Origin of the sequence: Streptomyces sp. 3214.6, assembly GCF_900129855.1 — a bacterium.
Taxonomy (GTDB): domain Bacteria; phylum Actinomycetota; class Actinomycetes; order Streptomycetales; family Streptomycetaceae; genus Streptomyces; species Streptomyces soliscabiei.
Map to the genome: position 1 here is coordinate 57,672 of NZ_LT670819.1, position 230,686 is coordinate 288,357.

Sequence of the window (230,686 nt, forward strand, 5' to 3'; positions counted from 1 at the left end):
CGCTTGAGCCGTCAGGCGGCGAACCAGTCGCGGGCCACGTCCCGGGCCTGCTGACTGGGGAACGCGAGGAGCGGGAGCTCGTCCTCGGCCTGCGCGTGCTCGTGACCCCAGCGATCCAACGCGACGATGATCACTTCCAGCTGGCGGCCGCGCTCAGTGAGTTCGTACGAGAAACGCGATTGATGGGCGCTGTATCGACGGCGCTCCAAAATCCCCGCCTCGACGAGGCTTCGCAGCCGGTTCGTCAGGACGGCGGGGGCGATGGGCAGGCTTTTCTGGAACTCGTCGAAGCGATGCTTCCCGCGCAGTACATCACGGACGATCAGCCAGCTCCATTCATCGCCGATCGCCTGCAATGCGTGCGCGATGTTGCATGGCAGACCCTCGATGCTGCTCTTTCTCCGCACAGCTCACGCTCCTCGCACCATCCCGATCGACCGAGCGCTCCGCGCTCTGCCGGAGTCTCCAGCCGGTCCGCCTGACACGAACGGATGTCCCGGCCTGTCCACCGTTGACGGCCGATTGCCGACTAACTACCGTACCCGAAGTCACTAACTATCGAAAACGTAGTTATGATGAGGTCGCCGCGTCCGGAGTGCCACCCCCATCCCGGACGACACCCCTGAAGACTGCTTGGAAAGGCCCGGATATGACTGCCTCACTGCACACCGCAGAAAACCAGCACGTCGAGGTCGATGGCGTGCAGCTCGCCTACCGCGAGATCGGGACCGACACGGGTGTCCCCCTCGTGATGGTGAGCCGCTTCCGCGCCAGCATCGACGACTGGGACCCGGCGGTGGTCGACCGCCTCGCCACCGACCGGCGCGTCATCGTGTTCGACAACACGGGCATCGGCTTCAGCGAAGGAGACGTCCAGCCCACGGTCCGCAAGATGGCTGAGGTCGCCATCAGCTTCGTCGAGGCGCTTGGCCTGACCGAGGTCGACCTGCTCGGGTTCTCCCTGGGTGGATTCGTCACCCAGCGGTTCACGCTGACCCGGCCCGACCTGGTTCGCAGCGTCGTCCTGGTCGGCACCGGCGGCGGTGGCGGCGAGGGAGCCGTTGCGCCGGACCGCGAGAAGCTCATGTCGCTGATGGCCCGCCCCGAGCCCTCGGTCGAAGCGCTCCAGGCCCTGTTCTTCTCCTCGGACGCCGCCGGCCACGAAGCCGCCCAGACCTACTGGGACAACATCTACAGCTCCCGGCGTCGGCCGGAGTCCGATGTGTCGCTGGATGCCGCCAAGGTCCAGCTGGGAGCCCTGGGTGCATTCGCCGCCGGAGACGACTCGACACTTCCCGAGGCGGACCGGATCCAGCAGCCGGTCCTCATCGTCAACGGTGACAACGACATCATGGTGCCGACGCCGAACTCGTTCCTCCTCTCCCAGAAGATCCCCAACGCGCAGCTGATCGTCTACCCCAACTCCGGGCACGGCTCCCTCTTCCAGTACCCCGAGGCGTTCACCCGTGACGTGCTCGGGTTCCTGCGAGCGCAGGAGAACGACGGCCTGCGCTGACCGTCCGGAGCGGCGCGCACACGGATACGCGCCCCTTCAAAACCCCACTCATCCCCCCACCCCTCGGCGCCGCGGATTGAGACCGGTGGCAACACCACACCAGCGGCGAGCAGCGGTGACCGAATGGTCATCGTCGCCGACGACCGCTTCAGCACCCCGGTGCCGCTTGAGTGTCCAACGGAGGACACGAAAGGAAGTCAGACAGTGACCACTTCAGTTCGCGGTGCGACCGCGTTCATCACGGGAGCCAATGGAGGCCTCGGGCAGCACTGGGTCCGCGAAACCCTCGCTCGCGGGGCGCGCCGTGTCTACGCCTCCGACATCACGATCGGCGAGTGGGACGACGAGCGCGTCGTTCCCCTCGTGGTCGACGTCACGAAGCCTGAGACGATCGACGCCGCCGCCGAGGCGGCGACCGATGTCACCCTGTTGATCAACAACGCGGGGATCGGCTCGCCCTATCCCATGACCGAGGTCAGCGCCGAGAACCTCCGCCGGGTGTTCGACATCGACTTCTTCGGGCCGGTCGCCGTGACCCAGCGGTTCGCCCCGATCCTCAAGAAGAACGGCGGCGGCGCGGTCATCACCGTGGTGTCGGTCCTGAGCTGGGTCGCGCTGTCCGCCGGATACAGCGCGGCGAAGGCGGCTCTCTACTCGGCGAACAACTCCTTCCGCCTCGAACTGGCCGGGCAGGGCACCCACGTCCTCTCACTTCAGATGGCGCACACGGACACCCCGATGACGGCGGCCCTCGACGTGCCCAACAAGAACGACCCGGCCGAGATGATCACCCTTGCCCTGGATGGCTTCGAGGCCGGCGAGCAAGAAGTCCTTGCCGACGAGCTGACCAGGCAGGTCAAGGCCGCGCTCGCCCTGCCGGTACGCGAGATGTATGCCCTGTTGGAGGCCGCAGCCCCTCGTTAGCCCCCTGGGCGATCGCGGCGAAATCCGGGAAGGCAGGCCTCCAGGCGGACGTGGGCACATCACCACGCCAGTGCCCGGAGGCCTGCGCCCTTTGCGCCCCGGCACGACCCCCGGGCCGCCGCCGTGTTCCAAGCGCCGAGCTCAAGGATGCCGGGCAGGAAGCCAGGACTTGGCTGGGCAGGCCGGTCCCTGGCGTGCAGAGACAGGCACAACTCCAGGCGGGCAGGCTGATCTTGGTCAGCATCCCTCGACCAGAACCTTCATCTCTTCCTGCCCGCGGCCCGGACACCCAGGCCCCGTACTCAGCGCGGTTGGCCAAGACACACTTCGTATCGCGCACCCTCCCGCGGCTTTGCTCAGGCGCCTGCTGCTTGGCGAATGCGCGGATTGCGCTGAAGGGACCAGCGGACGGACTTCGGCGGGCGTCCGAGGAGGGTTTCCAGCTGGCCGGTGACAGCCGCGTAGCGTCCGCCGGCGACCAGACGGGTCAGGGTTTTCAGGTGTTCCGCCACGTGCGGATCTCGCGCTCCGAGGACCTGGTCGATGTATGTGCCGTTCCAGGCTTCCAGGTCGTGGGGGACGTACGAGACGGGGCGCCCCAGCGCGGCACCGTAGTCTTCTGCGAACCCGTGCATGTCCTTCGCTTCCGGTCCGGTGAGCGCATAGGACTTCGAGATGTGCTCCGCCGGGTCCGTCAGGATCTTCGCGCACAGCTCCGCGACGTCGTGGCCGGCGATGGGCGCGAGTCTTTGTGTGCCGAAGGGCAGATGCAGCTCGCCTTCGCTCAACGGTTTGAGTGCGAGCCAGGACAGAATGGGGTTTTCAACGAATATGGTTGCCCGTATGTTCACGGTGGGGAGGCCGGACCAGTTCAGAACTTGCTCCGACACCCAGTGGGCACGCTGCTGTGGGGACCAGTCTGCGGCAAATCCACCAAGCCAGGAGAGCCGTTCCTCGCGCGGCTCGGTCATCTTGTCGAACGTCATGAAGGACTGCTCGAATTCGGAGATGTTCACAAAGACCTCGATGTCGCCCTGCGAGCGCGCGGCGGCGGCCATCAGAGCCACTGCGTCGCTGTAGTAGGGCGACAGACTCATGCTGAAGTAGACGCGCCTGCAGCCGTCCAAGGCGGCTGCAACGTCGGCGATGTTGAGCAGGTCGCCGACGAACACCTCGGCCCCGGAACGGCGAAGTGAGTCCGCCCGCTGGTCGTCGCTCCTCACGAAGGCGCGGACCGGATAGCCGTTCTCGGTCAGCATGTTGATGATCACTCTGCTCACGGATCCGACTTCGCCGCCGGCACCGGTGATCAGAACGGGATCGTGTTGTGGCATTGGATGCCCCTTCAATCGCTGAAGAAGTGTTGGCTCAGCTGTCCAGAAAACTGACGATGTGGCCGGCAACCGTCCGAGGTTGTTCCAGGTGCAGAAAGTGCCCTGCACCTGGCACGACGATGCGTCTGTAGCCGTTGACGAACAGTGCGTCCAAGCCGTCATGCGACTGCTCGGAACCACTGCGGCCGTCGGCTCCTTGGAGGCGGAGAAACGGCATATGAAGGGCACCGTTCGGCCGGAAAGCCGAGCTGTGAGCTTCGCGCCGACCGACCCTCTCCTGTGGCACGGAACGCTGCTGCGCCATGCCGACGACCTTGCGGACACGCGTCGCATCAAGGCCGGCCGCCGCGTACGCCGCCCCTGCGCCCCAACCATGACCCACAAGATCTGCCTGCTCGCGCCCGAGAGCCTCGACGAGGGCCAGCACGTCCTGTCCCGTCACCCAGGCCCGATAGGAGCCGCCAAGCCCCGCGCCACCGGACCAGTACCCGCGTAGCGCTGGCGCGACCGCCCAGTAGCCCTCCTGGGCAAGGCAGTTGAGGAGCTCACGCCAGCTGCCGGCGTGATCGGGAAAGCCATGCAGGCACAGCACCAGAGGGCCGGCCCCGGCCTCGACGATCGGAAAGTCGAGGCCGTTGGCATGAACCGTCCGGCTGTAAAGGCGGCTTGCAGAGGAGCTGGTGTTCAAAGGGTTCGCCCTCGGCTCGCCGGGAGCCCCCGGCCGCGATTGCCGTCCCATCCGTGTCACAGGTCCAACCTCCGTACACCGGGACAGTACCCAGCGTTGGCAGCCGGCCTTGTCACCGTCGGTCGGCAGAGGCCGGCCGCGGGCATCCCCGGTATCCGTCCAGCCATCTTTTTGGCGACGCACACGTGCGGCGGCTGGTGCATCCGGCACGGGCGGGGCTGTTGCCGAGGGGCGGGCAGGTTCGTACACCGCGTCACTGAGCGGCAGCGCGGTCAACGTGAGAGAGGAAGTCGAGCAGTGCGGTGTTGACCTCGTCGGGTCGCTCCTGCTGGGTCCAGTGCCCGCAGCCCTTCAGTACCACCTGGGCATGCAGGCGGGGAGCGATGGTACCCAGGGAGGTGCGCAACCCCTTCGCGCCGCCGAGGGACGTGACCATGTCGCGGTCGCCCACCACGTACAGCGCAGGAACGTCGATACCGCGGCCGCGGAAGGGCGCGAGGAGTTCATGGTTGCGCTCAATGTTGCGGTACCAGTTGAAGGCGCCGGTGAAGGCCCGCTCGCCGTGGAGGGCGAAGTCGTCGGCGTAGGCCTGGATGTCCGCCTCCATCAGCCAGTCCGGCAGGGCCGGCGGCTCGGGCATCGTGTCCAGGAGGGTCCTGCCGTCGGGAATGACCCACGGGCGGGGCTGCCGGTTGAGCGGGTTGTTGCCGGAAGCGCCGAACAGGATGCGTCGGAAGGACGCCGGGATGTCCTTGGCCAGCTCTGTGTCGGCGACTCCGGGTTCCTGGAAGTAGATCTGGTAGAACCCCTCGCCGTACTGGGTGCGGGTGATCGAGGGTGGGACCAGACCGGTGGGCAGGATCGGCGGGACGCTGAGTCCGGCCACCGCCCGGACCACGTCCGGACGCAGCATCGCCGTGGTCCATGCCACGGGTGCGCCCCAGTCGTGGCCCACAAGAATCGCCTGCTCCTCCCCCAGCTCCTTGATCAGAGCGATCACGTCGCCCACCAGGTGGAGCATCGTGTAGGACGTGACGTCCGACGGCTGCTCACTGCGGGCGTAGCCGCGCTGGTCCGGTGCCACGACGCGGTAGCCGGCCTCAGCCAGGGGCGCGAACTGGTGGCGCCAGGAGTACCAGCTCTCCGGCCAGCCGTGCAGCAGAACGACCAGCGGGCCCTCGCCCTGTTCGGCGATGTGCAGCCGGACTCCGTTCACGACGACGTCCCGGTGGGTGGTCGTGTCTTCCATGCGAGCCTCCTCAACCGTTCCGTGAGCTACTTCGCCAGCTGCGCGTACATATCCGTCAGATCGCCGGCCAGCTTCGCCTTCGCCCAGCGGGTGATGTCGTCGGCCAGCACCTCGTGCGCTCCCGTCTCGACCCCGTCGAGTGCGGCCACGGCGACATCGCGGGGGTTCGACTTAGGTGCATCGACACTCGCCGCCATGTCGGTGTCGACGTAGGCCACATGAAGCCCGGTGACCTGGATGCCGCGCGGGCGCAGCTGCAGACGCAGGGAGTTGGTCTGGGACCACATCGCGGCCTTGGAGGCGCTGTAGGAGGTGCCGTCGGCCAGCCAGGACAGCACCGAGTGGACGTTGAGGATGTGACCGCCGCCGTTGCGTTCAAGCGTGGGCACGAAGGCGCGGGTGACCAGCAGCGGTCCGTAGAAGTTGGTCTCGAAGTCCCGGCGTATGTCATCGACCGAGGAGTCGAGGTAGTTGGCATTGGCCGAGGCGCCGGCGTTGTTGATCAGGATGGTGACGTCCTGGGTCTGTGCGGCGACAGCCGCCACAGAGTCTGGGTTGGTGACCTCCAGGGGCAGGGGGACTGCGTCGAGGTGCGCCACGGTACGCGGATCGCGCGCCGTGGCGTAGACCTTGCCGGCGCCGCGCGAGTACAGCTCTTCCACGAACGCCTTGCCGATGCCCCGGCTGCCGCCGGTGACGAGGACGACGGCGCCCTTGATTGCGGTCATGACATTCTCCAGATGCGAAACCGATCGGTTTTCGCTATCGTAAACCGATCGGTTTCAACCTTCAAGTCGGGCAAGCGGCACGGACCGCCAGCGGGTCTTGTTTTTCCAACTCACCTGCATCCATAGTTAGTTTGAAAATCAAACTTACAGGAGGCGGATTATGGACGAGCAACACGCTGAGCGGCACCGGGAGGGCCCGCGGCTGCCTGCCAAACTCACCAAACACCCGTCGGTGCAGACGGTGCTGGCCCGGCGTGGGGCCGGCACCGCGAGCGCGCCTTCAGTCATCGACGCCGACTGGCTGCGCAAGGTATGTCTTGAGGCCGGCGCGGACGACGCGGCCGCCGTGAGCGTGGACCATCCCGATCTGGCCGACGAGCGGGAGCACGTACTGGCCGCACTGCCCGGTACGCGCAGCCTCATCTCGCTCGTGGTCCGGATGAACCGCGAGAACACACGCTCGCCGGCAAGGAGCGTGGCGAACCACGAGTTTCACCAGACGGACGAACAGGTCAACCACGCCGCCCGCACGGTGGCCCGGGCCCTGGAGAACGCCGGCTACGGTGCGCTCAATCCCGCAGCCGGGTTTCCCCAGGAGATGGACCGCTTCCCCGGGCGCATCTGGGTGGTGCAGCACAAGACGGTCGCCGTGGCCGCCGGGCTCGGCGTGATGGGTCTGCACCGCAACGTCATCCATCCCAGGTTCGGCAACTTCGTCCTCCTGGCCACGATCCTCGTCGACGCCGAGGTCAGCGAGCACGGCAAGCCGCTCGACTACAACCCCTGCATCGACTGCAAGCTGTGCGTGGCCGCATGCCCGGTGGGCGCCATCGGCAAGGACGGCGAGTTCGACTTCTTCGCCTGCGTCACGCACAACTACCGCGAGTTCATGAGCGGCTTCACCGACTGGGCCCAGACCGTCGCCGACAGCGAGGACGCTGCCGACTTCCGCTCCCGGGTCACCGACCCGGAGAACGCCTCCATGTGGCAGAGCCTGGCCTTCAAGCCCAACTACAAATCCGGCTACTGCATGGCCGTCTGCCCAGGAGGGGAGGACGTGCTGGGGCCGTACCTGGAGGACCGCAAGAACTTCATGGACACAGTGCTGCGCCCGCTCCAGGACAAGACCGAGACCCTGTACGTCCTGCCAGGCTCCGACGCGCAGAAGTACGCCCAGCGCCGCTACCCGCACAAACCCGTCAAGGAAGTCACCGGAGGGTGGCAGCCGCCTACGAAACGGCAGCCGAGCTCCGACTGACCCGTCGCGAACACCTCTCAGCACCCCCCCGCATGAACTCGCACGAAGGTGATCCCATGCCCGACCAACATCCGCGCCTGTGCTCGATCGCGAACTCCCTCGCCGTCGTCGGAGAGCGCTGGAGCCTCCTCGTACTGCGGGAGGTCTTCTTCGGGGTGCGCCGCTTCGACGGGATCGCGGCGCATACGGGCGCAAGCCGGTCCGTCCTGGCCATCCGGCTGAAGAAGCTGGTCGAGCACGGCGTCCTGTCCAAGGAGCTGTACGAGACGCACCCGCCCCGCTACGAGTACACGCCCACGGAAGCCGGGCGCGCACTGCAGCCCCTCCTGCTCGCTCTGATGGAGTGGGGCGATCGCTATGTGACCGAGAGAGAACCTCCCACGGTGTACCGCCACGACTGCGGTGCAGTGCTCCACCTGCGGACCGTCTGCGGCTTCTGCGGCGAGCCGCTCCACTCCGGCAGCACTCAGCTGCTCCGTATCGGCGGAATTCCGCTGCCCGAAGCCTCCTGACTTCGCTTGGTCAGCGCACACCAGCGGCGTCGAGGAGCGTGCTCACAGTGGGCTGGACCAGTCCGGCCGGGGCATCGGCCCGGATTCCGAAGCGGGCGCTTGCCCCGTCGAAGACCAGACTCAACTGCCAGGCCAGGAGATCGGGGTCGCTCGCCCCGCCCCGCTCGGCCTCGGCGCGAAAGAAGGACGTCAGGTCCTCCTTGACCCTTCGCGCGACCCGGCTTGCAGGGTGGTCCGGGTCTTTCAGTTCGATCTGGACGGCGAGGTACGGGCAGCCTCGGTATGCCGGCAAGGCTGCCAGCGCTTCCACCTGTGCGAAGACGTGCAGGATCCGCTCGCGTGGTGGGCGTGCGTCATCCGCTTCTGGCTGCAGACGGGCTGCGAAGCTGGGGGCACGCCGCTCCAGGCTCGCCGCCAGCAGGTCGTCCTTGCTTGCGAACAGCTGGTACATCGAGCGTTTCGACACGCCCGCCGCCTTGCACAGCGCCTCGACGCCGACGTTGACGCCGTCGAGGTAGGAAAGTCTGGCCGCTGCCTCCAAGAGCCGGTCGCGAGAACTCGGCTTCGCCTCTGTGGTCATGATGAGAGAGTAACTCCACCAAGGCCACACGAAAACCGATCGGTTTACATTTGGGAGTGTGGTCCTGGGCACACATCCCGGCCGGACACTCTCTGCGCGGTGCCTCGATGGCGAGCGCGAGAGACTGCACAGAAGGTCCGGATGTCGGTCGGCGGCCGCGTGCCAGCCGCCTGTCGAGTGTCAGTGGAGAGTCTTGAGCAGTGCCGCATCGTAGGGTGCGGCGTCGCCGAGCCGACCGGCGAGGGCCTTGCGGGCCCACTCGGGGTCGGAGACCAGAGCCCTGCCGACGGCGACCAGGTCGAATTCGTCGCGCTCTGCGCGGTCGAGCAGTCCGCCGATCCCCGTGACGGCCGACTGGTCTGCCCTGCCTCCAGGGCCGACGAACTCCTTGCCCAGGCCGATGGAACCGACTGTGATGGACGGCCTGCCGGTCAGTCTCTTGACCCAGCCCGCAAGATTGAGGCCGCTTCCCTCGAACTCCGGGATCCAGTAGCGGCACGTCGAGGCGTGGAAGGAGTCCACGCCGGCGGCCGCCAACGGGGTCAGTATCGCTTCGAGTTCCGAGGGCGTGTCGGCGAGCCGCGCGTCGTAGTTTCCGGACTTCCACTGCGACAGCCGGAAGAAGACGGGAAAGCCCGGCGTGACCGCCGCCCGGACGGCCGCTACGACCTCGGCGGCGAAGCGGGTGCGGGACGCGGCATCGCCGCCGTAGGAGTCGGTGCGCCGGTTGGTGCGTGTCTGCGCGGTCGCCGCTGCCTCCGCGAAGGCGGCGATCACGTCGTCGACGCCATCCGCGCCGAGTGCGATCCCCTTGGGCGAACCGTCCAGGGCAAGCCCGGAGGGGCCGACGGGCGGTGCGGCGGGAACGGGGCCCCCGCGCCGTCGGCGCGAGTGGCCCCTACATGCCATAGCTGGGGGATGATTTTCCCTCCGGCCTGGTGCACGGCGGAGAGCACCTTGTGCCAGCCGGCCAGCGCCTCCACACCCCAGAAGCGCGGAACCCTGTCGCTGGTGCCGGCCGAGGGATGGTTGACGAAGGTTCCCTCGGTGACGATCAGGCCCACGTCCGCAGCGGCCCGGCGAGCGTAGTACTGCGCAACGTCGTCACCCGGCACCCCGCCGGGCGAGAACTCGCGCGTCAGCGAGGCCATGACGATGCGGTTGGGCACGGTGAGGTCACCCCCGCTGAATGGGCGCCCCAGAACCTGCACTGTCCGGGAGTCGGCCGGGATGACGGTCATACACTTCTCCTGATTGCGGAAGCAACACCGTGGAAGTGACCGTATGGATTTAGCTTCTTTCAAGTCAAGCGCGTATGACGTTCGCCACGGTGCACGCCACTGGCGGTACCCCTCCCTCTCTGACGGAATTGGGAAAGCATCAAAGGATCTACAGCGCTTTCAGAAGGGGAGTTTCATGTCTCGGTCGACGAGCAACACGGCGCCTGATGTCTCCCAAGCGGACTGGACCCGCGCGTTCGACGCGCAGTCAGAAACGGCCTTCAGCGAGGCGTTCGCCCCGGACGTCGTCCTCGAGGCAGCGCTGCTCACGCGCCCGGTCAGGGGCCGTGAGCAGGTCGCACGGGTCATGGGCACGATGAGCGGCATCTACGAGTCCCTGGTGTTCACGCATCAGGCGACCAACGGCCCGCGCACGTACCTGGAGTGGAGCGCCCTCGCCATGGGGGGACTGCAATTGAAGGGAGTGACCGTTCTCGCCCGCGACGAGCAGGGCCTGATCACGAGCGTGGCGATTCACCACCGCTTCCTCAAGGAGAGTCTCAAGCTCTCCGAGCACGCAGGACAGCAGTTGCTCGACGTGCTCGCACCGGACGACTTCTACGATTCGGCAGCCCGGGCTCGCTGACGGGCCCGGTGGGCACGCAGGTTCTCCGTGTTGCCGCAGACCTTGGTGGAGTGCCACACACCACTGTTGTTGCGCGAGCGGTCGTAGAACGCCGTTCCGCACCGGGCGTTGCGGCAGATCTTGAGCCGACGCCAGGTGTCCGTCTGCTGCGCCTGGAACACTTCGACAAGCACGAGGGCGGCCACGTACCGCCAGCCCTGACCACGGGGCTCAAGGACAGCCCGTCCTGCCTTGTCCAGGCGCAGCGCAGCCGTCGCCACATGGACGGAGGGTGCCACCGGCTCATCGCCCTCCCCCTCGCCACCGTGCGGCAAGGCGAGCAGGCGCTGCAACTCCGCGCGCAGTCCGCGCAGTTCCTCCAAGTCGTCCGCTACGAGCCGGACCTGCGCGGCGGCCAGTCCCGACTCCCGCGACCAGGAGGCCAGCGCCTCGTCGAGCCAGCTCTGCGCATCATCCACAGCGGCCAGAAGATCCGCCGCCCGGGGTCGGCCGGCGGGGACCGTGTTGAGCAGCTCGTGCACCAGCGCCAGCCCTGACGGCGCAGGGGCGATCTCGTAGCGCGTGGAAGCCGTCCATGCCATGACGTGACCCGCCCTTCCTTCATCATGCGGTCCGACCGACATACCCGTGACCATTTTGGCGATTCCTCATGGTAAGCCACCGCATCCCTCTTGAGATGAAAGGATCTAATAATCTACAGTCATTTCATCCTGTCGGGGTCAGGCCATACGAAGGGTGTCGACCATGAGTTCCCACGCCTTCGAGAACCGGCAGCGCGGGCTTGCCCTCCCGGAGCATCGGGGAGAAGGCGACACCACCGTCGTCTTCGTTCACGGTTTCCTCGACTCGGGGCAGGTCTGGGATCCGGTGAGAGCCGGGCTGCACTCCCCAGGCGTCGCAGCCATCGCCCCAGACCTGCCCGGATGCGGTGAGCGCGCCGACCATCCTGGCCCTTTCACCCTTCACCGCCTGGCCGCGGACCTCGTCTCCACCCTCGACGGCATCAACGGCCCCGTGGTCCTGGTCGGGCAGAGTATGGGCGCGCCGGTCGCCGAACTCGCAGCCGTCGCACGTCCCCGACAGGTACGCGGTCTTGCGTTGATCACGCCGATTCCGCTGGCCGGCATGCACCTGCCTGCCGAGACCATCGAGCCGTTCCGTTCACCGGGCGACGACCCCGCCGTCCACAAGTCGATGCGCCGCCGGCTCGGGCCCGCCTTGGACGACTCGTCGCTGGACACCCTGGTGGACTCCGGCATCCGCGTGCGGCCGAACGTGATCCGCGATCTGGCCAACTGCTGGAACAACGGCCTGCCCGACGCGCCGCGCACGAGCGATTACGCCGGCCCCGTACTCGTCATGACCGGCGGCGACGACCCGTTGATCACCTCGGAACTGATCGCCGCCACCGTTCAGCCGCGCTTCGCCGACCTCCGCACCGTGGTCGTCGACCGTGCGGGCCACTGGCCCCACCTGGAGCGGCCGAGCGTGATCGCCGCGCAGCTCGACACCTTCCTGGCTCCGTCCCCCTGACGGCCGGGTCCGGCCTGTAGAGGTCCGCCGGCCCCGGCCCGCACTGTCCTAGGAGTACACGTCCATGACCCGACTCGAAGAGGTCGCCTTCCCCGTCGAGGGTGGACTGACGCTGCGGGGTCTGCTCTACGTTCCCCACACACCCGGCCCGCATCCGGCCCTCAGCATGGCGCACGGCTACGGCGGCGTGGTCCGCGAATCCCGGCTCCTGCCGTTCGCCGAACGCTTCGCCGAGGCCGGATTCGTCGTGCTGTTGCACGATCACCGCACCTTCGGGGCCAGCGACGGCGAACCGCGTCAGGACATCGACCCCTGGCAGCAGATCACCGACTGGCGGCGTGCCGTCACCTACCTGGAAAGCCGGCCCGAGGTCGACGCCACCCGTATAGGACTGTGGGGCACCAGCTATGCCGGTGGCCACGCACTCGTCCTGGGTGCCACCGACCGCAGGCTGCGCGCCGTCGTCTCCCAAGTCCCCACCATCAGCGGCTTCGAGCAGGGTCTGCGCCGGATTCCGGCGGAGCACTCGGCTGCGCTGGAGGAGGCCTTCAACGAGGACGAGCGGGCTCAGCTGCGGGGTGAACCTCCCCGTCGCCAGGCCCTGGTCGGCAAGGACCCCACGACTCCAGCGGCCTACCGCACACCGGACGCGGTCGACTTCTACCTGGAACAGACCGGAAAGGGCGGCTGGGAAAACTCCGTCACCGTGCGCTCCACCAGAGCGGCCCGCATGTACGAGCCGGGTGCGTGGGCACCGAGGGTCTCTCCCACCCCGCTGCTGATGGTCGTGGGCAACGACGATCACCTCACCCCCACCGACCTGGCGCTGGCGGCATTCGAGCGGGCGCTGGAACCCAAGCGGCTGGTGCTCATCGACGGCGGCCACTTCGCCCCGTACAGCACGCAGTTCCCCGCGGCCTCGCAAGCCGCCCTGGACTGGTTCCGCAAGCACCTCACGTGACCGGCGTCCCGCCGATGGAGCTCCGCCCGCCCTCCCCACAGCCAAGGAAGTGCCATGCCCGTTCTCAGCCACTCCACCGACGGCGCTCTTGCCACAATCGTCCTGGACAATCCCCCTCAGAACCGGTTGGCGCGCGAGTTCACCGATGAGCTCTCCGAGGCCGTCGACGCCGTCACCCGCAGCGAAGCCCGTGCCGTCCTGCTGCGGGCCGAGGGCCCTGATTTCAGTTACGGCGGCGACTTCCTGCCCTGGGTCGGCGCCGACCGGCACATCCTTCGTGCCGATTTCGATCGTGCCATGGCCGTGGTCAACCAGTTCGAGCAGCTCCCGGTCCCGGTCCTGGCTGCAGTCCAGGGGCTGTGCTTCGGCGGCGGGTTCGAACTCGCACTGCGGGCCGACATCATCATCGCCAGTGAGAGCGCCCGCTTCGGACACCCTGAGCAGTCCCTGGGCATCGTCACGCTTCTCGGCGGAATCTACCGGGTGGCCGAACGGGCCGGCCGGGCCCGGGCATTCGAATGGGCACTGACCTCCGAGCAGGTGCCCGCAACGGTCATGGCCGAAGCGGGCGTCGTCAACCGCGTCGTCCCGGACGAAGTCCTCCAGACGGAGGCCGAGGGCTTCGCCCGCAGAATCGCCGCCGGGCCCACCCAGGCACACTCCGTGCACAAGGCGCTGCTGCGCGCCTGGGCCACAGGCGGCATCCCGGCAGCCGACCAGCACATGTTCGATCTCGCGGTCCCGCTCTTCGAGACCGAGGACGTCAAGGAAGGCCTCGTCTCGGCCGCCGCGGCGCTCCGTGAGGGCCGTCCCCGGCCCGCGCTCGCCTTCAAGGGCCGTTGAACAGCCGAACTCCCACACACCGCCCCACCGGTCGGAGGACACCGCATGCTCATCGATTCCGCGGACCTGGACGCGAAGTCCGCCTACAAGCTGCTCATCGGAAGCGTCATTCCCCGTCCCATCGCCTGGGTCAGCACTGTGTCCACCGAGGGCGTGGCCAATCTGGCCCCGATCTCCTTCTTCACTGTTGTGGGCCGCAAGCCGCCCCGGGTGTCGCTGTCGATGCAGCCCCGCTCGGACGGCGTGACGCTGAAGGACAGCTTCGTCAACATCCGGGACACCGGAGAATTCGTGTCGAACATGGCCACATTGCCGCAGGTGGAGGGCCTGCACCGCAGTGCCTTCGACTTCGAGCCGGACGTCGACGAGTTCGACGCGGTCGCTCTGCAGAAGGAACCGTCCGACGCGGTCAGGCCGCCGCGCGTCAAGGGCGCACCCATCGCGCTCGAGTGCACCGTCGACCGCATCTTCTCCGCGTCTGACGGGCTCCACCACGTCGTGTGGGGCAACGTGGTGCGCTTCTACATCAGGGACGACCTCTTGGTCGCGGGCGGCCGGATCGATTTCGGGGCGATCGCCCCGGTGGGACGGCTCGCCGCCGAATACACCCTGGTGGACAACACGTTCGTGCCGCCTCTCGACACGGAAGTGATGCGGGCGCGAGCGGGCCACCGGATAGTGCGGCTGGACGGCAAGGACACGGACTATTCGCCGATCGACACGCCGGCCTGGTCCCCGTCCGGGGCTACGACCACTCCCGGATGACATGCCGTCGGTACGCGGGCCTCCGACCCGCCGCTCCTTCCCTTCCGCCGCAGTCGTCGTGATCCGCCTCGAACCCCGCCCCTGACCGTCCGATGGACTAGCCCGGCGGCACAGCCAGCACAGAATGCCGGCACAACCGAACCAACCCTTTACACGATCGGAGCCGACCCGCATGGGCCAGCACAGCAGCACGCAGCTCCCGCCGGAATTCCTCGGCCTCGCCGACTCCGGCGGCGTGGGCGGCAGCGCCCCCGACGGCACGCTCGGCGCCCGCCTGGGCATCACGTTCGTCGAAGCCACCCCCGAGCGCGTCGTCGGCACGATGCCCGTCGAAGGCAACACCCAGCCCTACGGACTGCTCCACGGCGGTGCCTCCGCCGCACTCGCCGAAACACTCGGCTCCGTCGGCGCCATGCTGCACGCCGCCCCTGCCAAGATCGCTCTCGGCGTCGACCTCAATGCCACCCACCACCGCGGCGTCGGCTCCGGCACCATCACCGGCGTCGCCACCCCGATCCATCTCGGCCGCTCCGCCGCCACATACGACATCGCCATCAGCGACGAACAGGGCCGTCGTGTCTGCACCGCCCGCCTTACGTGCGTTCTGCGTCCAGCCCCCGGCTCCCAGGAAGGCACCTCCGGCTGACCCGCCCCGAAATGAACCTCAGGCATCTGCCGCGGCAATCATCGAACCCCTGACACCGCCGATCACGACCTGCCCACCGGGCTCCCCGATGACAGCTCATCCCGATTGGTACGCATAGAGGGGGGCGACGTCACACTTTGTAAAGCTCGCACGAAAGGCGCAGGCTAGTGCTGGAGGGGGTGGACCTGGCCCGTCCGGACCACGGTGCGGCATATCGAAGAGGTGCATCGATGGACAAGGACGCCGTGTCGCCCGGTCCCGCCTCTGCAGGGCTGCCCTTCGGGCAGGTTGCCTTGATCGATGCCCGAGGCGTAGTGACCGCGTGCAGCACGGAGGCGTGTGAGCTGCTCGGTTACGATGCGGACGAGGTGGTCGGCGGGGCGGCCGCTCGGCTGCTTGCGCAGCCACTTGCGTCTGCCGCCCGACGCTGTTGCGCCGAGCAGAAGGCCTGGAGCAGTGTGATCGCCTTGCAGCACCACAATGGCCGCCGTCTGCAGGTGCGGCTTGAGGCGTATCCCCTGCCGGGCACCCAGGGGAAGGGCCATTGGTTCCTCACGGCGTCTGCGCCGGCGCAGACGGCAAAGGCAGGAACAGGCGAGACAGATCAACCTGAGGCGACGGTGATCAAGCTGTGGGCGCTGGAACAGCTGCCGCTTCCCATGGCGTTCTACAACCATCAAAGACTGTGCATCGCAATGAACACCGCGATGACGCGCGCCCTGGGGAAACCGGAACAGGAACTGCTCGGACTGCCGATCGGCTACTCCGGCCCCGGGCAGCGCATCGAGGGCCTGGAGGTCCTCGATGAGGCCGCCGAGCAGGTGTGGCGAAGCGGGGAGGAAGTCCGGCGGACAGCACGCTTCCACCCGGCCGACAAGGACCGTGCCTTTACGTTGCTTTTCGCACTCTATCCGATCAAGGACCATGCGGGTCGTGTGTGTGCCATGTCGGTCGCGGTAGTCGACAAGACCGAGCAGTTCCGAGCCCGACAACGGATGAGCGTTCTCAACGAAGCGGGACTCCGTATCGGCACCACGCTTGACCTGGCCCGCACTGCGGATGAGCTGGCAGAAGTCGGCACGGATCATTTCGCTGACTTCGTCACTGTGGATCTCCTCGACAGCGTCCTCACCGACGAAGGCCCCGAACCGATCCCCGCCAGCCGCCGTCTGGTCTTCCGCCGGGCCGCCCAGCGATCGGTCCTGCCCGGCTGCCCAGAGGCGGTGGTCCCGATTGGAGGTGTGCATAGTTATCCCGAGGGATCGCCACCGGCCCGGGTGCTGGCTGAGGGCCGGGCACTGCCACACCACATCGATGACGTCGCTGCCCAGTGGTGGGCGGCAAGCGACCTGGAGCGGGCCAGCAGCATCCGCACCTATGGGATCCATTCAGTGGTGGCTGCACCACTGCGTGCCCGTGGGGTCACCCTGGGGCTGGCAGTATTCTGCCGGCACCGCACACCGGAGCCCTTCGACCAGGAGGACCTGCGGCTTGCGGAAGAGCTCGCTGACCGGGCAGCTGTGTACGTGGACAATGCCCGCCGCTACACGCGCGAACGCCGTATCGCGCTCGCTCTTCAAGGACACCTTCTGCCACACGGCGGGCCTTGCCCGGCCGCCGTCGAGGTCGCCTCCCGCTATCTGCCCGCCGACCCGGACAGCGGCATCGGCGGCGACTGGTTCGACGTCATCCCCTTGTCCGGCGCCCGGGTCGCCCTCGTGGTGGGAGACGTCGTCGGCCGCGGCATTCAGGCATCCGCCACCATGGGCAGATTGTCCACAGCGGTCCGGACCCTGGCCGACGTGGATCTGTCCCCCGACGAGTTGCTCACCCAGCTCGACGACCTCGTCCTGCGCATGGACCGCGAGGAGACACCCGAAGGCACGGCGCAGACAGCGGACGAGACGGGCGGTGAGGTGGGGGCAACCTGCCTGTACGCCGTGTACGACCCCATCTCCCGCCGGTGCTCCATGGCCCGGGCCGGTCATCCCGTACCAGCCCTGGCCACCCCGGACGGGGCAGTGAAGTTCCTGGACATCCCAGCCGGACCACCCCTGGGGTTGGGCGGACTGCCTTTCGAGGTAGCAGAGTTCGACGTGCCCGAAGGCAGCGTCCTCGCCTTCTACACTGACGGACTCGTCGAAGGCATCGACCGTGACATGGACACCGGTCGCACCGTGCTCCGCGATGTTCTCGCTCGTACGGACCGTTCCTTGGAGGGCATGTGCGACAGGGCGCTGGATTCCCTGCTGCCTGGCCGACGCACCGATGATGCCGCACTGCTGCTGGCCCGGACAAACTCGCTTGGTGTCGAGAAGGTGGCTACGTGGGAACTGGTCTCCGATCCGGCGCTCGTAGGCCATGCCCGCGAACTGGCCCGTGATCGTCTGACTGACTGGCATCTGGAGGACGCCGCCTTCATCGCCGAACTCGTCGTCAGTGAACTGGTCACCAACTCCATCCGTTACGGCCACCCGCCCGTCTACCTGCGGTTGATTCGTGACACCACACTGATCTGCGAAGTAAGCGACGCCAGCAGCACCGCCCCCCACTTGCGTCGCGCCCGTATGTTCGACGAGGGCGGCCGGGGTCTGCTCATTGTCGCCCAGCTCGCCGAGCGCTGGGGTTGCCGCCACACACGCACCGGCAAGACCATCTGGGCCGAACTGCCTACCTCCGTACGATAATCGGCACGTCGACGGTAGGGATCGTCGGTTTTCGACCGACAGAGCCCAGCATCCGTTGAGTCGCGACGGATGCTGGGGACTCTGACGTTGAGCGTCGATTCCCGTCGCAACACGCTTCCGTCCGGGGCAACGGCAAGCGAGGCGTCGGGCGCCTGTCGATCGGCCGGTCCACAGTGTCGCACCAGTGAGGATCGTTGCCGAGGTGCGCTTCGTCCCGCCCAAGGCGCGGAGCACGCCGACCTGATTCATCTTGAGGGCCGGACGCCCAACTGGGGCATCACATGAAGGCACTCTGTCCAGTGATCGACTTGCCGACGATCAGGGTGTTCATCTCGCGGGTGCCCTCGTAGGAGTAGATGGCCTGGGCGTCCGCGAAGAACCGGCCCACCTCGTTGTCCAGCAAAATCCCGTTGCCGCCGAAGATCTCCCGGCTCCAGGCGACCACTTCTCGCGTCCGGGAGATCACGAAGGCCTTGGCCAGCGAGGTGTGCTTGTCCCGGTAGATGCCGCATGCCCCAGGACGCGGTGATGTTGCCGAGACTCTTCACCAAGAGATCCTGTACCAACTGGTATCCGGCGATCGGGCAACCGAACTGCGTGCGCTCCTTGGAGTACGCGCCAGGCCGGAGATCCCGGACGGAAGCGGAGCTGGGCGAGGGGCAGACCGGCGTGCGGGATCTTGGGGCAAGGTGCTGCCCGCCGCACAAGGCCCCGAGCCAGGGCGGCCCCAGCAGCGGGTGGGCTCGGCTGTTCTCTGCGATCAGGGCACTCGGAGTCCGTTCTGCGCAGTGCCATGCGGCGAGTCGAGACCGGGCTGGACTTGGATCTTCCGGCCCTGTCCGGCCTGGAACTGGGCGAGGGCCGCGGCGTAGTCGGTGAGCGGGTAGCGGTCGCTGATGAAGATGTCGGGGTCGATGAGTCCGGTGGCGAACAGTTCGGCGGCACGCTCGAAGCTGTGCAGGACCGACATAGACCCGGTGATAGTGATCTCGTGGTTGTAGATCTTGTACGGCTCGATGACGGCACGGGTCGCGTAGTCGGCGACACCGAACTGCAGGTAGGTGCCGCCCTTGGCGACGCGGCCCAGGCCGTCCTGAATGGCCTTGGCGTTGCCGGTGGCATCGATGACGACGTCCCATCCGCGCGGGCGGCTGAACGCGTCAGCGGTGTCTGCGGCTTCCGAGCAGCCCAACTGTCGTGCGGTGTCCAGCCGGGAGGAGTTGACGTCGACGACATCGGCACTGACGGCGCCGGTGCGCTTGGCGAGTTCGAGCATCATCAGCCCCATGGTTCCGGCGCCGTAGATGAGAACGCGCGCGCCGAGGTTGCTGCGGAGCACGTCGTAGCCACGTACGGCGCAGGACAGCGGCTCGACGAGGGCGGCGTCGGCGGTACGCACGTGGTCGGGCAGCGGTACGCAGTTGGCAACGGGCGCGCTGACGAACTCGGCGGCGGCTCCGGCGTGGGTGACGCCGATCGCGGAGAAGCTTTCGCACAGGTTCTCGCGGCCGATGCGGCAGTAGTGGCATTCGTGGCACGGCAGCGACGGGTCCACCGCGACGCGTGTTCCGACGGGGATTTCGGTGACGTCGCGGCCTGTCGCCACGACCTCGCCGGCGAACTCATGGCCGGGGATGATGGGGAGTTTCGGGGCGAACTCGCCTTGCAGGATGTGCAGGTCGGTGCCGCACAGTCCGCAGGCGGTCACCGCGACCACCACCTCCCGAGGGCCGGGCGCCGGATCGTCGACGGTGGTCACTTCGAGCTTTCCGGGTGCGGTGATGACTGCTGCTTTCATTTGACGGCTCCCAAAGACAGGCCCTGGACGAGACGGTCCTGGGCGGCGAATCCGGCGATCAGTACGGGCAGGGAGACGGCCACGGCGGCCGCGCACACCTGGGCCAGGAACAGGCCCTGGCTCGTGACGAAACTGGTGAGGAAGACCGGTGCGGTGGTCGAACGCACGCCGGTGAGCACGCGGGCGAAGAGCATCTCGTTCCAGCTGAAGATGAAGCAGATCAGCGACGTGGCGGCGATGCCGGGGGCGGCCAGGGGAATGATGATGCGGCTGAAGACGGTGGGAAGTCCGGCACCGTCGATCGCGGCGGCTTCCAGGATCGCGACGGGGATCTCGGCGAGGAAGGAGCGCATCATCCACACCGCGATCGGCAGGTTCATCGACGTGTAGAGGATGACCATGAGCCACACGTTGTCCAGCAGCCCGAGGTTCTGGGCCGCCAGGTAGATCGGAAGGAGCCCCGCGACGGCGGGCAGCATCTTGGTGGACAGGAAGAAGAACAGCACGTCCGACCACTTGCGGACCGGCCGGATCGACAGGGCGTAGGCGGCCGGGATGGCCAGGGCCAGCACGAACAGGGTCGAGAACACGCTCGCCATGGCGGAGTTCAGCAGCGCCGGCCAGGGGCTGGTGCCGGTTGAGGAACCGAAGAACTCGCGGTAGCCCTGCAGGGTGAGGTGGGCGCCGAGGGACGGGGGGTTGGTGGCGGCGTCCGTCTCGCTGTGCAGCGAGGTGAGCACCATCCAGGCGATGGGCAGGACGAAGAGGAATCCCGCCCCCCAAGCGGCCAGGCCCCACAGGGCGTTGGTGCGGCGGGCCTTGGTCGCACGGGGAGCAGGGGGGCTCGCGGTCCGGCGGCTGAGGACACTCGCGGTCATGTCGTCTCCTCCTTGAGCAGCGAGGACACCAGACGCAGGGCGAGCGTGGCGACGATAATGGTGCCGATCACCACGATGACGCCGGCTGCGGACGCCTGGCCGTAGTCGTGTGCCTGGTAGAAGCTCTCGTAGATGGTGTAGGGCAGGTTGGCGGTGCCCAGGCCGCCCGAGGTGATGGTGAAGACGGCGTCGAAGTTCTGCACGATGTAGATCGATCCGAGCAGTGCGGCCAGCTCCAGGTACCTGCGCAGGTGCGGCAGCGTGACGTAACGGAAGGTCTGCCATGCGTTCGCCCCGTCGACGCGGGCGGCCTCCATCGCTTCCAGTGGCCGGCTCTGCAGGCCGGCGAGCAGGATCAGCATCATGAAGGGAGCCCACTGCCAGATCAGGGACGCCGCCACAGCCCCGAGCGGATGTTCGGTGATCCAGTCCGGCTGCGGCGGGTGAGATGAGCCGAACAGCTTCCACAGCCAGGTCAGGGCCCCGTTGAACAGGCCGTACTCGGGGTTGAGCAGGGCGTGCTTCCAAAGCAGGGCGGCGGCCACCGGCACGATGAGGAACGGCGCGATGAGCAGTGTGCGCACGAACCCGCGGCCCAGGAAGCGGCGGTCCATCAGCAGGGCCAGCCCCAGACCCAGGACCAGGCTGACGAGGACCACCGTGGCGGTCAGCAGGATGGTGGTGAGGACCGAGGAACGCAGGTCAGGGTCGCTGAAGACGTGCGTGTAGTTGCCGAAGCCGGTGAAGCCGCGCCGGCTCACGTCCAGGGCGTTCCAGTTCATGAAGGAGATCACCAGCGTGGCCACGAAGGGCAGCTGAGTGATGATGATCATGAAGACCAGGGCGGGCAGCAACGGACCGCGGCGGGCCCAGGCGCGTGTCCGGGCCGACGGCTGCCTCGGCCGCCGGGCGGCCCCGGGCCCGGCCGTGTGGCGCGGTGCCCGGTGCTGCCTGGTGCGGTGGGTGGAAGTGCTCGTCATGGAGAGTGTCTCCGCTCGTTCTTACTCGTCTCCGCTCGGTGGAGTCAGCCCTTGCGGTGCTTCGCGGCGACGTCCTCGGCGAGCTTCTGCCCCTTGTCCAGGGCCGCGTTGACCGATGTACGGCCGGCGATGGCCGCGCTGACTTCCTGGGCCACCTTGGTGCCGAGGTCGGGGAACTCGGGGATGGCGACGAACTGCACGCCGACGGCGGGCCGCGGCTGTACGCCGGGGTTGTTGGGGTCGGCGCTGTTGATCGCGTCAACGGTCGGCTGCGCGAAGGCGGAGGCGGCCTTCACATAGGCGGCGTTCTTGTACGTCGAGGCCCGCTTGCCCGCCGGGACCCGGGCCCAGCCGAGTTCCTTGCCCACCAGCTCTTCGTACTGCTTGCTGGAAGCCCATTCGATGAACTTCGCCGCGGCGTCCTGGTGCTTCGATGCCTTCTGGATGCCCCAGGCCCAGGAGTACAGCCACCCCGAGCTCTTGGTCTTGTCCACCGGCGCCTGGACGTAGCCGACCTTGCCCGCGACGGGCGAGCCGGCGGCCTCCACCGACCCGGCGGCCGACGTGGCGTCGTACCACATCGCCGTCTTGCCCTGGGTGAAGCTGTTCAGGCACTCGGTGAAGCCGGCCTGCGGGGCACCGGCCTCGCCGTGCTTGCGCACCAGGTCGACGTAGAACTTCGTGGCCTTGGTGAAGCCCTCGCCGTTGACCTCGGCCTTCCAGTCCTTGCTGAACCAAGTGCCGCCGAAGGTGTTGACCACGGTCGTCAGCGGAGCGAACAACTGACCCCAGCCCGGCTGGCCGCGCAGGCAGATGCCCTTCATGCCGGACTCGGCGCCGTCCGCCTTGGCCGCCAGGTCGGCGACCTGCTGCCAGGTGGGCTTGGCCGGGACGGTCAGCCCCTTCTCCTGGAAGACGTCCTTGCGGTACATGAGGAACGACGACTCGCCGTAGAAGGGTTCGGCGTAGAGCTTGCCGTCCGGGCCCTTGAGTCCGGCCTCGATGGGGCGCAGGATGTCGCTCTGGTCGAAGGCGGCGTCCTTGGCGACGGTGCCGTCCAGCGGGGCGAGCCAGCTGTTCTTGGCGTAGATCGGCGCCTCGAAGTTGCTGATCGAGGCGATGTCGTAGGTGCCGGCCTGGCTGGAGAACTCCTGGCTGATCTTGTCCCGGACGTCGTTCTCGGGCAGCACGGTGTAGTTGACCTTGATGCCGGTCTGCTTGGTGAAGTACTTCGCGGTCAGCTTCTGCAGGTCGAGCATCTGCGGGTTGTTGACCATCAGGACGTTCACCGACTTGCCGTCCCCGCTGCCGGACCCACCGCCGGCACCGGCGCAGCCGGTGGCGATCAGAGCGACGGCGGCGGCGCCGGACACGAGGGCGATTCTGCGCGATGCCATGAGAGAGACCCCTCTGTTGCGTGAGGTAGGAGGACCACGACGGCCGCGTGCGGGTTCCGCTCTGACGACGCCGGGCAGTTGATCGTCACGCTGAGCGACAGCAAACGTGGAACAGCGTGTGTCGAACTTGTTAAGGCTTGTTTTTAGTTGCGTTTACGTGGGACGTCAATGGGTCAGCGGCATGTTTTCGGATCGTTGCCTGCTCGCATCCTCCGCCAGAAACAGGTCTCCTGCCTGCAGCGACAGCAACGACGCCATTGACATCCCACCGATTCCCAACTAAAAACAAGCGATAACAAGCACGCAATACTCACCTCACGGAGGGTGAGATCGAGAGGGACACTCATGTCAGAGGCTCTGCTGGTAGGTGTGGATGTCGGCACCACGTCGTGCAAGGTCACGGTGTGCACCGCCGAGGGCCGCGAGGTCACGAACGCAAAGGCCCCCCTGACCTGGCAGGTGACGCCCGAGGGGGTCGAGGTCGCTCCCTCGGCGATCCTGGACGCGGTCGCCGCCGCTACCGCGTCCGCCCTGGCCGAGGCACCGCCTGGCGAAGTGATGGCCGTGGGCGTGGCGAGCATGGGCGAAGCGGGTGTCCTGCTGAATGGTCGAGGAGAACCGCTCGCCCCCGTGATCGCCTGGCACGACGACCGCGATCGTGCCCTGGCCGACCGTATCGGACGTGAGCTGGGAGCAGCAGAGTTCACCGGCGCCACCGGGCTGCCCGTCATCCCGCAGTGGTCGCTTTCCAAGCACCGCTGGCTGGTCGAGCATCATCCGCACTCGGCCGAGGCGGTGCGCAGGTTCGGCATCGCCGAGTGGGTGGTGCGCGCGCTGGGCGGCGAGGAGGCGAGCGAGTACTCCCTCGCCTCCCGTACCGGCTGGCTGCGCCTCGACACCGCTCAGTGGTGGCCGGAGGCGCTGGACTGGTCGGCGGCGCGCCCGTCACTGCTGCCGCCGCTCGTGCGAGCCGGTTCCCCGCTGGGACGCGTGAACGCCTCCTGGGCACCCGCGCGCCTGGCCGGTGCCGTCCTCACCGTTGCCGGGCACGACCATCTCGCCGCCGCCGTCGGAGCCGGCGCCGTACGCGACGGCGACCAGCTCGACTCCTGCGGTACCGCGGAGGCTCTCGTGCGCACCGTACCGGCGCCCCTGCAGCCTGCCCTGGTCCGGCGCCTCGTGGCGGCCGGGGTGACGGTGGGACACCACGCCGTGCCCGGACGTCTGTCGGTGCTCGGTGACACGCGCGGCGGGCTGTTGCTGCAGAACGTTCAGCGGCTTCTCGGCTTCGGTTCCGCCGAACTCGTCGACTTCGACACGCGGGCTCTCGCCTGCCCCACAGGTTCACTGACCGCCGACCTGGAGGACGACGGCAATGTGGTCCTGCGCGGCATCGGACGCGACGCCAGTCCGGCCCAGCTGTGGCACGCCGCCCTGCGCTCGGCCGCCGACCGTGCCATCAGGATGGACGCGGACATGTCCGCAGTGCTCGGCCCGCACCAGCGCACGGTCATGACCGGCGGCTGGTCGCGCAGCAGGGCGGTGCGCCAGCTGCGCGGCGATGCCTGGAAGGACGTGATCGTCGCCCAGGTGCAGGAAGCAGGCGGCCGCGGCGCTGCCCTGCTGGGCGGCTGCGCCGCGGGACTCTACCCGGGCCCCGAGGACCTGCCGCCGGCTCCCGTGACGGCGGACCCAGCTGTCGGGCAGCGGCCCCTGGCCTCGTCTGCCATGCCGGGCAGCACCCGATGAACCCATCACCCTCAACAGACCGCGGCAGGGCGGACGTCCGGCACAATCCGGTGGACCCAAAGGACCTCATGCAGGCCCAGCACGACGAGGTGCCGATATGACGAAGCCATCCCCCTCACAAGGGGACGGGCTACCGATGCCGACAACGAAGGACCCTTATATGACCACGGATGCGACGTCGGCCCGAGAGCCCTCCGGTGCCTCGGGGCGTGCGCAGTACGCCGAGGAGCGCCACCAGGTTCTCGTGCAGACCGTCCGCAGCCAGGGGCGCCTGGATGCCGGAGCCATGGCGGAGCAGTTGCGCGTGTCCACAGAGACCATCCGCAAGGACCTCCTGCTCCTCGAACGACAGGGCCTGCTGCGCCGCGTGCACGGCGGAGCGATCGCCATCGAAGATCTGGCATTCGAACCAGCCGTGTCCAGCCGTACCAGCAACGAAGCGGAGAAGCGCCGTATCGCACAGGCAGCACTGGCCGAGATTCCCCGCGAGGGGGCCGTCTTCATCGACGCGGGATCCACCACGACCATGCTGGCCGAGCTGTTCCCCGCAGACCGAGAGCTGACGGTCTTCACCAACACGCTGACCATCGCCCTCGCCCTGGTCAGCCGCCCCCGTCTGAGCGTGCACACACTCGGTGGCCGGGTGCGCGCCCGTACCTTCGCCGAAGTCGACAACTGGGCCGTGCGGGCGCTGTCGGAGATCCGGGTCGACGTCGCCTTCCTGGGTACCAACGCGATCTCCAGCGAACGCGGGCTGAGCACACCCGACGAGTCCGAAGCCACGGTCAAACGGCTCATGCTCTCCGCAGCACGCCGCCGGATCCTGCTCGCCGATAGCACCAAGCACGACCGCACCAGTCTGTTCAAGTACGGCAACCTCTCCGACATCGACCTGCTCATCACCGACGACGGCCTGTCCCAGCCGGACGCCCGCCGCCTGGAGGCTGCTGGGCTCAAGCAGGTGATCCGCGCGTGATCGTCACTCTCACCCCCAATCCCAGCGTCGACCGCACCCTCGTGGTCGACCAGCTGGCCCTCGGCGCTGTGCAACGCGCCAGCTCCGGCTGGAGCGAGCCCAGCGGCAAGGGAGTGAACGTCTCCCTGGCCCTGCGCACCCACGGCATCGCCACCCGAGCGGTACTGCCCATAGGCGGGCTTAACGGCACACGACTCGCAGCGATGCTGGACGAGGCCGGCATCGACCACGTGAACGTGCCTATCACAGGCAACATCCGCACCAACGTCAGCATCCTGGAACCCGACGGCAAGGTCACCAAGGTCAACGAACCAGGCCCGACACTGTCGGCCGACGAGGTCGAGGCACTGCTCGACGCAACGCTCAGAGCAGCGGCCCAGGCCTCCTGGCTGGTGGGCTCCGGAAGCCTCCCGCACGGCGCATCCCCGGACCTGTACGCCCGGCTGGTTCAGAGGGCACACGAAGCCGGCCTGCGGGTCGCGATCGACAGCTCCGGCCCGCCGCTCCTCATGGCTCTGCCTTCCGGGCCCGATCTGATCAAGCCCAACGCGCATGAGCTCGCCGAGGCGGCCGGTAGGCCCGTCACCACGGTCGGCCAGGCCATCGTCGCGGCCCGCAGCCTCCAGGAACGAGGAGCCCGGACGGTCCTGGCCAGCCTGGGAGCGGACGGCGCACTCCTGGTCGAAGAAGGCTCGGTCCTGCATGCCGAGGTGATCGTCGAAAACACGCAGAGCGCCGTCGGTGCGGGCGATGCCCTGCTATCGGGATTCCTCGCAGGCGGCGCCTCAGGACAACTCGCGCTGCGAACGGCTCTCACCTGGGCGGCCACCGCACTCCAACAGCCCGGCACGCTGCTGGGAGCCGACATCGACGAGGACAGCTTCAAGCTGATCTTCCACGACCGCCCCCAGCCGCTCCGGCGGCTGCGCGCCGACTGACACCGGGCCCCGTCTGCCCCATCCCGCCATCCCCCTCCCCTTTTTTCTCTGGAAGGACGTCATGCCTCTCATCGGCACCGGACACACCGTGACGGCCGCCGCGGCCGCCAGGCAGGGCGCGGCCGCGTTCAACGTCATCCAACTCGAACACGCCGAAGCCATCATCGCCGGTGCCGAAGCCGCCCACGCTCCGGTCATCCTGCAAATCAGCGAGAACGCGGTCCGCTACCACGGCGCCCTGGCACCGATCGCGCGCGCCGTCCTTGCCGCCGCCGAAGCCGCCGAGGTCGCGGTCTCGGTTCACCTCGACCACGCCACCAGCGTCCCCCTGGTCCACGAAGCGATCGCCCTGGGCCTGAACTCGGTGATGTTCGACGCCTCCACCCTCAGCTACGCCGACAACGTCCAGGCCACCGCCGACGTCGTCCGCCTGTGCCACGACTCCGGGGTGTGGGTCGAGGCCGAACTCGGCGAGGTCGGCGGCAAGGACGGCGTCCACGCCCCAGGCGCCCGTACCGACCCCGCCGAGGCCGCTGCCTACGCCGCCGCCACCGGCGTGGACGCCCTGGCCGTGGCCGTCGGCACGTCCCACGCGATGCTCACCCGGGACGCCTGCCTGGACTTCGACCTCATCCACGCCCTGCACGAAGCCGTTCCCGTCCCCCTGGTCCTGCACGGCTCCTCCGGCGTGTCCGATGCCGACCTGGCCCAGGCGGTGGCGCACGGCATGACCAAGATCAACATAGCGACGCACCTCAACAACGCCTTCACCTCAGCCGTCCGCGACCACCTCACGACACATCCCGCCACGGTGGACACCCGGAAGTACCTCGGAGCCGGCCGGGGCGCCGTTGCGGCCGAAGTCGCCCGCCTTCTCGGCATCCTGCACCCCGTGCCCGCGGCATAAAGACCCCGGTGCGGGCGGAACTCCCCCCCTGACCGCCGCCCGCACCGGCTCAAACCGGGTGACCAAACCCTTGACAACCCAACGAAACACAGCTAAAACCAAGTAAAAGCAATTAGAGAAGCATCTACTCGCAGATGCTTGACGCTAAGAGTGACCGACAGGTCGTAAGCGGCGGCCCGATCAGGGCCTGGTAGTCCCCGTCCCGTTGCCGCTTCCCACAGACCTAGGCGGCGGTCCACACACTCGCCGCGTCCCAGTCCCGGAAGCGCTCCTCCCATGACTTCCACCATCGCAACCGCCGTGCCGGGTCTCCCTCGCCCCGCCGCGCTCCGTGACCGCCCAGGCAGGAGCAGCCGCCGCCCGGCCCCCGCCGCGCCTCACAGGCCCGAATCACCTGCCTCTCCCGCCGGCGAGGAACATCACGCTGTCGTGGCGGTGCCGGCCGATGCGTGCCGGATTCGCGAGGTCCGGCACTTCGCCTCGGCGGTTCTGGCCCAGTGGGGAGTGGTCGGCGACGACCTCGACTCCTGTCTCCTCATCGTCGGCGAACTGGCCGGCAACTCCGCCCAACACGGGCGAGCCGACCTCACCGTGGCCCTGTCCTTGCGGGGGCGCTGCCTTCACATCGATGTCACGGACCATGGCGCAGCCGTGGAGCCTCACACCGCAGGCACACCATCCGCTGCCGGTGAGCACGGTCGCGGACTGGCCATCGTGCAGGCCCTCTCGGACCGATGTGAGACGCAGCAGCAACCATCCGGATGGCGAACCCGAGCCAGCCTGCGCGTCACACCTGCCGTCCGGGACCGCCGTCCGGCCGGGTCCGGCTTGCCCATCCCTGTCTGAGCGACCGCGCAACCCGCCGAACCGCGCGGTGCCGTCCGAGTTCCTGACCGGCCCGCGTACGCGCCGAGTTTGCGTCAAGTCGGGGCCAGGCATACTTCCGTCGCTTCGGCCCCCCGGGGGGAAGGACGGAGGCGACGGAAGTACGGCTCTGTCAGTAGTGGATCGGCCCGCGCATCCCACCGCTGGGGACGACCGGGTCGCCGTTGAGGGCGACGCTGCGGGGGCTGGCGAGGAAGGCCACCACGTCCGCTACCTCCTCGGCGGTCACCATGCGGCCGATGGACACCATCGACGCGGCCAGGCGCTCCGCCTCGTCAGTCGAGATGCCCCGGTCATCGGCCAGTGCCCGGATGTGCCGTTCCGAGGTCTCGGTGCGGGTCGGTCCCGGGTGCAGGACGACGACGTTGACCCCGTGAGGGCCGAGTTCGTCGGCGAGGTTCTTGGTCATGGCCGCCACCGCGACGTTGCGGACCGACCCCACCAGAGAGCTGGTCTGGCGTGCGGCGATTCCGCCGATGTTGATGATGCGGCCCCAGCCCTGCTCCCGCATCAGTGGGGCGAAGGCGCGGGCGGTGCGCAGGTAGCCGCGTACCTTGACGTTGAGCTCGGTCTCGAAGTCGGTTTCGGGGATACCGGTGTTGGGCCGGGCCGCCGCGTTGACGAGGATGTCGGCGCCTCCGAGCTGTTCGACGACGCTGCGGGCCATCTCCGCCACTGACGCGTCGTCACCGGTGTCCGCGGGCACGGCGATCACACGGCGCCCGCTGTCGGCTGCGATCTTCTCCGCTGCGCTCTGCAGTGCGTCCCGGTTCCGGGCGACGAGCGCCACGTCCGCTCCTTCCGCGGCCAGTGCACGGGCGACGGCGAGGCCGATGCCCCTGCTGCCGCCGGTGACGACGGCTCGCCGGCCGTTGAGCTGCAAATCCATGGGAATGTCCTTCAGTCGTTTGACGGGTGGGGCAAGGGGGCGCCGGCGATGGCATCGAGGATCTCCTGCTGCCTGCGGTCGCGGGCCGCGGTATATCCGCTGTAGCGGGACAGCCCGTAGGTGTCCTCGACGAGTTGAACGACCTTCTCGCGCAGCATGACGGGACGCTCCTCGTCCGGTATGCCTGGGGCGCCGACCGCGAGGAGGCCGCGGTAGCCGGCCGGTCCGCCGCCGAGATGGAGGCCGAGGAAGGGGCCGAGCGCGGCCCAGCGCAGACCGAGCGAGCTGCGGACGATCAGATCGAGTTCGGCCGGTGAGACCACTCCGTCCAGCACCAGTTCGGCGGCTCGCCGGGCGAGCACGTTCTGCAGCTCGGTGGCGACGAACCCCCGCACCTCCTTGTGCTCGACCACCGGAGTGCGGCCGACCGACCGGTAGAACTCCACGGCCCGGTCCACGGCGGCCTGTGAGGTCCGCTCGCCCGGCACCACCTCCACCAGCGGCATGCCGTAGGGCGGGTTCAGGGGGTGGGCGACCAGGATCCGATCGGCGTGTTCCAGGCTCTTCGTGAACACGCCGGCGGGAATCTGGGAGGTGGAGCTGAGGAAGATTGCGTGACTCGGGGCCGCGGACAGCGCCTGTGCGGCGGTCCGTGCCTTGAACTCCTCGTTCTCTGGGCCGCTCTCCTGAATGACGTCGGCTCCGTAGACGGCCTCGGTGAGGTCCACGACCAGGCGGACCCGCTCGTGAAGGCGATCGGTGTCCAGCCCTTGGGCGGCCAGGGCGGGAGCGGCGGCGGTCAGCGCGTCCCGCACCGCCTCGGCCAGGTCCGGCCGGGGATCGGTCACTCGCACGTCAAGGCCGTGCGCGGCGAACAGTGCCGTCCAGGACAGTCCGATGGTGCCCGCGCCGATGATCGCAGCAGTCCTGAACGGTGCGCTCATGGCGTCACGCTCCTGTCCGCCGGGACGGAGACGGCCGGAAGGGGCCGCTCGGGCCGCCAGTCCTCCAGCGGGGCCCGGGAGGTGTTGAGCACCGAGGCCAGGAGGCGGTACGTACCGGCGAGCGCCAGCAGCTCCAGCACCTGTGCCTCGTCGTACGTCCGCCGCAGTCGACGCCATGTGGCGTCGCTGATGGCGGAGTCGTCGCAGATCTCGTCGACGGCGGTGAGCAGCGCGACCTCGTGCGGGCTCCAGTCGGCGCCGGCCGGGTCCTCTGCGGTGCGGAGTACCTCCGCCTCCGTGACCCCCACGGTCTGCGCCATCTCGTAGTGGTGGGACCACTCGTAACCGGACCGGCTGCGCAGCGCGGTGCGCAGCGTCACCAGCTCTCGGTCCCGGTGGGGCAGCCTGCCCTCGTTGACCATTCGCGAGAGCGGGTAGAAGGCGACGGCCAGGCTCGGATGGTGTGCGAAGATCCGCGTGAGGTTGAGTGTGTCGGGGATGTCCTTCAGCTGGGGCGGGAGTCCGTTCGCCTGCTTTTTCGTGGTGTCCGCCGCCCAGACTTCGCGGACCTCGGGGTCCCATTCTGCGACCGGCAGCAGTTCGATCCTGGGCGGTGACGCCTGTTCTGACACGGTGATGTCTCCAGAGGGATGAGCGAGGGGCGACGGGTCAGCCGAACGTGGGCAGCCACTCGGGGCGGCAGGCGCCGCGGGGCAGCAGGACGTGCCGGTAGGAGCCGGGAGTCTCGCTCATCCGCATCGGGTCGACCACGCCCTGGTAGCGGCCGAGCGGAGTGTCGGCGGTGAAGAGCTCCGGTGTGAGAAAGGAGTGTGTCTCGCTGCTGCCGGCTGTCTCGCGGGCGTACTCCTTGTCGAACAGGCCCAGACTCTGCTGCCACAGCGCCGTGCGGGTCAGGGAGACGTGCACCCGGTAGCTGCCGCCCTCGCGGGCGCGGCGTACCAGAGCGGCGGTGATGCCGACGGCCAGCAGCCAGGCCGTCATGTTGTCGTTGATGATGGTGATCGGGGTGTACTCGGGCCGCCCGTTCTCGCCCTCGCGGTGGTAGATGCCGGTAACGGCACCGGCTGCCACGTCGAACCCGGGCCGCTGGGCCCAGGGTCCCGTACGGCCGTAGGCGGAGACGGTGCCGTAGATGATGCCGGGACGCAGCTCGGCGGCCTCCTCCGCGGAGAGCCCGATGTTTTCGAGGTAGCCGGGGCGGCGGTTGGCGTAGAAGACGTCGGCGCCGGACAGCAGCGTACGGATCCGTGCCGCGTCCTCCGCTTCTTTCGGGTCCAGGATCGTGGAGCGCACGCCGACCTGGCCGTCGATGTACCAGTTCTCGACCTCGGTCTGGTGCGGGCGCCAGATGTTCAGCACGTCGGCGCCGTGCAGCGCGAGGGCTCGACCGGCGCTGGGTCCGGCCAGGGCGGCGGCCATGCCGAGGGCGCGGATGCCGTCCAGGGGCTGGGTGCCGCCGTACGGCAGCGGTTCGGGGGCACTGTCACCGATTTTGGTGATCTCGATCAGCGGGGTGGCGGCGAGCGCCTCCGTGTAGTGGGCCTCGCGCATCATCTCCTCAGTGCTGCGCAGCATCGGGATGACGACACCGGCCTCCGCGGCGGCCTCCTCCAGATCGCGTGCCTTCCAGCGGGCCACCGCTGCGGCGACTCCGGCCTGATCCAGCGGGCAGTTCAGCAGCCTGGTGGTGGCGATCCCCAGGCCGGGGTAGGGGTTGGCCAGCAAGACATACCGGCCGTCCTGGGCCTCGTGGAAGCCGCAGACCGCCTCGAAGCCGCCCAGTCCGCCCGCGTTCGCCACACCGTTCAGCCTGAGCCAGCGGTCCTCGGCGAATGCGGCCATGCGGCGCGGGGCGACGCGCAGGTCGACCTCGATGTCCTGCGGGCGCCCGCCCCGCAACTGCCACAGTTTCGCCAGCACGACGGCCCGCGCAGCGAGCGGGATGCCGCAGGCGGCGCCCCAACGCACCGGGCTGGGGAGGACGGGGTCGGCGCCCCGGAAGGTCACCGTGCCACCCGCGTCCGCGGCGCTCAGTCCGACACCGGCGAGCACCTCCTCCAGTTCCGCGTGCACGTTGAACTCGTCGTTGGTCGCCGGATGCGCCAGCACGGACTCCAGCTTCTCCGTGAGACTTACGACGGAAGGCGCGACAGAAAGCATCGAATTGCCCCTTTCCGCACGGCATGTGGGTGCCGTGCATGGGCGAAGAGAACGAATGGGCGGGTGGTGTGCACGGAGCGCGCTTTGTCCCGGCATCCTTCGGTACGACGGCTGTGGGCCGCGTGCTCGTCGCAGCCGTTTGACGTCGCTTTTCACGCTAGGGCCAGACCCGGCACGGGTCCACGTCCGATCCGCGGACGTGACTGCGACCGCAGCGGACGCACCACCGCAGGAGCGGTACGGTGCGCGGGTGGACATGTGGCACCTGCGTTACTTCATCGCCGTGGCCGAGGAACTCAACTTCACGCGCGCGGCACAGCGTCTGAGCATGTCAAGCTCGCCACTGAGCCGTCGCATACAGGACCTGGAGAAGGCACTCGGGCAGCAACTGTTCCTGCGCGACCGCCGCACCACGGCCCTCACTCCGGCCGGTGAGGCCCTGCTTCCGCTGGCCCGCGACGTCGTCGCCCGCTTCGACGCCATCCACTCCGCGCTGGCCTCGGCGGTACGCGGTCCGTCCAGCACCGCCACGCTGGGCATCGGCGGTGAGATACCCGCTGCGATCCGCACCAGGGTTCTGGACACCATGCATACCGCGGTCCCGGGCATGGAGATCGATATCCGTCCCGGGGCCGCCCGCTACCTGTTGAACGCGCTGCTCGCCGGAGAGCTGGACATGGCTCTGGTGAGTGGCCCCGTCGTGGATCCGGGCTTGAGCACACACCCGGTCAGCCGCCGTCCCCTTGGAATCGTCGTGGCGGCGGGAGCCGGATTCGACGGACGCGTATCTGTCCGTCTGGAGGAGTTGGCCCCGCTGGCCTTCGCCATGTACGGAAGGGACGACTCCCCGACACTGCTGAAACACTTCGATGCCCTCATGCACGACGCCGGAGTGCACCGGCGCGTGACCGTCGAGAGCACCATCGGCCTCCCCCATGTCGTCTCCACCGGCCACGCCTTCACCATCATCGCCCTCGACGAAACCGGCGTCGTCAAGCGAATCTTCGAAGATGAACAGGTGCTCTGCCTGCCCATCGACGGTACCCACTTGGAACTGACGACCGTGGCCGCCTGGCGGCGCGACCGGCAGAAGCCGGGCGACCCTGTCGCCGGCCTCGCAGACGCCGTGACCGGGCTTGCTCTACCGGCACCGACGGCACAGCCGTCCTACGGCTGACGCTGGAGTGTGTTTTCACGAGCGGCGGGATTCGGCGACGACTTGTTGCCTGCTCTCCGTAGCGGCCTCGCGCAGCCGTCGGCGCACCTCGGCGCTGATGTCTTGCCCCGATACTTCGCCGTAGAAGGCCTCTGCCGAACAGGGTCGGACCGCTTCTGGCCGGACTGCCAGAAGCCCAACTCGGGCCGCTGGTATAGAAGTTGCCGGTGCCTACGGTGACCAGGGGTCAGGTCAGGGCGGCTTTTCGACGGTGTCCAGGGCCGTCTGACGTGCTTCGCCGGAGAGCTCCGCCAAGGGGATCCGGCGGGCGGGCGCGTGGGGGATGGCGCGCCCGCCCGCCGGGCTCAGCGGCCGACGAACTCGGCCGTCGTGCGGTTGAGGAAGGATTCGATGCCGATGCGGGCGTCCTCGCTGGCGAACAGCTTGAGGACGGTAGGCACCAGCTTCGCCTCCGCTGCCTCCTCGCTCTCCCGCTGGGCGAGCCGGGCGTTGCCCAGGGTGGCCCGTACGCCCAGGGGCGCCTGGCGGGCGATCAGCTGGGCGATGGCGATGGCCCGTTCCACGTGGGTGCCGTCCGGCACGACTTCCTGCACGATGCCGATGCGCAGCGCCTCGGCGGCGTCGAACTGTTCCGCCGTGAGCATCCAGCGCATCGCGTTGCCCCAGCCCGCGGCCTTCGGGAAGCGCAGCGTGGCGCCGCCGAAGGGGAAGATGCCGCGGCTGACCTCCAGTTGGGCGAAGGTGGCCGACTCTTCGGCGACCGCGATGTCGGCGGCCAGCATGAGCTCGATCCCCAGTGTCAGACAGGAGCCGTTGATCGCGGCCACCAGTGGCTTGGACAGCTGGCGTCCCTGCACCTGCCAGGGGTTGATGCCGCCCTCGGGGACGAGGTTGGTGCCCTTCTGCAGCTCGGGGCCGACGCTGGCCAGGTCGAGGCCGGAGGTGAACTGCTTGCCCTCCCCGTACAGGACGCCGGCGCGCAGCGAGTCGTCCGTGTCGAGGACTCCGTAGGCCGTGGCCAGCTCGCGCAGCATGGTGGTGTCGAAGGCGTTGCGCTTGTGCGGCCGGTTGAGGCCGATGACCAGCACCGTTCCTTCGCGTCGCACGTTGAGTGTCTTGTAGGAGGTGTCGCTCGTCATGGAGGACCTTTCCTTTCTCTCAGGTGCGGGTGCGGGTCACTCGAACAGGACGGAGACGACCTCGGCGACGCAGACCGGTTTGTCTCCGCCCTGGCGTTCGACGGTGACGCGGAAGACGGCCTGGGCTCCCTGCGGGCGGCGGCTGAGTTCCAGCAGTTCCACCGCACCGCGCACCTGGGAGTCGACCGGGGTGGGGGCGGGGTAACGCACCTTGTTGCTGCCGTAGTTGATCGCGGCGGTCAGGCCCTCAGTCTTCGTGACCTCGGACATGAGCATGGGCACGAGGGACAGCACCAGGTAGCCGTGGGCGATCGTGGTGCCGTAGGGGCCCTTGGCGGCCTTCTCGGGGTCGATGTGGATCCACTGGTGGTCGCCGGTGACGTCGGCGAAGCGGTCGATGTCGTCCTGGGTGATGGTGTGCCATTCGCTGTGGCCGAGCAGGGTGCCGACGGCCTTCTCGATCTCGTCGAGTCCCTGGTAGGTCTTCACGGGTGCCATGGGTGGGTGCCTCCTTCAGGCCTTGGGGCCGCCGGCGACGTACAGGACCTGGCCGCTGACGAAAGATGCGTCCTCACGGACGAAGAACGACACCGCGGCGGCGACATCGGTGGGATCGCCCACGCGTCGCACGGGGATCTGCTCCGCGGCGAACTCTTTGAGGGCGTCGAAGGTCATGCCGACACGCTGGGCGGTCGCTGCCGTCATGTCGGTGGCGATGAACCCGGGGGCGATGGCGTTGACCGTGATGCCGAACTTGCCGAGTTCGATGGCGAGGGTCTTGGTGAAGCCCTGCAGACCGGCCTTGGCGGCGGAGTAGTTGGCCTGGCCGCGGTTGCCGAGCGCGGAGTCGCTGGAGAGGTTGACGATACGGCCCCAGCCGGCTTCGGTCATGTACTTCTGAGCGGCGCGGCTGATCAGGAACGATCCGCGCAGGTGCACGTTCATGACGGTGTCCCAGTCCGAGACACTCATCTTGAACAGCAGGTTGTCGCGCAGCACGCCGGCGTTGTTGACCGCCACGGTGGGGGCGCCCAGTTCGCCGGCGACCCGGGCGACGGCGCGCTCCACAGCCTGTTCGTCGGAGACGTCGGCGCCGACGGCGAGCGCCCTGCCTCCGGCGGCCTCGATGCGGGCGACGACCTGCTTGCAGGCGTCCTCGTCGAGGTCGAGCACGGCGACGGCCAGGCCGTCCGCGGCCAGCCGCTCGGCGACGGCGGCACCAATACCGCGGGCGGCCCCGGTGACGATGGCGGTGCGGGGAGTTGAAGCAGTCATGGTTCGGGGGTGCTCCGTTTCAGCTCAGCCGCTCGATGATCAGGGCCATGCCCTGACCGCCGCCGACGCACATGGTTTCCAGGCCGAACTGCTTGTCGTGGAACTGGAGGGAGTTGATGAGGGTGCTGGTGATGCGGGCGCCCGTCATGCCGAAGGGGTGGCCGACCGCGATGGCGCCGCCGTTGACGTTCAACTTGTCGAAGTCGATGCCCAGCTCCCGCGCGGAGGGGATGACCTGGGCGGCGAAGGCCTCGTTGATCTCGACCAGGTCGATGTCGTCCATCGTCAGGCCGGCGTTCGCCAGGGCCCGGCGGGAGGCCTCGACCGGGCCCAGGCCCATGATCTCCGGGGACAGGCCGGTGACGCCGGTGGCGACGATGCGGGCCAGCGGAGTCAGGCCCAGCTCCGCGGCCTTGGTGTCGGACATGATGACGAGGGCCGCGGCACCGTCGTTGAGCGGGCAGGCGTTGCCCGCGGTGACTGTGCCGTCGGGGCGGAAGACCGGCCTCAGGCCGGCGACCTTCTCGTACGTGGTGCCGGGGCGCGGCCCGTCGTCGTTGGTGACGACCTCGCCGTTCGGGAGGGTGACGGGCGTGATGTCCCGCTCCCAGAAGCCGTTGGCGATCCCTTTCTCGGCAAGGTTCTGGGAGCGGACCGCGAACTCGTCCTGCTCCTGGCGGCTGATGCCTTTGAGCTGGGCGACGTTCTCCGCGGTCTGGCCCATCTGGATGTAGACGTCGGGCAGGCTGCCGCCTTCGCGGGGGTCGTGCCAGGTATCGACGCCGGCTCCCGAGCGTGCCTCGGTGCGGGCGAGGGCGTCGGTGAACTCCGGGCTGCGCACGTCGACGTCCGGCCAGCCGTCGGCGTAGCCGTTGAGGAACCGGCTGCAAGTCTCCACACCGGCCGATATGAACGCGTGGCCCTCGCCCGCCTTGATGGCGTGGAAGGCCATACGGGTGGTCTGCAGACTGGAGGAGCAGTATCGGTTGACGGTCGTGCCGGGCACGGAGTCGAGGCCGGCCAGGACGGCGACGACCCGGGCCAGGTTGTTGCCGGCCTCACCGGCGGGCTGGCCGCAGCCGAGCATGAGGTCGTCGATGGTGTTCGGGTCCAGCTCGGGCACCTTCGCCAGCGCCGCCTGCAGCATCTGGACGGCCAGGTGGTCGGGCCTCATCTCGACGAGGGAGCCCTTGTTGGCCCGCCCGATGGGGGAACGGGCGGTGGAGACGATGACTGCCTCAGCCATGGTTCGCCTTCTTTCGCTTCCACGCGGTCACGGCCGAGAGCACGAGCGCGCTGGGGTTGAGGTTGTCGGGGAAACGGGCCTGCACCCGGGCCACCAGGTCCCGGGAGTCGCTGCTGGCCGCCAGCTCCTCGATGAAGGCCTGGATGTAGTCACGGGTGTACTCGACGGTGGCCGTCAGGTCGTCGTCGCGCGCCTCCGGGCGCTTGTGTCCGGCGACCACGATCTCCGGCTCCAGAGCCGCGATCTTGTCGACGCTCTCGATCCACTTCGGCCACTCGTCGGGGCCGGAGGCGGCCAGGAAGGGGTTGACCCCGTTGTAGATGGCGTCTCCGGCCACGACTGCGCGGATCGAGGGCACCCAGAGGATGGTGGCCGGGGCCACGTCGGCCTGGCCGACCTCGATCGCCTTCAGCTCCTCGCCGTCGAGAAGGATGGTGTCGCCGTCGAGGGGGTCGGGGATGGCGGTGTTGTCCAGGGCCTTGCCCTCGAACCATGCCCGCCACTGTTTGCGCTGCGCGTCGTTGGTGGCCGTGATCTCGGCGACGACGGATGGCAGGGCAACCGCCTTGGCCTGCGGGAAGCGAGCCAGCAGCCACTCCAGGCCGAAGTAGTGGTCGGCATGGGCGTGGGTGATGAAGATGGTGGTCAAGGTGCGGCCGGATGCTTCGATGCGGCGGGCCAGCTCGGCCACGTCGCTCTCTATGTACTGGGCGTCCACCAGGACCGCCTCGGTCGGCCCGTACAGGAGCGTCGACGTGGTGGGCGAGAACCAACCGCCGACGGCATCGGGGAGCTTCTGCAGGGGGCTGGTGTACACGTCCACGGACAGCTTGGTGCTCATACGATCTCTCCGGCTTGGATGGCTTCGGTCAGCGAGGGGATGCGGCTGAGGGAATGGGCGCCGTAGAAGTCGGCGTCCAGGATGCGGCGCGCGGTGTCCGGGTCCTGCGGGGATTCGAGGGCGGCGGTGAGGATGCGGGCGTGCATCCAGCCGCCGGCGAGCAGTCCCCACTGCTGGAGGTAGGGAACGCCGCCGGCGAGCATGTCGCGCGGGTTGTCCTTCGACTGGCGTACCAGGGCGGCTGTCGCCTCGCGGGAGGAGGCGATCGCGGTGTCGAGGCGGTCGGCGGTGCGCTGGGCGACCGGGTGGTCGTGGCGGCGCAGCGGTTCGAGGGACGTCTCGACCAGGGCGTAGGCCGCTTCTGCGGTGGCGCCACCGTCGCGGGCCAGTTTGCGGCGGGTGAGGTCGTTAGCCTGGATGGCGGTGGTGCCCTCGTAGATGGGCAGGATCCGTACGTCGCGCAGGTGTTGGGCGGCGCCGGTCTCCTCGATGAAGCCCATGCCGCCGTGGACCTGGACGGCGTCGGAGGTGATCTGCACGGAGTTCTCCGTGAGCCAGCCCTTGAGGATGGGGACGAAGAAGTCGGCGAGCTGGAACGCCTGTGCCGAGCGCTCGGCCCGGGCGAGGTCGAGCCAGGCCGTCACCTGGAGTTGCAGGGCGCGCATCGCGGTGATCGTGCTGCGCATGGACAGCAGCAGCCGTCGTACGTCCGGGTGTTCGGCGATCGGGGTCCCGGCCGGGTGGCCGGCCACCTTGCCCTGGATGCGCTCGGCGGCGTAGGCCACGGCGCGCTGGTAGGCACGGTCGGACACGCCCAGGCCTTGGGTGGCGACGCCGACCCGGGCGACGTTCATCATCACGAACATCGCTTCCAGGCCGCGGTGCCGGTCCCCGACCAGCCAGCCGGTGGCCTCGTCGAAGTCGAGGACGCAGGTGGGGCTGGCGTGGATACCGAGCTTGTGTTCCAGGGAGACGGTGTGGACCGCGTTCCGCTCCCCCGGCGTGCCGTCCGCGTTCGGCAGGAACTTCGGCACCACGAACAGCGAGAGGCCGCCAAGGCCCTCGGGTGCGCCCTCGGTGCGGGCCAGGACCAGGTGAACGATGTTCTCGGTGAGGTCGTGGTCACCCCAGGTGATGAAGATCTTCTGGCCCCTGACCGCCCAGCTGCCGTCCGGGCGCGGCCGCGCGGTGGTGCGGATGCCTCCCAGGTCGGTGCCGGACTGGGGCTCGGTGAGGTTCATCGTGCCCGTCCACCGGCCCGATACCAGCGGCGGCAGATACACCTTCTTGAGCCGGTCGCTCGCGGCCGTGTAGATCGCGTAGGCCGCGCCGACGGACAGTCCGGGGCCGAGCGAGAACGCCATGTTCGCCGCTCCCCACACCTCGTTGACGGCGCTGGTCACCACGCCCGGCATGCCGTCGCCGCCTGCCTCGCGGGGCAGGCCGATAGCGGCCCAGCCGCCCTCGGTGAACGCCTTGTAGGCGTCGGTGAATCCGGGTGCCGTGGTGACCTTGCCGTCCGTCAGGGTGTTACCGGCCCGGTCGCCGACCGCGTTGAGAGGGTCGAGCACCTCGGAGGCCAACACTCCGGCGTGGCCGAGGATTTCGCGTACGTCGTCCAGGGCGACCTCGCCGCCGGTGGTGACGTCCAGGACGTGCTGGGCGTCGATGACGCGGCGCAGCAGGAAGTCGTACTCCGCTACGGGAGCCTTGTAGTCGGCCATGGTCACTCGCCCCCGAGGTTGATGCCGAGGGTGGTGCTCAGGCCGCCGTCGAGCGGGATGACCGCGCCGGTCATGTAGTTCGTGGCGCGCGAGGACAGGTACACCGCGGCGGCCGCGACATCTTCGGTGCGGCCGATGCGGCCGACCGGGCTCGCCTCGACCAGCTGGTCGCCCAGCTCCTTCAGCGGTCCCTCCATCATCTTGGACGGGAAGGGGCCGGGCGCGATGGCGTTGACGAGGATGGCCGGGGACAGCTCGGCCGCCAGGTGGCGGGTCAGGTGGTGGATGGCGGCCTTGGACGCGGAGTAGGAGAAGTTCCCGAACCCGGGTACGACCATGCCGTCGATCGAGCCGATGTTGATGACGCGCGCCGGGTCGTCGGGGGCGGACGCCGCTTCCAGGAGCGGACGGGCCAGCCGCGTCAGGTTGAACGGCGCCTTGACGTTCAGGCCCAGCACCCGGTCCCAGGCCTTGTCCGGGAAGTCGTCGAAGGCCGCGCCCCAGGTGGCGCCGGCGTTGTTGACCAGGATGTGCAGCCGCCCGGACTCCAGGGCGCTGATCTCCTCGATCAGCGCGCGGCACTGCTCCTCGCTGCTGACGTCGGCGGGGATCGCCTTGACCTGGCCGTACTGCGACAGCTCCTTCTCGGCCGCCGCGCAGGCGTCGGCCTTGCGGGAGGAGATGTAGACGCGGGCACCGGCCCGCAGCAGGCCTTCGGCGATCATGTAGCCGATGCCACGGCTGCCGCCGGTGACCAGAGCTGTCTTGCCCTGGACGGAAAACAGGTCGGGAAACATGTAGTGCTCCAAAGAGGGTGGTGCCAAAGGGAATTGGTGCAGGCGAAAGGGAAGGTTCAGGCCTGCTGGTACAGCGCCTCGATCTGGTCCCGGTAACGCTTGCTGATCGCCGCCCGGCGCATCTTCAGCGTCGGGGTGAGCTCGCCGGATTCGATGCCCCACAGGGACGGGAGCAGTACGAAGCGCTTGATCTGTTCGGGCCGGGACAGCAGGGCGTTGGCCTGGTCGACGATCGTCTGTACCTGGGCGCGTATCGCCGGGTGGTCGAGCAGCGCCTCGGTGGAGGTGCCCGGGATGCCATGGGTGTCGGCGTATGCCTTCAAGGCCTGCGGTTCGACGGTGAGCAGGGCGACAAGGTAGGGCCGCCCTTCGCCCACCACCATGACCTGGTCAAGGAAGAGACGGCCGGCCAGCAGGGACTCGATCGCGGTCGGGGCGATGTTCTTCCCCGAGGAGCTGACGAGGATCTCCTTCTTGCGATCGGTGATGTGCAACCGTCCGGCCGCGTCGATCCGGCCGACGTCGCCGGTGCGCAACCAGCCGTCGGCCGTGTAGAGCTCGGCCGTGGCGTCCTTGAGGTTGCGGTAGCCGGGGGTGTTGCCGGGGCAGCGGAGCTCGATCTCGCCGTCCGGTGCGATGCGCACCTCCGCACCGGGGAGGGGCAGTCCCACGCTTCCCGCGCCCTGGCCGCCGCGGTCGGCCAAGGCCACACCGCTCGTCTCGGTGAGCCCGTAGGCCTGCACGACGTAGATGCCGAGCGAGGCGAAGAACTCGGCGACGTCCCGCCGCAGGGGCGCTGCGCCGGCGCCGGTCACGAGCGTCCGGTCCAGTCCGAAGGCCTCGCGGATGTCGCGCAGCGCGCCCTCGCGGGCGAGCTGGGCCGCGGTGCGCAGTTCGGCCGGCACGGGAGCGTCGTCCTGGAGCAGCAGCCACTCCCGGGCCAGAGTGTCGCGGTCTGCCTGGAGGGCCTCCCGCTTGTTCTCCGGCATGGGCAGGGACAGGAACATCTCCGCTCCCTGGCGCAGCTTCTCCCAGACGCGGGGGACGGCCATGAAGAAGCTGGGCCGGTGCGCCCGCAGGCTGTCGAGCAGGTCATGCGCGTCCGGGCAGCACCAGACGTGTCCGCCCAGGTGCAGGGGCATGTAGATGCTCCACAGCCGCTCGGCCACGTGGGCCAGGGGCAGGGAGGAGATGACCCGGTAGTCGTAGGCGAAGCAGCCGGTGCGCTCGAGGGCTTCCGCGTCCCACAGCAGGTTGCGGTGGGTGAGGATGACGCCCTTGGACAGTCCCGTGGTGCCGGATGTGTAGATGTAGGTGAGGGGGTCGTCGGGGCGGATCGAGCCGATACGACGCTCGATCTCCTCTGCCAGGAGAGTGCGGTGCTCGGCGCCCGCGGCCAGGAGTTGCGTCCATGTGGTCGGCGGTCCAGCGGGGGGCGTGGGCTCGGCCTTGTGGCTCTGCTGAGGAGGGAGTGTGATCAGGTGGGGGCGGTTCTCCCGCACCCACGGCACTCGTTCGATCTTCTCCCGGGCGCTCTCCTCCACGACGATGACGTGTGGCTCGGCGTCGGCCACGACGTGGTCCAGCTGCTCGGTGGCCAGGGTGGGGTACAGGCTGACGGAGGCGGCCGCGCAGTGGGAGGCGGCCAGGTCTGCCACGAGGTGCTCGACGCGGTTGCTCGCGAGGATGGCGACCGTCTGGCCGGCTTCGACTCCCAGGTGCAGGTAGCCGGTGGCGGTGTCGAGGACGAGTTCGCGGTACTCGGCCCAGGTCAGTGTGGTGATGCTGCCGTCCCCGGCCCGCCAGGAGACGGCGGGATACGGTGCCTTGTCGCCCGCCCGCTCGGCCAGGACCTGGGGGAGGGTGCGCGCGTCTGCTGGGGGTGCTTCGGCTTCCGGGGGTTCTTTCGGCGTCGTGGTGGCGGTCATCACTTGCCCTCGAAGACGATGTCGCCGTGGTTTTGCAGGAACTTCCGCGAGCCCTGGGTGAGCATCAGGTCCACGGCGTGCTGCATGTCGCGCGTGTCGAACAGCGGGGTGGCCCCGTCCAGGAGGAAGCGGTCCGCCTCACGGGGGCCATGGGTGAGCGCGTACTGCACGAGGCGTTTGGTGACGGCGTGTGCCCGGGTTGGTCCCTTGGCGAGCCGCTGTGCCCAGGCGAGGGCCTCGTCGCGCAGCTGCTCGGCGGGCACGACGCGGTTGATGATGTTCCACCGCTCGAACGTGTCGGCCGGGTACTGCTGACCGCTGAAGGTGATCTCCAGGGCACGCGCCGAGCCGCACCGCTCGGCCAGGCGGTAGGCACCGCCCAGAAACGTGGTGGCTCCGATCAGCGCCTCCACCTGGGCAAACTGAGTGCCCTCAGCGGCGATGATCAGGTCGGAGGCGAGGGCGAGTTCAAGGCCGGCCGCGAGGCACAGCCCGTGGACGGCCGCGATCACGGGGAACGGTGCATCCTCGATCGCGGCGATCAGCGCGGTGCCCTCCTCGAATATCTCTCGCGCCTGGACTGCAGAGGTGCCCTTGAAGAGGGCCACATCGGCGCCACCGGAGAAGACGGCGCCGTCGGCCTGTATCACCAGGGCCCGCTTGTCCTCGTCCCGTGCGCGCCGCAGGGAGGCGGAGAGTCCTTCCATGACACCGGCGGTGAAGAGGTTGGCGGGTGGATTGGCCACGGTCACCACGGCGACGTCGCCGATCGCCTCGTACTTCGTCTGGCTCATGCACATCTCCCGGCTAGTCGTCATCGACTGGGGGCGGGGCGGCTCCCCGACAAACGTTAGACTAAGGCGTCTAGACTGAACCGTCAACGGCGACCTAGACTGAACCGTCAAAATGAATTCAAGCCCCACCCGCACTGCACGGGCACGCAGCTATACTTAAGCCTTCCGAAAGGGGTGAAGCACCCCGAAGCCACCAGGAGCGCACAGTGAGCCCGCAACCGACGCAGCCCATCCCCCACAAGGAGCGCCTGCTCAGGCAGGGCATGAAGCACTTCTACGCCCACGGCTACCACGGCACCACGGTGGACGCCGTCCTGGACGCCTCGGGCGTCCCGAAAGGCTCCTTCTATCACCATTTCGGCTCCAAAGAGGCGTTCGGCAAGGCGGTACTCAACCGCTACATGCAATACCAACTGAATTTGCTGCAGACCTGGATCACCGATAAACCAGACCTCACCACGAGTGAGAAACTTTCCGGCTATTTTGACGAAATGGTCCGGGAATTCATTGGCTCGGACTACCGGCGTGCGTGCCTGGCGGGGAAGTTCTCCACCGAGGTGTCCGCCACATCCGAGAGCTTCCGAACGCAGCTGGAGAGCGACCTGCGCGATTGGCGCGGCCTCCTGCTCACGGCCATCCAGCAAGGGCAGGAGCATGGCGACGTCCGCCATGACCGCACCGCCGACGAACTCGCAGATGCGCTGCTCGCCCTGATCCAGGGAGCCTTCGTCATCGGCCTGTCATCACGCGACGACCAGGCCCTGCGGGCAGTGAGCGCCACCATTCCCCTGCTCATCGACATGCCGTACGCGGCCTCACGCGAGCCATAGGGGGACATGCGCGCTCACAGGCAACGCCAGGCCGCACACCCCAGTCGACACTGGTGCCGCGGGTCGCGTTCCCGCGCCAGTAACCACTCCCCTGACCGCATCTGGGGCCGCCGGGTCGGCGCGGCGGCCCCAGAGGCACCCTCCATGGAGTGACTCCGCCCCGGCTCGGGCGCCCGTCACAACGGCGCCACACCTACCGGCCGGGAAGCGCTGCGCTGGGCACGACCACGTATTGCCGCACATACAGGTCGCGGAAGGTGACCGGGCCGCGGGGGCCGGGAACCCGGTCGATATTGATACCGGTCTCGGGCAGGCGCAACAGCTTGGAGCCGTCGAGCAGACGCGTGGGGGAATTCCAGAAAACCCCTGAGCCGGCATAGGCGTCCATGAACTGGTCGGTAGCGGCCGGATCTTGGGTCGCGATGGCAGCGGCCAGCCCAGACGTTTCCTCGTTCGCGACCTGAGCGGCATGGAGCGGACCGTTCACAACGTCCACCGTCACGGTTGCCGCGCGGTCCGGGTCCAGCGACCACTCGTATCCACGCGGATGCGCGTGCAGCGGCATGGAGACGGTGATCCCCAAGCGCTCCAGAACGTCGAGGATGCCGGGCAGTCTTTGTTCGTACACAGGCTGGTCGATGAGCAGGAAATTGAGCCGGTTGCACACGCCCAGGCGGTCCAGGCTGTCGGCGATCAGCCGATGCACTGCTTTCTCGTCAGACGCCGAATCCACGTACAAAACGCCGCCGCCGTCGGCATGGGCGAGGGTGCGCACACCATGGCGCGCGGCTTCACGGCCGAGGTCCCGGGTGCTGTCACCGCTTCCGCGCAGGATGACCAGCGGGACGAGGCCGGGCTGGGAGACGAGTGCATAGGCCGCCGAACGGTCGGCACTGTGCACGAGTTGGATGGCGTCCGGTTCCAGGCCGGCTCCGCGGAGGGCCGGCGCAATCACCTCATCCATCAGAGCCCGGGACGAGCCGAGCGCGGCCGACCCTGTGCGCAGCACCCCCGCGTTGCGCGATTTGAGGAACTGGGAGGCGATGTCGAGGGTGACATTGGGGCGCGCCTCGAAGTTGGCCCCGATGACTCCGACCCGGCGCCTACGCTCCAGCAGCGTCAGCCCGTCCGGGCGCCGCTCGACGACTCTGTCTCTCGGCTCGTGCGGCGTGTCCGCCAGCTGAGGAGTTCGTGTTCTGCGCCGCTGGCCAAGGGGCGTCCTTCCGCTGAGCTGTCATCAGAGCGCAACAAGGGGATGGATCGTAGCATCGTTCAACAATCCCAGGCGACCTACGGCTCACCGTGTCCCATAGGGGAAAAGGGCGCCCCTTCGACCTCCGTTCCGCAACCCCTCGGGGCGTTACCGCCTGCCCGACTTGCGGTCAGAAACCGATCGGTTTAGCGTAGTCCCGAAACCGTTCGGTTTCCAAGGTGCGGGGAAAGGACTTGTCGCCGAGGCCAAGCGCGCTCTTGAGCTCTGCGTCTACAGACGGGAGACCCCGCGATGCCGCGCCCGCCGGTGACGGTCAAGCACGGTCTTTCCGTCGGCCTGCGGGGCTCGGACCTGGTGACAGCCCGTGGCTGAGCGGTCGTCCTTGATCCCGGTGGCGATGGTTGCCGGGGATTGCATGTGAATGGTGTAGGGGTTCCGGCCTGCAATGGCGCTGTCCGGGCCTTGTCCCGATGTTGCTGTTTGGACCGGAGTAATCATGAACGGTGTTCATCCCTTCCGCGTGCTGCGCGCGAAACCCCTGTGGATCGCCAACGGCGTCATCACAGGCGTCTTGGCGCTGCTGTTCGCGGTGTTCTATGTCGGCGCCAACGTCGACCCGGCCGGCCATCTGCACAAGATGCCCGTCGGCCTGGTCAATGCCGACAAGGGCACGAGCGTGGGCGGCAAGCAGATCAATCTGGGCGCACAGATCACCGGATCGATCAAGAAGTCGACCGTGAGCGGCGACAAGTTCGACTGGAAGGTGATGGACGAGAAGGAGATGAAGGAGGAACTCGGCAAGGGCAAGCTCTACGGCGCGATTGTCGTCCCGGCCGGCTTCTCTTCCTCCGTCACCGAGCTGACCAGCACGGCCGCCGCCGCGGCCACGGACCGGCCGACACTGACGGTGCTGACCAACCAGTCCGCAGGCAGCCTCGGCTCCGGCCTGGCCAGGCAGGCCACCACCGCTGCTGCCGCCAATGCCTCACTCCAGGTCGGCAAGCAGCTGACCGCCCAGACGCAGGCCGCGCAGGCGAAATTGCCCGTCTCGGCGCGCCTGCTGCTGGCCGACCCCGTCGCCGTGCACATCGAGGACGGCCATCCCCTCGACTCCCACGCCGGCATGGGTCTGACGGCCTTCTACTACGCCCTCCTCCTGGTTGTGTGCGGCATGCTGTCGGCCAATGTCATCAGTGGCCAGGTCGACCATGCCCTCGGTTACACCCACAACGACATGGGCCCGATCCGCAAGTACCGCCCCCTGCTCCGCGCCACCCGCGTGCAGACCCTTGCCATCAGCAGCACCCTCATGATCGGCCTGTCTCTCGTCATGGGCACCCTGGTCATGGTCGGTACTGTCGGCATCATGGGTATGGACGCATCTCATCTGCCCCTGCTGTGGCTGTACTCGGTCTGTGCCATCGCCGTCTGCGGCATCGGCGCCCTCACCCTCCTCGCCGTCTTCGGCACCCCCGGCATGCTCCTGGTCACTCTGGTCTTCATCGCCATGGCCGTGCCCACCGCCGGCGCCACCACGCCCCTGCAGGCGCTGCCCGGCTTCTACCGCTTCCTCAGTGAATTCGAGCCCCTGCGGCAGATCACCGGCGGCGTCCGTTCCATCCTCTACTACGACGCCCAGGGAGACGCCGGCCTGACCCGGGGCTGGATCATGCTCGCTCTCGCCCTCGCCGCCGCCCTCTTCTTCGGCTTCGGCACCACCCGCCTCTACGACCGCAAGGGACTTCACCGCCACTCCTCAGCCGAAGAGCCGGAGCAGTCGGAAAAGGCCACGGTTACCGCATAGCGGAGGCCGACGCACGAGAGGCAGGGGAAGCTCACTGGGCCTCGGCCTTGACCGGGGCTGCCCCTCCCCCGCACCTCTCCCCAGACGGGCCATGAGCGGACGTGGCCCCGGTGTGCGCCGCCTCGTGGGGACGAGAAGCGACGCACCCTCACAGAGCCCGGCGATCGTCTTCGCTGCCGAAGACGATCGCCGGGCTCCACCCGCACTCTCACTCGCAGCAGCGCTGAGCACCCCGGTTGAAGGGCTTGCAGTCACCGTCGGAGATGACGCCATGCGAAGCGCCTCATTTTTAGCGTTCGAACTTCCAGGTGATGGATTCGTCCGTGACCTTGATGGTGGTCACGGGGATGTCGATGGTCGTGCCGTCGTTCTTCTTGCCCATGCAGGTCCCTTTGGCTCCGGCGACGGCTTTCAACCCGATCGGGCAGGAGACCCCTGACACGGACAAGCGGCACGATGCGAACGAACGCAGGAGAGGAGCGCGCCGGATGACGGCACGACCAGTGGCGGTTGTCGTGAGCGTTCCTGCACGATTCCCCATAAGTAGGAGGATAGGGCCATGATCGGCAATTCCCTGCGCCCAGGGAACCTGCCCGCGGCGTTCACCAGCTTTGTCGGCAGGCAGGCCGAGGCCGCCGAGATCAGGAGCCTGCTGCAGACGGCGCGGTTGCTGACGCTCACCGGGGCGGGCGGGGTCGGCAAGACCCGGCTCGCATTGGAGGCAGCTATCGTTCCGGCGAAGGCCTTCCCGCATGGGGTGTGGCTAGTGGACCTGGCCCCGGTGCGGGAGCCGACAGCGGTGGCAGGAGTGGCCGCGGCTGCGCTGGGGGTGCCGGACCTGGGTGCCCGGCCAGCCGTGGAGCAGCTCGCGGGGTATCTGGCCGAGCGGCGGGCGCTGATCGTACTCGACAACTGCGAGCACCTGGCCGACGCCTGCGCCGAGCTGGCGAAGGCACTGCTTTCAGAAGCCCCCGAGCTGCACATCCTGGCGACGAGCCGCCACACGCTGGGCATCACGGGCGAGCACGTCTTCACCGTCCCACCGCTGACCCCGGAGGATGCGGCCGACCTTCTCCAGGACCGGGCCGCGGCTGTCCGGCCCGGGTTCCAGATCAGCGAGGCGAACCGGGCCGCGGTCGCCCGGCTGTGCGCTTATCTGGACGGGCTGCCGCTGGCGATCGAGCTGGCCTCGTCCCGGCTGCGCACGCTCGCTGTGGAGCAGGTGGCGGACCGGCTGGAGGACCGCTTCAGACTGCTCGCCGGTGGTGGCCGGACCAGACCGCCGCACCAGCGCACGCTCCGCGGGACGATCGACTGGAGCTACGAGCTGTGCGCCCCGACCGAGCGGCTGTTGTGGAACCGGCTGTCGGTCTTCACCGGCGGGTTCGATCTTGACGCGGCCGAGGACGTCTGCGCGGGCGACGGTATCGCGGAGCACGAGGTGCTGGACCTACTCGACCGGTTGGTCGGCCAGTCGGTCGTCCTGACCACCGAAACCGAGGGCCTGCCGCGCTACCGACTGCTGGAGGCCATCCGGCGATACGGGCGGGAACAGCTTGCCGCCTGCGGAGAGGAGGAAAAGCTCCTGCTGCGGCACCGCGACTTCTTCCTCGCTCTGGCCCAGCGCATCAACGAGGGCTGGTACGGTCCAGGCCAGGCTGAGGCCCTGGCCCGGCTGCGCGTGGAGTACACCAATCTGCTGGCGGCCCTGGACTGCGGCGCCGGTCCCCAGTTCAGGTTCGCGCTGGCGGCAGCGCTGGCCTTCCACTGGTGCGCCGGCGGATTCCTCAGCGAGGGGCGTCGCCAGTTCGACCGGGTGCTGGCGGTGGCGTCTGACCCCACACCGCAACGTGCCCGGGCCCTCCTAGCCGCCGTCTGGGTAGCGCAGACGCAGGGCGATCTGGCGGCAGCCAATCATTGGCTGGACGAGGCCGAAGCACTGGGCGAACAGTTGGGCGACCCGGCGGTGCGCGCCCAGGTGGTTGGCTTCCGCGGCGTATCAGCGCATTACCGGGGGCAACCAGAGGAAGGCATCGCACGGTACGAGGAGGCGTGGGCCGCTCAGACAGCGCTGGGTGATGAGCGTGAAGCAACCTCCTGGCTGCTCGCGCTGGCCTGCGTCCAGGCCTATGCCGGGGACCCCCGCGCGGCGGAGACCGGCAGGCAGGTGATCGCCGCCTTCGAGGCGAGCGGGGAGCGGTGGGGCCGTGCGCAGGTGCTGATGGCCCTCGGCTACAGCGCCTGGGCCCGCGGCGACCGGGAGGCGGCCAAGGCGCTGGCCCGGTCCGCGCTGGAGAGCATGCGCGGCTTCAACGACTACGCGATGGTCGCGAAGATGCTGGAACTGCTTGCCTGGGCCACCGCTCCCGGCGGCGATCCCGCGCGGGCGGCCCGGCTGCTGGGCGCTGCCAGTGCCCTGTGGCGCGACGCCGGCACCTCCATCTCCGCGTTCGGCCCGCAGATGGCCGAGCACCATGCGCGCTGCGAGAAAGCGGTCGTCAATGCCGTGGGCCTAGCGGCGTACGTGCAGGCATTCGCGGAGGGCGGCCGCCACAACAAACCCGGCCGGGCCATCGAGTACGTCCTCGACCCTGCTCACGAGTCGGCCACATCGGCCGCCGCCACAGGCCCGCTCACCCGCCGGGAGTGCGAAGTGGCGGAACGGGTCGCCAAGGGCTTGAGCAACCGGCAGATCGCTTCCACGCTCGGGCTGTCGCCGCGTACTGCCGACTGGCACGTCAAGAACATCCTGGACAAACTCGGCTTCGGCTCTCGCGCTCAGATCGCTTCCTGGTGGTCCGCCACCCGGGCGCCCACCGCATAGTGCCTGGCTACGCGATGTCCGCGACCCGGGTGTCCGCTGTGTGGTGCAGTCCATGGGGCGGGCCGGGTCAGCCCTGGACAACGCCGCCGCGAAGTCGTTCCACTCGGTCCTCAAGGTCGAGTACGTCCACCGGCACGTCTTCGCCACCCGCGCCGAGGCGAGGTTGAAAATCGCCACGTGGATCGCGGACTTCTACAACACGAGACGCCGTCACAGCGCGGCCGACGGGGAAACCGCCCGTCGAGTTCGAACGGATTATCCAGGAAGCACGGGCCCGGGCCAATGAGGAAGGCCGGGCCGCATAGCCAACGTCTCTACGCAACAAGGGGGTTGACATACCGGCTGTGCAGCCAGTCCGAGGACAGACCACAGACCGGACACGTGACCGAGACGCCGTCCCGGGTCCGCGCCAAGATCCGGATCAGCTCCGTGCCGGCCTGCACTCCCTCGCCCGCACCGCGGCCAGCTGCGGTAGCAGGACTTCCAACTCGCCGTCATACACCCCCCATTCTGCACCCGGAACAGAGATGTAGACGGCCCTCGACGCATTCGATCACCGGCTACGAAAATCTTGGCAGAGCCGTTCATTTGACAGACCCGCCGCATGTCTTCCAAGCCGATGGCGGGGCCAGGACGGTCGTACCGTCCCGGCCCCGCCGTGGTTTACCGGGCCGCGAGGGCGGGGGCGCTGCCGGTGGGCAGTGTGCCTGTTACCTCGGCTGCGGTCACCAGATCGGGTTCCATCCGTCGGTGCCGGCCAGATACTTGCTGGCGGTGTAGTCCCCGGCCTGGGCGTCGGTCAGCTGTGGCCGGTTGGAGTTCACTCCGGCTCCGGTGCCGAGGTTGTGGTACTCGAAGAATCGGGCGGACTGCCAGGAGTAGTCGGTGGTCATGTTGGTCCAGGGTTGCGTGGTCGTGATCGCGGCGGGCAGCGAGCTGTCACGGATCACCGTCTGGGGCTGGGCGGTTGTGGTGTTGTGCCACGGTCGGCCGAGGTAGAAGGTGTTTGCCGCGGCCTTGGAGACGATGTTGCTGTTGGTGATGAGGATCCCGTACTTCTTGGCCTGGTCGGTGTTCGGTGCCACGATCGTGCCGCCGGGCCAGGCGGCCAGGTCGATGTTGGCCCGGTCGAACACTGCGGTGGCGTTGCCGAACAGGAAGTCGATCGAGCCGGCGATGTAGACGTTGCGGAAGTACTGCCGGGTCTGGTCGGTGGCGGCGGGAGACTTGGCGAGTACGGTGTCCTGGCGGCCGATGATCCGGACGTTGGTGTACACCTGCCGGTCGCCCGTGGCGGCCAGCGCGACGGCCTGGGTCTCGTACGGGCTGATCTCCGAGTGGGCGGCGGGGTCGAAGGAGTTGGTGATCGTGAGACTCTCGACCCTCAGGTTGGGTGCCTTGAAGCTAGCCGTGGCGCTGCCCTCGGTGCCGTACTCGGTGCCGTCGGGCTTGAGTGTCCCGTGGGCGTTGCCATAGGTGATGTTGACATCCTCGGCGTTGCCCGTGGCGCCCTTGATGGTCAGGTTGGTCTGGGTCTTCGGGACGCTGATGACCTCGTGGTAAGTGCCCCTGTTGATAAGGATGGTGTGCGGGTTCCCGTCCGTGGGGACGGCGTTGATCGCGGCCTGCACGGTCTGGAACTGGGCGGAGCCATCGGCCGCGACCGTGAACGTGGACTGAACCTGCACATGGCCAACGCCTAGGGGCACCCCGTCGGCTCCGGGGTCGTGGTCGAACCGGATCTTGAGCCGACCCTTGCTGTCGCTGCAACTGACCGTAGTCGACAGGAAAGTTTCCCGATCCTGACCGTGAGTACCCTCTCCAACGCAGGTAAGTCTGTTGTACGGAAGCAGGTTGAGCAGTCCGCTGCCCCCGTTGTCGAGGAAGAACTTCTGCCAGCTGCTACCGCTGCAGGACTTATCCCTCAGTACTGAGTCCTCGGCGTCCATGCACTCGCCGGTGTCGTTGTTCATGATGGTGTACACCCCGGTGCCGGGAACTTGGCTGAGATGCCAGCTCACATCAGGCCAACCATCTGTATCCACGTCCCAGGCCGCCACCTTGTTGTCTTCTGAAGTGTTGCCGGCGAACGTGGAGTTATGGTCGCTGGGCATGGTGAATTGCACGTCTGCGTTGGCGCGCAGCGTGTAGTAGAAGACAGCGCGGTGGTCGGAGCCGAGGTCCGTGGTGCCGGGAACGAAGGAAACGATATCGTCACTGGAGACCATGTAGTCGAGTTCGTTGTTGTTCCCGTTCCCGCCGTAGTGGGTGGGCTGGCCGGTATTGTAGATGTGAACGTTCGCTCCGAGGCTGGGCAGGGTCGCGGGCTGCCGGTTGAAGTCACCCATGGCGGCCCAGTGGTAGGTGCTGGAAGCGGACTGGATGTTTGCGAGCAGCCGGGGGGCGTCGTTTCCTCCCCCGGACAGCGTGTGAACGGTCCAGAAATACGTGTCGCCGAATCTGACGCCCAAAGCGGGCCGAGAGGTCGCTTGGCCGTTGGCGTTGGTGAAGGCGGGGCGGGCGACATTGACCCTATCGGCCCTGTTCCGGGTGACGATGGCGAGGTTGACCCGGTTCGCGCCGAAGTCGGTTTGCATGAAGTAGATATTCCAGACCCCAAGGCGACTTCCCCCAGGTCGCCAGTCGTACCGCTGCACTGTCCAGCCCTGACCGTTGCGCAACGAGGTAAACCATGTGCCGAAGTCATGCGCCGGTCCCGGCAACATCTGGTTGTTCTGGCTGTCCCAGCGTCCTGCGGTGTTCGGCACTTGGCCGGCTTCCTGCAGGGCGATCACGTCGTGACCGGAATTGATCAGGCTGCGTACACCGGACTGCCACTTGTTGTCCTGTGAGTTTTGGGCACCCTGCATGTTCCAGTTGGCTGGCCTGAAGTCCTCGACTGCGGCGGAGGCTGTCTGACCCGTCGTGAAGAGGACCACGCTGAGCGCTCCGGCGAGCATGGCGACGGCAGTCATAAGGCTGACGATTTTCTTCTTACGCGTGTGGCGGCCCGTCCTGAAAAGGCGAATGTTCATCGCTGATCCTTTGCTTGCTTCCGCGCTGCCGAGCGGCGCGGATAGTCCTGGTCGGCATCGGCCACGGTGGGGCGTGACTCGCCCTAGCCCTCGGCTTTTTCGGCTTCCTCAGGGGCGGCTGTGGGCTGCGTGTACGGCTTGATGGTGATCTTGTTGGGGTAGGCGGCCAGCAGAGGATCCGTGGCCGTGGCCGACGCGTCGGTCTCCACCACCACCCGGTCGGACATGCCGTCGTAGTAGACCGACAGGCTGTACGACGGAACACCTGCGGAGACGCCTTCAGGCGACAGCTGCCGAATGACCGCGGCCTGGACGTCTTTGATCTGGTCGAGGGTGAACTGGGCGCTGCGCGCCGTGGTCGGCTCCGGCCAGTCCGTGGGTTTCTCCCCGAACGGGGACGTCCATCCCGTGGGGTTCGCCACGGTGAGGTCGGTGTGGTCCGAGGGGAAGATCAGGACCGGCCCGATGGTGGGGTCGTCGAACGCTGCCAACGCACAGTTGTAGTCGCGCAGGGCCTGCAGTTGCTGCCACTGCAGGTCGGTGCGGTCGTTGGTCAGGCCCGCCGCCGGGGTGGGGGTGAGCGTCGATACCTCGCCCGCGGTCCGGGTCAGCGGAGTGCACTTGTCCGCCGGGGCGGTATTCGCCGGGGCCTCGGTCACCACTTCGTCGGGGTACGCCGCCTTGAGCGGATCGGTGACCGATGGGGGCGCATTGGTCTGCGCTACGACCCGGTCGCGCTTGCCGTCGTAGAAGTAGTCCAGCTGGTAGGTGGTGTCGCGGACCAGCGTGTCCGAGGTGGGCTGCACCTTGGCGACGATCGCGTCCTCGATGTCATTGATCTGCTGGAGGGTGAACTGGCTGCGGTCCGTGATGTCCGGCTGAGGCCACTGCGTGGGTACCACCCCGTACTCGGACTTCCACCCGGTCGGGGGCACGAGGCAGTGGTTACAGAACTTGTCGGCAGGGAAGTCCGCGGGGAAGCGCATATACGCTCCAGTCCCCCCGGCGATCCCTGTGTCCGCTTGCCACATGGCCAGCGCGCCGTTGTTGTCGGCGAGGGCCTGCAGTTGCTGCCACTGCACTTCTCCCCGGTTGGCCACCTCGGCCACCTCGTTCGCGGCCAGGGCCCGGTTGTAGAGGCGGAAGTCACGCATCCGGCCCTTGAAGTACAGGTCGGTGGAGTACAGCGACCGTCCGATGTAGCCGGCGGTCGTCGTCCCACCGCCGATCGCGCCGGGGGTGATAGTGATCCCCGCGTTGCGGGCCTTCTCCACACCGTTCTCGTACAGAATGCCGGTATTACCCGTCTGGGTATACGTCACGTGCTTCCACATGCCGCGGGCCAACTGGTATGAGGTTCCCGGCCGGGTCTGCTGCTCGGCGTGGAAGTCGCTGAGCGTGATGCCGGTGCGGAACTGGTTGCCGGTGGAGAACAGGTAGCCATTGCCGGCGGTGCCGCTGGTGTTGCCCAGCCCGTACAGGAAGTACGGCTTGCCCATCGTCGGGTCGATCCAGACGTCGAAGTCGACGGTGATCGAGCTCAGCCCGGCCATGAGGTTGTCGGGCATCTTGACGTAGGTGTTGGAGCCGTTGAAGGCCAGGCCTTGCTGGCCGCCCCAGCTGACGGTGCCGTTGACGGTGCCGTCTCGGTGGTTGCCCGAGGAGTCGTCCGCCACGTTGCCGGTGGACTCGTCCAGCCGGTACTCCAGCATCAGGCCGTTGGTCACATCCGCCTGGGCCGGCGCAGTGGCACTGAACGTCAGCCCGCCGACCGCGGCCACGACGGACAGGCCAGCGCCGAGACCTGCGGCGAGCCGCCGCCGCGGCGAGCCGCCCAACCGGGCCGGGCCGGGGTAGGCCGAGGCGACCGGCAAAGCCGGGCCTGCCTGGCTACGGCTGAGCGGGGCCACCAAACGGGCACACACAGCCCCGGCCACATTCCTTCTTCGCATGCTCTTCCTTTCCTTGCACAGCGCTACACAGCCGCGAGGTCCAACGGCTGCGGGCATCGGATCCGGGCACGTCGGCAGGCACGGTCATCCCCTCGGATCACGGGGTGCAGAAAACTCCGTTGCTTCGGGGGAAGGCCGTGCCCGCGCCACGCTTCCAGGACTCCAACTTGAGCCGATAGATCACCGCAAACCGGACCTCATAGCCCGATGCCGCGCCCTTGGACTTTCCTCGTATTCGGCGCCAGCTCCCCTCTCGAGGTGCTGCATGCCCGAAGCATGGCGACGGGGTCGGCCAGGGACCAGCCAGTACTTCTACCGGGGTCCTACGGGGGTGGCTACCGGGTTCGCCCCCGCCAGGGTCGATCTGGGACCGGAATCCGAAGCCGGGCTCGGCCTGGATGTTCTCGACGTAGAAATCGAGTGCGGGGCGACCGGCAGGGCCTCGGTGCCGAGAGCGCAGTCGGTGGCCTGAGCAGACGTGGTCCGTCGATGGCCGAACGCCATCTCACGGCGTCGGCCCCAGAGTGACGGGGAAGCCCTCCGGCAGCATCGGCAGCGGCAGAGAGCAGCGGCCTCCGGGAGACGGTCCACCGGACCGGGCTCAGCACCCGGCTGGATCCGATGAGGACGCGGAAGAGAGGTACGTGGAGCTGAGCCGGTACATGCCCGGCCTGCTGACCGTCAGCCGCGTGAAGTCGCCCTGCCGCCGCAGGCAGCCGCCGTCGGCGCGCAGCCAGGGCGAGTATGCGACGCGGACGGTCACCGAGCCGGGCTTCGGTATCCGGACGTCGAGTTCGGCGCTCGTTGTGCGGATGACGGTGGCGGGCGCCGACACCAGCGGCACCGCATCACGGACCCGGTACACGTGCCAGTGCGTGTCGCTCCAGACCGGCTCCAGCCACGCGGGCTGGCCGCGCACCAGGCGAGCCTCTTCCAGGCCGTACCGGTCGGGTTCGGCGTCCGGGAGCACCACGAAGCCGACGGCCCAGTGGTCCAGCCACGCCCGGTATGTCGTCGCGGAGAACGTGCCGTCGTAGAAGAGGCGGCCGCGTTCGACGTCCAGTTGGGTGTTGAAGCCGCGCGCCAGGTTGACGTACGGGGCCAGCAGCGCGGCCTCGCGGTGGTCGTCAGCCGGGACGACCTCTACGCGGGTACCGTTCGCGCCGAGCCGGCCCAGGGCCCGTACGACACCGTGCGCATCGGCGGCCCACCCCGGGACCTCCCCCGTCCCACGCAGGAAGGAGGTGGGGGTGCCCGACCCCAGCCAGGTCAAGGACGCGGCAAGCGCCAGCGCGAGCGCACCGCTCCGGTACCACGCGCGCCGCTCCACCGAGAGCAGGGCGGCGAGCAGCACCGCAGGCGCGAACAGCAGCGCCAGCCGCTCCACGTTGGCCCCGATCGGCGAGGGGATCAGGTACGTCAGCACGACACCCGCCGCGTACACAGCGCCGCCCCGCCGCACCACCCGCCAGCCGCGCGGCGCCAGGACCGCCACCGCGGCTCCCAGCAGAGCGGGCCACCAGATCCGCCCCGTCGACATCGGCTCCTCGCCGTGGAACGGGAACAGCAGCGTGGTCGCCCCTACCACCACGATCGGCGGCACCACCAGCGCCGCGGCCCGCTTCCAGTCTCCGAGCAGGCCGTAGGCCGCGGCCGCCACCATGAGGAACAGCCCGGCCACCGGACTCCCCATCGTCGCGAGCATCGCGTACCCCGCTGCGAGGACCACGCGGCGCTCCCCCACCAGCAGCACACAGGCGGCGAGGGCGAAGGCGACGCCGAGCGCGAACGTCACCCGCCCCGCCGCGACGTTGACCCACAGTCCGAACGCGGCCAGCAGCGCCGACGCCAGCGGGCACCGGATTCCTGACCGCACCAGAAGGACTGCGGCCAGCCAGCCGGCGACCAGCCCGGAGGCGACCGCGACCGTGCGCACACCGAAGAATCCCATCAAATACGGTGAGATCACGCTGTAGTTCGCCGTATGGGCCCCGCCGTACCAGAACAGGCCGTACGCCGAGCCGCCGTTCTCGGCGGCGAAGCGTGCCCACGTCTCCTGGGCCGCCAGGTCGCCGCCGCCGTTGGCGCGGAAGAGCGCCCACACCACGTAGAGGGGAAGCATCGTCAGGGTGGCGAGCAGCGGGACTCGACGTCGGTGGAAGAACGCTCGGATCCGGCGACGTGAATCCCTGCGACGCGGGGTGGTGTCATCCGCCGGGGCACGGATCAGCTCGACAGCAGCTTGCATGGGGGCAACGTCTCCGTTCGTGTGCTTCGGCCTGGCCGGCGCTGGGGACAGGCGCGAAGAGGTAGGACATGCGCGCCCATCGGCGCGGGGCCGGAGGCGGGCCGGGCGCGGGACCCGTCCGCGTCCGCCGAAAGCACCACCGGGCGTGGCCGACCGCGACGCGACGGCGACGGCGCTATGCGCAGGTCTGGCCTGGTCAGGGCAGCATCTGCTGCCGTCTCATTCTTGAGCGTGATCACGCCCCCGACATCAGCCGTTCGGCCGAGAGCGCAGGCTTGAGCCCCCGCAAACACTGTCCACATGGCCGAGGTGTTCGCCCGCGCCACCCCAAGGGCCGTGCCGATTGATCACGTCCGGCTCGGCGACCTCCGACCGAGGGATTGGGCCCGTGCCGCTCAGCAGCCGGACGGAAGGACCCACATCACGATCCGGGAAATAGCGGGAGGAAACGCCCCCTAAGTAGGGGCCGACAAGGCCAGGCAACGGGTTCCTTGGCATATGACTGAGCCGTGGCCCGGTATCGGCACGCAGTTCAGCTCTCGTGACCAACCCTCTTGGAGACCTGCGCCTGATTCAGCACGACGCGTGCCTGGCGGCCGAGGCCCAGCAGACGGCCGTCGGCGGACCAGACCGCGCTGTCGTCCACGGCCCAACCGCCGCCCGCCTGCGCGGTCCTGTTCCGGACCAGCGCCCAGCCCTCCGGGGCACGGTCGTCCAGCACGTCGGTGAAGTGGACAGTCAGCTCGGCTGTCGGCATTGGGCGCGAGGCATGCCCGCATGCGTAGAGACCGGGCGGCAGGACGTCGGTGAGAGTGACCACCGCGCCCGCGTCAAGGGGGCGCCCGTCGGTGAATCGGACCCAGAAAAGGAACTCCGCGCGCTCCTCGCCGGTCGGCAAGCGCTCCTGGCCCGCGGCGCGTATCTCCAACTGCCGGGAGAAAGACGCGATGTCCGCCGGGAGAGTAATCGGCTGACAGTCGCCGGGCGACGGGACGGCCGGAGCGCGTTCTCCGTCATACGCGGGCCCCGGGCGCGCGGGGCCGAGCACCACCGAGCCTACGAGGACCGGGGAACCGTCCGCGGTTCCCTGGCGGCCAGCGAAGACGCAGGTCGCGGCGCTTCGGCCGACGGACGGTGCGCTTGCGGAGACGTGCAACGGCCCGACGTCGGCGGGAGACAAGAAGTGCGTGGTCATGCTGCGGACCGGTTGGGCGCCGGAAGCGAACCCGTCGCGTACGGCGCCAAGCGCCACGGCCGCCACATGACCGCCGTGAGCTCCAGGGAAAGCCTGCCAGCGGGCATCGATCACACTGCTTATCACGCTGTCGGACAGAGAAGTTGAAACGTTCATCACGATTCCTTATATAGCTGGTTTTGCGAAAGCAAAAAACCGGCGAATAGTTTGGAGGGCGGCCCCTGTCGCTCTAGCGGACGCCGACCCGGACGGCCGCTACCTCCTAAAGGCCGCGAAGCCCTTTATCGAAGTCACACCTGCCACCACCAGTAAACCGATCGGTTTTGGATCACTCTAAACTGATTCGGTTTTCATATGCAAGGCTGAGGCGACGCCGCCCTCGCTCCACCGGGCGGATCACGTGCCGTGGCGTAGACCTTGCCGACGCCGCGCGAGTACAGCTCCTCCACGAGCGACTTGCCGATGCCCCGGCTGCCGCCGGTGACGAGGCCTAGGGGCCTCAGTTTCGTGAGCACTGACTCCTGCGGGGATGGCGTCTTCCGCACGCGATGAGCACTGCTCGTGGGTGCGGATCATGAGCAGGGCGCCGAAGCTTGAGCGGACCAGTGAGCCCAAGCGCACCGCGATACTCACCGCGGTGATGCGGCACCTGGAGGCGAAGGCGATCGACGACGCGCTGGACCTGTTCGAGATCCTGATGGCCACTCGGTTGATCAGCACGGCGAAGCGGTCCACGGACAAGCAACGCTTGTCGACCCTGCCGCAGTTGGAGAAGGCGGCACGGATCACGGCCAGGGTATCGAAGGTGGTCCTCGAGGAGCTGGAGCTCATCGAGGAGACCGGCTGCGACGTGGACGTGGCCGCGCTGTGGCGGGCACTGAAGGAGGTCGGAACCCGAGCGATGACCGGATCACACAACACTGTCGCCGGAGCGGGTCCGCTCAGAGCTAGTACGAACCTTCGTGGTTCACATCACACAGCGGGGATCAACCCATTATCGTCACAGTGACGATAATTCCGTTATCCTGCTATTCGAGCTGATGAAGCTTCGTTCACCGAGCGAGGCATCGGCAGAAGGAGACATTGACATGGCAAGCGACGATGCGACCGGTCCGGTCACCGTCCCGGCCGGGGGGCTAATCGAGCCTCCGATGGCCATGGCGTTGAACGTCCATTCGAGTCCGGGCGTATACGCGCTGCTGCTGGGTGCCGGCATCTCGTTCGCCTCGGGAGTGAAGACCGGCTGGGGGGGGTGCAGGACATCGTGGGGAAGGTCGCCGCCGTCCGTGACCCCGACAACCCCGGCGCCCGGACCGAGGCCATGGCTGACCCCGAAAAATGGTGGGAGGCCAACACCACTGAGCCACTTGGCTACTCGGCCCTGCTGGCTGCCGCGGCGCCGATGCCCGCTTCCCGGCAGGCGATGCCCGCAGAGTACTTCGAGCCCGAGGCGGGCCAAGAGGACACCGAGGGCCCGACCGCAGCGCACCGAGCCATCGCCCAGCTGGTCAAGCGGGGCAACATCAAAGGGATGCGGCTGGGTGGTCCTCGATCCAGGACAGGCCTCCGATGTCGAGGTGGTGGCGGGTGCGGGTGACGGCGACGTAGGCGAGGCGGGCTTCGCCGTCGTCGATCGGGCCGGGTACCGCGCGGCCGGTGTCGTCCAGTTGGTCGCTGTCCTTGGGCGGGGTGAAGTCGTCGGCGATTCTCACGCGGGGCCATTCGCGGCCCTTGGCTTTGTGGGCGGTGGAGACGGTGATCTCGGCCTGTTGCTCGGGGACGAGTTGGGCGACGGCGGCCAGGATGGCGTCGGTGCCGTGGGTGTCGACGAGGTCGACGAGTGGTTGCAGATCGCGTCCGGCCGGGTCGTGGGCGGCGTAGTCCTGCAGTTCTCCCCAGGAGGGGAACAGAACGAGTTCGGGATGGGTGGTGCGGCGGCCTTCTTTCAGGTCGTGGGCGGCCAGGGCCAGGGTGCGCAGGCTGTCTCCTCCCCCGACCAGGGCCACGCGGTGTTCGGTGTTCAGCAAGTCCATGACCTGGGCGATGGCGCCGACGTTGGTGCGGCACAGCACCGCGTCGGGCCGGGTGAGGGGGCCGAGTTCGGTGGGCACGGTCTCGGTGCCGGTGAGGCGGAGGGGGGCGTCGGCGATGGCCAGCCACCGGTTGGCCTCGTCGGCGAGGCGGGGGCCGAAGCGGAAGGACTGGGAGAGGGCGAGCTGGGTGCCGTCGAATCCGGTCATGACGTCTTTGGCGCCGCGCCAGTCGTAGATGGCCTGGGCGGAGTCGCCGACCATGACCAGCTGGGTGTGGCCGCGTTGGTCGAGGAAGATCTGTTCGACGACGGGGTTGGTGTCCTGGGCCTCGTCGAGGAGGAGGAAGTCGGTGGCGATTTTCGGGCTCGTGAGGGCCCAGATTTTCAGGTAGTGGTCGTGGTCGAAGCGGACCGCGCCGTCGTCGGGGTGCTGGAGGTCGGCCCAGGCTTTGCGGGCGAAGGGGACGATGTGGGCGGCGAGTTGGGCGTGCAGGGCGTGGTCGTCAAGGCCGCGCAGGTGGGGGACGTGGTGGCGGGTGATGGCGGGGTCGGCGGTGTGGCAGAAGCGCGCCACCGTACGCAGGACTGCGTTGGAGAGCGTTCTTTGTGACAGGTCGCGTTCGCCGATCCGGATGGCTTTGGTGATGCCGAGGGCCTGTCCGGTCTGCCAGGCCGGACGGCGGGGTGCGCCCAGGCGGCGGGTGTAGTGGTGGCCGACGGCAGCGTAGGCGAGGGCGTGGGCGGTCTTGCAGGTGACGGTGGGCGGGAAGCGAGAGCGCGCGTCCTGGGCGATGGCCCGGTTGTAGGCGAGGTAGCGGCCTCGGCGCCGGGTGGCGTGGGCGAGCTGGGCCAGGGTGGTGGTTTTGCCGGTGCCCGCGCCGGCTTGCAGGGCCAGGTGTTCGCCGGCGTGGAAGGCGTCGGCTGCGGCTTGCTGTTCGTCGGTGGGGGTCAGCACGGCGCGGCTCCGGGGGTACGGGTGAGGGCGCGGCCGACGGCGGCGAGGAGATGGGGTGCGGTGGTGTGGGCGAGCAGGTTCTGGACGACGTGGTCGAGGCGCTCGGCCTCCTCGCCGACGCGTCGGACCAGGGCCCGCTGGAGGGCCAGTTCCAGGAAGAGGCGCGGTGGTTGTCCCGCGCTGTCGGCGGCGGCCTGGAGGTCAGCGTGTGTGGCGGGTGGGAAGGCGACGTTGAGGAGGATCTTGCCGTCCGTGTCGGGGTAGTGCGTGGTGATCACGTCGATGGGCAGCAGTCCGCCGGTCTGGTGGCGCAGTCGGTTGAGGGCCTTTCCCGGGGTTTTGGCGGGTACCAGGGCCAGGAGGTGGGTGGCGTCGTGGTTGGCTGCGAGCGGCGTCGTGCGGGTGGCCCGGTGGAGTGCGGCCGGGGTGAGGGGCCGGGTCAGGGTGATGTCCAGGGCGTGGTGGGGCATCGTCACACCTTCCCGTGGGGGCCGGGTACGGCGTGGGGCAGGCGGGTGTGGATGTGCGCCGCGTGGAGAAGGGGGTCGAAGACCTGCCATCCGGCGAGGGCGAGGTCGGCGGCGCCCGGATGGGCGGCGTGGGCAGGGCAGCGCTGAGTACGCCAGCGCAGCTGCTCGGCGTAGGGCAGGCGGCTGAGGTCGTAGACGGCCATCAAGGTGGCGGGCAAGGCGAGTTGGCCGCGCTGCGAGCTTGCGGGGAGCAGTGTCCATAGGCCTTGGGGGGCGTGGTGGGCGAGCACGGGCTGCGGGCAGCGGTGGCGGTGTCGGGTCTGAGCCACGCACCGGACGTCCTCGATGGCGGTCTCGGCGAGGTAGCGGCCCAGCAGCAGTTGCACGACAGGCCGGGCGGGACGGCCCGTCGCGCCGGCGGCTGGTTCGCAGGCGGCCGGGGCGGGGGTGAAGACGCCGGTGTCGATCAGGCGGCGGGTGCGGACGGCGAGTTGGCGGCGTACGGCTTCGATGTGAGGGCTGGTCGGAGCGGTTGGGGGGTGGTGGGGGCAGAGCACGGTGTGGGGGATGCGGCACCAGGCGCTGCCGTCGCCGTGCGGGTGGGCAATGCCGCTGCTCAGGTGCCAGCGGCAGGAGGCGGGGACGTGGGCGGTGGTCAGTTCGGTCGGGTGCAGGTCGATGGGGCGCTGGTCGGCGCGCTGGTGCCAGTTGATGCGGTTGCCGCACCAGCGGCAGCGGCCGCTCTGGCCGGTGCGCAGCAGGCGGCTGGGGCTGGTGGCAGCCACCCGCAGCGGACGGCAAAGGCGGACGGCGCGGGAGCTGCCGTCCCAGTGGCGGGCGGCGGAGGTGGAGTGAGGGCGCATGCGGTGAACGTGCCAGGCGGCGTGCCGCATGGCTGGTGCGGCAGCACCTGTTGTCCAGCGAATGGCGCACGGTAAGGGAACGCGCATGCGACAGCATGAACGCCCGCTCGATGCCTGGTCACCGTTTCGGGTGATGTCGCGCCGCGGTGGCGGAGGTACCGGGCGAGCGGGTCAGGGTTGCGGCGTGCCGGATGGGGTGTGGTCGGAGCACAGCGTCCCGAGGAGCTGTTCGATGGGGACATCGAAGGCGTGGGCGATGGCATGCCAGGTGGTGACGCTGCCTGTGGTGCGGCCGTGTTCCAGGTCGATGAGGGTGCGCCGGGCCAGGCCGCTGCGGCCGGCGAGTTCGTCGAAGGTCCAGCCGCGCTCGCCCCTCAGCCGCGCGAGTTCGACGCGCAGCGCGAGGAGGTCGGGATCGGGCGGCAAGATCGTCACCCCACCATCCGACGGTGCAGACCCCTGCCCTGTCAGTGCAGACCTCTGCACTATTTGCTAGGGAAGGGGTGACATTCACAGTGCAGGGACCAGCGCTACGGTGCGGCCTGCTCCCGCCTCCTGCCGAGTGGGGTGCGGGAGTTCAGCGGCACGGATCGATCGGAGGACCACGGGCCCGATGAGGCTCTCCACCACGCGCGAAGCGGTGCAGCGCATCTGGACGGTGCGGCTGCATCCGCAGGCCGGCGGCCCGCTGCTGGCCTGCCCGCATCCCCGCTGCGCGGCAGCCACTCCCCTGCCGGCCGCCTCCGCCCGGTCCGCCGCGCTGACGCATCTGGCCCGTCATGCCCGAACGGACGTGTTGCCGCCGCATCTGCGGACCTGCCAGTGCCGGGAGCGGGGGTGCGCCTGGCACCGTCGCCACCGCGGGTGCGCCGGACCGGTTCTGCTCGCGCTGACTTGCGACCGCAGTGGCCGCACCTGGCGTCTGGCCGACGCCTGCGCCGCCTGCGCGGCCGCGATGAGCCACACGGCCGTCGTACCCGACACGTCGCTCAGGCCTGGGCGCAGATGCCCGGTGTCCCGCGCGCCGGCTGCTGCTCCGCCCAGGCCGCTTCACGGGCCGGGTGAGCGCATGCGGGTGCGGGAGATGCTCACCTATCTCGCGGCGGCGCTGCCCCGCTTCACCTCCCCGGCCGCCCGTCTGCTGGCCCTGCAGTGTGCCCTGCGCGCCGATGCCGGCGCGTATGTCCGGCTGCCGGGCGGCCTGCTGCGCGGCATGCGGCTGTACGGCCGCGGGGAACTGTGGGAGGAGCTGGAGCATGCCGGCTGGCTGTGCTGCAGGGCCGGCAGGCATCCGTACGTGGAGGCCCAGCTGCTCGATGCCGCGGTCCTCACCCAGAGAGCCGGGCGCCGTATGCGGGCCCGCGCCGCCCAGTGGGCGCTGCGTCCCGCCCCGATGGCTCCGCCTGCCGGGTGGCCGCCCTCCGTGCAACTGACCGCCCTGGTCGTGGCCTCCTGCACGTCGGGCGAGGCCGGCAGTACCGACATGGAGGTGCTCGCCCGCCTGTGCGGGCACTCACCCCACCAGACCGAGGAGCTCCTGGACCGGCTGGTCACCACACACATGCTGACTTCCTGGCGGTACTACCGGGAGACCGACGAAGTCTCCTGGCACCTTCCGTCCCCGGCCACAGCGGACCGCACAGCTGCGCAGCAGTGACCGTGCCCCCTGCCAGCCGCCTCGCCCCGCGCCCGGCGGGAGAGAGCGAGACATCGTTCGGCACGAACATCCGGCTCCGCTCGGACGTACATGTCTCTAGGCTGTCGCAGTCCGCAGCAGTCGCGAGCGGCCCAGTTGTCGCAGACGACCACATTCCGCATCCCTTCGCGGCCTCGGCACCTGCTACTTTTCACCGCCACGGCCACGAACTGAAGAAAGGCCCATGCCATGCCTGAAAACACGACCCCCGCCACCGAACTGACATCGCAGTACAGCGCCCAGGTGGCGGGCGACCTCGAACGCAACACCAAGGAACAGGAACGCATCGGTGCGGAGATCGAGGCGCTGCAGGAGCAGTTGGGTGCCCTGCAGCACGACCACAGTGTGCTGGTGAGCATGCAGCAGGCACTCGGCGGCGCAGGCCTGGCCCAGCCGGACACCACGGCTGCGCCGTCAGTGCCTGAGCAGGCCTCTGCGAAACCCAAGCCGGCCAAGGCGACGAAGGCAGTCGCCGCGGGCGCGAAGAAGACGGCCTCCAAGAAAGATGCCGCCAAGAAGACCGCAGCCAAAGCCTCGTCCGCGACAGTCGCCACGACAGCCGCCTCGCCGACCCTCGTCGAACTGATCCGCACTCACGTGGAGCAGCAGAGCGAGCCGCGCTCCGCCGCAGAAATCTCCTCAGCGCTGGGGCAGGCCCATCCCGACCGCAACATCAAGACCACCGTCGTGCGCACCACCCTCGAAGGACTCGTTGCCAAGAGTCACGCTCACCGCACCAAGCAGGGCTCGTCCGTCTTCTATACCGCCGCGGCCGCCGCGGAGCCCGCTGCGGTCGAGGCGCAGCCAGAGGCAGCGGCCGGCTGAGCATCCGCCGGCCGGCCATCGCGCCTCCTCCGTCCCGCAATCCGATGGCCCCGGCGCCGAAGGTCACTGCACGGGGCGCGACCGGCGTACCGCAGTGCGCGGCTGAGGCAGTGCCGAGCAGTCCGGTGACGGGGATGGTGCTGGTCCTGACCCGTCACTTTCCGTGCTGCTGTCGTCGAGCCGGCAGTGCGGCAGCAGGATGGGCAGTCACTCAGCGGCGGCGGGATGTGGGCACCTACGATCCCAGCACCGCCCCAGAGGCATCAGCGCGGGCGCCAGGTGCGGATCTCCAGGTGGATGATGTGCGCATCCGGGCGGATGCGGCCGGTCTCCACCAGCCATTGATGGACGGCTGCGGTGACGTCTCCGCCCGCGGCGTCGACGCGCTGGGCAAAGCCGGCGGCGTCGTGCCCGCCGGTCTGGGCAGAGCCGTAGGAGCGCTCCTCGGTGTGATCGGCGCGCTGGATGACGTCACGGCGGATGCCCGGTGAGTCGGTGCGGCTGCCGGAGGGGTGCACGTAGCCGGCCTTGGCCAGGCGGACAGTGAAGGCCAGGCGCAGGCCGAGGCGGGCGGCTTCTGCGATCAGGGGGCGCAGTCGGGAGGAGCCGGAGGCGATCGCCTGGGCGCCGACGCGGCCGGTGCCGGAGCCGGTGGGGGTGATCAGGACTGCTTTGCCGCGCACCCTGGCTGTGGCACCGGAGGCGGTGGTGCGGCGGGTGATGTGCCGGCCTGCGATGGAAGCGAGGTCGGGGAGGTCGGTGATGCCGCCTGTCTGGACAGCGGCCAGGACCTGGCGCAGGGCAGGGACGAAGGCAGCACCTTTGCTCTTTGTGTAGAACTGGGACACCAAAGAGGCATCGCGGTTGATGATGCGGGCGATGTCACGCTTGGAGTAGCCGGCCGTCTGCAGCTGGTCGGCCAACTGGGCGGCCTCGTTCAACTCGCCTTGCCCAGCGGGACGGTTACGGCGGGGGCGGGGTGGCATCAGGCCTCTCCTGCGCTCGGGGTGAGGGCGGCGCGTCCGGCGTCCCGCAGGGCAAGAAGTTCACTCTCGGTCGTGGGGGCGGCCACGGGAGCAGTGAGGTGGCCCTTGAGGAGGTAGTCGCCGGGCTGATGGTGATACGGCCAGGCCTGCGGCTGGGTGAGGTAGAGGGCGTCGGTGCGGAAGGCGACGACGCTGCCGGGCTCGGTGTGCAGGGCGCCGGCGTAGGTGTCCTCGTCGCGGTGGCGCTGGGTGAGCAGGGCGGCACGGGCCCCGGACCAGATCGCGGCGGCCCATTCGGGGTGGGCGTTGGGGTCCCGGCTGAAGCCGGTGGGCTTCTGCCAGGTGATCTGTTCGTCGTCGAAGCCGATGATTTCGGCGTCCGGCGGGACGTCGCGCTCCATGGTGCGGGGGGTGGTGCCGGTGACCATGCGGGGGCGCTGGGCGAAGGAGCCGATGCCGTACAGGAGGATGGCGCGCACCGCGCGGGAGGCGAGGTGGGCGGCGCGGGCCTGCTGGGCGTCGCCCTGGAAGTGGGCCTGGGCGGAGAGGTTGGTCCAGGTCTCTTTGAGTTTCTTGGCCCAGTCGTCGAGGGGTTTGCCGTCCTCCCACAGGATCCCGTCGAGGATCTCGATCTTCCACGGGGTGATGGGGTTGGTCAGGGCGGTGTGGATTTCGGGGCCGCCGGCCCAGGTGGTGAAGGTCGTGCCCGGGATTGCCGGGTAGTGCCAGGCGCGGTCGCCCGGTGCGGGGGCGGGCAGGATGCCGACGTGGTTCCAGGTGTCGGGGACGGTGACCCGCACCTGCCAGTGACCGCAGCCGTACAGGGCCCGGGTCTGTTCCTTCTCGCTCCAGGCTGCGAAGGTGGCGGCGGTGATCCGGCGGGGGGTGCCGACCGGGGACTTCCAGGTGTGTTTGGCGTAGGCGAAGGTGCGGTCGTACTCGACGAGTTGGGGCAGTTGTTCGGGCACGCGGGGCGGGAGGATGAGTTCGTTGCGTCCCTGGCCGGCCGTGGCGTGCAGCAGGCCGCGCAGTTCCTCGGACAGGACGGGAAAGCCTTCGGCGTGCTGGCCGCGGGTGGGGATGGTGCGCGTCCACAGGTCGCGGCCGGTCTGCGACGGGGATCCCATGATGACGGCGTCGGTCCAGTGGCGGCGCAGGGCCTGCCACAGCAGTACGAACGCGTCCCGGACGGTGGCCGGGTCGTCGCCGCCGGTGTCGAACCACTCCCCCACCGAGCGGATTTCGACGTGGCTGTCGCCGTTGTCGCGCTGGTAGCGGCCGACGGGGTTGCGGGCGTGGACGAAGTGTCCGGCCATCCGGTCCTTGCCGCGGCCGGTGTCGGTGCGCCAGCCCGGCGTGGGGGCGTTCAGCCAGGCCGCGACCGCATCCCTCAGGTAGGGGTAGCGGTCGGCGTCGCGGTGCCAGGGGTCACCGGCGGTGATGTAGATGCGCTCCGTGCCTTCGGGCAAGGTCTGGAAGACGGCGGTCAGGATGGCGGCGACCGAAGTGTCGGCCAGGTCGAGGCGGTAGGTCTGGCTGCGATGCACCAGCACACCCGTGTCCGTGTCCAGGAAGACCGTGGAGCGGGCCTGCTGGGTGAAGTTCGGTGGCGTGGAGAGCAGGTTCGGGGTATGCGTGAACCAACTGTTGCCCGCTGCCCCGTCGGGGATCGACGGGAGGGCACGCGGCGCGTCCGGGGCTGCAGGCTCCGTGGAGGCGGGGCCCCCGGCAGGAACGGCTGGCGGGGAGGCAGCGACGGGCAGTGCTGGTGCGGTGGCGGCCGTCGCGGGCGCTACCGCTCCCCTCCGGGCGGTGGGGCGGGGCGGAGTCTTCGTGCCGTCGTCGGCAGTGGCCGGGGCGTCCGGCTCAGGGTGGGAAGGGGCGGTCTCGGCTGTGGTGAGGCGGTCGGGGGCCAGCGCAGGGGCCAGGCTGACGACGTGGGCCAGGCTCAGTCCCGCCGCCGGGGCGATCCGTTCCGCATTCGCCTTCTCATACCCGGCCAGCTGAATGATCTGCCGGTCCCGCTCGGCCTCCAGCTTCGCCAGGGCGGCCCGGGCCTTTTTGATCTCGTCCCGTACGGTGCGCAGTCCGGCGAGGGCTGCGGTGTAGCGCTGTGCGTCCATCAGGCTTCCTTGTCCGGACGGCGGGCGGCGGGTGCGGGGACGTAGGCGATCGCCCCGCCCGAGTGTGAGACGAGCCGGCTACCCAGCAGCAGATCAGCGAGCATCCGGTCAGCCTGCGCGGAGGCAGTCACGTGCTGGACGGGCGTGGCCAGGTCGGTGACGTAGCCCGCCAGCCGCGCGTGAGGGAAGGCATAGCGGCCCTGGGCGTTCCTCTCCCAGGCTTCCAGGCCGGTCAGCACGGCCACCACGTAACCCGACAGGGTCACCGGCAGCACTCCACCGGCCGCCACGCTCGGCGCATCGCAGCGCCACCAGCCGCGCAGCGCCTTGAGAAGGTCCTCGGGGGCAAGGGAAGCCGCGAAGCCAATCCAGCTCCGGTCCGGTTCCTGTACCTGCTTGGCCGCGTCAACCCGCAAGACAGCGATCTCCTGAGCATCCAGCCGGTCCAGCGGGGCATGCCGGCGCTGACCGAGTGCCTGGACCACATGGAGCGGAACCATGACGCGCACGCCACGGTGAGACAGGCCCGGCAGCAGTCCGGCATGCACGAGACGGCGGAAGGTGGTGATGGCGCAGCCGAGTTCCTGGGCTGCCTGCCCGGTCGTCAGCAGCATCCCACCCGCCCCTTCCATGCAAACTCTGATATCTGATTCGGCATGAACGTTAGCGGAGTCCTGAGGAACCGTCAAAGACCGGCTGACCGGACCCCGCCCATCAAAGCCCAGGCTTCCTGCCTGCCGTCGACTCCATGACGGAGGCGGACGAGGCAGCCGGTCGGGGCCATCACCGCGCAGATGGGAGTCAACAATCACCTGGGGTAAGCGAATGGGGACGAGGCGGCCGACCCGTCGGGCTGGTCCCGCGGCAGACTCACCGGGCCATTTTCCCGGTAGGGGCCGGTCCGGTTGGCAGACGCTCTTCAATCAGCTGGACGGCCCGCTCCCCCGGCGGCTGATACGCGGTCTTTACGCTGAACGTCGTTGCGCACACCATCTGTTACCAGGGGATGCGACTGGCACGCGCCAGCCGCCGACCGTGGCGATCCTGAACAGGGGGCACGGATGGGCGTCTTGTGGAAGCTGGAGCCGGCGACCGCGGCCAAGCACCGGTTGTACCAGCGGTACCTGGACGCCTGGTGGCCGATCCTGCTGCAGACCTCCCAGAACACCGGCTACTCCCGGCCCCGGGTCACGCTCCTGGACGCGTTCGCCGGCCCGGGCCGCTACGAGGACGGCGAGCCGGGCTCACCGGTGTTCATCCTGGACCGCCTGCTCGGTCATCACGCGGTCGACCGCATGCACCTCAGCCCCCGGCGGGTGCATCTGATATTCATCGAGAAGGACCGCGCGCGCCACGAGCACCTCGTGGCGGAACTCGTCTCCCGCTTCGGGCCGCTCAAGGATCTGCCGGTACGGGTGGAGGTCCGGCGCGGTGAAGCGGGCCGCGACAGCCTCGCAGTCCTCGACGGGCTCGGAGCCTGGGGCCACCCGATCCTGGGGATCTTCGACAGCTGGGGCAGCGTCAACGTGCCGCTGCAGGTGATGTCCCGCATCGCCCGCAACCGCTCCAGCGAAGTCATCACCACGTTCGGACCCAACTGGTTCAGCCGCCGCGAGGAGCTCAACGCCGACATCCTCGACACGGTCTTCGGCGGCCGCGGCTTCTGGACCGCGGCCGCCGACGAGCTGCGCCCCGACGAGAAGTGGCGCGTGTGGCTGCGCACCTACCGGGACGCGCTGCGCCGGGCCGGCTTCGGATACCAGCTGCAATTCGAACTCGTCCCCCGCACCGGGCAGCCCCTCTACCTCGTCTTCGGCACCGGCAGCACCGCGGGCCTGAAGGCGATGAAGGACGCCATGTGGAAGGTCGACGACCTCGACGGCGAGAGCTTTCGCGACCTCCGCACCCGAGGCGCCAAAGCAGACGGCCAGCTCGACCTGTTCCAGGCCGCAGGTCTGATCGACGACGAGCTGGCCGAGCTGGTCACCCAGCGCCTGAGCGCCGGGGCCACCACCGTGGAGGCGATCGGCGAGTGGCTGCTGACGGAGAGCGCCCGATGGATGCCGAAGCACGCCTTGAAGGCGGCCCGGCAGATGCGGCAGGACGGCGTGATCGCCGTCCAGTCGCCGGGCAAGCTCACGACGAAGAGCCAGATCAGCCTGCAGGCACAGGTTCGGGCATAGGCATCTGGTCCCAGGTCCGGCCCTGAAGATGCCGGCCGGATGCCTTCGGGGTCCGGCCGCCCCACTGCTTGAAGAAGAAGGCCACATCGGCCTGCAGGCAGGCGTCCCGGATCCCCGTGACCCACTCCTGCTCCATCGGGCGGAAGCGGGGGCCGGACTCGCCTCCGGCGATCACCCAGTGAATGCCCGTCAGGTCCAGCCCGTCCAAAGGCCCGAGCAACGGCTCGCACGACAGGAACCGCACCGCGGCCGGAACCTGCCGCAGGTCGTCGACACGCGGCAGTTCCTTCGCGCTCTCCACGGACACCCCCATCCACAGGTTGGCCGGCCACGTAAGCCGGTCGGCGACCTGCCGCAGCCGGCGCGCCCGCTTCGTGAGCACCTGATACGTGTGCTGCGGAGTCCGCGCGATGACGTCGAAGACCTGCTCGACGTAGTCCAGCGGGACGCGGGCGTGGAAGAGATCCGACATCGAGTTCACGAACACCGTGCGCGGCGCCTTCCAGCCCAGAGGCACCCGCAGCGCGTCCGGGTGCACGGTCAGGCCGAAGCCGGGGCCGGAGGTGCGGGGGTCGCCGTCGTTCTGGTACTTCGCCGACCCCATGGCCTTGAGCCGCTTCGCCAGCGTCAGCGCGTAGCAGTTGTCGCATCCGTCCGAGACCCGGTCACAGCCGGTCGTGGGATTCCACGTCGCCTCGGTCCACTCGATCGAACTGCGGTCACTCACCCGTCGGCTCCCCATCCCCTGCGGTCACGGCCGCCCGCAGGCCTGGCCGTACAGCCCGCGGCGTGTCCAACGAACCATCAGGCCGCCAGACATCGGCATCCAATCATCCGTTACCGCCAGCCGTCACAGCTTCCCCTAAATAGAACATGTGTACCCTTTTCTGCGGTGGTGCGCGCGATACGAACCAGCCATTCGCCTCCGGCTGCGCCACCCCTCTGCGGGCAGCGGTCAGGCTAGGTCGTCCGTGAGCATGCCCTGCTGAAGGAGCTGCTCGACGCTCGTCCCGCGCCGTTGGGCCATCTCACGGAATGCGTCCCGTTGCCGCTGCCAGTCCAGAGCTCGGCTGGCGGCGGATTGGCGGATGTAATCCTGCGTCGAAATTCCCAGCATGGCCGCGTGCTCGCGGATGGCGGTCTGTTCCTCAGTCGTCCCTACCTTGTTGATCGGGAGGAGCGAGCCATTCGTAGGGTTGGCTCCCCCAGGGGCGCTGGGTGTGGCTTTCAGTCGTCTGCCGTGTCTGTGGCTTCCGTGGATTGGCCGCCCGGCGCCCCACGACGACTCGGCTGCTCATTAGGAATTGCGGCACTGATCGCTCAGTAGGGACTCGACAGCGAGGTCGTCCGTGGTGCCTGTACGAACACGACCTGCGGAGAAGTACGTGACAGCGATCTGGGCCGGTATCGACGCTGGGAAGACCCATCACCACTGCGTGGTGATCGACGACACCGGCAAACGACTGCTGTCCCGACGCGTCGCCAATGACGAGGCCGAACTGCTCAAGCTCCTGGGCGACGACGCCATGTGGGGCATTGACCTGGCGGACGGCGGGGCCGCCCTGGTCATTGCGATCCTGCTCAACCACGGCCGGCAACTCCTCTACATCCCCGGGCGGACGGTCAACAGGGCCTCCGAGGGCTATCGGGGCGATGGCAAGACCGACGCCAAAGACGCGGCGGTCATCGCCGACCAGGCGCGTATCCGACGGGATCTCACCCCGTTGCGGCCCGGCGACGAGCTGGTGTCCGAGCTGAAGGTCCTCACCCGCCACCGCCGTGACCTCAGCGACGACCGCACCCGGACCATCAACCGGCTCCGCGGCCACCTCACCGAGATCTTTCCCGGCCTGGAACGCGAACTCGACCTGGGCAACGTCGGCCCTCTGGTACTGCTTACCGGCTACCAGACCCCGGCCGTCATCCGCCGGGCCGGCCGGCGGCGTCTGGTCACCTGGCTGCGCAACCGGAAGGTCCGCAGCGCCGATGAACTGGCCGCCAGGGCCGTCCAAGCCGCCGAAGCCCAGCACACATCCGTCCCCGGCGAGGACATGACCGCCCACGTGGTGCACTCCCTGGCCAGGGAGGTGATGGCCCTCAACGAGAAGCTCGCAGAGACCGACAAGCTCATCGAGGGCCGGTTTCGCCGGCACCGCAACGCCGAGGTGATCGCGAGTATGCCCGGCATCGGCTCCCTGCTGGGCGCCGAGCTCCTGGCCGCCACCGGCGGCGACATGGACGCCTTCGCCAGCGCGGACCGGCTGGCCGCCTTCGCTGGCGTCTCCCCGACGCCGCGTGACTCCGGAAAGATCAGCGGCAACCTGCACCGCCCCACGCGCTACAGCCGACGCCTCCAACGCGTCTTCTACACCTCCGCGCTGATCAGCATCCGCTCCTGCGACGAATCCCGCCGCTTCTACGACCGCAAGCGCGCCGAAGGCAAACGACACAGCCAGGCCGTCACGGCGCTCGCCCGACGCCGAGTCAACGTCCTGTGGGCCCTTCTTCGTGACGGACGGTGCTACAACCCCATACCGCCCGTCACTCCGGCCACTTGACAACTCCATTAGGAATCCACCGCATACGGTCCTCCCAGCTGGTGGCATCTTTTCAACCGGCCCTCATCCTTGCGCCTGCATGCTCCTGGCGGCCAAGAACGACAAAGGCGGCCGCCCTTGCGGACCGGAGCTCAGCAGTTCGGACACGGGGTTTGCGAGGAGCGCGGCAACAAATGCCTGTCCGGTTGGCTGGGATGTGGTTGTCTGCGTAGATTTCTGCCACTGACGCGGCCATAGGTTCTGCTCTCGGCCTCGCCGCGGGGTCGCGGCGCCTCGGCTCAATCCGTTGGCGCGGGCTCTGCATGGCCAGCACGAAATGCCCGCTCCTGACCTGCCTCCCTCGTTCCAGCCCCGACCGGACGCAGGGCCTGCCCGCAGGTACGGGCGCCGTCTGCGGTCAGTAATAGAACTCGAGGTAGTCGATGCGGTCGAGGGTGACTGTTTCTGCAGTGGGGGCGGGTCTGGTCCGGTGGAAGTAGCAGGCGCCCAGGGCGTCGCTGAGGATGCGGCGCAGCTCGTCCTCGGGCGCGTTGCGGTGTCGTGCGGCAAAGAGCCGTTCGATGTAGGGGGCCTGCAGGCTGAGAGTAAGGAAGCGCAGGCGTGGGTCGTCGCTGGATCCGGCTGCCGCGGTGAAGCCCAGCCAGGCTCGGAAACTGACCATCATCTGGCCGTTGTTGTGCAGGATGGCGGTATGGGCCCGGTGGCGGATGCGGGGCTGCCACAGGCGGATGATGTCCCGTTCCACGGCTTGCTGCACGGGGTCCTCCTCGGACGGCCGGCGCACCGTGCGGAGGATGTCGAGTTCGCGGGCCGGCACGTTGAGACGTGTGGCGAGTGCGGTCTGGTCGCCGCCCGCCTGGCGCAGCAGAAAGGCCAGTCGGGCCCGGGGCGAACGGGGCGGGTTGCGGGTCCAGTGGCGTGCGTCGGCGCGGTCCAGAGCTTCTTGGACGGTGGCGGCGCTCAGGCGCAGGGGCGGCGGCATGGGCGTGGCTTCCTTTCGGGCGGGTGAGGTATGCGGTGCAGGGGCTGGAAGGATCGGTGGATGCTGATAAGTGAGCCTGTGGGCCCATTGCCGCGGCGGGTGGTGCCGATTCACGGCGAGACACTCGCCTCGTATCTGTGGCGGCTGGCGGAGCGCAACGGGATGGCTTTCGAGGAGTTGGCCCGGCATATCGGCGGGCCCCGCACGATCGGGCAGGCGGACCCCCAGGTTGAGGAGGTGCGGCTGGGCCCGGTGGCGCAGCAGCGTCTGGCTCAGGTCAGCGGCCGCTCGGTGGGGCAGTTGGAGCGGGCGCTGCCGTCGTGGGCGCACAGCCGTATCAGCGCGCGGGCGCGCCGTCAGGTGCAGATCGAGGCGTGGCCGCTCGATCAGGCGCCGGTGCAGGCCTGTGCGCTGTGTGTGGCGGGGCACGGCGAGCGGCCGGTGTGGCGCGTCTGCGGTGAGCAGTGGGCGGTGTGCACACGGCATGGCCGGTGGACGGGGACGGCCAATGGCCGTTTTCAGGTGGGGCTGTCGGAGCTGCCGGAGGTGGTGGAGGCGCAGGTGCGCAGGGTGCGGCTGCAGCGCAGGACGGGCTTGTTTGCGCGGGCGTTGATGGCGGATGCGCAGCAGGTGGCCGTCTACTGGTGGCAGTGCCGGCAGATGGGGGTGCGCGGGGTGTGGCGCAGGCGGCAGGACATGTTGGGGGTGGACCGGTCGGCGTTGTGGGCGGTGCCGCTGGTGGTGTATCCGGAGGCCGTGATCGTGGCGGAGGCGATGGCGGTGCGGGAGCGGCAGCGTGCGATGGGGCGCAGCTTTGCCGGAGGCCCGGCCGGGTGGACGACGGGGCGGTGGGTGGCATGGGTCGGTGCACGCCTTGGCATGGCAGGAGAGATGGCCGAGGGCGGTCATCGGGCGCTGGAGGCGTGGCTGATGGCACACCGCAACACGGTGCCGGTGGTAGAGCGGCTGGCACGGCAGGAAGGGCGGGCGGTGGCGCGCAGTGTGCCGCTCGCGTTGATGGAGCCGCATCGGGTGATTCCCTCGTACGGGCCGTTGGAGCAGGCGTCGTGTCTTCCGTGGCGGCTGGGCTCGCCGATGACGAGCGTGCCGCTGTGGCAGTGAGAGTGCACGGGTGTCTCGCCCGGTGACAGAGGTGGCCGTTGCTCAGGCGGGGTCTTTGACGTAGCGGGCGGGGTTGATGCCCTGGGCGTACTGCTGCTGGTACCAGCTCATGGACTGGGTTCCTTCTTCCTTGGCCCAGCCGGGGTTGACGCCCAGGCGCAGGAGTCCGGGCGTGCCTTGCTGTTCGGGTCCTGGCGGGGCGACATCGAGGGCGGTGGGCACATGGGCCGGGTAGAGAGCGCAGTCGGCGAGGACGGCGAGCGGGTAGCGGTCTGTTTCCTGGGCCATCTTGCGCATTTTGCGGTGCAGGGTGACGCGGGCGCGGGAGACGACGGCGGCACGGATGTCGGGGCGCCAGGTGGGTTTGTCCAGGGCGGGCCAGCGGGTGTAGGGGGCGGTGCTTTCGCGTGGTCCTTCGCGGAGTTTGCCCAGTCCGCCTTTGGCGGTGGCTTTGATGGCTGCGAGCAGGGCGAGCAGGGCGGGGTCGGCCGTGGCGAGCTTTTGCATGGCGGCGAGGTAGTCGGCCTGGGGGATTTTCTCGTGCACGCCGAGGTCGGCCATGGTGGCGAGGTAGGCGTTGCGGATCCGTTCGTACCAGGGGGTGAGGTAGGGGCCGTGATCATCGCGCAGGTAGGCCTCGGCCGGCCGGACCTCGATCCCAAGTTCCTGGGCGTAATCCAGGGTAGGCGTGGTGTACCACCCCGGTCCGGTCGGGGCCTGTCCGGTGGCGGTGAAGGGTGAGGGCAGGCGCGGGTCCAGCGTGGCGTGGGTGAGGTCGCAGAACCACGCACCGGGGATCTTCTTGTTGAAGGTGGGCGCGAGGACGTGGCGGGGCGGGGAGTTGAGGCCGACCGGCAGGCCGGAGGAGGCGGCTGCGAAGGCGAGGTTGGTGTCGAGCCCGACGACGTGGGGGAATTCGGCGGCCTCCTGCTGGCTGGGCGGGCGGCTCCAGTCCCAGGCTTCCTCCTCCATAGCCTGCTCGGGCAGGCGGCCCCGGGCGAGCGGATGGGCGTCGGGGGCCTCGGGCGGCGCAGGTTCCAGGGCCGTGTGCAGGCCGCGGGGGTTAGGCGCTGAGCTCCAGGTTCCGCTGTCAGGGGCGCGGTGCGGTCTGGTGGGCGGCCGCAGGGCGGTCATGAGTTCCTCGCCGCACACGGCGGTGGAGCCGCGGGGGGTCAGCAGCCGGTCGGTGTAGGTGCCCAGCAGGCGGGCGAGGTCGGCAGGCGGCAGCGGTGGAAGGTTCCAGCCGTCCTGGGACAGGGCTCCCCAGGCGGTGATGGCCAGTTGGACGCAGGCGCGCTTGTTGTTCCTGACGGGCCGAAAGGCGCGGGTCCAGGGACCGAATCCGCGGCGGGTAAGGCTGAAGCCTGCCTGATGGAGCTGCGTGATGACCGGGTGGGAGTCGGCAAGACGCACACGGGCGCGGTCGTCGAGAGCGGCTGGGAGGTGCAGGGCTGCACTGGCTGCGGGTGTCAGGACGATGAGCGGGTCACAGTCGCTGTCGCGGCCTTGCGTGGACAGCTTGTCCCGGCGCAGGCCGTTGCGCAGCGTCCATTGCAGCAGGGAGACGAGGTCCTCGGCGTCCAGCGGCAGCTGGGAGCCGTTGGTGAAGTGGGCGGTCAGGGTGTCGTCGTGGTCGATGACGGCCAAGGGCCCGGTGGGCTCAACCACGGTCTGAGGCGGTGCGGTCCGGCTGCGCGGTGGGGATGCCAGGGGGGTGGTGGCGGCAAAGAGTGATGGCTGCTCGGCCTTCATGCCGGCCCTCGAGGGTGGTGCGGGGGTCGGCTCTTGAAGGGGCGACGAGTCCTGATGGTCTGGCCTGTGCAGGGTTTTCAGGCCCTGAAGGAGGCGCGCGTAGGCGGCGCGGCGAGCGGCGAACGGTTCCTGGGTTCCGGCTTCCCAGGCGGCGATGTCCTCGGCCGGGCAGTCGAGTGCATCGGCTATCTGGTGAGTGGACAGACCGGCGGCTTTGCGCCGCCGTTCCCGTTCGCGGGGCGGGGGCAGGGGGATGCGCTGTACCGAGAGGTCGGCAAGGAGCTCATCCACGCGCGCAAAGAGTTCGGCTTCGTCACCGTGGTCTGCTGACACGCTACGAATCTGTCAGGCTCACATGTCAGGCCCGTCGGATTTTCGTCATCGCGGGGCGGCTGTGCGGGGAGCGGTTCGACGCCTGTGGCGCGACGGACGAACGAGCCTATCCAGGGCAAAAGGTTTCCTTAGCGGAGCGAGTTCTGCGGGAGATGCTCTGCCTGCTGCGGACCGTCTTGCCCGTTGAACCTGGACCGCAGCGGTGGCTGACGGCGTTTGTACGGCTTGGATGGCGGATTAAAGATCATGCGGCGCCGCCCTTGCACTAGGGTCCGTCTTCAAACGGATCTTGCCCAGAGCAGGAATGACGCGAGACTGACACCGGAATGCCGTGCACGGCCTGCACCTCGGTCAAAAAGGCACGGGCCGCACGCCGGCCCTCGGTCACCGGCTCGTCCCCAGCGAAGGCCAAAGCCGAAAGTATCGGACGGCTGGCTAGCGGCAGATCTTCGTTTTCGGGCACCACTGCGAGCACACCGCCACCCTCGTCCCGGCAGAGGCTCTGATTGACTGTCCGCCAGTCGGGGAGGAAGGGGCGGCACATGGACTTGTTCCGGCGCGGGAAACGGTACGAACGGGCCCGAGCTGCCGCAGCGGCCGCCCGGGCGGCGGAGTGGGGCGGCGGCCCGGAGGGGGAGGCGCTGGGCGACCTCCACAGCTTCCGGGACGAGGTCCTGGCGCTCACCGCCCTTCCCCCGGACGTCGAAATCCTGCTGTCGGACCTGGCCGTCGGCTGGGAGGACGTCACGCCGGAGCTCCCCGCCCTGACCGTCCTGCCGATGATGGAACGCCGGGGACTCGTCGCCCTGCCCCGGGGCGGCGACGGACTGCGGCGGATCACGTTCCCCGGACGGCTGCACGCCCTGATCTCCTCCCGCCGCACCCCGGAGGAGATCCTCGCCGGGCACCGCCGCATCCTCGCCCGGGCCGTCACCCTGCCGCCGGAGGGCGGCCACTGGTGGCAGCTGCCCGTCGCCGAGACCTACCTCTGGCACCACCTGCCCTGGCACATCGCCGCCCACGACCGCGCCGCCGCCGTACGACTGGTGCAAAACCCCCGCTGGCAGGCCGCGAAGGTCAGGGTCTGCGGCGTGGCCGCACTCCGCGCGGACCTGGCGATGTTCGACACCCCCGAGATCGACGCGGCCCGCCGGGCCGTGGACCGCGTCGCCCACCGCCTGGAGCGCCGCGCCTGCCCGGACCCGGTTCTCCGGGCCGGGCTGCTGCTCGACGCCCTGGCCGGCGAGGCCGTCCTGCGGGCGGAGGCCGAGCTCCTCCGCCAGGAGCTGCGGGAGGAGGCCCCGGGTCGCGTCGCCACCGACCTGGCGTCAGCCCTGGTGGGCGTGCTGCCGTCCCCGTCGTACGTCAAGGACGTCGCCCTGGCGGCGGACGGCAGCTGGCTGGTGACGGCCTCGGGCCACAAGGCCAGCCGGATCCACGACGTCGCCGACCGGAGCGTGCGGCACGTCCTGGGCCCGACCGAGGGGGTCCACGAGGTGTGCGCGATCACGCCGGACGGCAGCCGGGTCGTCACCGGGGACTACCACGCCGCCCGCTGGTGGGACGCCGCCACCGGCCGGCACCTGCGGTCGGTCGACGGCTGGACCACCCAACTCGCCCTCGACCCAGCCGGTGCCTGGGTCGCCACCAACACCGCGCCCCGCCCCGCAGTCATCGACAGCACGACCTACGCGATCAAACGGCTCGGGAAGGAGTCGGACGACCGCACTCTCGTCACCGCCATGGCCTGCTCCCCGGACGGCCGGACCGTCGCCGTCGGCGAACAGAGCGGGCGGATCCAGCTGTGGGACCCCGTCTCCGGCAAACTGCGGGCCGAACTCCCCACGTTACCGGGGTCCGTCTACCGCCTGGCCTTCGCCCCCGACGGCAGCTGGCTGGCCACCTTCACCCTGGACGGGGTCCGGATCCTGGGTCTGCCCGGCGGCCGGGAGCGCCTGCACATCCCGGGCTCGCAACCGTTCGCCGTCGGCGATGGCGGCCGCTGGCTCGCCGTCCCGGGGGACACCGTCCGCTTCCACCGGACCGACACCGGCGAACTGCTCGGCGAGTTCACCCCGGACCACCGCGGCTGGGACCACCGCGTGCGGACCTCGCCCGACGGCCGGTACCTGGCCACCTGGCACCTGGGCAGCGCCTCCATCCTCGTCTGGGACGCCCGACGGCTCGTCCGCTGACACACAGGGACAGCGCAGGAGAGCCGCCCGGTGCCGGCCCTTCACGCCCGCCATCGAGACCCTCCGCAGCCCGATCCCCGCTCCCCGGCACCCGCAGCCGCCCCGACGGCCCGATCCACATCGCCGTCCAAGTACACCGCGGCGACGAGTGGGACATCCTCACCGGCAGCACCGTCCCGAACGGCCAACTCGAGGACTACTCACGTTGAACTCGTTGGCGGGTGGGGCTGACCTCCGTGACCGCGAGGACCGTCCCGGAGGGCGGTCCGGGCACGGGATCGCCCTCCGCGGGCGCGGTCGGCGTGAACGTGGAGCCGCGGCCCTTGGACATACGGATCAACACTCTCCTCGCGGATTCGCTGTCGCCCAGGGCGCGATGGCGGCCGCCGAGCCGAAGCCACCGGAAGGAGCCGACCCACTCCTTGTACGCCTCCATGAGGCAGTACCAGGAGTCCTCAGGTTCCAGGTGCATCGGCTTCTTTCCAGCCCGCCGGGCGTCGCCGAGGACAACTCCCCTGTCGAAGTCCGCGTTGTAGGCACAGATGACCTTCCCCTTGGTGACCTGGCGCAGCCGCGGGAGGATCTCCTCGAAGGGGCGGGCGTCGTGTTGACCGAACTAACCGGTGTGTCTTGGCCGAGTGACATCGAGGGCCGCAGTGCTCTCGTTAGCTTCCCAGTCCCCTTGGGACCTTTGGGAGGGCTTCTTGACCACTGTGATGCGCGATGTCCGGTCGCTACGTGTACGGCAGATCGGCCGCCTGGTCGCGGTTGCCGACGCGCCGATTCCGTACCAACTGCTCGACGTCGATGGCGGCCAGGTACGTCCGGTCACCGACTACTTCCGCGAGCTGACCGCCAGCGACTACAGCCCACACAGCCTGCGTTCGTACGGGCTCGCACTGCTGCGATGGCTGCGTTTCCTCGACGCGGTCGACACGCCGTGGGACAAGGCCACGCGCACGGACGTCACTGACTTCGTGTTGTGGATGCGCGAGGCGACGAAGCCGGGGCGGCCGAACAGAAAGGCCGGCCAGACGAACCCGGTGACGGCCAAGCGCTACCTGAGCAGGAAATACGCGCCCGCGACGATCGACCACAACCTCGCGGTGCTCCGGGAGTTCTACGATCATCACCTGTCAACGGGGGCCGGTCCGCTGGTCAACCCGGTTCCGGCGGTGAGGACTGTCGACGGCGGGCGGGTGAACGCCCATCACAACCCGATGGAGACGTTCCGATGGCACCGTCGGGCCCCGCTGCGGCAGCGCCGCCCGCAGCAGACTCCGCGCAACATCCCCGACCGCCTCTTCAACCAGGTCTTCGCTGCCTTGCGTTCGAACCGTGACCGGGCCCTGATGGCGTTCTTCATCTCCACGGGCGCGAGGGCCTCGGAACTCGTCGGCGTGACGAACGAGCGGCTGAACATCGGTCAGCAGCTCATCGGCGTCATCCGCAAAGGCACGCGAGCCCTGCAGTGGTTGCCCGCCTCCACGGACGCCTTCGTCTGGCTCAAGCTCTACCGTCACGAGCTGACCGCCGACGCCCCGCGCGGACCCGGCGCCCCGCTCTGGGTGACCCTGCGGCGCCCGTGGAAGCCACTGACCTACGACGCGGCCCGGATGGTCTTCACCCGCGCCAACGAGACGCTGGGCACGAACTGGACCCTTCACGACCTGCGCCATGCCGCGGCTCACCGCATGGTCGATGATCCGAAGCTGTCGCTGACCGACATCCAATGGGTGCTCGGACATTCCCAGATCACGACCACGCAGATCTACACCGAGCCCCGGGCCGAGGACGTCATCGAGCGCATGCGGGCCCACTACGACTCCCCGCCCCAGGCCGTCTCCGCACCGAAGGCGCCGGCGGAGGGCTACCGCCCCGAGGTTCTGGCGACGCTGCTGGGAGGGGCCGGGGCATGGGCATGATGCGAGCGAACCGGACCATGGTGCCGCCGCAGTTGGCACAGGAACCCGAGGTCGACAGCCGGGGGCGGCCCGCGATCCGGCAGTGGGACATCCCGTCGGCCCGGCCGCGGCCGACGTCCTGGCCGCACACACGGCTCAGCCCGGAGGATCTCTCCGAGCGAGTGCTGACGGTCTCGGAGGACTACCACCACGACCGGAAGCAGTTCGCCCGGCTACGGCGGGCGACGCCGAAGGTGCTGGAGTGGTTCACGCAGTGGCCCGGCGAGACCTGGCAGGAGCGTTGGCTGGCCAGCGGCTTGGAGGACAAGGAATCCGACTGGATGGAGGACTTCCTCGCCTGGCGGGAGGCCCGCGGCGAGTGGGTCAGCTACGACGAGCAGGAGGCCCGCTCGGCGATGTGCTGGCTGATGCAGGCCCAAGCCTTCCACCCGTCGCTGGAATGGATCTTGCGGCAGCGCTTCAACTACGTGCTGTCCCGAGTGCCCGCGACCTTCGACCGAGACGGTCGTGCTCGACTCGTCGCGCACCTCGATGCGACGGGCCGCACCGCCCCACGCACCAGGTCCCGGGTCATGAAGACGATCGGGCGACTCATGTTGTGCAAGGGCGGGTTGATCAGCGACATCACCATCGGGGACTGCCTTGAGTACATCGAGGTCTACGACCGCGTGCTGCCTGCGAACGGGGGGAGGTACGACCGAGCCTTCTACACCGTGCTGTTCGAGCTGGGCACGTTCGGCGAACACGCTCCCGACCGCCTTCGCGCACTCACGGTCAAGGGGCAGCTCACCGTCCCGCAGATGGTCGACTACTACGACATCAAGTGCAGACCCATCCGCGATCTGCTCGTCGACTACCTGACAGTGCGATCCGTTGACCTGGACTATTCCACCCTGCGGAGGCTGGCGCAGGTGCTCTGTCAGCTGTTCTGGAAGGACCTCGAAGAGCACCACCCCGGGATCAGCAGTCTCAAACTCAGCCAGGATGCCGCCACGGCCTGGAAGGAACGGCTGGGGACCATCCGGCACAGCCCCGGCCGGATCGGCAAGCAGCGCTTGCAGGTCCAGCCGATCCTCCTCCTGGTCCGGGCCTTCTACATCGACCTCGCGCAGTGGGCGGTGCACGAACCAGCTCGTTGGGGGCCCTGGGCGACCCCGAGTCCCATCCCGTCATCGGCAACGCAGGTCGCCAAGGAACGCAAGCGTGCGGTCGCCCGCATGCACCAGCGCACCCGGACTCGGGCGCCACTGCTGCCGGAACTGGTCACGGCCGTCGAACGTTGGCGCCGGGAGAGCAAAGACCTCTTCGACCGGGCGTCGGCCGTCGAGTTCGGCGAAGGCGTCGACCTCGGCGGTGAACTCTGGCTGCGTCACGCCGGCCGACAGTCCGACCGGCAGCGGATCGTCGTCCTTCGCCCGGAGACCGGTGAGCAACGTGACCTCACCTTCGAGGACGAGCGCTCGTTCTGGGCCTGGGCATCCGTCGAGACCCTGCGGCACACCGGCATGCGCATCGAGGAGGTCCTCGAACTCACCCACTACAGCTTCATTGCCTACACGCTGCCCAGCACCGGCGAGGTCGTCCCGATGCTCCAGGTCACCCCGTCCAAGGCCGACCGGGAGCGTCTGCTGCTGGTCTCGCCCGAACTCGGTGAGGTGTTGACCGCCGTGATCCAGCGGGTCCGCGAGGGACGTGACGCGATCCCGCTGATCTCCCGTTACGACCAGCACGAAGGGCTGCACAGCCCTCGGCTGCCGTTCCTCTTCCAACGTCGCCGTGGCTTCATCCCGACCGCGATTCCGCCCGCGTTCATCGCAAGCGTTCTGCGCGAGGCGCTAGAACGAGCCGGACTCACCGACCAGACGGGGGCGACACTGGACCTCACGCCACACGACTTCCGTCGAATCTTCGCGACCGACGCCCTTCAGGCTGGTCTGCCGCCGCACATCACCGCGAAGATCCTCGGGCACGAGGACGTGAACACCACCATGGGATACGCGGCGATCTACCCCGAGGACGTCATCTCGCACCACCGGGCCTACATCGCCCGTCGTCGGCAGCTCCGGCCGAGCGAGGAATACCGCGACCTCACGCCGGAGGAATGGGACGAGTTCATCACCCACTTCGAGCTCCGAAAGGTTGCGCTAGGAGTCTGCACCCGCGACTACGGCACCCCCTGCGTCCACGAACACGCCTGCTTCTCTGAACTAGCTAGTGCCGTGTCAGGCGACGTTCGTCCTGGTGACGATCCCGCGTAGGCGCTCGTCGGCGACGTGCACTACAGACGTATCAGCCCAGATGTCGGGTGAAGAACCGCAGCGAGTCGTCCATCTCGAACCGCGGCAGATCTCCGTGCTTGCCGGGGTTGGCGTGCAGTGTCTTCTCGGCTGAACCGATGGCCTCGAACAACGCCAGGCTCTGTGCACGGGGCATCCGCTCATCGTCCCACTGGACCAGAAATTGCACCGGCATGGTGATCTGCGCGGCGGTCCCGACCAGCACGGGCGCCCCTTGCAGGCCCAGCACCGCGGCGCGGACTCGAGGTTCTGCGGCGACGAACGGTATACCGAGCGCGCAGCCCAGCGACACGCCCCAATAGCCCACCGGTCCGCCGCCGATATGGTCGAGTCGCTGGAGTGCGGTCAAGGCCGCCTGCCATTCCGCGACGGTCTGCCCGGCCACGAGCGTGTACATGGCGGTGTCCAGCGCAGCCGTATCCTCTCCGGCGGCCATACGCGCCCGGTACTCGGTCGCGATCCGGTCGAACTCCTCGTCCGTCGGGCGCTCGCCGTGGTTGGGCACGTCGAGCGCGGCGACCGCGAACCCGCCCTCGGCGGCGAATCGATGCGCGCGGGCCAGAATGCCGGGGGCCTTCTTGTGTTGCCCGCCGCCGTGTCCCATCAGGATCAGGGGGCGGGTGCCGTGGGCGTCTTCCGGCGTCCACAGCACGCCGGGGATCTCATCGAGGATGAAGAGCTGCTCGGTCACGCCGCCCAACGACGTTTTGGAGATGAAGCGCATAGAGTTTCAAGCCTTTCGGGGCACTTCTTTGAACACGTTCTCGATGCCAGTTGAGGGCCATGCGGCAGCCCATCTTCGTGGATTCATCGATCACCACGCATGGTGGGGATGCCAAGGTCCACGGCCGTATGCTGCCCGTGGCCCCGATCGAGCTGGTTGAGCTTCTCCTCGGCGCCAGCCAGGCTGACCTGGAGACCCTCGACCTCTCCGAGCCAGCCTTCGCGCTCGGCCTCGGCGATGCGGGCGACGAGGTTGTCGCGGATCTCCTCCAACCGGCCGCGCTGGGCCGGGTCCGGCCGGAGAAGCGAGCAACGAACGCAAGCGTGTTCATGAACACAGGGGCTTGAAAAGGCGCGACCGCAGGTGCCGATGGAGACCTTGCGCTTCTCGAAGTGCGCGAGGAAAGCGTCCCATTCCTCCTCGGTCGGCGTCCGATACTCTTCGCTGCGCCGGCTGGCCCGGCGACGGGCGATGAAGGCGCGGTGGGCCTCGATGGTCTCGGCCGGGTAGATCGCCTTGTAGCCCATCGTCGTATCAAGACTCCGATGCCCGCAGAGCACTTGGGCGATGTGCGGTGGCAGACCGTTCATGATGGCGTCGGTCACGAAGATCCTGCGGAAGTCGTGCGGGGAGAAGACGAGCGGTTCTCCGTCGGCATCGGTCAGGCCCGTGGCGGCCAGCGCGTTGAGCAGAAGCTTGCGGAGCGCGGTCGGAGTGAAAGCGCGGTGCTCGGTGCCGATATCGCGCTGGAACAGCAGTGGCATCGGCGGGTTCCAGACCCGCTCGTGGACATCGTAGGAGGTCACCAGCGGGATCGCACGGCTGCTTCCTCGCAGGCGGCGGACGATGGTGGAAAGGACGTCCGCCAGTTCCGGGCTAACCAGCAGGAGCCGTTCGCTGTCGGTCTTGGACGGGGCGACCTGCAGCAGGGGCACGACTTCGCCGGTGCTCGGGAGCCGGTATTCGGTGATGCTGTGGTGGGTCAGCTCCAGGAGCTCCTCGTTGCGAATGCCGGTCAGGCGTAGGACCTCGATCGCGGCGAAGGCCCAGAAGGCTTCAGTCTCCTCGTAGGTGAGGTTCCGCCGCCGCCCGGTCGAGGTCTCCTCGGCCCAGGTCATGTGCCCAGCGGCCTTGGACGTGACGGCTCTGCGCAAGGCTCCGGCGGTGTCGGGGATAAGGTCCCCGGGCCGGGTGTGCTCGGCGGCGGCAAGTAGTTCGGCTGCGGCGCGTCGCCTGCGGTCGACGGCGTCGGCCAGCACCGGCAGGACGGGAAGCCGTTCGCGGGTGCGCTGGTCCATCCGCGCCTTGCGGTGTTTGCGGTCCTTGGCCTTGCTGATCTCGTCGTCGCTGATCGGGCAGGGCACCACCCACGGCGCCCAGCGGGCCGGTTCTTCCGCCGCCCAATAGGCGATGTCCAGATAGAAGGCGCGGACGCGGATGAGTTCGTCCTTGGCGTTCAGCCTGGGGCTGGCGACCTCGACGGCGGTGCCGTCCGGACCGATCGTGGTGCGTTTCTTGGTGGCGATGTCTGTCTTCCAGGCGCGGGCCAGTGCCGGTGGCAGCCGCAGGGAGTCGATGTCCGGTGAGAGCGCTTCGATTCGGGTCCAGAACAGCCCGGCCAGGGTCCGCGACACCGCGTCCAGGCTCGTGTAGTCCAACGACGGCTGCCGTTCGCGCAGGTAGTCCACGATCAGGTCGCGCACCGGGCGGCACCGGATCGGATAGCGATCCACGAGTTCTTCGATGCTCAGTCGGCCGGCGGCAAGCCCGAAGGCCCGGATCGTGGCCGGGGCGTCCTCAGGGAAGACATCCAGGGCCCGCAGTCGAAGGTAGAAGTCAACTTTCCGCTGCCCCCCGCGGACATGGACCCGGCGCAAGGTGTCGACCAGCTCCACGCAGTCGCCGACGGTGATGTCCGCGATCGACCCGCCCTTGCAGGCCAGAATCATGGCGATCCGGGTCGCCGCGATGGTGGCCTCGCCTCGGGCGCTGGTCGGCCCGGATTCGGCCAGCTCTGCCAGCCCTGCGAACCCGTCGGGGTCGCGGACCTCGGCCATGACCGGAGCCAGGTGCTTGTGCGTGCGGGTGAGCATCCAGGCCAGGTCGGGACGAATGACATCGCCGCAGACCAGCATCAGCAGCCCGGAGATCAGGTCAACGCGCTCATACGACGGCGACAGCCCACTCTGGCGCAAGAAGCGCAGCGGGAGATCCGTCCAGTCCGCGCCGGGGATCTCCTCGGCGCGGCCGGCCTTCCACCGCTGCTGCCAGGTATCCCCCGGGAGGCTGGACAGCCAGCGCAGAAGTTTGGCGACCCCGCGCCGCCGCCCGGCCCGGGTGGCGTTCGCGGCAGCCAAGAAGGGTGGTGCCGTCAGCCGACGCAGCACCTCATCCGCTGACTGCTCTGTCGCCGGCCACCACGCCTCCGCGGAGCGGGGCGGGAAGCGTTCCCGCAGTACGTTGTTCTGCGCCCTGGCCTGTTCAAGTGTTGCATTCGCGGTCTGCAGCTGGCGGCGCGTCGAGTGCTTCGTGGTGCTGGTCATGAAGACCGCCCGAACAGGACGTCCAAGGCTTCAGGGTCGTAGCCGGGTGCCGGAGGCGGCGGCACCGGCTCGGCGAGCCGGTCTGCCCGCCGGGCGTGGTGGGCCAGCACCTCGGCCACAACCTCGTCCTGGCGCGGCGCAAGGTAGATCTCGGTCGTGGTCAGATGCGCATGCCCGAGGACCCACTGCACGTCAGTCAGCGTCAGCGCCGGGTCGCGCACCATCCGGGCGGCGGCGCTGTGACGAAGGTCGTGAAGCGTCCAGTCCGCACCGAAGGTAGCGTTCACCCGCTCGAACATGCGGTGAGCGCCGTGGTAGGTCAGCGGCTGAAACGGACGCCGCAGCGTCCACCACACTGGCTGCGTCCGGCCCCGCGGCACCAGCCCGTGCAGCTCCTGCTGGTAGAGCCGCAGCCACACGAACGCATCTGCCGAGGCCGGCACCTGCTGCCGGGCCCGGGAGCCCTTCCGCGCAACGCTGATCAGCTGCTGCCCCGGGTCGACATCGCACTGCCGGACGCCGATCAACTCTGAGGCCCGGACTCCGCTGGAGATCCAAAGTGCGATCATGGCCCGGTCCCGGTTCGACCGCAGCGCCGCGAACAACGTGTTGAACCACTCGTCCGGGATCGAGCGCGGAATCCGGCGCGGAACCGTGGGCCGGTAGCGGCCGGTCCGCTCTGGCGCCCAGGCTTCCATCGGGTTGTGGTGTGCGTGCGCGCGGCCGGTACGACGAGCCAGGTCCAGCGGGAACGGGTTGAGAAGCGGCCCGGATCCGGCATCACGGTGCAGGTCGTAGAACCTGCGCAGTACCGTCTCGCTGTGGGCGACGGTCGACGGGGCATAGCCGAGCCCAGGGCCCGTTTTCCCGGTCACCGGGTTCGGGGCGCCGACTGTACGGTCCGACCGCCGCCTGGCTGCGGTCGCTCGCGGCTTGACCGCCAGCTGGATCCAACAGCTGAAGTCCCGAGCGTCAACGCGTGTCGCTTGATCCCACGGCACCTTGACCGCGTGCAGGAACCGCCACCACCGCAGCAGGTCCATGCCATAGGAGCGGACGGTCGCCGCCGTCTTCCCGGCTGCGAGCAGCTCCTGGAAGAACAATGCGGCAGGGACCACGGCCGCGCCGTCGGCGTCGACGAGCCGGTAGGGCTCGTACCGGTCGCCGGTCTCCACCAGCCGACCCCACCGAGGAACGGCCAACCTCGACAGATCCCGCTCGGGCACACCATCGTTCATCACGACCGCAGACCGTACTGGGCGACAACCTCACCCGTGCCCTGAACTGCACAATCAACGTGGTTCGTTCAGTCAACGGGGCATCCGCTGTCCGGCCCTGCGACCGGACCCAGGACAGCAAGCCCGACTGGAGGAGATCACCGACAACCTGCAGGCCCGCATCGAGGAAGCCCAGACCCGGGGCTGGCGAGGCGAAGTCGCCGGCCTTGAAGCGACCCTCGCTGCGGCACAGGGAAAACTCAAGACCATGCACGAACTCGTCCGGCGTCACGGACGCACGCACCTTGGGATGCCCAACTTTGGACCGTCGGCAGGGCGACGGCTCTGATGTTGATCGCAGGGAAGATCTGAAATCACTCAACATCTGGGCCGCTACAACGCCTCAGAATCCCTCCCTGGAGGGATTCTGAGACTACATTCACCCAATATCCCTCCGGGGAGGGATATTGGATGCCGGATGGAGGGTTTTCTATAACTCGCTGAGACACGGCTTACGGAATTGGGCTGGCATCAGCGTCCGCCGGGCTTCCCCGAGGGTGGCCCCCCCGGGGTCCCGGCGCTTTCGTCCAGAGGCTCCGCCCGGCATGCCGGGCGGAGCCTCTGCGCTCACGCTACCGGCTCGCGGCCATGCTGCGAAGGGCGCGATGCTGCCGTCGGCGGCATCGACGGGGCGTCTAAGTCCTCCCGGAAAAAGGGAAGGTGAGGTTCCGTCGCTTTCCAGCAGCTCCAAAATCCCTACCTGTGAGCTGGAATTGTTATGGGACCGCACGCATGCTCTAGGATTTGCCGTCAGCCGGTAGGGGCCCCTCGCCAGGGCCCGCAACCTACTGGTGACAGCCCAATTCCGATTAGCGGAAAGGGCTTCGGCCGAGGGCCGAAGCCCTGCCGCTGTGAGCCATCGGCTCACGCTCAGCAAAGGGGTGTCGCGCATGGACGCGAACCTGACGATCCTTCTCATCTGCCTAGGCGTGCTCGCCGTGGCCAGCTTCGCAATCTGGCGGCTGTCGAGTACGCCGGCGCGCATCGTCGCCGTGATCATCGCGTTGGCCACACTGGTCGGCGCCCTCAAGCCCCTCGTCGAGCTGCTCAGCGAGAAGCAGCAGCCGACCGTGACGCCGGGCGTCTCCGCCACGTCGTCTGCTGAGGGCCCGACCACGGGAGAGACCGCGCTCTCGGACTCCAGGCCGAGCGGCTCCTCTCCCACCGACATCCCTCTGTCCGTGACCGCGCCGCCCTCCTCCACGGCGGTCCCCACGGAGGTGAAGTAGGCGATGACGGTGAAGTTGGTGACTGCCCAGCGTCGATTCACTGGAGATCTCTTCGGCAACCAGATTGGCAGCAAGGAGGTCGTTGACGCACTCGCCAAGGTCATGACCGCGCACGTCCTGGACCGGGATGAGCTCGCCTTTGGCTACAAGCGGCGTGGTCAGGTCTTCTTCCTCGTCTCTGGCTGCATCCGGGAGGAGAGGACCCTCGGACACACTCGCCTCTGGAAAGCGGGAACGATGTTCGGCCGTTGGGCGAGCGCACGGTCTTCGTTCGCGTCCTCGGGATGGGCTCTGGCAGACACCACTGGACTGTCTGCCAACTCGACGGACATCTACAACCTGGCCATGGAACATGGCGAAGTGTGTCAGGCGCTTGCGCGGATGGACGCTTTCCGCATGAACACGCTGGACGGGGTCTACTGCGCGAGCAGGCAGTCCCCCCTGGGCCGCGTCGCTCGCCTCCTGATCTATCTTTCCGAGGACGCCGGTCGGGGCTACCAGACTCGTTCCGTGGACGGACGCAGGGTGGTGAAGTTCGTCCCGGGAGGAATCGTCGACGGGCCTTCCCAGGGGGACCTCGCTGATGCGCTCGCCCTCGGGAGAGCCACGGTGGAGAAGGCCCTGGCCACTCTGCGCGAGGACGGGATCTTGGCGCGGCCCACCGGGAAGCGCACGAACCGGTTCTACGAAATCCTTGACCGCGATCGGCTGGACAACATCGCCCGCGGGGTGTGACTCGCCCGTCGTTGCAATCTCTCGGGTCCCGGCGCCTCAGTGGCACCGGGACCCGAGTCGATCACGGCAAGGAAGCGTCCCGGTGCCTTGGTTCGGATAAGTCGGCCACCATCTCGTCGGTGATGCCATGGACCCAGCGGGCACCGTCGCTGATCGGCTCGGTCGGCTTGACCAGAGTGTCCATCAGCTTCTTCCCGGTGGCCGCGTCGATCACGGCGATCTCGACGGTCTGCCCGGGCAGGTCGGTCGTCTCGGTGTCGAGGATGACCGCGGCGTCCGGCTGCAGGAGTTCGCGCGCGATGCGGGGCACCTCTCCCCACGCTGGGCACAGGGTGATCTCGCTCGTGTACGGGGCGGTCGCCGGGTCGGCGAGCAACTCCCGCCGCACCTCCTGCTCGGTCGGCCCTCCGTCGACGCGCTCCCAGTCCAGCTCCCAGCCTCCGGTGTACGGGGAGGACCAGGCCCACACCGTCGTACCGTGCCGGCCGGTCAGTCCTTGCGCGAGCGCCTTCACCACGGCGGCCCTGGACCCTAGAGTCAACTCCCCTGCTGCAGGTGGTTGTCCGGAGCAGTAGGGGTGACTTCCGCGTCACGCGACCACCCCGAACCCCTGGGTCGGGGACGGGCTCGCGGCGCACGATCACGGCAACGCCAGTAGGGGCGACCGCCCAAGCCGTCCCCATCGAAGGGGACCGGCACCGCAACCACCGTTCCTTTGCTCGAACTCCCGTTGCCGGAGCGCAGACCGGGCGCAACACACCAGTGCGCCAACTGATCGTATCTGCCACTATGTGATGTCTTCTTCAGCATCACCTGGGGGGCAAGGGCTATGCGGACCACGGCAGCGCTCATATCCACGGCAGCCCTGCTGCTGACACTTGCCGCCTGTTCGGACGGATCAGGGGACTCCGGCAGCCCGGCGGACAGTGCCACAGCTTCCTCCCCGACGGCCACCACTGCTCCCCCGGCGGACGCCGAGGCGATCCGCGCCTGTATTGCTGGCGTCGACGCGCTCTACACCGGGGACTGGTCGCCGACGACCCCGCCAAAGACCCGGCCGGCCGGCTGCGAGTCGCTGTCGGTCACCGAATACGGCTACGCCTACCGGAGCGCCGTGGCGGCGATCGCCAAAGCTGGGGAAGACTTTTACAACGAAAACGACGGACTTCCCTCCGACTGGCCTTCGTGAGCGAACCCCGGTTCGTCGCCCGGCGCAGATCACCGACCGTTCGGCCGCACCAACCGCGCCTCCTACGCGAACACCGCCGCCTGCGGTCGACCCCGCAACCCCGGTTTCACCAATACCCTGCTGACCTGCGCCCTGATCGTCGGCTCCGCCCCCACCAGCCGCTCCATGATCGCAGCCCACCTGCTCATCTACCGCGGCGGCCAAGAGGGGCGAAGCACGCTTCACCAACTGGCCGTAAATCCGCCCCTTCACGCCGGAATACGCCTCAAGGCCGCGATGGTGCTCGCGGAAAGCCACGACTGGCGAGGGCTCCAGGCACTGGAGATCCTCTCCCACGACCCGCTCGCCCAGCCCGGAGTGCGTGCCTGGGCAGAGCGCCACCTTCGAGACGCGACGCGCCCGCAAGGTCGGTGATCTGCGACGGCGTGCGCACCCCCGCCTGACTCGGATCCAACTTGCTGGCGTCGCGAACGCAAGCGCCTCGGCGCGGTCCCCGGTGCCATCACCTTCGAGTCCGCCACGGCGGGTGTCCGCGCTCACGAAGCGCGTCCTGGGAAGATGCTCTGCCTGCTGCGGACCGTCACGCCCGTTGAACCTGGACGCCGCGGTTGTTGACGGCGCTGCTACGGCTGGGATGGCGGATTAAGGATCATGTGGCGCCGCCCTTGCACTAGAGTCAACTCCCCTGCTGCCGTGGGTGGTTGTCCGGAGCAGTAGGGGTGACTTCCCCGTCGGATGCGGGGCTCGGAGAGGAAGCGGGAATCACGGTGGCTGTCGCGTTGGAGGTCGTCCACCGGATCGAGGACGGCAGCAGGAGCATCACGGTCCCTGTGGCCCGGGCGGGTGCGGTCCCGCTGACTCGGCGGGGCGAGGTGTGGAAGCCGGTCCGGCATCCTTCGCAGCGCAGTATCGCCACCTGGTGGTGGGCGGCGACGACGGGCCGGCATGTGGGCTGCCGGTCGATGAACGTGCTGGCGGTGGCCATGCTGCTGGACTTCGATCCGTCGGTGACGGAGTTCACCGCATGGTCTGCGAGGATCAAGTGGCGTGCGCGGGGCCGGGAACGCAGTGTGGTGCCGGACTTCTTCGTCCGCACCGCTCAGGGGGCGACGCTGGTGGTGGCCTGTCCCCCGGCGAGCGGACCGAGCCCGCGGTGGCAGCGCCAGCAGCAGGTGCTGCGGCAGGCCTGCCAGGAGGCGGGCTGGGAGCTGGGCATGCCGCGGATTCCGGCGCCGATGGCGCTGGCGAATCTGCGGTGGGTGTCCCGCTACCGGCATCCCCGCTTCGGCGACCAGGATGTCGAGCAGGCGTTGAAGGCCGCATTCCGTACGCCGCGTGTGCTGGAGGAGGGAGTGCGGGCCACGGGACTGCCGCGGCTGTCGACGCTGCCGCGCCTGTATCACCTGCTGTGGCGGCAGGAGCTGGCCATAGAGTGGAACCGGGCGATGGGCCCCGGCAGCGTGATCAGTGTGTCGGGCCGGTTGCCGTCGGCGATGCGCCGCCCGGTGCGGGAGGATGCCGCATGAGTGAGGTGCTCACCGGCCGGCCGCGGGTGTCGGGGCTGGCGCCGCGCGGCATTGTGGCACCCGGGGACCGGGCGCGGTGGATGGGCGAGCAGTACACCGTGTCGGCCCTGTCGGGCACGACCGTGCATCTGGCCCCCGCTCCGGGCAGCGCGGCGCCCCCGATCGCGGCGACGATTCAGTTCCTCGCCGTGGCCGAGGACTTCGCTGTGCTCGACGAGGCGGGCCTGCCACTGGCGGCCGACCCGTTCCCGAACTGGGCCATGCTGGAGGGCGTCAGTCCCGACTGCGCCCGGGATGCACGGATTTGGCGGCGGCACATCATCGAGGTCGACACCGGTCTGCTGCCCGGCGTCCCCGAGAGCAGCAGACCGCGCGAGGGCTACGACCCCGACCGGTTCACGCTGGTCGAGCGCTACCAGCGCAAGGCGGCGGAGCTGAGCGCCGTACTGGAGTGGAAGGTGTCGTGGCAGACGGTCCAGCGCAAGCGGCTGGCCTTCCTGAAGGAGGACATCTGGGGGCTGGTCGACAAGCGGCGCACCCGCAAAAGCATGCTCCACGGGCGCACCGATGCACGGGTCGTGGACCTGCTGCTGGCCCTTAACGAACGCCAGGCGAAGGAGCAGGCCGCCACCGACGCGCGCACCCTGTTCAAGAACCTGCGGCGCGCCGCCCGGGCCACGCTGGGCCCTGCGGTGAAAGTGCCGAAGGACCCGACCTTGTATGCGCTGCTGAAGCGGCTGGGCATCGACGCGTTGCAGCTGCGCGATCCCACCCGGCGCCGCAAGGACCGGTTCAACCGTCCCGCGCCGCCGTTCGGGGTGACCACCGCCACCGCCCCGGGCGAGCTGGTGCAGATCGACTCCACGGCGCTGGATGTGAAGGTGCTGGGTGACGACGGGCGGCCCACGCAGGTGGAACTGACGGCGGCCATCGACGTGTTCACGCGCAGCATCATCGCCGCCGTGCTGCGGCCCAAGACCCCCGGCCGGCGCAAGACCCGGCAGCAGACGAGGGCACTGCTGAGCACCGGCACCAGCAAGGGGCGGGCCACCAAGGCGGTGGACGCCTCCCTGCTGCTGGCGCTGTGCATGGTGCCGGCCCCGATGCGGCCCGGCTTCGATGCGGCGGCCTCCGCGGCCCGCTCGGATCTGCCGTACGAGGAGCTGCTGGAGGTCGATGCGCGGATGGAGCACGCCGCGGCCCGGCCGGTGATCATGCCGGAGACGATCGTGATCGACCACGGCACGGTCTTCGCCGGGCAGACCTTCTTCGACGCCTGTTCCTACCTCGGCATCTCCGTGCGTCCAGCCCGCAAGCGCACCCCGACGGACAAGGCGATCGTCGAGCGGACCTTCGCGTCGATCAAGTCGCTGTTCAGCCAGCGCGTCAACTCCTACACCGGGCGGGACTTCAGCCGCCGCGGCAAGGAGATCGGTCCCGACCGGCTGTGGACCCTGCAGGAACTCGACGACCTGCTGCAGGAGTGGATCGCGGTCGGCTGGCAGGCACGGCCGCACGAGGAGCTGCGCAGCCCGTATGAGCCGAACCTGCCGCCGCTGACGCCCAACCAGGTGTACGCCGCAGGCGTGCAGGCGGCCGGTTACGTGCCGATCCCGCTGGGATTCAAGGACTATCTGCAGCTGCTGCCCACCGCCTGGGTCGGTGTACGCGACGACGGTATCCGCTTCAGGAACCGCACCTACGACAACTACAAGGGCGAGTTCGAGAACGAGATCCGCAACAGGCCGTCGGGGCTGAAGGGCAAGAAACGCGACGGATGGGAGCTGCGCTACAACCCCTACACCCCGGAGCAGGTGTGGCTGCGGGATCACCGCAGCGGTGAGTGGATCACGGCGGTCTTCAAGCACCAGCATTTGATCGGCGCCCCATGGACGCAGCACCTGTGGGAAACGGCCACCGCCGAGCATGTGGCGCGCGGCGGCCGCCACACCGACGACGAGAACATCGCCCAGGTCCTGGCCGACCTGCTGGAGCGGGCCGGACACGGCCCGGACGAACCCGGTGTGGTGAGCGTGCCCGACGGCTACGGGCCCCTGCCCGGGCTGGAAGCGGGGTGGGCGCCGCCGGGTGAAGGCGACTTCGATCCGTTCGCCGGTGCGGCCGCGCTCGACCTGGACGCGCTGGGCCCTTTGACGGTGCTGGAGCTCGACGAGACGAGCCTGTACGCCCCGGATGCGCCGTCACCCGCAGACGCAGACGCAGCCGGTGCCGGCGCCGCACCCGGGTGGGCGGCTCCGGGCCACGCAGCCACCGAAGAGGCCTCGCTCCTGGCGGATCTGGGCGAGCTGGAAGACGGCCTCGACGACGCCGCGCGCCTCCTGCTGGACCTGCCCACCGAAACCGACCCTCCGCAGGAGGACATGTGATGATGCAGCCGCCGGTCATCGAGGACGATGACATCCGTCTGCTGGTCGACTCCCCAGCCCCCACGCCTCAGTTCAACGCGCCCCGTCCGCTGTGGCTCAACACCCTGACCAACTGGCGCACCTTCGCCGCGCTGGACCGCACCCGGCCGGACCTCGCGGACAGTCCACCACCCGGCACGAAGGTCGCCGACAACGACCTGCGGCTGCGCTATCACGCCCTGATGCCCACCGTCGTCACCCCCGCCATCGGGCGTGCCCTGGTCGTCGTCCACGAACACCTGCTGTCCAACCGCGAACGCACTCACGGCAAGCCCGGTGTCATCATCGAAGGCCCCCGCGGCACCGGGAAGACCGAGATCCTGCAGTACATCGGCCGCCACTACGAGAACAAGATCGCCCGCCTGTATGAGCCGGACGAGAACCGCATCCCGGTGATCGCACTGCGGGTGCCGCCGCTGACCCGCGGCGGACGGCGGAACTGGCCGGCCGCCCTCGCCTCCTTCCTCGGCCTCAAGCACGACGGCGGCACCGACCCCACCCGTTCCATCTGCCATGTCATGCGCGCCAGTTCCACCCTGCTGGTCCTCGTCGACGGCATCGAGCAGCTCCGGGCCGGCGCGGACGCCGAGGAATCGTTCGCCTACCTGGAAGAGATCAGCGAAAGCAGCGGCGCCACCTTCGTCTTCGCCGGACGCGCCGCCCGTTCCATCGTCGACCCTTTGACCCGTGACCGGGAAGCCGCGCTGAGCGACAACGAGGAGATCTGGGGCGACTACGCCAGCCTGCGCACCAGCCGGATCGGCTACGACGACGAGAGCCGCAAGCTGTTCGCGAAGATCGTCCGCGACTTCGACAAGAACCTGTGCCTGTACCGACACGAGCCGGACGACCTGACCAGCCTGCATGAGTACTTGCACCGCCGCAGCAAGGGCTACCTGCGGGCCCTGTCCCAGCTCGTCACCCAGGGCGCCCAGAAAGCGATCTGGACCAAGAAAGAGCGCATCACCGAGGAACTGCTGGAGACCCTGACCATCGGCCGCAGCCGCACCATCTGACACCAGACGGATTCCCGCACCGGGGCCGGGCAGCCGCCCCGGGCTGCATCTGCAGGCACGCACACGAAGCAAGGAATCAACACGTCATGGAGAGGTACGACGACTTCGGGGAGGACGAGGACACCGGAGGGATAAAGGTGACCGTCCGTGTCCCGCTGGGCACCCGTCTGGCCCTGACGAGCGGCCTGGAACGGCACCAGGCTTGGACGCAGCAGCTGAAGGCACATCATCGGACGCAGCTGAAGGGGCTGACGCCCTCGCAGAAGGACACCCTGCGGGCCGAACAGCGCCAGACATTGGACGCCTTGCGCAGTCGCGGCAGCCTCCTGGACAAGAGGGACCTTCTGATTGCCTTCGGCTTGCGCCAGGAACTGCAGGCCCGGGGCTGGGACCGCTCCTGGGCCGGTGCGGAGGGGGAGGAGATCCCCACGGGGCTCCTCCCCGCCGCCCTTGTGAGCAGTTACCCCGAAAGCCTCTCTTTGTTCCTGCCGGCGACTGTCGTGGAACAGGTGCGTGCGGGGTGCTGGTCCTCCTCGAGGGATTCCATCCGCCGACTCCAAAAATGGCGTGCCGACTACTCCGCCGCCCTCCTGCAGTCGCGCGAGGGGCCGTCCGAGGCGGAGTACCGGCGTCTGGCCGCCGGTGTCACCACGACGGGAGAGGTCTACCGGGCGGGTATCCGTCGAGGGCTGCAGGCGGTGCTGCATGCCCCAACGCCGCCGCCGATTACGGCCCTTGCGCCGCGTTGAGGGGCTGGTGCGCCGACGGGGCTACAGGGCCTTGCAAGACGTCGAGGGCGAAGCTGCGACGCACCGAAGTGGCCGGGCGAGCGGCCGGAGGCCCATAGTCCCAGCATCCGTTTCGCGTGCGCGACCGGTCTCCTGTACGGCACCCTTACGGCTCCGCTGTGGCCCTGGGCGTGTCCCAGGCCATGCGGAGGAGGTTGAGCGCGGCGCGTTCTTCGTCGGTGAGTTCGTTGGGGGTGCGGCGGATGTGGTCGATCCAGGAGCCGAGCCGGAAGGGGCCTATCCAGTCGGTTTCGGTGTGCTGGCGGGGGACGTCGAGGTGGCCTTCGCGGGCGAGGTAGCAGGAGGCGGCGACCAGGCCGCGGCGGAAGTCGCGGCCTCGTTCGGTGCGGAAGGCTTCGGGGTGGATGCTGTCGACGTGTGGGGTGATGCCGATGTCGATCAGGAGCCTGGCTTGTTCGGCGCGGAGCTTGTCGAAGTTGTTGCGCTGGCGGTTGAGCCATTGCCCGAGCTTGAATCCGTCCAGGGTGGTGAAGGAGCCAGGGACATCCAGGCTGCCGCCCGCGGCGATGTGCGCTTTGGCGTGAGCGTAGGCACGCCGCCAGGTCAAAGGCCAGCCGGGGTTCCACCAGCGGTCGAGGGCGGCAAGCTGCTTAGCGTGGTCTTTGGGGAGGGTGTCGGAGTTGTCCTTCCTGCGGCACTCGGCGAGCCAGGCGCCGATGGGGTGGCCGCCTTGCGTGGCGTCGGTGGGTGCGGCGAGATGTCCGTGGGCGGCGGCGTAGGCGCGGGCGTGGTCGAGGATGCGGGTGAAGGTGTGGGCGGGGGTGCTCCACAGCATGCCGAGGGCATCGAGGGCTTCGGTGTGTTCGCTGGGCAGGCGGTCGGCCAGGTGCCGCAGGCGCTGGTTGCTGATCCACTCCCCCAGGGCAAAGCCGGTGTCGTCGTGGAAGGCGTGGGGGACATCGAGGTGATGGTGGTCGTGGTGGTAGCGGGTGGCTGAGGCCAGGCCGTCGTGCCAGGAGCCGGTAGCGGGCAGCGTGATCTCGAGCCCGAGGGCGAGGGCGACCTGCAGGGCGCGTTCGGCGCGGTTGTAGTGGACGGTTCGGCGCGGACCGCCGCCGTCCATGCGGCGGCTGCGGCGGGGCACGGCGATGTGGTCGAGGAAGCTGTCGTCGTGGGCCCTTAGGGCCTGGAGGATGGTGTAGATGCCTTCGAACTGCGAGTCGTGCAGGGCCTGTTCGGTGGCCCGTCCGTCGGGCAGGTAGACGGGCAGCACGAGGGTGGCCTTCTTACCGCGGCCGGGCACCAGACGCAGGGCGCGGCCGATGGCCTGGATGGCGTCGACGACGCTGTTGCGGGGTGCGGCGAAGACCACGGAGTCGATGGCGGGGATGTCGATGCCCTCGGCCAGGACCCGGACGTTGCTGAGCACTGAGCATCCGTCGGCGTTTTGGAAGTCGGACAGCCGGCTGCGGCGCTCGTCTATGCGCTGCGTTCCGTCAACCCAAAAAGCCTGCAGGTCGGGCCGCTTGAGCTGGACGGCGGTGTGGGGCAGGTCTTGGGAGAACGCTTCGGCTGCCTCAATGCGGTTGTGGAAGACGAGAACACGCTGCAGGTCGTGGTCGGTGATGGCGCGCAGGACGGCCACCTGCAGTGCGGCTGCCCGCAGGCCTCCGTGCTGCGGATCGAGGTGGGGCTTGCGGGTGAGGATGGCGTGCAGTTGTTTGTCGCCGACCACGGGCATCACGACCTGGTAGTCGGCGAGGAGTCCGCGTTCGATCGCCTCGGCCATGCCGAGGCGGTAGACGACGGGGCCGAAGATGTCGCGGCGGTCCATGGTGGCGGTGGGGGCGCCGTCCCACAGCCCGGCGGTGAAGATGCGGGGCGTGGCGGTCATGTAGAGACGTCGCCGGGCGGGGATGGCACGGTCGTCGTGGATGGCTCCCCAGCCCTCTTGGGTGCTCATGCATGTGCGGTGGGCTTCGTCCACGACGATGAGGTCCCAGGCCGGCAACTGGCCGATGTCGTGGGCGTCTTGCAGGCCCTGCAAAGACGCGTAGGTCACGAAGACCGTTGCGGGGCCGTCCTGTTCGGCGACGAGGCGGGGCAGGTCTGCCGGCCGTTTGACCATGCGGGCTGTGCGCCGGGGCAGGCCGCTGCGGGTCTGGCTCATCGAGGACAGGCCCACCATGAGGCCGGCGCGTCCGCCTTCGCGCCAGCGCCTGATGGTCTGGGTCAGCAGCTCCAGGGTGGGCACGGCCACCAGGACCCGTCCGTCCGCGGCGACATGGCGGGCGGTCGCCACCGCGGTGAGTGTCTTGCCGGTGCCGCATGCGGAGACGGCGGTCACGCGGCGTTCCCCTCTCGCGAAGGCTCCGGTGATGGCCGCGAGGGCTTCCTGCTGATGCGGGCGCAGCGCGAGAGACATGGCCGGGGGCTTCTCCTTGCGGGGGCGAATCCGGAACACGGGCACCGTAGTGGATCATTGGACGGCGCTCTCCAATTCCAGCCAGAATGAGCGGAGTTGGCGAAGAACCCGCCGTAAATGAGGGGCGGGCGGAGCAGGAGGGGTAACACATTGGCCGGGCGTTCGTTGGAGTCTTTGCAGGGCGGAGACGGCGAGAGCGAGATGCAGCCGCTACCGCGGCGGCTGCGGTTCATCGCAGAGGAGTCCACGAACTCGTTCGTGCACCGGCTGGCGGAGACCAACGGGCTCGATACCCGAGAACTGCTGTCCATGCTCGGTGCGGGGGATGCGCTCGTTCCCGAGCCGGAGTTCAGCGAAGTACATCTGAACGTGGCCGCGCACGGCAGGCTGGCCGCCTTGGCGGGATGCCGCACCGACGTCCTGGCACACGTGCTGCCCACGCTGCGCGCGCATCCGCTGCCCGATCCGGACGGTGCGCCGCCCCGCTGGGACGTCCCCAACCCGTGGGAGCCCGCCGGTGACTGCTTGGTGCGCGTGTGTGATCTGTGCGCGCTGGCCAAGCGGGCACGCCGGGATGCGTATGCGGTGTCGGCGGCCGGCTGGAGGGTGTGCGCCCGGCACCGGCGCTGGACGGACAACCTGCGAGAAGACGGGGTGACCTGCATCCCGCTCACGCCTGTTCCGGAGGTCCTGGCAGCTCACCTGGAGCGTGTGCGACTTGAGCGGCGGCTGGGGACCGGCGGTCGCATCGCGTTCGCGGACGCCTTCCACATCGCTGTCTTCTGGTGGAACCAGGCCGCCCAGGTTCCTCCCGCGTGGGCGGTGCGCCACCAGCAGCTCGGCCTCAAGAAGGGCAGCGACCGGCGGGTGGCTGCTTTGGTGGCCTACCCGGAGGTCGTCCAACTGGCCGGCGTTCTCGCGGCGCGGGAGCGCCGACGGCTGCGGGGCAGCTGGTCCCGCGCCCAGGACACCGACTGGCTGCGGGGCGTGCAGGCCCTGTTCGCCTCGTGGGAGCTGCGGGGCAGTTTCCCGATGGAGCCGGTGCTGCAGTGGGCGGCCCGGCATTCCGGGCGAGCGGACCTGCCCGGGCCGAAGCCGGTGCGGGGCCGTTATCGCCGCCTGGGCGCGTCGGGCCCCCACCCGCAGGTACTTCCCGCGGCTTCACTTGAGACCCTCACCTGCCTGCCCTGGCGGTTGGGCGACATAGAGGAGGCGCCGGCACATCTGTGGAGCGTGAGCAGCCGCGTCTGATGAGGGCGCAGCCGCAGGCGGGCGGGGTCGGGCTGCGGCAGCGGTCAGAGACCGAAGCCGATGTGGGAGACATAACGGTAGGCGCCGTGGTCAGAGCCGAGGCTGTCCGCGATGGCGTCCCAGGCCTCGTCCAGGGCTTGCTGGTCACCTGAGTTCCAGGCGTCCACGACCCGTCGCCAGTCGGTGCGGACATTGATCGTGCGGATGTTCAGGTCACGGCGCCGGTTGGGGGCGACATGCTGCTGGTCGACCGGAGAGATCTCGATGCGGGTGCCGCGGCCGTCGCGCCAGAGGCGCTGCTTGTAGTAGCCGACGAGGTTGTGGCGGCGGCAGGCCCAGAACGCCTGGTCGATCTTCTTCAGGTTGGCCGGCAGGGGGCGTTGCCGTGCCGTCATCCACCGGGCGATGGTCCGCTCGGTCACAGTGACCTGGGCCAGCCGTAACCAGGCAAGCCCCTGCTCGTCCCGGGCCAGATAGCGCAGGCGGACGGCCAAGCCCCTCGGATGACTGACCGGGAACAGACCCCTGCGGGCCGCCCGCTCGTCGAGCTGACGTGCCAGCGCGGCCCCGCCGGATATGCCGGTAGCGCCGTAGCGCCCGAACCCCTCTCCCTGCTGCGCGGGAGGCGGAGGGAGGGTCCCGCCTGTCGGGAGCGTCACAGGTTCCATGATTGGTCTTCCGCCTTGTCTGCCGTTGATGGTGATGGTGTGTCCGGCGTGATGAAGCTTCTCGTCCCCGAGGGACAGCAGGTCAGCGTGCCGTTTGCGCGGAGCGGGCGACGACAGGCCCGGGTAGGTTGTTCTCTCGCCCGGCGCGGGTGAGAGTGAGCCGAGCTGTTCGAGACCGCGCAGCAGGGTGGCGTCGGTACGGCCGCTGCGGTGGCGGGTACGGGCGTTCTCGAGCGCGCTGCCGGGGCGGACGCTGTCCTTCTGCCCTGTCGAGGGGACAGTGAGGTGGTCCCTGGGCTGGTGAAAGCGGCGGGCGGTGGCAAGCATCCGTGCCCTGGCGGCGGCAGCGGAGAGTGTGCCTGGCCCTCAAGGACGAAGGCGGTTTGCTGCGCCGTCGGCGGCCAGGTGGAGGCCGGGTCCGGGGTCTGAATGTGTCCGCCGGGTGCTGGGGCGGCATCAGGCGTTTCCGTGGACAGTGTAAGTCTCTTTGGCCTTGAGTTCGCTCAGGCCGTGTCCGGCGGTGAAGACTGCGCGCCAGTCACCGGTCACGTGGAGTTCGTCGGTGCCGCTGACCTGGACAACGCCCAGTCCGGCCTGGTGGGCTTTGTGCGCCTTCATCCAGAGGTTGGCGAAGGACTGGGAACGAATGAGGTGCATCCAGTCGGGGCGGCACAGATCCCGGTTGGCGTTCGACTCCCCCAACGTGGACACCAGCTTGGCGTACATGGCTTTGACGTATTCGCGGGTGAGGTCGTCGCCGGCCTCCAGTGCCTGCTGGCGAGCGTCGCGCAGGAGGTTGCGGAACTTCACGAGCAGGTGCTCGGTGCAGCCGGAGGTGTAGGACTCATGGATGCGAGGCGGCTCGCACAGGCCGTGACGGGTGGACAGGCGCAGCAGCAGGCGCAGGGTGGGTTCGGTGACCCACAGGGGCCCGGGCTCGTCGCGCGGGCCGAGCGGATTGGGCAGGACGTCGTCGTGGGACCAGCTGGGGGGCGTGATCAGGTGGACTCCGGCGCGTTTGCTGTCGTGGGAGTCGCCGGTGCTGTGTTCGAGACGGCCGAGCGGGAGGTGGGTCTGCAGGGCGCTGAGGTAGGCGCCATTGACGTCCAGTGCGGTGACCTGGTGTTCGCCGGGCGGCAGGTGCGGGCGTCGCCAGTGGGGGCGGGCCTCCCAGATCTGGTCGGGCGCGCCGGCGCTGGGACGGCGCAGGATGTCCGGCAGCGACGGGTGGTGGACGATGTCGTAGCGACCGTTTCTGCGGGACAGCTCCAGCAGACGCATGGCATCCGGTATGGCACGGCGCTTCAAGGTCTCCAGAGCGGCGGCCGGGTCGTCGGGATGGCCGGCCCGTGCCTCCTCCACGGCCGCGGTGATGAATTCGTTCGGGTCAAGGTGGCGGGGCGCGGAGACCGGTCGTACCGGCCGGAGCGCAGCCGGAGGCGACGGGGCGGCAGGGACGGGCGGGTGGGCCGGTGAGGGAGTTGAGTTGCGAGGTGAGGGGATGCGGGCCGCCGGGGCGGCTGGTGCCTCCCGGCATTCTTCGGGGGTGAGGTGCTGGGGGAATCCGGCGACCTGCTGGTGGGCTGGGTGTCCGCACAGGACGCAGGGCTGCGCGCTGTGCAGGGTTCCGTCAGCTGCTGCCTGTAGATGGGGGTCCCCGGCGGCCATAGGCAGGGGCAACACGGTCTGCGTAAAGGCCGGTTCAGGCTCGTCGCCCATGAGCCTGAGGCGTGTCTCCGCGCCTGTGAGGAAGTGGGTGTAGCGGGCGCGGTGGGCTCCGGCTGGCTCTTGGCCGCTCTCCCACGCTTCCAGTGTACTGGTGTCCACGTCGCAGGCCTGCGCAACTTGATCGGCGTCGAGGTGGAGCTGCTGGCGTAATCGGCGCCGCCGGCCGGGGCCCGGAAGGGGGATGCGAGCAGTGGCGATGAGTTCGTCGATGGCCTGGAATGCACCCATGGCTGTCCTGTTCAAGGAGTCCGTCACAGCAGACCGTGGCCGTGCAGGGCTGCCTCGGCGCCGGTTATGATCATTTTAGGGGCGCCAGGCGGGGTGTGGGCCAATAAGTTGATATTCAACTCCCTTTACTTATAGGCGAGTTAGTGGGCCGGAGGGTGGTGCTCGTGGTCTTGCAGGCGGGGCATTTCCGGCGCAGCAGGCCCGAGCAGGCGGCCGTTTGTGCGACGACTTGGGCACCGCTGTCCAGCGTCACGCCGGGGCGGAAGCATCGCGACGTTGTCAGTGGGCGACGACAGAATGCGGCCGACGCAGCAGCCCGGTCAGGGCACCTGTGCATCAGGCCGGCGGCCTGATGCACAGGTGCCCTGACCGACGCACTGGTGTACCCCGCTGTATCTGCCAGGTCCGTGCAGGAGGTTCGTCATCATGGCAAACGCGCTTGTCGCCCCGTTCCGTTCCCGTCGCGCAGCCGTCCCGCCCGGCGGCGACGGCGACAGTCCCGGCGAAGTGCCGGTGCAGTCTGGGGACTTCACCCACCGTGCGGCCATACTGGTTCGTGTCCCCTCCGGCATGCAGGAGGGCATCGCCCGTGAGCAGTGGGAGCGGTGCGGACTGCTCTTCTCCCGCGTGGACGATGCCCGCCAGGGGGGCGCCATGGTGCTGTACCGGGTGGAGGTACGCCTGTTGGGAAGCCGCTGGGGTGCGTTGAGTGAGGCTGAGCGGCGGGTTACGGAATCGCTGGCTGGCCGCGTGACGGCACACATCGGGGACTCCGCTTTGTTGGAACCCGAGGATGCGCAAATGGCTGCGAGTACTTGGCACGTGCATCGCAAGATCGACTGGGGGTCCGGCTGGTGGCGGACCCGTGCTGCGCGGCTGTGGGTGCAGGTGGGGGCCGCGGATGTGCACCGACGGGTGCGCCTGGACGGTCCGGGCACCGAGGAGGCGGCTGTGGCGGCTCTTCGCCAGAGGCCAGATCTGGGAGGTGTGACGTTTGACGACGAGCTCCATGACGTGCGGCCCGGAATCGTCTCCGCACACGCCTTGCGGTCTCAGGATCCGGCCCCCTGGCACACTCGGGCCTGGGGGCTTCTCGGCGTGGCGGTGGGTGCCGCCGCGATGCTCTTCGGCTGGGTGCTGGCAGGGCTGGGCCTGGGCTGGCAGGTCGTGCTGGCACCGCTGCTACCAGCGGCCGCGTGGTGGGTGGGCCCCTGGTTCGCCGCCCCGGAACGGCACTCCCGGATGATCACGTGGCTGTGCGGGCTGGCCATGGTCGGCGGCGCGGGGTTCTGCGGCTTCATAATCCGGGGGATTTCCACGGCGCTGGGAAGCGTGGGCGGTCTGGGGCCGGCGGCGCTCATCCTGTGCGGGCTGCCGGTGCTGCGCGGCTGCATGTATGCGCTGCGCCAGAGCTGGATCTCCCGCAACGTCGCTGCCCTGCTGTCGGTCGCCGTTCTTCCCCTGCCGTGGGTACTGCCCTGGATGGGGCGGCTGGCCCAGGGTGTCTACCTGACCGTGTGCCTTGGCGTCCCTCTCGCGGCCGCCAACGTCGATCCCGTCTGGACGTATCTCGCTGGCGTGAAACTGGCGGGCCTGTGCATCGCCGCCCTGCTGTGCGGGCTGGCGGGACTCGGCTGGGCCCGGCACTTCTACTGGATCACCGGATCGAGGACGTACTGCATCGCCGTCGTCGGCACGCTCACCGCGCTGATGACGGTGGTGGCCCTGATCGTGGGTCTGTCCTCGGCCACCGCAGCGGCTGATCGCACCGCCGCACAGGCCGCGGCCGGACGGGATCCTTCGCCCTTTTTCGGGATCAGTTCCCGGCTGGTGTGTGTGCGCCCGATCGATGTGGCAAACACGGCCGTGCAGCCGGGACCGTTGCCCACCAGCCACCCGGTTGTCGCGTTCGACGTCACCGGGGACGAGACCTGGCTGTGGGATCCCCGGCGGGAGAAGAACACCGCCGACCTCGCCAAGCGGGCACTGCGCGTGCGCACCGAGCAGATCGTCACCCGGCCAGCGGCCCGAGGTGTCCCCGCCTGTCCCCCGCTCTAGGCCTCTGCGGCTGCCCATACGGCAGCCCGGTCCGGACCGGGCGGGGGCGGTGGGCAATGATGATCGGTATGAATGAGCAGTGGGCCGGTGTGGTGGGCGCGGTGGCCGGCGGGGTGCTGGCGGGAGTGCCGGCGCTGTTGAGTGCCCGGTGGAGTCGCCAGAGTCAGCGCGAGCAGACTCAAGCCCAGCACGTTCTCCTGGCGGGCCAGCTGCAGTCTGCTCATCTGCTGCAGATGATGGAGCCGCGGCGGCGGGTCTACGGCGACTTCATCGCCGCGGTGCACCAGCTGCGCAGCAAGCTGTACGAGGCGTGGGGCAGGGGACACGGAGACGGCTACGGTCCGATGCTCGTCGTCCTGGAGGATGAGGAGCTCAGCCGGCGACTGGAGCATGTGCGCGCCCAGATCGCACTCGAAGGCCCCGAGCCGGTCGTCGCAGCGGCCGAGAGCGTCATGGAACTGATCAGCGCCTTGTATGCCCACGTCTTTTCCGTCGAGGAGAGCGGCATCATGGGCGAGTTCGCCGCCGCGGGTGAAGAGGTGGCCGCCCCTGAGGAGTTGGCTGAGCTGAAACAACGGCTGGACAGCATGATCACAGCCGCCCGTCAGGCCCTGGCCGAGTACGGTACCACCGCACTGCTGCCGTCCATCGGCCGGTAGCCGCCCTTGCACGCCGCCACCTGCACCAGGTCGCCGCACTGGGTGGGCCCAGTAGCGGCCGTCGGTTCAAGGGGGGCTGGCTTGCACGATGAGGCGGTGAGCGGTTCCTTGTAGCGAAGGGCTGCGTGCGACTGACCGAACCCGTTGTGGATCAGTTCGTCGCACGGCCGGAGTGATGACCGCAAGTCCGCTGCGGGCAACCAGGTCACCGGCGGTGTAAGCGCCGTCGGCGTCCCTCCAGTAGTCCTGCCGGGAAAGACACGCAGCGTCCGGACGGAGTGCCTCGCCTACGATCGCGCTGCCCGCCGCCTTGAGTGTGCCGACGTCGCCTTCGATGGCGGGAGGCCTACGACGGCAGGGTGAACGGTGGATCGCCAAGGCCGCGGGCCGGCCGCTTAGGCATCGGTGACTTCCCGTCGTCTCCGTCCCAGCGGCGCTCATACTGGTCCGGGAGGCTTCCCCAGCCCCAGCAGGGCACCGGGCGGTCGGGGATCTCGTCGAATTCGTCGAGGGAATCAGCTTCCCCCTCCGCCACCGTACACAGGTGGGTCCAGCGGTCGCCGAGGTCGAAGACGTAGGCGAACTGCTCGCCGTCCTGCAACCTGTCCAGTGTCGTGCCGTGGCCGTCCACCAAGCCGTCCGGGGCCTCGTCGTCCCACTGTTCCAGAGGGCTGATGGTGGTGCCGTCGGACAGGGTGAACAAGTGCAGATGGCACAGATCCCAGCGGGCGAAGGCGAGGTCGATAGCTGCGGCGAGTTCGGCGAAAGAGTGCGAGCTTGCCGCGGTGAAGATCCGGCCGGGGCGAGGCCACAGATCCCTGCCGTGCCCGGAGACCAGCTCCACCCGGATGGACAGTCCGACAGCCGCCATGATCACAGACCCTCTCATGCGCCAATTCCGCAGACCGGACCGAGACTAGCGCGGGACAGCCTGGCGCCTCAGGGCTCAGCGGCCGGCGGGGGCAGGCTGATCACCCAAGTCTCCTCCGGTACGGCCGTGTTAAGCAGGTTGACGAGCTGAGTGGTCACGCCGTGGGCGTTGTACCCGTGCAGGGAGAAACTTCTTTGTCTCCTCTCGTGGGAAGCGCTGATACTTTGACAAATGACGACCGAGTCACCCCGCTACGGAATACGCGCCATCTCGTGGAGCGCCATCCAAGCCGATCGATACCCTCACGAGCCGGACACCGCGTACTGGGACGGAACCGAGATCGCGGAACTGAACCGGCTTCGGGGCCTGGTGGTAGTCCAGGCCGCGGAGACCGAAGCAGTGCTCGGCATGATCCTCTCCCGCCTCAACCCAACTGCCCGCACAGACCAGCCTGCAGGACGGCTGCTGCTGCACATACGGCAGAGAATCGACGGCTTCTGCGACACCGAGTGGCCACCGGCGCTTGATCTCATCGACGCCGCCGTCAGGCGGCGCAACAGAGTGGTCCACGACAGTCCAACGATCGGCAGGGTCTGGCGCGAGTACGCAACCGGTAGTGGTGAGTGGGTACACGTCCTGACGCAGCTGGGTGACGACGAATGCAACACCAACAGCCTGGTGGGTGACCTGGCACTCCAGCAGGACGCGACCGCTGCCGCTGTTGAACTACTCAACAGCCTCAGCGTCCCGGCACAGTCTCCGTAACGTCCCGGGGCTCGTCCCCCGGTCTGGGCGGCGTTCAGGCTTCGTTGCGGGTTTTCCGGGCCGAGCCTCGCTCGAAAGGCGTAGGAGGCCAAGACGCAGGATGGGGCAGCCTTGGGCAACTCCTGCCTACGGTGGCCAGCTATTGCGGTCACGGACCGGCACTGGAGAGCAGCGGATGGGTGCTATTCCGCCCCCCAGGCAAGGCGGGTGGCCCATCTGTTGAAGTCTTCCAGGAACCGTTCCTGGGCATCCTTCAGCTTGACGACGTCGCCGTCGCAGAACCCTTCTGCCAACAGAGGGTGCCCTTCGGGGGATCGGGTGATCTGCCGTTCCAGCCATGCGGCCGCGAGGGGCCGGTAAGCGTCCATGCCGCCCGTCCGGCGCATGTGGGGAGCTCCCTCCAGGCTGTGGCCCGCGCTGTACACGGCGACGAGCCGCAGGAGTTCAAAGCGTTCCCAGGCATCGGTGAAGACGGTGGGGCTGAGGGCCAGGTGTTCGGTGAATACGGGGCGAAGCTGCTCATAGAGGCGCTCCGAGGCGTTTCGTTGTGCAAGCACGGTGCCCGGGCCGAGGAGGACGGCGACCGGGACTGCCGGGCGGCCGTTCGCGTAAGGGTCCGGCGTGTGAGGTTCGGTGAGGATGCGGGCCAGAGTTCGCCATCTTTCAGCGGCGACGGCGGCCACACCTGCCGCGTAGGTGACCATGGCGGCAGGAGCACGGACGAGGTTGAGGAGCGAGCTCAGGCCGCCGTCGCGGCTGGGTTCCGCGAGTTGTTCGATGTCGTTGATCCACCAGCGGTCGGTCTCGTCGCTGCCCCAGTAGGCGCACGTGGCCACGAGGGCGAGCAGGTGCTCGATCTCGGCGCGGAGCGTGTCGAAGCGATGGACGTACTCTGCTTGTGCGTCGGCTACGTTCCAGGGCCCCTGGCGCATGGGGAGGTTGGTGATGCGAGTGAATTCCCTGCCGAGGGTGTCGTGCAGCGAGATCGCCTGCCGGGTGCCGGCCAGGGCGCGTTTGGCGGACGCCACGGCGATGGCGATGCTGACCGGGTGTTCGCGTGTGATGTCGTGGAGCGCATCGACGGCGTCGGCGGTCTGCCCGAAGAAGGTGTCGGCGTCCGCAGCCACGTAAGTGGCGGCCCTGCGGACCAGCAAGTCGCGGGCCGTTTCGGACAGCGGGCGGGGGTCGGCCCAGAAGGTGGCGAAGCGGCGCGTGGTGCAGCGGGACAGGGCGTTGCGCAGGGCGGGGTCGTAGGCGGCGGACCAGCCGGCGATGGCCAGGCCGTATTCGTCGACGATGCGGTCCAGCAGCGCGTCCACCTTGGGGTCGTAGTGCTCGAGTTCTTCGGGGGTGTTGAGCATGCTGGTGGGGTTGAGGTAGTCGCCGTGCACATGCACGACCAGGCATTTGATGGTGTGGAGCGGGGCGAGGCCGGTGACGTCGTCGGGGTGGGCGACCACGGTGGGTTCGATTCCGGCCTCGCGCAGGGCGGTCTCGGCGAGCCGGTCGAAGTTGGTGGTCAGCACGATGCGCACGATGCCCGCGGCGGCGAGCCGGGCGATGGCGTGGTGGGCGGCCGTGGGCCGTTTGCGGCCTTCTTCCCGCTCCTGCTCGTCGGGCTCGAAGTAGGAGCGCAGGAGTGTCTGGCGCTCGTACGGGGTGCTGGTGAGAGCGGCCAGGAGGGTGTCGTAGGTGGCGGGCCGCCCGAACCGTTTGCGGTACCAGGTGTGCGGGTCGCCGATCTCCTTGGCCCCCTCAGCAGCTGCGACACTGCGGATGAGGTCTTGCTGGACGTCCCATGCGGCGGGCATGCCCGAGGCGATCGAGGCGCCCGCGCCGAGGAGCACGGCGTAGGCGCCGGGCGCGGCGTGCATGGCGAACGCGAGTTGGACGTGCGGTTCCATTGCCTCCATCAACAGCCTCCGGGTAGCGGCACGGCAAGGTGCCAGTTACCGGTCGGCCTGGCCCGCCCACCACTTTACGTCAGGAAGACGAAAAGTGGTGCGATGTGCGGATCTCTGGCGGCCACACTGCTTGACCGGACGCCAGCGGTACTCACGCAGCCGTGTGACGAACGAACTGCCGGACGAGCGCGTCAAGATCGGCCTCGGCGCTGGTCTCGTCGCCGAGGATGCGTGCGATCTGGGCGATGTCGTTTGTTGCGCCAGTGCCGGTCGTGCGGCAGCATCAGAGTTTGTTCGGGAAGGGCCCGCGGTGCCTTTAGCGAGGGAGAGCGCGAGGCCTTCTTGTGGCCCGGGACTACGGTCCCGGGCCGCTTCCGTGTCACGCCGCGACCGGCGTCTTGGACCTGGTGGTTGCGGACAGGCCTATGGCGGCACGCAGCTGCGCAATCCGCGTGGGCGGCAAGGACGTCAGCGGTGGAAGAACGGGGTAAATCGTGGGGAGCGGTGGGGCGACGGTTACACGGAGACTGTGCTCCTCAATGACGCCCAGCGCGGCGAGCCGTGGGCTGTCGTGACGAGCCTGGCGCCGTGGACGGATGTCCTGGGCGAGGACGAGCGGCTGGGCTTCGACCTGGACGAGCAGCGTCTGGAGGCATCCGTCACCTTCTCGGCCGTGAACGGCCGAGCTTGTACGGCTCGGTCGTGCACACCTTGTCGCGCTCCCGACTGCCCCCTACGACAGGGCGGTCACGGGTCGCATCTCCCCTCCGCGACCTCAGGCTGGTGAAGGGACGGGCATGGTGACGAATGCCCACGCCGAGCGTGCGCGGCTGCGCACGTTGACCCCGGCGACGTGGTCAGCGGGCCCAGCGAGGCCGCACCGACGACAACAGAAATGGTCCCGATCCAACCGGTTGGCCTTGTCGGTATGGCCGCAGCGCGGACAGCGCTGCGACGTATGGCGCGGATCCACCTCCAAGAACGGCACCCCGGCCTGCTGGGCCTTGTATTTGAGGTGCTGTCCGAGCTGATGGAAGGGCCAAGAGGAGAGCGTGTCCCGCTGGTCGCGTCGAAGCCGTACCCGGTCGCGGATCCCGTCGAGTACTTCGACAGCGATCCCGCGGCCGGTGCGTTGGGCGACGGACACGATCTCCTTGCTGATCTTGTGGTTCATGTGCGTGGCATGCCGGTGCTCCTTCTTGCTGCGGCGGGCCAGGCGGCGGGTGGCCGAGCGGGTCTGCTTCTTTTGCAGTTCGGTGCGCTTGCGGGCCTGCCAGCGCCTGTAGCGCGAGAGGCGCCGTCCTTGGTGGTTGGTGCCGTCGCTGGTGGTGGCCAGGTTGACGATGCCGCGGTCCACGCCGATCCAGTCGACTGGCTCATACACCTCAGGATCGGGGAGGTCGCAGGTGGCGATCAGCTGCCACTTGCCGCCCCGCCGGACCAGGTCGGTCTCTCCCTTGCGGAAGGAGGTCAGGGTCTTCAACTGGTCAGTGACACCGGTGTATTTGATGCCTTTCATGCGGCCGTCGACGGTCCAGATCGACACGATGCGGGCGTCGTACTGCCACGACAGGCACCGGTCGTCGAAGGGCTGCGCCGCCTCCGGCCGGAAGCCGATGGGGCCGCTGATCGCCCTGCGGTGGCGTTGGCTGGTGGGCGGGCCCAGACGGCCCGCCTTCACCGCGGCCGCCAAAGAGGCGTACGCGTCCACGACCTTCTTGATCGCACGCACCGCGGGCTGCGCGGACAGCCCGAACGTGGCCTTCACATCCGCGTAGACAAGCTGTTGCAGACCATTGCGGTCCTTGATGCCGCGCTCAAAGGCGACCTGGGCAGTCCAGGTCGCGGCCCGGTTGCAGGCATGCAGGGTCGCCTCAAGCGCCGACGCCTGCTCCGGCGTCGGCAGCAGCTTGACCTGCACCACCAACTTCATGACATCGGACCGTAGTTTGAACGGCGAACACCTGACCAGGGCTTCCCCACTGTTCACCCGTCCTGATGGATCACCGGCAAGCCGGTTGCGTTTCTCGACTCCGTCGAGCAGCCATGCGACCGCTCCGCCGCCACAACAGGCTGCGGCGGCGCTGTGTCTGCCGCCTGCGCAGCGTCCGGCGCGCCGGAGGCGCGCTGCGTTGCGCCAGGCTCTCCCGTCGAAGTGCCTCTGGACGGCCACCGGTCCCCGGGGTCCTGGAGGGGAGCCGCCGCCCTGTTGGCCGGGGGGGGCGCTTGAGACTGATCGCAGATCACCGTGCCAGCGAGCCGGCTTGGGCGATGAGTGTTCGCATGCGACTGGCTCGGAGCCCAATACGCATGGAACAAGCAGCTTCAGTAGATGAATTTGATCATTTTTGGTGTTTAGTTGCGTAACTGCTGTCACGTGCCGACCATGAATCAGCTCCTGCGCAGGTGTACGGCGTCTTCCTCAAAGTCCCCGCAGCCCTCAGGGGCACCTCGTCACCCGGGCCCGCTGACGGCCGGGGTGACGTGCCGGAGTGAGGTGCGGACAGAAAAGCGGGCTGACGATGGGGTTGCGTACGGAACAGCTGTGGGCGGTTGCGCAGCAGTGGGCGGGTAATACGGTCCGCCAGCTTCTCGTGCCGGCAGGGGATTTGCAGGTCTGTGACGGGCCGGACGGCCGGTTCGTGCACAACTCGTTCGGCCGCTGGGACATCGCCCGGGAGGGGACGGCGACGTTGAGCGCTGAGCTCCCCGATGGCGGTGAGGGGGCGGTGAGCTGGAGAGGGCCGCAGGATCTTCTGGCTCCGCAGGCGGTGCTCAAGTCGTATGCGGATGCGATCGAGTTGCACGATGCGGTGCGGGAGGGTGGCTTGAGGCCGCCGCAGGGCGGGGCCCTGCACGCGGTGATCGGGTACTGGTACTCGACGCTTCCCGAGCCGGGTCTGGTGGTCATGCCGACCGGCACGGGCAAGACGGAGACAATGCTGGCCCTGCTCGTGGCCTGTCGGCCCGAGCGGCTGCTCGTGCTGGTGCCCAGTATCGCGCTGCGGGACCAGATCGCGGCGAAGTTCGAGTCGCTGGGCATCCTGCAGCGGCAGGACGTGGTCTCCCGCGATGCGCTGCGGCCGTGTGTGGGCCGGGTGACCCGCCGGTTCACCGACGCGGCCGATGCGAAGGCGTTCACGGCGGCCTGCAACGTCGTGGTGACGACGCCGCACGTGCTGCACCACTGCACGCCGGAGGCGCGGGAGGCGCTGCTGTCCGCATTCAGCCACCTGATCGTCGATGAGGCCCACCACGCGCCGGCCTCGACCTGGTCGAGTGTGATCCGGCGGTTCGAGAACCGGAAGGTACTGCTGTTCACCGCGACGCCGTTCCGGGAGGACGGCAGGAAGATTCCCGGGAGGACGATCTTCCGCTACCCGCTGCGCCAGGCCCAGCAGGAGGGGTATTTCACCCCCATCGACTACCGGACGGTGCTGAGCCTGGAGGGCAACGACCGCAAGGTCGCGGAGCTGGCGGTGCAGCGGCTGCGCGACGATCTGGCCGCCGGGCTTGATCATCTGCTGATGGCGCGAGTCAACACCGTCAGGCGGGCCCTGGAGGTCTGTGCGCTGTATCGGGAGGTGGCGCCCGATCTTGGTCCGGTGGCGCTGTATGACGGGTTGGCGTCGCCGGCGCGCGCGGAAGCGCTGGCGGGGATGCGGGATCGCAGCTGCCGCATCGTGGTGTGTGTGAACATGCTCGGCGAGGGCTTCGACATGCCCGAGCTGAAGGTCGCGGCGGTGCACGACGTCAAGAAGAGCCTCAGCCCGATGATCCAGTTCATCGGGCGGTTCACCCGCGGTGCGTCGACCGCGTCCGGCCGGATCGGCACCGCGTCGGTGTTCGTGGCCCGTGATCCTGAGGCGGCGTTGTCTCCGCTGCGTGACCTGCTGAAGGAGGACGCGGACTGGAATCTGGTTCTGCAGGACATCACCGAGCAGAGCTCGGCCCGCAGCGAAGAGCTCAGCGAGTTCGATGCCTCCTTCTCGAACGTTCCGGAAGGCATGGCGGTCAGTGTCCTGGAACCGAAGATGAGTGCCGTGCTGCACCGTGCTCCGTCGGGCGAATGGGACCCGCAGGCCGCCATCGGCCGCTACGGGGAGGAGCGGGTGCTCGGGCAGAGCGTCGCCACCGGAGCCGACGGCCGCATCGCTTGGTTCGTCGTGGAGCATCGCACCCTGGTGGACTGGGGCGCCCCGCAGTTTCTGGAGCAGGTCCTCTACGAACTGGTCGTCATGTACTTCGACGACACGCGCAGGCTGCTGTACGTCTACGGCTCTCACAAGCGGGGCGACTACTCGGAGCTGGCCAGGGCGGTCCTGGGCGGGGACAGCCAGCCCGTCAAGGGACTCGACACATTCCGGGTGTTCGCCGGCCTGGACCGTGTGGTGGCCACCAACGTTGGTCTGCTGGACTCCCATGACCATTTCAACCGCTTCTCGCTCCTGGTGGGCAGCGACGTCTACGAGGCCCTCGACGCGGCGGCCCGCAAGAACCGCAGCCAGACCCACATCGTCGCCTCGGGCCTCGATGACGGCACCAAGGTCACCATCTGTGCGGCTCTGTCGGGCCGCTTCTGGTCCCCGCGCACGGCCCCGAACCTGCTGGCGTGGATGACGTGGTGCGACGAACAGATCCTCGACTCGAGCGTGGACCTCGAGCATGTGATGGCCGGCTTCATCATTCCCGTCGAGCAGACCGAGCGCCCGCCGTTCCCGCTGCTCGGCCTGGAATGGCCCTGGCAGTGGCGCGCCGGTCTCGGGGAGGGCCCACCCTTCACGTACAACGAGCGGTCCCACCCCGTCGCCGATGTCGGCTTCCGCGTGGACGACTTCGCCGCCGAAGGGCCGCTCCTGTTTTCTCTCCTCTCCCCGGACTGGGAGGTCCCCTACAGCGCCGAGTTCACCGACCAGGGGCTCACCTACTCCCCCCTCGGGGAGGACGCCCTCGTGCGCTACCAGCGCACCCTCATCCCGGCCGCCGAATAGATCAACAAGCACAAGCCATATCTGTTCTTCGCCGGCGACCGCGTGCTGGCCCCTGACGACCGTCTGCTCGCGCCGCGCACCGACCTGCCGCCCTTCGACCTGTCCCTGCTGAGCGTGCTGGAGTGGAACGGAGTCGACATCCAGGTCGAGTCGATGGGACCGCAGCGGCTGGCGCACTCTGTGCAGCACTACATGTCTCTCCACCTGAGTGGACAGCAGCACTTCGACGTCCTGCTCGACGACGACGGGGCCAACGAAGTGGCCGACCTCGTCGGCATCTCCGCGGACAAGACGGACATCACCATCACCCTCGTGCACTGCAAGTACTCCCACGAGCCCACACCCGGCCGCCGCGTCGCCGACCTGTACGAGGTGTGCGGCCAGGCCGTGCGTGGTGCGAAGTGGCGTGAGTACGGCGTCGAGGCATTGCTGCGGACCCTGTACAACCGTGCCGTGAAGTGGGCCGGCCGTAATCCGGGACAAAGCCCGTACCTGATCGGCAGCATCGACGAGCTGTACCGCATCCGGGAACGCGCACCTCAGTTGCGCCCCCACATCAACACCGTCATCGCCCAGCCTGGCTTGTCGGCGGCCGCATGCAGCAGCGAGCAGCAGCTCCTGCTGGCCGGGGCCCGCTCCTGGGTCAAGGCAGTGACCAAGGGCGCCTTCGTCGTCTACTGCAGCCCGTAGTCCTGTTCCTGGCGCGCCCGACTGTTTGGCCGGTGAAGCCGGCACTCGGCTGGCATGCTGTGGGCCTGTCTGTCCGAACAGCCGGGACGGGTGGATGTGTAATGATCCGGCCTGCCAGGACAGCATTTCGGCGGGAGCTCGTGACAGCAGCTGTTCCGCCAATGGCGAGATGCGGGGACGACAATGCAGCAAACGCAGTACCAGCCGGTGGGCATTCGGCTGCGTGCCCCGCGTTTCGCTCTGGCCTACCACACCATGAGCGACTGGGTGCACATGGCGCGGAAGGCCGTCGCCGGGGTCTCCCGGGTGTGGGGAGGAGCGGGGGCCGTCCTGCTGCCGGTGGCGGAGGCGTCCGGGCAGGTGCAGGCTGCTGACGCTCTGCTGCCTTTGCTGCGGCTCTACGATCCTGACCATGTGGCCGGACTGCTGCCGACGTTGGCCGACGCGGCGCACATGGACCCTTCAGTGATAAGCCGTATGGTCACCCGGTACGCGCTTCCGGACGAGGCCCCTGATGCCGCGTGGCGGCGCCTGAGTTCCCAGTCGCTTCCGACTCCCGGGTGGGAAGGGCTCGCGAGCCAGGTGGACGCCTGGTGTTCTCCGTTCAAAGGGGTGGGCCAGGGACAGCAACGGTTCACCGCCCAAAGCGTCCATCATATGGTGCATGCGGGCACCTCCCGTAGGAGCTTGGCGACTGTGCCTGCGCAACCCGGCGAGCCGGTGGTCACGCTTGACCTGTCCGGTGTGGACCCGGCGGTGGCCTTGATGGTGGAGTCCCGCATCGGCGCTGTTCACCCGCACGCCCGGACGCACCTGAACACCGTGGAACTCCCGGTCGACGTAGAGGATCTGCCCGCGATCATCCATCTGGCCGTCACCGGCAAGCCACGAGCCGACTGGGATCTGGCAGATCGCTATCGCCGTGCCGCCGGCGGTGTGCCCACCGACGGGCTGACGGCCAGCGAGTTCAGTGGCTCCACCCCGTTCGCTCACTCTGCGCGCTGGACCATCGAAGCAGAACTCGCCCTTCCGACGCCTATCGTCTGGATTGTGGGCGAGACGGCAGAAGACCACGCCCTGGCCATGCTGTGTGACCGCCTCTACCAGCACGCCGTCTGGATCCCGCCCCGTCTGCTGTCCGACGGCGGACCCTTCACCAGGGCAGTCAAGGTAGCCCTGAGCACCTTCCAGGGCGTGGGACATGGCGGCAAGTTGCCCATCCTGCTGGCGAGCGCCAGCCAGTCCCAGAGCGACCTGCAAGCGTTGGCAGAGGACTTCAACCGTCCGTTCGCTGCCATGACCATGTGCGTCGACGACGGGCCGCCGGCGCCGTTGAGCGTCCGGCAAGTCAAGGCCGTCACCCTTGCGGAACTCGCCGCGTACGACGGGATGACGCTGTTCGCCGACCCAGACGCCTACCAGATCTCGCAGCAAGTTCCGACAAGCCAGGAAGGCGGAAGCGTTTCACTGCTGATGCCTCTGCAACTGCCCGAGGCCCAAGCCGCTGCTCACCTCGGAGCAGAACTGCACTGGTACATCGATGTGCAGCTTCCCTTCCACACCCTCCCAGCGCGCACGGCGATTTCTGACTCATGCCTCACGCAGAAGACCACGGGCATCCCCGACACCGTCACACGTGCGGCACGGCATGCTGTCTCGTTCATCTCCGCGAACATGGGCTTCTCAACGCCCGCCAACCCCTATGCCCGGCCGCTGCTGCATTTTCCGTCGGCGGACCGGGTGTTCGAGGAGCTCGCCAGTTCGCGAGGCGCTACGGTGGAGCGCTCAAGCGCGGGAGTGCGGGCTGCCATCGCGGTGGAGATGTGGGGCTCGCCCGACGCCCTAGCAGCTGATCTGAGTGGGCCGACACGTAATGTCCTCAATGCCTTCCTTCCGCCGCCCAAGAAGCGGGACGGGGCATACGAGCCTGGCTACGCCATCCGCGGCAACGGCTACGTGGCGCTGGAGGATATCCAAACGACACTGGGCGATGACACCTTCGATGCAGCCCGTGATCTCGTGGACCGACTCCTGATTGCCAAGGTGCTGCGCCGCGGGCTGCTCCTCAACTGCGCACGCTGCCGTTACGAGGCCTTCTACCGCATCGACCTGGTCGGGCCCGCCTTCGACTGCGAGGCCTGCGGGCACGCCAGCCCCCTGACGCGGGGCCGGTGGTATGCGAGAGACGCCGAGCCCCACTGGTACTACGCGCTCGACCATGTCGTGCAGGATCTTCTCCAGCAGCACGGTGACGTCCCGCTCCTCGCAGCCCAGCGGCTGCGGCAGAACTCATATTCCATGCTGTGGTCTCCCGAACTTGTTGTCTCTGACGCCGAAGGATCCGTCGAACTCGACCTGTGCCTGATCGTCAACGGGCGGGTCATCATCGGGGAGGCCAAGTCCAACCACACTCTCAAAGCCAGCAACGGCACCCAGGAAGCAGCCGCCAGACTCGTGCGAGCGGCCCAGCTCCTGAGCGCGGATGAGATCGTTCTCGCCACCAGTAAGAGAGCCTGGGCAAAAGACACCCTCTCCGCAGTCAACACGGCCGTGAACGAGCGGTGGGCGAGCGGCCCCCGGCCCATCGTCACCGAGTTGGTCGGTGTCGGTGCATGCACGTAACGCTTGACCATCCGGGGTGTCCATGCCGACCTCCTACAGGCAAGGGCTCAACTGCTCGGCCAGTCCGGTGTGGTTGAGGCGGTGCAGCCAGTTGTGGTCGAGGCTTACCGTCCCATCGCGTTCCAGCAGAGCGGACAAGGCGTCACCCCCTCCCGCGACAGCGCACCCGGGCTGATGTTCACCAGACGCTCCGCGCCTCCAGCTCGCGCAGGGCCTCCCGGGCGCCGTCCGTGAAGACCATCCGACATCGACGCGTGCTCACAGTCTCCCGGCTAGCGCGGGGAAGATGTCGCCGATCTCGTACGTGGCCGCAGTCCCGGAGCGGACGGCGCGAGCCGCCGTATCCGCGCCCGCATCGGCGGCCGTCTGTGCGACCGCCGCCCACTGCGCGACCAGCCCAGAGAGATCCGCTGCGTCCGCATCGTCCAGGGCAGTCTGGAAGCGGTCGCGCAGCTCAGGCGGCAGTGCGCGGCGGATCGCGCCGACGGTACGGGGCCGGTCGACCGGCCCCGTGGCGGGACCGAGGGGCTCAGCGGTCATTTCAACCTCCGGTCTCGGGGCCTCATCAGCCTACGCGGGCGCCCCTGGACAGCGTCAGGCCTCCCGGACCGTCACCACCAGCGCTCGATACTGATCCGCTGTGTACTCCCGTGCGGTGTCGGGCAGGCTGGGCAGGTCGGCCAGGAGCAGGATGAGGGGATCGTCGCGCAGCAGGTCATCAAAGAGGGTGGCGTCGCTGGTGGCCTGCCAGGCGGCGACTTCCTGGTGGGCGGGGACGATGTGGCAGGCCTCGCCGTCGCCGATCTAGAGGAGCTGGCGCTGTGGTTGCGCATGTGCAGGGGTGGACAGCAAGGAATCCTCGCCTGACTGGGCAATTCCGCTGTGCTCCGGTCTAGTTGGCGCTAATGTCTGGACGGCCGGGCGGCAGCCCGGTGGCAGTGGACGCCCCTCGGGGCGTTGGCGGTGGGGGCCCATGGTGGACCGTCCGGTGGCGGCCACACATTTGCCTCACCCCTCCTGCGGAGAGCAACCGTCAGGCCTGCGCAACCCGAAGCGAAGGAACACCCCCTGCTCGGCCCGGCCTGCAGCCGGAGACACCACCCTGAGTCGCTGCACCGGCGCGATCTCGGTTGGGTGTGGTTCGTTTCGAGTGAAGGTCGCGGTCAAGCGGTGAGGGTGTAAGTCGCCTGCTTGGGGGCGGGATAGAGGCGCTCGTGCTCGCGGGCGAGATGGAACCGCCAGTAGGCGTCGAAGTCGCCGTTGGAGACGAGAGTGCGGAGTCGCAGGATGGCTTCGGCTCCGGGCAGGCCCCAGCGGGCTCCGGTGATGTCGAGGCGGTCGCCGATCAGGTGGCGGCAGGCGCCCTCGACCGCGCCGGTGGCGATTGGCCACCCGTTGTCGAGGGCGGTGTCGTAGCGAAGTTGGTCGAGGTGGCCGACCAGGTAGCGGTGGCAGACGTCGACGGCCTCTCGGCGGGCGGCTGACAGTCCTTCCTGGTGGGCTTGAGCGGTCATCTCTTGGGCTGTGCGGGCGGCCTGGCCTGCGAGGATCGCGGTCAGGTGGTCGGCGGCCCAGGTTTCTGCCTCGGGGGTGCCGGGTTTGTGGAAGGCGTGGGCGGCCGCCCAGACGTACTCGGCAACGTGGACGAAGTCCAGCAGCACGTGGACCGTGACGTTGCGTCGGCTGGTCTCGGCGCTGATCAGGTCGAGCTGGTGGCGGGCGCCGTCGACCAGGACGATCCGGGGCCGCAGGTGCTTCGGGTCGCGGGCCTGGGCGTGGTCGAACGCGTCGGCGATGACCTGTTCGGGCGGGCGGATCAGGGAGGCGGTGCACCACTTGCTCTCGGCCTTCGGCCCGGGGCGGGCCCGGCGCTCGCCGCTTCGACCGCCGGGCGGGTGGATCACGTCGTGAGGGCGCCTCGGCGCGGGCCGGATATCGAAGACGCAGGCCACGGTGGCCATCCGCTTCCGGTTCGGCTTCTCGCCCGGCGCGAGCCGCGCGCGATGGCCGCCTGCGGCTTTCGCGGCGGCCCGGCGGGTGGCCTCGCGCAGGTCCTCGGGCCGCATGACCACGCCCTTGCTGTCGACCTGGACGACCAGCGGCATCTGTCTGCTGCAGGGGACCGGGATCCTGGCGCGGTAGAAGTCGTCGGTGTCGACCGCGGCCGCGACCACCAGTTCTTCGAGTCGGCGTTTGCCCAGCACCTTCCCGCAGCGGCGCTCGACCGCCTGCTGGGCTTGGTCGAACGACCCGCGCACGGATTCGGTGACCGCGAGTCGGCGCAGGCCCATCGAGTGCCGGCCCGCCGGCAGCGACAGCGCCGCGTCGGTGGGGTGGACGTTGCAGACGCCGGGGCCTCGGTGGGCGACCCGGGTGACGCGGACCAGCCCGAACACGCTGGCCAGCCAGCGCGAGTGCTCCGTCTCCCGCCAGGGCCGCAGCTGTCCTTCCGGCCCCATCACCACAGGTCTGCCACTGACACGGATCTGTTGCTCTTCCCGCCGCGCGCGTAGGTCAAGGTGGTCCTGCAGCAGCTGCCGTAACAGTTCCCGCCCGCCCGCGTCGAGGTGTTCTTCCAGCTCGGCGTGGGTCCACTCGCTCGCATCGCCGCCCGACAGGGTGTGCATCAGCGATTCGAAGGCGCTTATGGAGCGGGCAAAGGGGTCAGTGGTGGCATGAGTGTCGTACGGTGTCATCTCCTGGGCTCTTCCTGATCCTGCATCCGATATGGGTCGCACCTTCGAATGTAGGCGGAAGAGCTCTGCTGTCAGCGGGAGTTGGGTGGGGCAGCCGTCCGGCGGCGGGCCGGGGTGAACAACCCGGGGGCCTCTTCGTCGAGCCAGCCTCGCTCCACCAGCCGCTTGAGCTTCGACCGGGTGCCCTCGATCTTCCCGGTCTCGGCCGGCAGCCCGATCCTCGGCACGATCTGCTTGGCGCGGATCGGCCCCGGTGCATCGGCCACCACCTCCGCGATGTCGCGGTACGCCGACGGCAGCACGTCCGGCATCATGCCGGGTTGCCAGTTCGGCACGGTCAGCACCCCGATGACCTGCCGCTCGGCCCCCGCATACGCTGACACCACCCGCTCACCCGACCGCGACGGTCCGGCGTCTGCCACCACGGGCATCTCAGGCTCCATCTCCGCGAGAACCTCGGTGACCGTTTCGCGTGTGATCCGCAGGCGCTTCAGGCTCTCACGGGCCAGCTCCAGCTTCCCGGACAGCTCAGCAAGCTCGGCTTCCAGCTCTTCCACCCGAGCCCGAGCCGCTGCCTCGCGGGCTTCCAACTCCTCAAACAGCGAGCCCATCTGCCACCCCTCCTCCACCACCACGGTAGAGACGAGCGGCCACGAACACAGCCCAGACGGAGGTCGGATGTCGGCGGCAGGGACTAATGTCCGTGCTCGCCGTCGATAGGAGAGCCGTGAACACGCACGTGCACTGGTCGGGAGTTCGGGAACGCGTCATCGCAGTGGAGGAGGCCGAGCATCGAGCCCGTGGCCGTGGGCCGTCTCGATACCCGACGTTCGAACCTGCCCTGACTCCCGCCGAGATCGCCGAGGTCGAAGCACAGTTCGGTGTCGCGCTCCCCGACGAGTACCGCACATTCCTGGCGGAGGTCGGAGCCGGCGGCCCCGGACCGGCACTCGAGCTCACGTCGTTGCGCCGAATCGACGGCAAGTGGGGATGGGTCTGGGAGGACGACGAGGACCATCCCTGGCTGCTGGACCCCAGTGGGCCGTTCGTCGAGACGGAAGACTGGGCCGACCAGCAGATAGCGACCCTTCGCGCCGCCGGGTACGAACCAACCACCCGTGACGAAGACGACGACTATCTGGACGACTACCGCAAGGTCTTCGGCGATGCCGGCGACGGGGTCTGGCACCTGGAACGCGGGCGGGGTGCGATCCATATCAGCGACAACGGATGCGGGATGACCGGCTGGCTCATCGTCGTCGGCCCGCACCGCGGGGAACTCCGCGACCGGGACTGCGCGGTCAACCCGCCCTTCGAGCCGTACGTCGATGCAAACGGAAACCGTCACACCTTCCGCAGCTGGTACCTCGAGTGGCTTGAGCAACGCGAGAGGGCAACTCGATGATCAAGGGCGGGTGACCCTGGCCCGCCCCAACCCTTCCCTTCAAAGGAACTGCACCCATCTCGGTTCGTCACCTGTTGGTGGCCGGACTGAGCGCGCCCGTTCTGTCCGGCCTTGTTGAAAGGACTGGACGGATGGACGAGGTCACGATCGGTGTGCTGGCGCTGTTCGGTTTTCTCAGCATCGCTCTCACTCATGGCGCGAAGCTGGCACGCGACATCGAGGAGTTCATCGAAGCGTGGCGTGGGCCGGCCCGCAGTCTTCGCCGGTGGTGGCGCCGGCGGCAGCACCGCCGACGGTGATGCGTCCGACGCTCATGCTGCTGCCTACCCGAGCCGGCCGGGTTGCGCGGGTCTGTTGTCTGACACCGGGCGATCGTCTGCCGAGGCGGGAGTGCTCCGGGGGTCAAGGGGCGCTGGGCCCAGCCGTGAGACTTTCCCGGATCCCGGCCCCTTTGAGCCCGTGACAGCACACAGCGACTGTCAGTCCCGGCGGCCGGCGCTGGTGGGCTGCGACCGGTCGGCGGGTCGGACGCAGCGGCTGTGGCAGTTCAGGGCACCACAGCCTGAGCGGTGTGAGGGGGTCGAGGTGTGTGCTTCGCCCCCAGTTCCAGGACCAGGTGGGGCTGGCGGCCATGCGGCCTGGCGACGTGTCCGCAGGTCACGCACCACACCAGCGACCCCATCTGGACGGCGACATCCGAGAAGGTGGTGATACCTGCGCCGCAGCCTTCACACGGCACACCACCCTGCGCCCCGCGGTCAGCGGGCATGGCGGAGGACGGCACCAGCCTGGCAAGGGCAGGTGTCAGCAGCAGTTCGGGGGCCTTCAGACCGCTGCCCGAGACACGAGCCTCCCCCTCGGTCGGCTCTAGGCTGCGTCCGTCCTGCCGCGCGGATCCCGCGGTGGTGTGCCGACGTGCGGCTTCAGCACGCTCCCAGGCATGTGCCCAGGCCTGCAGTATGACGTTGCCAGTGACACCGCAGGCGCGGGCGAAGGCAAGGACGAAGTCCCGACGTGGTCTGGTCTTGCGGGTCAGGACCCGGCAGATGGTGGTGCGCGCCAGATGGCCGTTTCCGCCCGCTTGCTGCTCGAGGGCGCGGTAGGGGCGGCTCCCGTCGCGGCGGTACACCTCCAGGAGGTGTGCATGGAGGTCGGCGTAGGTGTTGACGTAGTCCAGGTGGATGAGCTGGGTGGCTTCACCTTGCGGGCTGCGTTCTTCGTAGCGGGCCTGCTTCCACAGTCGTTCAGCTTCGTCCTCACTGGCGCCGCAGGCCCGCGCATAGGCCCGCACGGTGGACAGGGTGGGGATGCCGTGTCCGGATGCGGCTCGGCTGAGGGTGGCTTTGCTGACGATGGTGTGCTGCGATAGCTGGGCCAGGCTGAGCCCCGACTGTGCACGCTGCAGGCGGAGCCAGGAGGCCAGGGCGTGCAGGGAGGCCCGGCAAGCTGTGACTGGAGCCTCAGACCGCGCCACAGCAGTGTCCCCTTCGGACCGGCCGGCGCGACCGGCCGGGGCCGGCAGGCGGACACGGTTGCGGACGCAGCCGCAGCGCTATCTCGGCCAGCACGGCGGACGTGGCTGCGGCCTGGGGCGCCAGACCAGGAAACATGATGATCAAGATGACGATGACCGTGACCGCTGGCCACCAGGGCCACGACGGCACGAGTGACAGCAGCAGAGCGGCACTGCGTTGACGCACAGGCATGAGCACTCCCTTCGGAACATCCAACGGGCCCTGCACCCATAGCCTTTGGGCTACCGGTGGGTGCATACACGTGATGCTGTCAGCCGCGTTCCTCCGCGCCAACCAGCGCACTCCCCCATGTCTCACGGTTGTCCCACCGATCTGGAGTTGCCTGTGCAGCCCCGGATGCGCATCTGATCCTGCCCACTGCCTGGTGGCCAACCAGCCAGGAACGGGGTAGTTGCGCGCACGTCCCGATACCCCTAACCGGAGTGTCGGCCCTGCAGGCAGCCGCGACGGCTGAGGTCAGCGGCTGCTTACGTCGGCTCGTCGGCGGTTTTGCGCCAGTCGCTGTCCTCATCGGGCAGTCGGCAGTCCAATACGTGCGCTGCGGCCAACAGCCTGCCCTCGTGGGTCAGTTGACGCACCTGCCCATGTTGCTCGCGACGGACGTCGTCGATGTCGTGGTTGGTCGCGGGACAGCTGCGCTTCTTGGTGTTCCAGCGCGTGCAGTTGAAGTAGCCGACCAGGAGCAGGCCCGCGGTGTCAGGTTCACTCAGGTAGGCACGCAGCTGGGTTCGGGCGGTGGTGGGCAGCTCGGGGTTCCAGCATCCTTTGGCCTCGATGATGACTCTGAGAGTGTGCTGGCCGGTGTCGGGGGAAGCGGGGGCTTCGATCTGGACGTCGGTGCGCAGGCCCGGCAGGCCGTCGCGTCGCACCTGGACTTCCCGGTTGACGACGACGCGGTGGCCGCCGATGTCGCGGCGCAGGAAGGAGGCGACGGCGTCGCTGAGGTCGTCTTCCCAGCAGGGCCAGCACTGGGTGCTGGAGGTGAAGCGGTGCTGGTTGCGGTTCCAGAGGGTGACGGCCGTTCCGTTGTAGCCCTGCAGATCTTCCTCCATGGCGGCCAGGGATTCACGTACCAGGTCCAGGAGTTGGCGTGCATCGCGGACGAGGCGTGCCTGGTGGTCGGTGGCGAGCCGGATGAGCTGTTCTGGTTCGAGGGGCCGGAGGCTGTGGTCTGCTGCCGTGCGGGCGGTGTCGCGGGCTAGCATGCGCAGTTGCCACACCTGCGGATACGCCTGAGCGAGCCGGTGCAGGGCGGCTGCCGCGGTGTGCGTTCCGCAGGAGGCGAGGCTGAGCGGCAGGTGGCGCAGCAGGTCGACGAGGCGGTCTTCTTCCTGGATGAAGCCGCTGCGCAAGGGCCGCTGCAGGCGTTCGACGCCGACGTCCTCCAGCAAGAGGGTGTAGAGGTCGGCAAGGGCGTCTTCGTCGAGGTGGTCGAAGGGCCAGGTGTCGGGCCCGGTTGTCAGGCCGGCCAGCAGTTCGCCGTACTCCTTGAGGACCGCGGGGTCGCCCAGGCCGCGGCGCAGAGCGGGCCAGTGCTCAGGAAGGATGTCGTGGCGAAGCAGCGCGCGGGCGGCGAACAGCCATCGTTGCCGTAGTGGCGAGCCGGGCTCGTGCCCGCTCGGGTCGGTGTCCAGGGCGTGTATCAGGTGGCCGAGGGCGTCGGGGTCGTCGGCTGCGTCGAGTTCGTCAAGGACTGCGTACCACTGCTCGGGGCTGCGGTCGCGGTGCAGAGCCCAGGTGTGCAGGAGGGGTCTGAGCTCCAGGGAGGGGTCTTGTCCCAGGGCGCCGGCCAGGTCGCGGATGGTCTGTTCTGAGGCGTGGTCGAGGGCGTCCAGCAGCAGCGGGGGCAGCTGGTTTCCGGCGCGCGGAACTGCCAGTTGGAGCCAGGTGTGCTGGATGTCGCGGTCGTCGGCCTCGTAGACGGTGTGGCTGGCGAGGGCGATGGCCCAGCCGGCCCAGTGCGCGGGGTCGCCGCGCAGCGCTGCCGGGTTGTCGACGAGGGCGAAGGCGGTGAGTTCTGCATACGGCGGGCGGGTGGTTGTGCCTGGCCGGAAGTGGGGGGCGGTCAGCGGGGGGAGTTCGGTCAGGAGGTGGACGGCCGCCTCGTCAAGGCGCCGGGCGGGGCCGGTGCCGGTGGCAGGGCGTGAGGGCGCCTGGGCGGCGAGGGTGAGTATGCCCGTCAATTGCCGCGCTGGTGGTGTGCCGTCCGGTGTGCGCCGCAGGCAGCGCAGGAGTTGGTCCCATGCGGTCAGGACGTTCGGGCCGCGGGCGGCGCGGACCTCGTCAAGAGCCGTGTTCAAGGCGACGGGGTCGAAGCGGCGTTGCTGCCGTTGCGTTTCGGCCTGTGTCTCGCGTTCTTGCTGGTTGTGCCGGTAGGTGTCCCAGAACGCGGTGGCAGCGGCGAGCGTGGGGTGGGCGCGGCGCGCAGCTTCGGCGCGTGCCGTGGTCTCAGGCTCTTCGGGAGGCACGAACCGGACAGCCTGCTGGGCGCGGTCCGGATCGAGGGGGGTGAGCTGGTCCCAGTGCTCCATCCAGTACAGCAGATCCGTGGAGGGCAGGAAGGAGCCGCCGGGGATAGCGGCCAGGAGAAGGTAGAAGGGATCGTCATCGCCGTGCTGGAGGAGACGGCGGGCGAGCAGGCGGCGGGTATGGGGGCAGCCGTCCAACGCCTGGGCCAGATCCTCAAGGGCGGTTTGCAGGGCTGAGCTGTGCAGGAGGTCCTCGTGTCCGGCCAGGCCGAGGAGTCCCTCACTGATGAGGTCCACCAGGTCGAGGGCGGGGGTGTCCTCGTTGAGGGTGACCGCGCGGGTCAGCACGGCCAGGGCCAGACCGGGGCTGGCGCCTTGGGCGTCTCCCGCCTTCAGGGCACGCCCGGCCCATCCGGTTGCTTCAACGATGGTGGATGCATCGAGTTGTGTCGAAGCCTCGCGGCGCAGGAAGAAGGCTGCTCCCACATAGGCGGGGTCCGGGTCGCGGATGCGGTCGAGGTAGTCGGCCACAGTGAGGTGGCCGGGATAGAGGTGGCGCAGTGCCGCTGCAATCACCTCGGGCGAGGCGTCCTGGGTCAGGCCCGCGATCCGGGTGAGGGTGTCCGGGGTGGGCTCGGTGACACCGGCCAGGGCCGCGGTGCGCACGCCCGTGCCGTGGCGGGCGTCTTCGGCTACCACCAGCAGGTCGTCGGCCAGCTCGGGGCACGGGCAAGCCCGGGCGATGCTCAGGGCCGCATACAGCAGATGGTCCGCGCTGGCCTCCTGCAGGCGGGGGCGCAATTGGTCGGCTAGGCCGGTGTGGTTGAGGCGGTGCAGCAGGCTGTGGTCGAGGCGTACCGTGTCATCCCGTTCCAGCAGGGCGAACAGAGCGTCAACCGTGCGCTCCCGCGCGGTGTCGGGAAGGCTGGGCAGGTCGGCCAGGAGTAGGACGAGAGGGTCGTCGCGCAGCAGGTCGTCAAAGAGCGTGGCATCGCTGGTGGCGCGCCAGGCGGCGACTTCCTGGTGGGCGGGGATGATGTGGCGAGCCGCGCCGTCTCCGATCCACAGCAGCTGGCGCTGTGGTTGCGGCGGCAGGTTGCGCATGCGCAGGAAGTGAGCGGCAAGGAATTCGCGGTAGCTGTCGTGGGCGAACACCCAGCGCAGGTCACCGGTCGGGACCAGCAGGCTTGACTCAGTCACCTGACGCAGGTCCCACAGGGTGCACGGAACGCGGCCACCCAGGTGCCCGGGTTCGTCGGAGCCGTCGAGCCGTGACAGCCGCAGGTCTGTCTGCGTAGCGGAGTTGTCGGTGAAGGGAGCCTCGGTCACCGCCGTATACGACGCGAACTGCATCGTGGCGGCAAGCCGGGCCGCGACGGCCAGCAGGTGTTCGGGGGACGTCTGCGCCTGCAGCTGGCTCGGGTCGTTGGAGCGGCGGTGCTCGGTACACAGACGCAGGCACGCCTGAAGGTAGGCGTCGTGCACTGTCGCTGGCAGGCGGGCGTGAACGACATAGCTGTCAAGGAGCTGCAACAGGGTGACCGGATGGGTGGCCAGCGCGACCAGCCCCTGCTGCTGGATCGACTCGAGCAGAGCATCGGGATCCGCCACGCCGACCCCCTCGGCCGCGACGACTACGTCGTCTGGGCCGAGGGGGGCCAGACCCATGATCTTTATCTGATCGGGTTGCCAGCTTCCACGCAGGGCTTCTTCGAACCGGGCCGGCCAGCGTGCACTGCGGCAGGTGATCCGCAGCCGAAGCCTCGCACGGTCCGCCTCAGGTACGTCCTCGATCGCCTCCTCCAAGAGCTGGTCCAGCAGGGGAAGGTCGTTGAGGCCCTCGTCCAGGCCGTCGAGGAGGACGTGCCACTCCCCCGGCTCGGTGGGAGGTGTCAGGGCTGTCTCCAGGTGCCTCTGCGCCCGCCGGGTCGTGGTGCACCGTTTCAGTTCCAGCCAGGCAGCATGCACACCATCGGCCAGCAGTGCATCGTGTTCCTGGCGCAGAGCGTACGTCTTGCCCATGCCGCGTTCGCCGCGCAGGACGATGACCGCGGTGGCCCGCTCCTGGGCCAGCAGCACACCGGCCTCGGCGTCGCTGGGCGGCCATCCATAGCGACCCTGAGCGGGCGGCTCCTCCAGCAAGAACACCCGCCGCTGCCAGGGGAACTGGTGCCGCTGCGTCAACGTGCTCTCCCTGGGCTCGGGGCCAACTGCTGCAGCCACCCTAAAACCGACAGCGCCAGCAGGACGGTTGGATAGCCAGCCGCCCCCACTTCTGCAACGCCACCCCGCCCGGCTTCCGGGCGACAGCAGGCGCTCCGCTGCGGACGCACTCTGACGAACGCTGGCTTGCCCCTCGACTCCAGCCACCCCTCGCAGAGCGACGCCCCACCCCCTCAATCCAAGATCAACTTCTTCACGCCTCAGAGACCTCAATCCCAAGTAATTATCCGTGAAGTTGAGACATTCTCGATAGAGATGCGGCACCCCAGGTCACAGGCTTGCCACCGAAGGCCGCAAGAGCCCTTGCATCCCATCAGAGCAGGTCAGCGAGGCAGGCAGCTCAACCTCAGTTTCTGTGAGTGCAGTTGAGATCTAGCAGGTCACAGCGATTAGCATGTCTCAACTATGTGAAGAACCGACACCCGACCACGTCAGCGAGGACGGGACCGACGAGGCGACGCGCACCGCCGCCGACACGGCACACGCGTTGCTCGACCGCTCCGCCGACGCGTACCTGTCGCTCCTGAACGCCGTTCTTGGCGACGGGACGCACCACATGGTGGCCAGCGCCAGCACGCCGCACGGTGACCTCACCGAAGGCCAGGAACTCACGGTGATCGGTGACGCCCTGATCATCAACGAGACCGCATCCATGCGCGTCTGCGCAGTGATCGCGGCAGCCATGGTCGGGTGCGGCACCGGTGGACTGGTCGTGCGCACCTTCAGCCCCGACGGGTCGGAGTTCGTACGCGGCTGGAGGGTCCGGAACTTCTGGCTTCGACCGCTCACCGCTCAGGAGATCCGGGAGGCGTACACCGTCGACACCGAGACCGGTGCGCCGGTGGCCCCGGAACCGGGCGTTGAGTACCGGCAGGCCGAGCGGGTGCCCCGCCCGGACCAGGCCCCGACGCACGGCGCGAGCGCCAGCCACACCGCGCCGAGGGACAACCGGCCCCCGAACCGCCGCAACTAAGCACCACCCCGCCGGGGCCGGTCGCCCGACCGGCCCCGGCGGGAACGCCCCTGCCTCCCCCTGCCCTGCCTCCCGGTGTGAGCGGCAACTCACCCGGCACCAACCCGACCAGGAGTGACCCGCCATGACCACGACCACGCACCCCGCAAGCAGCTCGCGCACCCGAGCCCAGGAGCCGGCCCCGACCCCTGCCGAAGCGCCGGCACCCACCGCCCCGACCGCCGAGCTCCCCCGCAACCTGGCCCGCCTCACCGCCCAGGCCGAGGAGGCCGGATGGACCGCCACCGTCCAGACGCAGCCCGGACACTGCGCCCTGGTGCTCACCGCCCGCCAGGAAGCCAGTGAAACCGTCCTGCGCTGCGTATGGCGACTCACCGCCCGGGGGCACCGCTGGGACGGCGCCACCCTCACCCGCAACGGCCAGCAGACCGCCGAAGGCATCGCATGGCGCGCCGTCGGCGACCTGGTGGCCGCCGAGGCCCCCACCGCCCGCACACAGCCGACCGCGCCGGACCGGGCGGACGCTCCGGCGCCCGTTCCGGCCAAGACCGCGGCGGAGACTTCGGCCCCCCGGAAGCGTGCCCGTAAGGCGCCGTCCGTGGCGGAAGTCGAGCGCGCGCGTAGGGCGGCGGAGGAGTGGCCGGAAGCCATGCAAGCGCGGTCGCTGGGCGACCGCTACGAGGGTGAGTTCCGGCGCTCCGACCTGCTCTCGGAACTGTCCGTGTGCGGTGAGCGGTTCCCGTTCCGCTTCCATTTCCAGTCGGGCGGCGGACACACCGTGACCCTTCCGACAGGGGACGTGCGCGGTACGTGGGGTGAGGTCACGGGGGCTGCTATCGCGTACGTGATCGCCGAGCGTCCCGCGTCAGTGCTACGGGCGACGGCCGAGACGGCGCGCGTGTACGCCATCCATGCGGAGCGGGCGGCGGAGAGGGCGGAGGAAAACGCGCAAACGGCCGTGTCGGTCGGCATGGCGCGCGCTGCCCTGGACACGGTCCGTGCGTTCGCTCAGCGCATCGATTGGGACGGGCTGACGGATGAGCAGTACGACAGCGCCCGGGGTGCGGTCCGTGAGGTCGAAGAGTGCGCAGAGGGCGCAGAGTCCGCGTACGGGCGGGGCGACGTCGACACGGCCCGTTGGGAAGCGCGTGACTCTCTCGCCGTCGTGCGCTGGTTCGGGCTTGACGTGCCGTCGGCCCAGGCGTGCGCGGAGCGTGCGCCGGAACCGCGCGCGGTTGCTGGACGGGTGCGGCCGGAAGCATCGGCGTTCCTGCTGCGAATCACCCGCCCGGGATGGGAACGACCGGCAGAGGAGGCCGAGGTTCCAGCCGGTGACGCCGCCCCCGCGGCTGACCAGCGCGCGGAGGCGAACGCGTCAAAAGAGAACTCGGGGGAGGCGCCCGAGGTGGCGGCGGACGCCGGTCCGGCCGAGGGTGCGCCGGTCGTGGTGAAGCGTCCGGCGGTATTGCCCGACGTCGTGTCGGACCCCGGCAGGGTGGACGGGTGGGAGACCGACGGGGGCGCGGTTGAGGTGCTGCCGGCGATCTGCCACGGCAACGCAGGTGGAGTGTTCCCGGTGGCGTTCCGTGGCCCGTATGAGGGCACGGTGCGAGTGTCGCGGGCATGGCTGACGGAGCGCGCGCGCCGTGCGCTGACCGTGGCGCGTCAGCGGCTGACGGTGGCGGAGGAGCACGCGGAGACCTGCGCGGCGTGGCGGCGGGATGCGCACGACCTGCACCAGGAAGTACGCCGGTCGGCTGGTGTGCTGGGTGAGCGAGTGGTCGTGCATTACGAGACGTCCGGCGGGTGGTCGGAGCGTGCCCGTGAGTCGTCGTGGGCGGCGGATACGCGGCGGATGAATGCGCGGGATGCGGTCCGGCGGTGTGAGCGTGAGCTGTCCGGCCTGGAGGCGGAGGCGGCGGAACCGGGGCACCGGTCGAAGTCAGCGCGTGCGTTCCTGGCGCGTGCCGTGTCCGGGGATGTTCCGGCCGGCCGCGGGGCGTGGGTGTCCGCCGACGGCGGTACGGCGGTGATGTTCGAGCTTCCCGCAGACGTCGACGTGAACCCGGACGTGAGGCACGGGGAAGCGAACGAGCAGCGTCGGGCATTCGTCGACCTGTTGGCCGATGCCGTGGCCGCGCGAGATGAAGGCCGCGCGCTGATCGGCCGTGACCTCCCGTCGAAGAAGACGCACGGACGTACGGCCGGAGTCGAGAAGGGCCAGGCGTCCGCCTCGGTCAAGGGGCTGGACGTCAAGCCGTGGAAGGCTCCGAAGGTTCCGGCGGAGGGCTCGCCCCTGGATAGCGAGACGCTCGCCACGTGGGACACGGCGGGGGACGTCGTGGCGGAGAGTGAGACGGCGCCCGGGGTGTGGCTGCCCATGGCTGCCGTGTCGTTTGCGGAAACGACCATGGCCAACGGTTGGACGGTGGCCATGCAGCGCAGCACTGACGGGGGCATGGTGGCGGTGCGCGTCGCCGGTGTCGCGGTCAAGGACGGTGAGCCGCTCGCCTATGAGTTGCTCGCGGTGTGGGACGGCGGGGTGTTCCGTGAGGACCGTTCGGCGGTGTGGGTTACCGGTCGGCGGGTCACGGGCAAGCGCACGCCGTTGTGGTCGGCGCCGGTCCGGGTGGGCCGGTCGGGCAAGCACCAAGATCCCTCAATGTTGGCGACGGTGCAGCATGCGGCGGAGCCGGGCACGCTCGCACGGGTCGCGCTGAGCAGCTCGGCGCCTGCCCCCGAGGGTGTGAGCGACCCCGGCGGCATGGACGGGTGGGAGAGCGAGGGCGGAGCGCTCGCGCGGGATGATGGCGGAGAGCTCCCCCCGCCGGCAACCCGTGACGAGGTGTCCGCGCGGGCGGCTGACGTGGTGTCCGACCCGTCCGGGGCGGACGTGTGGGAGACAGAGGGCGGCACGGTGCCGGACGTCGACACCCCGGCCCCCGCCGCGGCGGCTGTGGCGGCTATGCCGATCGACTGGGCGAAGCCTGCCGGGCGCGGTGACTGCGCGGCGGCAAACACGTGTGGCGGATTCGGGGTGCTGCTGTGGGACGTGCCCGGCTGTGCTCCGCGCTGCGCCGAATGCGCCGCACGGGTCATGGGACACTCACCGGCGGCACTGCGCGCGCTCACCCTGCCCGGGGACATCGTGGAAGCGGAGGAGGAGGCCGAGGCGGCGGACATCGTCATCCGGCACACCCACGAAGACGGCACCACCGTTGAGGGCTCCGCCAAGGGTGACGGCGTGTGGGAAGCGTTGCGCCCGCTGGGCTGGTCCTACCGGCGTACCCCGGGGATCTTCATCCGTGGCAGCCGCTACAAGGGCGCCGACCGATGGAAGATCAACCGGGCTGCGGACGCGGTGCGCGCACTCGGCCTGTCGTGCGCTGTGGTGATCGAAGAGGGCATGTCGTTTGCCGAGCGGGAGGCCGCCCGCGTGGACGCGGCCGAGGACCGGGCGGAGCGGTACGCGGACCGGGCCGGACGGGCGGCGGCATCGTCGCAGTCGGCGCGGGATGCCTCGGACCGGATCGGCGAACGGTTCTGGATGGGTCAGCCGATCTTGGTAGGTCACCATTCGGAAGGGCGCGCCCGCCGGGACCAGGAGCGCATGCACAACGCGATGCGCAAGAGCATCGCCGAGGGCGAGCGGGCCGGTTACTGGGCCAACCGCGCCCAGGCGGCGGAGGCTTACGAGCGGTACCGGAAGAACCCGGGGCGCACGCTGCGCCGTATCGAGAAACTGGAGGCGGAGCGGCGCGGCGTTCTGCGGGAGCGTGACGGCGTTGACGACAAGGGCCGTACGGCTGATGTGTGGCGACGCGAGCCGTCCGAGGCGCGCCGGGAGGAGCTGACACGCCGTCTGGCCGAGTACGACGAAGAGCTGACGTACTGGGCGGAGACGATCAAGGAGGCGGAGCGGCGCGGCTTCAAGGTGTGGGGTCGGGCCGACTTCATCAAGGGTGATTTCGTGCGGTGGCGGGGGTCCTGGTACGAGGTGACCCGGGTCAACGCCAAGACGGCGACCGTGCCGCACATCCACGCCGCGTTTGACGGCGGCGCCGTCGGCGCCGTCGACGGATGCCGCGTGGTCACCCGCGCGGCAACCGCTGAGACCCGGCACAAGGGCAGCACGTACACGCTCCCCTACAACGAGGTGAGCGGGCGCATGTCGGCCGAGCAGATGCGGGCCGCCCTGGCGGGCGAGGCGATCCCAGCCGACCCGCGCGACATCACCCCGGAGCCCGCCCCGTCACCGGGTTCGCCAACTGATGCGGACGAAGCGTTGAACCCTCCCCAGTAAGAGCGTATTATTGATTTTACGGGTGAGCGGCAACTCACCCGCAACCAACCCAACTCGCAGCAGAAGGACAGGGCATGGACTACATCGACACCAAGGACGTGGCCGCCGAGCTCCGTAACCGCCTGAAGAAGGCGTTCCCCGGCGTGAAGTTCAGCGTGCGCAAGGGCACCGGCACCGCCTCCGCGTGGATCTCCGTCTACTGGACCGACGGCCCCTCCACGGCCGACGTCGAGGAGCACACCCGCCCCCTGCAGGGCGCGCAGTTCAACGGCATGGAGGACCGCTACGAGTCCACCGACAACACGGTCACCGTCACCGTCAAGGGCCGGAAGGTCACCGGTAAGCCGCTGGTCGACGGCATCAACACTCACCGGGACGTCTCCGACGACGCCACTGAAGGCCGCCGCCGTCCTGTGGTCCGAGGCCCACGACGGCGCCGAGCCCCCCCACCAGCGGCATGCTCGCCGCCTGCGTCGTCGACGGCCACGTCATCCAGGAGAACTGGGCCCCGCAGCAGATGTGGCAGATCGCCAGTGATGTTGTCCTTCCCCAGCGCTGGGCCGCCGCCAAGGAGCAGGCCGCCGCCCAGGCCACCCGTCCGGCGAACGCCCGCGAGCAGGGCGACGAGGGCGCGGAGGGACTCGCGCTCCAGCACACGGACGAGGACGGGACGACGGTCACCGGTACGCGTCTGGGCGACGGCGCCGCCGAGGTCCTCAAGCGCCACGGCTTCAAGTGGCACCGCAAGAACCAGTACTGGTACGCCCCCGGCAGCCGTGACCAGCAGGCCGACACCGGGTTCATGGACGCGGTCGCCGCCGACCTGCGCGCCGAGAACCCGACCGTCACCACGGCGCAGCCCGAGCCGACCCCCACCGCCTGAACCGACACCCGACCGGCCGGGCGCCCCAGGCGCCCGGCCCACCGAGCGGAGCCCCCATGTCCACACACCTCCCCTCTCAGCTCACCGGCGATCGCCCGGACCCGGGCGCCGTCACCGACCCAGGCACCGTCGAGGCGTGGGAGACGGACGGCGGAGCCGGCCCCAGGGTCGAGCCGACCGGCGACACCCCCGCGGCCCGTCCCGCCGCACCGTCCGCCGCCGAGGTCGCCAAACTGCCCACGCGGGCGCGCACGCTGGTCGAGGCAGCGACCGCGAACGGGTGGGACGTCACCGTCACCTCCCAGGGCATCGTGGAAGATGCCCCCGTACGCACGATCACCCTGACCGGTGCATTCCAGACGCCGACCACGGTCGCTGAACTCACCGCCCGGTGCGTCTGGTACGGCGGCACCTACTGGGGAGAGATGTCCGAGCGCAACGGCCGCTATGCCGGCGGTTTCGGTGAATTCCTCGCGTGGGTGCGTGACGCGCCCGCCATGTGCCGAGCGGGCAAGGAAGCGGGATGGATCCAGCCCGGCAGTCCGCTGCCAGGTACAGAACTGGAGACTGTGCCGCTGCCGCAGTGGTACGACGGCGCGCCCCGTCCGCGCATCCTGGTCCGCGATGCGCGGATGTACGCGCGCTATACGCAGACCATCCACCACGACGACACCGGCATCCCCGTGCGGGAGGCCCCCGGATACGGTCGGCCTCACCTCAGCGGCGACGCGGTACGCGCATTCCTCGGCGGATCACTCAAATTCTGGCTGTCCAGCCAGGCCACCATCACAGACGACGAAACGATCATCTACCGCCAGACCAACGGGCATTCAGCGATCACATTCACGCCGGATCGCGACTCCGGCGTCATCATCACCCACCCGGAGCGGTACATCACGGCCGACGCGTACCGGGTCACCGGACACGGCCGCCTTCCGCAGGTCTGGACGCAAGCAGCCGTCCGTGAGGCAGTTGCCGAAGCCACGCGCCCTGGCCCGATCGACTGGCCGGACGGCTGGGCACTGCTCATGCCGGACGAGTCCGTGAAGTTCGCCCCCCGCGGCTTCCCCTGGAAGTCCGCAGACGTGTACATCGCCGAACCCACCGCCCCGCCCCAGGCATGGGGGCCACGGTGCGGGACGTGCGGTTGGTACGAGACGGAGCACGACCCCGCGCGCGGGTGGGGCCGTTGCAGCAGCTTCCAGCCGCCGACCGACACCTGACGAACGCCTCCTGCTGGCGCGCAGCGCGGCCGCCGTAGCCATCGCTCCCCACCGAACTCACGACCGCCCTGGAGCGGTCCGGACAACCGCGTCAGGACCGCTCCCCCACACCACCGCGAAAGGCGGCATGCCATGGCCGGAAAGCTCAGCAAGGAGCAGACCAAGCAGCACAACCGAGCGTGCGAACTGGTTGACCTGGAACGGGACTTGACCGAGGAGGAGCGGGAATTCGTTCTCGACCACTTCCACGAGTCCGCGAACATGGGCCGCACCCTGGACGGCGCGTTCTTCACACCGGCCGAGCTCGCCGGCGAACTCCACCACGTGGTTCCGGGTGACCGGATCATCGACCTGTGCGCGGGCATCGGACGCCTGGCCTGGCACGCCCGCGACTACTGGAACCGGCGCTGGGAGCGTCTGCCGCCGCGCGAGATCGTGTGCGTGGAGAAGAACCCGGAGTACGTGAAGGTAGGGCGGCGCATCCTGCCGGAGGCCCAGTGGATCTGCGCCGATGTGCTCGACGTGCCGGGCATGAACCTCGGTTCCTTCGACTGCGCGATCAGCAACCCCCCGTTCGGGCGGATCAAGCGCAGCTTCAACGCCCCCGGGTACCGGGGACCGCTGTTCGAGTTCCACGTGATCGCGGTCGCTGAAACCCTGGCCCGGCGGGGGGCGTTCATCATCCCGAGGGAATCCGCCCCGTTCCGCATCGAGACCGGGTTCGTCTCGCAGGACTCGCCCGCGTACGAGCGCTTCCACCGCGAGACCGGGATCAAGCTGCGCCCCAACCCCGGCATCCCTACGGACCTTTTCCGCGACCAGTGGCGCGACGCCTCACCGGCCGTCGAAATCGTGGTGCACAACCGCGACGAGGACGAGTTGGAGGCCCAGGCCGAGCAGGCCGCGCGCACGGAGCGGGAAGCCTCAGTCAGCCGCCCACCCAGGCCGACGGCCGAGACCACCAGCGTCACACCCGCAGCCGCGCAGTCGGCCGGGTTCGGCGACGGCGGCGGGGACACCCTGTTCTGAAAAGGGGATTGATCAGCCTCTTGAGGGTGTATTATTGATTTTGCATGTGAGCGGCAACTCACCGGCCGCCGACCGACACGCAACGAGCAGACAGGGAACCGCACATGGGCGCCTACGGACACGACATCACCGCCGGAACGCTGGTCTTCGACCGGGAGGACTTCACCGCCTACCGGCCCGGCTCGGAGCCGGTCTGGCTGGTCGAGGCGGTGGCCGGACGCGAGGAGTGCCGCCCGGGCGGCAGCACCGTCTACAGCAGGTATGCGCACGTCCGCAACGCCGAGGTGCACGGCAAGGACACCACCCCGGCGAACTCCGGATGGACCGCCACCAAGCCCCTGGGACGGCTGGTCGAGGCCGCCGCCGAGGACGACCACACCAAGCCGGGAACCTTCCGCATGGACCGCGCCATGGTGGCCTTCCTGCGCGCCACCCGCTTCCGGGGGTGCACCTCCGACGACTACCCGACCGTGCGCGACCTGGTGAACGCCGCCCCCTACGACCGGCACGGGTTCCTGGTGGGCGCACGCACGGTCACCCCGCACGGCCTGCGCTACGAACTCGGCGCCCTGTCGGTCTGCCTGGGAAACCTGCTCTGCGACCTGTCGGCAGGCCGCATGACGGCCGCCGACCTGGAGGCGGGTGGCATCTCCGTGACGCTGCTGGACGCCACCCGCGAGGCCCTGCGCACCGCCGACTCGGCCGCCCGGGCCTGACCGACTTGCCGGGCGCCGACCACGGCGCCCGGCCCCTACCGGATTGAGCGGCAACTCATCCGGCACCACTCGATACAGGAGGACGCACGATGACCACGATCCGGCGGAACTGGACCAAGCGCGTGGCGGAGATCCGCACGGCAGCCCGCACCTGCCAGGCCTACGACTCCGACAGCGGCAACATGGTGCCGGTCGACCCGGCAGCCGCCTTCGAGGCGTGGGAGAGCAACCGGCGCGCCCGGCTCACCGAGGACACCCCCGGGCAGAAGTGGACGGTTCACGTTCACTCCAACCGGTTCTACGTCCTGACCGCCGAGGAGCCCGCCACCCCGGCGGACGACGAGCCGGCCGCCGAGGTTCCCGCGGCCCCCACCGCCGCGCCCGGCTCCCGCCACGCGCACCAGGCCGCCGGACCGACCAGCACGCAGGACCGCAGCGCGGCGCGCACGCTCGCCCGGCACGGGCGGGCATCCGGTGTGCCGGACGGTGACCGCCTGCCCGGTCATCTGCCCGCCCTGGCGGTCGATCTCGTGGGAAAGGCCGTCCGCGTCAAGCTCGCCCAGGGCTACAGCCGCGAGCAGATCCGGGACGAGTTCGAGCAGGAGCGGGCCGAGGCGCAGGCCGCCGGAGACGCCGGGAGGGTCGCGGCCCTGGGGACGGTGCTCGAGGTGCACGCGGCGATGGTGGCCGAGGAGGACGCCGCCCCGTCGCTCACCGGCCCCGCCCCGGCCGACCACGGCCACAGCTCACCGGAGGAACAGCAGCCCGTCCGGCACCGCCCAGGCTCGCCGCGCGAACGGCGGGTGAGCCACGACAGCGTGCTGTCCCGTATCGACTCGGTTCTGCACGACGCCGCCGTCACCGACGACTACACCGTCAGCGGCGACGCCATGCGGTCGGTACCCCTGACCGACCCGGGTCCGGCAAGGAGGGTGCCGTTCTGGAACACCCCGATGGGCGGCGCGTCGAGATCAGTCCCGCGCGGCGTGAGGGCTACGTCCGGGCGTGGGTCGCCTATCCGGACACGTCGTACGACCTGATGCAACGGCACCGCCCCAGTACGGAGATGCGCGCAGACCGGGGCGGCAGGGCGCTGGAACAGGCCGTCCGTACCAAGCTGCTGCCGGTCTACGACGAGACGTACCCGAAGGTGCTCGCGGCCAACGAGAAGTCCCGCCAGCACGCCGAAGCCCGGGCCGCCGTGGCGGATCTCCTCGTGTCGCTGGTCCCGGGAGCCGAGGTCATCCGGGCCGAACCGTCCCCGATCGTCGAGTACGAGCGCGGGAGCATCGAGCGGGTGACCGCGCAGGTCCTCGGCGGCAGCCTCAACATCGTCACCTTCCGCTACGTCGACGACGAGGCGACCGAGGCTGTCATGAAGGCCTACGGCGAGGTGATCCGGCACACCGCCCCGGCCCCGGACGGCCGTTCCGGCGAGGTCGCGCGATGAGCACGCCGCCCGCCCGCCACCGCTGCCCCTACCGGCCCGGTGCACCGTCCTGGTACGTCCGCGCCACCCGCCGCGCCCTGCCCCAGGGCCGCTTCCCCGCCTTCAAGCGCCAGCAGCTCACCGCAGAGCAGGTGGCCGTGTCCGTCGACCACTCCGGCGAGGACGGGACCGCCCACGTGACGCTGCTCATCGGACGCCATCTCGGCAAGCCGCCGAGGCCCGGAGCGGCCCGCGACACCTGGCTACGGGTGCGGGCCGACATCGCCGCCCACCTCCACAAGGCCGGGTTCGCCACCGCGTTGACGAAGGCCGGTGTACGGGCCACCCCGCCCCGGCCTGAGCCGGTCGCCGTCCACCTGGAGCACGGTGACGTGTTCCGTGACGGGCTCGACGCCTTGGGCCGCTACCGCATCTGGTGCCCCGAGCACCCCCATCTGGCCGGCCGCCTGCAGAATGCTCACGGCCTGGGACCGCAGGTGTTCACCTACGTCTACGCGACCCAGAAGGCCCGGCACCCGATCTGGCCGACCGGCTTCCGCACCCTGCACGCCGCCGCCGAAGCGTGGGCCGCCCACATGGGCCTGCCTCCGGTGACGGTGACCGAGACCTGACCGCCCCGCCGCAGGCACGTGCTCCCGAAAGGCACCCCTGACCAGCACGGTTCCCCAGCACTCCCCCAGAAAAAAGGTGTTGCTCCACGGGCTGAATGGCGTATAATTGATTTCACGAGCAAGCGGCAACTTGCTCAACACCAACCGATCGCACGAGGAGCAATCCGTGAGCGACACCGCAACCACCACACCGATGCAGCGGGTCACCCTGCGGCTCGGCCAGATCCGCGTCAACGAGAACAACGTCCGCCAGGACCTCAACCTGGACGAGAAGTTCCTCAAGTCCGTCGCGGCCAACGGCGTGAAGGTCCCCGTCGTGGTCCTCCCGCTCGGCGAGGACACCTACGAGCTGAAGATGGGCCACCGGCGCTACTTCGCCGCCCGGGCCACCAAGGAGACCGAGGCGGAGCAGGACGCGATCGAGGTCCCCGCGTACGTGCTCGACCCGTCCCTGCGCGAGGCGGGCGAGGACTTCATCGACCAGCTGATCGAGAACGACGACGACTACCGCCGTGGCCTGACCGAGCTGGAGCAGGCCGACGCTCTGTTCGGCGCGGTCGGCGCGGGCATGAAGCAGGCCCGGGTGGCGGAGCTCACCGGCCGCTCCCGCAGGGACGTGTCTCAGGCGGTGAAGACCGCCAAGTCGGTCGGCGAGCGGACCCGTTCGGCGCTCGCCGAAGCCGGTACGTACGACCTCGACCTCGAAGTGCTGGGTGTGCTGGGCGAGTTCGACGACGACTCCGCCGCCGTTGACCGGCTGCTGGACGCCTACGCCAAGGGCCGCTTCGAGTTCCAGGTGCAGTGGGAGCGCGACGACCGCGCCGAGCAGCGCGCCCGTGAGCAGGTCCGCCCGCAGCTGCAGGCGGCCGGGGTGCGGCTGGCCGAGGACGGCGACACGCTTCCGCAGACCGCCGAGCCGGTCAGCGAGCTGGACGGCCCGGACGGCGAGCCCATGAGCGCCCAGGCGCACGCCGACTGCCCCGGCCACGTGGCGACCTGGGCCGAGAACCCCCGCGAGCCCGGCGAGGTGGACTACTTCTGCACCGACCCGGAGTGCTTCGGCCACTACCCGCCCCAGGAGGACGCCCCCGAGGCGGACGGCGACCAGGACGAGGAGCCGCCGCATGCGGCGGGTGCGGCCAAGCCGTCGGAGCCGTCGCGCGAGTACGTCAAGGCGGGCAACAAGGCCTACCGCGCGGCCGAGAAGGCCCGGCAGGCGTGGCTGAAGGACCTCATCGGCCGGAAGACCGCGCCGAAGCCGCTCGCCGCGTTCATCACCGAGCAGCTCCTTTCCTGCCCCAAGCCGGTGGCTCAGTGGGTGGGCGACGCGGGCCGCCGGGACCTGGTCAAGGAGCTGACCGGCTACGACCAGCCCGCCGAGCGCGCCAAGTCGGCGACCCCGGCCAAGCTCACCCTGCTGAACTTCGCGGTGCTGGCCGCGACGTTCGAGAAGCGCATGGGCGAGGTCCGCACCTGGCGCACCGACAGCACAGCCCGTTCCGCCGTCTACGAGCTGCGGGAGATCCGGGAGGACGCCCGCACGTGGCTGTCCTTCCTTGCGGAGATCGGCTACCCGCTCTCCAGTGTCGAACAGGCCATCGTCGACGACGAGCCCTACCAGGAGGGCGAGCCGGACGCGGCCGACAGCGACGGCCAGGCCGACGAGGACACCCCGGACGGCGTGAGCGCCGAGGACTCCGAGGACGCGTCCTGACCTGCTGCCCGGGCCGGACCTGACAGGTCCGGCCCGGGCCCCCTCCCCCTTCCCTCTCTGCGCGCTGCCCGCCCGGAAGGCCTCGCCATGCTCCGCTCCGAACTCCGCCTCAACGCCTCTCTGTTCGTCGCCCAGGCCGCCGTCAGCAACCACACGGGCCTGATCGCCCGGGCCGCTCTCGCCATGCCGGCCGCGCCGTTCGGCTCCCCCGCCTGGCAGCTGCCCGCCCTGGTCTCCTACCTTCACCGCCTCCACCAGGACGAGGAGGACCCCTCTCCCGAACTGTGGCGCGCGCACACCGAACGCCAGACCGGCCCCGTGCCCCGGCCGCACATCCGCTACCACGGTGACGGCCTGCACGATGCGGACGCGGTGTGCGTCCTCGACATCCAGCTCGGCCCGCGCGACGAGGACACCGGCTGGCCCGCCGCCGACCTCGCCGTCATCGAGCAGGAGGAAGGCGCCTGCCCCTTCGGGCGTGTCACCCGCCGCCACGGGGTCGAGGCGATCGCCGCGTACACCGCCCAGGAGCTGACCGCCGAGCACGCGGCGCTGATGGACCGCGCCCGCCAGCACCAGGACGCCGCCTTCGTTCGCCTCGCCGAACTGGCCCAGCGCGCCGCCGAGTGGGCCGACAAGGTCCGCGCCGCCGCGCACGCCGATGCCGTCCACGTCCAGGCCGACCGCGCCCGGTCCCGCATCACCCGCTGACCGCCCCCGCACACCCGCGCCTACTGCCGCCGTTGGAGGCCTGCGCCATGTACGCGTTCGAGCCCGCCTCTCCGACCTACGCCATCTCCGACACCATCGTCGAACACCACCTGCGCGGACGTGACCGCACCCGCGCAGACCTGCCCGGCGGCTACCGGCTGACCCTGCGCACCCGCGAGCGGCACGGCCAGCTTGAGGCCGCTCTGGCCGCGCCGTCGCCCACCGGCCCCGCGCGGATCTGCACCGCGCGCATCAGCGCGCACACCCCGACGCCTGTCACGTCGCGCATCCTCGACGCGGTCACCCGCTACGCCCCGGCCCTGCCCGACGCCCGCGACGCCCACCCGCCCCTTCAGGCCGTTGCCCGCCTGCTCACCACCGGCGCCCCTTTCCAACGGCCGGGCGAGCCGGGACTGTTCGTCCGGTTCGGGCATGCGGAAGCCTGGCTGGAAGGCAAGCGGCTCAGCGTCACCCTGGGCAGCCCCGGCAGCGGACTCAGCCTGGTCCTGGGCGGCCCGTGGGACGCTCCGTCCACCGCCCGCCTCACCGCCGCCGTCCTGCGCGAGCTGACCGAGGCCGCACAGCTCGCCGGCCAGGTCGCCTCGCTGCTGCAGCCCGGACCGTGGCAGGTCCTGTCCGACCAGTGGCACCCCGACGCCGCCCTCGTCCTGCCCGCAACCCGCCGCCCGGACCCGGAAGACCCGCTCGGCCGCCGCATCTCCCGGGCACTGCGCACGGTGCAACACGACCTGAGCGCGGCACAGCCGGACTGGGACTTCCAGGAACTGATCGCCGCCGAGGGCTCGGCCGTGGCCCTGCGCGTCACAAGGCGCGAGCGCGCCGTCCCCCGCATGGTCCGCAAGGTGGTGATGCTCGATGGCTTCGTCCCGGACGAGGTGGGCAACACCCGCACGACGTTCACCCCTGCCGACCTGCCCGCGCCTCCCGACTTCGCTCCGGCCCCACCTCCACACGAAGTCCCGTCCCTGGACCTCCACGTCGCCCCGAAGAACGAGCGCCACTCGTTCGGCGTGAAGCTGGAACTCGGCGACTGGGCGTACGCCTTGGAACCCCGAGCCGTCTTCTACGGGCCCGGCTGGTACCCCTTCCACGAGCACGTCACGCGCCGGGAGAAGGACCCCACCGCCCCGCTCAACGACCGCGACGTGCCCACCGGACGCACCGTTCCCGCACGGGTGCAGCTCTCCCCCGACGTCGAGAACTTCTCCTGGGCCAACGAGTACGTACAGCTCACCCCCGTCGACCACCGGGTCGAGGCGCGGCTGCACCTGTACGTCGGCCAGGAACAGGCCCGCACCCTGGTGCGCACCGTGACGCTGGAGGTCGATCTGCGGTCGCGGCGGGTGGTGCTCCCCGTCCAGATGCCCGCAGATCTGCGCCACCAGGCGGAGGTCAAGGGCCGGCGGATCCTCGATCTGCTGCTGGCCGCACGACGCGAACACGCACAGGGGGCGAGCAAGCCGCGGGCTGTCCTCGGTCCCTGGGACCGCGACCCGCCCAGCGCGGACGCCTGACGCGGTCGCCGACCGCGTGAGCCACGCCCGCTCGCCGTTTTGCCCCACCGCCGGTCCGGGGCGGCAACCCCGGACCGGCCCCCCACTCACCAACTCGAAGGACACGCCCGTGAACGCCGTCCTCACCGCCCCAGCCCGCCCGATACCGGCGCCGCCGGTGTACAACCCGTATCCCGAGACGTGCACCTGCACGCCCGCCGTCCGCTACGCCTGCGGCCACTGCTACCACGAACAGTGCCTGGACTGCAGCCCCCCGCCGCTGGGGAACCTGTGGGCCCTGCCAGCAAAGGGCCCAGTTCCTGTTCCGGCAACCCCGAGCGCGTGCGAGCCGCCTGTCGAGCAGTGGCGTGGATCCCGTCGAGCGGGATAGCGCCCGGCTGAGTTACCTCCGTGGGCGCGGGTGCACCCCGGCGGGATGAGGATCTGGGCTGTCTGTTGAACCGCTCAGCCGGACGCCACGTATCAGTCTTGGTGGGTGGCATCGTGGCGCCCGGCGTACTGCAGGGAAACGGGTCGGCGGGCATGTGCCTGTCTTAGGTTGCATCGTGTGGCGAGCGTCGAGGCGTCGGCGGCGGGCTGTGAACGCGTTGCTCAGGAAAAGGGCTGAACGATTTCAGTAGATTCGAGCCGTCCAGTTGGTAGCGCTTTCGACCTGGCCGACCCGGCCGGGCAGGAGCAGGAGCAGGGGGCGAGCGGGGCATACGTGCGTCGGCAGGTGCTGGGTCTGGATGGTCTCCGCGGCCTGGCGGCACTGTATGTGGTCCTGTTCCACTGCTGGTTGTACACGTTCCCGGGGTATCCCAACAGCTCGGCGCCTCCATGGCTGGATGGGCTGATGTTCGGGCGCCTTGCCGTCGTCTTCTTTCTGGTGTTGTCCGGCTTCTCCCTGGCGATCTCCCCGGCGCGTCACGGTTGGCGGTCGGGTGGCATCGGCCAGTTCCTGCGCCGACGCGCCTGGCGCATCCTGCCTCCGTATTGGGCGGCGCTGGTCATGAGCCTGATCATTTCCTTGTTCGTGGTGCCGGCTTCGCACTTCGGACCACCTACGGGCTCGTCAGTTCTGGTGTACGGCCTTCTCGCTCAGGACATGTTCACCGCACCGACGCCGAATGGCGCGTTCTGGTCGATCGGGGTTGAGGCCGAGCTCTATCTCCTTTTTCCCATTCTCCTGTTCGTCCGGCGGAGCTGGAGCGCGGCGGTCCTGGTCGCGTGCGTGACGCTTCCGGTGGTCGCTCGTGGCCTGATGGCGGTTGACGCAACCCCAGTGGAGGGCGACAACTGGCTCGCTCCGCATCTCGCTCCCGTGTTCGTTGCAGGCATGGTGGGCGCGGGCGTCGTCGTTGCGTCGGACAGGGTTCGACGTCTGCCCTGGGGATGGTTCGCCGTCCTGGCTGCCCTGCCTGTCCTGGCTCTCGGCGTCATCAAGGGGTCTGTTTGGACGGTGCACCACTACTTCTGGGTGGATCTAGCCATCGCTCCCGCCATGACGATGCTGATTGCCGCGGTTGCCACCGGCAGACCCGCGATCCTCGTCCGGCTCCTGACCACGCGGCCCGTTCAGAGTCTCGGTAACTTCTCCTACAGCCTCTACCTGATCCATCTGCCGATCGTCATGGCGGTCATTCGCCGAGTGGCCCCGCACTTCGTATCGCCCGGCCTGCCCACTTTCTGGTTCACGCTTATCGTGGCCCTGCCGCTTTCGGTGCTTGGGGCACGGCTTTTCTCCCGGATCTTCGAGATTCCCTTCAAGGGGAACAGGTCCTGGAACTCAATGATCGCGCTGGGACGGTCCCGTCGGACCGGTAGGAGTGCGCAAGACCTTCAACGGCTTTGATGCTCCGGTTCGGTTTTGTTACCTACCCATCCGGCAGATTCGTCGACTGAGCGTCGGTAGGGGCTGCGCCGGGCGGTTGCCTGGTGGCGTCCTTGCCCGTCGGACCAGTGCGGCAGCCTGGCCGCAGACTTGGCCGGTGAGGTGCTGACGGGTGGCTTCCCCCTGTCCACGACCGACGCGTCCGACTTCGCCACCGCCAAGATGGTCTAGGGGAAGACTCCCGCCGGCGCCCTGGCCGCCGAAGTGCATCATCGCCCCCCACCTCGGCGGCGCGGCCTCGACGCGTGTGACCACGCCGTCGACCAATGGCTGGCGGGTGCTGGAGTTCGCCTACGCCACCTCCACCACTGGCCGCAGGCTCGGCCTTCGGCGGCTGTGACGGACAGGTTAAGGGAATGGCCTATCCGCCCGTCGGCTCGGGGCCGGCCGCCAACGGGTGGTGGCGCAACACATCTACGACGACTCCGGCCGCCTGCATGAACATTAGGACCCGCAGACCCCCCGTGATGTTCTCCGCGGTTCCGTAAATGGTCTCTCGGTGAGCGCATGACAAAAGGGGCGTTAATGCTCAACCTTGTGGAATTTGTGGAGTAAACGTGAAGTATTTCACGCCTAACTTCCCTCGGTTGGCGGATCTTGTGGACTTTGTCCGCTTGTGAGTCCCTGGTTAACAGGCTGGTGGTCCCCGTATGTTGCGGCCTGACCGTTTGATCGAAGACATCCAGGCGCAGCTCAACGCAGCTTGGTGGGGGAGCAGTTCAAATGAATATGTACGGGGGGAGACGCCGGCTGCGCGCAGCCGGCGTGGTGCTCTCCGCTGCCATCGTGCTGGCGGCGAGTGCATCCGGCGGCGCCCTGGCGGCGACCGGTGAGAGAGCGGCCGACACGCCGGCCGCGAAGTCCGGCGAGTCTGCAAAGTCCGCCGGCACCGCCGCGGCCGACGGGTCGGCCACGGCCGCCGGAGCCGACGGAGCGGGCGGGGGCGAAGACGCCAAGGCGCTGGCGAAGGCCGCGCGCACGGGCAAGCCCGTGGAGATCACCTCGATGCGAGGTGAGAGCAGCGAGGTGTACGCCACGCCCGAGGGGCACCTGGAGGCGCGGGAGCATCTGCGTCCGGTGCGCACCCGGGTGGACGGGGCGTGGCGGGCCATCGACACCACGCTGGCCCGCGGCGCGAACGGAACGGTGGCGCCCAAGGCGACGACGGTCGGTCTGACGTTCTCGGGCGGCGGTTCGGCCCCATTGGTGCGGATGATGAAGAACGGCCGTGAACTGGCGCTGTCCTGGCCCGGAAACCTGCCCTCACCGGAGCTGAAGGGGAACACCGTCACGTACCCGAACGTGCTGCCAGGCGTCGACCTGCGGATGACAGCGCAACAGGACGGTTTCACCCAGCTCCTGGTCGTCAAGTCGGCCGAAGCAGCGGCGAGTTCGGAACTGAGTGCCCTGCGTCTGAAGCTGGACGCTGACGGCATGCGGGTCGAGGAGACCCGTGACGGCGGTCTGGCGGCGATCGACAAGGGTGCCGGAAGCGCGGTCTTCGAGGCCCCTCGCCCCGTGATGTGGGACTCGAGCACCAAGGCGCGCGATACCGCGACGCCCTCGCAGTCCACCACCGGAAAAGCCAAGGCGTCGCCTGGCAACTCGAAGCGCTCGGCGGCCGCGGCCGCAGGCACCGACGCCACGACGGCTCCAACCGCCTCCGGCACCAATGCCTCGGCCGCGCCTGCCGCCCCTCCCGCCTCCGCGGCCGCAGGCCCCGCTGTCTCTGACGCGGATGAGGCCGATGACTCCGAAACCGTGGCAGCGGAGTCCGCGAACATGGCGCCGGTCGGGGTGGACGTCCCCGCCGCGCAGGACGCGCTGGTGCTGACGCCGGACCAAGATGTACTCAAGGGCAAGGACACGGTGTATCCCGTGTTCATCGACCCCCAGTGGTACTCCCCGAAGGCCTCGGCGTGGACGATGGCCTCCAAGTACTGGGCGTCGTCGCCGCAGTGGAAGTTCAACGGCGACCCGGACGCGGGCCTCGGCTACTGCAACTGGTCCTACTGCGCGCCGAACGACACCAAGCGGCTCTTCTACCGCATCCCGACGTCGAAGTTCGCCGACCGGACCGTGCTGCAGGCGGAGTTCGTGGTCCGCAACACCTGGTCGGCGTCCTGTTCGGCCCGGAGCGTGGAGCTGTGGCGCACCAAAGACATCTCCTCCTCGACGACGTGGAACTCGCAGAACGCGTCCGGCTTCTGGATCGATCACCTCAGGAGCGCGTCCTTCGCTTATGGGTACACCGGCTGCGCGGCGAAAGACGCGGAGTTCGACGTGAAGTCCGCGGTGCAGCAGGCGGCGGACAAGAAGTGGTCGACGATGACCTTCGGCATGAAGGCCGCGAGCGAGACCGACGGATACGCGTGGAAGCGGTTCTCGGACGACGCCTATCTGCGAGTGCAATACAACCGTCCGCCGCCGCAGGTCAAGACGTCGCAGCTGACGATGGAGTACGGCGGATCGTGCAAGGCTGCCGCCGGCGCCGCGCGGGTGCGCACCCTGGGCAAGATTTACGCGAACGACGTCACCGACCCCGACGGCGACACTGTCTCCGTACAGTTCGCGGCCAGCTGGGACACCGGTGACGGCAAGGGCGTGATCACCCGCTGGAAGGCTGCTCTGACGACGGCGAAGAAGTCCGGATCCGACTTCGTGATCACCCTGCCGTCCTCGATCCCCACCAACAAGACGGTGAACTGGTACGTCCGCTCCTACGACGGCGCCCAGTACTCCCCGTGGTCGTCCACGGGCGCCACCGGCTGCTACTTCGTGTACGACACCAGCGTGCCGAAGGCGCCTGCCATCGCCTCCGCCATTTACCCGGCGTCGAACCCCGAGGACCCCGAGGACCCCTGGTACGACGGAGTGGGCCAGTACGGCAACTTCGTGATCACCGGCGCCGTCTCCGACGTGACGAAGTACTGGTTCGGCCTCAACGGCGACCCGGTCTCCGCCAACACCGTCACCACCTCGGGCGGAGCGGCCAAGACCGTGCCCGTACTGCCGCTCAAGCCGGGCCTCAACACCTTCACCGCACGGTCCTTCGACACCGCCGGCAACGCCTCCGAGATCCGCACCTACCAGTTCCGGGTCAAGTCGGGACAGCTGGAGCGCGCCGACTGGTCGATGGACGAGGCGGCCGGCGCCACCCAGGCGGCGGGCACCGCACCCGAACAGACCGCCCCCCTGCACGGCGGCCCGACGCCGGGCGTGGAGGGCAAGTTCGGCAAGGCGGTGCAGTTCGACGGCGTCGACGACTACGCCGCCACCGACATCGCCACCATCAACACCGACGTCAGCTTCTCGGTGTCCGCCTGGGTGAAGCTGTCCGCCATGCCGTCCGGGTCGGCGGTCGTCGCCTCCCAGCGGGGCAACAACAAGCCGGGCTTCGAGCTGTCCTACTCCAAGAGCAACGACCGCTGGGTGTACACCCAGTACGGTGCCGACACCGCCACCGGCGCCCCCGTCCAGGCCATGCAGGCCGCAGCGGGAGGAGTCAAAGCGGGCGAGTGGACCCATCTGGTCGGCATCTACTCCGCCAGTGAGAAGCTGCTGAAGCTGTACGTCAACGGCGCGTCGGCCGGAACCGCGGCCTTCAGCACGCCATGGAACGCACGGCGCGGCATGGTGATCGGAGCCGGCCTCCCCGGCGGCGCGCCCGCTTCGTTCTTCCCCGGCGCCATCGACGAGGTGAAGACCTTCGAGAAGCCGCTGACGACCGCCGAGGTGTCGAGCCTCTACAGCTCGAACACGAGCGGCGGCCGCCCGGCCCGCATGGTGTTTCACATGGAGGACACCGCCGAGGCGACCGCGCTGAGCGGCCGGGCGGATGTGAACCCCGCGGTCCTCAAGGGCGGCGCCACGACCGGAGCCGCCGGGGTGGACGGCAACGCACTGACCCTGGACGGCACCGACGATTACGCCATCACGGGCAGCCCGCACGTCAACACCTCGTACAGCTTCGCCGTATCGGCCTGGGTGAAGCTGTCGAAGACCAAGCCGACCCATGCCGCGACCGTCGCCTCGCAGATCGGGAACGTGGTGACGGGGCCGGAGCTGTACTACTCCAGCTCCAATGACCGGTGGGCGTTCAACCAGCACAGCGCCGACACCGCCGACTCCACTGTGGCGCGGGCCATGCAGCCCACGGGCACGACTGCCTATGGCGGTGAGTGGACGCATCTGGTGGGCGTGCAGGACACCGTGGCCCACACGCTCTCGCTGTACGTCAACGGGACCCTGGCCGGCACCGCCGTCCTGCCCGCGACCTGGTACGCCGGAGGCGCGGTGCAGTTCGGCGCCAGCGCGTTCCAGGGCGTGCCCACCTCGTTCTTCCCCGGCCAGATCGACGACGTGCGGCTGTTCGACCGGCCGGTGTCGGCCGGTGAGGTGCAGCAGTTGTTCAAGCAGCGCGCGGTGGTCAAGGGCCGCTGGAAGTTCGAGACGGCCACCGGCACCCCGCTGACCTCCCCCGATGCCTCGGTCTCCGGCAACGCCATGACCCTCTACAACGGCGCCCAGGCCGGCTCGGGCGGGGTCGAAGCCGGCTCGGGCGGGGTCGACGGCACAGTCACCCTCGACGGCACGGACGACTACGCGGCAGCCTCCGTGGTTCCGGTCGACACCAGCGCCAGCTTCACCGTCAGCGCCTTCGTCCAGGCGGCCGCCACTCCGACGAGTCCGGTCACGGTCTTGAGTGCTCCGGGCGCCAAGAAGAGCGCGTTCGCGGTGCGGTACGAGCCCAGTGCCACTCCGGCCACCGATCCGGGCCGCTGGCGGATCGCCACGGCCGACTCCGACAGCGACTCGGCCGCCGTCTCCGACATCGGCAACGGCATGTTCTACAGCCCCACCGACTGGAACCACCTGGCACTGGTCTACGACGGCTTCTCCAAGGAGGTCCGCCTCTACGTCAACGGCGAGCTCCAGGAGACCGCCTGCGCCGACGCCGACGACGACGGGGTGCAGGACGACGCGAGCTGCACCGACACCGTCTCGTGGTCCGACGACGTGCTGACCTACAAGGCCGCCAAGACCCTGCAGCTCGGCCGGGACACCACCGGGACCACGTCCGGTCAGTACTTCCCCGGCTCGCTCTCCGACGTGTGGGTCTTCCAGGGCGCGCTGACCGAGACCCAGATCGACTACCTCGTCCTCGGCACGCCGGGCGTGGAGACCACCGTCCCCAGCGGCGACTGATCGGCCCAGCCACCCGGGAACGGGCAGGCCGCCACCGGCGGCCTGCCCGTTCCCCGGCCACCTGCTTCGCTCCGCCGTGCGCGGCCCCACGCTGCCCGCGGAGCACTCAACGGGAGGAACACGGACCCCCATGAAGACCAGACCACGAGCAAGAACAGCCAGGCCATGGCGCCGTATGGCGATGGCCACGGCCGCCGTGCTGACCGCGACCCTGCTCCAGGCGTCGGGCGTGCCCGCCGTCGCCCAGGGCTGGACCAAGCCCCCTCTGCCGCAGGCCGAGTCGCCGGTCGACGGAGGCCCGGCGGGCAAGGCGGTGCCCCGCAAGGTGACCAAGGGCCCTCGCACGCCCGCCGAGGCGCCGGCCACCGGCTGGCCGAAGGCGAGCGCGATGGCGGTGACGCTGCGGCCGGAGACGACCCGGGTCAAGGGTCTGCCGCTGACCCTGGACACCAAGGTCAAGAAGTCCGCGGACGCGGCCACCGGCACCTACACCGTGGGCACGCTGTCCCGCGCGGCGGCGCGGAAGACCGGCGCCGACGGGCCGGTCTTCACCCTGACTCCCCGCCAGGGCGGCACGCAGCGCGCCGGCACGGTGCGCGCCGCGCTGGACTACTCCTCGTTCGCCGGCCTGTACGGCGGCGGCTACGCGGACCGGCTGACCCTGGTCCGGCTGCCCGCCTGCGCGCTGACGACTCCGCAGAAGGCACAGTGCCGTACGGCGCAGCCGGTGGAGACTGTCAACGACACCGAGAAGCAGACCCTGACCGCGAAGTCGCTTACTCTGAGCGCGAGTTCGGCGACCGTGCTGGCGGCGACCGCCTCGTCGGGCAGTGACCGGGGCGATTACAAGGCCACGTCCCTGTCCGCTTCGTCGAGCTGGAACATGGATCTGAGCAGCGGCTCGTTCGCGTGGTCGTACGACATGGCGGTGCCGAAGGTGCCCGGCGGGCTGGCCCCGAAGGTCGGTCTGTCGTACTCCTCCGGCGGCATCGACGGCCGCACGGGAAACACCAACAACCAGGCGTCGTGGGTCGGTGACGGCTTCGACCTGTCGCCGGGCTTCATCGAGCGCAGCTACAAGGGGTGCGCGGACGACGGCGTCACCAACGCCGACGGCAACAAGCCGGGCGACCTGTGCTGGGCGTACGACAACGCCACGCTGTCGCTGAACGGTTCCGGCGGCGAGCTGGTGCCGAACGGCACCAACTCCTTCAAGCTGCAGAACGACAACGGCACGAAGATCGACCGGATCTACGGCTCGTCGTCCGACGTGCGCTCCAACGGCGCCCGCAACGACGAGTACTGGCGGGTGACGACGCCCGACGGCACGCAGTACTACTTCGGCTACAACCGGCTGCCCGGCTGGGCCAGCGGCAACGAGACCACCGACTCGGCGTGGACGGTGCCGGTCTTCGGCAACAACACCGACGAACCGTGCCACGCCGCTGCTTTCGCGGACTCCTGGTGCCAGCAGGGCTGGCGCTGGAACCTGGACTACGTCGTGGACCCGCACGGCAACGCCGTCGCCTACTACTACGACAAGGAGACCAATTCCTACGGCCGCAACCTGAAGGCGGCCGACGACACCCCGTACGTGCGCGGCGGCACCGTGGACCGCATCGAGTACGGCCTGAAGTCCACGGCCATGTACTCGGCGAAGCCGCTGGCGAAGGTGAACTTCACCAACAGCGAGCGGTGCATTCCCGACAGCAACACCGACTGCTCCTCGATCTCCAAGGACGCGTTCTACTGGTACGACACCCCGTGGGACCTGAACTGCACGGCGGGCACCGACTGTGACAACGGCCGGTTCTCCCCGGCGTTCTTCACCCGCAAGCGGCTGACGAGCGTCACCACCCAGGTCCTGGTGTCCGGTGCCTACAGCAACGTCGACGGCTGGAAGCTCGCCCACCGGTGGGGCATGGCCGACACCGACTACCAACTGCTGCTGGACTCCGTCCAGCACACCGGCTACGACGGCACGGCCTCGATCACCCTGCCGAAGGTCACCTTCGCCTACACGCAGCTCGCCAACCGGCTCGACAAGATCGGTGACGGCTACGCGCCGTACATCAAGGCCCGGCTGTCCTCCGTCGCGGACGAGTCGGGCGGTCAGATCGACGTCGGCTACTCGGCGCCGGTCTGTGACGCCGCCGCGCTGCCCACCCCGGAGACCAACACCACCCGGTGCTTCCCGCAGTACATCGGCGGCAGTGCGACCGACGACCCGGACCGGCAGTGGTTCAACAAGTACGTGGTGGACACGGTCACTTCGACGGACCGCACGGGCGGCGCCCCGGACCAGGTCACCATGTACGACTACCTGGACGGCGCGGCCTGGCACTATGACGATGACGACGGGATGACCAAGGAGAAGTCCAAGACCTGGTCGCAGTGGCGCGGTTACGGCCACGTCCGGGTGCGCACCGGCGGCCAGGGCGGCGCGTCGGCGATGAAGACGCAGAGTGACTCCTACTTCCTGCGCGGCATGGACGGCGACCGCAAGACGACCTCCGGCGGCACCAAGCGCGTCTCGGTCACCCTCGATGCGGGTGAGGGCGATGCGATCACCGACCACGAGTCGCAGGCCGGCTTCACCTACAAGACGGTCAAGTACTCGGGTCCCGGCGGCAAGGTGCTGTCCAAGTCGGTGAACCGTCCCTGGTACAAGGAGACCGCGAAGAAGGTCCGCACCTGGGGCACCGTCACCGCCAACCTCACCGGCAACGCCTCCAGCAAGTCGTGGACCTCGCTGGACGACGGCGCCGGCGCCAAGTGGCAGACGACCGCGACGTCCGACACCCATGACGCCACGACGGGCCTGGTGACCCAGACCGAGGATCTGGGCGACACGACGACCGCGGCCGACGACCAGTGCACGCGCACCACCTACGTCGCCGGCAGCGTTCCCGTGCAGGCCCCCTCCCGGGTCGAGACGGTCGCCAAGGCGTGCGACGCCGCCACCAGCCGCCCGGCCGACGTCATGTCCGACGTCCGCACCGCCTATGACGGCGGGGCGTACGGCGCCGCGGCGACGAAGGGCGACGCCACCAGGACCGCGAAGCTGAAGACGTACAGCGGCTCCAGCGCGGTCTATCTGGAGTCCACCTCCACCTACGACGGCTACGGAAGGGCGCTGACCACCAACGACCTGACCGCCGACGTCACCGTCACCTCCGCGGGCACGCTCACCCGGGCCGCCCGCACCGACGGCCGGACCACCACCACCGCCTACAACCCGACCACCGGATTCCCGACCAGCAGCACGGTGACGACCCCGCCCGCCACACCGGGGGACAGCTCCACCGCGCAGACGTCGACCACCACCTACGACCCCCTGCGCGGCCAGCCGCTGACCGAGACCGACACCAACGGCAAGGCCGTCACCACCGCGTACGACCCGCTGGGCCGCACCGCCAAGGTGTGGCTGGCGGACCGGCTCACGGGCCAGACCCCCAGCTACGAGTTCAGTTACACCATCACCGACGGCAAGCCGGTCGTCGTCGCCACGAAGACCATCGGCAACAACGGCGCCCAGGACACCGCCTACGCCTTCTACGACGGCTTCCTGCGGCCCCGCCAGACGCAGGCCCCCGGTCCGAACGGCAAAACCCTGCTGGCGGACACCTTCTACGACGAACGCGGCCTGACCGCCAAGGAGTTCGCCACCTACTACACCGACACCACCGCGCCCTCCACGACCCTGTTCAAGCCCGCGGACGCGCTGAGCGTCGAGACCCAGAACCGCTACACCTATGACGGTCTGGGCCGGGTGACCGAGTCGCGGCAGATCGCCGGCAACGGCGACGGAGGAGCGGTCCTCGGCGTCACGAAGACCATCTACGGCGGCGACCGCACCACGGTCATCCCGCCGGTCGGCGGCACCGCGCAGACCACCGTCACCGACGCCCGCGGCCACACGACCGAACTGCGCCTGCTGCACGCCCGCGACGCCGGCGCCCCCTACGACACCACCACCTACGGCTACAGCCCCCGCGGGGAACCGACAAAGGTCACCGACCCGGCGGGCAACGCCTGGACGTGGACGTACGACCTGATGGGCCGGCTCACCGACACCACCGACCCTGACAAGGGCGCCACCCACAACGAGTACGACGACCGCTCCCAGCTGACCAGCACCAAGGACGCCCGAGGCACGGTCCTCGCCCACGTCTACGACGGTCTGGGCCGCCAGACCGAACTGCGCGACACCTCCGCGACCGGCGCCCTGCGCGCCAAGTGGGTCTACGACACCGTCAGCGGCGCCAAGGGCCAGCTCGCGTCCAGCTCACGGTACGTCGGTACTCAGGAGTACAAGTCCAGCGTCGTCGCCTACGACCGGCAGTACCGGCCGCTGCGCACCTCCGTGACGATCCCGTCGGCCGAAGGTGCGCTGGCCGGCACTTACCTGTCGACGACCAGCTACAACGCCTCGGGCACCGTGCAGGGGGTCGGCTACCCCAAGGCCGGTGACCTGGCCGCCAACAACATCGTCTACACCTACGAGGACGGCACCCTGCGGCCCGTCAAGGTCAGCGGTCCGCAGAACCTGACCGCCACGACGGCCTACAGCTACGTCGGCAAGCCGCTGCAGTACTCCATGGCCGCGAACGGCGGCAAGGCCACGCTTGAGACCAACACCTACCAGTGGGGCACCCAGCGGCTGGCCACCTCACGGGTGGACCGCCAGGACATCACGGGAGTCGACCAGTCCAACACCTACTCCTACGACGAGGCGGGCAACGTCCTGTCCGTCTCCGACACCTCCCGCTCCGGAACCGACAACCAGTGCTTCAGCTACGACTACCTCGGCCGGCTGACCGAAGCCTGGGCCCAGCCGACCACCGGCTGCGCCACCGCACCCACCAGCGCCGTCCTGGGCGGCCCGGCCCCGTACTGGACGTCGTACAGCTACGACAAGGTGGGCAACCGGCTCTCCGAGACCCAGCACGCCACCACGACCGATGCCTCGGACACCAAGCGGAGCTACCACTACCCCGACCCGGGCGCGGTACGGCCGCACACGCTGGGATCGGTGGACACCACTGCCGGCACGGTCAAGTCCACCGACAGCTTCACCTACGACGACGACGGCAACACCCACACCCGGCTGCTCGGCAACGGCACCTCCCAGACCCTGGAGTGGGACGCCGAGGGCCACCTGGCCAAGGTCATCCAGCCGGTCGAGGGCGGCAGCGACAAGGTCACGGACTACCTGTACGACGCCGACGGCACCCGGCTGATCGGCCGCACCCCGACCGAGACGACGCTCTACCTCGGCGCCACGGAGATCACTCTGGCCAAGGGCGCCACCGCGGCGAAAGGCACCCGCTATTTCGACGTCGGCGGTGGCCACCAGGCCGTCCAGGCCAACGACGGATCCATCTCCTTCACCCTGGCCGACCACCACGGCACCGCCCAGCTGTCCGTCAACGCCACGACGCAGGCGCTGACCCAGCGCCGCACCCTGCCCTTCGGCGGACTGCGCGGCACGGAGCCAGCCACTTGGACCGGCACCAGGGGCTTCGTCGGCGGCACCACCGACACCGCCACGGGCCTGACCCACCTCGGCGCCCGCGAGTACGACCCGGCGACGGGCCGCTTCCTGTCGGTCGACCCGCTCTTCACGGCCACCGACCCGCAGCAAATGCACGGCTACACCTACGCCAACAACAACCCGCTGACCCACTCCGACCCCGCGGGCACGGAGATTGGCTCCAGGCCCAACTCCTGCGAGTACTCCCTCGCGAACTGCAGCAAGAGCGTGCAGAAGGAAGTCGGCTACGACGCGAAGTCCGGCACGACCGACTACCGCCGCGGCAACATCTACAAGCGCGCCCACGCGGCGAAGAAGCACTGGGTGGCGACGAACACCCCCGTCACGAACGACATCGACAAGCTGGCCGACCAGTACTGGTCCCCCCGGATGAACGGGGAGTTCACGGACGACTTCTGGTACAACCCGGTCTACGAGTCCTCCACCGAGGGCTCAGCCTGCTACGGGCGCGAGGGATGCCGTCAGGCCTACCTCTACGTGCTGCACAAGGGCGACGACGCCGACGTGCAGACGGCCAAGGAGATTGCCGCCACCTACTGCGTCTACAACGCCGAGGAATGCAGCGAGAAGGCCGCGGCCGTCGCCCGCGGCAACGTCATCAAGGACGTCGTCGCGACCGTGGTGCTGGCATACGTCGGCGGGGTCAGTGGCAGTGAAGCGAAACCCTGCAACAGCTTCATCCCCGGCACCGAAGTCCTCATGGCCGACGGCACCACCAAGCCCATCGAGGACGTGAAGACCGGAGACAAGGTCCTCACCACCGACCCGAAGACCGGCCGCACCACCGTCAAGACGGTCACCGCCGAGATCACCGGCAAGGGCCTGAAGAACCTGGTCAAGATCACGCTGTCCATCGAAGTCGACGGCAAGAAGCTGACCGCTTCGGTCACCGCGACCGACGGACACCCGTTCTGGGTCCCCGAACTCGGCGAATGGGTCGACGCCACCGCCCTGTCCGTCGGCGAGCAACTCCACGCATCCACCCGAGTGTTGGTCCGGATCACCGAGGTCCGGCGCTGGACCCAGTTGGCCACCGTCTACAACCTCACCGTCGCCGACGTCCACACGTACTATGTCGTAGCTGGAGCAGCGTCTGTTCTGGTACACAATGACGGCGGCACGCCGGACATTACCCGCATACCCGATCTTTCAGGATTGACACAAACGGAAGCTGACGGCGTTCTGACGTCTCGCGGGTTCGACCTGCAAGCGATCTCGGAGAAATATGCGACGTACCGAAGCGGTGACGGCAGCAAGCTCACAATTCGTCTGGGTGATGGCCGGGTGACCCGTACATCGGTGGTGGATCCCGGACCCAATGCGAAGAACTATGCACAGCGCTGGGACCAGAACGGCAACAAGACGAGTTCGCACGAGCACGGAGAAAATCTTGGTGGCTGCAAGTAAGGAATTCGCGGAGGTCTGCCAGCGGGCGGCCGAGGTTCTGAACGGGCTCGAAGGCTATTTTCTGGAGCGAGTCTCGCTGGACACTGGGCGCGTAAATGGCAGCGTGGACATTTTCTTGCGGGTCGGTCCCACGGCTCCGGATGTCATGATCTCGCTCACGGGAGTCGTGCGCGCCACCATCGGAAATTTTCTCGAAATGGATTCGGCTTTCGTCGACGAGATCCGTCTGGAGTGTGTTTCCGGAAGTGATCCTTCCTGGCCCGACGGCCTTTCCGGGCTGGGCGCCAGGCCACCCGGGTTCCCCGATGTCGCATGGCTGACCATCGAAGGACCCATGCCCGTGGAGGTCGTAGCGAAAGCCATTACGGTGTCCGTGGAGCAGGTGTACTGAGCCTTTCCGATCGTGAGCGGATCGGGTGGCAGAGGGCGATGCCCCGCCGGACGTTTCCGGTGGGGCATCGTGCATGACATTCACGAGGAACCCGAGCCGGCGACGCCCGTCGGCCGGCCGACCGCAGCATCACCGGGAACGGCGGTATAAGAACGGTTCGGGGTGCGGTGCGAGAAGAGCTACCGCAGCTTCTCTTCCCGGTGTCAATGGGCGCCATGACCGCGCACCTGAACGGATGCGCGCCCATCCGGACATCGCCGGACGGGTGCTGCGGCTGGAGTACACCTCGGTAAGCCTCAACCCGCAGGCGAGGCTGTTCGGCCGGCGCAGTCTGCTGGAGCAGTTCGACCCCCGGCCGGGCCGCCGACCGGCCTGTGCTGGCCGCTTTCAAGGAGGAGCTCGCCTGCCCGTGGGCGCTGTACCACGTGCCGCGGATCCTGCCCGTCGCGAAGGCGGACCCGACCCGGCGGGGGCGGGCGCTGCGCTCGGTGGAGCGAGTCGACGTGGGCCGGGCGTCCGCTCTCGGCCGGAGGCTGCGGAGCGTCTCGGAGCGGCGCGGCATCCCCGTCGAGGTCGACGAGCGCTACGGGAGGGTGCGGGCGTGGGTCCAGCGGCGCGGGCTGGAGCTTCCGACCGTGGAGGAACTGATGGTCACCGCCCCGTTCCACGTCCGGGACAAGAAGGTGCCGCACTTCGAACGGAAGTGGGCCGCGCACCGGCGTAGCCGGTCGTGACGTGCTCTGGGTGCCGGCGAGATTGACAGCCACCCACCAAGAGCGTCATATTGATTACGCGAAACAAGCGGCAAAAGCGGTGGGCGGCGGAAGGCACCCTCTCACGAGGGTGTCGGCCCAGGGCGGCAACCCCGACCGAACGTCCCGCCGACCACCTTCACCAACTCGACTCGCCCGCCGGCGCGTGAGCGCCGAAGGACCAAGAGGAGCAGGCCCTCAGTATAGGGCCGCGATCCGAACCGGAGAGTGCAATGTCCAAGGCCCTGAACCCGCAGCGTCGCGTCGTCGGCGACCGTGCCGTGGTCAACCGCGACTGGATCCGCGAGTTCACCGGCGCCAGCGTCGGTACCGCGGCCCGCTGGTACAAGATCCGGCTCGAGCAGCCCGAGGAGCACCGCCACCCGGAGAAGGAGCGCATCGACGGGAGCGACTTCTACGACGAGCAGCAGTTCCGCGACTTCTACACCTGGTTCCAGCAGGAGAAGGCGAACAAGGTCCTCAAGGCCGACCCCGAGCTGCACCAGGCCGACCCGGAGGACGTCGTCTCCATCAACACGGCCGCCAAGTGGCTGGGCTTCAACGGAGCCTCGGCCATCCGCAAGTACCTCAAGGACAACCCCGACTACTTCCCCAAGCCCCTCGCCGAGCCGGTCGAGGGCCCGACCGGCCGCATGATCCCCGCCTTCCGTGTCGGCGACCTGCAGGACTTCGACAAGAAGCGCACCGGGGACAAGCTCGGCAAGGCCGGCCGCCGTCCCGGGCCCCAGGCCGACGCGGCCGTCGGCCGGCCCTCCGCCCTCGAGGAGGCTCTGGCGGCCGAGCTGAGCGCCCGCGCCGGCGGTGAGCCGCTCACCGCCACGCAGCTGGCCGAGCAGTACGCCGCCGAAGCGATCGACCGCGACGGCTACCACCCGGGGCTGGCCGCAGAGCTCAGCGTGCAGCACGGCGGGCCACAGAGGTCCTGGGAGTACGTCGTGCGCACCGCCCTCGAGCACCGCCCCGCGGCCGCGCTGGCCCGCTCGGAAGCCGACCGGCGGGCGGCCGTCGCCCTGGCCGCCCTGCGCGAGCGCGGCGACGTCCGGGGGCTTGCCGCCTCCCTCGCCCGCGAGCACGGAGGCAGCCCCGACGTCTGGTCGCGCGCCGTGAACGCGGCCCGCGGGATCGCCGACTCGACCGCTGCTCACCCCACACCGAAGGACGAGTCCCGATGACCAGCTACCAGCTCCGCGACACCACCACCCGCCAGCTCCTCGCCCGCGACCTGGCCGACTACGCCGCGGCCGAGGCCGCGGCGGACCGCCTCGACGACGAACTGGAACATGCTCTTGCGGCCAATGGCGAAGGCGCCGGCCGCATCCGGCTGCGCCTGGACCTCGAGCGGGTCACCGATGGCGTCACGGAGACCGTCGGCCACCACGTCCTGCTCCTCGGTGCGGACGACGTGCCAGATCTGCTGCCCGCCGTGTGATCGCCGCGCGGGAGACGGAATCACCACCTCGCGCGGCCGCGAGACGCCTGTCTGTGGGCCCCGGTCTACCGGGGCCCACAGCTGTGAGCAGGGTTGCCAAGACGGCAAGGAGAGCGTATAATTGATTTTAAATTCCAGGCGGCAACCTGGAACGGTCACCACTCGATTCAGGAGCAGACGTGATCACAACTCCTCTCACTCCCGAACAGCGCACCGCCTACAGGACGGTGGCGGTCTTCGACACTTGCGTCCGCGAGCATGGCGGCGGCCCGGTCCTCAAGGTGGCCTCCTGATGGCCGCTGCCGTGTCGTGGTCTGATCACTTCGCCGGTGGCGGTGGCGCCTGCGAGGGGCTGGAGCAGGTTCCGGGCACGGTGGTGGTGATGGCCGGCAACCACGCCCGGCACGCGGTCGCCACCTACGAGGCAAACCACCCCACCGTGCGGGTGGACTGCGCGGATCTGTCGCAGGTGGTGCCGTCGGCGTGGCCGCGGACGAACGCCTTGTGGTCGTCACCGGAGTGCACGTGGCACACGAAGGCACAGGGCAAGCAGCGCGGGCACGGCGAGTTCGTCGACGGCCTGTTTTCCACCACCGGCACGGATGAGACGGCGATTCGCTCCCGGGCGACGATGCACTGCGTGCCGCGGTTCGCGGAGTACCACCAGTACCAGGCGATCGTGGTGGAGAACGTGGTGGAGGCCAGGCAATGGGGGCCTCGGCACAACCAGGGCGCCGCGTTCGACGCGTGGCTGACGTCGCTTCGGGTGTGGGGGTACCAGTACCTCATCCTGTACCTGAACAGTGCGCACATCGCGGGGTACGGGCCGGCCGCGGCGTGCTCGCGGGACCGGATGTATGTGGTGCTGTGGCACGAGTCGGTGGGGCGTACGCCGGACTTCGACAAGTGGACCCGGCCGTGGGTGTCGTGTGCTCGGCACGGCCGTGTGCAGGCGATCCAGGGCTGGAAGTACACGAAGGCCTCGAGCCCGGAGCGTCCGTGGGGCAAGCACGGGGCGACGGCGCAGTACGAGTGGAGGTGCCCGGATCACCGGTGCGCGACCACGGCGCTGTTGCCGATCGCGCGCCGGCCGGGAAGCGAGGCGGTGGACTGGTCGCGGCCCGGCCGGTTGGTCGGCGACCGGTACAGCCGGCATGCGCGAAATGCGAAGGCCTGGGAGAAGATCCAGGACGGACATCGCGTGTACGAGGGTGCGCCGTTCATCGTGGAGATGCGTGGTGGCGGGTCGACGCATCGGCCGCTGTCGTCGCCGCTGTCGACCATCACGGCCGGCGGCAACCACCACCTGCTGGTCCACGGGGCTACTTCGGACGTCTGCGACCGGTACACACGGCTGCTGGACGTACACGAGCGGAAGGTGGCGATGGCCTTCCCGAAGGGGTACCAGCTGGTCACAACCGCAGAGAAGAAGAAGGACCAACAAGACCAGCGGGTCTCCCTGGTCGGCATGGCGGTGACACCGAACGTGTCCCGCGACATCGGTTGCATGGTCTCCGAGTTCATCACCGGCGAGCCAATCGAGCCCGTAGCCCCGGTGGCCGTCTGACCGCCCCTCCCCCACCTCGGTGCGGGCGCCCTCCCGGCCCCCTACCGCCGCTCAGCCCGTCGGCCAGGTGCGGCAACACCTGGCCGACGGTTCCACCAACTCGCCTTATGACAGGGAGCTCCCCATGTCCCAGCAGACGGCCCGCGGCCGCCGAGCTCTGTCCGTTCGCCGACACGTCGTCCAGTTCAGTGGCGGCATCGGGTCCTTCGCCGTCGCGGTATGGGTCGCCCGGAAGTACGGCACCCGCAACCTCACCCTCCTGATCGCCGACACGGGCATCGAGGACGACGATCTGTGGAGGTTCGCCGACGACACCAGCAGGCTTCTCGGTGTGCCGCTGACGAAGGTCGCCGATGGTCGCACCCCGTGGGAGGTTTTCCGCGACGTCCGGTTCCTCGGCAACGACCGGCTTGCTCCCTGCACGCGCCTGCTCAAGCAGGTGCCCTGCCGGGAGTGGATGGAGCAGCACGCCGACACGCTGGTGTACGTGGGGATCGAGAACAATCGGCGCGATCGGGCCCGGATCCCGGCGATCGCCCGGAACTGGAAGCCCTGGGTCACACGCTTCCCGCTGTGCGGGAAGTGGGAGCCGGCCCGGACCAAGGAGCAACTCTTGGACGAGGCCCGGGCCCTGGGCGTCGCGCCGCCCCGCCTGTACGAGCTCGGGTTCAGCCACAACAACTGTGGAGGCACGTGCGTGCGCGCGGGCCAGCGCCAGTGGAAGCACTTGCTGGAGGTCCTGCCCGAGCGGTACGCGTATGCCCAGGAGCGGGAGGAGGAACTGCGGCAACTGCTCGGCGACGTCAGCATCCTCCGTCGTCGCCGTGGCGGCGAGGGCCGGCCCCTCCCGCTGAGCCTGCTGCGCGAGGAATAGCGGGTGCTCAGCGCGACGCCCCAGGCAGGTGGCCTGGGGCGTCTGCGTTCACGGGTCAGGTGGGCCGCCCGCACGGCGGTTGATGAGCCGATGCAGCATGCGCCGCAGTTCTGCCCAGACGGCGCGCGATTCGTATCCGAACATGTCAGCTCCCCCTCACTGCGGCCGGGCTCATCTCCCTCAGGCGCGCCGGCTCACAAGCGGGGGCAGGAGGCTGTCCCCCGGCCAGAAGGGCTGCTCGGTCGCAATGCCGGTGAGGAACACGCCGACTTCGTCCAGGACCGCGGCGCGCTCCGAAGACCCGTAGACAACGAAGTCGTCGGCCGCGGCGTCATAGGCGCGGACGTGGCTGTGGGGCCCCGTGCAGACGAGGGCACGCGCGATCTCGGGCAGGCCGAGGCTGAGGGCATCGCAGTCCCCGGAGCGGACGAGCTGCAGCAGCTCGGTGGTGACGCTCTCCCAGTCGCCGACAGTCGGCCAGTCGGCGCCGCCGTTCAGTTCGTGGGTGAGGGTGGCCAGCGGGATGATCTCGCCCGGCTGCCTGCCCCGGGTGAGGAGGTCGTGGATGCGGGCGCCGTCGGGCTGGTGCACCTGCGGGTGGAGCAGCGAGTCGGCGGCCACCACGGTGGTGTTGATCTCCTGGGTTCCGGGGCCGGGGTAGTACGGCTCGTGTGCGAAGAGGAGATAGACATCCGGGGTGCGGTCGGCCGGGCCGGATTCGGGCTGTGGCATGAGCACGGTTCCTTTCGGCGGTGATGGGGCGGTCATGGGGCGAGGTGTCGACGGCCGGATGCTCGGTGAGTGCGGGCCGGGGGGCCGCTCAAGGTCGCGGGTCTGGTCCTCGTCGGCGGTGGCGGCCTCGTGGGCGGTGCGATGGATGATCTGGGCGACCTGGTGGGCGAGTTGCAGCATCAGCCGCTCGCGGGCGATGAGGCCGCCTGACAGGGCGCGGGTGTCCCGGGCTGCCTGGAGCAGATTGGCGGCGTCCCAGAGCAGGTTGTGGCCGATCTCGGCCGAGCGGCGTAGTTCGTAGCGGTCGCTGCCGGCGGCGGCCTGGACGAGCGAGGTGTGCAGGGCGGCGAGGCGTTGCAGGTAGCGGCAGGCATCGTCGCCTTCGACGATGTGGACGTGTTCGCGGGCCCGGCTGTCCAGCCGGTCGGGCAGGTGTTCGGCGAGCAGTGGGGCGAGAAGCATCGTCGGCAGGGCGACGTCGACGGGGACTGCGTGGCTCATGGCGGACAGGCCGGCGACCAGGCTGAGGAGCGCGACGGCCGCGGTGGAGAACCGCAGGGACCCGGGGATCCTGTCCGGGGCGATGCGCTGGGCGGGGCGTCTGGTCAGCCAGCGCAGGGCAAGGCGCTGCGTACGCGTGGCAGCTGGAGTGAGCACCGCGATCCGGTGGGGGATCTGGGGCGGGCTGCCGTCGCCGGGGACGGTCCAGGCGAGCCAGCCCCAAGGGGTGCGCTCATGGACGAGCACCAGTTCGCAGGCGGTCGAGCAGGTGTGGTCGCGGACGTGGCCGGTCCGCAGTGCGCGGGAGCGTTCTCTTTTCCACCGTCCCGGGTCGCGGGTGAAGGGGCGCTCGTGGTGCGCGGGCACGGTCGGTGGTGGTGTGTGGAGCGTGGCTGTCACGGGCTGATTCCTTCCAGGTGGTGGTCTGTCAGGGCGGAGGCGCACGTGGTGCAGCGGCCGTCGCCGTCGGGGTGGGCACGCCGCGGTGTGGGGCCGGGGCAGGTGCGGCAGAGCGGCCAGCCGAGGCAGGCCGGGCAGAGGTCCTCGCCGGGGGCGGTTCCGGGAACGCCGCAGCCTGCGCATTCGGTAAGGGCCCGGTAGGTCAGGGCCTCGCTCACCGTGCGGGCGGCGGCGGAGCCGGTCATCGGCTGCGGCGGCTGGTCGTCCCATGCGGGTGCGTCGTGGTGGCTGGCCGCGAGGGTGGGCGGCGGGTAGGCCTGGGCGGCGCGCAGGCGGGCGGCGATGATCGCGCCGACCGTGGTCCGTACCGGATGGGGCAGGGGCCGGTCGGCGATGACGTGCCGCAGTTGCTCGCGGCTCCAGCCTGATTCCAGCATCACGGTCACGACGCGGCCTTGGTCGGTCAGCGCCTGCCCGGTCAGCAGCAGCTCGGGGCGGGCCGCCCCGAGGTCGAGCAGCAGCCGGATCCCCGGGTGTATCTCATCCGCCGCGGGAGCGGCCGGCGGGGACATCGGTGTGGCCGGCCGGTCCGTCCGTCCCAGTGTTCGCGACGTGTCGCCGCGGCACGGACGGAGGGGTCTGGTGTTCTGCTGAGTGGTCTTCTTTCTGTTGGTGTTCTTAGTGGAGCGATCAGCCAACGTAGGTTCATCCACTGGTGGAAAACCCGACTCTGGTTGTGACCTGCTGCTTTGCAGAGCGGGCAGGTCGGTGAGGAAGTACGCGGCCGCGCCGAGGGTGCCGTCTGGGCCGCGCTCGCGTTCCCGCACCAGGAAGCCGTGCTTCTCCAGCTCCTTCAGCCCGCTCTTGACGGCTGAGTCACCGTCGCAGCCACGGCGGGCGATGTCGGAGACGGTCATCCGCCAGCCGTCCCGGTGCGTGGAGAGCAGTCCGAACAGGCCCTTGACCTTGAAGGACAACTGGGGGTCGCGGAAGAGCTGGTTGGCGATCTGGGTGAACTGATCGGCCGCCATCACGCCCCGGCGGATCCCCGCCGGGAGGCCGCCGGCGTGCTCGGCCTCGGGGGACATGGCCATCACGCCGGCTTCGATCAGCGCGATGTCCAAGGTGGCCGGTCGGTCGGTGATGCAGTAGACGATCTCGCCGAGGGTGCCGTCCGGGCGGCGCAGGCGTTCACGGATCAGGTAGCCGTGTGCCTCGAGCTCCTGCAGGCCGGTGCGTACCGCTTCGCGTCCGTCCGGGCCCAGGCGGACGAGGTCGGTGACCGTCACCTGCCAGCCGTTCCTGTGCGTGGAGACGTACCCGAAGATGCCCTTCGCTTTGAACGACAGCCCAGAGTCACGGAACAGCGCGTTGGCGATCTGGGTGAACTGATCGGCCGCCATCACGCCCCGGCGGATCCCCGCCCCGAAGCGGCTCACCGCCCTGCCCCCGAGGCCTGCCGAGCGCAGTGGCCACGGCGGCACACCGAGCCCGCCGAGATGGGGCGGTCGGTAGTCCTGGGCGTGGAGGCGTGCGTGTGTTCCATGGCGTCAGCTCACCCGCCGACCCCGACCAGGCTGACGGCCACGAGCCCCGACCATCGGTCACGATCCGGCAACGGAGCCGTCTAGCTGCCGTGGTCGGGCTCATGGTCGGGCCGACCACGTGCCTTCAGCCCCGGCGCTCAGTGATTGCGCAGCCGACTGCGCAGCCCCGGACGGGCGTTGCGCAATCGGGCTGCGCAACCGGCCCGGGGATCCTGCGCAGTCGAGTTGTGCCGGGGTCGCTGCGCAGTCCGCCCGCGCGTTCCTGATCTTCTCTTGCGCAGGTCCATGTCCATATCGCGCACTGCGCAGGCGTCTGTCACGGCCCCGCCGGCTTCCGTCTGCGCATCGGTATCCGGGCCCTCTGGCCGGGCGGCACGTGATCGCACAGCGGTCGCCGGTCCGGGGAACAGCACCGGACGCGATGGCCTGTCACCGGCTCCCGACTGACCCATGGTCGGGGTCATGGTCGGGCCGACCATGACCCCGACCATGGACTTCGTGTCCCCATCGTGACCATGGTCGGGGGTTCATGGTCGGTGGTCGGGTCGGGGTCGCCGGGTTTTCTCGAGGTCAGCAACATCCGTTCTGACCTGGGAGTTTGACCATGTCCCCTGGCAAGCAGGCCTCACAGAGCGAGGCCGCTGCTCCGATGGCGGCCGGCGCCCGGCTGGAGGCGATGCGCCGCCGCGTACGCCTCTCACGCGTGGCGGTCTGGACCGTCATCGCGGCCGGCCCCATCGCCCTCGCCGTCGCCGTCGCCTCCACCCCGACCACGGTCGCGGCGGCCCCCGCGGCTAAGCCCACCGCCCTGCGCACCGCGACATCCGCCGCCGACCCGGGCGGCTATGCGCAGGTGTTCGTCGGCGCGTGGCTGCGCAGCAACGCGAAGGACGAGACGAGTGCGCAGGCGCGGCTTGCGCAGTCGATGGCGCCGGACGTCGAACTGCCCGACCCGGCCGCCGATGTGCAATCGGCGCCGGGCTCCGTGACGGCGGTGCGCAGTGCGCAGCGCGGCGCCAGCGCGTGGTCGGTAACGGTGGCTGCGCAATACGCCAACGGGTTGGTGCGGTACTACGCCGTGCCGGTGGCCTCCGACAGCACGGGCTCCTCGTTCACGGTGACCGGTGCGCCCGGCGTGGTGGCCGGCCCGGCCCGGGCCGAGGTGCCGAAGTCGTCGTACGCCGTGAGCGTCCCGGAGGGGGATCTGTCGTCCGCCGTCGGACAGTTCCTCGGCGCCTACCTGACGGGTGCCGGGGAGGTCGACCGCTACCTCGCGCCGGGCGTGCACCTCACCGCCGTCTCCCCCGCCCCGTACACGGCGGTCGCCGTCCAGGAGGTGTCCGCAGTCGAGGAAGCCGCGGCCGCCGAGAAGGTGCCGGCGGACGGCACGAAGGTGCGGGTGCTCGCCTCGGTGGAAGCCCGTGACGCGACCGGCCGGTGGCCGCTGGCATACGAGCTCACGCTCAAGGCCCGCTCGGGCCGGTGGGAAGTCGCCGCGCTTCAGTCCGGCACGGCTCAGGACGGGGGTGCCCGATGAACACCGTGCACAGCCTGATGCTCGCCGGGCAGCTGGACGACCTCGGCAACTCGTGGATCAACATGTTCAAGGAGTGGGCGACGAAGGGTCTGCAGGCCGGTCTGATCTTCCTGGTCGTCGTCATCATGATCCAGAAGTTCTCACTGAAGGCGGGGATCGGCGCCCTGCTCCTGATGGTGATCGCGCTCGGTCTGTACAACTCGCGCAACGACCTGGCGAACATGTTCACCGACGAGGTGAAGAACCCGTCCAAGGGGGCGCCCGCCGCTCCTGGGATCGTCCGGTCCGAACTCCCCGCCTCTCGTGAGCACTCGCCGGGCGTCGGGGGCTGGCTGTGACCGCGGCCGCCGCGGCACGGGTGGGCCGCTTCTACACCTCCGCCCGCCGCCACCCCTGGGTACTGGGCAAGGTTGCCGACTGGAAGATCCCGCTCGGCCCCTACACGCCCGCGCAGATCGCGGTCGCCGTCGGCGGCGGCTTCCTTCTGGTCAAGACGATCAGCTGGTGGTCGTGGATGGGGCCGGTCCCCATCGTCGGGTGGGGCCTGGTCATCTGGATGGTGCGCCGGCCGAAGGTCGCCGGCCGTGCCCCGATGCAGGCCGCACTCGGTTGGGTGCTGCTCGGCTGGCAGCCCCGCGGTGGGCGAATCGGCGGGCGCGCCGCCCGCGACCGCGCTGCGCACCCGCTGCTCGGCGGTTTCACCATCGAGGACACGCCCGCGCCTGTCCCCGCTGCGCAGGCCGCACCCTCTCGTGCGGTGCAGCGGCGTCCAGCCCGGGCGCCGCACCCGAGCCCGGCCACAGACCGCTCGACCGCACCCCGCCGTACACCGGCGGTTGCTCCCGCAGCAGCGGCTGGGCCGGTGTCGGGTGTGCAGCAGCTGCTCGCGCTCGCCCAGCAGGGGGGTGCGCGGTGAGGGTTCCGATCCGTCACATCGCCGGGCACTTGGTGTGGTCGACGCAGGGCAGCGTGTGGGCGATCTACCGCCTGCACCCCGGCCCGGACGCGCAGGGACGCCGCGAGGAGACCGTCCAGGGCACCTACGTGCCCGCCCCCGTCCGAGACGAACAACTGGCAAAGATCACTCACTTGGTGCGCTCGCTGTCCGGGGCCCCGCGCCTGTATGGCATGTGCGCCCAGGTCGACCCGGGCGAGATCGCCCTCAGGATGATCGAGGGCATCGAGCCAGCCGAGCAGGAACCCGGTACGGGCCGGCACCCGTGGGTGGAGAACGTCGAGGCCGCCCTCGACCTGCTCGACGACCAGGAGATGCACCGCCGCACCCTGTGGCTGGCCGTGCCCCTGCAGACCGAAACAGGCAGCCTGCAGGTGTCGGCGTCTCTCGGCGCGGCGTGGGCCGAGGTCGCACCGATGCTGGGCATGCGCCCGGCGCCGGTGGCCCGGCGCGAGGTGAGCGCGTATCGCGAGCAGGCCTCGCGGGTTCAGGCCGCGCTCGCCGGCGGCATCGCCTTCCGCCCGGCCCGCCCGGCGGAGATCGTGTGGATGATCCAGCACGCCCTGCACCGCGGCCTCGCCGAGCCCCTGCTCGCCGAAGCCGAGACCAGCGAGTTGTACGGCGGGCAGCTCCGCGACGGCGTGCTGCGCTCCCCCAGCTACGCCGACCTCGGCCAGGTGCGCCTGCAGGAAGGCGGCATCGACCCCGACCTCGACGACACGGGCGAGCTCAAGAGCGCGGCCCGGATCACACGGTCCGGGCGGAAGGCCTGGTGGCGGGTGAACACGGGCTCGCCGCTGGGGCGGCGCTGGCTGCAGGTCGAGTCCGACAACGGGGTGGGCTACCAGGCGCAGTTGGCGCTGGCCGAGTGCCCGCCCTCGGTCAGCCAGGATGCCGCGGATCTGTTCGCCCAGCTGGAGATGCTCGACTTTCCCGTCGACTACACCGTCGACCTGACGCTCGTGCCTGCGGAGAAGGCACGCGACCAGGTGCGGCGCAAGAAGAACGAACTCATCGACCAGGCCGACCAGTACGACGCCCGCCCGACCGGGATGCCCGCGTCCCTGACCGAGGCCGCCCGCGACCTGGGCGAGCTCGATGCCCGTCTCTCCCGCACCAGCGTGGAGGTCGAGGTGCAGTCGGTGACGGTGCTGACGGTGTGGGGGCTGACCGCCGCCGTCTGCGACGCCCGGGCCCGCGCCCTGGCCGCGCTGCTCGGTGGCGCCGACTACCGGGCGGTGCGCCCGGCCGGCCTGCAAGAGGCGCTGTTCAGCTTGGGCCTGCCCGGCACGGTACGGCCGGGGGTCGTGAGGGAGTTCACCCAGCACCAGGTCTCTGAAGACTGGGCGCTTTCCGGCGCCTTCACCGCTGCGGAGGTCGGCGACCCCAACGGCATGTTCCTCGGTATCGACCTGGACTGCGGTACCACCCGCCCCGTGATGATCAACGTGGCGGATGCGCCCAAGGTCGACGCGTCCGCGTCCATGGGCGTCGTCGGGGACCTCGGCGCGGGCAAGAGCGTGCTGCAGAAGCTGATCGCGGAGGCGGTGTGGGCGCGCGGCGGCTGCGCGATCTGTATCGACCGCACCCCTGTACGCGAGTGGGCTACCTTCGCCCGCACTGCGGCCAAGGGCCGGGTCCAGATCATCGATGCCGCACAGGCCGAGGTGTCCATCGACCCGCTGCGGATGTTCGACGGGCCCGAGGGCCGTCACTACGCCCTGTCTTACTTGACCCTGCAGCTCGGCATCGGCCCGATGAGCACCAGCGGCGAGGTCCTGCACCACGCGGTCGAACAGGCCGTCGCCGGTCCCGAGCCGTCCATGCACCGTGTCCTTGAGGTCCTCGAGGAGATGGCGACGCGCGAGGCGGGCAAGCGGCAGGACGCGGCCGCGACCCTCGCCGGCCTCATCCGGGTCGTCGCCACCAACTCTCTGGCGGCGATGGTCTTCGACCCGACGCTGCCGCCGGTGCGGCTGGACGCCTCCAGCGCCTCCGACATGATCGTGATCACCACCACGGGGCTGAAGCTGCCGCCGAAGGCCGCGTTCGCCAACCCCGAGATCCTGCACCAGCAGCCGCTGGAGGCGTTGATCGGCCGGGCGGTGCTCTACCTGATTGCCGCGATCGCACGGCAGACGGCTTTCGAGGACCCCGAGCGGTTCACCGCCGTGGTGCTGGACGAGCTGTACTGGCTGACCTCATCGGCCGAGGGCACCGCCCTGGTCCACGAGATCCTCCACGACGGCCGCAAGCACGGCGCCGGCCTGTTGGCGGGCTCGCACGACGCCGAGGAACTCGGCCCCGACCGCGGGCTGATGGCCTACCGCGCGCTCGCCCGCACCGCGGACCGCGAACGCGCCCGCCGGGGACTGGAGTTCCTCGGTCTCGACCCGAACGACACCGAACTGCTGCGGCTGGTGACCACCGGCCTGTCCCCCGTCGGACAACGCGGCCGCGAAGGCGAGTTCCTCATCGCCTGCCCGCGGCAGAACACCGGCCGCATCAAGGTCTCCATCCCCCGCATCGAGCGCATCACGACGTCCATCACCACCACGCCGGGACGCCGCACGAGCGCTGTCTTCCCCACGGTGTCGGAGCCGCTCGCCGGTGAGGCCGCACAGACCCGTCCGAAGGAAACCGTCTGATGACCACTTTGTCCTGGGACCGCTCGAGGCGCGTCGCCGCCGTCGTGAGTGTCCTTACCGTGATCGCCGTCGTCGTCGCCGCGGTCGTGCTCGTCCTCGGGTTGGGCGTGCCGCAGGGGTGGTGGCCGCACACCGGACAGGCCTTCGCCACCGACGCCGCGCACCGGGATCCCTGCACCCTGATCGTGGGCCCGGCCAAGGCGTACTGCGAGCGCGGCGCCGCAGCTCATGCTTCCGCCGGCCATCAGGACGTGGCCGGCGGGGCGTGGAGGCTCGTGCCTGCCGGTGCAGGTGTGGCTGCGCTCGTGGTGTGGCGGCTGCGCGGCGCCGCCGGGCAAAGGCGGCGCTGACGTGTTCCGTCCAGACCGCGCGAGGCTGCGTTCCGCCGGCTTCGTCGTGCTGCTCACCGGCGTGTTCCTCCTGGTGAACACCCAGGTCGTGTACGCGGCCGGCAGTAACAGCGAGACCGGAGACCTGCTCGCCCCGCTGAACATCTACTCGTCGGAGGGTGTGCCGATCGACGGATACGACCTGAACGCCGAAGGCGGCTCCATCGTCGCCTTCAAGACCCAGGCTCTGGCCTTCGCCCTGTCGGGGCTGTTCACGCTGATCCGGCTGCTGGTCGGGCTGGCAGGGTGGGCGATCGAAGTGGCCTTCCGGTTCCCGCTGCTGAAGCTCCTCATCAAGCCCGCGCAGAAGGTCGCCGACACCTACGACACCGCGGTCGTCGACACGCTCGGGATCAAGGGGCTCTTGCTGGCCTGGGCGTTTGTGTTCGCGGGGTTCATGATCGTGCGTGGCCGGGTCGGCCGCGGTCTGGGCGAAATCTTCCTCACCCTGCTCATCGGGGCCATCGCCGCCTCGGCTCTCATCCGCCCCGACACCCTGCTCGGCCCGGACGGGCCGCTGGGGCAGTCCCAGCAGGTGGCCGCCGAGGTCGCGCAGCAGAGCGTCAACTCCTACGACTGGGGCGGCAAGATCGCCAGCTATGACCCGTGCGCGGGCATGGCCGGTAACGCCGAGATCAAGTGCGAGGAGCAGGAAGGCGACGGACCGGTCTCCTCGACCGAGGTGGCCCGGCCCATCCAGGATTCGATCACGAACGCCTTGATCGTCAAGCCGTACATGCTCCTTCAATACGGGCGCATCCTCGACCCCGCCAAGCCTGCAGACCGCAAGGCCTACGCCGTCCATCTGAAGTGGATCACCGGCGGGTACATGCCCAGCTCGACCCCGTCGGACAAGGCGAAGGACGCCTGCAGCAAGATCCACGGGCCGGGCAAGAAGTACTGCGAACGCGACGTCGACGGCACGCCGCCCAGCAGCGACGATCTCCCGACGCTCACGCCCGGAGGCGAGCTCCTCAACGCCTCCAACGCAATCGTGACCGACGAGGACCAGGCGTTCGCCGCATTTCTCGCCGACATGAAGAAAGCCGGCCCGGTCGGCAAGTCGTGCGCCGCCTACGCCGAGAAGCCCACCTGGTGGCGGGTCGGCGGCGCCGCCCTGCTGCTGATCGCCGCCCTGTTCATCTGCGGCATGCTCCTCTCCAGCGCCATCGTGCTGCTGGGCACCCAGGGCATCTGCGCGGCGGCCGCGGCCGTCGGCGGTGTCACCTTCGTCGCGGGCATGCTGCCCGGGCCTGCGCGCCAGTCGGTGTGGAAGTGGCTGTCGATCTGGGGCATCTCGGTCCTGACCGTGGTCGGGATCTGCGCGTTCGTGCCGTTCTTCGGCATCGCCGTGGACGCCACCATCACCGACGGCCCCGACCTGATGGTCGAGCGGATCCTGCTCATCGACGTCCTCGCCATCGTGGGCGCGGCCGGGCACCGCCGCCTGCTGACCGGGATCACTTCCTTCGGCCGACGCATGGCCATGCGGATGCGCTACGCCAAGGTCGGCGGCACCCACATGCCCGGCGACACCTCCGAGCTCGGCGCCGCGCTCGCCATGAACTCCCCCGCCGCGCTCGGCGGATACGGCGGGGGCTTGCGCGCCTTCACCGGCGGCGGGGGCGGCCGGTTCGGGCTGCTCGGCACCCGCCAGCGCCTGATAGGCGCACTGACGTCGCTGTTCGACGGGGCGGGTATGCCGGTGGACACCGGTCGTGTGCTCGCCGAAGCCACCGCCGAAGCAGGGCGTGGGCTCGCCCCCCTCACTGCGGCGGCCGCCGTGGGCGGCATCGGAGCGCGGCTCGGTGCGAAGGGCGGCCATTGGCTGCTGATCGGCCGACGGCCGGACAAGGAGCAGCTGGACAAGTGGCGTAAGCCCACGGCGGACGGCGATCCGGACGCGGGCGGCCCGTCCGGCGGCGGTGACGGCGGTTCGGGCGGAGCAGGGCCGCGCCGTCCTGGCGGTCCGCCCGACCGCTACCGCGACGAGGACGGCCAGGTCGTCGACCGCCGCTCGGGTCAGGTACTGCACGACCAGAACACCGACCGCACGCTGCTGTCGACACGCGCCCACAACCGTCTGGTGCGCCTGCGCGGGTACCGCATCCTCAACCGGGGCGGCCGCGCCGCGTACGGGGCGACGGTCGGTCTGCCGGCCAACGTCCGCCGGGCGCGGTCGGGGGGCTCGCGCTACTCCCAGGACGCCCGCCAGCAGGTGCGGGTATGGGGCAACACCGTCCGCGAGGACGGCCGGGCCTGGGCCGACGCAGGCCGGCAGGCCGCCCGTTCCGGCCCCTTCCGCAGCCGCCGCCTCCCGGCAGCACCGACGGCAGTCCACTCCCCGCGACCGAACCCGGTCCAGCCGACGACAGCACCTGGCAGCAGCCCCGCCGGCCGTCCGGGGCCGGCCCCCGCTCGGCCGACCACGCCGACGCCTCCGGCCGGAGGCAACGCAACGCCGACGTCCCCGAACCGGCTCGCGGGCGGCAGCGCCACGCGTCCGGCGAGCCCTGCGCCGGCCGGGACAGGCCCGGCCCGTCCCGGCGGAGGGAGCGCACGCAACACACCGCGCGACGAGGCGCGTGCCCGGATGCGGGACCTGATGCGGCAGAACGGGCCCGAGGCAGAACCTCAACGCCAGGCCGATCGGCTGCGCGAGATGCGGGCGCAGTGGCAGGCCGAGGACGGTGAGGACGGGTGAGGGCACCTGGGCGCCGCCTGGGGCGGTGGGGATGCGTGACCGTGCTGCTGCTGTTCACCGGCGTGTGCTGCGCGGCTCCTGTATCCAACGCGATCAGCGTGTACGTCGCGCTGCAGACCGGGCTCCAGGACGACGGCGCGATCGCCGAAGGCGGCACCGTTGCGGACATCCCCGCGCGGATGCTGACCGCCTACAGGAAGGCTGTCCAGCAGGTCGGGAAGTACAGGCCCAAGTGCCAGGGCATGCGCTGGCCGATCCTGGCCGGGATCGCCAAGGTCGAGTCGAGCCACGCCATCGGCCGCAACGTCGCCGACAACGGAGACATCCGTCCGAAGATCTACGGGGTGCTCCTCAACGGCTCCGGGGCCGGCGGGAACACCACCGTCTTCCCCGACACCGACGGCGGCAAGTGGGACGGGACCGCCAGCGGGGAGCGCGCGGTCGGTCCTTTCCAGTTCCTGCCGTCCACCTGGGAGGGCATCGGCGAGGACGCGAACGGAGATAAGACGGCCGACCCGCACAACGCCGACGACGCCGCGCTCGGCGCCGCCGTCTATCTGTGCGGCAACGGACGGGACTTGACCAGGCGGGCTCAGCGCGAGGCCGCGATCCTCCAGTACAACCGCTCAGGTGAGTACGCGGCGAACGTGCTGGGCTGGATCGACCAGTACACGGCGGCCGCGACGGGCCCGGACCTGAAGAACGTTTCGGGGAAGGTCCGCACGGTGATCGAGGCGGCGCTCTCCCAGCGCGGTGTGCCCTACTCGTGGGGCGGCGGCAACGCCAGCGGCACGTCGTACGGCATCTGCTGCTCCCCCAGTGGCAAGAGCGGCGCGAACATCAAGGGCTTCGACTGCTCGGGGCTGACCGTGTACGCATATGCCAAGGCCGGCATCCGCCTGCCGCGCACCGCGGCCGCGCAGGCCGGGGTCGGTCAGCGGATCCCCGCCGGTCTCGGCACCGACGCGCTCAAGGCCGGCGACCTCGTCTTCTATGCCGACGCCCCGGGCCGGGACGCGACGATCCATCACGTCGGGATCTACCTGGGCAGTGGGCAGATGGTCAACGCCGCCCGGCCGGGCACCGTTGTCCGCCTGGACGCGGTCAACGCGATGTCGGGATACGCGGGAGGGGCCCGGCTGCTATGACCGTCTCCCCGGCGCGTTCACCGCGCCTGCTGCTGATCGCCACCGTGGTCCTGGTCGTGGCCGGGGTGGTCCTGCTGACGGTGCCGTATGCCTCGAGCGCACCCGCTGTCTCGGCGCCACCGCGTGCGACCGCTCCCACGGCGCACCCCACGGCGCACCCCACAGCAACCGCTCCAGGCAGCCGCACTGCGCAGGCCAGCTCGCCCGCGTCAGTCACGGCCTCCGACTCGTCGACGCAGTCGGCCCGCGCGTCCGCGCTGGCGCCGCACGGTGAGGGCGTGGCCGGCGATGCCGCCATCCAGAAGTCGTTGGAGGACGCCTGGCCCGCCGACCTTGCCGCCGCCGACGAGCACAAACTCCTCGCGGCCGGCCGTGGCCTGCTGCGGGCAGACGCCACGGGGGTCGGCCGCGCCAAGTGGCCCGCGATCTTCGGCGACCCGGGCCAGGCGATCGCACCGGCTTTCGCCACCGCTCGCTTCCGTGTCCAGGCCGCCGTCGCCCGCCGAGACGGCAGCCCTGACAAGGCGGTGGTGCACCTGGTGTGGGCGGGCGCCGACCGCGGCGGCACCTACACCGACCGGCGCATCACCGACTGGCACTTCACCCGCACTTCGACGAAAGGAGCGTCCACATGGACTCCGCAGCCCCGTACCTGACCGACCAGGCGGATGACACGGCGGCCGGTCAGGTCCTCGGATTGCTGGCCGGCCTGGCTGACGCCGCTGGCTGGGTGATCGCCTCCTGGTACGTGCCCGTGGCGGCCGCCCTGGTCGTATGGGCCGTGAGCGAGATGGTGGTGCGCCGTCTGGCGAGGAAGGCCTCGGCCCAGCGGATGGCGCTGGAACTCGTGCCGTCGCAGCACTTCGACCCCGGTCTGGAGGAGATCTTCCGCCGTGGGGCCCAGCTTGCCCGGGCCTCGACGAGCATGCCGTGGTGGGCGCCGCGAAGGTCGAAGGCGGTGCAGATCCGGCTGCGCGCCGACGGCTCGAGCCCGTTGCGCTACCGGATCGAGGGTCCCGCGGGCGGCGAACGCCTGCTGTCGATCACGCCCTTCGGCCCGGCCGTCGCCGTGAACCGGGCCCGTCCCCTCGTCGACAAGCCGCGTGAGCATGCGGTGCGGGCTGAGTTCATCCTGCGCGGCAAGCCAACGGCCCCGCTGCGTGAAGTGCCGCTGGACCCGGACCCGTTGCAGCCGCTGATCGATGCCGTCTGCGACCTGCGGGCGGAACTGGGTGACCTGGCCGAGGTACGGCTCGACATCCAGCGGGCGCCCAAGTGGGCGCTTCGGGCCTGCCGTGTGCAGCTGATGTCGGATGCCCGCCGCAGGGAGCGCCGTGAGGCCCAGCGCGCTGCCCGGTGGGTGCGCCAGGACGCAGGCGGCATCGAGGACTCGTTCGCCTGGCAGCTGCAGCAGCTGGTCAGCGGGAAGCAGGGCGCAGGCGGGGGCGGGCGCCGTCTGGTCATGCCGCCGGTCCCGCGCCGGGTGGACCCCCAGGACGCGCTGGGCAAGCTCGCCGATGACGACCACTTGGTGCGTGTGCAGCTGCTCGTGATGTGCGCCTCGAACACCGAAGGCCGAGCCCAGGCCCGGCTCGCCCAGTTGCAGGCCGCGCTTGATGTGTTCGGCGGCGGCTCGCGGTGGGCGATGCGCGGGTGGCGGGTTGGCCCGTGGCGGTTCGGGGCGGACCGCTGGCCCAGTCGGCGCGGCTTCGAGCGCCGCTGGCGGCTGGGGCACTGCCAGCCGCCCCGCCCGAACTGGGTGCGTCTGGAGGAACTGACCGGCCTGCTCAAGCCGCCCACGGTGCACTGCCGGCTGCCGCTGCTCGCCGCAGACCTGCCGACCTTCCGCTTCGGCAACCCCGAGTTGTTGCTGCAGGGCATCTACCGCGCCCCCGACGGCCGCCGGCGCCTGGTCGCCAGCTATGCCGAGGAGACGCTGTTCGAGGTCGGGGTGGGCAAGGCGGGCGGCGGCAAGACCGAACGCGCCCTCGCTCAGGCGATCGGCTGGGCCCATGCCGGAGGCGGGCTGATGTTCGTCGACCCGCACCGCGACTCCTGGCCCCGCGCTCTGCCGTTCCTGGCCCACGACGCGCTGATGCAGCGGATCGCGCTCATCGACCTCAACGCCCATGGGCCTTCTGCACAGGTGAGCTGCTGGAACCCGCTCGGCATGCACCAGGGCCAGAGCGCGCACGAGGTCGTCGAGGCCACCGCGGACGCCTTCGCGGCCGCGCTCGGCTGGGACGACGCCAGCGCACCGCGCGCGCTGACCATCCTCACCGCCGCCCTGACGGTGCTGGCAGCCGTCAACGAGGCCGCCTGCCAGGCCGGGCGGCCCGAGGACCAGGCCACGGTCTTCCACGTGCGGGCGCTGCTCACCGACCCGGTCTTGCGCGCTGCGGCGCTCGCCGCCGTGGAGGGACGGCTCGATACGGAGACCCGTTCCTGGTGGCAGACGGTGTTCCCGACACTGCCCGCCGACTCCTTCGCCGTGGTCGCCAACCCGATCGCCCGCCTCGCCGCCAACCCCGTCACCCGCGCATTCCTCGGCCAGCCGGCCGGCGTCTACAACATCCGCGCCGCGATGGACTCGAAGATGATCGTGTGGGTGTGCCCCGGCGGCAGCGGGCCCACCGACCGGCTGATCACCGCGCTCCTCGCCCGGGACCTGCTGCGCGCCGTGCGCTCCCGCCGCGACGCCCCCGAAGCCCAACGAGCGCCGTTCCGCGCCTACTTCGACGAACTCATCACCCTCACCGGCGCAGCCCCGGAAACCATCGCCGCCATGTTCGAAGACTTCCGCAAATACCGCGTCCACGTCCACGGCATGACCCAGCTGCTGGCCCGCCTGCCCGCCCCGGTCCGACTGTCACTCGTCCAGAACGCCTCCACCCTCGCCTCCACCGCCGGCTCGCAGTCCGCCATCGCCGCGATCACCTCCGAATGGGGCGACCACCCCAGCCCCGCCCTCGTCGCCGCCCTCGACCGCTACGAGCACTACATGTCGCTGACCGTCAACGGCCGACGCACCGGCCCAGTCCAGATCACCGGCCCGCACCTCGACGACGTCTTCGCCCGCTACGCCCGCCCCCGCCAAGCGGCGGCACTGCAGCGCTCGGCCCAGGCCATGGCCGGCGCTGCGCCACTGCACCAGCTCGCGGCCCTCGCCGCCGGCCAACTCGACCGGCTCAGCGCCTTCCTCTCACAGCACACCCCCGCCACCCCCGCGTCCGCCCGGACGCAGAAGGGATACCAGTGACCACCCCCCACGCCACACCTGCACGGGCCACACTCACCCCCAGCCCCGTAGAACCGCTCCCCCACCAACTCCTGACCGCACTCGCCCAACACCGCATGGCGACCACCAGCCAGCTCCACGCCCTGCTGCGCCCGAACGCCACCCGGCAGGCCATCTCCCGCCCCCTCAACACACTGCGCCGCCGCCACCTGGTCGGCTACACCGTGCTGCCCCGGTCCAACACAACCCGCGCCTGGTACCTCACCGGCGAAGGCGCCCGCCTCACCCGCGACTTCCCCGCCCTGCGCGGCCGCCCCCCGTACCCGATCACCACCGCCACGGCCGCCTCGCTGAAAACACCCCACACACTGACCGTCGTCCGCACCCACCTGGCCTTCGTCACCGACGCCCGCCGCCGCGGCGACGAACACGGCCCCCTCGACTGGACCCCCGAGGTCTCCCACCCCCTCGGCGACGGCGAGCGCCTCATCGCCGACGCCGTCATGCACTACACCCTCACCAGCGGCGACCAGCGCACGAAACTGCGGGCGTTCGCCGAGATCGACCGGACCACCATGGGCAGCGAACGCCTCGCATCGAAGCTGATCGAATACGCCCGCCTGTGGTCCTACCAGCCCCAGCCCGCCGGACGCCAACGCCCGCGACAGCCGCCCGCCGCCGGCCCCGCCTGGCTGCGCTGGTACCCCGTCTTCCCCCGCGTCCTGTTCATCCTCACCGGCGCCAGCCGACACGTCCTCGACAACCGGATCAGCGACCTGCAGGCCATGACCGCCCAGCACCCACACGTCAACGCGCTCGCCCGGCAGGTACCGATGGGCGCGGCCATCCTGGACGACCTTGAACTCCAGGGACCCGCCAGCGATGTATGGACCCCCTTAGCCGGCGGCACGCCACGGCCGTGGACCCAACTGTGACCCCAGCAGGCTCGTGCGGCCCGAATGTCGCAGCCCCGCAACGACCCGGCAACCCACTCGACATTCACACAAGCGAACAAGTAATTTACCAGTGCACACTCCGGTGGTTACGCAACCCTCCCTCACCAAAGATGAACTGGAGACGTCACATGAACCCGGGAAGCGAAGAGATTCACCAGAGCGAAGACCCATGGAGCTACACGCCCTCCACTCCCACCCGGTCCGCCAGCCGCATCGGAGACGCCTGGGTGATGCAGGGAGTCGACGACTACGACCTGGAAGACCTCAACGCATTACGCCGCAGGTTCCCCGGCCGGCGCGTCACCCTCGACGGAGACGTGATCACCGTCTGGCCGCCCTTCACCATCTCCCAGCCGAGCCCCGCGCCCCGCCCCCCGACCCCTCACCCACACGCCGCGACATCGCACACCCTCTCCGCACCCCACGCAGCAGAACGGGGGCAGCCGGTCTGTTTTCCGCATCCCATTCCGGCCACATCACACCAGCCGCCCCAGCAACACCATCAGCCCCATCACCAACCGGCCAGCCACCCCATCCAGGCAGCCGCCAGCCCGACGCACCGCCTGAGCGCTACTCAAAATCCCCCAAAACACCTCGCAACACCGGGACGCCAAAGCGACGACGAGCAGACGCCGCAGCACATCGCGCACCCCAACTCGACAGCCAAAAGCCAACACCAACAAGCGATCCGACGAACAAACACTCGAAAATATCCATAGGCATATGCGTAGCCTTGCCGCTACGCAAACGGATCACCACAGCTCGACCAGGCCGCGGAACTGGACTTCCGTCCATTGGCGGCTCAGGCAGCGGTCATGTCACACCGCGCCATACGGGGAGGCATCGTGAAACGCCGCGCACACCATTCCGCTCTTCTGTTCCGAAACGCCACCGCCGCGTCTCTCACGCTGTGTGCCGCGCTCGCCCTCAACGCGTGCAGCTCATCCGACGGGAAGGACAAGGGAGCCAACGAGTCGCCGACGGTCACGCCGTCCCCGCTGGCCTCTGCCACCGCTGATCCCAAGGAGACGGCGAAGAGGGAAGCCATCGCCGCGTACGGGGCCTACTGGCAGGAGATGGAGAAGCTCTACGCCGACGTCACGGGCAAGAGCGTCCATCTTGATCAATACGCCGCAGCTGCTGCCTTGAAGAACGCTGAGGCAGACGCCAAAAGCACCCATGAACGTGGCCTCATCAACACCGGCGATGTCGCCGTCACTGCCCAAAGTGTCACCAAGGTCGACACCTCAGGGAAGATTCCAAACGCGACGCTCTCCAGCTGCCTCGATATCTCGCGCTGGCAGACGGTGAATGCCGAAACCAAGAGCCCGGTGAGCCTCCCGGACAACCGCCTGACCAAGTACGTGATCGTCAGCACTGTCGAGAGGTACCCGGAAGGGTGGCGCGTCACCAGCGACGAGCCTCAGGGCAAGTCATGCTGACCAGCCGTATCGCGGTCACCGCAGCGACTGTCTTAGCTGCGGCGCTCGCCGTACCTGTCACCAGCTACGCGGAAGACGAACCCAAGGGCGGTGGCAGCGCACATTGCGGCCAGTTCACTTGCCAGGTCGAGGTCGACGTCCCCGGGCAGGCCGGTGGCCAGCAAGGCGGCAGCGGCTACACGGACGGAAGCGGATCATCGAGCGGTAGTAATGACGACTCTTACGAGAACGCTGACGGCACCTTCGAAACGGTCTGCACCTACAACCTCGCAGACCCGCAGCCGCCCGTCGGAAGCCTGGACTGGGAAGGCCACGAACCCGGCGATGGAGCCGTGTACGAGCAGTCCTGCTCCGTGGCCCCCGACGGGGTTGACGACCTCACCGTCCGTCGGCTGGTGTGGCTAGCCGAGCCGCCCGCACGACAGACGGTCGACCCAGCCGTCCTGGCGCAGCGTGCAGTCGACTCAATGACGCTACTTGGCCCGGACGTCGCCAGCCCGCGCGCGGCTGGGAACTACACGGTCGGCGTCCCGGTGTGGATGTGGGTCAACCAGAGCGCCACAACCTATGGGCCCAACATCGCTTCAGCGTCCGCAGGCGGGATCACGGTCACCGCGACGGCGAAGGTCTCGAAGATCGTGTGGCAGATGGGCGACGGCGCCAGCGTGACGTGCAACGGCCCCGGTACGCCCTACCAGGCGTCCGAGGGCATGGCCCAGTCCCCGACCTGCGGACATCTGTATTCCAAGACCTCAGCTGGTTCCGCAAACGGCAAGTTTCAGGTGACCGCGACCTCGACGTGGACGATCGGCTGGCAGGGCGGGGGAGCGACCGGCCAGCTCACCGAGGTCCGGCAGAGCAACGTGCAGGTGGCGATCGGTGAAGTGCAGGTCGTCAGGTAACGGCGCCGGAAGGGCAGGACGTTGAGCAAGACCCAAGAACGTGCAGACGCAGTCAGCTCGAGCGGAGTCCTCCAGCAGGGGCGGGTGGCCGGGCCGGTGGCTCCGCCGCGGGTATCGGCCCGCAGGCGGCGACCGGGGGTGATCGCGTTGTCGCTGGCGCTGATCGCGGGCGGAGGCGCGGGGGTTGCCGTGCTGCTGCTCCAGGTCGGCGACCGCACCGAGGTGGTGACCGTGGTCCGCGAAGTCCAGGTCGGCCAGGTCCTCACCGAGGGCGACCTGGGCAAGGCCTCTCTCGCTCTGGACCCGGCTGTCAAAGCGGTGCGCTCCGACGATCTGGACTCGGTGGTGGGCAAGCGGGCAGCCGTCGAGCTCAAGCCCGGTTCCCTTCTCGCGCTTTCTCAGGTGACGAAGGATTCGCTGGTGAAGGCCGGTGAGCAGTTGGTGCCGATCGGTCTCGAGCCCAAGCAGATCCCGGCCACCGCGCTGGTGCCGGGCCAGAGGGTCCAGCTAGTGCACGTCCCGGCCCAGGGTGCTGCGGATACCGGCGAGACGTCCGACGCGGTGCCGCAGACCATCGGCGGGCGGGTCGTGAAGGCTTCAGGAGCCGCGCCCGGCACCGGGATCATGGTCGTCGATGTCGCCACCTCCGCCGCTGACGGCCCGACTACCGCGGCGTGGGTGGCGGCCGGCACCTTGCGCCTGGTTCTCACCGCTGCGGACGGTAGCTGATGGCTGTCATCGCGCTGGCAGGCTGCAGTGGCGCGCCCGGCGTGACCACGAGCGCGCTCGCTTTGCTGCTGTCGTGGCCGCTGGAGCCGGGCCGGCGGCTGGTCCTGGCCGAGTGCGACCCGGACGGCGGGGCGGTGCTGCACGGGCTGTTGCAGGGCACGCTCGGCGACCGGTACGGGCTGCGGAATCTTTCGGTCGCTGCCCGCCAGGGCGATCTCGGCGACGCTTTCTGGCGTCAGCTGATCGACTTGAGCAGCGAGGACGGCAAGAAGGGTTCGCCGCGTGAGCGGTTGCTGCTGCCGGGCATCACCGATCCCGTGCAGGCGGCGAGTCTGGGATCGGTGTGGAAGGCCCTGGGGGTGATCTTCCGCGGTATCGAGGCCGAGCACGGTCACGACGTCCTGATCGACCTCGGCCGTAGGGGGGCCTTCGGGCCGTCTGGTGTCCTGGCCGAGCAGGCCGACGCCGTGCTGGTGGTGGTGCGCAACACCCTGCGCTGTCTGCAGGCAGCCGAGGGCCGGGTGCGCGCTCTGCAGGAGCGGGTCGGGGATGTCGGCCTGCTGGTGATTGACGAGGGGCCGTATCCGGCGGGTGAGGTGCAGCGTGTGCTGCAGGTGCCGGTGGTGGCGACGCTGCCGTACGCGCCGAAGGACGCCCGTGTGCTGTCCGACGGGGCGGAGCAGCCGCGTCACTTCATCAAGTCGCCGCTGATGAAGGCCGCCAGGACGGGCGGCGCGCTGCTGGTTCAGCGGGCTGCGGTGCGCCGGGCCCGCCTCGACCCGCGCGGCGTGCGCGCCGCGGGCGGCGGGGTGAGCCGTGCGCGGTAAGCCCCTGCACACCGATCCTGTCGTGGCCCCGGCGTCCGGCCGCCCCCGGCCAGCGTGGTCGCACCAGACGAACGGCGTATCTGACGCTGCTGGTGCTGCCTCGAGTGCGCGTGTGCTGGGTGCCGGGGCGCCTCAGGTCATTGTCGATTACAGGGTTGCCCGGCATATCGCGGCCCAGGTTGCCAGGCAGCGCGAGGAGTTGCTGAAGACGACGCCGCAGATGGATCGGGCGAGCGAGGAGCAGCGTTGCCTGGAGTGGATCAATGAGGCGGTCGCTCTGTGGTCGGACGCGAACGCGATGGCTCCGCAGGAGGACGAAGCGCTGCGGCGTGCCGTCTATGACCTGCTCTTCCGTGCCGGGCGGCTCCAGCCGTACCTGGACGATGACCGGGTCGAGGACATCATCATCCAGGGCCCGAACGAGGTGTGGCTCGACTACGGCGACGGTGAACGTCGCATGGTCGGGCCGATCGCGGAGTCGGAAGAGGAACTGCTGGAACTGTTGCGGGAGTTGGCGAGGGGTTCCGGGCACAGTGAGCGCACCATCTCCACGGCGAATCCCACCCTCGCCCTGTCCCTGCAGGACGGCTCCCGTCTCCAGGCCATCACCGGGCTCGGGCCGATGACCTATGCGGTCATCCGCCGGCACCGGGTCTCCCACGCCGATCTCGACGACCTGGTCCGGCTGGGCACGATCGATGCGATCCTGCGCGAGTTTCTCGGCGCGTGTGTACGCGCGGAGAAGAACATCATGATCGCGGGGAAGCAGAAAGCCGGGAAGACCACCTTGTTGCGGGCGATGCTCAAGGAGTTCGACCCCGAGACGCGGTTTGCCACCATCCAGACCGAGGACGAGTTGTTCGCCCACGCCAACGGCTACCACCGGCAGGTCGTCTCCCTCACCGGGCGCGAGTCCAACGGAGAGAAGGACGTCACCGGCCGCGGGGCCGGCGAGGTCACCCTCCTGGACCTGATGCATCCGGCTTTGCGGATGTCGCTGGAGCGGATCGTGGTCGGCGAGGTCCGCGGCCCGGAAGTCGTGGCGATGATGCAGGCGCTGACGAACGGGTCGGGCGGCAACCTGTGCACCATCCATGCCCGCCGCCCGGACATCGTCTTCGACCGGATCGCCGAGTTGTACGCGCTCGCTCAGGACAACCTGTCCGAGCAGCTCGCCTACCGGCAGACCGCCAACGGTCTGGACTTCATCGTGTACGTCGACATGACGGATGAGACGCAGATCGGCGGCCGCCGTCACCGCTATGTCAGCCACGTCCTGGAGCTGACCGGGATCGGCGAGTCCGGGCGGCCGGCCACGAACGAGGTCTTCTCGCCCGGCAGCGAGTTCGGCGAGCTGCGGGCGGTGCCACGGATGGACCCGGGCTGCGTCGACGACCTGCGCCGCGTCGGGTTCGACTCGGCGCTGCTGCAGCAGCCCTACGGGGCCTGGCAGGCGCCGCTGGCGCTGAAGGTAGGGGCAGGCCGGTGACCGTGCTGTGGGGGCTTTTGTGCGGTATGGCCGCTGTCGGCGGGCTGATCGGCGTCGTGGCCGGTCTCGTGGGCACCACGGCGTCGCGCCGGGCCCCGCTGGGCCGGCGGTGGCAGGCCCTGCGCGACGGGAAGGACCAGAGTGAGGACGTCCGGCTGCGCCGACGGGTCCTTACCGTCGCGGCCGGTGTCGTCTTCGCAGCTGTGTGGCTGGTCTCGGGGAACTTCGTGGGCGGCGCGCTGCTCGGCGCGGCCGTCATCGGCGTGCCCTGGCTGATCAAACCGGCGCAGACGGCGCAGGAACGCATCGGCCAGCTGGAGGCCTTGAGCGAGTGGACCCAGCGCCTGGCCGGCCTGCTCCGGCTGGGCATGGGTCTGGAACAGGCGATGACGGCCAGCCGCAAGGGCGTGCCGGACGGACTTGCCCCGCAGGTCATCAATCTGTCCGACCGGCTGCGCCTGGGGTGGCGGCCGGAGTCGGCGCTGCGCGCGTTCGGTGACGAGCTGAACGATGTCACCGCGGACAAGGTGGCCGCCGCTCTCATCCTGTCGGTCCATGACCGTGGCCCTGGGCTGGCGCAAGCGCTGGAGGACCTGGCCGGCACAGTCCGCGAGGAGGTCGCGGGCAAGCGGAGAGTCGAGGCGGACAGGGCCAAGTCGAGGACGACCGTGCGGTGGATGACCATCATCACCGTGGCCGTCGTGGTGGCCGGGTTCTTCGTACCGTCCTACACCAAGCCGTACGCCACCCTCCTCGGACAGCTGGTGCTCGCCCTCGTGACAGCCGGATTCATCGCCGTGCTCGCCCTGATGCGGCAGCTGGGATCCTTCCGCCGCATTCCGCGCTTCCTGATCACCGACCCGACGAGCACGGTCCGTCCGCCCGCGCCCGCGGCGGAGCCGGACCCGTCGGCCGCTGGCCGTGTGCCGCAAGGAGCCCTCTCGTGAACCTGCTTCCCGTCGTCGTCACCGGCGCCGCGGTCGGCTCCGGCCTCGCCTTACTCGTGCGGGAACTCCTGCGCCCCCAGCCCGCGTTGGGGTCCGCCCTGCAGCGCAGCGCCCCGGCCGCACGGGCCGTGCCCGGGCCGGAGCCGGACCGCGAGGAGCGGTGGGGCCGGTGGCTGCTGGCCCGCCTGGAGCGCCTGCCCGGCGTGCGGATCCCCACCACCAACCTGGCCCTGCTCGGGCAGGGGCCGGGCCAGTTCGTGCTCAAGAAGTCGGCGCTCGCCGCGCTCGGTCTGCTCTGCCCGGTGATCGCGACGATTCCGTGGGTCATCGCAGGTGTCTCGCTGCCGTTCTATGTGCCCACCGGCGCCGGACTCCTCATCGCTGGACTGCTGTTCATCACCCCGGATCTCGCAGTGCGGGACCAGGCCAAGCGGGCACGGGAGGAGTTCGTGCACGCGCTGTCCGCCTACCTGGACCTGGTCGCGCTCAAGCGGGCCGCCGACGCCGGCCCCGCGGAGGCTTTGGAGAGGGCCGCAGAGGTCGGCCGCGGCTGGCCTTTCCTGTATCTGCAGGGCGCGCTGCGCCGGGCCCGGCTGGAGAAGATCCCGCCGTACCAAGCGCTCAGCGAGCTCGCCGCCGAATACGACCTGCCCGTCCTGGACGACGTCGCCGACATCATGCGGGGCTCGGCCACCGACGGCGCCGCCGTCTACAAGGCGCTGCGCGCCCGCAGCGCCGCCCTCACCGCCGAGCTGCTGGCCGTTCAGGCCGCCGAGGCCAATGCCGCCAGCGAGAAAATGACCGCCCCGGGAGCCCTGCTCGCCGTCCTGGTCATGCTCCTGATGGCATTCCCCGCGGTGATCCGCATGCTCACCGTCTGACCTTGTCCCCGCCCGTTGCGCCCCGCTCTCGTTCAACCTCGCGTGGAGGAACCCTCATGAAGCACACCACAGACCGCTTACACGGCGCGCTGTCCAGCGCGGCCCGATGGCTGGCGACGCGCCTGGAGGAGGGCCGCCGGGAACGGGCCCGCCGCCCGGACGCCGGCGACATCAGCATCACCACCGTCATCATCTGGGTGGCCGCCGTCACCGGCGCCGTGCTGATCGCCGGGACCATCGCCCTCGTGGTCGCCAAGTACAACGTCAAGCTCAACGGACTGTGAACTGTGATGCCTTCCAGGCGGCTGAAGAACTGGTGGCGGGGGCGAGGACTGCACGGCGACCGCGGTGACGCATCCATCCAGATGGCGATCGTCTTCCCGTTCGTGCTGCTCGCCACGGTGGCCGTGATCCAGGCCTCGATGTGGTACTACGCACGGCAGATCGCCCTGACCGCGGCCCGCGAGGGCCTCACCGCGGCCCGCTCCTACCAGGCGAGCCCCGCCGACGGCGCGGCCCGCACCCGGGAGGTGCTGGGACGCACCGCAGGCGACAGCCTGCGCGGCTACAGCGTCTCGGCCAGCAGCGACGGCCAGCGGGTACGGGTCCAGGTCTCCGGCACTGCCATGTCGATGATCCCGGGCGTGACGGGCCTGCAGGTGACCCAATCGGCATCCGGCCCCGTGGAACGCTGGACGGAGCCTCAACAGTGAACCGTTCCTATGGACTGAGCAGGAATGAGTCTGCTCAGCCGCACGCCCCAAACGGTCTTGGACGCACTGGTCCCCGGCGTACTCAACCCCGGGGCGGCAACACGCATCCTGTGCGTGGTCCTGGCCCGGGAGGCCAGTTCCCTACGCGACCCGGCCATTTGGATACGGCCAGAGGCGACGGGGAGGCCCTGAACCATCACGCTGGTGGAGCAGGGGCCCTGCACGCTGACGCCGAATCCGACGTCCCAGATCGCACAGCCACGCTGACCCGGATGGACCAGGGCGCCGCAAGGCCGAAAGCCGAGCATCACACGATCGAGGTAAAACGACCTCATGCACGCTCCTCGACGAGCAGTTGCAGCCCCGTAATGAACCCCGTGCGCTACAAGCCCCGATGGGCTCGCAGGCTCCGCGGCGACGAGGGCAGCGCCGCGATCGAGGCGGCCGTCGTCCTCCCCTCGCTGATCATGTTCTTGTGTCTGGCCCTGGCCGGCGGACGCCTCGTCACCTCCGGGGCGAAGATCGACGCCGCTGCGCAGGATGCGGCCAGGGAAGCCTCCCTCCACCGCACCGCGGCCGCCGCCCAGAGCGCCGCCCACGCGGCGGCCGACGAGTCCCTGGGCGGCCAGGGCATCGCGTGCGCGTCGACGTCCGTCAGCATCGACACCGGCGGCCTCAGCGTGCCGGTCGGCCAGGTAGGCACCGTCACCGTGACCGTGACCTGCACGGTCGATCTGTCCGACCTGCTGCTGCCGGGCGTGCCCGGGACCCGCACGCTCACCTCGACGGCGACTTCGGTGGTGGATCAGTACCGGCAGCGAGGTGAGTGATGTTCCTCCGGCAGATCCGAGGGAACCGGGCCCGGTGGGATGACCGGGGAGGCGTCACCGTGTTCGTCGCCGTGTGCGTGATCGCGCTGATCGGCATCATCGGCGTCGCCGTCGACGGCGGCAGCAAGATGCGCGCCGGCGAACACGCCGACTACATCGCCGGCGAGGCCGCCCGGGCCGGCGGCCAGGCCATCGACCCCGCCGAGGCCATCAGCGGCAACGCGATCGTCGTGGACCCGCAGGCCGCCCAGGCCGCCGCCGCGGCCTACCTGCGCTCCGCAGGCGCGACCGGCACGGTCAGCGTGTCCGGCGACGGCACAACCCTCACCGTCACCGTCACCGGCTCCTACGACACAAAGTTCCTGTCGGCGGTCGGGATCGGCTCGCTGTCGGTGACCGGCCAGGGCAAGGCCACCCTCCTGCACGGCGTCACCGCACCCGAAGGCGGAACCTGATGCGCGCCACCCACTCCCCCGCCGCACCGGTGGACCGCACCGTGGCCCGTGTTCTCAAGGCCGGCTCGAGCCTGCTCGTTCTGGCCGCCGCGGTCACGGGGCTGCCGTTGCTGCTGGCATGGGTCACTCCGGTCGTCTGGGCTTCCACCCACGACGACCTCGCCCACCTGCTGGACCGGCAGGACACCGGGGCGGCTTTCCTGCTGCTGCTCGTCGCGGTGGGATGGATCGGGTGGGCCCAGTTCGCGTTCTGCGCCGCAGGAGAGCTGATCGCACAGGCGCGGGGCCGGACCTGGCACGCCCCGCGGGGAATGGGCGCCTCGCAGCGCGCCGCAGCCCTGCTGATCGGCAGCATCCTGGTCCTGCTGCCCACCAGCTCGGCGCTGGCCTCCGACGCCCACGCCGCACCCGCCGCCACAGCGACGCGCATCCCCGGCCAGGCAGCCCGGACCCCGCTGGCCGCTGAAGCCGAACAGGCCTCACCCGCTCCTTCCGCGAGCACCCCGACGTCGCCCTCGTACACGGTGCGCGAGACGCGGCCGGCCGAAAGCCTTTGGGGCATCGCCGAACGGGAACTGGGCGACGGCGAACGGTGGCGGGAGATCGCGAGTCTGAACGAGGGCCGGCGCATGTCCGACGGTCAGGTCTTCCAGGCCAACAGCTTTCTTCAGCCCGGCTGGCGGCTTCGGATGCCCGACACCGCCCCCGCGTCGGGAGGCGACCGCACGCAGCTGGGCGACGGCCCCGCGGCGGCCGTCGAGGACAGCGGACACGTCGTCACGGTCCACTCGGGCGACTATCTGTCGAAGATCGCGCAGGAGGAACTCGGCGACGGCGACAAGTGGCCCGCGCTGTTCGAGGCCAGCCAGGGCACGCCGCAGCCGGACGGCCTGCCCGCCATCACCGACCCGGATGTGATCTACGCAGGCCAGCAGGTCACCGTGCCCGGCGCTCAGCCCGATCAGCCCGGCCCGTCGCGGGAGGGCGGCGACGGAAACGAGGCGGGCAGCCAGGAGACCACTGATCCGGCCGGCCAGCAGCCAGACAGCGAGCACAAGCCGGGCGACGACACCGGGCATGAGCAGTCGCCGACGCCGGCCCAGACCACCGCGCCCGCGCCCGAATCGTCGGCTCCCAGCCCACCGAGCAGCCGTCCCGCCCAGCAGCCCGGGCAGGACCAGAACTCCCCCTCCGCGACGGCCTCCACGACGCCCCGGCCCAGCACCAGCGCCTCCCCCTCCTCCGCCGCCTCTGCGCTGGCGCCGGCTGAGCCGCCCGGTTCCGCTGCCTCCTCCCCCGCCGCCGCGGCGTCCGAGACGCCGCCGTCGCCCCCGGCCGACGGCCCGCTGAACCTGCACACGGTTCTGGGCGCCGGGGCTCTGCTGGCCGCCGCCGTCACCGGCGCACTCGCCCTGCGCCGGACACTGCAGCGCCGCCGCCGCACACCAGGCGAGACGATCGCCATCGCAACGGAAACCTCCCCGGCAGAAGCCCAGCTGGCGGCGACCGCCGAACCAGCAGGCGCCGCTCGCCTGGACGCGGCCCTGCGGACCATGGCCCACCAGACGGCCCAGCAGAAGCACGCTGCGGACCTGCCCTCCCTGCGTGCCGCGCGGATCGGCGCCCGCACCGTGCAGGTACTGCCCGAGGACCTCGCCCACCCGCCGCAGGCGCCCTTCGCCGCCGGGAAGGACGGCTGGTGGGTCCTGGCCGCCGACGCCGCCCTCCTGGACGACGAGACCGCCCGCGAGGCGCCGGCCCCGTATCCGGGGCTGGTCACGATCGGCAACACCGAGAAGGGCGACCTTCTGCTGCTCAACCTCACCCAGGCGCCCGCCCTGCTGCTGGACGGCAACCCGGTCCACATCACCGAAATGTGCACCTCCCTCGCCCTGGAACTCGCCATGAGCCCGTGGGCCGGCGAAGCCGAGATCGTCACCGTCGGATTCGGCGAGGACCTGCCGCACCTGCTGCCCACCGCGCGGATCGCCCACATGCGCCAGCCCGCACACGCCCTGCGCGACCTGAACGAACGACTGCTGGAGGCACACCAGATACCCCACACCCGCCACCAGCCCTACCTGCTGCTCTGCGCGTCCTCGCTCGGCGCGGACACCGCCTGGGAGTTCGCCGACGCCATCGACAAGGCCGGCACGGTTCCCGTCACCCTCATCGCGCCGGCGAACACGGCCACCGCCCACTTCCCCCAGGCGGAGATCCTCAACGCCTCACTCACCACACCACAGCATCTCGACTCCGCCGGCGCCGAGATCACAGTGCAGCGCCTGGAGCACGCTTCGTACCTTCAGATCACCACCGCGCTGAAAGTGTCCGCACAGCCAGCCCACCCGCCCGAAGGCCCCTGGCAGCACGTCCCCGACGAACCAGGCAGCGCGCACCAGCCCCACCCGCCCACGCCCCAGGAGCCCGCCGCCCCCGCGCCCGACGCAGGCACGGCCCCTTCCCCCGCATCGGACGCGGACGCGGGCGGCGCCGTCTTCCCCGCCCTGCTCGCCGCCACCACCGACCCCTGCGCGCTGCGACTCCTACCCGCCTCCGAGACGACAACAGCGGACGCCGTTCACACGGATCGACTCGGCGCCGAGCTCCCTGGCGAGCGTGCGCCCCAGGCCCGGGAAAAACCCACCCCGGACGACGAGACACCAGCGCCCCCGGTCCCGACCGCCGCAGAGGCCGCGGAGGCTGACAACGCCGGGGACGCCGCGCAGGGCGCCGCAGAAGAAGGCAGAGAGCCGGACTCGGATGCGTGCGAGGCCCGTGACCTGCACGCGCCGCAGATCCGCGTCCTGGGCCCGGTCGAAGTCACCGGCGTGGACAGCACCGGGCACGGCCCGCGGATGGCACAGCTCGCCGCCCTGCTCTTCTTCCGGCCCGGACGCAACGCCGACGCCCTGTGCCGCGACATGGACCCCCTCAGCCCGTGGACGCCGAGCACCCTCAACGCCCGCCTCCAAGGCCTGCGCCGCGCCCTGGGCAACGACAGCGCCGGCAACCCCTACGTGCCCCGCCGCACATCCGGCGAGGACCCCTACCGTCTCTCTCCCGCCATGCGCTGCGACTGGAACCGCTTCCTCCAGCTCGTCGAACGCGCGCTGCCACTGGGCCCGTCCGGCCTGCCCGACCTGGAGAAGGCACTGACTCTGGTGCGGGGCAAGCCGTTCGGCGGCCGGCCGCCGGCCTGGGCCGAGCCCTACCAGCAGGAAATGATCACTCGGATCATCGACGTGGCCCACACCGTGGCCGCCTACCGCACCCCACCTGGCCCGCACCACGACCTCAACGCCGCCCGCAACGCGGTCGCGACCGGACTCGACGCCGACGACAGCGCAGAGCTGTTGTATCGGGACTGGATGCGTCTTGAGGCTGCGCGCGGGAACCGGCAGGGACTGCACACCGCCATCACCCGCGTCCAGCAAGTCAACCGAGCGCTGGACTGTTCACTGGAGACGGAGACCGAACACCTCATCAACACCCTCCTGCGCCCCGGCAGCCGGCCATGACCCCACCCGCCGCGCACACCACCCGCCCCACGCCTCCAGCGCACCCGCCGCCGCCCGGCCGCCCGGCAGCCTCCACGAACCCAGGCGCAGGCAGCCGCCCGGCCGACCCCGCCCGCCCGCCGCGCGATCCCCCGCCCGCGCACCAGCGGCAGCAGGCCGCCCCGCCCCCTCACGGACCCCTCCCGCCCGGCACAGCTGACCGCGTCCTCACCGGCGTGATCATCACCGGCACAGCGACCATCGCCGGCATCGGCTTCGCCGGCTCCTACACAGCCGTCCGCGACCTGGCCCTCAAGAAGGGCTTCGGGAACTTCTCCTACGTGTTCCCGATCGGCATCGACGCCGGCATCTGCGTCCTGCTGGCCCTGGACCTGCTGCTGACGTGGATCCGCATCCCCTTCCCGCTGCTGCGCCAGACGGCGTGGCTGCTGACGGCGGCGACGATCGCCTTCAACGCCGCCACCGCCTGGCCCGACCCGCTGGGCACGGGCATGCACGCGGTGATCCCGATCCTGTTCGTCATCACGGTCGAGGCGGCTCGGCACGCGATCGGCCGGATCGCGGACATCACGGCGGACAAGCACACGGAGAGCGTGCGCATCACACGCTGGCTGCTCTCCCCGCTGCCGACGTTCCTGCTGTGGCGACGGATGAAACTGTGGGAGCTGCGCTCCTACGACCAGGCGATCAAGCTGGAGCAGGAACGTCTCGTCTACCAGGCGCGGCTGCGTTCCCGGTTCGGCCGCGCCTGGCGCCGCAAAGCCCCGGTGGAAGCCCTGACACCACTGCGACTGGCCCGCCACGGCATCCCGCTGACGCAGACGGCCCCGGCGGGCCTGGCAGCCGCAGGCATACAACCGGCCCTGCCGCCGCCGCCGCCAGAACCAGCGCCTCGGCAAGAACCGACGTCGGCCGGCCCGGCCGGCACGGGCGGCGTCCCGGCAGCCGAGACGACGCCGGCGCCTCGGCACGAACAGGCAGCGCCTGCCCAGGCCAGCCCGGGCATTCAGGCCGCCGAGCCCGAACCGCAGTGGCAGCATCCCGCGCTGAAGGCCCCCGCCAGACGCCAGAAGCCCGCTCAGCCCGGCACAGCCGCGCCTCACCCCCCAGTACAGGCGCCGCCCGCAGACTTCCGCTCGCCGCACAGCTCACACAGGGACGACGCAGCACCCGCCCCGCGTATCGCCGACGCCCGCCAGGCCCGGCACGCCGCCCCCGGAACCGAGCCCACAAGCGCCCAGGCCGCTTTCCGACCCCCGCAGCACCACGCCATGACCACCACGGCCGGCGCCCCCCTGCCGCACAGACAACCCCAACCCCCACTGAAGGCCTCCCAGCCTCACACACCGTCAGCCAAAGCCGAGCCTGAAACTCGACTCCACAACACCCACAGCACAGACCACACACCGATACGCGACGACTCCGTCCACAACGCCCAGCTCCCACACGCGGCGCAGCCCGGCCGTCCCGACCACGCGGCCCCGGCCTCGCCCACCCACCCCCACGGCCGCTCCACGGGCGCCGACGGCCAGCCCGCCGCCTCCAGCACACCACACGCCCACGCCTGCGGCCCGGGCCCTGTTCCACCTCGCCGAGAACAGACCGACACCGCTCCAGGAGAACAGCGCGCCGATGCGCGCAGACCATCGCCGCACCACCTCGACCGACGCCGACCCGCGGACCCCGACCACCCGGCCCGAAGACTCCAGGAAACACCGCCACACGACACCGACGCACCCCCACCCGCCCCACCCCCGATCCCGCAAAGCGATACAAGCCCTGGCGAACAGCAGCCCGCCGAGCCGGCACGCCACCCCACACCCACACCCCAGCCCCCTCCCACCGGCCCCTCCCCCACGCCACAGCCCACCACCGTCGACCGCTACTACCAGGCCTGGGCCGACTTCCACCACCGACACCGTCGCCACCCCGACGCAGCCGAACTCTCCGCTCACCTCGCCGAACACGGCATCCTCGACCGCAGCCGGCAACCCGTCAAACCGAAATCCCTCTCCCGCTACCTCCTCCAATTCCACCTCTACACCGCATGGGCCCGACACCGCACCACCACCCCCACCCCCGACCTCCACCTCATCACCCAAGAACTCACCCACCACGGCATCACCGCCCAATACAACAAACCCCTCCAACCCCACCACCTCACCCCCCACCTCCCCGCCTTCGAACACCGCTGGCACTCCCTCAACCCCCACCCCCACCACACCCGACAAACCAGCTGACCGCCCATGAAGAGCATCAAGCCACGCCACCTCCGCCCCCAGCCCTCCCGGCTTTCGCGAGCAGCGGCGCGCACGGCCGCAAAGCCCGCCCCCACCACCCGACCGACGAGGCCGCAACGAAGGCCGTCGCGGCGAAGCCGGACACCGGCGCGACGGGAGACGCCCGCCGACCCGGGTCCCCAAGACCGAGGCCGACACCGCTCAGCGCCCCGGCACCACCTCTGAGAAAACGGCAGGGACCACCCGTCCGCGGGCCGAGAACGCCGAACCGCGCCGAGACCGGCCCCACATCAACCACCGCCCACGATCACAGCGACGTCACCGGGCTCCGGGGCCTCGCGCCCGACCGCTCTCCCGCCCTGCAGCCGTCCGCCGCCTCCCCGCGCGGCCGGCCCACGGCGCACACGCGAACGACGCGCCCAACAACGCACGGACGAACGCGCCCAACCGGTGAAACTCTGAGGCCGGCGGATCCCCCGCGCAGCACCCGCGCCCACGACGAGAGCCCCGACCCATGACCGCACCCGAACACCCCTGCCGTTCCCGCCGATACGCAACCCGCGGATCTGCGATCAGCGGGCCGTCGTGGAGCGCGAGATGACGGTGCGCCCGCGCTCCGCCAGGAGACGTGCGATGCGGGCGGTGTCTGTGCGCCGGGAGTGACCCGAACGACTCAAGATCGTTGGCAGCGCATGACCAACACCAAGCGCGTGCTCGCCGCTGCCGCCCTCGCAGCGGCTGTCCTGTCCTGCTCCGGCGTCGCACAGGCACAGCAGGAAACGCCGGCGCCCAGCCCGTCAGGCGACCAAGTCATCGACCTCATCGGGCAGGCCTTCACCACCATCTTGAACAAGCAAGCGGAGACTCTGATCGGCAACCTCTTGAATCAGTGAGCGACAAGACGAGGACCTGCTGTGAAAGTGCCGGTCACAGCCATTCCTCGACGGCTGCGATCAGCACGCTCGCTCCGCAGCGGACGACGCATCCGATGCCCCTACGGATGTCAACCTGCTGGAGCCGACGCCGGAGATTTGCCCCCTGGATGCGAGGAGGGCCTGGCAGACCTCGCGGACGGCAGAACCGCCCGGGACCTCTCCAGCCGGACGGCCAACTCCGCAGCCTCAGCCCGGAGTCCTTCCACCCGCTGTCGAGCAGCCGCCTCCCGTGCTTCCAGCTCTTCCGGCAACGACACCATCACGCCCTCCTCCACCCCGCCAGGGTAGGAGTACGACGGCGCCGACCACACCGCAATCAGCGTCTTCCCAACTCAGCTATCCCTCGAAAGGGCCACACTCAATTTCAACGGCACAAGCTCACGGCTGTCCTCACGACGTCGGTCTGCCTAGCTCCTTCACTTCGGTCATTGACTGGCTGAGCACCATCTCACCGGTATCCACAGCGGTGGCGAGGTCGTGATGCAACGCTTCTGGAAGCGCTGCCGCGTCGAGAGCGCAGCTGCGGAGTAGGACCTCGCAGCCCCGCCGCTGTGCGTCTGTCGCGAGTGCGCCGAACAGAGGGTGGGCCAGGACCTCGCGGGCCGCGTATCCATCGCGTGCTTCTGTTGTTCGCCGGACGAGGTCGTCGATGAGGAGGCGGGCTTCGGGATGTGCGGCTGATTCGACGGCGTCCAGGACGGTGAGGCCGAGTCGGACGTCGAAGACGGTCGTACCTGCCTTCGTCTCGTGGTTCAGGTAGGTGTTCGTCAGGGCCGTCAAGCAGTCGTCGACTGGTCGGTTCGCGGCGCGGCGGCACAGCGTCGTCAGGCATGCGGTGACGGCCTGCTCCCATGGCTCGCCTGGTGTCGTAGCGGCAAGCAGCTCGTCAGCACCGCTGGTCTGGCCAGAGGTGAGAGCCGCGACGACGGCGACTTGACGCCCGTCCAACATCCTGGCGCCTACGCCCCGGTGCTTTTCGATATGGGCCAACGCCTCGCACCACCGCCCCGTGGCGGTGAGGCTGCGTGTGCCGTCGGCGAGGAGCACGCGCCATAGCCATGCCCGTACCTCTTGCCGACCGTCGATGGTGGAGGTGAGGTCGGCTGGCACGGTGATTCCTTCGAAGGAGACTGCGGCGGCAGTCCCGACGGCCTCGTACAGGTCCAGCAGTCGCTGGCGGCCGTCGTCGTTTCGGCCGGCGCGGATCTGCAAGCGGGCGAGGTTGACCAGGGGCTCCAGTCCACGGATGGCGCTCATGGCGGGTAATGGGCACGCGTTGAGGTAAGCCGCAGCGTGCCGATGGCACATCGCTCGGGCGAGACCCGATAGGCCGAGATCGGAGGCGATGAGCGCGCTCTGGTTGAAAACGGTGGAGGCCAGCCCCTAATCGCTCAGCTCCACGGCTCTTGCGGCCAGGCCGGTCACGTAACGCACTCGATCGGGCAGCGGCAGGCAGGCCGGACGGAAGCGGGCAATCAGCGGGAAACGTCTTGCTATTGGGCCGTGCGGATCCATGGTCACCTCGGGCGACGTCGGCACGATGACGGGTGAACGAGCCAGGGGGCGGTGCCCGTCGGGCACCGCCCCCTACGCGTGGGCAGTTGTCTGTACGGGCCGTTGTCAGTGCCAGTCGACGACGATGCGGTTGAGCGGCGTGTCGAGGGCGAAGAGGCCGGGGCGCTGCTCGACCACGGGGGCGTCGAGGGGTCGGATCTCGAAGGTGGCCTCGCGGTCGCGGTACTCGCGGTCCCAGGTGCGGACGGCGTCGGCGACCTTCGCGGCCAGCTCGTCGCTGCCGGGGCCGTGGCCGATGACGCCGAACTCCCAGAGCTTGCCGCCGTCGGAAGTCTTCTTGTCCGACAGGCGGCGGGTGAGGTAGGTGACAGCGCCCTTGTCGACGGCCGCGGTGGACGAGGGATAGGGGTCCTCGGTGAGGACGGTCCCCTTGGCTTCCTTCGGGAACAGCATCCGGACCAGGCCGCTGGGCACGGAGCAGGAGACGAACAGCTCCATCCACTCGGGCGACTCCATGGCCTGGACCGTCATCCCGGTCCACTCCTCGGTGCGCGGCTGCTCCAGCACTCCGGCCAGGGCGTCTGCGTCGATGCTCTGTCCGGCGGGGGCCTGGAGCCGTACGGCGCCGGCCGTGCTGAGGGGGATGACGCGGCGGTCGTCGTCGGCGATGCCCCTGCGCAGAGGCATGAAGGTGTTCATCTTGCTGCTGACGCTCGTCCAGCGGCCGTGGTGCTGTTCGTAGGCGATGGAGCGGGACACGCTGCCCTTGAGCCGCTGGGGTACGACGAGGCGTCCGCCCGGGGCGAGTTGCTGCATCCAGGCGTGCGGGACTCCGTGTGCGCCGACGGTGGCGATGATCCGGTCGTATGGGGCGCCCTCGGCGTGGCCGACGGCTCCGTCCCGGGTCAGGGCCTGAACGTTGGTGAATCCGGCGGCGGCGAGGTGCGCGCGGGCGCCTTCCACGAGGTCGTCGTCCACGTCGATGGTGGTGACGTGGCCGCTGTCGCCGACCAAGTGCGCGAGCAGGCCGGCGTTGTAGCCGGTGCCCGCGCCGAGTTCGAGGATGCGTTCGCCGGGCTGAGCCTCCAGCTGGTCGAGCATGAGCGCGACGATTCCAGGCTGGGAGGCGCAGGAGATCGACGTGCCGTCGGTGTCGTACTTGATGTTGACCGGCACGTTGGCGTAGGCGTCTTCGAGCGAGGCGTCGGGCACGAACAGGCGCCGGCAAACGGTGCGCAGCGCGGTCTCGACGGCAGCGGTGCGGGCGTATCCGGATGCGCGGATCTGGTCGACCAGGGCGTTGCGGAGCCGGGTGGCCTCGGCGTCGGGGGTGGTGATCGTGTCGGTGTTCACCGCCTCGACGCTAGTGCTGGATTCCTCAAAGGAAGTACACATAGCGGCGGCGTAAGCGCCTGGTGGGTGGTGCGGGTCTGCCCCAGATCCAGGGTCGGGCGCGGGAGTTGAGCTGGTCGGTGGCGACGTTTGTGGCGTGGGTGATGTGGCCTGGGTCGCCGAAGGAGCGTCCAGCCAGGGCGGTCTTGCGGAAGATGCGCCACCAGCCTTCCTGGAGGTTGAGCCAGCAGGCGCCGACCGGGATGAAGACGTGCTTGATGCGTGGGTGGTCCTCGAGCCAGGTCCGGGTGGACACGCTGTTGTGCGAGGACAGGTTGTCCGTGATCACGTAGATGTCCCCGGCGGGGTTGGCGTCCTCGACCAATTGGAGAAACTGCTGGTAGAAGGCGCTGTTGCGGGAAGTGGCGGTCATCGTGACCGCTTGACCGTCGCGGACGCGTAAGGCGCCGTAGACCCAGGTTTTCTCCGGTCCGCGGGAGTAGTCGATCTCGTTCTTGATGCGGTGCCCGTCCGGCGACCAGCCCGGTGCCGGCGGGAAAGCGCGGGGGATCACCGGGCCGAGTTCGTCGGCGCAGACCACCGTCGCGCCGGCGGGCGGGCTGGTGTAGAGCTCGACGATCCGCGTCCTTTTCCCTCGAAGTCCGGATCCTTCGAGCGCGTCCAGGATCGCGTGCGCCGCCAACGGACCCCTTCCGCGAGCAGAATCCGGCGCACCTGGGAGCGGCTGACCCCGATGCCCAGGCCCCGGGCCGCAGCGACCAGCGTGTCCAAGGTCCACTCCGAGGGCCCTGACTCGTCCGCGGCCCACATCTCGTTCGACGGCTGCACCTCGAGTCGGCCGGGCGGGGTCTGCTTGACCAGGCCGACGATCCTCGAGCGTTCGGCTTCGGTGATCCTTCGCTTGCGGCCCTGCCCGCCCAGATCCTCCAGGCCCTCCAGCCCCAAGCGGTTGAAGCGGTGCAGCCAGCGGCGCACCGTCTTCTGACCGCACCTCAACTCGTCAGCTATCTGCGGGACCCGCCACCCCTCCCAGCTCAGCTCCACCATCCGGCACCGCTCCACCACATCCTTCGGCGCCTTTCTGGCCGACGCCAGGCGGTGGACCACCGCTTGCTCACCCTCTTCACGGCCCGGCCGTGCCCTCAACACCATGACCCAGCACCCGCCCCCGAGTACCCGAAACCGCCCCGCTACCAGCAGCTATACCCACCGAAAGAGGAATCCAGCACTAGTGCTGGATTCCTCAAAGGAAGTACACATAGCGGCGGCGTAAGCGCCTGGTGGGTGGTGCGGGTCTGCCCCAGATCCAGGGTCGGGCGCGGGAGTTGAGCTGGTCGGTGGCGACGTTTGTGGCGTGGGTGATGTGGCCTGGGTCGCCGAAGGAGCGTCCAGCCAGGGCGGTCTTGCGGAAGATGCGCCACCAGCCTTCCTGGAGGTTGAGCCAGCAGGCGCCGACCGGGATGAAGACGTGCTTGATGCGTGGGTGGTCCTCGAGCCAGGTCCGGGTGGACACGCTGTTGTGCGAGGACAGGTTGTCCGTGATCACGTAGATGTCCCCGGCGGGGTTGGCGTCCTCGACCAATTGGAGAAACTGCTGGTAGAAGGCGCTGTTGCGGGAAGTGGCGGTCATCGTGACCGCTTGACCGTCGCGGACGCGTAAGGCGCCGTAGACCCAGGTTTTCTCCGGTCCGCGGGAGTAGTCGATCTCGTTCTTGATGCGGTGCCCGTCCGGCGACCAGCCCGGTGCCGGCGGGAAAGCGCGGGGGATCACCGGGCCGAGTTCGTCGGCGCAGACCACCGTCGCGCCGGCGGGCGGGCTGGTGTAGAGCTCGACGATCCGCGTCCTTTTCCCTCGAAGTCCGGATCCTTCGAGCGCGTCCAGGATCGCGTGCGCCGCCAACGGACCCCTTCCGCGAGCAGAATCCGGCGCACCTGGGAGCGGCTGACCCCGATGCCCAGGCCCCGGGCCGCAGCGACCAGCGTGTCCAAGGTCCACTCCGAGGGCCCTGACTCGTCCGCGGCCCACATCTCGTTCGACGGCTGCACCTCGAGTCGGCCGGGCGGGGTCTGCTTGACCAGGCCGACGATCCTCGAGCGTTCGGCTTCGGTGATCCTTCGCTTGCGGCCCTGCCCGCCCAGATCCTCCAGGCCCTCCAGCCCCAAGCGGTTGAAGCGGTGCAGCCAGCGGCGCACCGTCTTCTGACCGCACCTCAACTCGTCAGCTATCTGCGGGACCCGCCACCCCTCCCAGCTCAGCTCCACCATCCGGCACCGCTCCACCACATCCTTCGGCGCCTTTCTGGCCGACGCCAGGCGGTGGACCACCGCTTGCTCACCCTCTTCACGGCCCGGCCGTGCCCTCAACACCATGACCCAGCACCCGCCCCCGAGTACCCGAAACCGCCCCGCTACCAGCAGCTATACCCACCGAAAGAGGAATCCAGCACTAGTGCTGGATTCCTCAAAGGATGTACACATAGCGGCGACGTAAGCGTCTGGTGGGTGGTGCGGGTCTGCCCCAGATCCATGGTTTGGCGCGGGCGTTGAGTTGGTCGGTGGCGACGTTGGTGGCGTGGGTGATGTGGCCTGGGTCGCCGAAGGAGCGTCCGGCCAGGGCGGTCTTGCGGAAAATGCGCCACCAGCCTTCTTGGAGGTTGAGCCAGCAGGCGCCGACTGGGATGAAGACGTGCTTGATACGTGGGTGGTCCTCGAGCCAGGTGCGGGTGGACACGCTGTTGTGCGAGGACAGGTTGTCCGTGATCACGTAGATGTCTCCGGCGGGGTTGGCGTCCTCGACCAGTTGAAGGAACTGCTGGTAGAAGGCGCTGTTGCGGGAGGTGGCGGTCAGTGTGATCGCTTGCCCGTCCCGGGCTCGCAGGGCACCGTAGACCCAGGTCTTCTCCGGTCCGCGGGAGTAGTCGATCTCGTTCTTGATGCGGTGTCCGTCCGGCGACCAGCCCGGTGCCGGCGGGAAAGTGCGTGGGATCACCGGGCCGAGCTCGTCGGCGCAGACCACCGTCGCGCCGTCGGGCGGGCTGGTGTAGAGCTCGACGATCCGCGTCCTTTTCCCTCGAAGCCGGGGTCCTTCGACCGGGTCCAGGAGCGGGTGCGGCGCCAGCGCACCCCCTCGGCCAGCAGGATCCTGCGCACCTGGGAACGGCCCACCTGGATGCCCAGCTCCCGGGCGGCGGCGGCCAGTGCGTCCAGGGTCCACTCCGCCGGTCCGGCCTCGTCGGGCGCCCATATGTCGTTCGACGGCTGGACCTCGAGCCGGCCGGGCGGGGTCTGTTTGACCAGGCCGATGATCCGGGAGCGTTCGGCCTCGGTGATCCTTCGTTTGCGGCCCTGCCCGCCCAGATCCTCCAGGCCCTCCAGCCCGGAGCGGTTGAAGCGGTGCAGCCACCGGCGCACCGTCTTCTGACTGCACCTCAGCTCGTCGGCGATCTGAGGGACCAGCCACCCTTCCCAGCTCAGTTCCACCATTCGGCACCGCTCCACCACAACCTTCGGCGCTTTTCTGGCCGCGGCCAGACGGTGGACCACCGCTTGCTCGCCCTCGTCACGGCCCGGCCGTGCCCGTAACACCATCGTCCAGCACCCGCCCCCGAGTACCCGCAACTGCCCCGCTACCAGCAGCTATACCCACCGAAAGCGGAATCCAGCACTAGGCAACAGGCGTCACAGCCGTCCCAGCGGTGATCGAACCGGGATCGGCTGCCGCGCCGCACTGGAGCTCGCTGATGCTGTCTGGGCGGACGAGCCGGCGACAGGGGGGCCACACGTTCCCACAGGCCATCAGGCGCAAGATCGACAGGCACCCAACAGATCCTGCCGACACGACACCCAACTGCCAAGTCACACAAGGCATTTCATTCCGAAACGATCAGTTGGACGGTGGGGCGGCAGACATGTACTACGTTTCTCCTGTTTCACCGGTGACGTCACATTCAGAGGCCGGCAGCGAAATGGTGCACGCTCTCGACGGTCGCGTCGTACATGTCCGGGGTGGCGGCCCGGAGCATCAGATCGCCTCCGTGGCACGTCCCTGCCACTGTCCGTGACGTGGCCTCGACCCCGGCCTCGACGAGACGGCGGTGGTAGACCAGCCCCTCGTCACGCAGCGGGTCGAGCTCGTTGACGGAGATGGCGTGCGGCGGCAGTCCGGACAGGTCCTCGACCGTCGCGTGGTAGGGCCAACAGAGGGGATCGGTGGCGTGCTCAGCACCGGGGTCGTAGACCTCAGCGAAGATCGCGGACCCGTCACACGCCATGAAGTACCCGTCGTTCTCGACGAGCGACGGCAATGCCGCTTCACGCTCCTCGGCGCTGGCGCCGTAGAGGCCCGAGATGTACGGCGCCAGAGCGTAGACACCGTCGACGGCCGCGAGCCTGCCCTCGCGCTTGGCACGGATCGCGGTGGCGAGCGCAAGGTTGCCCCCACCTGACTCGCCCGCGACGGTGAGTGTGGAGATCCCCAGCGCCGCGCGGTGCTCGTGCACCCAGTCGAGCGCTGCTGCGCAGTCGTCGAGGCCGGCCGGGAACGGGTGCGCACCGAGTTCGCCACCACCGTTGCGGAACTCGACGCCGATGACGACGAGTCCGGTGGCGGCCAGCTCATCCTGGGACCGTGCGTAGATCGGCCCCGAGCCCTTGCACATCACCATGGCGCCACCGTGCAGGTACAGGATCCCGGGCAACGGCGGGGCAGAGGAGTCCGCGGGCCGTGTCACGTACAGCTGGATGTCGTTGCCGGCCGGGCCGGTGATCGTCTCGGTGCGGTGGTCGAGCCCCGCTATCGGCTCCAGGCCGTCGACGAGCGTGGCGAGGAGTCCCTCGGTCCCGGCCTCGGCGGCCATGACGAACTCGAGTAGCTGCTCCCGCGGGGCGTCGGGACCGAACGGGGCAGGCTCGATGTTGTCGTCCAGGCCGAAGGGTGTCAGTGCCTCGACGACCCGTGGATCGGTGCGTGGGTCGGTACGCAGGTTTCGGGTGTGGTCGCCCAGGCGTCCGGGCCGTTCGATCGCCGTTGTGCTGTCCGAATTCATTATCACGCCTTTGCTCTCCCGCCGTCTGTTTTCCCGACGGCCACTGTGGATCGCCCAGACAATCGCAGTTCAGCACCCCCCAGCCCGCCGAGTGAATCACGTACAGCAAGGGCAGTGGCCGGGCTGCCGCCGGGCATCTCGGCAGCACCCGCGCCATCAACCCTGACTTGCCGATCCGCTGGTGTCAACAGTGGTGCTAACTCTGCTGTCAATATCGGTGTCACCATCGTTGACACGCTTTGGGTGAGTGGCCATGATGACGACGGGGTCGCTGCCACCCTCTCCGACACGCCAGGAAGGGACAGCGCATGACAGTCATCCGAGAAGAGCTGTGCTGCAGGCCCGCCCCGGAGGGACGCACGGTGAAAGCGCTCGTTGATCACAGGAACGGTGACCGATGAACGGCACTGAACTGTCCACCGCGCGCCGCCTGCTCGGGAAGCTGCCCTTCGTCGACCCGGGCCGGCCCCCGCTGCCCGCGAGAACCGCGTTCCTGACCGGTGCCAGCTCGGGCATCGGCAAGGCGCTGGCAGCCGAGCTGTGCGCCCGCGGCTACGACGTGTACCTCACCGCGCGCAGAATCGAGGTCCTGGAAGAACTGCGGTCACAGCTCACCGCCGCGTTCCCGCAGTGTTCGGTGACCGTGGCCGCCCTCGACGTGACCGAGCACGAGGCCGTGGCGCGGACGGTCGACGACGCGGCCCGGCAACTGGGCGGCCTCGGAATGGTCATCGCCAACGCGGGGGTCGACATGGGGGGCAACATCGGGGAGGGCCGCTTCGCGGCGCACCGCACGGTGGTCGAGGTCAATCTGCTGGGTGCGATGGCGACCATCGACGCGGCCGTCGCACACTTCCGCAACAAGGGCGGCGGGCAGGTGGTGGGCTTTTCCTCCGTCGTGGCCGGGGCGGGCCTGCCGGGCGGGGCGCCGTACTGCGCCTCCAAGGCAGGGATCACGAGGTACCTTCAGTCGCTGCGAGGCGAGCTGTGGAACAGCGGCATCACCGTGACCACGGTCGCCCCCGGCTACATCGACACCCCGATCAACGAAGCCCTGGGCGACAAACGGCCGTTCCTCATCGACACCCGCACGGGCGCCCGCAAGATCATGGACCGCATCGAGTCCGGCGCCGTCCACGCGACAGTGCCCCGGGTGCCCTGGACCGTCGTCGAATACCTGCTGGCCCGGCTCCCGACCCGTCTGCTGCGGAAGGTCAATGCCTGACCGCCCAGGCCCGGGTACCACTCACGCGCCGGTGCCGAGCCGCCATCACCCGGTGACCGTCGGGCCGGGCCAAGCCTTCGGCGTGCACCGCACACCCGGCCCTGGTGCCACCCAGCACCTGCCCGCTACCGAGCCCCCCGGCTGGTTCCATCACCTGCCGCAGCGCCCGCCAGAGCGCCCCGCACGCCCTGAGCACTACGTCGACTACGTCTGGGCCGGTTGACCGCCTGCCGCCGGCCTGCGCCCCCGAACGCGTCCGGGTCGAGCCACTCTCTCTGCCCGGAGGCTCCTTTCGCCGCTCCAGTACTGGACACGGCACCCGACCGCCTACCAGTTCTGAGGTTTCTGACGATGCTCCTCTTCCCTCCCGCTCCCGCGCCCGCCTGCCAGGCGGCCCTCCGTGCAAGGGGCATTCAGTGAAAACGACCAGCGACACCGCGCTGACGTTCACCGTCGCTGCTGCCCTGGTCGCCGGAGTCACGCTCGGCAGCAGCGGCAGTAACGTGATGCCCGTCTTCGTGGACGACTTCGCCGACCGCTTCGACCTGTCCAGCACCAGCGCCGGACTCGTCGCCGCCAGCCAGCTGACGGCGGTCGCGATCACCACCCTCCTGCTCGCCGACCGCGCCGCCCGCCCCGGACGCGTCCGGATGGCCCGCAGCGGGCTGGCCCTGGCCACCGCGGGATTCATCGGCGCCGCCCTCGCCTTCGACATTCTGACGCTGATCGCGGCCGGCCTGGTGCTCGGCGCCGGGCTCGGAGCCGTCTACGCCGCCTCCACCGCCGCCCTGGCCGGCGCCGGCGGCGACGCCGACAAGACCTCCTCGATCGCCGTCACCGGCGCGCTGTTCGCGAGTGCCCTGCTGATCCTCGCCTTCCCGGCCGTCAACGAGTCCGCAGGCGGGGGAACCGGCTTCTTCCTGCTGGCCGTGTGCTGCCTGCCTGGCTGGTTCCTGGTGGGCCGCCTTCCCGACGGCCCGGGCCCGGCGGGCAGTCCTTCCGCGCCCGCCCCCAACGCGAACTGCTCCCGGTCGGCCCGTCCCTCCGCCGTGCTGCTGGCCGGTGCCGGCCTCCTGATGGCCGTCACGCAGGGAGTCTGGTCCTACGCCTCCGTCCTGGGGCGCGGCCACACCGGCATGTCCGCCTCTGCGCTCTCCGCCGTCCTGGCCATCTCCAGCGTCGTCGCACTCGCCGGAGCCGTAGCCGGACCGCTCGCCGTGAAGCGTTTCGGCCGCCTGCGCTCGATGACCGGGTTCGTCGTCGTCGAAGCGTTCAGCACGGGGCTCCTCATCGTCACCCACAGCCCCACCCTGTTCATCGCCACCGCTGTCATCTGGCAGACGTGCTGGCTGGCCGTCCTGGTACAGATACTCGCCGCCGCCTCGGTCATCGACTCCACCGGACGGTGGGTGGCCGCCCTCAGCGGCGCCGGAGCACTCGGCGCAGGCATCGGCCCCCTGGCCGTCGGCACAATCATGGACAACATGGGCGACGGCGTCCTGAGCATCCTCCTCACCGCCGGAACACTCATCGCCGCACTCCCCCTCCTCAAGATGACCGCATCCAGCGACGCGGCAGCAACCACTGCATCCGTCACACCCCACCCGCAGGCCACGCCCATCGCGAGGACGACCACCGAGAAACCAGCCGCACCAGCGGAATGAAACACCCGCCCCACGATGTGTCGGCGACGGCTGAGACCACTCCGAACCGTTGCACAAGCCGGTGGCGGCGCGGCCCACGACTGTGCCTGCCTGATCCCGCCCCGGGTGGCGTCACGCCGCTGCTGACGCCACCCGAACCACTCCATGGCAACCCGGTAATTCGGGCTGTCCGCGCCGCTCCGCCCCGCGGCTGGTACGGGACCCCGTTGACAATCACCGAGCTGATCCGTGCCCCGGACTCCCTGCGCACCGCAGCCAGCGCCGCCGGTCTGCCGCTGCGTCACCCTGTACGACGTCTGGGTGCGCTCCCCGCTTTTCCTGGAGTCCGCCTGCTCCCACCGCCGGTGGCCATACGTCCGCGTGGCACCGTACAACCCGCCGGACCCCGACGCGCTGCTGAGCTACTCTCGTCAATGTTCTCGGTCGGCACCTCGATTCCTGATCAGCTTCAGGGAGTTCTTCGGCAACCCTCACCTGCCAAGCCTCCCTCCTGACCGCCTCGGGATCGTTCGTCTTCGCCATCGGTGTCCAGTTGGACGCGTTCGTCGTCCGCATGACCCTCGTACCGGCCGTGATGGGATCCTGGACCGCCGTGCGTGGTGACTTCCCCGGTGCGCAGCGGGCGCTCCCCGACGGGGACATGCCGGCGAACGGCTTACGCGTCACCTGGACGCATCCGCACCGGTTCTGACGTCGGCCTCCTCCGGTCAGTCCCTGAGGCGGCGAGGCGCCCGCCTCACCAAGTGTTGGGCCCCACGGTTCGGTTTCGCCCGGGCGCCCGGCTGCCTCGGCATCTTGCCAGCCTGTGAGGGCGAGTTGGTCGCTGTGGCCTTCAACCACCGTGTCGCATTCGAGGGGTTCGCCCATCTCAATGGGACGCCGGCGCTCGGCGTGCGCCGCCGGGAACGGACTGTTCGATTCAGCGACGGTTGCAAGGCAGGCAGATGGGGTTTCATCTCCACGCCCAGGTGACCTCCTCGGCCGCCGTGTGCAACGTCCCGCGAGCCTGGGCCGGGCGTTGACGGGTGCAAGGGACCCGGACGCTCAAGGCGGGTCAGCGCATGCTCGAGTGACCGCGTCCGCGGCGGGGTGCTGCCGTGTGTCCGACCGTGGCCGCCAGTTTGGGCAACCGGCGCCAGTCCAGGTGCGGTTGATGCTTGGGAACACCGGGCCGCTTGCGGGGAAGGCGGACGCGCAGCGCGCCGGGGGTGATACGGCAGTGCACCGGGGTGGGCAGGACAAGGGCTTCGCCGTCGAGGCCGGCCTCGATCTCCGCGCGGTCTGCGTCGATGACGACCTCGGGGGCAGTGAGGATGGTGAGGCCGTCCGGTTCGGGGTCCAGGAGCAGCGCGGCGGCCTCGGCCGCGCTGTCCACCCGGGCGCCGAGGACGCCGAGCGGGGCGCTGTCGAGGCGTTCGCGCCGGCCGAATCTGAAGGGGTCGTCCGTGCGGTAGGGATTGTTGCCGACCAGCACGGCCTGCGGGTCGGTGAGGGTGTTGTTCCCGGCGCGGGCGGTGAGCCGGGGGCCCTGCTGCCGGGTGAGGAGATCGGGCAGTAGGTCGAGGCTGGTGCTGATTTCGTCTTCGCGGTACGCGGGACTCTGGACGATGGCCGCATAAGCGCCGAACGAGGCGTTGTTGACGAAGGGGTGTCGGCCGGCGAAGCCGAGGTCGATGCGGACCTCCACACCGTCGGTGAGTGCGTCGAGGCAGGTGGCGGGGTCGACGCGGTCGAGGCCGAGGTCCATGGCGAAGTGGTTGCGGGTCCCCGCGCTGATCACCAGGAAGGGGATGTCGTGCTCGGCGGCGACGGCCGCGACCAGGGCCTGGGTGCCGTCGCCCCCGGCGACCCCCAGCAGGTCCGCGCCGTCCGCGACGGCGGCACGGGCCAGGGCGGCGACGTCCTGGTGGGACTCCGGGTCCAGCAGGATGACGCGCGCGCCCAGCCGCTCAGCTTTGTCCTTTACTGGTGACCAACTCGACTGACATGGACCACAGTTGACATACAATCGCATACGCCCGAGAGCTGCCGTCACCTTGCTGGCGCCGCTCCTCGCCGGAGCCCTGACGCTGACCGCCGTCACCGCTCCCGCCGTCTACGCCGCCGACACCGACGCCGCCCCGGCCTTGGCGGAGAGCGCCTGAGTCTCGGCCCCGGAATGTACGTCGTGACGCTCACCGACGCGCCCGTCGCCGCCTACGAGGGCGAACTGCCCCGTCTGAAGCGGACGGCACCGAAGTCCGGCAACCGGCTCGACCCCGACTCCGGCGCGATCGACGCCTATCGACGCCATCTGGACGACCGCCGCGCCGAGGTCCTCGACGCCGTACCCGGCGTCAAGGCGCTCTACGACTACGACTTCACGCTCAGCGGCTTCGCCGCGAAACTGACTGGCCGGCAGGCGTCGAAGCTGGCGCCGACGCCGGGGGTCGCCGCGGTGACCCGCAGCACGGCAAGCCGACCGACGGCGGATTCCCCGGGCTCCGCCGGCTCTCCGACGCCGGACCACGCCCCCGCTGCGGAGGCTGCGGGTCGAGCCGGAACCACCACGGACCGGGCCTCGGAAGCACCTGCGTCCGACGCATCCGGCACAGGGAAAACCACCCCGTCCGGCTCGCTCCCCGACCTCCCCGCCATGCTGGGTCTCTCCGGCGGCAACGGGCTCTGGTCGAAGTTCGGCGGGCCCGAGCACGCCGGTGAGGGAATGATCATCGGCATCGTGGACACCGGCTTCGACCCGTCGAACCCGATGCTCGCCCCACTTCCGGAGCCGCGCCCCGACGCCGAGGCCATCGCCAAGAAGTGGCACGGCACGTGCGACGAGGGCACCGACCCCGACCCCGCCAACCGCGTCACCTGTAACAACAAGGTGATCGGCGCCCAGTGGTTCCGCAAGGGCGTGGCCGCGCCCACCCCCGACGACGTGGCCTCGCCACTGGACCGGAACAGCCACGGCACACACACCGGTACGACGGCCGCCGGGAACCACGGCGTCGAGGCGTCGATCCCGGGCACCGGCACCAGCGGAAAGCTCAGCGGGGTCGCGCCGGCCGCGCGGCTGGCGTACTACAAGGCCTGGGAGCACGAACTGCTGGGGCGTGGACACCGTGGCCGCGATCGACCGGGCCGTCGCGGACGGCGTGGACGTCATCAACTACTCCATAGGAGGGGATATCACCCACCCGACCGTCAAGGAGGCCATGTTCAACGCCGCCAAGGCGGGCGTTTTCGTCGCCGCCTCGGCCGGCAACAGCGGCCCGGGCACCGTCCAGATCACCGCCCCCTGGTTGACGACGGTCGCCGCGTCGACGCACGACACCGACTACACCGCCTCACTCACCCTGGGCAACGGCCGCCGCATCACCAACCGCAGCCTGAACTCGGGCGTCCCCTCGACCCCCCTGGTCAACGCCGCCGACGTGCGCACGTCGGACGCCGACGCCGAGCAGGCCGCGCTGTGCGCGCCGGGCACACTCGACCCCTCGGTGGCCGCGTACTCCTTCACCGTAGGCGAGTCCTGCTTGCTCACCTGGGACAGGGGGATGGCGAGGGTTGCCCATGGTCGCCTCCACCCTTTCCGCCGACCCGATGGAGCAGGTCACCCCCGAACTCGGTGACACACCGGGCTCCAGTACAGACTCCCGGCCGGCACGACCAGCCAGCAGTACACCCTGTGGAACTCGGAGGTGGGCCAGGGCGCCCCCGCCAACGGCGGCCTCCCCGCCCTTCAGGCACTGCCAGCTGTCGTCGAGGCTGTTGACGGGTTGCCGGTCCTGTTCGACTCCGGCATCCGCAGCGGAGCCGACATCGTCAAGGCCATCGCCCTCGGTGCCACCGCCGTCGGCATCGGCCGGCCCTACGCCTACGGCCTCGCCCTCGGCGGCACCGACGGCATCGTTCACGTGCTGCGCTCACTGCTCGCCGAAGCCGACCTGATCATGGCCGTCGACGGCTATCCCACCCTCGGTCACCTCACTCCAGAAGCCCTCCAGCGCGTCATGTGAGACGCCACAAAGCCTTCGACTTGGGCGCACCCACTCTGGCTCGCCGCTCCACCGGTGTCAACAGAGGTGCCTACGCTGATGTCAGCAAAGGTGTCACCAACGTTGACACGACTTTGGGTGAGCGGTCATGATGACGGCGGGGTCGTTGGACCCCTTCTCCGGCACTCCACGAAGGACATCCAATCGTGTTGTCAAGCCGCAGCCGTGACGGGAGGTGAAGCGTGATAGCACGATCCGTCACGGATCATGGCCCACAGGACGTTGAGGCGTCGGCGTGCGAGAGCGAGCAGGGCCTGCTTGTGTCCCTTCCCCTCGTTCCGCTTGCGCCGGTAGTACGCCTTGGAAGCCGGGCACGCCGGCAGACTGGCCATCGCCGAGAGGTACATGGCCCGCAGCAGGCCGCGGTGGTAGCGGCGGGGTCTGCGCAAGTTGCCGCTGACGCGGCCGCAGTCACGAGGCTGCGGAGCCAGGCCGGCGAACCCGGCCATGGGCTGGCCGTGCGAGAGCAGCAGTCCGATCAGCAGGGCGGCGGCGCCGTGGTTGAGGTCGACCGCCCACAGCACGTCGGTGGATATCGCCAGGGCATCACCGATCAGCTCCAGCAGCTCGGACTCGTCGTTCAGTACGCGGCGGGACCGCAGCCGTTCGCCGTCCCTGTTGATCACCATCGCATGGTGGTGCGTCTTGCCGATGTCCACTGCGGCCCAGATCTCGGGCACGGTCACCTCCGCCAGCTCGTCGTCACGTCAACCCAGCAGGCGACCTCGCCGACGTTGTCCTATGCAGCGATCGAGTCGCGTCTCCCAATTGGCGGTCGAGTCGTCGCGGGGTCCGGGGCGGCCATGTCCTTCAAGCCATCCAGCGGCTCACCCATGACAGCCATACCCCGGGCCCCTGGGCCTCGCCGATCTTACGAGTGACCAGTTCAGACCCACATCAATAGATAAGACAGCCATGACAGCAATCCAAGAAGAGCTGTGCTGCAGGCCCGCCCCGGACGGACGCACCGTGAAGGCGCTCGCGGATCACAGGAACGGTGACCGATGAGCGGCACTGAACTGCCCAGGACGTCGACAGCGCCCGCGTCTGGCTCAAACAGCTGCTCAACGCGCTGCTGACCGTCAAACAGCTGCTCAACCCGCTGCTGACCGACGGCAGCGGCACCCCGCCATGAGTTCCCCAACCAGCCCTCCCCACAAGAAAAGGATCGGTCGCCATGGATGCGGACGTCATCGTCGTCGGAGCAGGCCTCGCGGGCCTGGTCGCCGCGCACGAGCTCACCAGCCGGGGCCGCAGGGTCGCGCTCGTCGACCAGGAGAACGCAGCCAACCTCGGCGGCCAGGCCTTCTGGTCCTTCGGCGGACTCTTCCTCGTCGACTCCCCGGAGCAGCGGCGCCTGGGCATCAAGGACTCCTTCGACCTGGCCTGGAACGACTGGCAGGGCAGCGCGCAGTTCGACCGGGTCGACGACGAGGACTCCTGGGCGGTGCGCTGGGCCCGTGCGTACGTCGAGTGGGCGGCGGGGGAGAAGCGGTCCTGGCTGGACGGACACGGCATCACGTTCCTGCCCACGGTCGGCTGGGCCGAGCGCGGCGACCTCAGGGCCGACGGGCACGGCAACTCCGTGCCCCGCTTCCATGTCCCCTGGGGCACCGGCACCGGCGTCGTGGAGCCGTTCGTCGACCACGCCAAGCAGGCCGCCCGCGATGGGCTGCTCACCTTCTACCACCGCTACCAGGTCGACCAGCTGGTCATCGAGGAAGGCTCCGCGCGCGGGGTGCGCGGCACGGTCCTCGCCGAAGACCGCTCGCCCCGCGGAGTCGCCTCCAACCGCGACCGCATCGGCGACTTCGAACTCACCGCCCAGGCCGTCATCGTCACCACCGGCGGCATCGGCGCCAACCACGACATCGTCCGCCGCTACTGGCCCGAGCGCCTCGGCACCCCGCCCACAAACATGATCACCGGCGTCCCCGCCTACGTCGACGGACGCATGCTCGACATCAGCGCCGAGGCGGGCGTACGGCTCGTCAACCGCGACCGCATGTGGCACTACACCGAGGGCCTGCAGAACTGGGACCCGATCTGGCCCGGCCACGGCATCCGCATCCTGCCCGCCCCGTCCTCCCTGTGGTTCGACGCCCTGGGCCGCCGACTGCCCGACCCGTGCCTGCCGGGCTACGACACCCTGGGCACCCTCAAGCACCTGCGCACCGACGCGGCCATCGCCGGTCACGACCACTCCTGGTTCATCCTCACCCAGAAGATCATCGAGAAGGAGTTCGCACTGTCGGGCTCCGAGCAGAACCCCGACATCACCGCCAAGGACCGGGCCGGGTTCCTCAAGGAGCGGCTGCTCGGCAAGGGCGCCCCGGGACCGGTGGACGCGTTCCTGCGCAAGGGCGCGGACTTCGTCACCGCCTCCACCGTCGAGCAACTGGTCGAGAAGATGAACCAGCTGACGGACAAGCCGCTCCTCGACGCGGCCGAGATCCGCCGCCAGATCGAGGCCCGCGACCTCCAGATCGCCCACCCCTACAGCAAGGACGCCCAGGTGCAGGGCATCCGCAACGCCCGCCGCTACATCGGCGACCGCCTCGGCCGCGTCGCCACCCCGCACCGCATCCTCGACCCGGCGGCCGGCCCCCTGATCGGCGTCAAGCTGCACATCCTGACCCGCAAGACCCTCGGCGGCATCCAGACCGACCTGGACTCCCGCGCCCTGGGCGCCGACGGCCGACCCGTCGACGGTCTGTACGCGGCGGGCGAGGTCGCCGGCTTCGGAGGCGGAGGCGTCCACGGCTACAACGCCCTGGAGGGCACCTTCCTCGGCGGCTGCCTCTTCTCCGGGCGAGCGGCGGGACGGGCGGCGGCGAAGCAGGCCGCCTGATCGACGAACGTGCGGCAGAGGTGGTCGGGGAACCTGACCGACCGCCCCTGCCGCGCGCACTGGGCTACAAGGCTCCTGCCAGTGGGTGGTGGGCTGTCCCACCGGCGCCAAGCAGAGCGTGCAGTTGTCCTTCCTGCCCGACACATGCGCCGACGGAGCGCGCATCGTTACCGGCGCACGCGCCCTGCGGATCCTGCTCGACCACGACCGCCCGGGGCCGCCATGGGCGGCGGGCATCCGGGCGGACGGCAGCGAGCTGGAGATCCTCAGCCCCCCGCCGTCACGGCCGCGGGCGCACTGCATACTCCGCCGCTTGCTGCGCCGATCCGGCCTGGGCGGTCATCCCCGCCTGGGCCGCAACCTCAGCTTGTCCTACCTTCCAAGCGTGGGTCAGAGGCGATCATTCGTAAGATCATCGGACCCAGGGATTCCGGGTATGGCTGTCAGCTTGTCGCCGTCCGATGGCTCAAATGACTTGGTCGCTCGGAACCCTGCGACGGCTCGACCGCGAATGGGGATACGCGGCTCGATCGCTGTGCAGGCCAACGTTGGCGAGGTCGTCTGCGGGACCGGAATGACGACGAGCTGGCAGAGGTGGCCGTGCCCGAGATCTGGGCTGGCGTGGACATCAGCAAGGAGCATCACCACTGCGTAGTGATCGACGCGCAAGGCGAACACCTCCTGTCGCGGCGGGTTCTGAACGATGAATCCGCGCTGCTTTGAGCTGATCGGCGACGTACTCGCGCTGTCCGAGGACGCGTGGTGGGCAGTGGACGTCGACCACGGTGGTGCTGCCCTGCTCATCGGGCTACTGGCTGGCCACGGCCAGCCGATGGTCTACCTCACCGGCCTCGCCGTGCACCAGGCATCGGCCGCCTACCGCGGGCAGGGCAAGACGGATGCGCAGGATGCGTTCGCCATCGCCGACCAGGCCGGCATGCGCAAGGACCTCGGCGTTCTCCGGCCCGGTGACGAGGCAGCCGTCGACCTCAAGATCCTGGTCCGACGCCGCACCGACCTCGTCAACGACCGCACCCGCCAGATCACACCGACTCCGGGAACAACTCCTGGAAATCTTCCCGGCGTTTGAGCGATCGCTCAGCCTGACGAGCAAGGGGACGATCCTGCTGCTGACCGGCTACCGGACGCCGGCCGCAATCCGCCGCAGCGGAGTCAAACGCATCGAGACCTGGCTGATCCGTCACCGGCCGGTACACCGCGAAGGCGCGGGGATGCAGGAGCTGGAGCGGATCATCGCTCTCCGAAGTGAACTGGACCTGATTACCCAGGAGTTGGCCAAGCAACTGCAGGAGGTCCAAGCCGAGCAGGTGGAACTGGTGATCGCCGAGCGGGTCCTGCACCGGCCGGCTGAGCAGGACCGGGCCGCGGAGGAGTCGTCGCGGCCGTCGCCCCGTCGCCCGCCCGCCCGGGTGGACGGGACGGGCGGTCCTACTGATCTCGTACCGCAGCGAGACTCCCCACGAGGGCGCCCTGCCCGCTGACTACCGCAGGATCCGGGCGATCGTGCGGGACGCCGACGGCCCGGTCCAGGTCGGGGCGGCGGGCGAGGAACTGGGTCTTGAGGTGACGGTGCCCGGCAAGCAACTTCACGATGCACACCGCTCATTGCCCCGTTGCCCGACGAGGCGTCAGTTCTCCGTATGTTCGCTTCCTTCTGCGCGGGCTGCGCGGGCGCGCTGCGCGCGGAGCTCCACGGCGTCGAGGAGCAGGCCGAGCGCGGTCTCGAACTGGTCCTCTTCGTCGATTTCCGCGAGATGGGGGGCGACTTGTGCCAGGTTCGGGTACCGCTGTGGCGAGGCCGCCAGGTACTCGCGGCGCCAGGCCAGCCGGTCGCCTTCCTGAGCGGCCTTGTCCAGCACGTTGAAGGAAGCCTCGAAGGCGCTGGCGGCGAGTGCCGTTTCAGCCAGGACCCGGTAGTACGAGGCCGCTTCGCGTCCCTGGAAGCCGGCCTCGAGCAGGGCGCCGATGACCACGTCGGCACCCTGGAACTCCGGCTCGCGCCGCGAGGTGCGGGCCGCGACCAGGACGGCCACACCTGGGTGCCGCAGGCATGCGGCGCGGATCCGTCGGGCGAGCGACGCGAGGGTCTCGCGCCAGCTTTCCGACGGTGCGAAGTCGTGCAGGGCATCGGCGACCAGCCGGGCGGCCAGGCCGAGCAGCAGCTCGTCCTTGCTGCGGAAGTGCCGCAGGACGGCTGTGTGGTCGGCGCCCAGATCGGTGCCCAGCCGACGGAAGGTGAGCGCCTCCGGACCGTCCCTCTCGATCACGGCCATCGCGGTGTCCAGGATCAGATCCGGGGTGAGGAAGGATGCCGGACGCTGCTTCCGCCGCGCGGGAGCGGCTCCTGCCGGATTGGTCTTCGCGCGTGTCATGGCCGTCATCCTATCGACGGCGTTGTCAACGGTGGTCCTCGTGCAGGTGGTCGGCCACCGCCCGCAGTGCCGTGACGGACTCCGCGTCACGCGAGGGGTCGTCCGCCGTCGGCCACGCGCTGGTCTTGACGATCACCACGTCGGCGTCCGGGTCCACATACAGGTACTGGCCGTGGATCCCCACCCCGGTGAACGGACGTCGCTCGCCGCCGAGTGTCCACCACTTGTTGCTGTACCCGTAATGCGGGTAGCCGCTGGGGCCCAACGCGCCGACCTCCAGGTGCGGCACCCCGCGACCCCGGCTGCGCGCCACCCATTCCCCGGGCACGATGCGCTGCCCGCCCAGTTCTCCGCCACGGGACATCAGCAGCCCCAGCCGGGCAATGTCGCGGGCGGTGGCATTGAGCGAGCCGCCGCCGATCGCGGTACGCGGATGCCCCCGGGTGAGCCAGTAGTACGCGTCGTGCTCCGCGCCGATGCGGCTCCAGAGGCGCTCCGTGGCGTACCGCGCGAGGGAGCGGCCGGTGGCGGACTCCAGCACCCATCCCAGGACCTGGGTGTCGATCGTCGAGTAGCTGAACTGCGTGCCGGCCTCGGTCGAACGCTCGGCCGAGGACACCACCTCGTGCAGCGAGCCGCCCCCTGTGGCGGCCTGGGCGAACCGGTTGATCAGACTGTCCCGAACGGTGTAGTCCTCCACCAGGTCACCCACCCCGCTGCTCATGTCGAGCAGATGCTCGATGGTCACCCCGTCGAAGGCGGAGCCCACCAGCCACTTGCAGTACACCGTCACCGGCTCGGTCACATCCTTGATCGCCCCCTCGTCGAGGGCGATCCCGATCAGAATCGACGTCACCGACTTGGTCATCGAGAACATCTGGAACCGTACGTCGTCCCCGGCGAAGTACCCCGGGTACGACTCGTGGACGATCTCGCCGCCATGCAGCACGACGAAGGAGGTGGTGTTCGTTCGAGCGTGCAGTTCGGCAAGGCTCCGCTCCTGCCCCTCGAAGCCGTAGGTCACTTCCAGGGGGCGCGGTCGCCGGGGCAGGGGGAACACCTCCCCGCCGCGGCGGACGTCCTCGGTGGGCATGAGGAGATTCATGTGGGTGAACGTCCACTCATTGACCGGGCGGCGGGTCATCACCTCGTCCTGATGTCGCCACAGCCACACCGCCCCGGCGCCCGCCGCGGCGGCTCCCAGCAGCCATCCACCCACTTCAATGCGCATTACTGAGCCCTTTCATCGCATGGACATGTCGAGCTTCGGCGACCTCACTCTGGCTCACCGCTCCACCGGTGTCAACAGTGGTGTTAACTCTGGTGTCAGCATGAGTGTCACCACTGTTGACACAGGTGAGTGGTCATGATGACGACGGGATCGTTGAACCCCCTCTCCGACACTCCACGAAGGACAGTGCATGACAGCCATCCGAGAAGAGCTGTGCTGCAGGCCCGCCCCGGAGGGACGCACGGTGAAAGCGCTCGTTGATCACAGGAACGGTGACCGATGAACGGCACTGAACTGTCCACCGCGCGCCGCCTGCTCGGGAAGCTGCCCTTCGTCGACCCGGGCCGGCCCCCGCTGGTGCGCGTGGCACCGGTCACTACCGAGCCGAGATGGCCGTCCGCTTCGCCATCTGGGAGCAGATCACCGGCGCCGCCTACCCCTCCACCACGGCCTGAGCACAGCCCGGAACCGGGCTCCACCATGCCGCGACGCCACAGGGGATCGATGGGCACGGCTGCTGGTTCGTGATCTGCTGAAGCAGGCCAACGCTGATGACACGTATGGCCTGTGGCGTTCCCTGGGCGATGTGCTCACCTTGCTGGCTGAGGCCGCTCCGGAGGAGTTCACAGAGGCGATGCACGAGGGCCTCAGTGGCACCAGGCCTCTTCACGCTGCCATGTTCAGCGACAACCAGCCTGACAACATGGGGCTTGGATCCAGCTCTCCACATACGAGGTTTCTGTGGTCCTTGGAGATCCTGGCATGGTCTCCGGAGCACCTCGATGACGCAGTCGACGTACTGACCGCGCTGGCTGTCGTGGACCCGGGCGGCCGGCTCTCGAATCGTCCCCTCGCGAGTCTGGTGGGGATTCTCAGCGCGTGGGCTCCCAACACGACCGTCCACGCGGAGGACCGCATCAGAGTGATCCGACGCCTCGTGCGGAGGCAGCCGGCACTCGGCCGCAAGTTGCTTCTCCATCTGATTCCTGACAGTCACGCGATACAGATGGCCCATCCCGGTCCGCGTTTCCGTGACTGGAAGAGGGACAGCGTCGTCACTCCGCATGATCGATGGAGTGTTACCACCGCCGTAGTCGATCTGCTCCTTGACGAACTCAACGCCGCCCCCGAGCTATACGTCGAACTGATCGGCAAAATCGATGTTCTCCTTCCCAAGCACCGCGCTGAGGTCGCGCAACGGCTGACCGAGCTGGCCGACGATCTGGATGATGACGATCAGCGTGCGGTTCTCCACCGCGCACTGCGCGCTCAGGTCTCCCGGCACCAGGAGTATGCGGACGCCGCGTGGGCCCTTCCCGCGGACGAGCTTCGCCCACTCCAAGCCGCGTGCGAAGCGCTGGAGCCACGGAATCCGGTGAAGCGGTACGCATGGTTGTTCCAATCCGGCTGGATCACGCTTGGCGACTTCAGGCGCCGTGACGACTTCGCCGCCTACGACGCGGAAATCCTCGCCCGGCGGGCCGCAGCGGTCGGGGAGACAGTCACGAACGGAGGGCTGGCGGCTCTCGTCGAGCTGGCCTCCGCAACCGAGTTCGCTGACCTGGTGGGCATCGCTCTGGCAGAGCACTCCGAAGACCACGACCAAGAGCTGCTGTCCCGGCTTGAGGAAGACGTCTCACCAGCCAAGGAGGTCGCGGCTGGGTACCTTCGCCGACGCATTTGGGCGCAAGGGGATGATCTCCGCGACAGGCTTCTTTCTCTCACAGAGGTTCCGCAGACTCAGGCAACCATCCTGCGGCTCGCCCCGGATCCAGCCACCGCGTGGTCCAAACTCGCTGAACTCAGTGGACGTTAAGTCCGTTTCTGGTAGCGGCCGCGTCCGGGTTGGGTGAGAAAGCCTTGGCGGGTGAGGCGTCCGAGGCGGCTGCGGGTGATATTGACGGTTGCTTCGTCGGTGGGCATCCCGAGGAGTTCGTGCAGCTCACGGGCTCTGAACACCTGGCCGGGGTGCTGGTTGAAGGCGTTCACGATGGCCTGGTAGGTGGTGCTGGTTTCGGGCGGGTCGGGTTCGGCTCCTGCCGGCGCGGCCTCCGCGATGACCTTCCGGGTGGTGTCGAGGTCCGCGAGTCGCGCCTGGGTCTCGGCCAGGGCAGCGGTCAAGTGCTCGATCTGACCGCGTAGTTCTGCGGCTCGGGCGGTGACTTCGTCGTGCTGGGCCTGGAGGCCGGCGAGGAGCTCGGTGACGTTCACGCGGCCAGCCCGAGGGTGTCGCGCCAGGTGGGACTCGGTGTGGTGAGGCGGCGGGTCATGTTCGCGGTGGAGGCCCAGTAGACGCGCGAGACGGAGGTGTCGGGCCGGTGGTCGTACTCACGGGCCAGACGCCGGTGCAGCAGCAGCGTGCCGTTCGCCTGTTCCACCACTCACCGCTTCGGCTGCGGGACAAAGCCTTTGCCCTGGTCGGCCGGGTTGCGGCGGACGACCTCGACGTCGATGTCCATCAACGCGCCGTGGATGACGACTTCGTCCTTGAAGCCCTGGTCCACCAGGACCTTCCCCAGCCGCATCCCGCAGCGTTCGGCGGCCTGGTCGAGCAGGGCGGTGCCGGCGGCGTTGTCATGGGCGGATGCGGCCAGGACGACGACGCCGATGATCAGCCCCAGCACGTCGACGGCCAGTCCCCGCTTGCGCCCCGACACCTTCTTGTTGGCATCCAGTCCCGTCGTGGTCTTCGGGACACCGGCAGCCGCGCGGACGGACTGGGTGTCGATGATCACGAGGGACGGGTCCTCTAATCGCCGGGCCCTCTCCCTCACCTGGCAGCGCAGGAGTTCCTGAATCCGCTGGTCGAGCCCGTCCTCGCGCCACAGACCGAAGTAGTAGAACACCGCCGACCAGGCAGGAAAGTCGTGGGGCAGATAGCGCCACTGACAACCCGTCCGGTTCTGATAGAAGATCGCGTTCACGACCTCCCTCAGGTCGCAGGAGCCCGGGTCGCCCGTCGCTGACCGCGCCACCCGGGCCTGCTTCCAGGCCGTGATCATCGGCTCGATCAACGCCCACTGCTCGTCCGATAAGTCGCTGACGTACGGCTCTCTCTTCACACCCCGCATCTCAACATGGACATGCCGACCCGGCGACTCGTACGGCGGTCAGTACCACGATCGAGCGATCACGAACCGAGGAAGATCGGACTTAACGCCCACTCAGAACCCACCGACCCCCACACCAACCCAAGGCACGACACCAACTCCGACTGTCACGCCTACGCCGAGGCCGACGCCGAAGCCGCTGCCAACAGCGACGCCGAAGCCGACCCAGCCCGCTCAGACCGCAAGGCCGACCAGCAAGCCCTAAGCTTAACCGTGCGGCATCGCCGGGGAGAGCCAGCGTTCCCGCCGGGCGCGGCTTGACCACCCGGCGGCGATACAGCAACTGGCCTCCGGCGGAGCGCCAGAGCCACCGTGCTCCGATGGGTCCCCACTCGACGATCTTCCGGCCGCCGGTACTGACGAACCCGAGTACGACGAAGACGAGGATGATCGGGAAGGTCATGACGACCGCACCCAGATAGAGGCCCAGGATCAAGGTGCCCGCGGCAAGGCTCGCCATCACCAGCTGCGGACCTGACAATCCGAGGAGGATCCCGCGCATGGCGAGCCGGGAGAACTTGATCAGTGTCAGCGACGGTTCCGCGGGGCTCGACGTACTCACCGCCGATCACTTCCGTCCCGCAGGCTCGGCAAGCGCCGAGTCGCACCGACTACCGTCGGCGCGTTAGTTCAGAGCCTCCACTGAACCCGGCACGCGACACGCCGGCTCGCGGGCGACCACAGCCACCGTCCGGCCGGCGTTGATCACCAACTTCACGGCCTCGTTCCTGTACTCCGGACATTTGTCCTCCCGCGATGCAGATCCTCTCTTACGAGGTGTCCACCGTCAGCGGTCGAGACCAGGGCGGAGCGTCGGGTTCTGTCGGATCAATGCCCAGACAACGTTGGCGATCACCCAACCATCACGCAAGTCCGTTGCCGTGAGTTCCTCGAAGCGGCGCAGCCGATAGCGGACGGTGTTGGCGTGGACAAACATTGCTTCGGCCGTACGGTCCACCTGTTGCCCGGCGTTGAAGTAGTGCCAGACGGTCTCAAGTACCGCAGCCCCACTCCGGGTCTGTGTCACCGGGTCGATGTAGCGACGAAGCATCACTTCGCTGACATCGCGATCGTCGTGGACGGCGACGCGGATCCCAAGATCGTCGATCGTCACGACCCCGCGGGACCATCCTGCTGCCCGTGCGGCGTTGTGCACTCGCTGTGCTTGGCGCAGCGATTCGGGCAATTCCTCCCGTGTCACCTCGGCGCCAAGGGCAATGAGCGCTGGAGGTTTCGGCGGAGTACGTGCAAGAAAACCTATGACGTGCTGATCAACGACGCTCGCCACACCCGCGGGCGTACCTGAAGGATGGCTGGGTTGAATCCAGCGGTTTACGGCTGTGCGGGTGTCGTCGTTTAGGTTCTCGGTGCAAAATGCCTGCCATTGGCCGTACGAGTCCAAGCCGAGGGCCTTGAGATGCTTCAGTGAGTCGGCGGCAGATCCGTCGTGGAGCAGCAGTTGGCGAACGAGGCGGTTCTGCCGCTCATTTGAGACGACCGCCATATCCAACTCGGCCCGGCGATGACCGGTCGCGATCGCTGACGTGTAGAGATCGAAGGCGCGAAGCAACATGCGCGTGTAGTCGAGCACGGGCTCTGACCTGAGATCCAACTCATGCGCGAGCGTTCGAGCATGATCAAAAGCGAGTTCAAAACCGATGCGCCAACCACGCAGGACATCTTCTAGGGGGACGCCGAGGCGTTCGCGATCGGCGCCGCGGATCTCCGCCTCCGCGAGGGCCTCTTCAGGCGGGGGTGGGGCGTCTGGAAGGCACGAGGTGAGCACAACCCGGATGTTGACGGCGAGCTCCGCGACGACGTTGTCGGGGTCGACGAGACGATATCCCTCTATCTCCTCAACGAGGCGACTACGCAGCCGCCGCGCCAGCAGGTCGGCGCTCTGGAGCATCCGAACCGCGAGCGTGTTGAAGTCAACCAGGTCGGACGAAACCGGGGACGGCATGGCTCGAGACTAATGCCTGGAGACTAGCGGTGGCTACGAGAAGGCTGCCCGCACTCAGCCGATCGGGCCGATTTTGCGCTCTTCTTTAGAGGTCTCGACAAGAAGCCGCCATTGAGTTTGTCCGTCCGCCTCTAGAGACGTCCGTCACATTTGGCTGAGGGTTAGGGGCATGGAGCACCTTCAGGCAGCGACCACTCACCGCGTGGATCCCGTAGTCAATGGACTTGATGGTCCTAGTGACCACGCGGGGGTGGTGCGAGATGGCGGCGGTGTGCCCCGGTATCGAGACCTCCCGACATCGGTCGTTCACGCGTTGCGCGAGCATGCCGCGCACAGGCCGGACGACGTGGCCATCGTGGATGTCGACGGTCGCGAGATCACCTTCACGCAGTTGTGGGATCGGGTGTTGCAGGTGTCCGGTGGCCTGCGCGATCGCGGCGTTACCCGCGGCGATCGGGTGGCCTTCACCCTTGGCAACTCGGCGACCTTCATCGAGTTGTTCCTGGGCATCATCGCGACGGGAGCCATTGCCGTACCGCTGAACACGCGCTTGTCTGAAGCCGAACTCGACCAGATCCTTGCCGACTGCACACCCAAGCTGACGATCCGGTCGGTCGACGAGCTCCTCTTGGGTGAACCCGACTGGGACGACTCGGTCGGGCAAGACGATCTCGCGGCGATCTATTACACGAGTGGTACGACGGGCCTACCGAAGGGTGCGACCTCGACCCACGAGGCCCTGCTGTCGATAGTGGAGTCGGTCCGTCGCACCTTCGACCTGCCCGTAGGTGGACCCCATCGTGTCGTCACGGTGGTCGCCGTTCCGCTGTTTCACGTGACCGGATGCAACGGTCAAATGCTTGCAACCTTGCTCAATGCGGGCAAGGTCGTGGTTCAAGCCACGCCTGTCGTCGGGGAGTTTCTTGATCTGGTGGAGCGCTATCGCGCCTCCCTGCTCGTCCTGGTCCCGGCCCTTTACCACGCCGTCGTCCGTGCTCCAGAGTTTGCCCCCGAACGCGTCAAGAGTGTCCGATGGGCCATCTATGGCGGGGCGCCGGTCTCGCCGGCGCTCGTCGAGCAGATTGCGAAAGGTTTTGAAACCGCCGTTGTCGCAAATGGCTTCGGCATGTCCGAAACGAGTTCTCTCGCCGCGGTGATAAGTGGCGCTGAGTCGATTCCGTACGCTGACTCAATCGGCTACCCGGTACCCGCGATGGACGTCGGCGTGCTCGATGCCGACCCGCGCACTGGTGTCGGTGAGTTGGTACTTCGAGGTCAGACAGTGACCCGCGGATATTGGGGCACCGATGGCCTACGCAGCCCCGATGGCTTTGAGGGGTGGATGCGTACCGGGGACGGCGGGCGGATCGATGCCGAAGGCCGCATCTACCTCGTCGACCGACTCAAGGACATGATCAACCGCGGTGGAGAGAATGTCTTCTGTGTCGAGGTCGAGAGTGCCCTGATCGCGGCTCCCGGTGTGGTCGATGCCGCGGTCGTGGGCGTTCCAGATGAGCGGCTGGGGGAGCGCGTCGGCGCCGTGATCGTGCCTGGTCCTGGTTTCGACTTGCGTGCCGTGATCGAGTCTGTCGCCTCCCGGGTGGCCGGCTTCAAGGTCCCCGAGCGGGTGCGATTGCGCTCGGAGGGTCTGCCGCGTAACGCGGCCGGCAAGGTGCTCAAGCCGGAACTGAGGCGCAAGAGCGCTGAGGGGTCATGGGATGAGGTGCCCAGCGAGTGGAGTCGAGCGAAGGCGGACTCTGCCTCGTGCACGGTCGGGGGACACGCATGATCGAGTTTCTGATGCAAGGCGTGGCGCTTGGTCCGCTCTACGCCCTGATCGCGCATGCGTGAACGAAAGGACTTCCCAATCGTGATGTCAAGCCGCGACCGTGACGGGAGGTGAATCTTGGTGGCACTGTCCGTCACGGATCATCGCCCACAGGACGTTGAGGCGTCGGCGGGCGAGGGCGAGCAGGGCCTGCTTGTGGCCTTTCCCCTCGTTTCGCTTGCGCTGGTAGTACGCCTTGGAGGCGGGGCATGTCGAAGTGCTGACCATCGCCGAGAGGTACATGCTCCGCAGCAGGCCGCGGTGGTATCGCTTGGGTCTGCGCAGGTTGCCGTTGACGCGGCCGGAGTCCCGGGGCCTGGGGGCCAGACCGGCGAAGCCGGCCAGGCGATCGGCGCTGCCGAAGGCGTCCATGTCACCGCCAGTCGCGGCGATGAACTCGGCGCCGAGCCTGGGGCCCATCCCAGGCAGGCTGCGGATCACCTCGGCGTGCGGATGCTCGCGAAACCTGGCCTCGATCAGGGCGTCGAGCTCGGCGATCTCCTCATCGAGGGCCATCACCCCTTTCGCGAGGCGGGCCACCATGGCAGCCGCCAGCTTCTCGCCGGGCAGGGCGGTCTGCTGGGCCTGGGCGGCCTCCACGGCCGTCTTCGCGAGAGCGGCGGCGCCGCGGACCTTGCGGTTCTTCAGCCAGGTCTCGATCCGCCTGGCACCGGCACGACGGATCGCGGCCGGGGTCTGGTAGCCGGTCAGCAGCATGACCGGCCCCTTGTTGACGAGCTCCAGCGACCGCTCCAATGCAGGGAAAATCTCCAGCAGTTGGGCCCGGAGACGGTTGATCTGCCGGGTGCGGTCGAAGACCACGTCCAGGCGCCGTGTCGTCAGCGTGCGCAGGTCGACGGCGATCTCGTCGCCAGGCCGCAGCAGCCCGAGATCCTTGCGCATGCGGGCCTGGTCGGCGATGACGAAGGCGTCCTTCGCGTCAGTCTTGCCCTCGCCCCTGTAGGTGGCCGAGGCCCGGTAGACCGCCAAGCCGGTCAGATAGGCCATGGGCTGGTCGTGGCTGAGCAACAGGCCGATCAGCAGGGCGGCGCCGCCGTGGTTGAGGTCGACGGCCCACAACACGTCGGTGGATATCGCCAGGACGTCGCCGATGAGCTGGAGCAGCTCGGTCTCGTCGTTCAGGACCCGGCGGGACAGCAGCCGTTCGCCGTCCGAGTTGATCACCACGCAGTGGTGATGTTCCTTGCCGATGTCCACCCCGGCCCAGATCTCGGGCACGTTTCCTCCGCCAGTTCGTCGTTGCATCGATCCCGCAGACGACCTCGCCGACGTTGTCCTACAGCAGCGATCGAGTCGCGTCTCCCAATTGGCGGTCGAGTCGTCGCGGGGCTCCGGGCGGCCAAGTCCTTTGAGCCTTGCCAACGGCTTCCCCATGACAGCCATACCCAGAACCCCGGGCCCTCCGATCTTACGAATGACTGTGAGGATTGATCATGGCACCGCTCGGCGGCCTGACCCACCGAATGACTGACGCCTCGGCTGTCCTCTGCTGGATTCGTCGGTCGACCGGGCGGTGCCGTCATGCACGCGGCCGGTCGGGCATCTGTGACCTCATAGGAGCCCGGCCAAAGGTCCCACCACAGTCTTGTCCAGCCGCCCGACCGGCCCGTGCGATCCCTCGCGCATCGCACGGAAGGACATCAACACCCAGCATGGCAGACGAGATTGCGGTGGTCGGCGGTGTGGACACCCATACCGACTTCCACCAGGCCGCAGTGATCGATTCCATCGGCCGTCACCTGGCAACCGCCCCGTTCCCCACCACCCCCGACGGCTACCGACGCCTGCTGGAGTGGATGCGCTCGCACGGCGCCGTGCTCGCTATCGGGGTCGAGGGGACTGGCGCCTACGGTTCCGAACTCGCCCGGTTCCTGCAGGCGAACGAGATCACAGTCATCGATGTGGACCGCCCCGACCGCAAGGCCCGGCGGGCCAAAGGAAAATCCGATCCGGTCGACGCCTACGCGGCCGCGACTGCCGTCCTGTCTGGCCGGGCCAGCGGCCGGCCGAAGACCCGCGACGGCATCGTCGAGGCCATCCGGTCTCTGCGGGTTGTCCGCCGCTCGGCCATCAAGTCCCGCACCCAGACGATCAACCAGATCCGCACGCTCATCGTCTCCGCCCCCGCGGAGGTGCGCGAACGCCTGCGCGGCCTGCCCACCTACCAGTTGATCGCACAGCTCTCCCGTTCCCGCCCCGGCTCCGACCTCGCCGACCCGACCTGCGCGGTCCGCACCGCCCTGCGGCGGCTCGCCCGCCGCTACCAGCACCTCACCGGGGAGATAGCCGAGGCCGACGCCGAACTCGACCCCCTGGTCGCGCAGGCCGCCCCGGGGCTGGTCGAGCTGATCGGCATCGGCACTGAGACGGCAGCACAGCTCCTGATCACAGCCGGAGACAACCCCGACCGGCTGAGGTCGGAAGCCTCCTTCGCTCACCTCTGCGGGGCCGCCCCGATCTCGGCCAGCTCGGGACGGACCAACCGTCACCGCCTCAACCGCGGCGGCGACCGCCAGGCCAACCATGCCCTCTACACGATCGCGCTCGTGCGGATGCGCTACGACCCCCGCACCCGGCTCTACGTCGCACGCCGTACGGCCGAAGGCATGTCAAAGAAGGACATCTTCCGCTGCCTCAAACGCTTCATTGCGCGGGAGGTCTACAAGTACCTGATCAGCACGAACATCCCACAACAAGAACTCCTACAGGCCGCTTGACGATCTATAGGAGCTTCCAGAGCAACCACCCTTGAAAGGTAGGACCCAGTATGAAGATCATCGTCGTCGGCGGAGGTATCGGCGGTCTCACCACCGCGATCGCGCTGCGCCATCACGGCATCGATGTCCACGTGCTCGAGCGCGCGGATGATCTCACCGAGATCGGCGCGGGTGTGCAAATCGCGGCCAACGGAACGATAGTTATGCGCGAACTCGGCCTGGAGCCGGCGCTGGCCTCCGTGGCGACGGTACCCCAGAGATATGACTACAGAGACCTCGAGACGGGTGAGCTGCTCTACCTGGCGCCCCTGGGCGAGGAGGTGGCGCAGCAGTACGGCGCGGTCATGTACAACGTGCACCGGGCCGACTTGATCCGGATTCTTCGCGATGCGCTTCCGCCCGAGTGTCTGCAACTGTCGGCACAGGTCGTCGGCATCGAACAGGACGAAACGGGCGCTAGCGTCACTCTGGCGTCGGGGGAGCAGATCCGAGGCGATGCTGTCATCGGCGCCGACGGTATCCACTCGATCGTGCGCAACCTTGTCGTTGGGCCCGAGGAGAAGCAGTTCGCGAACATCTTGATGTGGCGTGCCCTCATTCCGCGCGATCGGCTTGAAGGCCTCGACCTCCCGGTCGCCGGAAACAACTGGTTCGGCGTTCAGCGAAGCGTCATCACCTACTGGGTGCGTGAGGACCTCTACAGTGTGCTGGCTGCCGTCCCCGCCACTGAGGTGCAGCGGGAGTCGTGGACCGACACGAGCGATACCGAGGAGTTGTTGTCGTCCTTCGAGGGAGCCGAACCGACGGTTCGCGCTCTCCTGGAGGCCATCGACTCCACCTTCATCACCGGAATGTACTACCGCGATCCGATCGAACGCTGGACGTACGGACGGGTCACGCTCCTTGGTGACGCCGCCCACGCGATGGTTCCCTATCTCGCGCAAGGCGCTTGTCAAGCGATGGAAGACGCCTGGACCCTCGCTGCAACCGTGGCCCGGCACGGTGACGATGTTCAGAAGGCCCTCGTGGAGTACGAGAGGCGCCGCCAGCCTCGCACCACACGCATCCAAGCTGGCGCGCGCTTCGCCGTGAAGATGGCTCACGAACCGGATGAGGCTTCGGTGCGGGCCCGAAATGGTCGCTGGAAGGGCACCCAGCGCATCGATCCACTTGCCCTCACATCCTGGGAGTTCGCTTGGGGCCACGATGCCCTTGCTGCGATGGACCAGCCTGTGGCCGACGTGATCGGACTGAGCTCTTCCAAGGAGGGCAAGCAGATGGCCAGGCCGGAAAGTCAGCGTGCTTTCGATCTGTGGAGGGGGGCAATCGGCCAGGAAGACATCGCACAGGGTCATCCAGGCCAACGCGCCGCCTACGATCGATTCCTGCGCACCGAGTTCCCGCCGCCATCCGATGTTCGGGTTGAACGCTGCGAATTGAACGGCGTAGCCAGCCTGAAGGTGACAGCGCCGGAAGTCACGCAGCCGCGGCGTACGATGCTGCATCTGCATGGTGGGGCGTTCGTGCTTGGCTCGGCGGAGAGTTCAGTGGAGTACGCGAGTCGCTTGTCGGCAGCCTTCCATGCCGAGGTGTTCTCGGTCGACTATCGTCTGGCGCCTGAACACCCGTACCCGGCCGCGATCGATGATGTGTTCGCCGCCTACCGTGGTGTGTTGGGACGAGGGGTCGACCCCGCGTCGATCATCCTCAGCGGGGAGTCCGCAGGAGGCGGATTGGCGCTCTCTCTCGCGCTGTCGCTGGATCGCGCCGGCCTTCCAAGACCAGCGGGCGTACTGGCGGTGTGCCCATTCACCGACCTGACGCTCAGCGGACCGAGCGTCGCAACCTACTCGGGGGAAGATCCTGCCTCGCACCGTGACAGCCTTACCCAGCTCGGCGCCTCGTACTTCCAGGGGCACGAACCCACCGATCCGATGGTTTCGCCGCTGTTTGGTGACCTCTCCTCACTCCCGCCGCTCTATCTTTCTGCGGTGCACGGTGAGGTACTGGAGAGTGACACCACCCGCTTTGCCGAACTGGCGAAGGCTGCCGGCGCCGATGTGACCCTGGAGATGATCGAGGACTCGGTGCACGTATACACGTTGTTCGGCTTCCTGCCGGAAGCCCAGCGGACGCTATCGCGTGCCGCAATCTGGGCTGATCAGCTCGCCGGCGAAGCCATTGAACGCCTGCTTTAGCGGAATGGAGTTCTCCCCCGCGCTCCTCGTCCGTCGACCCGACGGGACATGGGTCGCAATCGGGCCCGAGCTCGACGGCATCGCTCGCTTCATCTCCGACATCGCCATCCCCAACCCTCGTGACCGGCATGGCACTCCCCGGCGGACTCCCCGTCAACGTCGACCTCACCGACAACGGCCAGACCATCGCCGAACCCGCGCCGCAGCGGCCGGCAACATCCGGGCCCACGACCGTGCCCGGGCAGTCATGACCCAGGCACTCCTAGACGCCGACCAGCAACCACTCAAGTGGCCCGAAACCATCAACCTCGAAGAAGAGCCAGAAGGCTGATCCCTGGGGACTGTCGGAATTTCGGTGTAAGTGGCCCGACACGCCGACGTGATTGGTTGGCGGGGAAGGGTCAGTGATGACCGAGAACATGCAGGACATGTCTGCATCGGCGAAGGCGGCCGAGGCGCCGCAGAAGGAGAACGAGCACCACGCCACTGGCGACGACGGGCAGCTCCCAAAGGCGTTTACCCGGCCGTCGGCCGAGGAGCTGGAGGTAGCCCGGGAGCTCGTGCGCTCGGCCCGTGAGCGAGGGACCGCGTTGACCGGTCCGGGAGGGCTGCTCAAGGCGTTGACCAAGACGGTGATCGAGACCGCGCTGGACGAGGAGATGACCGACCACCTTGGCTACGACCGGCACGACGCGGCTGGTCGGGGCTCGGGCAACTCCCGCAACGGCACTCGGACCAAGACGGTGCTGACCGACAACTGCGGTCCGGTGGAGATCGAGGTGCCCCGTGACCGGGCCGGGAGCTTCGACCCGGCGATTGTGAAGGAGTGGCAGCGCCGGTCCGGGGATGTCGACACGATCGTGCTCTCGCTGTACGCCAAGGGCCTGACCACCGGGGAGATCAGCGCCCACTTCGAGGAGATCTACGGCGCCTCGGTGTCGAAGGACACCATCAGCCGGATCACCGACACGGTCGTGGCGGAGATGGCCGAGTGGTCCGCCCGGCCGCTGGAGAAGGTCTACGCGGCGATCTTCGTCGACGCGGTCTACGTCAAAGTTCGCGACGGGCAGGTCGGCAACCGGCCGGTCTACGCCGCGATCGGAGTCGACCTGGCCGGGCACAAGGACGTGCTCGGCCTGTGGGCCGGCACCGGCGGCGGGGAGACCGCGAAGTTCTGGATGAGCGTGCTCGCCGAGCTGAAGAACCGCGGCGTGGCCGACGTCTTCTTTGTGGTCTGCGACGGCCTCAAGGGCCTGCCGGACTCGGTCGAGGCGGTCTTCCCGCAGGCAGTGGTGCAGACCTGCATCATCCACCTGATCCGCAACACCTTCCGGTACACGGCGGGGCCTGGAAAGTGCCTCATCCATGAGCTCCCGGCCATGTTCCGCCATCTGGCGGCGCCACCCGTCGTGGGCTTGCGTCGATCGGCTGCGGTCAGGCTTCTGGGCTCCTTGCCGCCGGCTGGTCGCTGTTGCCGTGTGCCAGTGACGCGAGAATTTCCTTGCGGCAGACATCGAGGATTTCGTCCGCCAGCGGAGAATCGTCCGGGCATGCCCGCGACAACACGATCGCGCCGACCGAATGGGCGAGCATGTCGATCATCGTGGTGCGGGCCGCGCGCCCGTCCGCATCCCCGAGCGTGTCCCCTTGGGAGGCGACCTGGAGAGCCGTCAGCAGGTTTTCGATCCCTGCCTCGAACTCCTTCCGGATGTCCCCCGGTTGACGTGCGGCGTCGCCGCTGAGGGCGGCGATGGTGCAGCCGTCACCGCGGCCGTCGCGATGCTCCCGCGTGACGTAGCGCTCGACGAACTCGGTGGCGTCCCGGCCCTCTGCCTGTGCCGCGGTCTGTGAGAGCGCGTTCGCGGAACCCTCGGCCATGAGGTCGGCCTTGGAGCCGAAGTGCTTGTAGAACCCGCCATGGGTGAACCCGGCGGCTGCCATCAGGTCCGCCACGCCGACACCATCATAGCCGCGCTCGCGGAACAGCCTGCCGGCCGTCGCGACGATGTGCGCACGGTTCTGCTTCGCCTGTGCCTTGGTGACCCGCATGTCCAGCCGCCCTGTCCTCGGTCGACACTCCACTCGCGTCTCACGGCCAAGTATAC

At 69.1% G+C, this 230,686-nt stretch carries 175 protein-coding genes and 12 pseudogenes; 108 read left to right on the forward strand and 79 right to left on the reverse strand.

From position 1 onward, the window contains the following. Positions 1-11: 11 nt before the first annotated feature. Positions 12-407: a winged helix-turn-helix transcriptional regulator gene (locus B5557_RS00210; RefSeq protein WP_079664498.1), complete on the reverse strand. Its 396-nt coding sequence runs from the start codon at positions 405-407 to the stop codon at positions 12-14. Between the two features lie 242 nt (positions 408-649). Here B5557_RS00210 and B5557_RS00215 point away from each other — a divergent pair, with 242 nt between their 5' ends. After that, on the forward strand, positions 650-1,516 hold the full coding sequence (locus tag B5557_RS00215) for an alpha/beta fold hydrolase (RefSeq protein WP_159424284.1): 867 nt from the start codon (positions 650-652) through the stop codon (positions 1,514-1,516). Between the two features lie 204 nt (positions 1,517-1,720). Continuing rightward, positions 1,721-2,440 (forward strand): SDR family oxidoreductase, encoded by a 720-nt coding sequence (locus tag B5557_RS00220; RefSeq protein WP_197697274.1) that lies wholly within the window; start codon positions 1,721-1,723, stop codon positions 2,438-2,440. Between the two features lie 356 nt (positions 2,441-2,796). Here the strand turns inward: B5557_RS00220 and B5557_RS00225 are convergent, their stop codons facing one another. The 4 genes from B5557_RS00225 to B5557_RS00240 all read right to left on the reverse strand — a co-directional run bounded on the left by B5557_RS00225 (position 2,797) and on the right by B5557_RS00240 (position 6,439). After that, the gene (locus tag B5557_RS00225; protein WP_079657202.1) at positions 2,797-3,774 is read right to left on the reverse strand and encodes an NAD(P)H-binding protein; all 978 of its coding nucleotides are present in this window, start codon (positions 3,772-3,774) and stop codon (positions 2,797-2,799) included. A gap of 34 nt (positions 3,775-3,808) precedes the next feature. Beyond that, positions 3,809-4,462, reverse strand: coding sequence for an alpha/beta fold hydrolase (locus B5557_RS00230; protein ID WP_231976176.1), 654 nt, complete (start codon positions 4,460-4,462; stop codon positions 3,809-3,811). A 253-nt stretch (positions 4,463-4,715) separates the two neighbouring features. Next, a complete protein-coding gene (locus B5557_RS00235) occupies positions 4,716-5,711 on the reverse strand; it encodes an alpha/beta fold hydrolase (RefSeq protein ID WP_079657204.1) in 996 nt (331 codons plus the stop codon). A 26-nt stretch (positions 5,712-5,737) separates the two neighbouring features. Next, positions 5,738-6,439 (reverse strand): SDR family oxidoreductase, encoded by a 702-nt coding sequence (locus B5557_RS00240; protein WP_079657205.1) that lies wholly within the window; start codon positions 6,437-6,439, stop codon positions 5,738-5,740. A gap of 160 nt (positions 6,440-6,599) precedes the next feature. On the opposite strand from B5557_RS00240, the gene B5557_RS00245 reads away from it, so the two are divergent. Continuing rightward, on the forward strand, positions 6,600-7,697 hold the full coding sequence (locus B5557_RS00245; protein WP_079657206.1) for a 4Fe-4S binding protein: 1,098 nt from the start codon (positions 6,600-6,602) through the stop codon (positions 7,695-7,697). Between the two features lie 56 nt (positions 7,698-7,753). After that, positions 7,754-8,209, forward strand: coding sequence for a winged helix-turn-helix transcriptional regulator (locus B5557_RS00250; RefSeq protein ID WP_079657207.1), 456 nt, complete (start codon positions 7,754-7,756; stop codon positions 8,207-8,209). Between the two features lie 10 nt (positions 8,210-8,219). Here B5557_RS00250 and B5557_RS00255 read toward each other — a convergent pair whose 3' ends face one another. After that, positions 8,220-8,789 carry a TetR/AcrR family transcriptional regulator gene (locus tag B5557_RS00255; RefSeq protein ID WP_079657208.1) on the reverse strand — a complete coding sequence of 190 codons (570 nt, stop codon included), beginning with the start codon at positions 8,787-8,789 and terminating at the stop codon, positions 8,220-8,222. A gap of 180 nt (positions 8,790-8,969) precedes the next feature. After that, positions 8,970-10,030: pseudogene (locus B5557_RS00260) on the reverse strand (oxidoreductase). A 175-nt stretch (positions 10,031-10,205) separates the two neighbouring features. Between B5557_RS00260 and B5557_RS00265 the strand changes: the two are divergent. Beyond that, positions 10,206-10,655, forward strand: coding sequence for a nuclear transport factor 2 family protein (locus B5557_RS00265; RefSeq protein WP_079657209.1), 450 nt, complete (start codon positions 10,206-10,208; stop codon positions 10,653-10,655). Here the strand turns inward: B5557_RS00265 and B5557_RS00270 are convergent. Then, the gene (locus B5557_RS00270) at positions 10,628-11,236 is read right to left on the reverse strand and encodes a CGNR zinc finger domain-containing protein (protein WP_079657210.1); all 609 of its coding nucleotides are present in this window, start codon (positions 11,234-11,236) and stop codon (positions 10,628-10,630) included. The genes B5557_RS00265 and B5557_RS00270 overlap by 28 nt on opposite strands. Before the next feature lie 163 nt (positions 11,237-11,399). Between B5557_RS00270 and B5557_RS00275 the strand changes: the two genes are divergently transcribed. The 6 genes from B5557_RS00275 to B5557_RS00300 all read left to right on the forward strand — a co-directional run bounded on the left by B5557_RS00275 (position 11,400) and on the right by B5557_RS00300 (position 18,090). Beyond that, positions 11,400-12,188 (forward strand): alpha/beta fold hydrolase, encoded by a 789-nt coding sequence (locus B5557_RS00275; protein WP_079657211.1) that lies wholly within the window; start codon positions 11,400-11,402, stop codon positions 12,186-12,188. Between the two features lie 64 nt (positions 12,189-12,252). Beyond that, positions 12,253-13,149, forward strand: coding sequence for an alpha/beta hydrolase (locus tag B5557_RS00280; RefSeq protein WP_079657212.1), 897 nt, complete (start codon positions 12,253-12,255; stop codon positions 13,147-13,149). Between the two features lie 54 nt (positions 13,150-13,203). Further along, the gene (locus B5557_RS00285; RefSeq protein ID WP_079657213.1) at positions 13,204-13,992 is read left to right on the forward strand and encodes an enoyl-CoA hydratase/isomerase family protein; all 789 of its coding nucleotides are present in this window, start codon (positions 13,204-13,206) and stop codon (positions 13,990-13,992) included. A 45-nt stretch (positions 13,993-14,037) separates the two neighbouring features. After that, on the forward strand, positions 14,038-14,757 hold the full coding sequence (locus B5557_RS00290) for a flavin reductase family protein (RefSeq protein WP_079657214.1): 720 nt from the start codon (positions 14,038-14,040) through the stop codon (positions 14,755-14,757). A gap of 172 nt (positions 14,758-14,929) precedes the next feature. Continuing rightward, complete coding sequence (locus tag B5557_RS00295) at positions 14,930-15,403, forward strand: hotdog fold thioesterase (protein WP_079657215.1); 474 nt, start codon at positions 14,930-14,932, stop codon at positions 15,401-15,403. A gap of 230 nt (positions 15,404-15,633) precedes the next feature. Next, a complete protein-coding gene (locus tag B5557_RS00300) occupies positions 15,634-18,090 on the forward strand; it encodes an ATP-binding SpoIIE family protein phosphatase (protein ID WP_079657216.1) in 2,457 nt (818 codons plus the stop codon). Between the two features lie 277 nt (positions 18,091-18,367). Here the strand turns inward: B5557_RS00300 and B5557_RS00305 are convergent. The 5 genes and pseudogenes from B5557_RS00305 to B5557_RS00325 all read right to left on the reverse strand — a co-directional run. Continuing rightward, positions 18,368-18,704, reverse strand: a pseudogene (locus tag B5557_RS00305) (acyl-CoA dehydrogenase family protein); the annotation flags it as partial. A 146-nt stretch (positions 18,705-18,850) separates the two neighbouring features. Continuing rightward, complete coding sequence (locus B5557_RS00310) at positions 18,851-19,888, reverse strand: zinc-dependent alcohol dehydrogenase family protein (RefSeq protein WP_079657217.1); 1,038 nt, start codon at positions 19,886-19,888, stop codon at positions 18,851-18,853. After that, entirely contained in the window at positions 19,885-20,766 is an 882-nt protein-coding gene (locus B5557_RS00315; protein WP_079657218.1) for a carbohydrate ABC transporter permease, read from the reverse strand. Before B5557_RS00315 ends, B5557_RS00310 begins: the two co-directional genes overlap by 4 nt. Further along, entirely contained in the window at positions 20,763-21,746 is a 984-nt protein-coding gene (locus B5557_RS00320; protein ID WP_079657219.1) for a carbohydrate ABC transporter permease, read from the reverse strand. Before B5557_RS00320 ends, B5557_RS00315 begins: the two co-directional genes overlap by 4 nt. A gap of 44 nt (positions 21,747-21,790) precedes the next feature. After that, on the reverse strand, positions 21,791-23,143 hold the full coding sequence (locus B5557_RS00325) for an ABC transporter substrate-binding protein (RefSeq protein ID WP_079657220.1): 1,353 nt from the start codon (positions 23,141-23,143) through the stop codon (positions 21,791-21,793). Between the two features lie 345 nt (positions 23,144-23,488). Between B5557_RS00325 and B5557_RS00330 the strand changes: the two genes are divergently transcribed. The 5 genes from B5557_RS00330 (at position 23,489) to B5557_RS00350 (ending at position 28,559) form a co-directional block, all read left to right on the forward strand. After that, positions 23,489-24,892, forward strand: coding sequence for an FGGY-family carbohydrate kinase (locus tag B5557_RS00330; protein WP_079657221.1), 1,404 nt, complete (start codon positions 23,489-23,491; stop codon positions 24,890-24,892). Positions 24,893-25,052: 160 nt separating this feature from the next. Next, positions 25,053-25,868, forward strand: coding sequence for a DeoR/GlpR family DNA-binding transcription regulator (locus B5557_RS00335; protein ID WP_079657222.1), 816 nt, complete (start codon positions 25,053-25,055; stop codon positions 25,866-25,868). Continuing rightward, positions 25,865-26,806: a 1-phosphofructokinase family hexose kinase gene (locus B5557_RS00340; RefSeq protein WP_079657223.1), complete on the forward strand. Its 942-nt coding sequence runs from the start codon at positions 25,865-25,867 to the stop codon at positions 26,804-26,806. The genes B5557_RS00335 and B5557_RS00340 overlap by 4 nt, the downstream gene beginning before the upstream one ends. 61 nt (positions 26,807-26,867) lie before the next feature. Further along, complete coding sequence (locus tag B5557_RS00345; RefSeq protein WP_079657224.1) at positions 26,868-27,713, forward strand: class II fructose-bisphosphate aldolase; 846 nt, start codon at positions 26,868-26,870, stop codon at positions 27,711-27,713. 276 nt (positions 27,714-27,989) lie between these two features. Then, on the forward strand, positions 27,990-28,559 hold the full coding sequence (locus B5557_RS00350; protein ID WP_079657225.1) for an ATP-binding protein: 570 nt from the start codon (positions 27,990-27,992) through the stop codon (positions 28,557-28,559). A 151-nt stretch (positions 28,560-28,710) separates the two neighbouring features. On the opposite strand, the gene B5557_RS00355 is transcribed toward B5557_RS00350, so the two are convergent. From B5557_RS00355 to B5557_RS00370, 4 genes are read right to left on the reverse strand one after another with little or no spacing between them, the layout of a single operon-like run. After that, positions 28,711-29,487, reverse strand: a complete 777-nt coding sequence (locus B5557_RS00355) for an SDR family NAD(P)-dependent oxidoreductase (protein WP_079657226.1) — start codon at positions 29,485-29,487, stop codon at positions 28,711-28,713. A gap of 11 nt (positions 29,488-29,498) precedes the next feature. After that, entirely contained in the window at positions 29,499-30,431 is a 933-nt protein-coding gene (locus B5557_RS00360) for a 3-hydroxyacyl-CoA dehydrogenase NAD-binding domain-containing protein (RefSeq protein ID WP_079657227.1), read from the reverse strand. After that, on the reverse strand, positions 30,428-31,063 hold the full coding sequence (locus B5557_RS00365; RefSeq protein WP_079657228.1) for a carboxymuconolactone decarboxylase family protein: 636 nt from the start codon (positions 31,061-31,063) through the stop codon (positions 30,428-30,430). The genes B5557_RS00360 and B5557_RS00365 overlap by 4 nt, the downstream gene beginning before the upstream one ends. A 37-nt stretch (positions 31,064-31,100) precedes the next feature. Further along, positions 31,101-32,612 carry a CoA transferase gene (locus B5557_RS00370; RefSeq protein WP_079657229.1) on the reverse strand — a complete coding sequence of 504 codons (1,512 nt, stop codon included), beginning with the start codon at positions 32,610-32,612 and terminating at the stop codon, positions 31,101-31,103. A 199-nt stretch (positions 32,613-32,811) separates the two neighbouring features. Here B5557_RS00370 and B5557_RS00375 point away from each other — a divergent pair, with 199 nt between their 5' ends. Then, positions 32,812-33,789, forward strand: coding sequence for a LysR family transcriptional regulator (locus B5557_RS00375; RefSeq protein ID WP_159424285.1), 978 nt, complete (start codon positions 32,812-32,814; stop codon positions 33,787-33,789). Between the two features lie 344 nt (positions 33,790-34,133). Here B5557_RS00375 and B5557_RS00380 read toward each other — a convergent pair whose 3' ends face one another. The 9 genes from B5557_RS00380 to B5557_RS00420 are packed head-to-tail and all read right to left on the reverse strand — an operon-like array spanning position 34,134 to position 43,533. After that, positions 34,134-34,928, reverse strand: coding sequence for a crotonase/enoyl-CoA hydratase family protein (locus tag B5557_RS00380; RefSeq protein ID WP_079657231.1), 795 nt, complete (start codon positions 34,926-34,928; stop codon positions 34,134-34,136). Between the two features lie 36 nt (positions 34,929-34,964). Further along, positions 34,965-35,426 (reverse strand): MaoC family dehydratase, encoded by a 462-nt coding sequence (locus B5557_RS00385; RefSeq protein WP_197697275.1) that lies wholly within the window; start codon positions 35,424-35,426, stop codon positions 34,965-34,967. 15 nt (positions 35,427-35,441) lie between these two features. Continuing rightward, on the reverse strand, positions 35,442-36,203 hold the full coding sequence (gene fabG, locus B5557_RS00390; RefSeq protein WP_079657232.1) for a 3-oxoacyl-ACP reductase FabG: 762 nt from the start codon (positions 36,201-36,203) through the stop codon (positions 35,442-35,444). A 19-nt stretch (positions 36,204-36,222) separates the two neighbouring features. Continuing rightward, positions 36,223-37,449 (reverse strand): acetyl-CoA C-acetyltransferase, encoded by a 1,227-nt coding sequence (locus B5557_RS00395; protein ID WP_079657233.1) that lies wholly within the window; start codon positions 37,447-37,449, stop codon positions 36,223-36,225. Then, a complete protein-coding gene (locus B5557_RS00400; RefSeq protein WP_079657234.1) occupies positions 37,442-38,290 on the reverse strand; it encodes an MBL fold metallo-hydrolase in 849 nt (282 codons plus the stop codon). The genes B5557_RS00395 and B5557_RS00400 overlap by 8 nt, the downstream gene beginning before the upstream one ends. Further along, the gene (locus tag B5557_RS00405; protein ID WP_079657235.1) at positions 38,287-40,014 is read right to left on the reverse strand and encodes an acyl-CoA dehydrogenase; all 1,728 of its coding nucleotides are present in this window, start codon (positions 40,012-40,014) and stop codon (positions 38,287-38,289) included. Before B5557_RS00405 ends, B5557_RS00400 begins: the two co-directional genes overlap by 4 nt. Before the next feature lie 2 nt (positions 40,015-40,016). Then, complete coding sequence (locus B5557_RS00410) at positions 40,017-40,811, reverse strand: SDR family oxidoreductase (RefSeq protein WP_079657236.1); 795 nt, start codon at positions 40,809-40,811, stop codon at positions 40,017-40,019. 56 nt (positions 40,812-40,867) lie between these two features. After that, positions 40,868-42,739, reverse strand: a complete 1,872-nt coding sequence (locus B5557_RS00415; RefSeq protein WP_079657237.1) for an AMP-dependent synthetase/ligase — start codon at positions 42,737-42,739, stop codon at positions 40,868-40,870. Further along, positions 42,739-43,533, reverse strand: a complete 795-nt coding sequence (locus B5557_RS00420) for an enoyl-CoA hydratase/isomerase family protein (RefSeq protein WP_079657238.1) — start codon at positions 43,531-43,533, stop codon at positions 42,739-42,741. Before B5557_RS00420 ends, B5557_RS00415 begins: the two co-directional genes overlap by 1 nt. Positions 43,534-43,739: 206 nt before the next feature. Here B5557_RS00420 and B5557_RS00425 point away from each other — a divergent pair, with 206 nt between their 5' ends. Next, positions 43,740-44,363 carry a TetR/AcrR family transcriptional regulator gene (locus B5557_RS00425; protein WP_231976177.1) on the forward strand — a complete coding sequence of 208 codons (624 nt, stop codon included), beginning with the start codon at positions 43,740-43,742 and terminating at the stop codon, positions 44,361-44,363. 193 nt (positions 44,364-44,556) lie between these two features. Here B5557_RS00425 and B5557_RS00430 read toward each other — a convergent pair whose 3' ends face one another. Beyond that, positions 44,557-45,327 carry an aldehyde dehydrogenase family protein gene (locus B5557_RS00430; protein ID WP_231976178.1) on the reverse strand — a complete coding sequence of 257 codons (771 nt, stop codon included), beginning with the start codon at positions 45,325-45,327 and terminating at the stop codon, positions 44,557-44,559. A gap of 745 nt (positions 45,328-46,072) precedes the next feature. On the opposite strand from B5557_RS00430, the gene B5557_RS00435 reads away from it, so the two are divergent. The 3 genes from B5557_RS00435 to B5557_RS00445 all read left to right on the forward strand — a co-directional run bounded on the left by B5557_RS00435 (position 46,073) and on the right by B5557_RS00445 (position 50,490). Further along, positions 46,073-47,380 carry a DUF3533 domain-containing protein gene (locus B5557_RS00435; protein ID WP_079657239.1) on the forward strand — a complete coding sequence of 436 codons (1,308 nt, stop codon included), beginning with the start codon at positions 46,073-46,075 and terminating at the stop codon, positions 47,378-47,380. A 559-nt stretch (positions 47,381-47,939) separates the two neighbouring features. Next, positions 47,940-50,204, forward strand: a complete 2,265-nt coding sequence (locus tag B5557_RS00440; protein ID WP_079657240.1) for an ATP-binding protein — start codon at positions 47,940-47,942, stop codon at positions 50,202-50,204. A 52-nt stretch (positions 50,205-50,256) separates the two neighbouring features. After that, positions 50,257-50,490, forward strand: coding sequence for an integrase core domain-containing protein (locus tag B5557_RS00445; protein ID WP_159424286.1), 234 nt, complete (start codon positions 50,257-50,259; stop codon positions 50,488-50,490). Between the two features lie 439 nt (positions 50,491-50,929). On the opposite strand, the gene B5557_RS00450 is transcribed toward B5557_RS00445, so the two are convergent. The 4 genes from B5557_RS00450 to B5557_RS00465 all read right to left on the reverse strand — a co-directional run bounded on the left by B5557_RS00450 (position 50,930) and on the right by B5557_RS00465 (position 58,790). Beyond that, the gene (locus B5557_RS00450; protein WP_079657241.1) at positions 50,930-53,239 is read right to left on the reverse strand and encodes a pectinesterase family protein; all 2,310 of its coding nucleotides are present in this window, start codon (positions 53,237-53,239) and stop codon (positions 50,930-50,932) included. Between the two features lie 83 nt (positions 53,240-53,322). Further along, complete coding sequence (locus B5557_RS00455) at positions 53,323-55,113, reverse strand: LamG domain-containing protein (RefSeq protein WP_231976179.1); 1,791 nt, start codon at positions 55,111-55,113, stop codon at positions 53,323-53,325. 679 nt (positions 55,114-55,792) lie between these two features. After that, positions 55,793-57,439 (reverse strand): glycosyltransferase family 87 protein, encoded by a 1,647-nt coding sequence (locus B5557_RS00460; RefSeq protein ID WP_079657243.1) that lies wholly within the window; start codon positions 57,437-57,439, stop codon positions 55,793-55,795. A 532-nt stretch (positions 57,440-57,971) separates the two neighbouring features. After that, the gene (locus tag B5557_RS00465; protein ID WP_079657244.1) at positions 57,972-58,790 is read right to left on the reverse strand and encodes an acyl-CoA thioesterase; all 819 of its coding nucleotides are present in this window, start codon (positions 58,788-58,790) and stop codon (positions 57,972-57,974) included. Positions 58,791-59,148: 358 nt separating this feature from the next. On the opposite strand from B5557_RS00465, the pseudogene B5557_RS44390 reads away from it, so the two are divergent. Beyond that, a pseudogene (locus tag B5557_RS44390) lies at positions 59,149-59,562 on the forward strand (Tn3 family transposase); the annotation flags it as partial. 595 nt (positions 59,563-60,157) lie between these two features. Here the strand turns inward: B5557_RS44390 and B5557_RS00475 are convergent. The 4 genes from B5557_RS00475 to B5557_RS00490 form a co-directional block, all read right to left on the reverse strand. Next, complete coding sequence (locus B5557_RS00475) at positions 60,158-61,618, reverse strand: UvrD-helicase domain-containing protein (RefSeq protein WP_079664501.1); 1,461 nt, start codon at positions 61,616-61,618, stop codon at positions 60,158-60,160. Next, on the reverse strand, positions 61,615-62,097 hold the full coding sequence (locus B5557_RS00480) for a hypothetical protein (protein ID WP_079657245.1): 483 nt from the start codon (positions 62,095-62,097) through the stop codon (positions 61,615-61,617). Before B5557_RS00480 ends, B5557_RS00475 begins: the two co-directional genes overlap by 4 nt. Then, entirely contained in the window at positions 62,094-62,954 is an 861-nt protein-coding gene (locus tag B5557_RS00485) for a DUF6083 domain-containing protein (RefSeq protein WP_079664502.1), read from the reverse strand. Before B5557_RS00485 ends, B5557_RS00480 begins: the two co-directional genes overlap by 4 nt. A gap of 171 nt (positions 62,955-63,125) precedes the next feature. Then, positions 63,126-63,389, reverse strand: coding sequence for a helix-turn-helix transcriptional regulator (locus B5557_RS00490; RefSeq protein WP_079657246.1), 264 nt, complete (start codon positions 63,387-63,389; stop codon positions 63,126-63,128). A gap of 178 nt (positions 63,390-63,567) precedes the next feature. Between B5557_RS00490 and B5557_RS00495 the strand changes: the two genes are divergently transcribed. Together B5557_RS00495 and B5557_RS00500 are read left to right on the forward strand one after the other, a co-directional pair. After that, positions 63,568-64,611 carry a hypothetical protein gene (locus B5557_RS00495; protein WP_079657247.1) on the forward strand — a complete coding sequence of 348 codons (1,044 nt, stop codon included), beginning with the start codon at positions 63,568-63,570 and terminating at the stop codon, positions 64,609-64,611. A 228-nt stretch (positions 64,612-64,839) separates the two neighbouring features. Beyond that, on the forward strand, positions 64,840-65,475 hold the full coding sequence (locus B5557_RS00500) for a hypothetical protein (protein ID WP_079657248.1): 636 nt from the start codon (positions 64,840-64,842) through the stop codon (positions 65,473-65,475). Between the two features lie 263 nt (positions 65,476-65,738). Here B5557_RS00500 and B5557_RS00505 read toward each other — a convergent pair whose 3' ends face one another. From B5557_RS00505 to B5557_RS00515, 3 genes are read right to left on the reverse strand one after another with little or no spacing between them, the layout of a single operon-like run. After that, positions 65,739-66,461 (reverse strand): helix-turn-helix domain containing protein, encoded by a 723-nt coding sequence (locus B5557_RS00505; protein WP_079657249.1) that lies wholly within the window; start codon positions 66,459-66,461, stop codon positions 65,739-65,741. Continuing rightward, positions 66,461-68,584 (reverse strand): hypothetical protein, encoded by a 2,124-nt coding sequence (locus B5557_RS00510; RefSeq protein WP_079657250.1) that lies wholly within the window; start codon positions 68,582-68,584, stop codon positions 66,461-66,463. Before B5557_RS00510 ends, B5557_RS00505 begins: the two co-directional genes overlap by 1 nt. Continuing rightward, entirely contained in the window at positions 68,584-69,198 is a 615-nt protein-coding gene (locus B5557_RS00515) for a DNA-binding protein (RefSeq protein WP_079657251.1), read from the reverse strand. Before B5557_RS00515 ends, B5557_RS00510 begins: the two co-directional genes overlap by 1 nt. A 447-nt stretch (positions 69,199-69,645) precedes the next feature. On the opposite strand from B5557_RS00515, the gene B5557_RS00520 reads away from it, so the two are divergent. Next, positions 69,646-70,767, forward strand: a complete 1,122-nt coding sequence (locus tag B5557_RS00520) for a three-Cys-motif partner protein TcmP (RefSeq protein WP_079657252.1) — start codon at positions 69,646-69,648, stop codon at positions 70,765-70,767. Here the strand turns inward: B5557_RS00520 and B5557_RS00525 are convergent. Further along, the gene (locus B5557_RS00525) at positions 70,739-71,494 is read right to left on the reverse strand and encodes a DUF5131 family protein (RefSeq protein ID WP_079657253.1); all 756 of its coding nucleotides are present in this window, start codon (positions 71,492-71,494) and stop codon (positions 70,739-70,741) included. The two genes, B5557_RS00520 and B5557_RS00525, sit on opposite strands and share 29 nt — an antisense overlap. A 658-nt stretch (positions 71,495-72,152) precedes the next feature. Between B5557_RS00525 and B5557_RS00530 the strand changes: the two genes are divergently transcribed. Next, positions 72,153-73,325, forward strand: coding sequence for an IS110 family transposase (locus tag B5557_RS00530; RefSeq protein ID WP_079657254.1), 1,173 nt, complete (start codon positions 72,153-72,155; stop codon positions 73,323-73,325). 397 nt (positions 73,326-73,722) lie between these two features. Here the strand turns inward: B5557_RS00530 and tpg are convergent, their stop codons facing one another. Next, the gene (gene tpg / locus B5557_RS00535; protein WP_079657255.1) at positions 73,723-74,307 is read right to left on the reverse strand and encodes a telomere-protecting terminal protein Tpg; all 585 of its coding nucleotides are present in this window, start codon (positions 74,305-74,307) and stop codon (positions 73,723-73,725) included. Between the two features lie 60 nt (positions 74,308-74,367). On the opposite strand from tpg, the gene B5557_RS00540 reads away from it, so the two are divergent. Then, the gene (locus tag B5557_RS00540) at positions 74,368-75,429 is read left to right on the forward strand and encodes a TniQ family protein (protein WP_159424288.1); all 1,062 of its coding nucleotides are present in this window, start codon (positions 74,368-74,370) and stop codon (positions 75,427-75,429) included. A gap of 42 nt (positions 75,430-75,471) precedes the next feature. Here B5557_RS00540 and tap read toward each other — a convergent pair whose 3' ends face one another. Continuing rightward, positions 75,472-77,514, reverse strand: coding sequence for a telomere-associated protein Tap (gene tap / locus B5557_RS00545; RefSeq protein WP_443031325.1), 2,043 nt, complete (start codon positions 77,512-77,514; stop codon positions 75,472-75,474). Between the two features lie 542 nt (positions 77,515-78,056). Between tap and B5557_RS00555 the strand changes: the two genes are divergently transcribed. Continuing rightward, the gene (locus B5557_RS00555; RefSeq protein WP_079657259.1) at positions 78,057-79,709 is read left to right on the forward strand and encodes a WD40 repeat domain-containing protein; all 1,653 of its coding nucleotides are present in this window, start codon (positions 78,057-78,059) and stop codon (positions 79,707-79,709) included. Between the two features lie 196 nt (positions 79,710-79,905). Here the strand turns inward: B5557_RS00555 and B5557_RS00560 are convergent, their stop codons facing one another. Next, positions 79,906-80,181 carry a hypothetical protein gene (locus tag B5557_RS00560; RefSeq protein WP_079657260.1) on the reverse strand — a complete coding sequence of 92 codons (276 nt, stop codon included), beginning with the start codon at positions 80,179-80,181 and terminating at the stop codon, positions 79,906-79,908. A 241-nt stretch (positions 80,182-80,422) separates the two neighbouring features. Between B5557_RS00560 and B5557_RS00565 the strand changes: the two genes are divergently transcribed. Both B5557_RS00565 and B5557_RS00570 read left to right on the forward strand, forming a co-directional pair. Beyond that, the gene (locus tag B5557_RS00565) at positions 80,423-81,634 is read left to right on the forward strand and encodes a tyrosine-type recombinase/integrase (RefSeq protein WP_231976519.1); all 1,212 of its coding nucleotides are present in this window, start codon (positions 80,423-80,425) and stop codon (positions 81,632-81,634) included. After that, a complete protein-coding gene (locus tag B5557_RS00570; protein WP_079657262.1) occupies positions 81,625-83,892 on the forward strand; it encodes a tyrosine-type recombinase/integrase in 2,268 nt (755 codons plus the stop codon). The genes B5557_RS00565 and B5557_RS00570 overlap by 10 nt, the downstream gene beginning before the upstream one ends. Before the next feature lie 31 nt (positions 83,893-83,923). On the opposite strand, the gene B5557_RS00575 is transcribed toward B5557_RS00570, so the two are convergent. The 3 genes from B5557_RS00575 to B5557_RS00585 form a co-directional block, all read right to left on the reverse strand. Further along, the gene (locus tag B5557_RS00575; RefSeq protein ID WP_079657263.1) at positions 83,924-84,655 is read right to left on the reverse strand and encodes a dienelactone hydrolase family protein; all 732 of its coding nucleotides are present in this window, start codon (positions 84,653-84,655) and stop codon (positions 83,924-83,926) included. Between the two features lie 83 nt (positions 84,656-84,738). Beyond that, entirely contained in the window at positions 84,739-87,198 is a 2,460-nt protein-coding gene (locus B5557_RS00580) for a site-specific integrase (protein WP_079657264.1), read from the reverse strand. Next, entirely contained in the window at positions 87,195-88,373 is a 1,179-nt protein-coding gene (locus tag B5557_RS00585) for a tyrosine-type recombinase/integrase (RefSeq protein ID WP_231976181.1), read from the reverse strand. Before B5557_RS00585 ends, B5557_RS00580 begins: the two co-directional genes overlap by 4 nt. A gap of 992 nt (positions 88,374-89,365) precedes the next feature. On the opposite strand from B5557_RS00585, the gene B5557_RS00590 reads away from it, so the two are divergent. Continuing rightward, on the forward strand, positions 89,366-89,704 hold the full coding sequence (locus B5557_RS00590) for a hypothetical protein (RefSeq protein WP_159424289.1): 339 nt from the start codon (positions 89,366-89,368) through the stop codon (positions 89,702-89,704). Between the two features lie 3 nt (positions 89,705-89,707). Further along, entirely contained in the window at positions 89,708-90,439 is a 732-nt protein-coding gene (locus B5557_RS43415; protein WP_079657267.1) for a Crp/Fnr family transcriptional regulator, read from the forward strand. 61 nt (positions 90,440-90,500) lie between these two features. Here the strand turns inward: B5557_RS43415 and B5557_RS44395 are convergent, their stop codons facing one another. Beyond that, positions 90,501-90,980: an exonuclease domain-containing protein gene (locus B5557_RS44395; RefSeq protein WP_197697277.1), complete on the reverse strand. Its 480-nt coding sequence runs from the start codon at positions 90,978-90,980 to the stop codon at positions 90,501-90,503. Positions 90,981-91,268: 288 nt separating this feature from the next. Here B5557_RS44395 and B5557_RS43420 point away from each other — a divergent pair, with 288 nt between their 5' ends. From B5557_RS43420 to B5557_RS00620, 5 genes are all read left to right on the forward strand, one after another. Continuing rightward, complete coding sequence (locus B5557_RS43420; RefSeq protein WP_159424290.1) at positions 91,269-91,628, forward strand: hypothetical protein; 360 nt, start codon at positions 91,269-91,271, stop codon at positions 91,626-91,628. A 767-nt stretch (positions 91,629-92,395) separates the two neighbouring features. Then, positions 92,396-93,154 carry a TnsA-like heteromeric transposase endonuclease subunit gene (locus B5557_RS00605; protein WP_159424291.1) on the forward strand — a complete coding sequence of 253 codons (759 nt, stop codon included), beginning with the start codon at positions 92,396-92,398 and terminating at the stop codon, positions 93,152-93,154. Further along, on the forward strand, positions 93,151-95,541 hold the full coding sequence (locus B5557_RS00610) for a DDE-type integrase/transposase/recombinase (RefSeq protein ID WP_079657270.1): 2,391 nt from the start codon (positions 93,151-93,153) through the stop codon (positions 95,539-95,541). The genes B5557_RS00605 and B5557_RS00610 overlap by 4 nt, the downstream gene beginning before the upstream one ends. Next, positions 95,541-96,596 carry an ATP-binding protein gene (locus B5557_RS00615; protein ID WP_079657271.1) on the forward strand — a complete coding sequence of 352 codons (1,056 nt, stop codon included), beginning with the start codon at positions 95,541-95,543 and terminating at the stop codon, positions 96,594-96,596. Before B5557_RS00610 ends, B5557_RS00615 begins: the two co-directional genes overlap by 1 nt. Positions 96,597-96,682: 86 nt before the next feature. Next, positions 96,683-97,345, forward strand: coding sequence for a hypothetical protein (locus B5557_RS00620; RefSeq protein WP_079657272.1), 663 nt, complete (start codon positions 96,683-96,685; stop codon positions 97,343-97,345). 145 nt (positions 97,346-97,490) lie between these two features. On the opposite strand, the gene B5557_RS00625 is transcribed toward B5557_RS00620, so the two are convergent. After that, positions 97,491-99,770, reverse strand: a complete 2,280-nt coding sequence (locus tag B5557_RS00625; protein ID WP_079657273.1) for a DEAD/DEAH box helicase — start codon at positions 99,768-99,770, stop codon at positions 97,491-97,493. Positions 99,771-99,935: 165 nt separating this feature from the next. Between B5557_RS00625 and B5557_RS00630 the strand changes: the two genes are divergently transcribed. Further along, positions 99,936-101,021: a TniQ family protein gene (locus tag B5557_RS00630; RefSeq protein ID WP_159424292.1), complete on the forward strand. Its 1,086-nt coding sequence runs from the start codon at positions 99,936-99,938 to the stop codon at positions 101,019-101,021. A gap of 44 nt (positions 101,022-101,065) precedes the next feature. On the opposite strand, the gene B5557_RS44600 is transcribed toward B5557_RS00630, so the two are convergent. After that, a complete protein-coding gene (locus B5557_RS44600; RefSeq protein WP_231976182.1) occupies positions 101,066-102,016 on the reverse strand; it encodes a hypothetical protein in 951 nt (316 codons plus the stop codon). A gap of 129 nt (positions 102,017-102,145) precedes the next feature. After that, positions 102,146-103,051, reverse strand: coding sequence for a hypothetical protein (locus B5557_RS45820; protein WP_331716812.1), 906 nt, complete (start codon positions 103,049-103,051; stop codon positions 102,146-102,148). 1,164 nt (positions 103,052-104,215) lie between these two features. On the opposite strand from B5557_RS45820, the gene B5557_RS00650 reads away from it, so the two are divergent. Both B5557_RS00650 and B5557_RS00655 read left to right on the forward strand, forming a co-directional pair. Then, positions 104,216-105,703, forward strand: coding sequence for a hypothetical protein (locus B5557_RS00650; RefSeq protein WP_159424293.1), 1,488 nt, complete (start codon positions 104,216-104,218; stop codon positions 105,701-105,703). A 56-nt stretch (positions 105,704-105,759) separates the two neighbouring features. Then, the gene (locus tag B5557_RS00655) at positions 105,760-106,362 is read left to right on the forward strand and encodes a hypothetical protein (RefSeq protein WP_079657279.1); all 603 of its coding nucleotides are present in this window, start codon (positions 105,760-105,762) and stop codon (positions 106,360-106,362) included. 346 nt (positions 106,363-106,708) lie between these two features. On the opposite strand, the gene B5557_RS00660 is transcribed toward B5557_RS00655, so the two are convergent. After that, positions 106,709-107,233 carry an IS1096 element passenger TnpR family protein gene (locus B5557_RS00660; RefSeq protein ID WP_079664503.1) on the reverse strand — a complete coding sequence of 175 codons (525 nt, stop codon included), beginning with the start codon at positions 107,231-107,233 and terminating at the stop codon, positions 106,709-106,711. 231 nt (positions 107,234-107,464) lie between these two features. Here B5557_RS00660 and B5557_RS00665 point away from each other — a divergent pair, with 231 nt between their 5' ends. Next, a complete protein-coding gene (locus tag B5557_RS00665) occupies positions 107,465-107,998 on the forward strand; it encodes a hypothetical protein (protein ID WP_079657280.1) in 534 nt (177 codons plus the stop codon). Between the two features lie 182 nt (positions 107,999-108,180). Here B5557_RS00665 and B5557_RS00670 read toward each other — a convergent pair whose 3' ends face one another. Together B5557_RS00670 and B5557_RS00675 are read right to left on the reverse strand one after the other, a co-directional pair. Further along, positions 108,181-109,902 (reverse strand): SIR2 family protein, encoded by a 1,722-nt coding sequence (locus B5557_RS00670; protein ID WP_159424294.1) that lies wholly within the window; start codon positions 109,900-109,902, stop codon positions 108,181-108,183. 775 nt (positions 109,903-110,677) lie between these two features. After that, a complete protein-coding gene (locus tag B5557_RS00675) occupies positions 110,678-111,835 on the reverse strand; it encodes an RNA-guided endonuclease InsQ/TnpB family protein (RefSeq protein ID WP_173877625.1) in 1,158 nt (385 codons plus the stop codon). A gap of 661 nt (positions 111,836-112,496) precedes the next feature. Between B5557_RS00675 and B5557_RS00680 the strand changes: the two genes are divergently transcribed. The 3 genes from B5557_RS00680 (at position 112,497) to B5557_RS00685 (ending at position 118,205) form a co-directional block, all read left to right on the forward strand. After that, complete coding sequence (locus tag B5557_RS00680) at positions 112,497-114,893, forward strand: DEAD/DEAH box helicase (RefSeq protein WP_231976183.1); 2,397 nt, start codon at positions 112,497-112,499, stop codon at positions 114,891-114,893. Between the two features lie 42 nt (positions 114,894-114,935). Then, positions 114,936-115,583, forward strand: a complete 648-nt coding sequence (locus B5557_RS44605) for a hypothetical protein (RefSeq protein ID WP_231976184.1) — start codon at positions 114,936-114,938, stop codon at positions 115,581-115,583. A gap of 183 nt (positions 115,584-115,766) precedes the next feature. Next, positions 115,767-118,205, forward strand: a complete 2,439-nt coding sequence (locus tag B5557_RS00685) for a hypothetical protein (RefSeq protein WP_079657282.1) — start codon at positions 115,767-115,769, stop codon at positions 118,203-118,205. A 258-nt stretch (positions 118,206-118,463) separates the two neighbouring features. On the opposite strand, the gene B5557_RS00690 is transcribed toward B5557_RS00685, so the two are convergent. The 3 genes from B5557_RS00690 to B5557_RS00700 all read right to left on the reverse strand — a co-directional run bounded on the left by B5557_RS00690 (position 118,464) and on the right by B5557_RS00700 (position 121,536). Further along, entirely contained in the window at positions 118,464-118,745 is a 282-nt protein-coding gene (locus tag B5557_RS00690; protein ID WP_079657283.1) for a hypothetical protein, read from the reverse strand. Positions 118,746-119,368: 623 nt separating this feature from the next. Next, a complete protein-coding gene (locus B5557_RS00695) occupies positions 119,369-120,901 on the reverse strand; it encodes an ISKra4 family transposase (protein WP_079657284.1) in 1,533 nt (510 codons plus the stop codon). 71 nt (positions 120,902-120,972) lie between these two features. Beyond that, on the reverse strand, positions 120,973-121,536 hold the full coding sequence (locus tag B5557_RS00700) for a hypothetical protein (protein WP_231976185.1): 564 nt from the start codon (positions 121,534-121,536) through the stop codon (positions 120,973-120,975). A gap of 68 nt (positions 121,537-121,604) precedes the next feature. Between B5557_RS00700 and B5557_RS00705 the strand changes: the two genes are divergently transcribed. Both B5557_RS00705 and B5557_RS43425 read left to right on the forward strand, forming a co-directional pair. After that, positions 121,605-122,306: an SMI1/KNR4 family protein gene (locus tag B5557_RS00705; RefSeq protein ID WP_159424295.1), complete on the forward strand. Its 702-nt coding sequence runs from the start codon at positions 121,605-121,607 to the stop codon at positions 122,304-122,306. A 131-nt stretch (positions 122,307-122,437) separates the two neighbouring features. Next, the gene (locus B5557_RS43425; RefSeq protein WP_159424296.1) at positions 122,438-122,605 is read left to right on the forward strand and encodes a hypothetical protein; all 168 of its coding nucleotides are present in this window, start codon (positions 122,438-122,440) and stop codon (positions 122,603-122,605) included. A 248-nt stretch (positions 122,606-122,853) separates the two neighbouring features. Here B5557_RS43425 and B5557_RS00710 read toward each other — a convergent pair whose 3' ends face one another. Both B5557_RS00710 and B5557_RS00715 read right to left on the reverse strand, forming a co-directional pair. Continuing rightward, positions 122,854-123,780, reverse strand: a complete 927-nt coding sequence (locus tag B5557_RS00710) for a helix-turn-helix domain-containing protein (protein WP_107472538.1) — start codon at positions 123,778-123,780, stop codon at positions 122,854-122,856. 528 nt (positions 123,781-124,308) lie between these two features. Continuing rightward, positions 124,309-128,493, reverse strand: a complete 4,185-nt coding sequence (locus tag B5557_RS00715; RefSeq protein WP_079657288.1) for a hypothetical protein — start codon at positions 128,491-128,493, stop codon at positions 124,309-124,311. A gap of 433 nt (positions 128,494-128,926) precedes the next feature. Between B5557_RS00715 and B5557_RS00720 the strand changes: the two genes are divergently transcribed. The 22 genes and pseudogenes from B5557_RS00720 to B5557_RS00825 all read left to right on the forward strand — a co-directional run bounded on the left by B5557_RS00720 (position 128,927) and on the right by B5557_RS00825 (position 162,759). Beyond that, entirely contained in the window at positions 128,927-129,505 is a 579-nt protein-coding gene (locus tag B5557_RS00720; RefSeq protein ID WP_079657289.1) for a hypothetical protein, read from the forward strand. A gap of 124 nt (positions 129,506-129,629) precedes the next feature. Next, positions 129,630-133,808 (forward strand): DUF3560 domain-containing protein, encoded by a 4,179-nt coding sequence (locus B5557_RS00725; protein WP_079657290.1) that lies wholly within the window; start codon positions 129,630-129,632, stop codon positions 133,806-133,808. Positions 133,809-133,882: 74 nt separating this feature from the next. Next, a pseudogene (locus tag B5557_RS46035) lies at positions 133,883-134,179 on the forward strand (LPD29 domain-containing protein); the annotation flags it as partial. 86 nt (positions 134,180-134,265) lie between these two features. Next, entirely contained in the window at positions 134,266-134,691 is a 426-nt protein-coding gene (locus B5557_RS44610) for a hypothetical protein (protein ID WP_079657291.1), read from the forward strand. A gap of 56 nt (positions 134,692-134,747) precedes the next feature. Beyond that, positions 134,748-135,914 carry a hypothetical protein gene (locus B5557_RS44615; RefSeq protein WP_079657292.1) on the forward strand — a complete coding sequence of 389 codons (1,167 nt, stop codon included), beginning with the start codon at positions 134,748-134,750 and terminating at the stop codon, positions 135,912-135,914. A gap of 132 nt (positions 135,915-136,046) precedes the next feature. After that, entirely contained in the window at positions 136,047-136,943 is an 897-nt protein-coding gene (locus B5557_RS00740; protein ID WP_079657293.1) for a methyltransferase, read from the forward strand. Positions 136,944-137,047: 104 nt separating this feature from the next. Then, positions 137,048-137,659 carry a hypothetical protein gene (locus B5557_RS00745; RefSeq protein ID WP_079657294.1) on the forward strand — a complete coding sequence of 204 codons (612 nt, stop codon included), beginning with the start codon at positions 137,048-137,050 and terminating at the stop codon, positions 137,657-137,659. Positions 137,660-137,748: 89 nt separating this feature from the next. Next, positions 137,749-138,699, forward strand: coding sequence for a hypothetical protein (locus tag B5557_RS00750; RefSeq protein WP_079657295.1), 951 nt, complete (start codon positions 137,749-137,751; stop codon positions 138,697-138,699). Positions 138,700-138,725: 26 nt separating this feature from the next. Beyond that, positions 138,726-139,109 carry a hypothetical protein gene (locus B5557_RS00755; protein WP_079657296.1) on the forward strand — a complete coding sequence of 128 codons (384 nt, stop codon included), beginning with the start codon at positions 138,726-138,728 and terminating at the stop codon, positions 139,107-139,109. Then, on the forward strand, positions 139,106-139,720 hold the full coding sequence (locus tag B5557_RS00760; RefSeq protein WP_079657297.1) for a hypothetical protein: 615 nt from the start codon (positions 139,106-139,108) through the stop codon (positions 139,718-139,720). Before B5557_RS00755 ends, B5557_RS00760 begins: the two co-directional genes overlap by 4 nt. A gap of 166 nt (positions 139,721-139,886) precedes the next feature. Continuing rightward, positions 139,887-141,434, forward strand: coding sequence for a ParB/RepB/Spo0J family partition protein (locus tag B5557_RS00765; RefSeq protein ID WP_159424297.1), 1,548 nt, complete (start codon positions 139,887-139,889; stop codon positions 141,432-141,434). A gap of 87 nt (positions 141,435-141,521) precedes the next feature. After that, positions 141,522-142,145 (forward strand): hypothetical protein, encoded by a 624-nt coding sequence (locus tag B5557_RS00770; RefSeq protein ID WP_079657299.1) that lies wholly within the window; start codon positions 141,522-141,524, stop codon positions 142,143-142,145. Between the two features lie 47 nt (positions 142,146-142,192). Then, positions 142,193-143,680 carry a hypothetical protein gene (locus B5557_RS00775; RefSeq protein WP_079657300.1) on the forward strand — a complete coding sequence of 496 codons (1,488 nt, stop codon included), beginning with the start codon at positions 142,193-142,195 and terminating at the stop codon, positions 143,678-143,680. 703 nt (positions 143,681-144,383) lie between these two features. Next, complete coding sequence (locus B5557_RS00785) at positions 144,384-145,514, forward strand: acyltransferase family protein (RefSeq protein WP_079657302.1); 1,131 nt, start codon at positions 144,384-144,386, stop codon at positions 145,512-145,514. Positions 145,515-146,276: 762 nt separating this feature from the next. Continuing rightward, a complete protein-coding gene (locus B5557_RS00790; protein ID WP_231976187.1) occupies positions 146,277-150,761 on the forward strand; it encodes a LamG-like jellyroll fold domain-containing protein in 4,485 nt (1,494 codons plus the stop codon). A 181-nt stretch (positions 150,762-150,942) separates the two neighbouring features. Then, the gene (locus B5557_RS00795) at positions 150,943-157,725 is read left to right on the forward strand and encodes a polymorphic toxin-type HINT domain-containing protein (RefSeq protein ID WP_231976188.1); all 6,783 of its coding nucleotides are present in this window, start codon (positions 150,943-150,945) and stop codon (positions 157,723-157,725) included. Next, positions 157,712-158,116, forward strand: a complete 405-nt coding sequence (locus B5557_RS00800) for a hypothetical protein (protein ID WP_079657305.1) — start codon at positions 157,712-157,714, stop codon at positions 158,114-158,116. The genes B5557_RS00795 and B5557_RS00800 overlap by 14 nt, the downstream gene beginning before the upstream one ends. 374 nt (positions 158,117-158,490) lie before the next feature. After that, a complete protein-coding gene (locus B5557_RS00805; RefSeq protein ID WP_079657306.1) occupies positions 158,491-158,850 on the forward strand; it encodes a hypothetical protein in 360 nt (119 codons plus the stop codon). A 251-nt stretch (positions 158,851-159,101) separates the two neighbouring features. After that, positions 159,102-160,061, forward strand: a complete 960-nt coding sequence (locus B5557_RS00810; RefSeq protein ID WP_079657307.1) for a hypothetical protein — start codon at positions 159,102-159,104, stop codon at positions 160,059-160,061. Next, positions 160,058-160,318 (forward strand): hypothetical protein, encoded by a 261-nt coding sequence (locus B5557_RS00815; RefSeq protein ID WP_079657308.1) that lies wholly within the window; start codon positions 160,058-160,060, stop codon positions 160,316-160,318. The genes B5557_RS00810 and B5557_RS00815 overlap by 4 nt, the downstream gene beginning before the upstream one ends. Positions 160,319-160,610: 292 nt before the next feature. Continuing rightward, on the forward strand, positions 160,611-161,885 hold the full coding sequence (locus B5557_RS00820) for a DNA cytosine methyltransferase (protein ID WP_079657309.1): 1,275 nt from the start codon (positions 160,611-160,613) through the stop codon (positions 161,883-161,885). A gap of 124 nt (positions 161,886-162,009) precedes the next feature. After that, positions 162,010-162,759 carry a phosphoadenosine phosphosulfate reductase domain-containing protein gene (locus B5557_RS00825; protein WP_079657310.1) on the forward strand — a complete coding sequence of 250 codons (750 nt, stop codon included), beginning with the start codon at positions 162,010-162,012 and terminating at the stop codon, positions 162,757-162,759. A 180-nt stretch (positions 162,760-162,939) separates the two neighbouring features. On the opposite strand, the gene B5557_RS44620 is transcribed toward B5557_RS00825, so the two are convergent. Continuing rightward, complete coding sequence (locus tag B5557_RS44620) at positions 162,940-164,391, reverse strand: hypothetical protein (RefSeq protein ID WP_231976189.1); 1,452 nt, start codon at positions 164,389-164,391, stop codon at positions 162,940-162,942. Then, the gene (locus B5557_RS00835; protein WP_079664506.1) at positions 164,388-165,830 is read right to left on the reverse strand and encodes a hypothetical protein; all 1,443 of its coding nucleotides are present in this window, start codon (positions 165,828-165,830) and stop codon (positions 164,388-164,390) included. Before B5557_RS00835 ends, B5557_RS44620 begins: the two co-directional genes overlap by 4 nt. A gap of 712 nt (positions 165,831-166,542) precedes the next feature. On the opposite strand from B5557_RS00835, the gene B5557_RS00840 reads away from it, so the two are divergent. From B5557_RS00840 to B5557_RS00965, 24 genes are all read left to right on the forward strand, one after another. After that, positions 166,543-167,475, forward strand: a complete 933-nt coding sequence (locus B5557_RS00840) for a conjugal transfer protein (RefSeq protein WP_079657311.1) — start codon at positions 166,543-166,545, stop codon at positions 167,473-167,475. After that, positions 167,472-167,813 carry a hypothetical protein gene (locus B5557_RS00845; RefSeq protein ID WP_079657312.1) on the forward strand — a complete coding sequence of 114 codons (342 nt, stop codon included), beginning with the start codon at positions 167,472-167,474 and terminating at the stop codon, positions 167,811-167,813. Before B5557_RS00840 ends, B5557_RS00845 begins: the two co-directional genes overlap by 4 nt. Next, the gene (locus B5557_RS00850) at positions 167,810-168,391 is read left to right on the forward strand and encodes a hypothetical protein (protein WP_079657313.1); all 582 of its coding nucleotides are present in this window, start codon (positions 167,810-167,812) and stop codon (positions 168,389-168,391) included. The genes B5557_RS00845 and B5557_RS00850 overlap by 4 nt, the downstream gene beginning before the upstream one ends. Further along, a complete protein-coding gene (locus B5557_RS00855; protein ID WP_079657314.1) occupies positions 168,388-171,078 on the forward strand; it encodes an ATP-binding protein in 2,691 nt (896 codons plus the stop codon). Before B5557_RS00850 ends, B5557_RS00855 begins: the two co-directional genes overlap by 4 nt. Then, entirely contained in the window at positions 171,078-171,428 is a 351-nt protein-coding gene (locus tag B5557_RS00860) for a hypothetical protein (RefSeq protein WP_079657315.1), read from the forward strand. The genes B5557_RS00855 and B5557_RS00860 overlap by 1 nt, the downstream gene beginning before the upstream one ends. Before the next feature lies 1 nt (position 171,429). Beyond that, positions 171,430-174,171, forward strand: coding sequence for a hypothetical protein (locus B5557_RS00865; RefSeq protein WP_079664507.1), 2,742 nt, complete (start codon positions 171,430-171,432; stop codon positions 174,169-174,171). A gap of 35 nt (positions 174,172-174,206) precedes the next feature. Next, complete coding sequence (locus B5557_RS00870) at positions 174,207-175,319, forward strand: C40 family peptidase (protein ID WP_231976190.1); 1,113 nt, start codon at positions 174,207-174,209, stop codon at positions 175,317-175,319. After that, positions 175,316-175,975 (forward strand): hypothetical protein, encoded by a 660-nt coding sequence (locus B5557_RS00875; RefSeq protein ID WP_079657317.1) that lies wholly within the window; start codon positions 175,316-175,318, stop codon positions 175,973-175,975. The genes B5557_RS00870 and B5557_RS00875 overlap by 4 nt, the downstream gene beginning before the upstream one ends. After that, entirely contained in the window at positions 175,951-178,578 is a 2,628-nt protein-coding gene (locus B5557_RS00880) for an ATP/GTP-binding protein (RefSeq protein ID WP_079657318.1), read from the forward strand. The genes B5557_RS00875 and B5557_RS00880 overlap by 25 nt, the downstream gene beginning before the upstream one ends. Then, positions 178,575-179,492, forward strand: a complete 918-nt coding sequence (locus B5557_RS00885; RefSeq protein WP_079657319.1) for a replication-relaxation family protein — start codon at positions 178,575-178,577, stop codon at positions 179,490-179,492. Before B5557_RS00880 ends, B5557_RS00885 begins: the two co-directional genes overlap by 4 nt. Positions 179,493-180,358: 866 nt before the next feature. Next, positions 180,359-180,955, forward strand: a complete 597-nt coding sequence (locus B5557_RS44625) for a hypothetical protein (protein WP_231976191.1) — start codon at positions 180,359-180,361, stop codon at positions 180,953-180,955. Continuing rightward, on the forward strand, positions 180,949-181,857 hold the full coding sequence (locus tag B5557_RS44630) for an ATP/GTP-binding protein (protein WP_231976192.1): 909 nt from the start codon (positions 180,949-180,951) through the stop codon (positions 181,855-181,857). Before B5557_RS44625 ends, B5557_RS44630 begins: the two co-directional genes overlap by 7 nt. A gap of 138 nt (positions 181,858-181,995) precedes the next feature. Next, complete coding sequence (locus B5557_RS00905; RefSeq protein WP_231976193.1) at positions 181,996-182,586, forward strand: SAF domain-containing protein; 591 nt, start codon at positions 181,996-181,998, stop codon at positions 182,584-182,586. After that, entirely contained in the window at positions 182,586-183,413 is an 828-nt protein-coding gene (locus B5557_RS00910) for a hypothetical protein (protein WP_079657323.1), read from the forward strand. Before B5557_RS00905 ends, B5557_RS00910 begins: the two co-directional genes overlap by 1 nt. Then, the gene (locus tag B5557_RS00915; RefSeq protein ID WP_079657324.1) at positions 183,403-184,902 is read left to right on the forward strand and encodes a CpaF family protein; all 1,500 of its coding nucleotides are present in this window, start codon (positions 183,403-183,405) and stop codon (positions 184,900-184,902) included. Before B5557_RS00910 ends, B5557_RS00915 begins: the two co-directional genes overlap by 11 nt. Next, complete coding sequence (locus B5557_RS00920) at positions 184,899-185,849, forward strand: type II secretion system F family protein (RefSeq protein WP_079657325.1); 951 nt, start codon at positions 184,899-184,901, stop codon at positions 185,847-185,849. Before B5557_RS00915 ends, B5557_RS00920 begins: the two co-directional genes overlap by 4 nt. Next, a complete protein-coding gene (locus B5557_RS00925; RefSeq protein ID WP_079657326.1) occupies positions 185,846-186,730 on the forward strand; it encodes a type II secretion system F family protein in 885 nt (294 codons plus the stop codon). The genes B5557_RS00920 and B5557_RS00925 overlap by 4 nt, the downstream gene beginning before the upstream one ends. A 56-nt stretch (positions 186,731-186,786) precedes the next feature. Next, positions 186,787-187,014, forward strand: a complete 228-nt coding sequence (locus tag B5557_RS00930) for a hypothetical protein (RefSeq protein ID WP_079657327.1) — start codon at positions 186,787-186,789, stop codon at positions 187,012-187,014. Between the two features lie 6 nt (positions 187,015-187,020). Then, positions 187,021-187,443 (forward strand): TadE family protein, encoded by a 423-nt coding sequence (locus B5557_RS00935; protein WP_173877626.1) that lies wholly within the window; start codon positions 187,021-187,023, stop codon positions 187,441-187,443. A gap of 368 nt (positions 187,444-187,811) precedes the next feature. Further along, on the forward strand, positions 187,812-188,273 hold the full coding sequence (locus B5557_RS00945; RefSeq protein WP_079657330.1) for a TadE/TadG family type IV pilus assembly protein: 462 nt from the start codon (positions 187,812-187,814) through the stop codon (positions 188,271-188,273). Continuing rightward, a complete protein-coding gene (locus tag B5557_RS00950) occupies positions 188,273-188,728 on the forward strand; it encodes a TadE/TadG family type IV pilus assembly protein (RefSeq protein ID WP_079657331.1) in 456 nt (151 codons plus the stop codon). Before B5557_RS00945 ends, B5557_RS00950 begins: the two co-directional genes overlap by 1 nt. Next, positions 188,728-192,249: a LysM peptidoglycan-binding domain-containing protein gene (locus B5557_RS00955; protein ID WP_079657332.1), complete on the forward strand. Its 3,522-nt coding sequence runs from the start codon at positions 188,728-188,730 to the stop codon at positions 192,247-192,249. The genes B5557_RS00950 and B5557_RS00955 overlap by 1 nt, the downstream gene beginning before the upstream one ends. Beyond that, positions 192,246-194,489, forward strand: coding sequence for a DUF2637 domain-containing protein (locus B5557_RS44635; RefSeq protein WP_443031326.1), 2,244 nt, complete (start codon positions 192,246-192,248; stop codon positions 194,487-194,489). The genes B5557_RS00955 and B5557_RS44635 overlap by 4 nt, the downstream gene beginning before the upstream one ends. A gap of 692 nt (positions 194,490-195,181) precedes the next feature. Further along, positions 195,182-195,382, forward strand: a complete 201-nt coding sequence (locus B5557_RS00965; protein ID WP_079657333.1) for a hypothetical protein — start codon at positions 195,182-195,184, stop codon at positions 195,380-195,382. Positions 195,383-195,814: 432 nt separating this feature from the next. Here the strand turns inward: B5557_RS00965 and B5557_RS00970 are convergent, their stop codons facing one another. The 9 genes and pseudogenes from B5557_RS00970 to B5557_RS01010 all read right to left on the reverse strand — a co-directional run bounded on the left by B5557_RS00970 (position 195,815) and on the right by B5557_RS01010 (position 203,337). Then, positions 195,815-196,804, reverse strand: a complete 990-nt coding sequence (locus B5557_RS00970; RefSeq protein ID WP_231976521.1) for a hypothetical protein — start codon at positions 196,802-196,804, stop codon at positions 195,815-195,817. A gap of 240 nt (positions 196,805-197,044) precedes the next feature. Continuing rightward, a pseudogene (fxlM, locus tag B5557_RS00975) lies at positions 197,045-198,304 on the reverse strand (methyltransferase, FxLD system); the annotation flags it as partial. Positions 198,305-198,317: 13 nt separating this feature from the next. Further along, positions 198,318-198,872: a transposase gene (locus B5557_RS00980; RefSeq protein WP_107472541.1), complete on the reverse strand. Its 555-nt coding sequence runs from the start codon at positions 198,870-198,872 to the stop codon at positions 198,318-198,320. Further along, a complete protein-coding gene (locus tag B5557_RS00985) occupies positions 198,842-199,444 on the reverse strand; it encodes a helix-turn-helix domain-containing protein (RefSeq protein ID WP_079657334.1) in 603 nt (200 codons plus the stop codon). Before B5557_RS00985 ends, B5557_RS00980 begins: the two co-directional genes overlap by 31 nt. Positions 199,445-199,535: 91 nt before the next feature. Beyond that, the gene (locus B5557_RS00990; RefSeq protein WP_107472541.1) at positions 199,536-200,090 is read right to left on the reverse strand and encodes a transposase; all 555 of its coding nucleotides are present in this window, start codon (positions 200,088-200,090) and stop codon (positions 199,536-199,538) included. Further along, entirely contained in the window at positions 200,060-200,662 is a 603-nt protein-coding gene (locus B5557_RS00995) for a helix-turn-helix domain-containing protein (RefSeq protein ID WP_079657334.1), read from the reverse strand. The genes B5557_RS00990 and B5557_RS00995 overlap by 31 nt, the downstream gene beginning before the upstream one ends. A gap of 91 nt (positions 200,663-200,753) precedes the next feature. After that, entirely contained in the window at positions 200,754-201,308 is a 555-nt protein-coding gene (locus tag B5557_RS01000) for a transposase (protein WP_107472542.1), read from the reverse strand. Beyond that, positions 201,278-201,880, reverse strand: coding sequence for a helix-turn-helix domain-containing protein (locus B5557_RS01005; RefSeq protein WP_079657335.1), 603 nt, complete (start codon positions 201,878-201,880; stop codon positions 201,278-201,280). Before B5557_RS01005 ends, B5557_RS01000 begins: the two co-directional genes overlap by 31 nt. 359 nt (positions 201,881-202,239) lie before the next feature. Further along, positions 202,240-203,337 (reverse strand): alpha/beta hydrolase fold domain-containing protein, encoded by a 1,098-nt coding sequence (locus B5557_RS01010; protein ID WP_079087438.1) that lies wholly within the window; start codon positions 203,335-203,337, stop codon positions 202,240-202,242. A 397-nt stretch (positions 203,338-203,734) separates the two neighbouring features. On the opposite strand from B5557_RS01010, the gene B5557_RS01015 reads away from it, so the two are divergent. The 3 genes from B5557_RS01015 to B5557_RS43435 all read left to right on the forward strand — a co-directional run bounded on the left by B5557_RS01015 (position 203,735) and on the right by B5557_RS43435 (position 206,917). Beyond that, a complete protein-coding gene (locus B5557_RS01015) occupies positions 203,735-204,562 on the forward strand; it encodes an SDR family NAD(P)-dependent oxidoreductase (protein ID WP_079657336.1) in 828 nt (275 codons plus the stop codon). Positions 204,563-204,978: 416 nt separating this feature from the next. Beyond that, positions 204,979-206,226, forward strand: coding sequence for an MFS transporter (locus tag B5557_RS01020; RefSeq protein WP_231976196.1), 1,248 nt, complete (start codon positions 204,979-204,981; stop codon positions 206,224-206,226). A gap of 553 nt (positions 206,227-206,779) precedes the next feature. Further along, on the forward strand, positions 206,780-206,917 hold the full coding sequence (locus B5557_RS43435; protein ID WP_159424298.1) for a hypothetical protein: 138 nt from the start codon (positions 206,780-206,782) through the stop codon (positions 206,915-206,917). Positions 206,918-207,280: 363 nt separating this feature from the next. Here B5557_RS43435 and B5557_RS01025 read toward each other — a convergent pair. Beyond that, positions 207,281-208,192: pseudogene (locus B5557_RS01025) on the reverse strand (diacylglycerol/lipid kinase family protein); the annotation flags it as partial. Between the two features lie 192 nt (positions 208,193-208,384). Between B5557_RS01025 and B5557_RS45590 the strand changes: the two are divergent. The 3 genes and pseudogenes from B5557_RS45590 to B5557_RS01040 form a co-directional block, all read left to right on the forward strand. Next, positions 208,385-209,242: pseudogene (locus tag B5557_RS45590) on the forward strand (protease inhibitor I9 family protein); the annotation flags it as partial. Between the two features lie 82 nt (positions 209,243-209,324). Beyond that, positions 209,325-209,843: a S8 family serine peptidase gene (locus B5557_RS45595; protein ID WP_269460201.1), complete on the forward strand. Its 519-nt coding sequence runs from the start codon at positions 209,325-209,327 to the stop codon at positions 209,841-209,843. 78 nt (positions 209,844-209,921) lie between these two features. Beyond that, positions 209,922-210,230, forward strand: a pseudogene (locus tag B5557_RS01040) (alpha-hydroxy-acid oxidizing protein); the annotation flags it as partial. Between the two features lie 191 nt (positions 210,231-210,421). On the opposite strand, the gene B5557_RS01045 reads toward B5557_RS01040, so the two are convergent. Continuing rightward, positions 210,422-210,955, reverse strand: coding sequence for an IS110 family transposase (locus B5557_RS01045; protein WP_331716813.1), 534 nt, complete (start codon positions 210,953-210,955; stop codon positions 210,422-210,424). 491 nt (positions 210,956-211,446) lie between these two features. Here B5557_RS01045 and B5557_RS01050 point away from each other — a divergent pair, with 491 nt between their 5' ends. The 3 genes and pseudogenes from B5557_RS01050 to B5557_RS42425 all read left to right on the forward strand — a co-directional run. Next, a complete protein-coding gene (locus tag B5557_RS01050) occupies positions 211,447-213,120 on the forward strand; it encodes an FAD-binding dehydrogenase (RefSeq protein WP_079657338.1) in 1,674 nt (557 codons plus the stop codon). A gap of 118 nt (positions 213,121-213,238) precedes the next feature. Next, positions 213,239-213,775 carry a hypothetical protein gene (locus B5557_RS42420; RefSeq protein ID WP_231976197.1) on the forward strand — a complete coding sequence of 179 codons (537 nt, stop codon included), beginning with the start codon at positions 213,239-213,241 and terminating at the stop codon, positions 213,773-213,775. Then, positions 213,721-214,316: pseudogene (locus B5557_RS42425) on the forward strand (IS110 family transposase); the annotation flags it as partial. The gene B5557_RS42420 and the pseudogene B5557_RS42425, both read left to right, overlap by 55 nt. 253 nt (positions 214,317-214,569) lie before the next feature. Here the strand turns inward: B5557_RS42425 and B5557_RS44070 are convergent. The 3 genes from B5557_RS44070 to B5557_RS01075 are packed head-to-tail and all read right to left on the reverse strand — an operon-like array spanning position 214,570 to position 216,744. After that, positions 214,570-214,731: a hypothetical protein gene (locus B5557_RS44070; protein ID WP_162499659.1), complete on the reverse strand. Its 162-nt coding sequence runs from the start codon at positions 214,729-214,731 to the stop codon at positions 214,570-214,572. A gap of 38 nt (positions 214,732-214,769) precedes the next feature. Continuing rightward, positions 214,770-215,513, reverse strand: a complete 744-nt coding sequence (locus B5557_RS01070; RefSeq protein WP_099938413.1) for a TetR/AcrR family transcriptional regulator — start codon at positions 215,511-215,513, stop codon at positions 214,770-214,772. Positions 215,514-215,538: 25 nt separating this feature from the next. After that, positions 215,539-216,744: a serine hydrolase domain-containing protein gene (locus tag B5557_RS01075; protein WP_079657341.1), complete on the reverse strand. Its 1,206-nt coding sequence runs from the start codon at positions 216,742-216,744 to the stop codon at positions 215,539-215,541. Positions 216,745-217,118: 374 nt separating this feature from the next. Here B5557_RS01075 and B5557_RS46040 point away from each other — a divergent pair. Both B5557_RS46040 and B5557_RS01080 read left to right on the forward strand, forming a co-directional pair. Continuing rightward, positions 217,119-217,199, forward strand: a pseudogene (locus B5557_RS46040) (IS6 family transposase); the annotation flags it as partial. Between the two features lie 131 nt (positions 217,200-217,330). Beyond that, the gene (locus tag B5557_RS01080) at positions 217,331-218,560 is read left to right on the forward strand and encodes a hypothetical protein (RefSeq protein WP_079657342.1); all 1,230 of its coding nucleotides are present in this window, start codon (positions 217,331-217,333) and stop codon (positions 218,558-218,560) included. On the opposite strand, the gene B5557_RS01085 is transcribed toward B5557_RS01080, so the two are convergent. From B5557_RS01085 to B5557_RS01095, 4 genes and pseudogenes are all read right to left on the reverse strand, one after another. Then, positions 218,557-218,955 carry a hypothetical protein gene (locus tag B5557_RS01085; protein ID WP_079657343.1) on the reverse strand — a complete coding sequence of 133 codons (399 nt, stop codon included), beginning with the start codon at positions 218,953-218,955 and terminating at the stop codon, positions 218,557-218,559. The two genes, B5557_RS01080 and B5557_RS01085, sit on opposite strands and share 4 nt — an antisense overlap. After that, positions 218,952-219,806 (reverse strand): annotated as a pseudogene (locus tag B5557_RS01090) (IS5 family transposase). The gene B5557_RS01085 and the pseudogene B5557_RS01090 overlap by 4 nt, the downstream one beginning before the upstream one ends. Before the next feature lie 91 nt (positions 219,807-219,897). Next, positions 219,898-220,356 (reverse strand): SCO6880 family protein, encoded by a 459-nt coding sequence (locus tag B5557_RS45825; RefSeq protein WP_331716851.1) that lies wholly within the window; start codon positions 220,354-220,356, stop codon positions 219,898-219,900. Between the two features lie 285 nt (positions 220,357-220,641). After that, positions 220,642-221,817 carry a PucR family transcriptional regulator gene (locus B5557_RS01095; protein ID WP_079657344.1) on the reverse strand — a complete coding sequence of 392 codons (1,176 nt, stop codon included), beginning with the start codon at positions 221,815-221,817 and terminating at the stop codon, positions 220,642-220,644. 169 nt (positions 221,818-221,986) lie between these two features. Between B5557_RS01095 and B5557_RS01100 the strand changes: the two genes are divergently transcribed. Then, a complete protein-coding gene (locus B5557_RS01100) occupies positions 221,987-223,606 on the forward strand; it encodes a class I adenylate-forming enzyme family protein (RefSeq protein WP_079657345.1) in 1,620 nt (539 codons plus the stop codon). Positions 223,607-223,693: 87 nt separating this feature from the next. On the opposite strand, the gene B5557_RS01105 is transcribed toward B5557_RS01100, so the two are convergent. After that, positions 223,694-224,911: an IS110 family transposase gene (locus B5557_RS01105; RefSeq protein ID WP_079657346.1), complete on the reverse strand. Its 1,218-nt coding sequence runs from the start codon at positions 224,909-224,911 to the stop codon at positions 223,694-223,696. Between the two features lie 407 nt (positions 224,912-225,318). Between B5557_RS01105 and B5557_RS01110 the strand changes: the two genes are divergently transcribed. The 4 genes and pseudogenes from B5557_RS01110 to B5557_RS01120 all read left to right on the forward strand — a co-directional run. Further along, positions 225,319-226,383: an IS110 family transposase gene (locus tag B5557_RS01110; RefSeq protein WP_079657347.1), complete on the forward strand. Its 1,065-nt coding sequence runs from the start codon at positions 225,319-225,321 to the stop codon at positions 226,381-226,383. 50 nt (positions 226,384-226,433) lie between these two features. Beyond that, positions 226,434-228,581 carry an alpha/beta hydrolase fold domain-containing protein gene (locus B5557_RS01115; protein WP_079657348.1) on the forward strand — a complete coding sequence of 716 codons (2,148 nt, stop codon included), beginning with the start codon at positions 226,434-226,436 and terminating at the stop codon, positions 228,579-228,581. A 128-nt stretch (positions 228,582-228,709) separates the two neighbouring features. Beyond that, on the forward strand, positions 228,710-228,832 hold the full coding sequence (locus B5557_RS45600; RefSeq protein WP_266801615.1) for a hypothetical protein: 123 nt from the start codon (positions 228,710-228,712) through the stop codon (positions 228,830-228,832). A gap of 288 nt (positions 228,833-229,120) precedes the next feature. Next, positions 229,121-229,919 (forward strand): annotated as a pseudogene (locus tag B5557_RS01120) (IS256 family transposase); the annotation flags it as partial. 96 nt (positions 229,920-230,015) lie between these two features. Here B5557_RS01120 and B5557_RS01125 read toward each other — a convergent pair. Continuing rightward, positions 230,016-230,630, reverse strand: coding sequence for a TetR/AcrR family transcriptional regulator (locus tag B5557_RS01125; RefSeq protein WP_079657349.1), 615 nt, complete (start codon positions 230,628-230,630; stop codon positions 230,016-230,018). Positions 230,631-230,686: the final 56 nt, after the last annotated feature.

Coding starts and splice junctions, on each gene's coding strand:
- B5557_RS00440 (WP_079657240.1), top strand. CDS start 47,940: ATGATCGGCAATTCCCTGCGCCCAGGGAACCTGCCCGCGGCGTTCACC.
- B5557_RS01100 (WP_079657345.1), top strand. CDS start 221,987: ATGGAGCACCTTCAGGCAGCGACCACTCACCGCGTGGATCCCGTAGTC.
- B5557_RS00325 (WP_079657220.1), bottom strand. CDS start 23,143: ATGGCATCGCGCAGAATCGCCCTCGTGTCCGGCGCCGCCGCCGTCGCT.
- B5557_RS00690 (WP_079657283.1), bottom strand. CDS start 118,745: ATGACCGCTGAGCCCCTCGGTCCCGCCACGGGGCCGGTCGACCGGCCC.
- B5557_RS00650 (WP_159424293.1), top strand. CDS start 104,216: ATGCAGGAGGGCATCGCCCGTGAGCAGTGGGAGCGGTGCGGACTGCTC.
- B5557_RS00745 (WP_079657294.1), top strand. CDS start 137,048: ATGGGCGCCTACGGACACGACATCACCGCCGGAACGCTGGTCTTCGAC.
- B5557_RS00240 (WP_079657205.1), bottom strand. CDS start 6,439: ATGACCGCAATCAAGGGCGCCGTCGTCCTCGTCACCGGCGGCAGCCGG.
- B5557_RS00435 (WP_079657239.1), top strand. CDS start 46,073: ATGAACGGTGTTCATCCCTTCCGCGTGCTGCGCGCGAAACCCCTGTGG.
- B5557_RS01050 (WP_079657338.1), top strand. CDS start 211,447: ATGGATGCGGACGTCATCGTCGTCGGAGCAGGCCTCGCGGGCCTGGTC.
- B5557_RS00515 (WP_079657251.1), bottom strand. CDS start 69,198: ATGCTGCTGACGACCGGGCAGGCAGCCCAGGAACTCGGCTGCGCCATC.
- B5557_RS00580 (WP_079657264.1), bottom strand. CDS start 87,198: ATGACCAGCACCACGAAGCACTCGACGCGCCGCCAGCTGCAGACCGCG.
- B5557_RS01125 (WP_079657349.1), bottom strand. CDS start 230,630: ATGCGGGTCACCAAGGCACAGGCGAAGCAGAACCGTGCGCACATCGTC.
- B5557_RS44630 (WP_231976192.1), top strand. CDS start 180,949: ATGCTGACCAGCCGTATCGCGGTCACCGCAGCGACTGTCTTAGCTGCG.
- B5557_RS43425 (WP_159424296.1), top strand. CDS start 122,438: ATGGACGAGGTCACGATCGGTGTGCTGGCGCTGTTCGGTTTTCTCAGC.
- B5557_RS00750 (WP_079657295.1), top strand. CDS start 137,749: ATGACCACGATCCGGCGGAACTGGACCAAGCGCGTGGCGGAGATCCGC.
- B5557_RS01105 (WP_079657346.1), bottom strand. CDS start 224,911: ATGCAACGACGAACTGGCGGAGGAAACGTGCCCGAGATCTGGGCCGGG.
- B5557_RS00520 (WP_079657252.1), top strand. CDS start 69,646: ATGGGCGTCTTGTGGAAGCTGGAGCCGGCGACCGCGGCCAAGCACCGG.
- B5557_RS00465 (WP_079657244.1), bottom strand. CDS start 58,790: ATGAACGTTTCAACTTCTCTGTCCGACAGCGTGATAAGCAGTGTGATC.
- B5557_RS00620 (WP_079657272.1), top strand. CDS start 96,683: ATGGAGAGGTACGACGACTTCGGGGAGGACGAGGACACCGGAGGGATA.
- B5557_RS00345 (WP_079657224.1), top strand. CDS start 26,868: ATGCCTCTCATCGGCACCGGACACACCGTGACGGCCGCCGCGGCCGCC.
- B5557_RS44615 (WP_079657292.1), top strand. CDS start 134,748: ATGTCCACACACCTCCCCTCTCAGCTCACCGGCGATCGCCCGGACCCG.
- B5557_RS00330 (WP_079657221.1), top strand. CDS start 23,489: ATGTCAGAGGCTCTGCTGGTAGGTGTGGATGTCGGCACCACGTCGTGC.
- B5557_RS00670 (WP_159424294.1), bottom strand. CDS start 109,902: ATGGAACCGCACGTCCAACTCGCGTTCGCCATGCACGCCGCGCCCGGC.
- B5557_RS00760 (WP_079657297.1), top strand. CDS start 139,106: ATGAGCACGCCGCCCGCCCGCCACCGCTGCCCCTACCGGCCCGGTGCA.
- B5557_RS01010 (WP_079087438.1), bottom strand. CDS start 203,337: ATGAATTCGGACAGCACAACGGCGATCGAACGGCCCGGACGCCTGGGC.
- B5557_RS00300 (WP_079657216.1), top strand. CDS start 15,634: ATGGACAAGGACGCCGTGTCGCCCGGTCCCGCCTCTGCAGGGCTGCCC.
- B5557_RS00840 (WP_079657311.1), top strand. CDS start 166,543: ATGTCCCCTGGCAAGCAGGCCTCACAGAGCGAGGCCGCTGCTCCGATG.
- B5557_RS01005 (WP_079657335.1), bottom strand. CDS start 201,880: ATGGTGTTACGGGCACGGCCGGGCCGTGACGAGGGCGAGCAAGCGGTG.
- B5557_RS00615 (WP_079657271.1), top strand. CDS start 95,541: ATGATGCAGCCGCCGGTCATCGAGGACGATGACATCCGTCTGCTGGTC.
- B5557_RS00820 (WP_079657309.1), top strand. CDS start 160,611: ATGGCCGCTGCCGTGTCGTGGTCTGATCACTTCGCCGGTGGCGGTGGC.
- B5557_RS00290 (WP_079657214.1), top strand. CDS start 14,038: ATGCTCATCGATTCCGCGGACCTGGACGCGAAGTCCGCCTACAAGCTG.
- B5557_RS00740 (WP_079657293.1), top strand. CDS start 136,047: ATGGCCGGAAAGCTCAGCAAGGAGCAGACCAAGCAGCACAACCGAGCG.
- B5557_RS00845 (WP_079657312.1), top strand. CDS start 167,472: ATGAACACCGTGCACAGCCTGATGCTCGCCGGGCAGCTGGACGACCTC.
- B5557_RS00875 (WP_079657317.1), top strand. CDS start 175,316: ATGACCGTCTCCCCGGCGCGTTCACCGCGCCTGCTGCTGATCGCCACC.
- B5557_RS44610 (WP_079657291.1), top strand. CDS start 134,266: ATGCTCGCCGCCTGCGTCGTCGACGGCCACGTCATCCAGGAGAACTGG.
- B5557_RS01075 (WP_079657341.1), bottom strand. CDS start 216,744: ATGCGCATTGAAGTGGGTGGATGGCTGCTGGGAGCCGCCGCGGCGGGC.
- B5557_RS00420 (WP_079657238.1), bottom strand. CDS start 43,533: ATGAGCCAGACGAAGTACGAGGCGATCGGCGACGTCGCCGTGGTGACC.
- B5557_RS00985 (WP_079657334.1), bottom strand. CDS start 199,444: ATGGTGTTGAGGGCACGGCCGGGCCGTGAAGAGGGTGAGCAAGCGGTG.
- B5557_RS00215 (WP_159424284.1), top strand. CDS start 650: ATGACTGCCTCACTGCACACCGCAGAAAACCAGCACGTCGAGGTCGAT.
- B5557_RS00255 (WP_079657208.1), bottom strand. CDS start 8,789: ATGACCACAGAGGCGAAGCCGAGTTCTCGCGACCGGCTCTTGGAGGCA.
- B5557_RS00675 (WP_173877625.1), bottom strand. CDS start 111,835: ATGAAGTTGGTGGTGCAGGTCAAGCTGCTGCCGACGCCGGAGCAGGCG.
- B5557_RS00860 (WP_079657315.1), top strand. CDS start 171,078: ATGACCACTTTGTCCTGGGACCGCTCGAGGCGCGTCGCCGCCGTCGTG.
- B5557_RS00395 (WP_079657233.1), bottom strand. CDS start 37,449: ATGGCTGAGGCAGTCATCGTCTCCACCGCCCGTTCCCCCATCGGGCGG.
- B5557_RS00335 (WP_079657222.1), top strand. CDS start 25,053: ATGACCACGGATGCGACGTCGGCCCGAGAGCCCTCCGGTGCCTCGGGG.
- B5557_RS00790 (WP_231976187.1), top strand. CDS start 146,277: ATGAATATGTACGGGGGGAGACGCCGGCTGCGCGCAGCCGGCGTGGTG.
- B5557_RS44635 (WP_443031326.1), top strand. CDS start 192,246: ATGACCCCACCCGCCGCGCACACCACCCGCCCCACGCCTCCAGCGCAC.
- B5557_RS00880 (WP_079657318.1), top strand. CDS start 175,951: ATGGACTCCGCAGCCCCGTACCTGACCGACCAGGCGGATGACACGGCG.
- B5557_RS00665 (WP_079657280.1), top strand. CDS start 107,465: ATGACGACCGAGTCACCCCGCTACGGAATACGCGCCATCTCGTGGAGC.
- B5557_RS00315 (WP_079657218.1), bottom strand. CDS start 20,766: ATGACCGCGAGTGTCCTCAGCCGCCGGACCGCGAGCCCCCCTGCTCCC.
- B5557_RS00950 (WP_079657331.1), top strand. CDS start 188,273: ATGTTCCTCCGGCAGATCCGAGGGAACCGGGCCCGGTGGGATGACCGG.
- B5557_RS00590 (WP_159424289.1), top strand. CDS start 89,366: ATGGACGCGAACCTGACGATCCTTCTCATCTGCCTAGGCGTGCTCGCC.
- tpg (WP_079657255.1), bottom strand. CDS start 74,307: ATGCCGCCGCCCCTGCGCCTGAGCGCCGCCACCGTCCAAGAAGCTCTG.
- B5557_RS00350 (WP_079657225.1), top strand. CDS start 27,990: ATGACTTCCACCATCGCAACCGCCGTGCCGGGTCTCCCTCGCCCCGCC.
- B5557_RS00400 (WP_079657234.1), bottom strand. CDS start 38,290: ATGAGCACCAAGCTGTCCGTGGACGTGTACACCAGCCCCCTGCAGAAG.
- B5557_RS00250 (WP_079657207.1), top strand. CDS start 7,754: ATGCCCGACCAACATCCGCGCCTGTGCTCGATCGCGAACTCCCTCGCC.
- B5557_RS00810 (WP_079657307.1), top strand. CDS start 159,102: ATGTCCAAGGCCCTGAACCCGCAGCGTCGCGTCGTCGGCGACCGTGCC.
- B5557_RS01115 (WP_079657348.1), top strand. CDS start 226,434: ATGAAGATCATCGTCGTCGGCGGAGGTATCGGCGGTCTCACCACCGCG.
- B5557_RS00385 (WP_197697275.1), bottom strand. CDS start 35,426: ATGGCACCCGTGAAGACCTACCAGGGACTCGACGAGATCGAGAAGGCC.
- B5557_RS45825 (WP_331716851.1), bottom strand. CDS start 220,356: ATGCGCGGGATCCTCCTCGGATTGTCAGGTCCGCAGCTGGTGATGGCG.
- B5557_RS00695 (WP_079657284.1), bottom strand. CDS start 120,901: ATGACACCGTACGACACTCATGCCACCACTGACCCCTTTGCCCGCTCC.
- B5557_RS01110 (WP_079657347.1), top strand. CDS start 225,319: ATGGCAGACGAGATTGCGGTGGTCGGCGGTGTGGACACCCATACCGAC.
- B5557_RS00955 (WP_079657332.1), top strand. CDS start 188,728: ATGCGCGCCACCCACTCCCCCGCCGCACCGGTGGACCGCACCGTGGCC.
- B5557_RS00280 (WP_079657212.1), top strand. CDS start 12,253: ATGACCCGACTCGAAGAGGTCGCCTTCCCCGTCGAGGGTGGACTGACG.
- B5557_RS00500 (WP_079657248.1), top strand. CDS start 64,840: ATGCCTGAAAACACGACCCCCGCCACCGAACTGACATCGCAGTACAGC.
- fabG (WP_079657232.1), bottom strand. CDS start 36,203: ATGACTGCTTCAACTCCCCGCACCGCCATCGTCACCGGGGCCGCCCGC.
- B5557_RS00275 (WP_079657211.1), top strand. CDS start 11,400: ATGAGTTCCCACGCCTTCGAGAACCGGCAGCGCGGGCTTGCCCTCCCG.
- B5557_RS00660 (WP_079664503.1), bottom strand. CDS start 107,233: ATGGCGGCTGTCGGACTGTCCATCCGGGTGGAGCTGGTCTCCGGGCAC.
- B5557_RS00570 (WP_079657262.1), top strand. CDS start 81,625: ATGGGCATGATGCGAGCGAACCGGACCATGGTGCCGCCGCAGTTGGCA.
- B5557_RS00355 (WP_079657226.1), bottom strand. CDS start 29,487: ATGGATTTGCAGCTCAACGGCCGGCGAGCCGTCGTCACCGGCGGCAGC.
- B5557_RS00555 (WP_079657259.1), top strand. CDS start 78,057: ATGGACTTGTTCCGGCGCGGGAAACGGTACGAACGGGCCCGAGCTGCC.
- B5557_RS00625 (WP_079657273.1), bottom strand. CDS start 99,770: ATGTCTCTCGCGCTGCGCCCGCATCAGCAGGAAGCCCTCGCGGCCATC.
- B5557_RS00445 (WP_159424286.1), top strand. CDS start 50,257: ATGGGGCGGGCCGGGTCAGCCCTGGACAACGCCGCCGCGAAGTCGTTC.
- B5557_RS00380 (WP_079657231.1), bottom strand. CDS start 34,928: ATGACGAGCGACACCTCCTACAAGACACTCAACGTGCGACGCGAAGGA.
- B5557_RS00755 (WP_079657296.1), top strand. CDS start 138,726: ATGCGCGCAGACCGGGGCGGCAGGGCGCTGGAACAGGCCGTCCGTACC.
- B5557_RS00575 (WP_079657263.1), bottom strand. CDS start 84,655: ATGCGCTTCATCTCCAAAACGTCGTTGGGCGGCGTGACCGAGCAGCTC.
- B5557_RS00685 (WP_079657282.1), top strand. CDS start 115,767: ATGCAGCAAACGCAGTACCAGCCGGTGGGCATTCGGCTGCGTGCCCCG.
- B5557_RS00370 (WP_079657229.1), bottom strand. CDS start 32,612: ATGCTTTCTGTCGCGCCTTCCGTCGTAAGTCTCACGGAGAAGCTGGAG.
- B5557_RS01015 (WP_079657336.1), top strand. CDS start 203,735: ATGAACGGCACTGAACTGTCCACCGCGCGCCGCCTGCTCGGGAAGCTG.
- B5557_RS00360 (WP_079657227.1), bottom strand. CDS start 30,431: ATGAGCGCACCGTTCAGGACTGCTGCGATCATCGGCGCGGGCACCATC.
- B5557_RS00415 (WP_079657237.1), bottom strand. CDS start 42,739: ATGACCGCCACCACGACGCCGAAAGAACCCCCGGAAGCCGAAGCACCC.
- B5557_RS00770 (WP_079657299.1), top strand. CDS start 141,522: ATGCTCCGCTCCGAACTCCGCCTCAACGCCTCTCTGTTCGTCGCCCAG.
- B5557_RS00540 (WP_159424288.1), top strand. CDS start 74,368: ATGCTGATAAGTGAGCCTGTGGGCCCATTGCCGCGGCGGGTGGTGCCG.
- B5557_RS00825 (WP_079657310.1), top strand. CDS start 162,010: ATGTCCCAGCAGACGGCCCGCGGCCGCCGAGCTCTGTCCGTTCGCCGA.
- B5557_RS00485 (WP_079664502.1), bottom strand. CDS start 62,954: ATGCGCCCTCACTCCACCTCCGCCGCCCGCCACTGGGACGGCAGCTCC.
- B5557_RS00430 (WP_231976178.1), bottom strand. CDS start 45,327: ATGGATGAGGTGATTGCGCCGGCCCTCCGCGGAGCCGGCCTGGAACCG.
- B5557_RS43435 (WP_159424298.1), top strand. CDS start 206,780: ATGACCCTCGTACCGGCCGTGATGGGATCCTGGACCGCCGTGCGTGGT.
- B5557_RS00505 (WP_079657249.1), bottom strand. CDS start 66,461: ATGCCACCCCGCCCCCGCCGTAACCGTCCCGCTGGGCAAGGCGAGTTG.
- B5557_RS00775 (WP_079657300.1), top strand. CDS start 142,193: ATGTACGCGTTCGAGCCCGCCTCTCCGACCTACGCCATCTCCGACACC.
- B5557_RS00995 (WP_079657334.1), bottom strand. CDS start 200,662: ATGGTGTTGAGGGCACGGCCGGGCCGTGAAGAGGGTGAGCAAGCGGTG.
- B5557_RS00285 (WP_079657213.1), top strand. CDS start 13,204: ATGCCCGTTCTCAGCCACTCCACCGACGGCGCTCTTGCCACAATCGTC.
- B5557_RS00235 (WP_079657204.1), bottom strand. CDS start 5,711: ATGGAAGACACGACCACCCACCGGGACGTCGTCGTGAACGGAGTCCGG.
- B5557_RS01095 (WP_079657344.1), bottom strand. CDS start 221,817: ATGCCGTCCCCGGTTTCGTCCGACCTGGTTGACTTCAACACGCTCGCG.
- B5557_RS00270 (WP_079657210.1), bottom strand. CDS start 11,236: ATGGCATGGACGGCTTCCACGCGCTACGAGATCGCCCCTGCGCCGTCA.
- B5557_RS00410 (WP_079657236.1), bottom strand. CDS start 40,811: ATGTTTCCCGACCTGTTTTCCGTCCAGGGCAAGACAGCTCTGGTCACC.
- B5557_RS00720 (WP_079657289.1), top strand. CDS start 128,927: ATGTCTCAACTATGTGAAGAACCGACACCCGACCACGTCAGCGAGGAC.
- B5557_RS00405 (WP_079657235.1), bottom strand. CDS start 40,014: ATGGCCGACTACAAGGCTCCCGTAGCGGAGTACGACTTCCTGCTGCGC.
- B5557_RS00310 (WP_079657217.1), bottom strand. CDS start 19,888: ATGAAAGCAGCAGTCATCACCGCACCCGGAAAGCTCGAAGTGACCACC.
- B5557_RS00795 (WP_231976188.1), top strand. CDS start 150,943: ATGGCCACGGCCGCCGTGCTGACCGCGACCCTGCTCCAGGCGTCGGGC.
- B5557_RS45600 (WP_266801615.1), top strand. CDS start 228,710: ATGGCACTCCCCGGCGGACTCCCCGTCAACGTCGACCTCACCGACAAC.
- B5557_RS00655 (WP_079657279.1), top strand. CDS start 105,760: ATGATGATCGGTATGAATGAGCAGTGGGCCGGTGTGGTGGGCGCGGTG.
- B5557_RS00610 (WP_079657270.1), top strand. CDS start 93,151: ATGAGTGAGGTGCTCACCGGCCGGCCGCGGGTGTCGGGGCTGGCGCCG.
- B5557_RS44600 (WP_231976182.1), bottom strand. CDS start 102,016: ATGCTTGCCACCGCCCGCCGCTTTCACCAGCCCAGGGACCACCTCACT.
- B5557_RS00965 (WP_079657333.1), top strand. CDS start 195,182: ATGACCAACACCAAGCGCGTGCTCGCCGCTGCCGCCCTCGCAGCGGCT.
- B5557_RS00945 (WP_079657330.1), top strand. CDS start 187,812: ATGAACCCCGTGCGCTACAAGCCCCGATGGGCTCGCAGGCTCCGCGGC.
- B5557_RS00495 (WP_079657247.1), top strand. CDS start 63,568: ATGAGGCTCTCCACCACGCGCGAAGCGGTGCAGCGCATCTGGACGGTG.
- B5557_RS00930 (WP_079657327.1), top strand. CDS start 186,787: ATGAAGCACACCACAGACCGCTTACACGGCGCGCTGTCCAGCGCGGCC.
- B5557_RS00815 (WP_079657308.1), top strand. CDS start 160,058: ATGACCAGCTACCAGCTCCGCGACACCACCACCCGCCAGCTCCTCGCC.
- B5557_RS43420 (WP_159424290.1), top strand. CDS start 91,269: ATGCGGACCACGGCAGCGCTCATATCCACGGCAGCCCTGCTGCTGACA.
- B5557_RS01070 (WP_099938413.1), bottom strand. CDS start 215,513: ATGACACGCGCGAAGACCAATCCGGCAGGAGCCGCTCCCGCGCGGCGG.
- B5557_RS00725 (WP_079657290.1), top strand. CDS start 129,630: ATGACCACGACCACGCACCCCGCAAGCAGCTCGCGCACCCGAGCCCAG.
- B5557_RS00295 (WP_079657215.1), top strand. CDS start 14,930: ATGGGCCAGCACAGCAGCACGCAGCTCCCGCCGGAATTCCTCGGCCTC.
- B5557_RS00320 (WP_079657219.1), bottom strand. CDS start 21,746: ATGACGAGCACTTCCACCCACCGCACCAGGCAGCACCGGGCACCGCGC.
- B5557_RS00450 (WP_079657241.1), bottom strand. CDS start 53,239: ATGAACATTCGCCTTTTCAGGACGGGCCGCCACACGCGTAAGAAGAAA.
- B5557_RS00560 (WP_079657260.1), bottom strand. CDS start 80,181: ATGCACCTGGAACCTGAGGACTCCTGGTACTGCCTCATGGAGGCGTAC.
- B5557_RS00935 (WP_173877626.1), top strand. CDS start 187,021: ATGCCTTCCAGGCGGCTGAAGAACTGGTGGCGGGGGCGAGGACTGCAC.
- B5557_RS00910 (WP_079657323.1), top strand. CDS start 182,586: ATGGCTGTCATCGCGCTGGCAGGCTGCAGTGGCGCGCCCGGCGTGACC.
- B5557_RS00245 (WP_079657206.1), top strand. CDS start 6,600: ATGGACGAGCAACACGCTGAGCGGCACCGGGAGGGCCCGCGGCTGCCT.
- B5557_RS43415 (WP_079657267.1), top strand. CDS start 89,708: ATGACGGTGAAGTTGGTGACTGCCCAGCGTCGATTCACTGGAGATCTC.
- B5557_RS00225 (WP_079657202.1), bottom strand. CDS start 3,774: ATGCCACAACACGATCCCGTTCTGATCACCGGTGCCGGCGGCGAAGTC.
- B5557_RS00265 (WP_079657209.1), top strand. CDS start 10,206: ATGTCTCGGTCGACGAGCAACACGGCGCCTGATGTCTCCCAAGCGGAC.
- B5557_RS00460 (WP_079657243.1), bottom strand. CDS start 57,439: ATGCAAGCTGCTGTCGAGCTGATCCGTGCCCCGGCGGATGACACCACC.
- B5557_RS00510 (WP_079657250.1), bottom strand. CDS start 68,584: ATGGACGCACAGCGCTACACCGCAGCCCTCGCCGGACTGCGCACCGTA.